This window comes from Acinetobacter sp. YH12116 (assembly GCF_013418895.1).
In the GTDB taxonomy this organism is placed as follows: Bacteria; Pseudomonadota; Gammaproteobacteria; order Pseudomonadales; family Moraxellaceae; genus Acinetobacter; species Acinetobacter indicus.
In genome coordinates this window covers 1-230,686 of record NZ_VPBE01000003.1, presented here as the reverse complement: position 1 = coordinate 230,686, position 230,686 = coordinate 1, and the positions used below count along the sequence as shown (strand labels likewise).

The 230,686-nt window shown below is 46.5% G+C and carries 240 protein-coding genes, 6 tRNA genes and 2 pseudogenes (1 of these 248 cut by a window edge); 99 read left to right on the top strand and 149 right to left on the bottom strand.

The genetic code is table 11. The annotated features are described in order from the left end of the window. The 28 genes from FTU54_RS03855 to FTU54_RS03720 all read right to left on the bottom strand — a co-directional run. Positions 1–157 carry the beginning of a phage tail protein gene (locus FTU54_RS03855; RefSeq protein WP_180074519.1) on the bottom strand. It extends 2,333 nt beyond the left edge of the window, so 157 of the gene's 2,490 nt are visible here — the first part of the coding sequence; the start codon lies at positions 155–157; the stop codon falls past the left edge of the window. A 1-nt stretch (position 158) separates the two neighbouring features. Next, the gene (locus FTU54_RS03850; RefSeq protein WP_180074518.1) at positions 159–575 is read right to left on the bottom strand and encodes a C40 family peptidase; all 417 of its coding nucleotides are present in this window, start codon (positions 573–575) and stop codon (positions 159–161) included. Positions 576–586: 11 nt separating this feature from the next. Continuing rightward, positions 587–2,842, bottom strand: a complete 2,256-nt coding sequence (locus FTU54_RS15255) for an SGNH/GDSL hydrolase family protein (RefSeq protein ID WP_180074517.1) — start codon at positions 2,840–2,842, stop codon at positions 587–589. A gap of 59 nt (positions 2,843–2,901) precedes the next feature. Continuing rightward, the gene (locus FTU54_RS03840; protein ID WP_180074516.1) at positions 2,902–3,759 is read right to left on the bottom strand and encodes a DUF2163 domain-containing protein; all 858 of its coding nucleotides are present in this window, start codon (positions 3,757–3,759) and stop codon (positions 2,902–2,904) included. Then, on the bottom strand, positions 3,756–4,385 hold the full coding sequence (locus FTU54_RS03835; RefSeq protein WP_180074515.1) for a DUF2460 domain-containing protein: 630 nt from the start codon (positions 4,383–4,385) through the stop codon (positions 3,756–3,758). The genes FTU54_RS03840 and FTU54_RS03835 overlap by 4 nt, the downstream gene beginning before the upstream one ends. 3 nt (positions 4,386–4,388) lie before the next feature. Beyond that, a complete protein-coding gene (locus tag FTU54_RS03830; RefSeq protein WP_180074514.1) occupies positions 4,389–6,836 on the bottom strand; it encodes a hypothetical protein in 2,448 nt (815 codons plus the stop codon). 56 nt (positions 6,837–6,892) lie between these two features. Beyond that, positions 6,893–7,255 carry a hypothetical protein gene (locus FTU54_RS03825; protein ID WP_180074512.1) on the bottom strand — a complete coding sequence of 121 codons (363 nt, stop codon included), beginning with the start codon at positions 7,253–7,255 and terminating at the stop codon, positions 6,893–6,895. Between the two features lie 54 nt (positions 7,256–7,309). Further along, the gene (locus FTU54_RS03820; protein WP_180074510.1) at positions 7,310–7,504 is read right to left on the bottom strand and encodes a hypothetical protein; all 195 of its coding nucleotides are present in this window, start codon (positions 7,502–7,504) and stop codon (positions 7,310–7,312) included. Then, positions 7,485–7,736 (bottom strand): hypothetical protein, encoded by a 252-nt coding sequence (locus FTU54_RS03815; RefSeq protein WP_180074508.1) that lies wholly within the window; start codon positions 7,734–7,736, stop codon positions 7,485–7,487. The genes FTU54_RS03820 and FTU54_RS03815 overlap by 20 nt, the downstream gene beginning before the upstream one ends. Positions 7,737–7,795: 59 nt before the next feature. Beyond that, positions 7,796–8,179, bottom strand: a complete 384-nt coding sequence (locus FTU54_RS03810) for a hypothetical protein (protein WP_180074506.1) — start codon at positions 8,177–8,179, stop codon at positions 7,796–7,798. 77 nt (positions 8,180–8,256) lie between these two features. Further along, a complete protein-coding gene (locus FTU54_RS03805; RefSeq protein WP_180074504.1) occupies positions 8,257–8,733 on the bottom strand; it encodes a hypothetical protein in 477 nt (158 codons plus the stop codon). An 8-nt stretch (positions 8,734–8,741) separates the two neighbouring features. Further along, complete coding sequence (locus FTU54_RS03800) at positions 8,742–9,104, bottom strand: hypothetical protein (protein ID WP_180074502.1); 363 nt, start codon at positions 9,102–9,104, stop codon at positions 8,742–8,744. Next, entirely contained in the window at positions 9,091–9,594 is a 504-nt protein-coding gene (locus FTU54_RS03795) for an HK97-gp10 family putative phage morphogenesis protein (RefSeq protein ID WP_218949463.1), read from the bottom strand. The genes FTU54_RS03800 and FTU54_RS03795 overlap by 14 nt, the downstream gene beginning before the upstream one ends. Next, a complete protein-coding gene (locus FTU54_RS03790; protein ID WP_180074500.1) occupies positions 9,591–9,917 on the bottom strand; it encodes a head-tail adaptor protein in 327 nt (108 codons plus the stop codon). The genes FTU54_RS03795 and FTU54_RS03790 overlap by 4 nt, the downstream gene beginning before the upstream one ends. Before the next feature lie 2 nt (positions 9,918–9,919). After that, entirely contained in the window at positions 9,920–10,150 is a 231-nt protein-coding gene (locus FTU54_RS03785) for a hypothetical protein (protein WP_180074498.1), read from the bottom strand. A gap of 1 nt (position 10,151) precedes the next feature. Beyond that, a complete protein-coding gene (locus tag FTU54_RS03780) occupies positions 10,152–10,448 on the bottom strand; it encodes a head-tail connector protein (protein WP_180074496.1) in 297 nt (98 codons plus the stop codon). 70 nt (positions 10,449–10,518) lie between these two features. After that, entirely contained in the window at positions 10,519–11,838 is a 1,320-nt protein-coding gene (locus tag FTU54_RS03775) for a phage major capsid protein (protein ID WP_180074494.1), read from the bottom strand. 64 nt (positions 11,839–11,902) lie between these two features. Further along, positions 11,903–12,577: an HK97 family phage prohead protease gene (locus FTU54_RS03770; RefSeq protein WP_257223794.1), complete on the bottom strand. Its 675-nt coding sequence runs from the start codon at positions 12,575–12,577 to the stop codon at positions 11,903–11,905. A gap of 37 nt (positions 12,578–12,614) precedes the next feature. After that, the gene (locus FTU54_RS03765; protein ID WP_180074490.1) at positions 12,615–13,886 is read right to left on the bottom strand and encodes a phage portal protein; all 1,272 of its coding nucleotides are present in this window, start codon (positions 13,884–13,886) and stop codon (positions 12,615–12,617) included. Beyond that, positions 13,883–15,718, bottom strand: a complete 1,836-nt coding sequence (locus FTU54_RS03760) for a terminase large subunit domain-containing protein (protein ID WP_180074488.1) — start codon at positions 15,716–15,718, stop codon at positions 13,883–13,885. The genes FTU54_RS03765 and FTU54_RS03760 overlap by 4 nt, the downstream gene beginning before the upstream one ends. A gap of 10 nt (positions 15,719–15,728) precedes the next feature. Further along, positions 15,729–16,253 (bottom strand): phage terminase small subunit P27 family, encoded by a 525-nt coding sequence (locus FTU54_RS03755; RefSeq protein ID WP_180074486.1) that lies wholly within the window; start codon positions 16,251–16,253, stop codon positions 15,729–15,731. A gap of 221 nt (positions 16,254–16,474) precedes the next feature. After that, positions 16,475–17,077, bottom strand: a complete 603-nt coding sequence (locus FTU54_RS03750) for an HNH endonuclease signature motif containing protein (protein ID WP_180074484.1) — start codon at positions 17,075–17,077, stop codon at positions 16,475–16,477. Continuing rightward, positions 17,052–17,240 (bottom strand): hypothetical protein, encoded by a 189-nt coding sequence (locus FTU54_RS03745; RefSeq protein WP_180074482.1) that lies wholly within the window; start codon positions 17,238–17,240, stop codon positions 17,052–17,054. The genes FTU54_RS03750 and FTU54_RS03745 overlap by 26 nt, the downstream gene beginning before the upstream one ends. A gap of 171 nt (positions 17,241–17,411) precedes the next feature. Further along, positions 17,412–17,906, bottom strand: a complete 495-nt coding sequence (locus FTU54_RS03740) for a hypothetical protein (protein WP_180074480.1) — start codon at positions 17,904–17,906, stop codon at positions 17,412–17,414. 316 nt (positions 17,907–18,222) lie between these two features. Continuing rightward, positions 18,223–19,989, bottom strand: coding sequence for a DUF5906 domain-containing protein (locus FTU54_RS03735; RefSeq protein WP_180074478.1), 1,767 nt, complete (start codon positions 19,987–19,989; stop codon positions 18,223–18,225). Next, entirely contained in the window at positions 19,986–20,945 is a 960-nt protein-coding gene (locus FTU54_RS03730; protein ID WP_180074476.1) for a primase-helicase zinc-binding domain-containing protein, read from the bottom strand. Before FTU54_RS03730 ends, FTU54_RS03735 begins: the two co-directional genes overlap by 4 nt. Then, positions 20,942–21,433, bottom strand: a complete 492-nt coding sequence (locus tag FTU54_RS03725; protein WP_180074475.1) for a phage regulatory CII family protein — start codon at positions 21,431–21,433, stop codon at positions 20,942–20,944. The genes FTU54_RS03730 and FTU54_RS03725 overlap by 4 nt, the downstream gene beginning before the upstream one ends. A gap of 46 nt (positions 21,434–21,479) precedes the next feature. Then, positions 21,480–21,716: a hypothetical protein gene (locus tag FTU54_RS03720; protein ID WP_180074473.1), complete on the bottom strand. Its 237-nt coding sequence runs from the start codon at positions 21,714–21,716 to the stop codon at positions 21,480–21,482. Between the two features lie 168 nt (positions 21,717–21,884). Here FTU54_RS03720 and FTU54_RS03715 point away from each other — a divergent pair, with 168 nt between their 5' ends. From FTU54_RS03715 to FTU54_RS03670, 10 genes are all read left to right on the top strand, one after another. Next, positions 21,885–22,637: a hypothetical protein gene (locus tag FTU54_RS03715; RefSeq protein WP_180074471.1), complete on the top strand. Its 753-nt coding sequence runs from the start codon at positions 21,885–21,887 to the stop codon at positions 22,635–22,637. A gap of 276 nt (positions 22,638–22,913) precedes the next feature. Beyond that, positions 22,914–23,132, top strand: a complete 219-nt coding sequence (locus FTU54_RS03710; protein ID WP_180074469.1) for a hypothetical protein — start codon at positions 22,914–22,916, stop codon at positions 23,130–23,132. After that, entirely contained in the window at positions 23,129–23,470 is a 342-nt protein-coding gene (locus tag FTU54_RS03705; RefSeq protein ID WP_180074467.1) for a hypothetical protein, read from the top strand. Before FTU54_RS03710 ends, FTU54_RS03705 begins: the two co-directional genes overlap by 4 nt. Next, complete coding sequence (locus FTU54_RS03700) at positions 23,467–23,619, top strand: hypothetical protein (RefSeq protein WP_180074466.1); 153 nt, start codon at positions 23,467–23,469, stop codon at positions 23,617–23,619. Before FTU54_RS03705 ends, FTU54_RS03700 begins: the two co-directional genes overlap by 4 nt. Then, positions 23,616–23,774, top strand: a complete 159-nt coding sequence (locus FTU54_RS03695) for a hypothetical protein (RefSeq protein ID WP_180074464.1) — start codon at positions 23,616–23,618, stop codon at positions 23,772–23,774. Before FTU54_RS03700 ends, FTU54_RS03695 begins: the two co-directional genes overlap by 4 nt. Beyond that, positions 23,774–23,965, top strand: coding sequence for a hypothetical protein (locus FTU54_RS03690; protein ID WP_180074462.1), 192 nt, complete (start codon positions 23,774–23,776; stop codon positions 23,963–23,965). Before FTU54_RS03695 ends, FTU54_RS03690 begins: the two co-directional genes overlap by 1 nt. Continuing rightward, entirely contained in the window at positions 23,962–24,252 is a 291-nt protein-coding gene (locus FTU54_RS03685) for a pyocin activator PrtN family protein (protein ID WP_180074460.1), read from the top strand. Before FTU54_RS03690 ends, FTU54_RS03685 begins: the two co-directional genes overlap by 4 nt. Next, positions 24,242–24,730 (top strand): hypothetical protein, encoded by a 489-nt coding sequence (locus FTU54_RS03680; RefSeq protein WP_180074458.1) that lies wholly within the window; start codon positions 24,242–24,244, stop codon positions 24,728–24,730. Before FTU54_RS03685 ends, FTU54_RS03680 begins: the two co-directional genes overlap by 11 nt. A 73-nt stretch (positions 24,731–24,803) precedes the next feature. After that, the gene (locus FTU54_RS03675; protein WP_180074456.1) at positions 24,804–25,442 is read left to right on the top strand and encodes a 3'-5' exonuclease; all 639 of its coding nucleotides are present in this window, start codon (positions 24,804–24,806) and stop codon (positions 25,440–25,442) included. A 12-nt stretch (positions 25,443–25,454) separates the two neighbouring features. Further along, complete coding sequence (locus FTU54_RS03670; protein ID WP_180074454.1) at positions 25,455–25,823, top strand: hypothetical protein; 369 nt, start codon at positions 25,455–25,457, stop codon at positions 25,821–25,823. Between the two features lie 59 nt (positions 25,824–25,882). Here the strand turns inward: FTU54_RS03670 and FTU54_RS03665 are convergent, their stop codons facing one another. The 3 genes from FTU54_RS03665 to FTU54_RS03655 all read right to left on the bottom strand — a co-directional run bounded on the left by FTU54_RS03665 (position 25,883) and on the right by FTU54_RS03655 (position 27,915). Beyond that, positions 25,883–26,062: a hypothetical protein gene (locus FTU54_RS03665; protein ID WP_180074452.1), complete on the bottom strand. Its 180-nt coding sequence runs from the start codon at positions 26,060–26,062 to the stop codon at positions 25,883–25,885. A gap of 21 nt (positions 26,063–26,083) precedes the next feature. Next, positions 26,084–26,626 (bottom strand): hypothetical protein, encoded by a 543-nt coding sequence (locus FTU54_RS03660; RefSeq protein WP_180074450.1) that lies wholly within the window; start codon positions 26,624–26,626, stop codon positions 26,084–26,086. Positions 26,627–26,736: 110 nt separating this feature from the next. Beyond that, a complete protein-coding gene (locus FTU54_RS03655; RefSeq protein ID WP_180074448.1) occupies positions 26,737–27,915 on the bottom strand; it encodes a site-specific integrase in 1,179 nt (392 codons plus the stop codon). 118 nt (positions 27,916–28,033) lie between these two features. Here FTU54_RS03655 and dusA point away from each other — a divergent pair, with 118 nt between their 5' ends. Further along, on the top strand, positions 28,034–29,059 hold the full coding sequence (dusA, locus tag FTU54_RS03650; RefSeq protein WP_180074446.1) for a tRNA dihydrouridine(20/20a) synthase DusA: 1,026 nt from the start codon (positions 28,034–28,036) through the stop codon (positions 29,057–29,059). A gap of 54 nt (positions 29,060–29,113) precedes the next feature. Here the strand turns inward: dusA and FTU54_RS03645 are convergent, their stop codons facing one another. The 5 genes from FTU54_RS03645 to FTU54_RS03625 all read right to left on the bottom strand — a co-directional run bounded on the left by FTU54_RS03645 (position 29,114) and on the right by FTU54_RS03625 (position 34,337). Then, a complete protein-coding gene (locus tag FTU54_RS03645) occupies positions 29,114–29,887 on the bottom strand; it encodes a ThiF family adenylyltransferase (RefSeq protein WP_005180122.1) in 774 nt (257 codons plus the stop codon). Between the two features lie 107 nt (positions 29,888–29,994). Continuing rightward, complete coding sequence (locus tag FTU54_RS03640) at positions 29,995–30,813, bottom strand: TatD family hydrolase (protein ID WP_168399798.1); 819 nt, start codon at positions 30,811–30,813, stop codon at positions 29,995–29,997. Then, positions 30,813–31,787, bottom strand: a complete 975-nt coding sequence (locus tag FTU54_RS03635; RefSeq protein ID WP_168382350.1) for an RsiV family protein — start codon at positions 31,785–31,787, stop codon at positions 30,813–30,815. Before FTU54_RS03635 ends, FTU54_RS03640 begins: the two co-directional genes overlap by 1 nt. A 56-nt stretch (positions 31,788–31,843) precedes the next feature. Further along, the gene (locus FTU54_RS03630; RefSeq protein ID WP_045795892.1) at positions 31,844–32,668 is read right to left on the bottom strand and encodes a hypothetical protein; all 825 of its coding nucleotides are present in this window, start codon (positions 32,666–32,668) and stop codon (positions 31,844–31,846) included. A gap of 79 nt (positions 32,669–32,747) precedes the next feature. Further along, a complete protein-coding gene (locus tag FTU54_RS03625) occupies positions 32,748–34,337 on the bottom strand; it encodes a peptide chain release factor 3 (RefSeq protein WP_160240962.1) in 1,590 nt (529 codons plus the stop codon). Positions 34,338–34,789: 452 nt separating this feature from the next. On the opposite strand from FTU54_RS03625, the gene FTU54_RS03620 reads away from it, so the two are divergent. Next, entirely contained in the window at positions 34,790–36,868 is a 2,079-nt protein-coding gene (locus FTU54_RS03620) for a TonB-dependent siderophore receptor (protein WP_168405317.1), read from the top strand. 103 nt (positions 36,869–36,971) lie between these two features. On the opposite strand, the gene FTU54_RS03615 is transcribed toward FTU54_RS03620, so the two are convergent. Beyond that, complete coding sequence (locus FTU54_RS03615) at positions 36,972–39,056, bottom strand: bifunctional diguanylate cyclase/phosphodiesterase (protein WP_168405318.1); 2,085 nt, start codon at positions 39,054–39,056, stop codon at positions 36,972–36,974. Positions 39,057–39,335: 279 nt separating this feature from the next. Continuing rightward, positions 39,336–41,528, bottom strand: a complete 2,193-nt coding sequence (locus FTU54_RS03610) for a carboxy terminal-processing peptidase (protein WP_168405319.1) — start codon at positions 41,526–41,528, stop codon at positions 39,336–39,338. 195 nt (positions 41,529–41,723) lie between these two features. Between FTU54_RS03610 and nagZ the strand changes: the two genes are divergently transcribed. Both nagZ and FTU54_RS03600 read left to right on the top strand, forming a co-directional pair. Further along, on the top strand, positions 41,724–42,746 hold the full coding sequence (gene nagZ, locus FTU54_RS03605; RefSeq protein WP_180074445.1) for a beta-N-acetylhexosaminidase: 1,023 nt from the start codon (positions 41,724–41,726) through the stop codon (positions 42,744–42,746). Positions 42,747–42,840: 94 nt separating this feature from the next. Further along, complete coding sequence (locus FTU54_RS03600) at positions 42,841–43,695, top strand: class I SAM-dependent methyltransferase (protein WP_075167439.1); 855 nt, start codon at positions 42,841–42,843, stop codon at positions 43,693–43,695. Positions 43,696–43,768: 73 nt separating this feature from the next. On the opposite strand, the gene FTU54_RS03595 is transcribed toward FTU54_RS03600, so the two are convergent. Next, positions 43,769–45,091: an alpha/beta fold hydrolase gene (locus FTU54_RS03595; protein WP_160242802.1), complete on the bottom strand. Its 1,323-nt coding sequence runs from the start codon at positions 45,089–45,091 to the stop codon at positions 43,769–43,771. Positions 45,092–45,398: 307 nt separating this feature from the next. Here FTU54_RS03595 and FTU54_RS03590 point away from each other — a divergent pair, with 307 nt between their 5' ends. The 6 genes from FTU54_RS03590 to FTU54_RS03565 all read left to right on the top strand — a co-directional run bounded on the left by FTU54_RS03590 (position 45,399) and on the right by FTU54_RS03565 (position 53,658). After that, positions 45,399–46,664 (top strand): glutamate-5-semialdehyde dehydrogenase, encoded by a 1,266-nt coding sequence (locus FTU54_RS03590; protein WP_168399801.1) that lies wholly within the window; start codon positions 45,399–45,401, stop codon positions 46,662–46,664. A 115-nt stretch (positions 46,665–46,779) separates the two neighbouring features. After that, positions 46,780–47,184: a hypothetical protein gene (locus FTU54_RS03585; protein ID WP_005180148.1), complete on the top strand. Its 405-nt coding sequence runs from the start codon at positions 46,780–46,782 to the stop codon at positions 47,182–47,184. A 314-nt stretch (positions 47,185–47,498) separates the two neighbouring features. Further along, positions 47,499–48,719 carry an acetate/propionate family kinase gene (locus FTU54_RS03580; RefSeq protein WP_005180151.1) on the top strand — a complete coding sequence of 407 codons (1,221 nt, stop codon included), beginning with the start codon at positions 47,499–47,501 and terminating at the stop codon, positions 48,717–48,719. Positions 48,720–48,769: 50 nt separating this feature from the next. After that, positions 48,770–50,908: a phosphate acetyltransferase gene (gene pta / locus FTU54_RS03575; protein ID WP_168395473.1), complete on the top strand. Its 2,139-nt coding sequence runs from the start codon at positions 48,770–48,772 to the stop codon at positions 50,906–50,908. A gap of 117 nt (positions 50,909–51,025) precedes the next feature. Next, complete coding sequence (locus FTU54_RS03570; RefSeq protein ID WP_005180155.1) at positions 51,026–51,607, top strand: hypothetical protein; 582 nt, start codon at positions 51,026–51,028, stop codon at positions 51,605–51,607. Positions 51,608–52,131: 524 nt separating this feature from the next. After that, a complete protein-coding gene (locus tag FTU54_RS03565) occupies positions 52,132–53,658 on the top strand; it encodes a fumarate hydratase (RefSeq protein WP_005180157.1) in 1,527 nt (508 codons plus the stop codon). 71 nt (positions 53,659–53,729) lie between these two features. On the opposite strand, the gene FTU54_RS03560 is transcribed toward FTU54_RS03565, so the two are convergent. The 4 genes from FTU54_RS03560 to tig form a co-directional block, all read right to left on the bottom strand. Next, a complete protein-coding gene (locus tag FTU54_RS03560) occupies positions 53,730–54,443 on the bottom strand; it encodes a DUF2846 domain-containing protein (RefSeq protein ID WP_005180158.1) in 714 nt (237 codons plus the stop codon). Positions 54,444–54,612: 169 nt separating this feature from the next. Then, positions 54,613–55,923 (bottom strand): ATP-dependent protease ATP-binding subunit ClpX, encoded by a 1,311-nt coding sequence (clpX, locus tag FTU54_RS03555; protein WP_016658565.1) that lies wholly within the window; start codon positions 55,921–55,923, stop codon positions 54,613–54,615. A gap of 27 nt (positions 55,924–55,950) precedes the next feature. Beyond that, entirely contained in the window at positions 55,951–56,556 is a 606-nt protein-coding gene (gene clpP, locus FTU54_RS03550; RefSeq protein ID WP_005180162.1) for an ATP-dependent Clp endopeptidase proteolytic subunit ClpP, read from the bottom strand. A 191-nt stretch (positions 56,557–56,747) separates the two neighbouring features. Next, positions 56,748–58,079, bottom strand: a complete 1,332-nt coding sequence (gene tig / locus FTU54_RS03545; protein WP_075167430.1) for a trigger factor — start codon at positions 58,077–58,079, stop codon at positions 56,748–56,750. A 245-nt stretch (positions 58,080–58,324) separates the two neighbouring features. Between tig and FTU54_RS03540 the strand changes: the two genes are divergently transcribed. The 9 genes from FTU54_RS03540 (at position 58,325) to rdgB (ending at position 70,029) form a co-directional block, all read left to right on the top strand. Then, a complete protein-coding gene (locus FTU54_RS03540) occupies positions 58,325–60,463 on the top strand; it encodes a TonB-dependent receptor domain-containing protein (protein WP_160242798.1) in 2,139 nt (712 codons plus the stop codon). A gap of 321 nt (positions 60,464–60,784) precedes the next feature. Further along, a complete protein-coding gene (locus FTU54_RS03535) occupies positions 60,785–63,019 on the top strand; it encodes a catecholate siderophore receptor Fiu (protein ID WP_160242797.1) in 2,235 nt (744 codons plus the stop codon). Between the two features lie 107 nt (positions 63,020–63,126). Continuing rightward, positions 63,127–63,810, top strand: a complete 684-nt coding sequence (locus FTU54_RS03530; protein ID WP_104483967.1) for a Fe2+-dependent dioxygenase — start codon at positions 63,127–63,129, stop codon at positions 63,808–63,810. Beyond that, positions 63,807–64,910, top strand: a complete 1,104-nt coding sequence (locus FTU54_RS03525; RefSeq protein ID WP_160242796.1) for an alpha-hydroxy acid oxidase — start codon at positions 63,807–63,809, stop codon at positions 64,908–64,910. Before FTU54_RS03530 ends, FTU54_RS03525 begins: the two co-directional genes overlap by 4 nt. A 264-nt stretch (positions 64,911–65,174) precedes the next feature. Continuing rightward, on the top strand, positions 65,175–66,872 hold the full coding sequence (gene leuA / locus FTU54_RS03520) for a 2-isopropylmalate synthase (protein WP_005180175.1): 1,698 nt from the start codon (positions 65,175–65,177) through the stop codon (positions 66,870–66,872). Between the two features lie 84 nt (positions 66,873–66,956). Beyond that, complete coding sequence (locus FTU54_RS03515) at positions 66,957–68,117, top strand: homoserine O-acetyltransferase (RefSeq protein WP_005180176.1); 1,161 nt, start codon at positions 66,957–66,959, stop codon at positions 68,115–68,117. Continuing rightward, entirely contained in the window at positions 68,117–68,710 is a 594-nt protein-coding gene (metW, locus tag FTU54_RS03510) for a methionine biosynthesis protein MetW (RefSeq protein WP_005180178.1), read from the top strand. Before FTU54_RS03515 ends, metW begins: the two co-directional genes overlap by 1 nt. Further along, positions 68,707–69,297 carry a tetratricopeptide repeat protein gene (locus tag FTU54_RS03505; protein ID WP_160232313.1) on the top strand — a complete coding sequence of 197 codons (591 nt, stop codon included), beginning with the start codon at positions 68,707–68,709 and terminating at the stop codon, positions 69,295–69,297. The genes metW and FTU54_RS03505 overlap by 4 nt, the downstream gene beginning before the upstream one ends. Before the next feature lie 105 nt (positions 69,298–69,402). Then, positions 69,403–70,029 carry an RdgB/HAM1 family non-canonical purine NTP pyrophosphatase gene (gene rdgB / locus FTU54_RS03500; RefSeq protein WP_160242795.1) on the top strand — a complete coding sequence of 209 codons (627 nt, stop codon included), beginning with the start codon at positions 69,403–69,405 and terminating at the stop codon, positions 70,027–70,029. Positions 70,030–70,225: 196 nt separating this feature from the next. On the opposite strand, the gene FTU54_RS03495 is transcribed toward rdgB, so the two are convergent. Then, positions 70,226–71,107 (bottom strand): permease, encoded by an 882-nt coding sequence (locus FTU54_RS03495; RefSeq protein ID WP_160242794.1) that lies wholly within the window; start codon positions 71,105–71,107, stop codon positions 70,226–70,228. A gap of 161 nt (positions 71,108–71,268) precedes the next feature. On the opposite strand from FTU54_RS03495, the gene tatA reads away from it, so the two are divergent. The 4 genes from tatA to FTU54_RS03475 all read left to right on the top strand — a co-directional run bounded on the left by tatA (position 71,269) and on the right by FTU54_RS03475 (position 75,165). Beyond that, the gene (gene tatA, locus FTU54_RS03490; protein WP_005180185.1) at positions 71,269–71,493 is read left to right on the top strand and encodes a Sec-independent protein translocase subunit TatA; all 225 of its coding nucleotides are present in this window, start codon (positions 71,269–71,271) and stop codon (positions 71,491–71,493) included. A gap of 19 nt (positions 71,494–71,512) precedes the next feature. Next, complete coding sequence (gene tatB / locus FTU54_RS03485) at positions 71,513–71,959, top strand: Sec-independent protein translocase protein TatB (protein ID WP_160240949.1); 447 nt, start codon at positions 71,513–71,515, stop codon at positions 71,957–71,959. Then, positions 71,956–72,738, top strand: coding sequence for a twin-arginine translocase subunit TatC (gene tatC, locus FTU54_RS03480; RefSeq protein WP_005180188.1), 783 nt, complete (start codon positions 71,956–71,958; stop codon positions 72,736–72,738). Before tatB ends, tatC begins: the two co-directional genes overlap by 4 nt. Before the next feature lie 180 nt (positions 72,739–72,918). Further along, positions 72,919–75,165 (top strand): PhoX family phosphatase, encoded by a 2,247-nt coding sequence (locus FTU54_RS03475; protein WP_160242793.1) that lies wholly within the window; start codon positions 72,919–72,921, stop codon positions 75,163–75,165. Positions 75,166–75,222: 57 nt separating this feature from the next. Here the strand turns inward: FTU54_RS03475 and FTU54_RS03470 are convergent, their stop codons facing one another. Then, positions 75,223–76,005: an NRDE family protein gene (locus tag FTU54_RS03470; protein ID WP_160243679.1), complete on the bottom strand. Its 783-nt coding sequence runs from the start codon at positions 76,003–76,005 to the stop codon at positions 75,223–75,225. 94 nt (positions 76,006–76,099) lie between these two features. Between FTU54_RS03470 and lgt the strand changes: the two genes are divergently transcribed. The 9 genes from lgt (at position 76,100) to msrA (ending at position 82,302) form a co-directional block, all read left to right on the top strand. Then, positions 76,100–76,909: a prolipoprotein diacylglyceryl transferase gene (lgt, locus tag FTU54_RS03465; protein WP_160242792.1), complete on the top strand. Its 810-nt coding sequence runs from the start codon at positions 76,100–76,102 to the stop codon at positions 76,907–76,909. Between the two features lie 83 nt (positions 76,910–76,992). Further along, positions 76,993–77,370: a hypothetical protein gene (locus tag FTU54_RS03460; protein WP_016658550.1), complete on the top strand. Its 378-nt coding sequence runs from the start codon at positions 76,993–76,995 to the stop codon at positions 77,368–77,370. Next, positions 77,371–77,745, top strand: a complete 375-nt coding sequence (locus FTU54_RS03455) for a hypothetical protein (RefSeq protein WP_005180197.1) — start codon at positions 77,371–77,373, stop codon at positions 77,743–77,745. Positions 77,746–77,929: 184 nt separating this feature from the next. Continuing rightward, positions 77,930–78,421: a lipocalin family protein gene (locus FTU54_RS03450; protein ID WP_005180198.1), complete on the top strand. Its 492-nt coding sequence runs from the start codon at positions 77,930–77,932 to the stop codon at positions 78,419–78,421. 201 nt (positions 78,422–78,622) lie between these two features. After that, positions 78,623–79,465 (top strand): thymidylate synthase, encoded by an 843-nt coding sequence (thyA, locus tag FTU54_RS03445; RefSeq protein ID WP_005180203.1) that lies wholly within the window; start codon positions 78,623–78,625, stop codon positions 79,463–79,465. Positions 79,466–79,565: 100 nt separating this feature from the next. Beyond that, entirely contained in the window at positions 79,566–80,078 is a 513-nt protein-coding gene (locus FTU54_RS03440; RefSeq protein WP_016658548.1) for a dihydrofolate reductase, read from the top strand. A 29-nt stretch (positions 80,079–80,107) separates the two neighbouring features. Continuing rightward, on the top strand, positions 80,108–81,178 hold the full coding sequence (locus tag FTU54_RS03435) for a DUF4105 domain-containing protein (RefSeq protein ID WP_160240947.1): 1,071 nt from the start codon (positions 80,108–80,110) through the stop codon (positions 81,176–81,178). A 75-nt stretch (positions 81,179–81,253) separates the two neighbouring features. Further along, positions 81,254–81,715, top strand: a complete 462-nt coding sequence (locus FTU54_RS03430; RefSeq protein ID WP_005180208.1) for an META domain-containing protein — start codon at positions 81,254–81,256, stop codon at positions 81,713–81,715. Between the two features lie 65 nt (positions 81,716–81,780). After that, positions 81,781–82,302 carry a peptide-methionine (S)-S-oxide reductase MsrA gene (gene msrA, locus FTU54_RS03425; RefSeq protein WP_016658546.1) on the top strand — a complete coding sequence of 174 codons (522 nt, stop codon included), beginning with the start codon at positions 81,781–81,783 and terminating at the stop codon, positions 82,300–82,302. 69 nt (positions 82,303–82,371) lie between these two features. Here msrA and FTU54_RS03420 read toward each other — a convergent pair whose 3' ends face one another. Beyond that, entirely contained in the window at positions 82,372–83,013 is a 642-nt protein-coding gene (locus tag FTU54_RS03420; RefSeq protein WP_005180214.1) for a fumarylacetoacetate hydrolase family protein, read from the bottom strand. 36 nt (positions 83,014–83,049) lie between these two features. After that, positions 83,050–83,547 (bottom strand): YcxB family protein, encoded by a 498-nt coding sequence (locus tag FTU54_RS03415; RefSeq protein ID WP_005180217.1) that lies wholly within the window; start codon positions 83,545–83,547, stop codon positions 83,050–83,052. A gap of 169 nt (positions 83,548–83,716) precedes the next feature. On the opposite strand from FTU54_RS03415, the gene FTU54_RS03410 reads away from it, so the two are divergent. Beyond that, positions 83,717–85,015, top strand: a complete 1,299-nt coding sequence (locus FTU54_RS03410; protein ID WP_160242791.1) for an SRPBCC family protein — start codon at positions 83,717–83,719, stop codon at positions 85,013–85,015. A gap of 77 nt (positions 85,016–85,092) precedes the next feature. On the opposite strand, the gene FTU54_RS03405 is transcribed toward FTU54_RS03410, so the two are convergent. The 4 genes from FTU54_RS03405 to FTU54_RS03390 all read right to left on the bottom strand — a co-directional run bounded on the left by FTU54_RS03405 (position 85,093) and on the right by FTU54_RS03390 (position 85,706). Further along, positions 85,093–85,169, bottom strand: a tRNA-Arg gene (locus FTU54_RS03405). A gap of 231 nt (positions 85,170–85,400) precedes the next feature. After that, a tRNA-Arg gene (locus FTU54_RS03400) sits at positions 85,401–85,477 on the bottom strand. Positions 85,478–85,526: 49 nt separating this feature from the next. Next, positions 85,527–85,603: transfer RNA gene (locus tag FTU54_RS03395), tRNA-Arg, on the bottom strand. A gap of 13 nt (positions 85,604–85,616) precedes the next feature. Further along, positions 85,617–85,706, bottom strand: a tRNA-Ser gene (locus FTU54_RS03390). Between the two features lie 265 nt (positions 85,707–85,971). Here FTU54_RS03390 and rnr point away from each other — a divergent pair. The 5 genes from rnr to FTU54_RS03365 all read left to right on the top strand — a co-directional run bounded on the left by rnr (position 85,972) and on the right by FTU54_RS03365 (position 92,217). Next, entirely contained in the window at positions 85,972–88,404 is a 2,433-nt protein-coding gene (gene rnr, locus FTU54_RS03385; RefSeq protein WP_160242790.1) for a ribonuclease R, read from the top strand. 136 nt (positions 88,405–88,540) lie between these two features. After that, entirely contained in the window at positions 88,541–90,580 is a 2,040-nt protein-coding gene (locus FTU54_RS03380; protein ID WP_180074443.1) for a M3 family metallopeptidase, read from the top strand. Between the two features lie 40 nt (positions 90,581–90,620). Then, positions 90,621–90,830 (top strand): YheV family putative zinc ribbon protein, encoded by a 210-nt coding sequence (locus tag FTU54_RS03375; RefSeq protein ID WP_171065117.1) that lies wholly within the window; start codon positions 90,621–90,623, stop codon positions 90,828–90,830. A 22-nt stretch (positions 90,831–90,852) separates the two neighbouring features. Further along, entirely contained in the window at positions 90,853–91,269 is a 417-nt protein-coding gene (locus FTU54_RS03370; protein ID WP_075167410.1) for a hypothetical protein, read from the top strand. A gap of 60 nt (positions 91,270–91,329) precedes the next feature. Further along, positions 91,330–92,217 (top strand): DMT family transporter, encoded by an 888-nt coding sequence (locus FTU54_RS03365; RefSeq protein ID WP_373685789.1) that lies wholly within the window; start codon positions 91,330–91,332, stop codon positions 92,215–92,217. A gap of 61 nt (positions 92,218–92,278) precedes the next feature. Here FTU54_RS03365 and FTU54_RS15375 read toward each other — a convergent pair whose 3' ends face one another. From FTU54_RS15375 to FTU54_RS03350, 3 genes are all read right to left on the bottom strand, one after another. After that, a complete protein-coding gene (locus tag FTU54_RS15375; RefSeq protein WP_373684728.1) occupies positions 92,279–93,721 on the bottom strand; it encodes a TRAP transporter large permease subunit in 1,443 nt (480 codons plus the stop codon). Positions 93,722–94,735: 1,014 nt separating this feature from the next. Then, complete coding sequence (gene rrtA / locus FTU54_RS03355) at positions 94,736–95,308, bottom strand: rhombosortase (protein WP_005180235.1); 573 nt, start codon at positions 95,306–95,308, stop codon at positions 94,736–94,738. 55 nt (positions 95,309–95,363) lie between these two features. Beyond that, a complete protein-coding gene (locus FTU54_RS03350) occupies positions 95,364–96,437 on the bottom strand; it encodes a hypothetical protein (RefSeq protein ID WP_005180236.1) in 1,074 nt (357 codons plus the stop codon). Positions 96,438–96,626: 189 nt separating this feature from the next. Here FTU54_RS03350 and FTU54_RS03345 point away from each other — a divergent pair, with 189 nt between their 5' ends. Further along, positions 96,627–96,806, top strand: coding sequence for a hypothetical protein (locus tag FTU54_RS03345; protein ID WP_127801044.1), 180 nt, complete (start codon positions 96,627–96,629; stop codon positions 96,804–96,806). Positions 96,807–96,953: 147 nt separating this feature from the next. On the opposite strand, the gene FTU54_RS03340 is transcribed toward FTU54_RS03345, so the two are convergent. Both FTU54_RS03340 and FTU54_RS03335 read right to left on the bottom strand, forming a co-directional pair. Continuing rightward, on the bottom strand, positions 96,954–97,346 hold the full coding sequence (locus tag FTU54_RS03340; RefSeq protein ID WP_005180237.1) for a hypothetical protein: 393 nt from the start codon (positions 97,344–97,346) through the stop codon (positions 96,954–96,956). Continuing rightward, on the bottom strand, positions 97,333–97,590 hold the full coding sequence (locus tag FTU54_RS03335) for a succinate dehydrogenase assembly factor 2 (RefSeq protein ID WP_005180238.1): 258 nt from the start codon (positions 97,588–97,590) through the stop codon (positions 97,333–97,335). Before FTU54_RS03335 ends, FTU54_RS03340 begins: the two co-directional genes overlap by 14 nt. 183 nt (positions 97,591–97,773) lie before the next feature. Between FTU54_RS03335 and FTU54_RS03330 the strand changes: the two genes are divergently transcribed. Then, positions 97,774–98,946 carry an acyl-CoA dehydrogenase family protein gene (locus FTU54_RS03330; RefSeq protein ID WP_180074439.1) on the top strand — a complete coding sequence of 391 codons (1,173 nt, stop codon included), beginning with the start codon at positions 97,774–97,776 and terminating at the stop codon, positions 98,944–98,946. Between the two features lie 87 nt (positions 98,947–99,033). Here FTU54_RS03330 and FTU54_RS03325 read toward each other — a convergent pair whose 3' ends face one another. The 30 genes from FTU54_RS03325 to FTU54_RS03180 all read right to left on the bottom strand — a co-directional run bounded on the left by FTU54_RS03325 (position 99,034) and on the right by FTU54_RS03180 (position 115,296). Further along, positions 99,034–100,524 (bottom strand): NAD(P)/FAD-dependent oxidoreductase, encoded by a 1,491-nt coding sequence (locus FTU54_RS03325; protein WP_005180241.1) that lies wholly within the window; start codon positions 100,522–100,524, stop codon positions 99,034–99,036. Positions 100,525–100,721: 197 nt separating this feature from the next. Beyond that, on the bottom strand, positions 100,722–101,087 hold the full coding sequence (gene rplQ / locus FTU54_RS03320) for a 50S ribosomal protein L17 (RefSeq protein ID WP_004754212.1): 366 nt from the start codon (positions 101,085–101,087) through the stop codon (positions 100,722–100,724). 19 nt (positions 101,088–101,106) lie between these two features. Further along, on the bottom strand, positions 101,107–102,114 hold the full coding sequence (locus tag FTU54_RS03315) for a DNA-directed RNA polymerase subunit alpha (protein WP_005180245.1): 1,008 nt from the start codon (positions 102,112–102,114) through the stop codon (positions 101,107–101,109). 17 nt (positions 102,115–102,131) lie between these two features. Then, the gene (gene rpsD / locus FTU54_RS03310; RefSeq protein ID WP_016658534.1) at positions 102,132–102,755 is read right to left on the bottom strand and encodes a 30S ribosomal protein S4; all 624 of its coding nucleotides are present in this window, start codon (positions 102,753–102,755) and stop codon (positions 102,132–102,134) included. 12 nt (positions 102,756–102,767) lie between these two features. Then, positions 102,768–103,154: a 30S ribosomal protein S11 gene (rpsK, locus tag FTU54_RS03305; protein WP_001040166.1), complete on the bottom strand. Its 387-nt coding sequence runs from the start codon at positions 103,152–103,154 to the stop codon at positions 102,768–102,770. A 19-nt stretch (positions 103,155–103,173) separates the two neighbouring features. Beyond that, positions 103,174–103,530 carry a 30S ribosomal protein S13 gene (gene rpsM / locus FTU54_RS03300; protein ID WP_005012957.1) on the bottom strand — a complete coding sequence of 119 codons (357 nt, stop codon included), beginning with the start codon at positions 103,528–103,530 and terminating at the stop codon, positions 103,174–103,176. 107 nt (positions 103,531–103,637) lie between these two features. Beyond that, positions 103,638–103,754 carry a 50S ribosomal protein L36 gene (gene rpmJ, locus FTU54_RS03295; RefSeq protein WP_000867907.1) on the bottom strand — a complete coding sequence of 39 codons (117 nt, stop codon included), beginning with the start codon at positions 103,752–103,754 and terminating at the stop codon, positions 103,638–103,640. A 20-nt stretch (positions 103,755–103,774) separates the two neighbouring features. Beyond that, positions 103,775–105,094 carry a preprotein translocase subunit SecY gene (gene secY, locus FTU54_RS03290; protein WP_171065119.1) on the bottom strand — a complete coding sequence of 440 codons (1,320 nt, stop codon included), beginning with the start codon at positions 105,092–105,094 and terminating at the stop codon, positions 103,775–103,777. Positions 105,095–105,139: 45 nt separating this feature from the next. Beyond that, positions 105,140–105,580 carry a 50S ribosomal protein L15 gene (rplO, locus tag FTU54_RS03285; protein WP_005180254.1) on the bottom strand — a complete coding sequence of 147 codons (441 nt, stop codon included), beginning with the start codon at positions 105,578–105,580 and terminating at the stop codon, positions 105,140–105,142. 3 nt (positions 105,581–105,583) lie between these two features. Next, positions 105,584–105,760, bottom strand: coding sequence for a 50S ribosomal protein L30 (gene rpmD / locus FTU54_RS03280; protein WP_005180256.1), 177 nt, complete (start codon positions 105,758–105,760; stop codon positions 105,584–105,586). 6 nt (positions 105,761–105,766) lie between these two features. Further along, on the bottom strand, positions 105,767–106,264 hold the full coding sequence (gene rpsE / locus FTU54_RS03275) for a 30S ribosomal protein S5 (protein WP_005180258.1): 498 nt from the start codon (positions 106,262–106,264) through the stop codon (positions 105,767–105,769). A gap of 2 nt (positions 106,265–106,266) precedes the next feature. Next, the gene (rplR, locus tag FTU54_RS03270) at positions 106,267–106,617 is read right to left on the bottom strand and encodes a 50S ribosomal protein L18 (protein WP_005180260.1); all 351 of its coding nucleotides are present in this window, start codon (positions 106,615–106,617) and stop codon (positions 106,267–106,269) included. Between the two features lie 14 nt (positions 106,618–106,631). After that, entirely contained in the window at positions 106,632–107,165 is a 534-nt protein-coding gene (rplF, locus tag FTU54_RS03265; RefSeq protein WP_005180261.1) for a 50S ribosomal protein L6, read from the bottom strand. Between the two features lie 13 nt (positions 107,166–107,178). After that, positions 107,179–107,574, bottom strand: a complete 396-nt coding sequence (gene rpsH / locus FTU54_RS03260; RefSeq protein WP_005180264.1) for a 30S ribosomal protein S8 — start codon at positions 107,572–107,574, stop codon at positions 107,179–107,181. 12 nt (positions 107,575–107,586) lie between these two features. Next, a complete protein-coding gene (rpsN, locus tag FTU54_RS03255) occupies positions 107,587–107,892 on the bottom strand; it encodes a 30S ribosomal protein S14 (RefSeq protein WP_005180266.1) in 306 nt (101 codons plus the stop codon). 9 nt (positions 107,893–107,901) lie between these two features. Beyond that, positions 107,902–108,438: a 50S ribosomal protein L5 gene (rplE, locus tag FTU54_RS03250; RefSeq protein ID WP_005180272.1), complete on the bottom strand. Its 537-nt coding sequence runs from the start codon at positions 108,436–108,438 to the stop codon at positions 107,902–107,904. 16 nt (positions 108,439–108,454) lie between these two features. Beyond that, positions 108,455–108,772 (bottom strand): 50S ribosomal protein L24, encoded by a 318-nt coding sequence (gene rplX, locus FTU54_RS03245; RefSeq protein WP_005180274.1) that lies wholly within the window; start codon positions 108,770–108,772, stop codon positions 108,455–108,457. 9 nt (positions 108,773–108,781) lie between these two features. Next, positions 108,782–109,150 (bottom strand): 50S ribosomal protein L14, encoded by a 369-nt coding sequence (gene rplN, locus FTU54_RS03240; protein ID WP_001982634.1) that lies wholly within the window; start codon positions 109,148–109,150, stop codon positions 108,782–108,784. Positions 109,151–109,241: 91 nt separating this feature from the next. After that, complete coding sequence (gene rpsQ / locus FTU54_RS03235; protein WP_005180277.1) at positions 109,242–109,499, bottom strand: 30S ribosomal protein S17; 258 nt, start codon at positions 109,497–109,499, stop codon at positions 109,242–109,244. Beyond that, positions 109,496–109,693 carry a 50S ribosomal protein L29 gene (gene rpmC, locus FTU54_RS03230; protein WP_000849928.1) on the bottom strand — a complete coding sequence of 66 codons (198 nt, stop codon included), beginning with the start codon at positions 109,691–109,693 and terminating at the stop codon, positions 109,496–109,498. The genes rpsQ and rpmC overlap by 4 nt, the downstream gene beginning before the upstream one ends. Continuing rightward, positions 109,693–110,106, bottom strand: coding sequence for a 50S ribosomal protein L16 (gene rplP, locus FTU54_RS03225; RefSeq protein ID WP_005180280.1), 414 nt, complete (start codon positions 110,104–110,106; stop codon positions 109,693–109,695). The genes rpmC and rplP overlap by 1 nt, the downstream gene beginning before the upstream one ends. 3 nt (positions 110,107–110,109) lie before the next feature. After that, on the bottom strand, positions 110,110–110,862 hold the full coding sequence (gene rpsC, locus FTU54_RS03220; RefSeq protein ID WP_005180281.1) for a 30S ribosomal protein S3: 753 nt from the start codon (positions 110,860–110,862) through the stop codon (positions 110,110–110,112). Between the two features lies 1 nt (position 110,863). Further along, positions 110,864–111,193, bottom strand: a complete 330-nt coding sequence (gene rplV / locus FTU54_RS03215) for a 50S ribosomal protein L22 (protein WP_001982638.1) — start codon at positions 111,191–111,193, stop codon at positions 110,864–110,866. A gap of 11 nt (positions 111,194–111,204) precedes the next feature. Next, complete coding sequence (gene rpsS / locus FTU54_RS03210) at positions 111,205–111,480, bottom strand: 30S ribosomal protein S19 (protein WP_001138119.1); 276 nt, start codon at positions 111,478–111,480, stop codon at positions 111,205–111,207. 20 nt (positions 111,481–111,500) lie between these two features. After that, positions 111,501–112,325 (bottom strand): 50S ribosomal protein L2, encoded by an 825-nt coding sequence (gene rplB / locus FTU54_RS03205; RefSeq protein WP_127801047.1) that lies wholly within the window; start codon positions 112,323–112,325, stop codon positions 111,501–111,503. Between the two features lie 11 nt (positions 112,326–112,336). Beyond that, entirely contained in the window at positions 112,337–112,657 is a 321-nt protein-coding gene (gene rplW, locus FTU54_RS03200; protein WP_005180285.1) for a 50S ribosomal protein L23, read from the bottom strand. Then, entirely contained in the window at positions 112,654–113,256 is a 603-nt protein-coding gene (gene rplD / locus FTU54_RS03195) for a 50S ribosomal protein L4 (RefSeq protein WP_005180287.1), read from the bottom strand. The genes rplW and rplD overlap by 4 nt, the downstream gene beginning before the upstream one ends. A gap of 11 nt (positions 113,257–113,267) precedes the next feature. Next, the gene (rplC, locus tag FTU54_RS03190) at positions 113,268–113,906 is read right to left on the bottom strand and encodes a 50S ribosomal protein L3 (RefSeq protein WP_180074437.1); all 639 of its coding nucleotides are present in this window, start codon (positions 113,904–113,906) and stop codon (positions 113,268–113,270) included. A gap of 59 nt (positions 113,907–113,965) precedes the next feature. After that, positions 113,966–114,277, bottom strand: a complete 312-nt coding sequence (rpsJ, locus tag FTU54_RS03185; RefSeq protein WP_005180291.1) for a 30S ribosomal protein S10 — start codon at positions 114,275–114,277, stop codon at positions 113,966–113,968. A gap of 266 nt (positions 114,278–114,543) precedes the next feature. After that, positions 114,544–115,296 carry a type 1 glutamine amidotransferase gene (locus FTU54_RS03180; protein WP_168390956.1) on the bottom strand — a complete coding sequence of 251 codons (753 nt, stop codon included), beginning with the start codon at positions 115,294–115,296 and terminating at the stop codon, positions 114,544–114,546. A 161-nt stretch (positions 115,297–115,457) separates the two neighbouring features. On the opposite strand from FTU54_RS03180, the gene FTU54_RS03175 reads away from it, so the two are divergent. The 7 genes from FTU54_RS03175 (at position 115,458) to FTU54_RS03145 (ending at position 122,730) form a co-directional block, all read left to right on the top strand. Further along, positions 115,458–116,660, top strand: coding sequence for a PLP-dependent transferase (locus FTU54_RS03175; RefSeq protein WP_168397466.1), 1,203 nt, complete (start codon positions 115,458–115,460; stop codon positions 116,658–116,660). A gap of 19 nt (positions 116,661–116,679) precedes the next feature. Further along, positions 116,680–118,263 carry a helicase HerA-like domain-containing protein gene (locus FTU54_RS03170; protein WP_180074435.1) on the top strand — a complete coding sequence of 528 codons (1,584 nt, stop codon included), beginning with the start codon at positions 116,680–116,682 and terminating at the stop codon, positions 118,261–118,263. Positions 118,264–118,412: 149 nt separating this feature from the next. Continuing rightward, positions 118,413–119,624: an NO-inducible flavohemoprotein gene (hmpA, locus tag FTU54_RS03165; RefSeq protein ID WP_005180299.1), complete on the top strand. Its 1,212-nt coding sequence runs from the start codon at positions 118,413–118,415 to the stop codon at positions 119,622–119,624. 91 nt (positions 119,625–119,715) lie between these two features. Then, complete coding sequence (locus tag FTU54_RS03160; RefSeq protein WP_160240938.1) at positions 119,716–120,159, top strand: Rrf2 family transcriptional regulator; 444 nt, start codon at positions 119,716–119,718, stop codon at positions 120,157–120,159. A gap of 96 nt (positions 120,160–120,255) precedes the next feature. Beyond that, the gene (yihA, locus tag FTU54_RS03155; protein ID WP_005180304.1) at positions 120,256–121,095 is read left to right on the top strand and encodes a ribosome biogenesis GTP-binding protein YihA/YsxC; all 840 of its coding nucleotides are present in this window, start codon (positions 120,256–120,258) and stop codon (positions 121,093–121,095) included. A gap of 148 nt (positions 121,096–121,243) precedes the next feature. Then, positions 121,244–122,191, top strand: coding sequence for a metal-dependent hydrolase (locus FTU54_RS03150; protein ID WP_160242783.1), 948 nt, complete (start codon positions 121,244–121,246; stop codon positions 122,189–122,191). Positions 122,192–122,304: 113 nt separating this feature from the next. Beyond that, complete coding sequence (locus FTU54_RS03145) at positions 122,305–122,730, top strand: VOC family protein (RefSeq protein ID WP_127799321.1); 426 nt, start codon at positions 122,305–122,307, stop codon at positions 122,728–122,730. Here FTU54_RS03145 and FTU54_RS03140 read toward each other — a convergent pair. Beyond that, complete coding sequence (locus tag FTU54_RS03140) at positions 122,721–123,965, bottom strand: dicarboxylate/amino acid:cation symporter (protein ID WP_160243677.1); 1,245 nt, start codon at positions 123,963–123,965, stop codon at positions 122,721–122,723. The two genes, FTU54_RS03145 and FTU54_RS03140, sit on opposite strands and share 10 nt — an antisense overlap. Positions 123,966–124,144: 179 nt before the next feature. Here FTU54_RS03140 and FTU54_RS15250 point away from each other — a divergent pair, with 179 nt between their 5' ends. After that, positions 124,145–124,273, top strand: a complete 129-nt coding sequence (locus FTU54_RS15250; protein ID WP_194088134.1) for a YHYH domain-containing protein — start codon at positions 124,145–124,147, stop codon at positions 124,271–124,273. A 54-nt stretch (positions 124,274–124,327) separates the two neighbouring features. On the opposite strand, the gene FTU54_RS03135 is transcribed toward FTU54_RS15250, so the two are convergent. After that, a complete protein-coding gene (locus FTU54_RS03135) occupies positions 124,328–125,200 on the bottom strand; it encodes an acyl-CoA thioesterase II (RefSeq protein ID WP_075167392.1) in 873 nt (290 codons plus the stop codon). Between the two features lie 286 nt (positions 125,201–125,486). Between FTU54_RS03135 and plsB the strand changes: the two genes are divergently transcribed. Next, positions 125,487–128,051, top strand: coding sequence for a glycerol-3-phosphate 1-O-acyltransferase PlsB (gene plsB / locus FTU54_RS03130; protein ID WP_180074433.1), 2,565 nt, complete (start codon positions 125,487–125,489; stop codon positions 128,049–128,051). Between the two features lie 81 nt (positions 128,052–128,132). Here the strand turns inward: plsB and FTU54_RS03125 are convergent, their stop codons facing one another. Beyond that, complete coding sequence (locus FTU54_RS03125) at positions 128,133–128,948, bottom strand: NAD(P)H-binding protein (protein WP_160242781.1); 816 nt, start codon at positions 128,946–128,948, stop codon at positions 128,133–128,135. A gap of 33 nt (positions 128,949–128,981) precedes the next feature. Between FTU54_RS03125 and recG the strand changes: the two genes are divergently transcribed. Next, on the top strand, positions 128,982–131,027 hold the full coding sequence (recG, locus tag FTU54_RS03120; RefSeq protein WP_160242780.1) for an ATP-dependent DNA helicase RecG: 2,046 nt from the start codon (positions 128,982–128,984) through the stop codon (positions 131,025–131,027). After that, complete coding sequence (locus FTU54_RS03115) at positions 131,014–131,649, top strand: ComF family protein (protein ID WP_160242779.1); 636 nt, start codon at positions 131,014–131,016, stop codon at positions 131,647–131,649. Before recG ends, FTU54_RS03115 begins: the two co-directional genes overlap by 14 nt. A 22-nt stretch (positions 131,650–131,671) precedes the next feature. On the opposite strand, the gene FTU54_RS03110 is transcribed toward FTU54_RS03115, so the two are convergent. Next, positions 131,672–132,073, bottom strand: coding sequence for an NUDIX domain-containing protein (locus FTU54_RS03110; protein WP_171503172.1), 402 nt, complete (start codon positions 132,071–132,073; stop codon positions 131,672–131,674). 2 nt (positions 132,074–132,075) lie between these two features. After that, positions 132,076–132,669 (bottom strand): TIGR00730 family Rossman fold protein, encoded by a 594-nt coding sequence (locus FTU54_RS03105; protein WP_005180318.1) that lies wholly within the window; start codon positions 132,667–132,669, stop codon positions 132,076–132,078. A 152-nt stretch (positions 132,670–132,821) separates the two neighbouring features. Here FTU54_RS03105 and FTU54_RS03100 point away from each other — a divergent pair, with 152 nt between their 5' ends. Further along, the gene (locus FTU54_RS03100; protein WP_005180320.1) at positions 132,822–133,835 is read left to right on the top strand and encodes a CorA family divalent cation transporter; all 1,014 of its coding nucleotides are present in this window, start codon (positions 132,822–132,824) and stop codon (positions 133,833–133,835) included. A 140-nt stretch (positions 133,836–133,975) separates the two neighbouring features. On the opposite strand, the gene FTU54_RS03095 is transcribed toward FTU54_RS03100, so the two are convergent. The 8 genes from FTU54_RS03095 to dxs form a co-directional block, all read right to left on the bottom strand. Further along, complete coding sequence (locus FTU54_RS03095) at positions 133,976–134,263, bottom strand: STAS domain-containing protein (protein WP_127799307.1); 288 nt, start codon at positions 134,261–134,263, stop codon at positions 133,976–133,978. 11 nt (positions 134,264–134,274) lie between these two features. Continuing rightward, entirely contained in the window at positions 134,275–134,907 is a 633-nt protein-coding gene (locus FTU54_RS03090; RefSeq protein ID WP_005180322.1) for a phospholipid-binding protein MlaC, read from the bottom strand. An 18-nt stretch (positions 134,908–134,925) separates the two neighbouring features. Then, positions 134,926–135,597 carry an outer membrane lipid asymmetry maintenance protein MlaD gene (locus FTU54_RS03085; RefSeq protein ID WP_075168244.1) on the bottom strand — a complete coding sequence of 224 codons (672 nt, stop codon included), beginning with the start codon at positions 135,595–135,597 and terminating at the stop codon, positions 134,926–134,928. Continuing rightward, on the bottom strand, positions 135,597–136,376 hold the full coding sequence (gene mlaE / locus FTU54_RS03080) for a lipid asymmetry maintenance ABC transporter permease subunit MlaE (protein ID WP_005180328.1): 780 nt from the start codon (positions 136,374–136,376) through the stop codon (positions 135,597–135,599). The genes FTU54_RS03085 and mlaE overlap by 1 nt, the downstream gene beginning before the upstream one ends. Continuing rightward, positions 136,373–137,194, bottom strand: coding sequence for an ABC transporter ATP-binding protein (locus tag FTU54_RS03075; protein WP_005180329.1), 822 nt, complete (start codon positions 137,192–137,194; stop codon positions 136,373–136,375). The genes mlaE and FTU54_RS03075 overlap by 4 nt, the downstream gene beginning before the upstream one ends. A gap of 391 nt (positions 137,195–137,585) precedes the next feature. After that, the gene (locus FTU54_RS03070; protein ID WP_005180331.1) at positions 137,586–139,370 is read right to left on the bottom strand and encodes a DEAD/DEAH box helicase; all 1,785 of its coding nucleotides are present in this window, start codon (positions 139,368–139,370) and stop codon (positions 137,586–137,588) included. 456 nt (positions 139,371–139,826) lie between these two features. After that, on the bottom strand, positions 139,827–140,657 hold the full coding sequence (locus tag FTU54_RS03065) for an inositol monophosphatase family protein (protein ID WP_034597976.1): 831 nt from the start codon (positions 140,655–140,657) through the stop codon (positions 139,827–139,829). Between the two features lie 112 nt (positions 140,658–140,769). Further along, positions 140,770–142,680 (bottom strand): 1-deoxy-D-xylulose-5-phosphate synthase, encoded by a 1,911-nt coding sequence (gene dxs / locus FTU54_RS03060; RefSeq protein ID WP_005180334.1) that lies wholly within the window; start codon positions 142,678–142,680, stop codon positions 140,770–140,772. A gap of 310 nt (positions 142,681–142,990) precedes the next feature. On the opposite strand from dxs, the gene ribA reads away from it, so the two are divergent. Beyond that, positions 142,991–143,593 (top strand): GTP cyclohydrolase II, encoded by a 603-nt coding sequence (gene ribA, locus FTU54_RS03055; protein ID WP_034598236.1) that lies wholly within the window; start codon positions 142,991–142,993, stop codon positions 143,591–143,593. 239 nt (positions 143,594–143,832) lie between these two features. Here ribA and hemN read toward each other — a convergent pair whose 3' ends face one another. Then, entirely contained in the window at positions 143,833–145,206 is a 1,374-nt protein-coding gene (gene hemN, locus FTU54_RS03050) for an oxygen-independent coproporphyrinogen III oxidase (RefSeq protein ID WP_168382145.1), read from the bottom strand. A gap of 235 nt (positions 145,207–145,441) precedes the next feature. Between hemN and hemF the strand changes: the two genes are divergently transcribed. From hemF to FTU54_RS03030, 4 genes are all read left to right on the top strand, one after another. Further along, positions 145,442–146,383, top strand: a complete 942-nt coding sequence (hemF, locus tag FTU54_RS03045; protein WP_104470047.1) for an oxygen-dependent coproporphyrinogen oxidase — start codon at positions 145,442–145,444, stop codon at positions 146,381–146,383. A gap of 204 nt (positions 146,384–146,587) precedes the next feature. Continuing rightward, positions 146,588–146,797: a hypothetical protein gene (locus FTU54_RS03040; protein ID WP_180074431.1), complete on the top strand. Its 210-nt coding sequence runs from the start codon at positions 146,588–146,590 to the stop codon at positions 146,795–146,797. Between the two features lie 217 nt (positions 146,798–147,014). Continuing rightward, on the top strand, positions 147,015–147,803 hold the full coding sequence (gene aroE, locus FTU54_RS03035) for a shikimate dehydrogenase (protein WP_168414316.1): 789 nt from the start codon (positions 147,015–147,017) through the stop codon (positions 147,801–147,803). A 408-nt stretch (positions 147,804–148,211) separates the two neighbouring features. Then, on the top strand, positions 148,212–150,035 hold the full coding sequence (locus FTU54_RS03030) for an acyl-CoA dehydrogenase C-terminal domain-containing protein (RefSeq protein ID WP_160242773.1): 1,824 nt from the start codon (positions 148,212–148,214) through the stop codon (positions 150,033–150,035). Between the two features lie 91 nt (positions 150,036–150,126). On the opposite strand, the gene hemW is transcribed toward FTU54_RS03030, so the two are convergent. Continuing rightward, positions 150,127–151,281, bottom strand: coding sequence for a radical SAM family heme chaperone HemW (gene hemW, locus FTU54_RS03025; protein ID WP_180074429.1), 1,155 nt, complete (start codon positions 151,279–151,281; stop codon positions 150,127–150,129). Between the two features lie 127 nt (positions 151,282–151,408). On the opposite strand from hemW, the gene FTU54_RS03020 reads away from it, so the two are divergent. From FTU54_RS03020 to FTU54_RS03005, 4 genes are all read left to right on the top strand, one after another. Beyond that, positions 151,409–151,867, top strand: coding sequence for a DMT family transporter (locus FTU54_RS03020; RefSeq protein ID WP_168370227.1), 459 nt, complete (start codon positions 151,409–151,411; stop codon positions 151,865–151,867). 91 nt (positions 151,868–151,958) lie between these two features. After that, positions 151,959–153,257 carry an MATE family efflux transporter gene (locus tag FTU54_RS03015; RefSeq protein ID WP_075168245.1) on the top strand — a complete coding sequence of 433 codons (1,299 nt, stop codon included), beginning with the start codon at positions 151,959–151,961 and terminating at the stop codon, positions 153,255–153,257. Between the two features lie 156 nt (positions 153,258–153,413). Continuing rightward, positions 153,414–154,712: an AarF/ABC1/UbiB kinase family protein gene (locus FTU54_RS03010; RefSeq protein ID WP_016658508.1), complete on the top strand. Its 1,299-nt coding sequence runs from the start codon at positions 153,414–153,416 to the stop codon at positions 154,710–154,712. A gap of 108 nt (positions 154,713–154,820) precedes the next feature. Beyond that, positions 154,821–155,078, top strand: a complete 258-nt coding sequence (locus tag FTU54_RS03005; protein WP_016658507.1) for a type B 50S ribosomal protein L31 — start codon at positions 154,821–154,823, stop codon at positions 155,076–155,078. Between the two features lie 106 nt (positions 155,079–155,184). Here the strand turns inward: FTU54_RS03005 and crcB are convergent, their stop codons facing one another. Then, on the bottom strand, positions 155,185–155,565 hold the full coding sequence (gene crcB / locus FTU54_RS03000; protein WP_104503649.1) for a fluoride efflux transporter CrcB: 381 nt from the start codon (positions 155,563–155,565) through the stop codon (positions 155,185–155,187). Positions 155,566–155,738: 173 nt separating this feature from the next. Between crcB and FTU54_RS02995 the strand changes: the two genes are divergently transcribed. Continuing rightward, entirely contained in the window at positions 155,739–156,071 is a 333-nt protein-coding gene (locus FTU54_RS02995; protein ID WP_035363454.1) for a HopJ type III effector protein, read from the top strand. Positions 156,072–156,128: 57 nt separating this feature from the next. Here the strand turns inward: FTU54_RS02995 and FTU54_RS02990 are convergent, their stop codons facing one another. Both FTU54_RS02990 and FTU54_RS02985 read right to left on the bottom strand, forming a co-directional pair. Then, on the bottom strand, positions 156,129–156,548 hold the full coding sequence (locus FTU54_RS02990; protein WP_257223792.1) for a protease inhibitor I42 family protein: 420 nt from the start codon (positions 156,546–156,548) through the stop codon (positions 156,129–156,131). 55 nt (positions 156,549–156,603) lie between these two features. Continuing rightward, on the bottom strand, positions 156,604–157,137 hold the full coding sequence (locus FTU54_RS02985; protein WP_370459245.1) for a hypothetical protein: 534 nt from the start codon (positions 157,135–157,137) through the stop codon (positions 156,604–156,606). A gap of 200 nt (positions 157,138–157,337) precedes the next feature. On the opposite strand from FTU54_RS02985, the gene FTU54_RS02980 reads away from it, so the two are divergent. Further along, positions 157,338–157,964, top strand: coding sequence for a class I SAM-dependent methyltransferase (locus FTU54_RS02980; protein ID WP_104483940.1), 627 nt, complete (start codon positions 157,338–157,340; stop codon positions 157,962–157,964). 6 nt (positions 157,965–157,970) lie between these two features. Here the strand turns inward: FTU54_RS02980 and FTU54_RS02975 are convergent, their stop codons facing one another. Together FTU54_RS02975 and FTU54_RS02970 are read right to left on the bottom strand one after the other, a co-directional pair. Then, positions 157,971–158,189 carry a hypothetical protein gene (locus FTU54_RS02975; protein WP_180074425.1) on the bottom strand — a complete coding sequence of 73 codons (219 nt, stop codon included), beginning with the start codon at positions 158,187–158,189 and terminating at the stop codon, positions 157,971–157,973. 104 nt (positions 158,190–158,293) lie between these two features. Continuing rightward, complete coding sequence (locus FTU54_RS02970) at positions 158,294–159,685, bottom strand: RNA-guided endonuclease TnpB family protein (protein WP_180074423.1); 1,392 nt, start codon at positions 159,683–159,685, stop codon at positions 158,294–158,296. A gap of 72 nt (positions 159,686–159,757) precedes the next feature. Between FTU54_RS02970 and tnpA the strand changes: the two genes are divergently transcribed. Further along, positions 159,758–160,207: an IS200/IS605 family transposase gene (tnpA, locus tag FTU54_RS02965; RefSeq protein WP_023274418.1), complete on the top strand. Its 450-nt coding sequence runs from the start codon at positions 159,758–159,760 to the stop codon at positions 160,205–160,207. 136 nt (positions 160,208–160,343) lie between these two features. Here the strand turns inward: tnpA and FTU54_RS02960 are convergent, their stop codons facing one another. Continuing rightward, positions 160,344–160,811 (bottom strand): Holliday junction resolvase-like protein, encoded by a 468-nt coding sequence (locus FTU54_RS02960; RefSeq protein WP_005180383.1) that lies wholly within the window; start codon positions 160,809–160,811, stop codon positions 160,344–160,346. 119 nt (positions 160,812–160,930) lie between these two features. Here FTU54_RS02960 and FTU54_RS02955 point away from each other — a divergent pair, with 119 nt between their 5' ends. The 4 genes from FTU54_RS02955 (at position 160,931) to FTU54_RS02940 (ending at position 164,077) form a co-directional block, all read left to right on the top strand. Then, positions 160,931–161,575, top strand: a complete 645-nt coding sequence (locus FTU54_RS02955; RefSeq protein WP_005180385.1) for a ParA family protein — start codon at positions 160,931–160,933, stop codon at positions 161,573–161,575. A 136-nt stretch (positions 161,576–161,711) separates the two neighbouring features. Continuing rightward, positions 161,712–162,839, top strand: coding sequence for an AI-2E family transporter (locus FTU54_RS02950; RefSeq protein WP_162182848.1), 1,128 nt, complete (start codon positions 161,712–161,714; stop codon positions 162,837–162,839). Between the two features lie 105 nt (positions 162,840–162,944). Continuing rightward, complete coding sequence (gene sodC / locus FTU54_RS02945) at positions 162,945–163,490, top strand: superoxide dismutase family protein (protein ID WP_104471529.1); 546 nt, start codon at positions 162,945–162,947, stop codon at positions 163,488–163,490. A 287-nt stretch (positions 163,491–163,777) separates the two neighbouring features. Then, the gene (locus tag FTU54_RS02940) at positions 163,778–164,077 is read left to right on the top strand and encodes a DUF3817 domain-containing protein (protein WP_075175562.1); all 300 of its coding nucleotides are present in this window, start codon (positions 163,778–163,780) and stop codon (positions 164,075–164,077) included. Between the two features lie 113 nt (positions 164,078–164,190). Here the strand turns inward: FTU54_RS02940 and FTU54_RS02935 are convergent, their stop codons facing one another. The 4 genes from FTU54_RS02935 to FTU54_RS02920 form a co-directional block, all read right to left on the bottom strand. Continuing rightward, positions 164,191–165,420, bottom strand: coding sequence for an MFS transporter (locus tag FTU54_RS02935; protein WP_104500020.1), 1,230 nt, complete (start codon positions 165,418–165,420; stop codon positions 164,191–164,193). Positions 165,421–165,651: 231 nt separating this feature from the next. Beyond that, on the bottom strand, positions 165,652–166,023 hold the full coding sequence (locus FTU54_RS02930) for a hypothetical protein (RefSeq protein WP_005180395.1): 372 nt from the start codon (positions 166,021–166,023) through the stop codon (positions 165,652–165,654). A gap of 152 nt (positions 166,024–166,175) precedes the next feature. Continuing rightward, positions 166,176–167,585, bottom strand: a complete 1,410-nt coding sequence (locus FTU54_RS02925) for an FAD-binding oxidoreductase (protein WP_045795292.1) — start codon at positions 167,583–167,585, stop codon at positions 166,176–166,178. A 21-nt stretch (positions 167,586–167,606) separates the two neighbouring features. Further along, positions 167,607–167,813: a hypothetical protein gene (locus tag FTU54_RS02920; protein ID WP_127800910.1), complete on the bottom strand. Its 207-nt coding sequence runs from the start codon at positions 167,811–167,813 to the stop codon at positions 167,607–167,609. Between the two features lie 126 nt (positions 167,814–167,939). On the opposite strand from FTU54_RS02920, the gene serA reads away from it, so the two are divergent. The 3 genes from serA (at position 167,940) to FTU54_RS02905 (ending at position 171,301) form a co-directional block, all read left to right on the top strand. Then, entirely contained in the window at positions 167,940–169,172 is a 1,233-nt protein-coding gene (gene serA / locus FTU54_RS02915) for a phosphoglycerate dehydrogenase (RefSeq protein WP_005180397.1), read from the top strand. Positions 169,173–169,406: 234 nt separating this feature from the next. Then, complete coding sequence (locus tag FTU54_RS02910) at positions 169,407–170,282, top strand: DMT family transporter (protein WP_104495342.1); 876 nt, start codon at positions 169,407–169,409, stop codon at positions 170,280–170,282. 146 nt (positions 170,283–170,428) lie between these two features. Further along, positions 170,429–171,301: a DMT family transporter gene (locus FTU54_RS02905; protein ID WP_104505691.1), complete on the top strand. Its 873-nt coding sequence runs from the start codon at positions 170,429–170,431 to the stop codon at positions 171,299–171,301. 71 nt (positions 171,302–171,372) lie between these two features. On the opposite strand, the gene FTU54_RS02900 is transcribed toward FTU54_RS02905, so the two are convergent. The 3 genes from FTU54_RS02900 to truB all read right to left on the bottom strand — a co-directional run bounded on the left by FTU54_RS02900 (position 171,373) and on the right by truB (position 173,700). Beyond that, positions 171,373–171,831 (bottom strand): hemerythrin domain-containing protein, encoded by a 459-nt coding sequence (locus tag FTU54_RS02900; protein WP_075168265.1) that lies wholly within the window; start codon positions 171,829–171,831, stop codon positions 171,373–171,375. Between the two features lie 159 nt (positions 171,832–171,990). Further along, positions 171,991–172,758: a TSUP family transporter gene (locus FTU54_RS02895; RefSeq protein ID WP_104473447.1), complete on the bottom strand. Its 768-nt coding sequence runs from the start codon at positions 172,756–172,758 to the stop codon at positions 171,991–171,993. Between the two features lie 36 nt (positions 172,759–172,794). Further along, positions 172,795–173,700 carry a tRNA pseudouridine(55) synthase TruB gene (truB, locus tag FTU54_RS02890; RefSeq protein ID WP_104470236.1) on the bottom strand — a complete coding sequence of 302 codons (906 nt, stop codon included), beginning with the start codon at positions 173,698–173,700 and terminating at the stop codon, positions 172,795–172,797. A 149-nt stretch (positions 173,701–173,849) separates the two neighbouring features. Between truB and FTU54_RS02885 the strand changes: the two genes are divergently transcribed. From FTU54_RS02885 to FTU54_RS02870, 4 genes are all read left to right on the top strand, one after another. Then, positions 173,850–174,878 carry a lipase secretion chaperone gene (locus tag FTU54_RS02885; protein WP_180074421.1) on the top strand — a complete coding sequence of 343 codons (1,029 nt, stop codon included), beginning with the start codon at positions 173,850–173,852 and terminating at the stop codon, positions 174,876–174,878. A 412-nt stretch (positions 174,879–175,290) separates the two neighbouring features. Next, on the top strand, positions 175,291–176,277 hold the full coding sequence (locus FTU54_RS02880; RefSeq protein WP_075174928.1) for a triacylglycerol lipase: 987 nt from the start codon (positions 175,291–175,293) through the stop codon (positions 176,275–176,277). 87 nt (positions 176,278–176,364) lie between these two features. Next, the gene (locus FTU54_RS02875; RefSeq protein ID WP_180061487.1) at positions 176,365–177,339 is read left to right on the top strand and encodes a triacylglycerol lipase; all 975 of its coding nucleotides are present in this window, start codon (positions 176,365–176,367) and stop codon (positions 177,337–177,339) included. 71 nt (positions 177,340–177,410) lie between these two features. Further along, the gene (locus tag FTU54_RS02870; RefSeq protein ID WP_180074419.1) at positions 177,411–178,394 is read left to right on the top strand and encodes a triacylglycerol lipase; all 984 of its coding nucleotides are present in this window, start codon (positions 177,411–177,413) and stop codon (positions 178,392–178,394) included. Positions 178,395–178,456: 62 nt separating this feature from the next. Here FTU54_RS02870 and rplS read toward each other — a convergent pair whose 3' ends face one another. From rplS to ispH, 12 genes are all read right to left on the bottom strand, one after another. Continuing rightward, on the bottom strand, positions 178,457–178,831 hold the full coding sequence (gene rplS / locus FTU54_RS02865; protein ID WP_168406100.1) for a 50S ribosomal protein L19: 375 nt from the start codon (positions 178,829–178,831) through the stop codon (positions 178,457–178,459). 173 nt (positions 178,832–179,004) lie between these two features. Further along, a complete protein-coding gene (gene trmD / locus FTU54_RS02860; protein WP_180074417.1) occupies positions 179,005–179,754 on the bottom strand; it encodes a tRNA (guanosine(37)-N1)-methyltransferase TrmD in 750 nt (249 codons plus the stop codon). 26 nt (positions 179,755–179,780) lie between these two features. Then, a complete protein-coding gene (rimM, locus tag FTU54_RS02855; protein WP_168369962.1) occupies positions 179,781–180,329 on the bottom strand; it encodes a ribosome maturation factor RimM in 549 nt (182 codons plus the stop codon). A gap of 28 nt (positions 180,330–180,357) precedes the next feature. Continuing rightward, positions 180,358–180,615: a 30S ribosomal protein S16 gene (gene rpsP, locus FTU54_RS02850; protein ID WP_004809941.1), complete on the bottom strand. Its 258-nt coding sequence runs from the start codon at positions 180,613–180,615 to the stop codon at positions 180,358–180,360. 138 nt (positions 180,616–180,753) lie between these two features. After that, a complete protein-coding gene (locus FTU54_RS02845; protein WP_257233376.1) occupies positions 180,754–181,185 on the bottom strand; it encodes a type IV pilin protein in 432 nt (143 codons plus the stop codon). Continuing rightward, on the bottom strand, positions 181,179–181,682 hold the full coding sequence (locus tag FTU54_RS02840) for a type IV pilin protein (protein ID WP_180074413.1): 504 nt from the start codon (positions 181,680–181,682) through the stop codon (positions 181,179–181,181). The genes FTU54_RS02845 and FTU54_RS02840 overlap by 7 nt, the downstream gene beginning before the upstream one ends. After that, a complete protein-coding gene (locus tag FTU54_RS02835) occupies positions 181,682–185,473 on the bottom strand; it encodes a PilC/PilY family type IV pilus protein (RefSeq protein ID WP_257223791.1) in 3,792 nt (1,263 codons plus the stop codon). Before FTU54_RS02835 ends, FTU54_RS02840 begins: the two co-directional genes overlap by 1 nt. 15 nt (positions 185,474–185,488) lie before the next feature. Further along, on the bottom strand, positions 185,489–186,229 hold the full coding sequence (locus tag FTU54_RS02830; protein WP_257223790.1) for a hypothetical protein: 741 nt from the start codon (positions 186,227–186,229) through the stop codon (positions 185,489–185,491). Between the two features lie 5 nt (positions 186,230–186,234). Next, positions 186,235–187,176 (bottom strand): PilW family protein, encoded by a 942-nt coding sequence (locus FTU54_RS02825; protein WP_180074409.1) that lies wholly within the window; start codon positions 187,174–187,176, stop codon positions 186,235–186,237. Continuing rightward, entirely contained in the window at positions 187,173–187,691 is a 519-nt protein-coding gene (gene pilV / locus FTU54_RS02820; RefSeq protein ID WP_075167874.1) for a type IV pilus modification protein PilV, read from the bottom strand. The genes FTU54_RS02825 and pilV overlap by 4 nt, the downstream gene beginning before the upstream one ends. Further along, positions 187,691–188,242 carry a Tfp pilus assembly protein FimT/FimU gene (locus tag FTU54_RS02815; RefSeq protein ID WP_180074408.1) on the bottom strand — a complete coding sequence of 184 codons (552 nt, stop codon included), beginning with the start codon at positions 188,240–188,242 and terminating at the stop codon, positions 187,691–187,693. Before FTU54_RS02815 ends, pilV begins: the two co-directional genes overlap by 1 nt. 163 nt (positions 188,243–188,405) lie before the next feature. Beyond that, entirely contained in the window at positions 188,406–189,356 is a 951-nt protein-coding gene (gene ispH, locus FTU54_RS02810; protein ID WP_045795274.1) for a 4-hydroxy-3-methylbut-2-enyl diphosphate reductase, read from the bottom strand. Positions 189,357–189,491: 135 nt separating this feature from the next. On the opposite strand from ispH, the gene gmk reads away from it, so the two are divergent. The 6 genes from gmk to bfr all read left to right on the top strand — a co-directional run bounded on the left by gmk (position 189,492) and on the right by bfr (position 194,290). After that, the gene (gmk, locus tag FTU54_RS02805; protein ID WP_180074407.1) at positions 189,492–190,115 is read left to right on the top strand and encodes a guanylate kinase; all 624 of its coding nucleotides are present in this window, start codon (positions 189,492–189,494) and stop codon (positions 190,113–190,115) included. A gap of 76 nt (positions 190,116–190,191) precedes the next feature. Further along, positions 190,192–190,473 (top strand): DNA-directed RNA polymerase subunit omega, encoded by a 282-nt coding sequence (gene rpoZ, locus FTU54_RS02800; protein WP_005013174.1) that lies wholly within the window; start codon positions 190,192–190,194, stop codon positions 190,471–190,473. A gap of 223 nt (positions 190,474–190,696) precedes the next feature. After that, the gene (locus tag FTU54_RS02795) at positions 190,697–192,796 is read left to right on the top strand and encodes a bifunctional (p)ppGpp synthetase/guanosine-3',5'-bis(diphosphate) 3'-pyrophosphohydrolase (protein ID WP_075174935.1); all 2,100 of its coding nucleotides are present in this window, start codon (positions 190,697–190,699) and stop codon (positions 192,794–192,796) included. A 70-nt stretch (positions 192,797–192,866) separates the two neighbouring features. Further along, complete coding sequence (locus FTU54_RS02790) at positions 192,867–193,250, top strand: RidA family protein (RefSeq protein WP_005180461.1); 384 nt, start codon at positions 192,867–192,869, stop codon at positions 193,248–193,250. 154 nt (positions 193,251–193,404) lie between these two features. Then, the gene (locus FTU54_RS02785; RefSeq protein WP_034597991.1) at positions 193,405–193,599 is read left to right on the top strand and encodes a bacterioferritin-associated ferredoxin; all 195 of its coding nucleotides are present in this window, start codon (positions 193,405–193,407) and stop codon (positions 193,597–193,599) included. Between the two features lie 226 nt (positions 193,600–193,825). Further along, positions 193,826–194,290 (top strand): bacterioferritin, encoded by a 465-nt coding sequence (gene bfr / locus FTU54_RS02780; protein WP_005180468.1) that lies wholly within the window; start codon positions 193,826–193,828, stop codon positions 194,288–194,290. A gap of 111 nt (positions 194,291–194,401) precedes the next feature. Here the strand turns inward: bfr and FTU54_RS02775 are convergent, their stop codons facing one another. After that, positions 194,402–196,042, bottom strand: a complete 1,641-nt coding sequence (locus FTU54_RS02775) for a PglL family O-oligosaccharyltransferase (protein ID WP_180074406.1) — start codon at positions 196,040–196,042, stop codon at positions 194,402–194,404. Between the two features lie 338 nt (positions 196,043–196,380). Between FTU54_RS02775 and FTU54_RS02770 the strand changes: the two are divergent. Beyond that, positions 196,381–196,483, top strand: a pseudogene (locus FTU54_RS02770) (prepilin-type N-terminal cleavage/methylation domain-containing protein); the annotation flags it as partial. A 679-nt stretch (positions 196,484–197,162) separates the two neighbouring features. Here FTU54_RS02770 and FTU54_RS02765 read toward each other — a convergent pair. The 14 genes from FTU54_RS02765 to FTU54_RS02700 all read right to left on the bottom strand — a co-directional run bounded on the left by FTU54_RS02765 (position 197,163) and on the right by FTU54_RS02700 (position 214,769). Beyond that, positions 197,163–197,723 (bottom strand): TPM domain-containing protein, encoded by a 561-nt coding sequence (locus FTU54_RS02765; RefSeq protein ID WP_180074405.1) that lies wholly within the window; start codon positions 197,721–197,723, stop codon positions 197,163–197,165. Beyond that, positions 197,717–198,781: a YgcG family protein gene (locus FTU54_RS02760; protein ID WP_180074404.1), complete on the bottom strand. Its 1,065-nt coding sequence runs from the start codon at positions 198,779–198,781 to the stop codon at positions 197,717–197,719. The genes FTU54_RS02765 and FTU54_RS02760 overlap by 7 nt, the downstream gene beginning before the upstream one ends. Before the next feature lie 26 nt (positions 198,782–198,807). Then, on the bottom strand, positions 198,808–199,398 hold the full coding sequence (locus FTU54_RS02755; protein ID WP_005180484.1) for a LemA family protein: 591 nt from the start codon (positions 199,396–199,398) through the stop codon (positions 198,808–198,810). 165 nt (positions 199,399–199,563) lie between these two features. Then, positions 199,564–200,448, bottom strand: a complete 885-nt coding sequence (locus tag FTU54_RS02750; protein ID WP_180074403.1) for a metal-dependent hydrolase — start codon at positions 200,446–200,448, stop codon at positions 199,564–199,566. Positions 200,449–200,688: 240 nt separating this feature from the next. Next, positions 200,689–202,110, bottom strand: a complete 1,422-nt coding sequence (locus tag FTU54_RS02745; protein ID WP_104483916.1) for an FAD-dependent oxidoreductase — start codon at positions 202,108–202,110, stop codon at positions 200,689–200,691. 73 nt (positions 202,111–202,183) lie between these two features. Then, on the bottom strand, positions 202,184–206,659 hold the full coding sequence (gene gltB, locus FTU54_RS02740; protein WP_180074402.1) for a glutamate synthase large subunit: 4,476 nt from the start codon (positions 206,657–206,659) through the stop codon (positions 202,184–202,186). 438 nt (positions 206,660–207,097) lie between these two features. Next, on the bottom strand, positions 207,098–207,934 hold the full coding sequence (locus tag FTU54_RS02735) for a hypothetical protein (RefSeq protein WP_180074401.1): 837 nt from the start codon (positions 207,932–207,934) through the stop codon (positions 207,098–207,100). A 12-nt stretch (positions 207,935–207,946) separates the two neighbouring features. Continuing rightward, positions 207,947–209,029 carry a 3-dehydroquinate synthase gene (gene aroB, locus FTU54_RS02730; RefSeq protein WP_005180494.1) on the bottom strand — a complete coding sequence of 361 codons (1,083 nt, stop codon included), beginning with the start codon at positions 209,027–209,029 and terminating at the stop codon, positions 207,947–207,949. Positions 209,030–209,051: 22 nt separating this feature from the next. Beyond that, complete coding sequence (aroK, locus tag FTU54_RS02725) at positions 209,052–209,594, bottom strand: shikimate kinase AroK (RefSeq protein ID WP_104487954.1); 543 nt, start codon at positions 209,592–209,594, stop codon at positions 209,052–209,054. 36 nt (positions 209,595–209,630) lie between these two features. Next, complete coding sequence (locus tag FTU54_RS02720; RefSeq protein ID WP_180074526.1) at positions 209,631–211,772, bottom strand: type IV pilus secretin PilQ; 2,142 nt, start codon at positions 211,770–211,772, stop codon at positions 209,631–209,633. Between the two features lie 60 nt (positions 211,773–211,832). Then, positions 211,833–212,360, bottom strand: coding sequence for a pilus assembly protein PilP (locus FTU54_RS02715; RefSeq protein WP_045795346.1), 528 nt, complete (start codon positions 212,358–212,360; stop codon positions 211,833–211,835). Further along, positions 212,360–213,079 carry a type 4a pilus biogenesis protein PilO gene (locus FTU54_RS02710; RefSeq protein ID WP_005180513.1) on the bottom strand — a complete coding sequence of 240 codons (720 nt, stop codon included), beginning with the start codon at positions 213,077–213,079 and terminating at the stop codon, positions 212,360–212,362. Before FTU54_RS02710 ends, FTU54_RS02715 begins: the two co-directional genes overlap by 1 nt. Then, positions 213,076–213,711, bottom strand: a complete 636-nt coding sequence (locus FTU54_RS02705) for a PilN domain-containing protein (RefSeq protein WP_005180516.1) — start codon at positions 213,709–213,711, stop codon at positions 213,076–213,078. Before FTU54_RS02705 ends, FTU54_RS02710 begins: the two co-directional genes overlap by 4 nt. Continuing rightward, positions 213,711–214,769: a pilus assembly protein PilM gene (locus FTU54_RS02700; RefSeq protein ID WP_104505685.1), complete on the bottom strand. Its 1,059-nt coding sequence runs from the start codon at positions 214,767–214,769 to the stop codon at positions 213,711–213,713. Before FTU54_RS02700 ends, FTU54_RS02705 begins: the two co-directional genes overlap by 1 nt. Before the next feature lie 171 nt (positions 214,770–214,940). Between FTU54_RS02700 and ponA the strand changes: the two genes are divergently transcribed. Next, positions 214,941–217,517, top strand: a complete 2,577-nt coding sequence (gene ponA, locus FTU54_RS02695; protein WP_180074400.1) for a penicillin-binding protein PBP1a — start codon at positions 214,941–214,943, stop codon at positions 217,515–217,517. 50 nt (positions 217,518–217,567) lie between these two features. Here ponA and FTU54_RS02690 read toward each other — a convergent pair whose 3' ends face one another. From FTU54_RS02690 to FTU54_RS02655, 8 genes and pseudogenes are all read right to left on the bottom strand, one after another. Then, positions 217,568–218,371 (bottom strand): putative RNA methyltransferase, encoded by an 804-nt coding sequence (locus tag FTU54_RS02690; protein WP_160232275.1) that lies wholly within the window; start codon positions 218,369–218,371, stop codon positions 217,568–217,570. Between the two features lie 65 nt (positions 218,372–218,436). Beyond that, complete coding sequence (gene mraY, locus FTU54_RS02685; RefSeq protein ID WP_005180530.1) at positions 218,437–219,555, bottom strand: phospho-N-acetylmuramoyl-pentapeptide-transferase; 1,119 nt, start codon at positions 219,553–219,555, stop codon at positions 218,437–218,439. Beyond that, positions 219,556–220,965 (bottom strand): UDP-N-acetylmuramoyl-tripeptide--D-alanyl-D-alanine ligase, encoded by a 1,410-nt coding sequence (gene murF, locus FTU54_RS02680; RefSeq protein ID WP_168399763.1) that lies wholly within the window; start codon positions 220,963–220,965, stop codon positions 219,556–219,558. 12 nt (positions 220,966–220,977) lie between these two features. Beyond that, entirely contained in the window at positions 220,978–222,471 is a 1,494-nt protein-coding gene (locus FTU54_RS02675; RefSeq protein WP_168399764.1) for a UDP-N-acetylmuramoyl-L-alanyl-D-glutamate--2,6-diaminopimelate ligase, read from the bottom strand. A gap of 3 nt (positions 222,472–222,474) precedes the next feature. Then, positions 222,475–224,306: pseudogene (gene ftsI, locus FTU54_RS02670) on the bottom strand (penicillin-binding protein PBP3). A gap of 12 nt (positions 224,307–224,318) precedes the next feature. Beyond that, complete coding sequence (ftsL, locus tag FTU54_RS02665; protein WP_005180539.1) at positions 224,319–224,651, bottom strand: cell division protein FtsL; 333 nt, start codon at positions 224,649–224,651, stop codon at positions 224,319–224,321. An 11-nt stretch (positions 224,652–224,662) separates the two neighbouring features. After that, complete coding sequence (gene rsmH, locus FTU54_RS02660; RefSeq protein ID WP_005180541.1) at positions 224,663–225,574, bottom strand: 16S rRNA (cytosine(1402)-N(4))-methyltransferase RsmH; 912 nt, start codon at positions 225,572–225,574, stop codon at positions 224,663–224,665. Between the two features lie 186 nt (positions 225,575–225,760). Then, positions 225,761–226,780 carry a sulfate ABC transporter substrate-binding protein gene (locus tag FTU54_RS02655; RefSeq protein WP_180074398.1) on the bottom strand — a complete coding sequence of 340 codons (1,020 nt, stop codon included), beginning with the start codon at positions 226,778–226,780 and terminating at the stop codon, positions 225,761–225,763. A gap of 570 nt (positions 226,781–227,350) precedes the next feature. Here FTU54_RS02655 and FTU54_RS02650 point away from each other — a divergent pair. From FTU54_RS02650 to FTU54_RS02625, 6 genes are all read left to right on the top strand, one after another. Continuing rightward, positions 227,351–227,662, top strand: a complete 312-nt coding sequence (locus FTU54_RS02650) for a hypothetical protein (protein ID WP_005180544.1) — start codon at positions 227,351–227,353, stop codon at positions 227,660–227,662. Between the two features lie 152 nt (positions 227,663–227,814). Continuing rightward, positions 227,815–229,323, top strand: coding sequence for a glutamate--tRNA ligase (gltX, locus tag FTU54_RS02645; protein ID WP_180074396.1), 1,509 nt, complete (start codon positions 227,815–227,817; stop codon positions 229,321–229,323). 57 nt (positions 229,324–229,380) lie between these two features. Continuing rightward, positions 229,381–229,456 (top strand) — tRNA-Ala (locus FTU54_RS02640). 28 nt (positions 229,457–229,484) lie between these two features. Further along, a tRNA-Glu gene (locus tag FTU54_RS02635) sits at positions 229,485–229,560 on the top strand. A gap of 150 nt (positions 229,561–229,710) precedes the next feature. Further along, entirely contained in the window at positions 229,711–230,052 is a 342-nt protein-coding gene (locus FTU54_RS02630; RefSeq protein ID WP_005180548.1) for a hypothetical protein, read from the top strand. A gap of 287 nt (positions 230,053–230,339) precedes the next feature. After that, on the top strand, positions 230,340–230,686 hold a 347-nt coding region (locus FTU54_RS02625), incomplete at its 3' end, for a helix-turn-helix domain-containing protein (RefSeq protein WP_180074394.1).

Sequence of the window (230,686 nt, the reverse complement as noted above, 5' to 3'; positions counted from 1 at the left end):
TGGCTGTAAAATCACCATACCAGAACATATTTGCCGCAACACGATTTTTACCATAAACCAAAGGCTGGCAAAGACCATAGGCTGACTGCTGGATACGCATTGAATTGATACGTTTGTCAGATGTACTGACGGTACCACCACCAAAAACACCACCCATTTTATAGCCCTCTTAAACGATAAAACCCGGCAATTCGCCGGGCTAAACTTCCTTTGGTTCCATCCTGAAGAATGACTCCCTGATGGATATATGAGTGGATAATCGTTGGCCACTCAATGACAATTGCAGCATGGCTGATGCACTTGCCAAAATGATAGAGAACAATATCACCAGGCTGAGGATCGTCTACCTGATCACAAAATTTCTGAATGTGCTCAAGATAACGCTGACCCATCTGGTGCATGTGCCAATCGGCTGGGTATGGTCGTGGATCATAATGATCAATAAGCCCCACTGCTTCATAAACTTCACAAAGCAGTGTTGCACAATCGACACCGACACCTTTGACACGCCCTTGATGGTGGTATGGTGTACCGAGCCAGGTTAGGGCTTCAGTAACTGCTTCATGATTTTTCATAATAATTATCACTATGCAAGTTGTTTCATAAATCCTGTCAAGCGACGAGCCATGATTGCCAGCCCCTGCCTGTTTGGATGTGTACCATCGGGCATGTATGATGTATAAATCTCAGAAATATGGGGGTCGAGCATAGATTCTCGATTCATATCCAAAACTGGGATACCGTAGAAGTTAGCAACTTCAATAATCGCATCCGCGTAATCACGTAAAGTTTTACCTTCTGTGTTGACAGCATTATCTGCGTCAAGCGGAGATTGTGAGCGTTTGATCGGAGTCATGAAGAAAAATGGCTTGCCTAGATACTTGACTAACATGCCTTGACACAACACATGGAGCGCACCATAAAACGTGTTTACTGTTCTATCCGACATAGTACCAAAAGGCGTGTGACTGTATTGCCAATCGTTTGTTCCTGCCGCCACTACTACTGCATCCGCATCATCCATCAGTGTATAACGAGTAGAAATAGGGTTGCGTTCAGATGGATTTGAAGCTTTTTGAGCAATCGTAGACCCACCAATACCGTAATTAATCGGTGTGAATTTAAGAGTTGCACCAGCAACATCGGAATAGTTGTAAACTCCCGCTGCTGCTTCCGTGATTGAGTCACCGATAAAATTAACAGTCTTACCTTTCCACCAATTAAGGCTTTCAGTTGCGCTACCACTTACAGCTTTAGCTATTGAACCAGGCTTGATTGAAGCAAAATAATCAAAGTAGTTCGATAAAAATAATGACGAAAGTAACTCATCAACATCAGACGCTTGAAGTTCGCTTCCTGCACCAAAAATCTCGGTTAAGTCTAAAAGCACAACACCATCGTAAAGTCGATTAAAAGTAAATACCCCCCCACGACCAATCATAATAGTGACACCACCATCAGTTACAGTTTTGATACATGATGCGAAATCCCACTGTCCGATGTTGCTACTAAATATTGCACGTTGCGCCCCTGCTGTATCGAGATAGTTTGTTAAGCTTAGAGAACTATCGCGCTGTTCAGCATTGTTACCGTCTGTGCTGATTAGTTTTGACCAACAACCGACATAAATGACATGATCATTTTCAAAAGCTACTTTTTGAGTAAGATAAGAATTTTGAGCTACAACATTTAAGCTAAGACTTTTAGCGCCAATTTTGAAATCAGATGTTGTCGTTGTTAAAGCTGCACCGTCTTGGTTTTTTTTCCATCCATCAAAGTCATTTTCGAAGCTAGAGTTTAGACATTTGTTAAATGCTGCTGTCTGCATTTCCCCTAATAATCGAACTTGCTTCGAGCTAAATGATTTGGTGTTAAAGAGTGTCTTATCTATTGCGCTGAGAAACGTATTTTCAAACCAGCTCAAAGAAGGCTCTTTACCTGCTCCAAAAATCTCGGTTAGATTCACACAAACCAAAGCATCAAAATCCGCATCGTAAGTTAAAGACACCCCACGGCCAATTGATACGCGAATACCGTTTGTTGAGTTGACTTTTTTAATTCCAGATACTCGCTCCCACGCACCGTCACTAGCAATGAATTTCGGTCTAACTGCATTAAGACTTGTTCCGTAGTCTGAGATAGTTAGACGTTCTGATACCTCAAGTGTGCTGTTCGAGCCACTATTTAAACGAGACCATACTGAAACATAAATAACATCATTTTGAGCAAAAGGAATATCTTGGGATACCGAAGCAGATTCTGCTGTTGCTGAGATATTTAAGTATTTGCCGCCATCGATTCCTGATTGCTTAATTAGTGCTACTGTTGATGCTTGATGCTTTGTCCAGTCATTTAAATCATTCTCAAAACTTGGATTGAGCAGCTTATTTTCAAGCGCCCCATGCCCGACCTTTGCAATATTGTCATTTAAAACATTAGAGTTGGATTTGATTTTTTGTTCAACAGATTCAACACTATCTAACTCTTTAAACATTGTCCATGTGACACCCAGGTCTGTTGTTCTGCGCAGTAAAAAACGCTGATCATGCGTCTCGATCTCCTGATATATGCTATTCGCATATACAATATTTCGTACCAAAAAAGCGCCTGTGATTTGGGTGGGCTTATTCGTTACAACTGTTGATGCCGGGAAAAAATGGTACCCTAATTCCGTGAACGTATTTAAATCAGTTTCTTCTGCAACAATTTTTGGTTTAAAGAGTGCATTTAAAGTCACAAGATCTAAACTTGCAACGTTTTCAGCTAACTGCCCAAGTCGTTGCTTCATTTGCGTATTGGTAGCAGTTGGGTCTGTAATTTCTGCAACAGTAGGTAAAGGCATTTTCTCACCCCATAAAAAAACCCAGCTAAATGGCCGGGTATGGATTAATACAAATTAGGTTAAACGGCTGTTTCGGGTACCGGAATAAATGGCGCACCACGGAAACGACTGAAATTATTAAAACGGTTTTGGCAGGTCTCAAGACGTTTATCACATCCTGGATAAACCTTGATTCTTTGCCCTGCCTGCGGTGCTTCCAACAATGGCAAAGTCAATAACAAAGCCCCTGATTCATGCATGCGAATCGTCCGTTTTAGACCAGCATTGCCACCGTCTAAAAACTCAATCACACCTTGTGTGAACCATCCCTGTGGCTGATTCACCTGGCATAAAATTCGAGCTGCAGTACTGCCTGATTCAATAGTTGTCTGCACCATAAAGTTTTGACGCAATAGACCGCATGCTGTATCAAATAGCGTATTGGTACAACTTGGCTGATACAGATTTCGTGGCATCTGCACATTTAATTCATCCAGATCTGACGCAACACTAGCCTGAATTGAATTGCGATCTAAATCAGGCTCAATGATTCGACCCTCAAAAAGCTTGATGGCCCCGGCACTGGTGTCCGTTGGCGTATTCATATCCATAAAAATACGCTCAAGCTTAAATCGAGCACCATCTAGCTGGCCATTATGGAATGCCTGAACAACGTTGATGCCGTTCCATTTATTATCGTCAATACAATCAATATTGATCGATAAATTATCGACTTCAATGCCGAGTGAAAGACTGATTCCATCACGGCTGATGATTGGACCTTCTGAGCTATAAACCTGACCTGCAACCACCAGGTCAAAGTCATAATTCGTATATCGAAAAACATCGCCCTGCACCGTGGTAATGGTATAGAGATCTGCCATCACAAACTGATCAGCATCAAGCAATGCAATTAGTTTTGGGGAAGCTGCTCTCATACTTTATTTCCTAATGATCCAATCAAGGTGACTTCACCCTTCCATAGTCGATAACTGAACAGCGTGAATGCCTGGCTATCATCAGCAAATCGGCAACGATAATAAAACGTGCCTTTTACTGAAAATTTATGCCCGGCTTTCAATGGCTTTGATGCTTGAACTACACCACTTTTGCTGACTGTAATTTTCGTGTCATCCCAGAACAATTCGTCATCGTTATCGCTCCAAAATTGCTGATTGTCATCTTCATTCCAGAATGTAGGATCAAGATCCATTGCCACTTGAGATTGTGTATTTCCTAGTGGCAACTGACCTTTATATAGTTGAAATGAAGTGGTTGTACCATCGCCATTGAACGTGCAGTCATATTCATTGTCCCAAGGCATTTTGAACAGGAACGAATCAAAAGCACCACGACGAGCAATGAAAAAATCTTCAATTGCCTGTAATTCGCCCTTTCGTTCTTGAAGACCTGGCAAAGTGAGTGAAAACTCATATTTCGGCACAGCTTGATAACTTGCACGCAGTTCACGACCATTCACAGAAGTCATGATCTTAGTATTGAACATCGGCTTTCGCGTCAGGTCATAACCAATTATTAAGTCTGGAAATAAAACATCAGACATCATTTATCTCCCAAAATTACGTGCATAGCCTTTCATACTTCCAGCAACGTGACGGCTGTGTTTTCTCAAGACACGTTCGACACTCTTACCATCCAAAGCTTGAATGTTATAAGTCGGCTGTTGTACTGGTGGCATATCGTAGTCAGGTTTACGATTGGTTCGAAGGACCTCATCAAGGGTAGCATCCAGTTTTGACGAGGTTTGACCCTTCAATACACGTTCGCCTTCATCCAACCACCAGCTACCCTCTTCAGGAATCCGGTCAATACCATCATGAGCCATACCGACAGGCTGGAATGAAACAGATCCGATTGCAGCTGCTTGAGCCATTTGTAATGCCACGGCACCCGCTGCCAAGCCTGGTGCAATGAATGGACCGACCACTGGAATCGCTGAAGCCGATGTCATTACTGCGGAGAACGTAGCAGGCGCATTCATCATCACTTGAGCAATCGCCATGGCTTTTTGCACGGCAAACATGGCTTGATAAGCTTTGGAGTTTTCACCAAAGACCTGTGCCATGACACCCGCTGCACCTTGGACATAGCTCATGCCCCATTGCAGTTGCATGTTGGCACGAGAACGGAAGTACTCTTGCTCAATGAACTGCATTCGGTTGTGATGCGCTTCCCAGATTGCTTCACGCTCTTCAGCGGTATTGGCCAACGCCATTTGAGCATCAAACAGTTCTTGCGATTCGTCTATGCGTGAAAAGCGCTGCTGTGACAAAGCATGATCTTCACCCTGCCCTGTCATGTCTGAATAAGTACCACCCCATGCAGCCATGGCTGAATTAGCTCGCAAACGCTTTTGCTCTTGTATATTGGCTATATCCAGTCGATACCATGCATCCAATGCTTTCTTTTTCTCTTCAAGTTCTGCTTTATGCAGCCCTTTCGTAGACTCAAGACGCAACTTATCAATATTTAGCTGTTTTCTTAACTTTTCCTCTTCAGCTAAATGGTGCTCAGTAACTTCAAATTCTAATTCAGCAACAAATAGTTTTTGCTTAGCATTTGATAATTCACGCGCATCTCTGATCATCCGTGTCTTAGCATCACTTTTTAGATATTGAGCATCATTGATCCGTTCAATTTCTTTTTCGAGATCCATATTGATACGGTTAAGCTCATCACCGTATTCATAGATCAAGCGTTGTGCTTCCTCTATCTCTCGTTTTTGCTCACGATATGCTTTCGAACTATCTGATGTCTTTTTAGCTAATTTTGCAGCAGAATCCGCGGCTTCATTTTGTTTTCTGGCTAATTCACCTAGGCCCTCATTTACCCCACCGACTGTATTACTTACACCACGTAACTGAGCCATTTGAGCCGCTGTACCAGAGCTTGTACCTGACCACATTGCATCTAAGCGCTCTGCTGCGCCAATAACAGTATTATGCATATCAGCGCGAAACTCGGTCTGTAATGCCGCAATTTCAGCACGCGCCTCGTAAGCTGCTTTAACCAGGCCGACTGGATTCATTTCATACCAGTCCATCTCGTTCCAGATAGCGCCGCCCACCGCAGCCATACCACCTAGTGCTTTACCTACTAATTGAATTGCTGTAACCGCACCAATGGCAACCGAAGCAATCACTTTCAATACTTTTGCAATGCCATTTGATACATCTGTAAACTGCAAGCCTTGCTCAGACCCACTGAAGAATGCCTGGGCAATATCGACAAATGCCGGGATCACAGCTTGCATTAGCTGATTTTTGGCACCCTGCATTTGCAGATCGAGCAAGTACATCTGCTCTTTTAGAATCTTCGCCTGAGCAACCGTTTCATCACTCATGACTATGCCGGCACGCTCCGCAGCATCAGAATAAAGCTGCATTCCCTCCCCGCCATTTGCCAGCAATGGGATAAGGTCTGTCATATCCGAGGCCATAGACTCCAAATAAAATGACATTTGCTGCTGGGTCACTCCAGCTTCTTCGAGCTTATCGACATAAAGCTGTAATGCATCTGGACCGGACAATTTCTGCATTTTTAAAATCAGCTTTTCAGCTGCTGCTGCAGATCCTTCGGTTTTAACCGCAATTTGTTCAAAAAAATCGACACCACCACCGGCACCGATAGTTGTAAGCTCACCCAGCTTCTCATTGAAGTCTTTCATCATGTCGCTGAGCTTTTCTTGCTCAACACCATATGCCTGGGCACCCACAGCCATTTTTTGGAATTCTTGGGTCGTTGTATTCGCCCGAAGCGCGTATCTTTCTAATTCAACAGCCTGATTCGCTGTTTCCCAAGCCATGGCAGACAGGGCAATTGCTGCTGAAGCTGCGCCTGCAGCAACTGCGGTACCCATAACTTTTGCGCTGGATTTAATCTTGTCAAAAGTAGATACAGACGTGTCCTGAGCTTCTTTCATCTTTTGCTCAAAGTTTGCTGTATTTGCATCCAGCAAAATCTGAATCCGGCTTAAAATATCTGTACCCGACATAAATTTCACCCATAAAAAAACCCCGCCAGAAGCGAGGTTTTCGTAAACTTATAAACTTAATCTTTAGGAATTATCCAATTACCCTTATCGCACAGTTGCCTATCCATAAATTTAGATTTAACGCAATCCTGTGCAAATTTCGCGTAAGGTTTTCCACTCAGATCACCAGTGTAAGCGGGGCAATTCATACTATTAGCTTGTTGCATTAATAAGCTAATCTCAGATTGATATTCTGGGATCTTCTTAGACTTAATAAATTGTGTACCTCCAACAGCCAAAGACCTTTCGATCTCAATGACTTTTTCATAGACAATATATTTAGTTTTATCTTCAATTTTATTATTTAAACTCTCACAAGTTTCCTGTGCCATAACTATTGTTGGAATAGTTATTAATGATATAAAAAAATATTTCAGCATATTCTAGCCCCTCATTATTAGAAGCTAGAATATTTACATTGAAGTTAAATTTATTCAATTAATTAATGCAAAATGCGAATAATGCCCCACAAATGAACGGTCTTCAATGCTGACTTGCAAACGTTCATCATCAATCAGTTTGTCCACGACATATTGTTCATCATCTGGTACCCGAAATTTGTGACGGGCAAACAGGTCAGGAATATAAACTTCATCACCGACCTTGAAATTATGCTTTTGACTTGGCACTTAAAGCTCCAAAAACTGCTTTGATGTTACGCATTGTTTGCTCAATATCAGGTTCAGGCTCTACATATTTATTGCGATTAAATACTGTGAAATCACGAAGCACTAACTCATTTTTCACTTTTAAATCTGCAAGCGTTTTACAAACATTGGCAAACAGCGCATCTTCTCGAAGGATGCCGATAGGCTCAAGTACTGAGAAAGCTTTCCAGTACTCAAGTTCTTCAGCGCTCATACAGCTCATCAACTCGCCTACGGTCCGACCCAACCGCAATGCAAGCTGAAACATAAACATTAGTTCTGGTCGTTCTCGGAGTTTTTTAGCTCTTCAGACTCCGCTTCTTTTTCAATCTGTTTTTTAATTGCTTCTTGAGTAATGCCAATGGCTTGTAATGCCACTTTGACCATTGGATCTGTCACGTATGTTGGCAAGTTATTGATGTCTTCAAGACTTAATTTCTGCAAAATAAATTCGTTAGTTTCAGGGTCAAAAACGGTTTTTTGAAGCAATAACGCATTCGCAATATGATCTTTATCTTTTCGTTCTAAAAAGTATTCTGCACGGGATTGCAAAGTTAATGAAGTTAAAACACCGACACGACCAACATCTGGAACTTCAACGATTTCTGATGTTTTTTTACCAACGGTACCTAAGAACGCATTTACTAAATTAGACATGATTGCCTCTCATTTTTTTAAATAGATAGAATGAAAAAAACCCCGTCGAAACGGGGTCTTTTGAATGGTTTTGCTTATTAGCCTGCAGGAACTTCAGGCGGGTTTAATACTGATACACCATTTTCAAGATGGTCCACTGCACCAGAAATCGCAACAGCCATAGCTACGCGGTTCTTTTTGGCAGCTTCACGTGATGGCGCGAATTTAGTGATTGTCCCGCTAAATGTATATGAAGTCACGGCTTCATCCGGCAGTACAATATCCCAGGTATAACAATCACCTTCGATAAAAGCACGTTCCAGTGTAGCCTGCTGGGGCGTGTTGGTTCGCTGCAATAAACTCAGCTCAATACTGCCGTAGTCGATGACACCAGCGGCCAGTTTTTCTGCAAATTTTGACACAACTGAGGTCACATCATCAGTCGGGCGCTCACCTGCAGGCAATGGCAAATCCAGCACATCTGCAACCAATGTTCGTGTCGGGAAAAGACTCCCGCCAGTCACATAAAGTTCAATTCCCTGGGAATCAACTGTTCCCGCTGCGCAATCAGTCATAGTGTCTCCTAACAACTGTTATCAGATTGATGTAAATAAAAGTCAATTTGCTGCACATACAGCATTGTTTCTTCATCGTGGTCTGAACGCTCTGCGACAGCCGAACAGCCCCCGTAAGGATTTTGTTTCGTGAATAATCGTTTAATGAAATTTGAATTCTTCACTGCCTGCAGCTTTTCACGATGGTAAACATTGACCTGCACGCGCACCTGGTCATAACCGAGCCAGCCAGCCGTGCTCTCCTGCGGTACCGTACTCACATCCTGATAAGTCACATAACCGTTTTCCAGGTTCTCACCTTCAGGCAATGGTGCAGGCCCACAGTTAAAATGCTGTTTCAACAGCTCATAACAGATTTCAATCGCTAGCATCTGTAGTCACCTGCTGTTTTCTAATCACTGATTTAAGTCGGCGGGCATAACTCGTTTTAAACCGCGCAACTACACGCTCTTTGTGAATATCGAAATTTTTTCTGAGGAAAGAATCAGCTGGTATATGTGGAGTCCCGTACTCGGCAAATCGCCAGTAAAACGCACGGTTCAATACATAAATTCCGACACCGACACTTTTATCCAGTTTCACACGCTTAAATTTTATTGAGTTCTGCAATGTCCCCGGCTGAATCAGCTTCCTTGAACCTTGTGGATTCCCCGCCCGGCGTGCCTTGGCTGAACCGCGCCAATAGCGGTAATAAGCCTTTTCCGCACGTGGAGCATCAGCAACTACATCTGCATGCAGCTCCTTTAAGGCATAACGACAAGCACTTTGAGTGATGCTTTTCTGCCGAGCCAGGTTTACAAGGCTGGCCAGCTGCTTTTGCAAGTCGTCTACGCCTTCAATCTCGACAGATGATTCAATCATAATTTTCCTACCGTACACATAATCCGGTGCTTGGCACGACTCACCGGCAAGATTCCGGTAATCGCATAAATTTTCTGGTTATCGACATCACGCAACTGATGTTCAGGCAACAAGTCAGGGAAATCTTCAGGCCGGTAATTGATCTGGACCACCAGGGCCGATCCTATAGCGCCACTGGATGAGAATGCTGTTGTATTGACTGGCACCTCGCCACCATAGAATTGGCCTATGCTGTTCCATATCCATTTTTTCTGGCCAGCACTGTCTTTTTCTTCAGTCCGTTGCAGTACTTCATATAAATGATCTAGATCGCCTGATTGCATGGTTATACTCCCTCAATCACAACGCGAACTTTGCCATAAAGCTTTTCGCGGAAAACTTCACCACGACCTTTATCTATGACGAGTTTTCCATTTTCCATTTTGGCACGCTCGATATAGCCCTGTTCTTCATCCGCAACTAATACATTTCTGACTTCGTGATCATTTAAAAAAATAGACACTTTGCCAACGTAGCGCTTTGGATCTCGATTCACATCATCCACAGTTAGACGCATATCACACCCCCATTTTTCGGTATGGCAGCATGTACATCTCTACTGCTTGATTGACGTACAAATTGACTTCTGTTTGAGCTGCTCGGTTCTCGTACATATCAGTGATGATCAACAAAGCAGCAATGGTCAAATCTTCATGCAGTACGCCTTCGACCAGCACTTCTTCGAGCGGCCGATCTAAAAAATTTTGAATATGCTTAAGCGCTGCTTTTGTGAGTAATCCGATGTAATCGTCATCACGGTTATGCAGTACACGCAACTGCTTTTTGACAATAGCCGGGTCAATATAATCACTCATAAAAATAGCCTTTTTGCGACACGAAAAGAGTTAAAAAAAGCACCCCGAAAGGTGCTTTTTATTTCAGAAATTAGCCTTCACCGACTGGAGGCGTTACTGCAGGGATTTCAGGTAAATCACCAGCGACACATGCATCAGGTAATACCACTGCGCCAGAAGCACGCATTTCTGCCAAAATTGTCACTAAGTTTTTGGTTACGTTGTTGCCATCTTCTGTTGATACAGTAACAGCAACATCTTCACGGATTAAACCGTCAAAACCAATCGCCAAGTTACCTACCCAATATTTTCCTTTAGGCATTGAAGCTGCGAAAACAACAGGCACGCCCCAAAGTACTGGCTGAACCGCTGCACCAGGTGCGCCAAATACATAGTGACCATCTTCACCTTTGATACGCTCAATTTTGCCCCAATCTTCTGGGTTTAAAATGATGCTGTCAGGTAAAAGATATGAATCAGCGGCTTTATATTTCGCTTGGTTCAATACATCAATTGCTGTTGCATCAGCTTCTGCAGTGATTTCAACATAGTTGTCTTCTTCAAGCAGACCACTGAAGCATTTAGGATTCTGTGATGTTGGTGTATGGCCATTAACGACAAAATATTCAAGCTTCAAACGTACACCATAAGTCATACGGGTTTCGATATAGTTTGCAAGCCATGTCATATCTGCCAAAACTTGCTTAGATGCACGAATCCAGTGTGCAATCGTGCCGATATTCAGCTGAACTGGACCAAATTCAAGATCAGATTCTGCTTTATCTGTATTTTCAGGCGCAATATCTGCCATGATTTCGAAAGCAGATTCACGGAGGAATACTGCAACATCGCCATCTGCTGAACCCCAGTTGATCAAATCAATCACTGATAAAGGTGCTTGGAATGATGTACGAGACACATCATTTTTTGCCAACGTTCCATTAGTACCTAAGCCTGCCAAGGTGATGACGTTACGTGCATTGATCCCTTCAAAGACCACTGATTCTTTTTTCTTGCCTGAACGAGTTGCCATTGTTTTGGCAAATTCGACCGCATCCTTGTTGCGAATTAAAGCTGCTGCAATGGTGTCTTGTTCACCACGACTGCGATCATGGACACCATCGACCAGCTGTTGCTGAATTTCTTCAATTTCACCGGTCAAGCGCGCCACTTCTTTAGAACGATTTTCCAACTCTGTTTTAAGGTCTTCTGGCAAACCATCCAGTGCAGATAGGCGATCACGATAACGCTCAAGCAAAGTGTCAAGCTGGCTAATACGATCACGTAATTGAATCGCCATCTGATCCAGATTGGCTGTATCACGTGCAAGTAGGTTTGAAAAAGGCTGAGCCTGTTGAGTTGCTGCAGATGCCATAGCTAAAGCAAGAGCTGGTGTTGATAGTGCTTTCATAATTTTTTCCATGCATAGAAATTAAAAAACCCGCTTTTCAGGCGGGTCATGTTTGAAATTGAAATTATTTGCTGTCCAGAAACTCAAACGGATCTTTAAATGGCTCTGGTTCAGCCGGTGGCGGCTCCGACTTCTGAATGCCAGAAATCCGGGACATCAGCTTTTTGGCATAATCACCGACAAGGCCCATGGATCGAAGCAACTCTTCAGCATCATCTTCCGACTGAATCGCTGCAATCGCTTCCTCGTTAATCACTCGCGCTGCGCTATCCGCCGGCTCATCCACAATACTGATTTCATAAACATCAGCACGCTTGATTTCCACATGCGTCCCTTTGTCTTCCATATCCAGAGAATTTGGGGGAAAAAACGCAATCGAAAAACCATCGACTGTGCCATGCTGAACCATTGCTGCAACATCCTGGGCAATTGCCAGCCCGGGTGTCAATTCGATCTCAAGATACAAGCCCTGGTCATCTTCTTTTAAAACTGTGATTTTCCCGACACGCATGCCCATTCGGGAATCAACGTAATACAGTCGCCAACCGTGGTTGTAATAGCAGTGAACCTTCTTTGTGCCCGCCTCAAATGCTGCACACACTTCAGCAAATGCACCACGAATGAATTTTTCACCGTAATAATTGATTGAATCCCACTTGACCGCATAACCGCTGATTTTCACCACACCTGTCTTTTCATCTTTGTCGATAAATCGACAGTTATCCACAGTAATTGGCATGCGCCGACATTGAACTTTCGGCAAGTTTGGCAGTGCCTTATTCCGCACTAGCAGGTTTTGATTCATTAGCTTTCGCTCCATAATTGCCTTTTTTCATACGTTCGGCAGTGGTCATGTTGACTGGTACCAGTAATTCATCACCATACGGCAATGGTGCATCCCCTTCCTCGACCCGGATCTGGTTCGGTGTGGCCTGTGAACTCAAGATTCGGTCCTTGTTCGATTTAATCCGCTCAAGATAAGATGCTCTTAACAGATCCTTGGTCTTAAACTCGAACTCATATTCATCCCATTCATGCCGTTGCAGCAGATGAATCCGGGCACTTTCTTCAATCCGCTCCAGATACGGACGTAAACCGAATTTATGGAAGCCATCGACCAGCTGCTCGATACCACTGCCCCAGGTCGTACTTGAATCGGCACTAAAAATCAGAATCGGATTGACACCAAAGTAACGGCAAGACTCTTCAACCGACATTTTCCGGATTTCAATCAGTTCCAGATCCTCTGGTGTCAAACTAATCTGCTCGAACTGCATATTGCCTTCTAGTACGGCCAAATCCCCGTCATCACCGTTAATTAAAATATCCAGCTCACCACGCAGCGCATCACGCTGTTCTTTTTTCAGATATTTGTCGGTTTTTAATGCACCGGTCGGCTTGGCACCGTTCGACATGAGCCGGGAAGTTTTATCCACCCCGGCAAGGCCAACGCCAATTGACTGGGCACCGTAGGCAATCGGCGACATTCCGACAAATCCGGTACCAAAAAGTTTGATATGCCAGATTTCCTTGTCCGTATATTCGACCGTCTTGTTAGCTAGCTTGCACTTGTATAGTGGCGTGCCATTGTCCTGGATACTTGGTTCCACCGATCCAGAGTTAATCACCTGCAAACTGACCAGCTTTTTTCCCGAATAATCCTTTTTAACGTAGGCATTGCCTGCGACCAGGTTCAGCATGAGCTGTTCAAAGAACTCAACCCGCGTCTGGTACCGGTTCGGCTTGTTGTATAGCAGCCGAATCACATCATGATCTTTGACTTGAGAACGTGTACCGTCAGCACTGAGCTTGTACATGTGCAAGGGCAAGGTGGCCACCGATTCAGTCAGGATTTTGACGCAGGCAAATACAGCACTGAGCGTCATTGCACTGTCGAATGTCACAGGCTTCGCTGTTCTAAAACCAGAACGGGGACGATCAAAAATAGTCGTCCCCGTTCTGTCTTGCATCGGTCCGGTGCTCCGGGCCTTCAGCTTATCGCGATTGGTTTTATCACGAATTTTCATTTTATCGCGCTTTTTACTCATCGCTTCGCTACCTTAATCATGTCATTCAACCAGTCATCAATGTTTCCATCAGCTTCACCTGGTACCAAATCAAAAACGGATTCATTGTCATAGTGCATGGCCCGTGATGCCGCAATGATCAAGCCCACTGCCGCATCAATTTTCTTGGCTGGTGCGCTCTTACGCGGAAAAATATTTTCTTTCGCGTCCGGCTTCACCACCACGTTACACATACACCACTTGAGGACCGGATCGCCATTGTGATGCAGCCGGCCTTCCGTGAGTAAAACCTCAATCCACTTCATGGCCGGGTCCAAAAACTCGACCTGCTGCGGTACCTCAATCACATTAATATCTTGGTCTAGCAGGTTCGATGTCAGCTGGGCCGCATGGTATGAATCGTGCCCCAGTTCATAAAACGGGTTATCCATGTGGAAATTTTCAATATCCTGCTGGATTCGGTTGAAATCCGTTGATTTCCCCTCAGTCACAATCAGATGGCCTTGGTCACGCCAGACCGGATATTCATCCGGGCGTTTTTCACCATTAATGGCTTCTTTGGTCTCGACCACATGCTCATTGATGTAACTGCTGATAAATGCGTACCAGTGAACCTTTCCATTTTCCATTTTTGGCCGTAATCGGCCCCAGCAGGCCAAATCCAGACGGCTTGCAAGGTCATAACCGCCAAAACAGACTTGTCCAGCAAAGGAATCTTCGCCCACATCGCGCTCAGCACGCTCCCAGATCGTCGGTGCAATCCAGCCATCCACCGCGCCAACCCATTCGTTCAGGTGTTTTTGGCGGGTAATACTTTCCTGTTTTGGACTGACTTTGACTTTTTCGAACACCGAATGCAGATATTTTTCAGTCACTGAGACCCCATAATTGGGGTTCGCCTTTGGCCAAACCTTTGGATCTAACCAGTCATCACCACGGTCCAGGCAGAAAACCATGCCAAAGTACTGCTCATGAGTAGCTTTACCTTTCAAAATGTCGACTACAACCTGACGTTCCTGATAACACTTGGTCGTGGTATCGTCACCAGCCGTGGTAATGGCCAGAATCAGCGGCTCTTCACGTGCCGCGATACCATTGGCCACAATGTCATACATGTCAGCCGTCTTGTGGGCATGCAGTTCATCAATAATGGCCGCATGAACGTTCAGACCGTCTTTTGTCCCGCCCCGATCTTGTGATAGCGCTTTAAGAACGCTGTTTGTCTCGGTCTGGAACACCGTATATTGTGAAAACTCAATGCCGAACCGCGCGCGCATTTTTGGCGAGTACTCGACCATTTTTTTCGCATCGTTAAATACGATTTTGGCCTGTTCAGCTGAAGTTGCGGCTGTATAAACCTCGGCCCCCATCTCACCGTCAATAAATCCGAGATACAGGGCAATGGCCGCCAGCCATGTCGATTTACCATTCTTTTTGGCGACTTCGATATAAACATATAAAAACCGCCTTTTTCCTTCCTGGTCTATCCAGCCAAAAATATTCAGTGTGGCAAAAACCTGCCACGGCTCCAGAATCAGAGACTGGCGGGTACCGTCAGCTCTAAGTTTTGCCAGCTTCCCTTTGACATGCGGACAGGTTTCCACAAAAAAGAGCGCATGATGCGCTCTGTCTAGGTCCAGCTCATAATCGAAATCTATATCCGGCTTTGGCGTGTACTTTAATTTTTTCAGCAACGCCTGGGCTTCTTCATCAACCGATGTGACATCAAAGTTTGATCGGCTTAAATCAGTTAAGAATCTTTTTACCGCAAGCTTTTCCAGCTGCCCTGCCGTTCTTGCTCCAGATCGAACATCAAGGCAGTACTGGAGCGAAATTTTGAAATAATCCCGCATTAAAACTTACTCAACAACTTTGACGAGCCGTAAAGCCGTCATAAGGGTCATTTTCTTCATTCGTTGCAGCTGCTGCACCGAATAAACCTAATTGCTGCTGTTTATTCACTTTCACCCCAGAGCGAGCTGCTGGTGTAAGTCCGAACTCACGCGCAGTTTTAATAATTTGTTCCTGCAGTTTGTTCCGGATCTGGAGCCAGGCGGCCTGAACTTCAAAACCATTCGGCGTTTTGGCCACCCATTTTTCAACATCCTGCAGCCGTTCCATTGCATCGGCATAAGCGGCCATATTGTCACAATGCAAACCGAAAACATCTCCATCGACTACCGACAGCAATCCAGCCTGAACCAGTGTTGGTCCCAATATATCCCAATGCTTTTTTGCCTTTTTGTTTAACCATGCCGGGCAAGGCGGCATTCCTAAATCCACTGCAGCATTCGCTACTTGTGCACCTTCATCTCGGTCATCTCGAATTCGGGCACCGGATAAAATTTTTTCTTGCAACGGCTTAGGAGGTCGGCCAGTTCTAGACATATGAGCCTCCAAAATTTAATTTGTGAAAAATGTTCGGAGGTATACCCCCCTCTGGACTTTTGACCACGTGAAAATTTGTCGGGGGGGCGGTCTTTTCCGGGAGGTCGCTTTTGACTTTCGACCCCATATCCCCCTGATTAATTTGAAATCGGTGCCCGTCTTTCCGAGCTGTCATTTGCTTTCACATAAGCGTGCTGTCTTTCCAGCTGTCAACATCGAGACTAGCTAACGTGTGCAGTCTCAGTATGTCTTTTGAAATGTGAGTGATGCAGTCGGCCACCGTTGCCATCTTCATCTTGAACAAACACTGTCTTGTCATGGACTTCAATCACGGTGAACACTGTCTTGTCATCGCAGAGTAAGCATTCCTGTGCGTACTCAGTAGCAACCAGCAAGCGGTCATTGACCTGAAATTCATTCTTGCTGTCACGATTGGCTTTAACCTGTTTGACCACTGGCGACCAGCTGCCCCGATCTTCTGATGCAGTCTTGATGTTATGGTGTGTTTCACATAACGGTTGCCAGTTCTTTTTATCCCAGAACAATTCTTTGTCGCCTTTGTGTGGAACGATATGATCGACCACCGTTGCAGGCATCACATAACCTTTGCGACGACACTCAACACAAAGCGGATGCTCCAACAAGAATTGGTCACGATGTTTTTTCCACTCGGCATCATAGCCACGTTGATGTGCAGTCCCGCGATCACGGTCACGTTGCTTCACTCGGCTCTGATGTTTGTCGCAATATCCTTTGTTCGATGCAAAGTCTTTACAGCCCGATGATAGACATGGACGCTTAGCTTTCTGTGGTGCTTTGTTCATGTTTCACCGGAGTAACTTTGATGGAACGTTTAATAATTAATTCACGCAGTTTCTGTGTTGCTTTCAGTTGAATGATCTTGTCCACTGCATGAAGCGCTGTGAGCAATAGCATTCGACGTTTAGGCATCTTCACCGAGATACGAATGATCTGATTGTTATCCATGCGTTCACCCTAAAAAAAGAACTGTATGCCCGGCCCCGCGCCCGACATACAGCCATAAAAAAAGAGCCTCTGGGGAGAGACTCTTAAAAACTTACAGCGCTTTAGAAACAGTTTTGCATTGTGGAGAAATGTAGATTAAAACTGGCTCAACTGTCAAGTAACTTAAATCAACTATTTGATATTTTTTATCTGCATATTAATTTTTGCTACAGCAATTCCTGACTCAACTGATAATAATTTTTTAAAATCATCAATCAACTTGCCCAGGTGACGCTGAACTCTCATTCGGCTAACACCAGCAATAACCGCTCGGTTTCTCTCTGAAGGCTTGTAACCTGCTGGGACTTTGCATAGCTCAACCAGCGCAACAAAAATTGAAATCTCATGATCTTCAGACACCTCAGCCATATTAAAACGAATGTACTCCTCATGAATAACGCGGGCCGACAGCTTTAACTGATCTATTGAATTGCGATTCAGGGCATAAAGTTCGATCAGATGGCTTTGAACCGGGGTAAGTTTCGCATAGCTAAGAGCAACACACACATCTTGGGCTGTTAAAGCACCATGATTTCCCCCGCCGACTGAATCAAAATTTGTTGTTTTTGGATTTAATAAACGCAAATATTTTTCCATGATCTTTAACCTTGTTGGTTTTTTAGCCATTGTTACGGGTAAACACCTGTTTGTTACGGGTCTGTTACGGGTAACTCATATAAAAAATTAAATAAAATCAAATGTTGTTACGGGTGTTACGGGTGTTACGGGGGTTTTTACCTCGCGCGGGGAATTATTTAATTCAAGGTATTTGAGAAAAATATAAGCTATTAAATTTTTTCTCCCGTGCGCGCGCGTGCATAAGCCCGTAACAGCCGTAACAGGGTGGCTGTAATGCAGATGTGGTGTGGCTTTGACAGTGTTACGGGGTGGAGAAAAAGCCCGTAACAGACCCGTAACACCCGTAACAATTAAAGTTATTTTTTTATAATACAGGTGGTACATCATGATCTCCTTTTAACTTATCACGGAACTGCTTTACTTGGGAAGATAACCATTCTGCCTGTTTCACATTTTGTGGCGGCATGCAGGTAAAAATCATACGTCTCTGCACTTCCTTACGCTTCTCCTGGTAGCCACCACCAGTCACAACATCCTCGTAGATCCGTCCATGCCCTTTGGCCACAACACGCTCCGATGCAATCAAATTCAGAAACTTATTGGCGGGAATAGTCTTTTCACCATTCTTATGACACCACTGCCGATACGCCATGTATAAATCATCTGAAAGACAACAAACGAACGGGTTATTCAGAACGCCAGCTCGCCAGTCGTCTAAAAACAATTTCCAGCCAGGTAAACCAAATTGAATAATTTTCTGCTTGGCCTTGGTCATTGGCGGCTCGGTGTATGGCGTAAAGTCGGTTAGATCCATTGATAACAAATACGTATAAAACGCACTGATGGCTTTACTGTCTGGCTCAAGACAATTTTCGATTAGTCCTTTCAGTTCATCCCCTAATTTCTGATTAGGTTCAAGCACCAAGAACCGTCGATCACGCTCTTCAATTGCCAGCGGCTGCACTTCATTGGACAGAAACACGCAGTTGATGTGGTTATTCTGCGAATAGCCAGACATGAACTTTTTCTCGATGCGGATCTTCTCTCCAGTGATCATATGTTTGATCAGACCCATCATGCCGAACTTTGACTTATTGTTAAAAATTTCTTCAAAAAGGCAGTACAGTTTGCGCTCGGCCCAGTCGGTATATATGGACTCAAGACCATTTTGGCCCAGGGTAACAGAGTACTTTTCACCGTAAATGCGGGTCATTATCTTTTCAAAGAACAACGATTTACCGGAACCCTGAACAGCACTGCACATCAAAACCGAGGTATTCATTTTGGCGCCAGGATGTTGCAGCGGATAAGCCAGCCATTTCATCAGCCATTCATATGCGGCTGTTTCTTTACCGCACAAAAATTTGACCAGATTGATAATCGGAATGCACATCTCCAGTGCTTCACCTGGAGGAACAATCTGATTCTTATCATCCAGCATAGGTGAAATATCCATGCCGTCATAAGTATTGATCTGACCTTCACTGATATGCATAGAAGGAACAAAGACCAGATCCTCATGCCAGATCATGCGTTTTTCTCTGGATTTTGCCCATACATCATAGGCACCGGCCCAGTTTTCCTTCATAACATCGGTGCCAACCAGTTCACGACGAAACGTGTCCCAGCATGCTTTTTTACCCTCCAGCATAATGAACCGCTCAATCATTTCCTTGGCTTTAATATGATTTTCACCGGTTGCACGGCCATTCGCATCATCCGAAGAAATGGTTTTACGTTTAGGATGTGAATTCCACTGGTCAAAAACCTTTTTACCGCCCAGCATGGTCTGGAAAGCAGTCTTTTTCCATATTTTCTTCCCATAGTCATCCCAGACGTTGGTTTCACCTTCGATCAGACAGAATCTGGCCAGCCATTTTTCCATCTGTGCTTCAGGCGAAGTATCAACCTGCTCAGTATTTTCCTGCGAAATACCCGCCTCCCCCACTGAGCCAGCAACGTCGTTTTTATCCAAATCCGGATTTTGCCCCTGAAAATTGTTGGTTGCATTACTAGGGGGTGCGGGGGAAATTTGATAAGAGGAAATGGCAGAATGGATCTGTCTCCGAACCTCACCTAACCCACAAGAAACATGCAAATCGTTGAAGTCTGTATAGGCCTTAGAATTCATGCGATAGACTCCTTAATTTGCGTAAAATCAGGCAAAACAATAATGCCGCCAGTAATCGCCTGGGCTTCCTGGGCATACTTCATGCCGGTGTTATCTTTGGCACTGTCGTCATCGGCACAGTAAACGAATACTGCATTCGGGTACTTCTGACGCAGAGCTGTACCAACCTTGGGTAAATTATTTGCTACGAATGAAAGCGCGACCGGATGACCAGTTGCCATGTGAATAGACATGCCTGTTGCATAACCTTCCGCGATACAGACGATGTGAGAATCATAGAGATCTGGCTGAACCTCACCGATCATGAAAAATAGACCGCCCATCCGACCACCACCGGTCTGCCATTCACCTAAATCATTGGTGTCGCCCTTAATAAAATATTTGTTGCCGTCCGGTTCAATGGTCTGCAAGTTCCACATTTTCCCGTGTTCATCATAGGCAGGGATTAACAGGTTGCCCTGGTGATCAATCTTGATTTTTGGGTCTTTGTTAACCTGTTTTTCTTTTAAATACAGACTTGTTTCACCCAAATATGCATTTCGGAATAAACCCTCCGCTTTACGTGCAATTTGCTCCTGACGCTTTCGTTCACGCTCACGTTGTTCTTTTTCACGTAATTCACGTTCTTTACGCCAACGAGCACGGTCCGTATCCGTAATCGCAGAAGTTGCATCTAGCCCAACAATTGAGGCGACTTCCTCCAAAACTTTAGGGAATGACAGACCTGTTACCTTCTGAATCAGGTCTAAGCCGTCACCAGCGCCACACTGCTGACAGATATAATCACCAACACCGTTTTTGTCGTCATAACGGAAACGATCACGGCCACCACATGCCGGACATGGTGTTTTTTTCTTGAAATGAACATCAATATTAAAACTAGGGAAAATCAGATTAGCCCATAAGCCTTGGGCCTTGGCTTTTACATCCTCAATTTGAAAGTTTGGTTTTGTCACATTTCACCCCGTTCAAATTCACGCTGTTTTTTGACCATGGCCAGAACCGTAGTTGCAACACGAACCAAATCCAGCACTTCCTGATAAATTTCGGCTTCTTCCAGTTTCGTTATCCGGCCATCGGCAACAGCTTCAGCAATGGATCTGGCCAAGCTACCCTGCTCCTGGGCCAGCTCACCTAACTTTTTCATGTAGTTCACCTGGTCCAGATCCTTGACTGCAGGAAGTTCAAACCAGCCTGCATTACCATGAATCGCACAGATGCTGTCCATAATTCGAGAATCCTGGGTTTCAGCCAGTACTGCTTCCAGATGGTGAATATTGGCTTTATGTGTTGTGGTCGTTGGACACAGAGAATTTCTAAAAGTAGTCACATTCCAGCAGTTCTTTTCAGCGATATGAGAAATGAGAGACTGATCTCCATCGCTATAAACTGCTGCACGTAAAGACATGGAAAGCGGCAAAATCTTTTCTTTTTTATTAGTCATGATTTTCGACTCGTACAATAATCATATTTATCAATGAGAAAAGCGCTTATGCTTTCTGCAAGTCATAAAACCAAAGGAGTAAGTCCTGAGATGAAAATTCCCCATTACTTTCCATGGCTAGCGCAACTATCAAATCCTTTCTTGGCATTTTCCGGCGGTACTTTAAATGCACACCCAAATAGCCAACTGAGGTTCCTGAGCGTGTGGCATAGTTTTCTAGCTCTTTCTCTGAAAGACGATCCAGATATGCTGCGAAGTCGAATGGCTGGGTTATTTGAGACATATAGTTACCAATAAGATAAAAACCTATATAAAAGTTACCTATCTGGTAACTATAAATCAATACCCATAAGCTATTTTTTTATCAAATAACTCAACTTTCTGGGTGTTGGTATTTTATTTTTTGAAATACATAATTCAAAAAATCAACCAGTTAACTAGGAATAACGGTATGTTAGGCATCAAAGAAATCAGACGTACAAATGTGCTTAAAATGCTCCAGCACCTAAAAGAAGATTACAAAATAGATAGAAAAAGCTTTGCTGAGATCGTAGATATTCCTTACAACCTGCTAAATCAATACCTATCTGATAATGCAAAAAAGACCATCGGCAGCAAAATTGCCGAGAAATTAACTGAACCGTTTGGACTGGATGCAACATGGTTAGATCACATCCAAAATGACGTAAGCATTCAACGAGTATTAAGCAATAAGTTCAATGCGACACAACTAGACGCAACGATCACTGAAGAACCAACTTCTTTAGATCCACAGTCTTATCAAGATGATCAAAAAAGTTTTAAAATCTTAGCCTTAGCAAAAACAATATATTTAAGCAGAGGACAAGACTTGGAAATCAATAACAACGTTGAAATCCATTACCAGGTAGAAGTACCAAGCACAATGACAATTCCTGTTGCTTTTGAAATTAAAGGTACAGGCTTCAACAAACCGTACAAAAATGGATATGTAATCATATGCGACATGGCTCTCAAGACCACCGCTGGAGAAGACGTAATCCTTGAAACCACTGACGGTAAAGTCTATTGCGGTGAGTTTTTATTTGAGAAAGAGGGTTTCATTGAAATCGACTCAGTTGATGGACAACGCGATTCCGTGAACAAAGAGAATATTCTGAGAATTTACCCAGTAGTAGCTTTTGTGACTCCAAGCCAGAAAAGAACATACCTGAAAGCTAAATAAGAATATTTATTTGTAAACTAAACCACTTTTTTGTGGTTTTTTTACGCCTTATAAAAAATAAAAATATAAATAAAAGTAATCTAAATATAAATAAATCACCTTCCAGGTATTGACAAGAGTGGATAAACAAATTTACGATTCGGTTATATTAATACCTAATAGGTAACTTTTAATGAATAAATCAACTTTCGACACTATCGTCATCAACCGCCTTCAAGCAAATGACTTTGCTCAACCAGCAAAACATCCAATTCTTATCCGGATCTGGAGAAAGCTATGTGCCGTGAAACCAGCTTAAAACAAATTGAAGCTGCAATCGGGCAATTAGAGCGCGCTACTTCCAGCAGCGCTCTACTCGATGCGCAGACACAAGCCCTGTCATTCATTCAAGCCGCTTTTGATGCAGAAGAACTTAACCAGATTGAAAAACAGACTTTAGAAAAAAAGGTCCGCCGAATTTACCGGAATCAACTTATCGAGGAATCAGCGCAATGAGCACAGACAATCAAAAAATCTCTGATCTGAAAGCACAAATCAAAAGAAAAACCCGGACGCTGATTAATGATGCGCTGGGGTTTAACGACCGCGACTTCCACGTGCAGGTTTCTATTCTTGGTCACACCAACCACCTGGACATGCATGTCTTCGTGGGTGGTTACGAAAAAAATCGTGAGCCTATTTACATTCTGATGCACGAGCCGCTGGTGCCGTATCCGTGCAATTACTCAGACCCGGCCGCATGGCAAGCAATCTATAAAAAACTGACAGATGCTCACAACAAACTGAAAAAACTGCGAACTGAACAAACAGAAAAACATTGGGAGTCATTATGAATAAGCATCCATGCCAGGACAAATGCCCGAACTTTACGGACGAACAGTGCTGTCACTGTCTTGTTCAAGCTGAAGACCAGGCTTCAGAAAATGAAGATGAAGCCAAGTTTTTTGCCCAGGCCCTCATTGCCGGGAGCTATGTGACATGACTCAGGAATATATGCCGCTTTTGCTGTTTATTGTGCTGCCCATTTTCGCCGGTTTTATTTTCAGTATTTTCATGCTTATCAAGGCATTAAAAGAATATAAGCGACTGACCGAGCAGGCTGAAAACTTAAAAAAACAAATTGAGGAGAACCGTTAATGCTTCAGTTCATCGACTCAAATTTTGCAGAGCATTCAATTCATATTGCGAATCTGAATAACGTTGTTTCCCGAGATGCCGGTGACAAATTTGTGCTGGCATTTCATATGGTCGGCGGCCACATGGTGCCCGTGACTGTAGATCGCGCAACAGCCCAACGCATTTTTGAAGATTTAAAGGAAGTGAAATGAAAAAGAATACTTCAATTAATACCTACACCATGCTGGTGATGCGCTACATGTCTCCAGTGGTACCGCTGGAAGATGTGGTCGAAGACTACTTGAGCCACATGTCACTTGAAATTGCAAAACGCAAGGCCATGAGACAGGAGCTGCCTTTCCCGGTGCTTCGCCTGGGCGAAAAACAAAAAGCATCTTGGATGGTCAATTTGCATGATCTTGCTATGTATATTGACCAGCAATCGGCTTTGGCCAAACACGACTACAAGGCAATGAATGGTGAACAATATGCACACTAATCTGGACCATGACGTTTTTATCAAAAAGGGCAAATCCATTGCCCTAGCCGAACAAGTCGCCGACTTCCTGAAAGCTCAGGGCAAATCCGAACCGACACAGATCCCGTTCGGGCATTCAGAAATGGCCAAAAAACGCAAAGTTGAAGGCTACAACGCGCAAACGACAATGCGTGAAATCATGTTCAACGCGGTAACTGAGGCAAAGAATTCCAAGCCTGGTACAGCGCCAAGAAAATCGAATGCAGTTTTGCGGGAACGGATTGAAGACATAACAACCGATGCCGAGCGTCTTGTCTTTAATCGGCATGCTCGTGAAACAGCATGGTCAGCTGGTGCAGATACCTTCATTGGTGTCTGTCACATTCATAAAACACAGGTTTTCTCGATCAGATCGAACGGATCTAACCACCGCTGCAGAATCTGCATCGCTGGCTCAAATAAAAAACATAGAGAGCTTGCAAAGCAGGTGACGGCATGAAGGACCTGAACAAAATATTCATGTTTATTTTCACGCTTTTAGGCGCGGCAGTATTAAAAATTGGAGAAATGTGGTGATTAAAAAATTAATGCTGGATTGTGAAACTTTGGACGTTGGTGAACGTCCTGTCCTGCTGAGCATTGGCGCGGTGGTTTTTGATGATAAACAGATTCATCAGTATTTTCATGTATCCATTAATGCGGAAACCGCCAAAGCCCATGGCTTTACTGTGAGCCAGTCAACGCTGGACTGGTGGGACCAGCAAAGCCCATTTGCCAGATCTGCAGCGTTCAATGGCATTTATCACATTGAAGCCGCACTGACAGCCCTGGTGAACTTTTACAAACAATACGATTGCCAAGAAATCTGGAGCAAAGGCGCTCTGGCCGACATTCGATGGGTAAATAACGCGCTGGATTATTTCGAAATGGCACGGCCCTGGAAGTATTACAACGAGTTTTGCTTTAGAACGCTGCTGAAATCTGTCCCTAAATTTGAAATTCCGTTTACCGGCGTGGAACACAATGCACTGGATGATGCAATTCATCAGGCCAGACAGTTCATCTATATCAAAAGCCTGCAGATGAATCAGAACAAAATTTTGATAGACCAGGGCCAGCGCTTTAATGAAATGGCTCAGAAAGTTGCAGATCTGGAGTTCCAGCTGCTACAGAAAAACACCAATGACCAATACCTGTTTGTAAACCTTTAATCCGGAGTCGACATGAAACTCGAAGATGTACAAGATCAACTTTTAGAACTTAGCCCTTTAAAACTAAGCCAACAATTTAGCCGTGATGATCTGATTGATCTGCGTGACCAGCTTAAAGCCAAACGCGCAGGCCTCATTGAAGCCAAGGACAAATGCAAAAACGGTAATTCGATTGCGCTAATGAATATCGAGTTGTCACAGGTCAATTCAATGATTACTCGCATTAATCAGACCATTACCCTGCTGGACCAGGATGCCAAGATCATGAAAAAAAATAATCACTCAGCGCAGGAGCTGGCGATGCGTTTTTTCAAGGTTGCTGAAAAGGAATTGGATTCAAAGACGTTTAATAAAATTAAAGAAAAGGCAAAGGTGGCGTGATGGATATCAAAAAATAAACCCCACTTACGTGGGGTTTATTTTATATCCTGAATAGAATACTAAGACGCTTTACCAAGCTCAGTTTTACAAGCAGCACTTTGCATGTCTCCTCGTAAAACAAGACGTAAATCTTCTGTTGCCGCACAAGCCTGAGTAATACATTTAGCTACAAGCTCATTGATTTTTTCTTGTTTTTCAAATTTAACTTGTACTTGGTGCTGTAATGAAATCACGTTCATAATTTCTACCTTTAATTAAGATCAATGGCGTCTAAAAGCAAGCCAACGCTTGCCTTCAAATTCAACACTAAGACCTACTTTTTCAAAATCTGCTTGAATTAACTTTGCAGTTGCATGCATAAGTTCAAGGAATGCCTGACTCTGGTCAGTACGTGCATAAATTTTCGTCGCACTACCAGAACTATCAGTTTCACGCAAGAATGTTTGAACTGCAAAGATCAAATATTCCGCATATTTCGCATGATAATCCGTTTTAACTAAACTATCAACCTTCGGACTAATGTAGATATCCATAATCTTGATCGTTTTTTCGCGCCCACGACGGTGGTACCCAACTTCAACAATAACATTCGGGAAATCACTATCGTCGTCACAAATGCCAATATGAGTATTAAGACTCGGGCGATCTAAATAATTACCATAAGATTTACTAGTTTGAATATATTCAAAAAACTGCTCATTTAACTCTATAAGCTCATCATCTAGATCTGCCTCAACAGCGCTCTCAATCCAATAACCTGCGGTAGCTTTTAACGAACTCTCGTCAAACAGAATGATTTTCAAAATCCATCCTCATTAATATGTAACTATTTACCCAAGATAACAAAAACTGTTAAACAAGCAACATTTTTCAAATAAGAAAAACAGCTCCACAGCCCCCTAAGCCCTAAAGCTTATAAAATTTTTGATAGTCCTGTGGATCGAGTTATTTCAATAGCCTGCTTATACGTGAGCAGATCCTTCCGAATAATATCCAAGTTCACATACCGTTTCAGGCTATTCCAGTCATCATGCAAAGTATACTGCTGAATCTGCGGTACAGTTAAACCCTTCTCTGCCAACCTGGTGGCAGCTTCATGTCGAAGGTCATGAAAACGCAAATCATCAATACCGGCTTGCTTTTTAATCTTCTGCCAATTCCGGGCGATATTCTCTTCATGTATCGGAATCAGGTACCGGTCATCGCCACCACGCAGTAGCATCTTTTTACGGATCTCTGGCTTCAATAATTCATCAATGATTTCTGCAGCTTCATCTGAGACCACAAACCATTTGTCATTGTTTTTCTTGGTCGGATGCTTCACTGCCTCTAGGTACCATTTTTTGTGCTCGCGGTCATAGTGCTGAATCTCAAGCCGCGGTAATTCCCCCAGGCGCCGGCCAGTGTAAATGTCCAGCCACATAATCAAATACAGTGGCGTATTTGAATAATTCTTTAAATGAAAATCCATGTAGGCATAGGTGGTAAGGTCCTGTAATTCTTTGGACGTTGGCAACCGGTTACGCTCTTCAGATTCAGCAATCACACGTGACTTTCTTAAACCCTTAACCGCCTTCTCATATTCGTTGAAGTCGATCTCAACACCCCAAAGCAGTTCGGCATGGTCCAGCACTGATTTGATGCACTGGAACTCAAAAAGAATCGTACTTGGCTCAACCGGGTCTAATTCGTAATTTTCATTTTTATAGCCATCGCGCCGGCGCAATGCATGCTCAGCATAGTCAGTTCGCTTGAGATCTGACAATGCCTTTTTAGAAATATCGAACTTTCTCAGCATCTCCAGTGCAAAAGCTTTGCTTTTGCCATAATCTGTTATTTCAGATTTATACCTGGTTATTGCCGCACTTAGCGACATGGCAGCCGAAATCACCGCATCTTTGTCGGTTGACAACAAGTGAGGATTCTTTTCTAATTTGTCCTCTTCTTTTTTCAGCCACGCTTTTGCCAAAGCTCTGGTGCTAAAAGTTTGAGTATCGAAATACTCAATACCTTCCTTAGGCTTGCGAATATTGATCACAGCCTTGTATCTGGTACCTTTCGTTTTGGATTTTAACTCTGTGATATAGCCCATATTTGCAACTATTTTTTAAATGACGGGGAATAGTTGCAAATATAGTTGCAAGAGTTGCAAAAAGATACAAAAAGATTGGAAATAATTGGAAATGTTACAAACACTCATAGGTGCTTAAATGACTGATTTAAAACAAAACGTAGATATATCAAGGCTTCCGCGTATATCCGTCGCACCTATGATGGACTGGACCACCCGGGATTATCGTTTCTTTGCGCGCCTGTTTAATCCAAACGTAATTTTATACACAGAAATGGTCACCACCGGCGCCATTATTCATGGCGATGCCAAACGCCATCTGGACTTTAATCAGGAAGAACATCCAATTGTGCTGCAACTGGGCGGTTCCAATCCTCAAGATCTGGCCACCTGTAGCAAAATGGCGCAAGACTGGGGCTATGATGAAGTTAACCTGAATGTCGGCTGCCCAAGTGACCGCGTGCAGAACAATAAAATTGGTGCCTGCCTGATGGCCGAGCCTGATCTGGTGGCAGAATGTATCGCAGCAATGCGTCATGCGGTGGATATTCCAGTGACGGTTAAACACCGGATCGGGATTGATGACATGCATTCGTATGAAGAAATGCTGCATTTTGTCGATACCGTTGCCAAAACCGGCTGCAATAATTTTATCGTGCATGCCCGGATTGCACTGTTACAAGGCCTATCACCCAAAGAAAACCGTGAAGTGCCGCCTTTACGCTATGAAGATGTTTACCGTTTAAAGCAGGATCGCCCGGAGCTGATCATTGAAATTAACGGCGGCATTAAAACCCTGGCAGAAACACAGGCACATTTACAGCATGTCGATGGGGTGATGATTGGCCGCGAAGCCTATCACAATCCGTATTTACTGGCCGAACTGGGACATTTCTGGAATCTGCCCCTCCCGGACCGTTTCGAGATTATGCAGCAGATGATGCCATATATCGCACAGCGCGTGGCTGAAGGTGCACCGCTGTCGATTATCACCCGTCATATTCTGGGCCTGTTCCAGAACTTGCCAGGCGCACGCAAATGGCGTCAGGCCTTAAGTGGCGGCAATGCCAAAACCTTAAAAGATGTGGAAGTGGCCATTCAGAATATTCAGGCCGCGATGCAGCGTACTGAAAACTATCTGCAGGAACACGCTGTTCAGCCTTAAAAGATCAACAAAAAGCCCTCAATTGAGTTTTTTTAGAATCAGATCGTAACCGGATTATGCCTGTTTGGCTTTTAGCTGATCGAGTTTTTTCAGAACTTCGGCCACGGCCACCATCGCAAAACTGGAAGTAACCACTACCGCCGAACCATAGCCACCACAGCGCAGCCCGGCACTGGCACAGACATCAGCACTGGAAAACGGATTATCAATTGAATAGATGCAGGTAATCCCGAACTTCTCTTTCGGCTTTTTACAGATGCCTTTGCTACGCAACTGGGCACGCAGTTTGGCCAGCATCGGGTCCTGTTCGGTTTTAGATAAATCAGCCACACGAATTTTCAGCGGATCGAGTTTACCGCCGGCACCGCCGGACACAATCAGCGGCACTTTATTAAAGCGGCAATACAGCATCAGCGCCAGCTTGGCTTTGACATCATCAATACAGTCCAGCACCACATCGGGCGTATGCGCCAGCAGGTCTTTGACATTGTCCGGGGTCAGGTAATCATCAATCAGGTTGATCTTGATGCGTGGATTAATAGCACGGCAACGCTCGGCCATAATTTCAATTTTTTCATGGCCCAAAGTGCTGCTCATGGCCGGTAATTGCCGGTTGATGTTGGAAGCGGCCACCACATCCATATCCACCAGGGTCAGCTCACCAATACCAGTTCGTGCCAAGGCTTCAACCGCCCAGGAACCGACCCCGCCGATACCAATCACCATGACATGACTGTTGGCATAATACTGAAAGCTGTCCTCACCATAAATTTTGGCAACACCGGCAAAACGGCGGTCATATTCATCATCTTGGAGCAGTTCAGTCATTGCACAATCAAATCTTATACAGGAGGGCTTATTTTAACGGTTTTTTCACATGGCGTGTGAGATTGGAGGATTTTTGCACGGCGCAACATCAGCGAGAGATTTAAATTTTAGGCCAGATGTAAAGCCTGTAACGAATTCTGCCAGATCATCTCAGCCAGTGCTGTCTGCTCCATCTGCAGGCTTTGCGCCAGCCCTTCAAGTACATAAGGCAAATTGGCCGGCGTATTGCGGGTGCGCTGCTCGGTCGAGGACTGGCAGCACAGCGGTGTCATATCCGGACAATCGGTTTCAAGCACCAGATGTTCTGGGCCTAATTCCTGCACCACCCGATGCAGTTTCTTGGCATTCGGATTGGTAATTTGTCCGGTCACGCCAATTTTAAAACCCAGTTTGACAAAGGCTTTGGCTTCTTCAACACCACCGCTAAAGGCATGGGCAATTCCGCCATAGCTAAAATTCTGCTGTTTTAGCAGCGCCAAGACATCGGCATGGGCTTTACGAATATGCAGCAATACCGGACGCTGAAACTGTCGTGCCAGCTCCAGCTGGGCGGTAAAATACTCCTGCTGTTTCTGATACAGCTCAGGCTGTTTATGCTGCTTTAAGAAGGTATCCAGGCCAATTTCACCAACCGCAACGCAGTCCTGTTCATGCAATAACTGTTCTACATCCAGCAGATGTTGCGGCTGATGCTGCTCGATATAAAACGGATGTAATCCCGGTGCCAGATGGCTTCGCGGCGCCTGGCTTAACCGGTTCAGCCATTGATGGGTATTCAGTAACTGCTGAAAACGCGACTGCACAAAGCCAATTAAAATCAGCTGTTCGACACCCGCCTGCTTCGCCTGATAGGCCAGTTGCTCCCGATCGGCATCAAAATCCGCCACATCAAAGTGGGTATGGGTATCAAACAGTGCCAATGCCATTAGATGGTTTTCGCGTCAGCGCTGGACGCAGCTGCTGTAGTGGCTTCGCTGGCTGGCGCTTCGGGTGCCGGCAAATACGGTTTTTTCAATACCTGCTGTAGCTCTGTATAAGGAATCATCAGCCGTGGCAAACCGACCACATACGGACCAATTTCATATTCAGCATATTGCAGAATCAGGCCCTGCTGCCCCAGATAGAAATTATCCGACAGCTTGAATTTCCAGGCCTGCTCGTACTCGGCAACATTATTGGCCAGTTTGCTGTCTACCACCCATTGCTTAAAGGCTTCATAGGCGGCAGCTTCCAAAGCGGCTCGTTGCTTCGGCTGCAAGATGTCAGCCAGTTTGACCTGCTTTTTCTGCTCCAGATCAAAATTAAAATAGGTTTGCGCAGTAGCGCCATGTGCACCGCCCAGATAGCTGCTGCTATTTACTACCACGGTGGCCAGCGGCCCTTCCGAGTTTAAAATTTTTGGTTTAATCATCAGGCTAATCTGATGATTGGCACTCAGCGCCTTGATTTCCTGATCCAGACTTAAGAAGGCCGCAATAAAGGGCTGCACCTGCTGTTCCAGTTTCTGTTTTGGCGTTGGAATTTGCGTTAGTGCCTGTGCCGAGGAAGCTGGCTCTGCCGCAGAGGCTGGTGCTTCAACATTCAGAGGTTTATCTGCCGGAGCAATTTCTAGGGTCTGGTTCAGTTCTTTAAGAATGTACTGATCAATCTGCTCATCGACAAAAGGCTGGTTACTCTGCAAGCGCTCAACAGAAAGCTCGGGGCAGTTCTTGCCTTCACATTCCGGCAAGTTCAGCTGCAGCTTTTCCGGCTCGCCAATCAGTTTTAGCGCCTGCTGTTCAACTTCTGCGGCCTGCGCCTGCTGTTCCTGTTTCGGTTCATTATTTTTGGGCTGACATGCGGTCAATGCCATGGACACGGCCAAGACACTCATCACCCATGCTGTTTTTTGCTTTAACATTGAATAACCTTTATTGCCTTTTGTGCATCCCAGATTCAAAGCGGATGTTCTGATTATTAAAACATGCGCGAATAAATTTCAGCTTTTACAACTTGTTGAGTTTGTGCTTTCGTTAAGTAAATATCAAGCTGCGTTCCATCTTTCACAATTTCATGAGTGCGATAATGCAGCCCCATACCTTCATGATCAAAGAACCAGTCGGCCTGTCCCCAATATAAGGTTTTCGGTGCCGTGTTTTGCACCTCTGCACTTTGTTCTTTCAGCCATTGCTGATAGGCCTGCTGCACGATTGCATGCATCGCAGTTTGCTGCTCGGGCTGAATAATATCCAGTGCGGTTAAAGCCTGCTGCTGTTGACGATCAGCCACGAAAAAATAATAACGCTCTTTGACTTTTACCGTTTCCTGATGACTATCCACCCCTATCTGCAATAACACATACTGGTTGCGCTGATAGGCTAGCCGGGTATACAGCGCCAGTTCATAGGCCGGATTTTTGGCAAACTCGGCCTGCCAGGCATCAGATTTTTTCACATAGGCATTCACCGCCTGCTGCAGGCTCATGTCCTGTTTCAGCCCGATCTGGTCCTGAATCACCTTGGCCTGACTTTTGGCAATCCACTGGTTCAGCCATGGATCCTGTGTCTGAATGGTTTGAATATCCAGATCAATACAGTTTTTCTTTTCACAAAATGGCAAAGCAATCTCTGCCGGCTGCTGCTTAATCTGCAGGAATGGCAGCACCTCAGCCTTTTCCTGCTGGAAGATATTTTTTTCAGGACGTGCATCTTCAGCCGATTCGTTTTTCTGGGAAGATGAGTCGCAGCCACCCAAAGACAGTGCCAGCACGGCACAAGCAATAAAACTGATTTTTGTTTGCATTATTGATCTCTCTTCCTGAAATTTTCCTCATCCTAGAAAAACAGCTTCACGAAGAAGCTGTTTTAACGGCGATAACCCTTTAGTGTTCGCGGGTGTTACTGAACACGATGTCCGGATAACGCTCCTGCATCAACTGCAAGTTGACGCGGCTTGGCGCCAGATAAGTCAGATGACCACCACCATCCACCGATAACTGGTCATGGGCTTTTTTCTTGAACTCGTTGAATTTCTTCTCATCTTCACAAGAGACCCAACGTACCGTGTTGATGCTGACCGGCTCGTAAATACAATCGACCTTGTATTCTTCTTTCAGACGATAGGCCACCACTTCAAACTGCAGCACACCGACCGCACCCACGATCAGGTCATTGCTGTTTTGCGGCATAAATACCTGGGTCGCACCTTCTTCCGACAGCTCTTTTAAGCCTTTTTGCAGCTGCTTCGATTTTAGCGGATCTTTTAAACGTACACGGCGGAACATTTCCGGTGCGAAGTGTGGAATACCGGTAAACTGCAAGTTTTCGCCCGAGGTGAAGGTATCACCAATCTGGATGGTACCGTGGTTGTGCAGACCAATAATATCGCCCGGCCATGCTTCTTCCAGATGCTGACGGTCACCGGCCAGGAAGGTTAAAGCATCTGAAATACGCACGTCTTTACCAATACGCACATGCTTCATCTTCAGGCCTTTTTCATATTTGCCTGAGCAGATCCGCATAAAGGCAATCCGGTCACGGTGTTTCGGGTCCATATTGGCTTGGATTTTAAAGACAAAGCCCGTGAAACCTTCTTCAGTCGCTTCGACCACACGGTCCTGAGTCGGATGCGCTTTTGGTGGTGGCGCATAGTCGCTAAAAGCATTCAGGACATGGTCAACACCAAAGTTACCCAGTGCAGTTCCAAACAGTACCGGCGTTTGACGACCCGCCAGGAATTCTGCACGATCTAACGGTTCATTGGCCATTTGCACCAGTTCTAAAGATTCTTCAAATGCCGCCCAGGCCAGTTCACCGACTTTTTCACGCAGGTCAGCATGGTCATAGCCATCACGCACTTCAATCTCGGGAATGGTCGAACCAAAACCGGCTTTATACACGTAAAATTTTTCTTCCAGCAGGTTAAACACGCCAGCAAAATCACGCCCGGTACCCAGCGGCCAGGTAATTGGTACACATTTAATTTTCAGGACGTTTTCAATTTCATCCAGCAGCTCTAAAGGCTCACGGATTTCACGGTCCATTTTGTTGACGAAAGAAATAATTGGTGTGTCACGCATACGACACACTTCCATCAGTTTGATGGTCCGGTCTTCGACACCTTTGGCCCCGTCAATCACCATAAGTGCCGAGTCTACCGCGGTTAAGGTTCGGTAGGTATCTTCCGAGAAGTCTTCGTGCCCCGGGGTATCGAGCAGGTTGATCATCTTGTCTTTATACGGGAACTGCATGACCGAGGTGGTAATCGAAATCCCACGCTCTTTTTCCATTTCCATCCAGTCCGAGGTCGCCGCCCGATCCGATTTACGGCTTTTCACCATTCCCGCCACCTGAATCGCCTGCCCCCATAACAGCAGTTTTTCTGTCATGGTGGTTTTACCGGCATCGGGGTGGGAAATAATCGCAAAAGTTCTGCGCGCCGCGACTTCTTTCGCGAGTTGATCTTTAAACATAAGGGAAATCTTCAATATATACACAGTTTGCGACACACATTTTCATGTGAATCCAAGCCGTGAAGGGATAACTTAAAATTGGCGCAATTGTAGCAGATTTCAGCCAACAATCATTAGAGCACTTGGGCCGGAATCGGTTTAAATTTTAAGTGGAAAATAAAAGTATCTTGAGATCATCACTTTGCGATAAAAACAAACAAGCCCCGCATCTGTTTCACTTTAAAAGACTTAGGCTTTTCACCGCAGAACAGAACTCCCCATATTTCTTTATCATTTGGAAAAATCAGGGAAAATCAGCATCCTCTCTGCGGATATTTTTGATTTAAATATCTCATTAAAGCTAATTAAATAATAATTATTATCAATAGAGAGTGATATTCAATATCATTTACAGTAGACTGTTTATTCCCCACACTGCATGCACTTTTTTCGGGGTCCATCCAGAGCATGTTATGAAATCTTCTCTTTTTTTGCTGTCTTCAATCGGCTTGATGACAGCGCAAGCCTATGCCAACGAAACAGCCAGTACTGTGACTTTACCCACACTCAACTCTTCGGCACAGGCAAGCCTTAGCCTGAAAACGCAAGTAGAGCAAGCCTCCACCGCCAGCAAAGGTATGGCACCACTGAAAGATATTCCTCAGATTGTGAATGTGGTTCCGCAACAAGTCTTAAAAGAACAGAATGTGACCTCCCTTCAAGGCGCATTGCAGAATGTAACAGGCTTAAGTTTTAGCGTCGGAGATGGCCAGCGTGATCAGGTCATGATTCGCGGCTTTTCAGCCATTTCCGATCAGTATGTCGATGGAGTACGTGATGATGCGCTGTATTATCGTGATCTGTCGAATGTAGAACGGGTGGAAGTGCTAAAAGGGCCGGGTTCGGTGTTATATGGCCGGGGTTCAGCAGGCGGCCTGATCAACCGGATCAATAAGAAACCCCTGGATGAAGCACTGCATGAAATCAGCCTGATCGGCAGCAGCTTGGGGCAAAAACGTGCCGAACTTGATTTTGCCGATGCTCTCAATGACCAGCTCAAAGTCCGTCTGACCGGTGCGCTTGAACACTCAGATGGCTATCGCAATCAGAGTTTCGTGAACCGGGAAACTGTAGCACCGTCTGTGCAATGGGATATTTCAGATCGAACCACTCTGCTCTTGCAAGCCGATTATTTGCACGATGACCGTTTGGCCGATCAGGGCTTTCCCATGGACCCACTGACCGGTAAACCGGTACGTACCAATCCAAAAACATTCTATGGCGCATCCAACGCAAAAGATGTAGGCAATGTCGATACTGAAGTGTCCAGCCAGACGGTTACGCTAGAACATCAGTTCAATGATCAGCTGAAATATCGCGGTGTCGCCCGGCATTATAATTATGCCTTGGACCGGGAATACAGCAACGCCAGTCCAGCAGCAGATCAGATCACGCTTAGCCAGATTAAACGCATGCGCGATGAAGATGGCATCTTCTTGCAGAATGAATTATCTGGCGTCTTTCATACTGGTCAAATCAAACACGACACCTTAATCGGCACGGAATACAGCCAGCAGCACAAAGATGAAATATTCTGGTTAGGGTCAAAAGCCACGACCGATTTGTATGATCCGGTCTTGCCGCACTGGTCACCGGTCGATACCTCCGCCACTCCAAGAGTCAATACCGCCAGCGAATTTGAAAATTATGCCGTCTATGTACAAGACCTGATCAGCCTGAATGAACAGCTCAAGGTTTTGGCCGGGGTACGTTATGATCATCTTTCCCAATACAGGCATGATCAGAAAAATAACAGCAGCATCCAGCGCGATGACCAGACCCTCTCCCCTCGCCTGGGCGTGGTCTATCAACCGACCAAAAATTTATCCTTATATGCCGCCTATAATCAGTCGTTTCAGCCCCTTGCAGATTCATTCGTGTTTTATAGCAACAGTGCCGACCTGAAACCGACCAAAACCAGAAACCTGGAAGTCGGGACCAAATGGGACATCAATGATCGGCTGAATATGACCCTGGCCGTATTTGAAATGACGCAGAGCAATATCCAAAATAAAATTCCGGACAGTAATCCGCCGCTGGCGATGCTGGCTGGGGAACAAAGCACGCAAGGCGTTGAAGTGTCCTTGACCGGTCAGCTCAGCGATCAATTATCCCTGTTGGCGGGTTATGCCTATATGGATGGAAAAATTGAAAAATCGACCATCGGTCTGGCCGGCAAACAGGCTGCGTTAACGCCCAAAAACAGCGCCAATCTCTGGTTAAAGTATCAACTGGATGAACACTGGTTTGCTGCCGTGGGTGGTCGGGCAGAATCCTCCCGCTTTAGTGCTCCGGACAATAAAAATGTCTTGCCAGGCTATGCGGTTTTCAATGCCGCGCTGGGTTATCAGACCGCGCAGTATGATGTAACACTAAATCTGAACAACCTGTTTGACCGTGATTATTTTGTCTCAGGACATGGTGAGAGGAACGATTCCAATATGATGGGCGACCCACTGAATGCACAGCTCGCGCTTCGTTATCGTTTTTAATATGTGAGGTAAATAGATGTCACTTGACATCCATTTTTAAACCATTTTTTCTTGCAACATCGACCGTGATTTTTTAAACATCTGGCTATCTAAAAACAGTACCTCAATCAGACCCGATAATTTCATTTTGTACTTGCGGCAAGTCTTCCAAACGCTCGACCTCAACCGGCATCGACAGCAAATAACCTTGTAATTGCTGACAACCCAAACGCGCCAGAATTTCGGCCTGTAATGGCGTTTCCACCCCTTCTGCGGTAACCGTCAATCCCAGTTTGGTCGCCAGCTGGATAATACTTTCCAGAATCATTTCTTCTTTGGAATCGCGATACAGGTCTTTAATAAATGCGCGGTCAATTTTCAGCTCATCCACCGGCAGGTCTTTTAAATACAGGAAACTGGAATGGCCCGTGCCAAAATCATCAATCGCCAGTTTCACGCCCATTTCTCTTAAGCGCCTAAAACTGCGAATACTCGATTCCACATGATGCATGGCAGTGGTTTCGGTAATTTCAATCATGAGATGACTCGGGTCAATCGCATAACGGCAGAATAAGGTTTCCAAAGTACTAAACAAATGTTTATGCTCGAACTGCACCGCCGACAGATTGACTGCCAATGGAAACAGGTTCAGTCCCTGCTGTTCCCATTGCTGAATCTGTTTGCAGGCCTGCTCGAGGGCCCAATAGCCCATCTGGATAATCAGGCCGGACTTCTCCGCACCTTTAATAAACATATTCGGGGTCAGCAGACCATGCACCGGATGCATCCAGCGAATTAATGCTTCAACGCCACAAATCTGCTGGGTGCTGGTGGTAAATTTGGGCTGGTAAAACAGAATAAACTGCTGTTCATCGACAGCTTTATATAAATCATTTAACAGCTTGGTCTGGCTTTTGGTTTCCTGCTGGTCAATGCTGTAATTAAACACCGAATAGGTGTTACGGCCCTGATATTTTGAAGTCAGCATGGCGGCATCGGCATTCATCAGTACATCTTGCAGGTTGTTGCCGTGCTCCGGGTACATAGCAATACCAATACTGGCCGAAATATTAATACTCTTGCCGGCAATCAGGAAACTGTCCTGTACACTGTGCAGCACATTTTCTGCCGCCTGAATCGCATCCTCAACCGTGGCCTGCTCCAGCACCAGCAAGAATTCATCACCGCCGATTCTTAATAATTTTTCCTGCGATTTCAGCTGCTGATGCAGTCGCGTGGTCAGCTGAATCAGCAACTGATCACCAACATGATGGCCAAATACATCATTCACCGCCTTAAAACGGTCCAGATCAATATATAAAAACGCGACATTCTGCTGATTGATGCGCTGGGCACTAAACAGCAAATGCGCATATTCAGCCAGATATAAACGATTGGGTAATTTGGTCAGATTGTCCTGCACCGCCTGATTGGCCAGCTCACGGTTAACCAGCGACAGCTGGCGGTTACGTTCTTCCAGACGCTGCTCCAGCACGGCCACACTAAAGGCGGCAACCATCACCAGACTGGTCACAAAAATCACGGTAAACAGCAAGATGCCATTACCGGCTTTATAGATCGCATCCAGACGTTCTGTATCAATCGGATAGTAAGACACCGAGGCCATGCCGGTATAATGCATCCCGACAATGGCCAGCGACATCATAATGGCAATCATCACCTTATAGTGACGATGGTAAAGCAAGGTATTTTTAAAACGAAACGCCAGCCAGAAGGTCAGGCCGGAACCACTAATGGCAATGAGCACCGAAAACACCACCAGTAGCGGATCATAATAGGTCCGATGATTCTCTACGACCATGCCCAGCATACCGGTATAGTGCATGCCGGAAATGCCGAGTCCCATTAACACCGCCCCAATCACCAGACGGGCAAAAGGCAGGGTGGGTTTGGTGGTTAGCCAGATGGCAAAGGTGGAAGCAATAAAGGCAATAACACCAGAAAAAATGGTTAGCGGCAGATTAAACGCGTAATTGGCTGGTAACTGGCAAGCCAGCATCCCGACAAAATGCATGCCCCAAATAGCAACGCCAAGGCATAGGCCACTGAGCAAGAGCATGGCTTTTTCAGATTTCTGGCGGATTCCCCCGAGCAGGAACTGCTGGGTTGAAATAGCCAGATAACTGGCCAGAATTGCAACCGCAATTGAACCTACCACCAGGCTAAAGTCATAGTGAATATGAACCATAAAAAGCTTCCGTATAGGTTATTTTTTTGTTGTTACTATACTCAACGCTAAATACTCATGAATTTGCCGCTTTAAAAGATAACAATAAAACAAGGAATTAAAACTCAAACTAGAATCTTATACTATCGCATTGAGGTCAAGCCTAAATGCGGTTTTTCCGCCCTGAAAACCGTCATTTTTCATGTTGATTTGCCGGCTCATCTGGATCTTGAGTTATTCAACTCAAAAGCATCAAAAAAGGCCAGTACATCTACCGGCCTTTTTCTCACATCCAAGGTCTTATTTGGCTGTGCCTGATTGTAACTGACTATAATCCAGTAACACATTGGCCGCTTCGTTCACAAAGACTTCTTCTTCCGGCAGTGGTGGACGCTGGTTGGCTTTCATTTTGGCCCGTGACTCGGCTTGCGCTTCCAGTGAGGCCTGATAGCTTTCCCAGTTTGGATACGGCGCCAAACCGGTCGCCTGACGACGTACGTTTTCAGCGGCTAAGGTTTTACGCTCCAGCTCAATCAGCTCGGCACGGCGCTGATCTAAATCCAGCACCGCCGTTTTGCGCTCTTCTGCCTGTTTGGCAATATTTTTACGCTCAGTCAGATACTTGAACTGCGGATCAATACTGACCCGGGTCTGCGAAGATTTGGCCAGTTGCGGCACATAAGACTGCACCACGCCCTCACGTTTAAATGGTGCGGTGGCAATGGTATCCCACTTCAGCGCATTCTTGGCCTTACGCTCACCAAATTCTTCATTGTAGATATCTACCAGTTTAATGTCCGGAATCACCCCTTTGTTCTGGGTACTGCCGCCGGTAATCCGGTAGAACTTACGCTGGGTGAGCGTGGCCTGACCATAGGCCAAGGTATCCAGCTGCACCTGTGCTGTCCCTTTACCGGTGGTTGTGCTACCAATCACAATACCGCGCTCATAATCCTGAATCGCGGCTGAATAAATCTCGCTGGCAGAAGCCGAGGCCAGGTTAATCAGGACTGCTAGCGGGCCAGCATAGGTCTGTTCACCGCCATCATTGTCTTCAAACACGCTCACGTTGCCATTGCCATCACGGATTTGTACTACCGGACCCGATTTAATCACCTGACCCAGCATACGTGCCACCTCTTCAAGTGAGCCGCCCGGGTTATTGCGTAAATCGACAATAATCCCGTCGACATTTTTGGCAGCCAGCGTTTTCAAGGCATTGTTGGTGTCTTCCGATACCGAACGGTATTCCACTCCGGCACGGCGCGCCCGATAGTTCAGATAAAATGATGGAATTTCAATCACGCCATAGGTATAGGTTTTGCCATCACGTTGAATTTGCACGGTTCGGTTACGCACCCCGGCATCTTCTTCCTGAATAATGTCACGTACCAACGTCACGGTACGTGCCTGACTCATCGAGGCACCCGGACCGAGTAAACGCAAGGTCACTTTGGTGCCACGTTTACCGCGAATCAGACCGACCACTTCATTGCTTGGCCAGCCAATCACATCCACAATTTTCTCGCCATCCTGACCGACACCAATAATCCGGTCGCCAGATTTGACCTGACCAGATTTACTCGCCGGTCCGCCTTCAACAATGGTTTCAATCTTGGTGTAATCTTCATTGCTGCGATCCGGACGAATCGACACCCCAATCCCTTCCAGCTGCAAGGTGGTCTGACGGTTCAGCTCCATTGCATCAACAGGCGGGAAATAGTTGCTGTGCGGATCATAGGTCAGCATCATCGCATTTAAGGTTTTGTCCAGCACATCGTCGCTTTTCAGACGGCTCATGCGTTCCAGCTGACGAGTATAACGCTTGGTCAGGGTTTCCACCGGCGTCATATCTTCCGGGCCGGATAAATCTTGCCCATTGGCCAGTTCTGGATTTTCCTTGAGGGCTTTTTGTTTGGCCTGCTCTTCTTCTTTGCTGATGGTCAGGTTAATCAGCTGGGACACCAGCATTTTTTGCCAGTGGGCACGCTGCTCGGCCTGGGTCTTAAAGAACGGCGCTTTTTCACGATCCAGCTCAATGGTGACATTCGGCTGTTTTAAATTCTGCGGTTTTTTCAGCTCGGCCAGCATAAACTGATAGAAGGCCTGCATGCGTTCACGATAATGCGCATGAATCTGATACGGGCCCGATAAATCACCGGCTTTTAAGGCGGCTCCAAAATTGGCGCCATATTTTTTCTTGTACTGTTCGACTTCATCGGCCAGGAACAAGGTGTGCTCCGGGTCCAGACTATCGATGTAAAAATCAAAAATGCGATTGGAGGTGTTGCTGTCTAAACGCTGGTTCAGGTAATGCTGACGGTCAACCAAGGTCGCTAACTGGCGTGACACCAAGGCCTGTTCCCGGGTTGGAACAATGGTATTGGAAACAGCAGCAGTATTATTGGCAGCAATGGCTTCGTTGATTGCGTGACTAAAGAAGAATCCCCCAGTTGCCACGGCAACTGCACAAGCTATCGTTTGAAGTTTCATAAATAATGTGTATTTCCTTGGTTTTCGACCAGTAGTACAAGGTTGCTTAGCGACGAATCAAGCAGATTCAAAATCTTAAACAACTTAATCTGTTTATGTCGTGTAGTTTTATCATATTCTGTGCTGACAAAATGTAGCAAATCATTGCAGAATTCAGGTATTGTTTTTCGATAAAAATTTGAATCCGGAACCGATATGATTGGCGCATTGATGCTCGACATCGCTGGCACAGCACTTACTCAAGAAGATATTCAACTCTTACAAGCTCCGCAAGTCGGTGGCGTCATTTTATTTGGTCGAAATATCGAATCACCGCGGCAGGTACGCGCCCTGACCGATCATATGCGTCAGGTACGTCCGGATATTTTAATTGCAGTCGATCAGGAAGGCGGCCGGGTGCAGCGTTTAAAACAGGGTTTCACCCTACTGCCGGCCATGGGTCGTTTTGGCGAGCTGTATCAGCAGCAGCCGGAACTGGCGGTCGAGCTGGCTGAACAGTGCGGCTGGCTGATGGCCACCGAAGTATTAGCGGTCGGTATTGATTTCAGTTTTGCCCCGGTGCTGGATTTAAATGACATCAGCGATGTCATTGGCGACCGCAGTTTTGCCCGCAATATGGACGATATTATTGTGCTGGCACGCGCCTTCTTAAGTGGCATGCAGCGCGCTGGTATGGCCACCACCGGCAAGCATTTCCCCGGTCATGGCTCGGTCAAGGCCGATTCGCATGTGGCCGCTGCGATTGATTCACGTTCTTATGCAGAGATTCAGCAAAAAGACATGCAAAGCTTTATCCAGCTGCAAGCCCAACTGGATGCCCTAATGCCTGCGCATGTAATTTATGATCAGGTCGATCCGAACCCGGCCGGTTTCTCGCCGTACTGGATTCAGACCGTGCTACGTCAACAGCTGAATTTTGATGGCGTGCTGTTCTCGGATGATTTAAGCATGCAGGCCGCGTGTGTGGCGGGTGGTGCCGATGCCCGGATTCAAGCGGCCTTAAACGCCGGTTGTGACATGGGACTGGTCTGTAATGACCGTGCCGCCGCCTGTCTGGCACTGGAAGGGATTCAGAGTTTACCGTTACCAAATCAGGCCCGTTTAGCACGTATGCGCGGCCAGATTCCAGAAATTCAAATTGGTGATGTACTCGAGCTCGGCCCGGAATGGCAGGCAGTACGCGACCGTATTGTCCGCTTTAAAGACAGCGGCCAGTAATACCGACAAAGGAACAGGACAAGCTGTTCCTTTTTCTTTATGATGCAAATACATAAATCCACCCCGAATAAATAAAAAGAATAGAGGACCTTACATGAGCCAACCGCTTTCCGAACATCGCCATATATCCTTTACTGCCCACTATACCGGCTATATCTGGTTTCAAATGGGCATCTCGCATCCGGTATTTGCTACTTCAAAAGGCAAGTTTCTGGCCAAATTGGTCCATCCGCTGGAAAGCTGGGCCGAAAAATATGTCGGTGGCAGCATGCGCACCACCCTGAAAGAACGCCACACCATTATTGACCAGCAACTGACCGAGCTGATTGCCCGCAATCCTCGTACCCAGGTGCTGGAAATTGCCTGCGGCCTGTCCCCACGGAGCTGGAATTTCCGCCAGAAATATCCGGAACTGAATTACCGCGAGCTGGATTTACCGGATATGGCCAAGGTGAAAACCGCCGCCTTGCAACAACTGGACCAGCAGGCACCGGAAGTCTTGAGTGCCGATATTTTCAGTGAAGAATTTGCCCAGATTTTTCAGCATTTTGACCCGCAGCAACCGCTGGTAATTATTAGTGAAGGCTTAATCAATTATTTCGACAAGCCGATGCTCAGCAAACTGCTGCATGGGATTTATCAATATGGACAACATTTTCAGGAACTGCATTACTTGAGTGATATTTATCCTGAACCGGTGAAAAACAAACTGGCCAGCTTTATGTGGACCAGCAGTAAATTACTGAAAGTCATGTCACGCAGTGCCTTTAGTTTTCATTTTCAAAGTCCGGGTGAAGTCCGTGACTTTGTTAAAGCCAGCGGTTTTGAGCGGGTCGATATTCTACAGCCGCAGCACTATTTCCACACTCCGGACCTGCCCGCCCCTGAAGAACATTTGGGTGATATTGTCTGGGTGCTGCACGCCTGCCATAAACAGCCCAGTGCCTAAAGGAGAGTTCTGAGCATCATCAGCCCATAAAAAAACAGCGCCTTTGCGCTGTTTTATTTTTACACATCTCAATTTAGGCAATTGCTGCCAGACAGCCTTTTTGACGCTGGATATAACGCAGCAAACGCTCGGCAATATCAAAGCTGCCATGTTTTAACAAGGCGCGAATCTGCTGATCCTGCACTTCAAAAATCAGGCACTCAATCTGGAAACTACCCTCTTCATCTTGGAGTGTCAGGGCCAAATCACGCTCATACTGCGCAGCCCGTTCTGCCTGTCCGTCTTCAAAACGTAGCAATACGCCAAAAAAGTTCAGATCGACAATTTCCGTGGCAAAGCTTAAATCGGAATGACGGTGCGTTAACTGACTAAATGGCTGTTGTACAGCAATGCGTTCTTCTCCACGGCGCTCCATGTTCAAGAGCTGGGCACGGGTCATGGGGATAATACCTTCTAACGACTGAATCGGCTCATCTCTTAAAAAGGTGGCAAACAGGCGCATGGTTTCTTTACGGCGCTGCAACTGCGGCACATGATCAGCATTGGCAATCATGGCAAACTCCATGTCCGGACATTGCAGGGCAAAATTGGCATTTTCATGTGGCAAGGTAAAACTGTCATACTGGCCACAGGCCACCAGCACCTTGCACTGCGGAATAGGAACGTGAGTCAGGCGCAGCAGACGATTACAATTAATATCATAGCGTTCCTGCTCGGTGGCGGTGAACTCGGCCATCTGCCGGAAGAACAGCCGCTTGGCGGTTGGCGACATGCGGGTCGCTTCCAGCTTGGCATGATTGACCAGATATAAAATCACCGCCTGACCAAACTCATCCATACGCTGCTCTTTCATTAAATGCAGCGATTCTTCCAGCAGCATACGCCAGCTTTTCCGGGTCTTTTGCATGACACCCATCAGAATCATGCGGTCTATCAGTTCCGGACGCTGATGCGCCAGGCAAGATGCCACCACCGAACCAAGGGACATGCCCAATACCGTGACCTGACTCAAGCCAACGATATCCAGCCAGCGGCCGAGCATGGCTGCCAGATCTTCCAGCTCCAGCGTACCGGCAGATATGCCAGTATCGACATTGCTGATTTGCTGGTTGGCGCCCATGGAAGGTAAGTCAATCAGAATAATCGGGCCGGCATCAAACAGTTGTTCAACACAGTATTTATAGGAGTTAAAATTCTGAAAAGCGCCCCCGATAATCACCATCGGCGTCATGTGCAAGGTGTCTGGGCGAGCAATCGCCATGTATTCAATCTTCCAACCGTCAATCCAGGTTGTACGCGCTGGCTGTTTGAAACTGTGCTTATCGTAAAGATCAAAAAAACCAAAGTGAGCACTTGACTGCCCGACTTCCGAGTCCATTTGGATAATGGAATTCATATTCCTTTCCTCCATTCTCGCGCTTATTTTTATTGTGCAAGAGATGATTTCTAAAATTGAGCAAAAATCGCATCCTGCTCTTTCATTGTTATTTGTATGACTTCAATGTCCATCGTGTTTCATTCTATACAGGTGTCGTTTTGACACGCAACCTCTTCTGCAACCACTTGTCTGCTTTTAAACAGGAAACAATTTCAAAATGTTTAGCGCTTTTCCGGCTTTCCTGCGGAAAATTCCATCAAACTGCTTCATTGTCCCGACCTAGACTGTTAATATCAAGGAGAAATTTCTAAGTGATCAAACCGCTATGCACGAGTCTATTGAACAATATATGCAAACGGTAGGACAACAAGCGCGCCAAGCTTCCGCAGTTCTGGCAAGTGCTTCTACCCAAACAAAAAACCATGCTTTATCTGCTATTTACACTGCACTTGAAAACAGTGAAATAGCAATTTTAGCTGCCAACCAGGTTGATATGACCAAAGGTCGCAACAACAATCTGGATAGCGCCCTGCTTGATCGCTTAGAACTGACTCCCCCGCGCTTTAAAGGCATGTTACAGGGCCTGAAAGATGTGATTGGCCTGCTTGACCCAATTGGTGAAATTACCGATATGGCCTATCGTCCGTCGGGCATCCAGATTGGCAAAATGCGAGTACCTTTGGGCGTGGTCGGCATGATTTATGAATCACGTCCGAACGTGACCTTAGAAGCAGCTTCGCTGGCGCTAAAATCAGGCAATGCCATTATTTTACGTGGCGGTTCAGAAGCGCTGGAATCGAATAAAGCCATTGCCGAAGCCATTCAGCACGGTCTGAAAACTGCAGGCTTGCCAGAAACGGCGGTACAGGTCATCAATACCCCAGATCGTGCTGCTGTAGGCCAGTTAATTACCATGTCGGAATATGTCGATGTGATTGTGCCACGTGGCGGTAAAGGCTTAATCGAGCGCATCACCAATGAAGCCCGTATTCCGGTAATTAAACATCTGGATGGTAACTGTCATGTCTTTGTCGAAGCACAGGCTGACTTGCAAAAAGCCCTACCGATTGCCCTGAATGCCAAAACCCATCGTTATGGCGTCTGTAATGCCATGGAAACCTTGTTGGTGGATGAAGCCATTGCAGATGAGTTTTTACCGCGTATTGCCGAGCTGTATGCAGAAAAGCAGGTCGAGCTCCGTGGCTGCGCCGAAACCCAGCGTATTTTAGGCGACAGCGTTCAAACGGCTACCGAAGACGACTGGTATACCGAATATCTTGGTCCGGTTCTGGCCATTAAAGTGGTGTCGGGTCTGGATGAAGCGATTACCCATATCAATAAATATGGCTCACACCATACCGATGCCATTATTACTGAAAACTTCAGTCTGGCACGTCAGTTCCTGGCCCGTGTTGATTCCAGTTCAGTGATGATTAACGCCTCTACCCGCTTTGCCGATGGCTTTGAATATGGTTTAGGGGCGGAAATTGGTATTTCTACCGATAAAATCCACACCCGCGGCCCAGTCGGTCTGGAAGGTCTGACCTCGCAAAAATGGGTGGTGTTTGGAGATGGCCAGATTCGCCAATAACTCACTTTTCTAAATATATGGATGTTCAGCCTTTGCGGAGGCTGAACATTTTTATGCTGTTTTCCCTGCCTATTCCACCGTACACTGTCTTAAGAATGAGAATACGAGGTGGACAATGTTCTATTATTTAATTGTGACCACATTTGTTCTGGCGCTGCTGGTGTCGTTTGTGGTGATGCGTATTTTTTCCAGTTCCATTAACCGTATTCTGGCGCGTATTATTCATGATCCGATTCATGAAGCCTGGGCCAGATATACCAAATTTGCCGGCATGGTGGTTGGAACATCCTCCGGAATCCGGATTTATGACATGGAAAAATACATTACCCCACTCACCTATAGCGAAAACGACCAGAAAATTATTATTGAACTGACGCAGGAACGCTGGTTTCTGGAAATTTACCGCACCTTAATTGAAACCCTGCAAGGCTTGGCCTGGATGATGCTGGTATTTTTTATGGTGGCGCTATTTGCCTATGTGATTGTGCGCTGGTCGGAAATGAAGTATCAGAAACCTTAAATATGAAGGAATAAGAAATATTTTCAAACAGTTCTGTCACATGCTTTGATTCAAGGCGTGTTATGGTAAAGAGAAGAACAACGCGACTGGACATGACTACTATTTTATTAATAAATGAAATCTATCAACCGATAAATTTTAGTTATTATTCCCGAAAGGGTCGATAGTGCTTAAGTCTAATCTCCTAAAGTCTATCTAGAAGCGATACCCATCCCATGATAAAAATTAGTTATTGATCAAGATTGCACCGTGTTGGAACAGGTGCAGATCAATACGGGATACAAATATTTCAATTAGAATTCGGGTAAAACAACGTGTCTACAACTGTATTAGTAATTAACTGCGGATCTTCTTCAATTAAATACGCGCTTGTTTCTGAACGTCGCGAAGACCGTATTTTTGGTTTGGCTGAAAATTTAGGATCTGCCGAGGCACGTATTAAAGGGATCACTGTCGGAGGTGAACCGCTCGAACTTTCTATTCCGCATGCAGATCATGAAAAAGCCTTAGAAACTATTTTATCGCGCTTGTCACAATACAATCCTCAAGCGATTGGCCACCGTGTGGTACATGGCGGCAGCTTGACCAAAGCCGAGCGCTTAACCCCAGAAATTATTCAACGCATTCGTGAAGCAACCCCACTGGCACCGTTACATAACCCGGCGCACCTGGTAGGCATTGAAGCGACCATGCGTTTATTCCCTGAATTACCTCAGGTTGCTGTATTTGATACCGCATTCCACCAGACCATGCCAGCACATGCTTATCGTTATGCTGTGCCAAAATTCCTGTACACCGATCATAACGTACGTCGTTACGGCTTCCACGGCACCAGCCATGCCTATGTTTCTGAACGTGGTTCAGAACTGGCCGGCAGCCTGAAACAAGGCGGCTGGTTAACAGCGCACCTGGGCAATGGTAGCTCGACCTGTGCCATCTGGAACGGTGAAAGTGTAGATACCTCTATGGGCCTTACCCCACTTGAAGGTCTGGTGATGGGTACCCGTAGTGGTGATGTAGATCCATCTTTACACACTTTCCTGGCCAGCAACCTGGGTTGGGATATCTACAAAATTGACAAGATGCTGAACAGCCAAAGCGGTCTACTCGGTTTATCTGGCCTCTCTAACGATATGCGTACCCTGATTGAAGCTTCTGAACAAGGCAATGAAGATGCAGCTCTGGCGATTGAAGTATTCTGCTACCGTTTAGCGAAATCTTTAGCAGCCTTAAGCTGTGGCTTACCGCGTCTAGATGGCCTGTTCTTCACAGGTGGTATTGGTGAAAACTCGGCTTATATCCGTGAAAAAACCCTGTCTTACTTACCACACTTCGGCTTTAACTTTAGCAAAGAGAAGAATGACAGCCTGAAACGTGGCACCGAAGGTCGTATCGATAACGGTACCGGTCCACAAATCTGGGTAGTTCCAACCGATGAAGAAGGCCGTATCGCTAAAGAAACCAGCGCGGTGGTGGAGTCTGAGTTGGGAGCAACTCCGGCAAAAAAGTCTGAATTAGAAACTGCGATTGCTTAAGCAATCGCAGTTTTACCCTGTTTACTTTTGGCTGATTTGAATAATACCTTATGAAAACAATTCTACTTGTCCCAACTGGAGAAGGTGTTGGTCTAACATCTGCATGTTTAGGTCTGGTGTATGCTTTGGAATGCCAGGGCATTAAACCCGGTTTCGTCAAACCTTTCTCTCAAGAATTACAGCCTGAAAACGAACGGACAACAGCGCTGTTTGAGCATGTCTCTAAAACCAAAACGGTTCAACCCATTCCTTATGCACAGGTGGTGCATCAACTAAGCCATGACCAGCAAGATGAATTGCTGGAAGAAGCGGTTCGCTTACACCGCCAAGTGGCCAAACAGCATGACCTGATTATTGTCGAAGGCCTGTTACCGAATTTCCGTGACAGCTTCGCAGATGACCTGAATGCCCTGCTGGCTCAAGCCCTAGATGCACAGGTAGTGATTGTCAGCGGTGCCGACATCAACAATCCGCTTCGCTCTGCTGAACGAATTGAACACCAGATTCGTAACTTCGGTGGTGCAGAATCGAACCGTTTACGCGGTGTGCTGTTTATGCGTACCAAAGGTTTGCCAGAAGATTCTGCGCAAATTCCTGTGACGATTGATCCAAACCTGCGTTTACTGTCAGATACCAGCAAGTTTGTGGCCAGCATTCAGCAAACTTATAGCTACATTGGCACAGAAAAACTGCCAGTGATTGGTTTGGTACCATTTAGTAATACCCTGAGCGTGCCGCGCCTGTCTGATCTGGCGGCGCATATTTCTGCCCAGTGGATTCATGAAGGCGAAGCCAATACACGCCGTGTGTTACATAGCAGCCTGATTACTTCGAATATCGAGCATGAACTGCACAAGTTTGTGGCCGGTGAACTGATTATTACCGCAGCTGACCGTACCGATGTACTACTGGCCAGCAGTCTGGCAAACAGCAATGGCATTCCTTTAGCAGGCTTAGTCTTAACCGAGCAGCATCAACCGAATGAACAGGCCTTAAATTTCTGTCAAACTGCCATCAAGCAAGGTTTACCAGTATTACATACCCCTTTAACCACCTTTGAAACGGCGCAACAACTCTCGACTTTCGGTAATGAAATTCCGGTCGATGATATTGAACGCGCTGAACAGGTAACCCGTTTTGTGTCCAGCCATATTGATCCGGAATGGTTAAACTCGCTGATTAGCGGTGCGCATAGCCCACGTTTATCGCCTTCTGCCTTCCGTCATGAGCTTGTACAAAAATCAATTGCAGCGAAAAAACGCATTGTTTTACCTGAAGGTGATGAGCCACGTACAGTTCAGGCTGCGGCCATCTGCCAATCGCGTGGTATTGCGCACTGTATCTTGCTGGCCAAACCTGAAGCCGTAGTTGAAGTGGCCAAAGCCCGTGGTATTGAATTGCCGCATGACTTAGAAATTATTGATCCGGATCTGATTCGCGAAAACTATGTCGAGAAAATGGTTGAGCTGCGTAAAGGCAAACTTAACGAATTACAGGCACGCGAACAGCTTCAGGATACGGTGGTTTTAGGTACCATGATGCTGGCACTGGATCAGGTTGATGGCTTAGTTTCAGGTGCAGTACATACCACGGCCAATACCGTACGTCCGGCCTTCCAGCTGATTAAAACTGCACCTGAATATTCACTGGTATCTTCAGTGTTCTTTATGCTGCTGCCAGATGAAGTTTATGTGTATGGTGACTGTGCGATTAACCCGGACCCGGATGCAGAACAACTGGCTGAAATTGCCATTCAATCTGCTGACTCGGCCAAAGCCTTTGGTATTGACCCGCGTATTGCCATGATCTCTTACTCAACCGGAACTTCAGGTGCCGGTGCCGATGTAGAAAAAGTAGCGCAAGCGACTGAAATTGCCAGACAGCGCCGTCCAGACCTGCTGATTGATGGCCCGCTGCAATACGATGCTGCATCGGTTGAAAGCGTTGGTCGTTCTAAAGCACCAAACTCTCAGGTGGCTGGTCGTGCCAATGTATTTATTTTCCCTGACCTGAACACAGGTAATACCACTTATAAAGCAGTACAACGTTCTGCCAATGTAGTGAGTGTTGGCCCAATGTTGCAAGGTTTAAATAAGCCGGTGAATGACCTGTCACGCGGTGCATTGGTCGATGATATTGTGTTTACCATTGCTCTAACTGCAATTCAGGCTGAACAGCAGTCTGCTTAAATACTGTTTTTAACAAGCTCCGCTTCACCCACCCTGTCGAAAGATAGGGTGGTTTTTTAATTTAGACCAGACGTATCAAATACATCTCATTTTCTGTATAGGTGAGGTGGTAATCACATGCCTTTAACATTAAAAAATAACAACGAAGTTTTTAAACAGATCTTTGAAATCGCCAATCAATTTGACAAAGAGCAAGAAAATTATCTCATTGCGTATTCCCATTTTTTAAATTATTTCAAAAAAACAGATGTACTCACCCTGGATGACATTGTTATCGGCATCAGCTTTACCTATTCGTGGATGCCGACTATTTTGAAAAAAATTGATTTAACTGCAGCAGATGATCTGATCAAAATATTTAACAAAGCAAAACAAGGTCATCAATTAACAGTACCAGAACTTCAAACACTCAAAAGTGCATTCAATAACTCTCTTGTCGGTGTATCTAAATTGTTGCACTTTATTCATCCTGAACACTATGCGATTTGGGATAGCCGTGTATTTAGATTCTTAAGCGGCAACGAACCCCATAACTTCGCATTTAAACGTCCTGAAACTTATCTGGAATATCTAACGCTTCTGGACGAATTAAAAAATGAGGCGGTTTTTGAAAGTTTTTATCGTTTAATGCAAGACAAAGTGGGGTATCAGATTTCAGCATATCGAGCTTTAGAACTTGCCTTCTTTAAAGGAGGATAAAGCAAAGCTATAAACAAATTTTGAGAATTGAGAATTGAGAATTGAGAATTGAGAATTGAGAATTGAGAAAAATATTATTTTTATCAGCTTAAAATGAAAAAAGAAGATAAAGCTTAAGCTTGATCTTCTTTTTGGCCATACATCCAAGTTGCAGCGATATATACACAAAAGCCCGCAACCATCAAAATACCTGTTGTCATCTTTAAGGTCTCATTTTTGGATGTGACAATTATGCGAAAGTTTTATGACAGTTATATGACAAAACCGAAATATTTAAATTTTATTAAATAATTAAAATTCAACAACTTAATGAAATTTCATCTAAACTTAAGCTGTAATATGACATTAATTTCAGCTCAAATATGACAAAACCACCCGCCAAATACAGTAAAAATCACCCAAAATCCTGTGTAAAAGCACCACTATAAACTTTCGGCCAATCCACTTCTAAAACGCCCACAATGCCGTCATTTTGTCTTATAATTTAGCCCGCTAGCTATCAGCCCGCTCAAGAGAATTTTGATATGACAACTATTATCAAGCAAGATGACTTGATCACATCGGTTAAAGATGCGCTTCAGTTCATTTCTTACTATCACCCACAAGATTTCATCCAAGCGATGAGCCGTGCGTATGACCGTGAAGAAAACAAAGCTGCAAAAGATGCGATTGCACAAATCTTAATTAACTCTCGTATGTGTGCAGAGGGTCACCGCCCAATCTGTCAAGATACCGGTATCGTCAACGTATTCGTTGAAGTGGGCATGGATGTTAAATTTGATTTAACAATGAGCTTAGACGACGCAATTAACGAAGGTGTACGCCAAGGTTACTTAGAAAATTCGAACGTCCTGCGTGCATCTGTACTTGCTGACCCTGCATTTGGTCGTAAGAACACCAAAGACAACACCCCTGCGGTGATTTACCACAAACTGGTTCCAGGCAACAAAGTCGACATTACTGTTGCAGCCAAAGGTGGCGGTTCAGAAAACAAATCTAAACTGGCAATGCTTAACCCATCTGACTCAATTGTAGATTGGGTACTGAAAACTGTTCCAACCATGGGTGCAGGCTGGTGTCCACCAGGTATGCTCGGTATCGGAATCGGTGGTACTGCCGAAAAAGCCATGATGCTGGCCAAAGAAGCACTCATGGAAGAGATCAACATGGACGAACTGCTTCGTCGTGGTCCACAAAATAAACTTGAAGAACTTCGTATTGAAATCTTCGAAAAAGTAAACGCACTCGGTATTGGTGCACAAGGTCTGGGCGGTTTAACCACTGTACTTGACATCAAGATTAAAGATTACCCTTGTCACGCTGCGGGCAAACCAGTCGGTATGATTCCGAACTGTGCTGCAACACGTCACGCACACTTCACTTTAGATGGTTCAGGCGTTGCCCATATTCAGGCACCACGTCTTGAAGATTATCCTGAAGTCACTTGGGACTCATCTTCGTCTAAACGTGTTGACCTCGACAACATCACCCAAGAAGAAATGAACTCTTGGCAGCCAGGCGACACACTGCTGCTGAACGGGACCATCTATACCGGCCGTGATGCTGCACACAAACGTATGGTTGACATGCTCAACAACGGTGAAGAATTACCGGTTGACTTGAAAGGCAAGTTCATCTATTACGTAGGCCCTGTTGATCCAGTCGGTGATGAAGTGGTTGGCCCTGCAGGTCCGACAACAGCGACTCGTATGGACAAATTCACACGTCAAGTACTAGAAGCGACTGGTCTTTATGGCATGATTGGTAAAGCAGACCGTGGTCCTGCAGCCATTGAAGCGATTAAAGACAACAAAGCAACTTACCTAATGGCTGTGGGCGGTGCTGCGTACCTGGTATCTAAAGCAATCCGTGAAGCTGAAGTGGTTGCTTTTGAAGACTTGGGTATGGAAGCGATCTACAAGTTTGTAGTAAAAGACATGCCGGTATCTGTCGCAGTTGACGTAAACGGTACTTCTGTACACGCGACTGCGCCAAAAATCTGGCAAGCTAAAATTGGTAAGATTCCAGTGGTTGATGCCGCTGCTGGCTAATGAATGCTGTTGAAGCGATTAAAAAAGCACCCAAATCTGGGTGCTTTTTTATTTCTCAATATCAAGCATTTTTACCAGGTGCGTGGGTCCCACAATTTAAATGGCTTGGTCAACTGCACATCGCTGGCCGGGTCATAATCAGCATGTTTGATTTTTTGTGCCTTGGAGCGAATTTTACCGGTACTCTGGTCTTCAGCCACAAAGTTATAACTGTGCGATTTCAATTGAGTAAAAGCAATTTCATTGAGGCCTACTGTTTCCGGCATCATAATTAAGGGGCCAGAAACCGTGCGGCGGGTACTGCTATTTTCTTCATCATATTTAATAAAATAGGACTTGCCTGCTTCAACGGAAAAATCCAGATACTTTGGCTTTTGAAAATGTTGCACACCTAGAGGACGACTGGTAGATAAACGGTAATCCCCGGCTGGCAATTCAATCCAGTAATAATGATTATGCAGCAGGCTTGGAATGCGTTCACTATTGATAAACAGGCTGGAGGCTACAATTTCCTGACGGTTCCAGCGTGAATCCGGACGATATAAATACACCACGGCGGCCTGATCATGCTGCGGCTGAATGGCTTGAAAGCGCTGGCCTAATTTCTGATTGACCCAACCGCCAATGGTAAACATGCCAAAGCGGTACTGTTCCAGCAAACTCGGCTTTTCGTTCTGATCAATAGCTTTTAACGTAGAGGTGGGCGGCAATTGCGCCTCGGTTGACGACTTCCCATGACAGCCAGCCAATGCGACAGCCAGAAATACGATTGATATAGCACGCATGAATATCCCTCATTCCTTCGTTTTTATTTTTACACTTAACACTTTTTCAATATTTTTATTGGGTTGGGCATCCAGGCCCTGATGCAGAGATTAGCACTCTGTCTTATTTTTTCAAATAAAAAAACGTGCGAAAACCGTTGATTTCCGCACGTTTCTGACGAATAGCGTCTTAAGCCGTTTTTGAATTCACGACTTTTAAATCGGCTTTCGGCTGTTCTACCACAGCTTCTTTGCTTTGACGTTCCGCTTTTAATTCTGGCTTGGCCTGACCATTAATCACTGCTTCAGTGATGATGACCGTGCCTACATCACTACGACTTGGCAAGTCATACATGATTTCAAGCAAGGCATTTTCCAGAATTGAACGCAGACCACGCGCACCTGTATTACGCTCCAAGGCTTTTTTCGCCACTGCACGTAATGCGGCATCATCAAAGATCAGGTCGACATTTTCCATCTCGAACAGATATTCGTATTGACGCGTCAAGGCATTCTTCGGCTCGGTCAGAATCTGCATTAATGCGTCTTCATCCAGCTCATCCAGTGTTGCAATGACTGGCAAACGGCCAATAAATTCCGGAATTAAACCGAATTTCACCAAATCTGTTGCTTCAACCTGACGGAACAGTTCAGACAGCTTTTTGCTTTCATCCTTGTTACGTACTTCAGCGGTAAAGCCAATACCACCTTTTTCCTGACGTTGCTGCACAATTTTCTCTAGACCCGAGAATGCACCACCACAGATAAACAGGATGTTGGAAGTATCAATCTGGATAAATTCCTGCTGCGGATGCTTGCGGCCACCCTGCGGCGGAATAGACGCCACTGTGCCTTCAATCATTTTCAGCAAGGCCTGCTGCACACCCTCGCCCGATACATCACGGGTAATCGACGGGTTTTCAGACTTACGGGTAATCTTGTCGATTTCATCGATATAGATAATGCCTTTTTGCGCCTTTTCGACATCGTAATCGGCTTTTTGCAGCAGCTTCTGCACGATGTTTTCTACATCTTCCCCCACATAACCGGCTTCGGTTAAGGTGGTGGCATCGGCCATGGCAAACGGAACATCCAGCAAACGCGCTAAGGTCTGTGCCAATAAGGTTTTACCCGAACCGGTTGGACCCACCAGCAGGATATTACTTTTGGCAATTTCGACTGCATCATTGGTTTTCTGACCGTTATGCGTGACTTTCAAACGCTTATAGTGGTTATAAACTGCCACTGATAAGGTCTTTTTCGCCAGGTCCTGACCAATCACATATTGATCCAGTGCAGCGCGAATTTCATGCGGTTTTGGCAACGGACGGGCGGCCCAGTCACTCGACTCAACTTGTTGACTGGTCTGAACCAGATCCAGGCATACGTCCACACATTCATTACAGATATATGCGTCCTCGCCTGCAATCAGCTTCCCGACTTCAGACTGCGTTTTACCGCAAAATGAACAATGTTTTTGTCCTTGAGGATGTTCGGACATATTCTCTCCAATTTAAATCTTTAAAACTTATGGACGCTTAGATAACACTTCGTCCACTAAACCGTATTCTTTGGCCTGCTGTGCAGTCATAAAGTTATCACGGTCGGTATCTTTGGCCACTTTTTCATAGTCCTGGCCACTGTGCTCTGCCATCAAACGGTTCAAGCGCTCTTTAATGAACAGGATTTCACGCGCATGAATTTCAATATCAGAAGCCTGACCACGGAAACCGCCTAAAGGCTGGTGAATCATGACCCGGGCATTTTCCAGGCAGTAACGTTTGCCTTTGGCACCGGCATTCAGCAGGAATGCACCCATGGACGCTGCCTGACCCATACAGTAAGTCACCACATCTGGCTTGATAAACTGCATGGTGTCATAAATCGCCATACCGGCTGTGACTGAGCCGCCTGGCGAGTTAATGTATAAATGAATATCCTTATCTGGGTTCTCTGCTTCTAAAAACAACATTTGCGCCACAATCAAGTTGGCCATGTTGTCTTCAACCTCACCCGTTAAAAAAATCACCCGTTCACGCAAAAGACGTGAATAAATATCAAAAGAACGCTCACCACGAGATGATTGCTCAACGACTACTGGAACCAATGCGTTATCAATTGATGGAACATACATACGTTTATTTATTCCTAAATTCTTGTGAGTTCACCCATGATCACAATATGAGGGATAATCATCTAAATTGCAAAATATTCACCCACAATTCATGGATATTTTTTGCATAAGCTTTGTAAACTTTAAAACCATCCAAGTTTTTATATTATATAAAAAAGGCGCCTTAGGCGCCTTTTTTACTTCAGCTGAAATTAGCCTTGTTGACGAGCTTGTTGCTCTTTCAATAAGTCTTCGTAGCTGACTTGTTTGTCAGTCACTTTTGCAGCTGCAAGAATGTGATCAACCACCTGGTCTTCTAACACAACTGCTTCAATTTGAGCACGTTGCTGTTTGTCATTTTTGAAGTATTCAATTACTTCATTTGGATCTTCATAAGAAGATGCCATGTCTTCGATGTAAGCATCAACACGTGCAGCATCCACTTCAAGTTTCGCGTCTGCTAAAACTTTGCTCACCAATACGCCAAGTTTTACAGATTTTTCAGCTTGTTCTTTGAACAGTTCGTCTGGAAGCATGCTTGAGTCAAATGCTTTCGCACCTTGCGCACCAAACTGCTGAGTGAACTGTTGGATCATTTGTTGACGTTGACGGTCAATTTCTTGCTTAACCATAGATTCTGGAACTTCGATTTCGTTCGCAGCAACCAGTGCATCAAACGTTGCACCTTTCACCTGGTTACGAAGACCGTTTTTCACTTCACGTTCCATGTTTTTACGAACGTCAGCTTTTAACTTTTCAACGCCCTCTTCTTCAGTTAAACCGAAGATTTTTAAGAATTCAGCATCAACTTCTGGAAGTTTTTGTTTTTCAACCAGTTTTACATTGATTTTGAACTGAGCTGCTTTACCTGCCAGCTGTTCAGCTTGGTAATCTTCCGGGAAAGTTACATCAATAACTTTCTCTTCACCTTTTTTCATGCCCACGATGCCGTCTTCAAAGCCCGGGATCATACGGCCAGAACCTAATACCAGTTTGAAGTCTTCAGCAGAACCGCCTTCAAATTTCTCGCCATCTACTGTGCCTTCGAAATCAAAAGTCACTTGCATGTCTTTTTTCGCCATGCCTTTGGTTTCAGCCCAAGTTGCGCGCTGCTTTTGCAGGTTTTCGATCATTTGATCTACATCTTTGTCGCTAACTTCAGATGCTTTACGCTCAACTTCCAGACCTTCGAATTTCACTTCAACTTCTGGATAAACTTCAACAGTCGCTTCATATACTAAAGCGTCGTCTTTCATTTCAGTTTTTTCAATATTTGGCATACCAACAGCATTGATTTTTTCTTGTTGGATTGCTTCAAATACGGTGTCACGAATGATGTCGTTTACAACTTCTTGATAGATACCCGCGCCATATTCACGACGTACAACGTTTACAGGCACTTTACCTGGACGGAAGCCGTTAATCTTCGCAGTTTTAGCTGTGCGTTTTAAGCGAGCTTCGAACTGCTCGTTAATACGGCTCGTCGGTACAGATACATTTAAACGACGGGCAACGCCCGAAACCGCTTCAGAAGTTACTTGCATGGCTTCCTCGATATTTAGTAATAACAGTTTTTAAAAAAGTGCCATATTATATGACAACATTTAAAGATATACAAAATAACAAGCGATCAGAACAATTTTTCGGCTTAAATTATTCATATTCCCTTCGCTATTTTTATCTATTGTCTAATATTTGTTGCAAATGATAAGTACTATCATTAATATTCAATGGTTTTTAACTCATATTTTTAACTATTCTTCTTATATCCCAATACTGGAATTCGGTTATGCGCACCTTTAACCTTCGCCCGCTTTCGCTCGCGATTCTTGGAATTTCTGCTAGTTCCGCATTTGCAAATACAACCACTGAAACAACAGCTGACCCGACACATCAATTATCCACGATTGTGGTTTCTGCGGCAGGTTTTGAACAAGATATTAAAAATGCACCTGCTTCTATTAGCGTGGTCACAAAAGAAGATATTGAAAAGAAAAATGCCACCAGTATTGCTGATTTGTTAGCAGATGTTCCGGGTATCGACGTGCGTAATGGCGTTGGTAAAACGGGTGGATTAAATGTCAGCATGCGTGGTATGAAAGCTTCTGACACCCTGATCCTAATTGATGGACGCCGTCAAACGACAGCTAGTGATAATATTATGCCTAACGGCTTTGCTGAAGCAGCGACAAGTTTCATGCCACCACTTTCAGCAATTGAACGTATTGAGGTCATCCGTGGACCAATGTCTACCCTGTATGGTTCAGATGCCATGGGTGGTGTAATTAATATTATTACTAAAAAAGTATCTGATGAATGGAATGGCAACGTTACTGTCAGTGGTAACGTGATGGAAAATAATGACGAAGCTGACTCTTGGAAAACAAGCTTCTTATTGAACGGCCCACTATTAAATGAAAAATTAGGCCTGCAACTTCGTGGCAGCTATTACGATCGTAATAAATCTGAACGTATTGGTGAAGGCACTTCCCGAGATCCGCGCCCAACAACAGCTGAAAACTACGATATTGGTGCAAAACTGACTTTCCAAGCAGATAGTCAAAACTCTCTTTGGTTAGATGGCTTTCAATCTTCTCAAACTTATGACAATACCGATAACCGTTTAGGCACACAAGATAATGCACAAAAAGCCAGTGGTTATAAAAATGAGCTGGAATTCTCACGTAACCAAGTGGCTATAGGTCATGAAGGTGACTATAGTTTTGGTCTATGGAAAACTTATATTAGCCACTCAGAAACTGAAACAGAAGGAAGAACACTACCAACTGAGGCTTTCCCAAAAGGTAGTACCGACCCATTAATCGGCTCTGACCGTACTTTAAAAAGTACTGACCTTGTAGCAGATAGCCATATTATTTCACAGCTTGGTGGCCATAAAGTTACTGCCGGTTTAGAATTTAAAAACTCAGAAATTGAAGATAATATTGCCCAGCACATTACAGGCAAAAATAAATTCGACAAGAATTCTTGGGCTATTTATGCAGAAGATGAATGGCGACTCACTGATCAGCTAGGACTAACATTTGGTGGTCGTTACGAGGATCACTCAGGTTTTGGTGGTCATTTCAGCCCACGTGCATACCTAGTGTGGAATACCAATGATATTTTAACCATCAAAGGTGGTATCACTACAGGTTATAAAGCTCCTACCGCTAAAGATCTCGAAAACGGCTTGATTGATATGAGTGGTCAAGGCTCAACTTATATTTTTGGTAATCCAGACCTAAAGCCAGAAACATCTACAAACTATGAACTTGGCTTTAATCTTCAACCAAATGATCAAATTAACTTTACTGCAACGGGCTTTTATAACCAGATTGAAGATGCAATCGTAAGCAACGATTTATCTGGACAACCAATATGCCCTGTCACAAACTGCTCACAAGACATCAATGCTCAAGAAGCGGAAGTCTACGGTGCGGAAACGACCCTTCAATATAGTATTATTCCTGAGTGGGATATTAAAGCGGCTTACACTTATACAAAAAGTGAAATTACTGATGGTGAAGATGAAGGCCTGTACTACAACAACAATCCTCGAAATGCATTTAACTTAACCTCAACATGGCATGTTAATCCAGCACTTGATATTTGGTTGCAACATGAGTACAAGTCAAGTCGTACACGCTTTTCAAGCATTCCGACCTCTGGAGATAACCTAGAAGTCTACAAAATGTATGGCAATAAATTCGCCGGATATAACCTATTTAATTTAGGTACAAGTTATACAGTGAATGATCAATTGCGCCTGAATATGGCTGTAAACAACCTGTTAGATAAAGATTTTACAGAACATCAAACTAATAATGGTGTTACGGGCTATAAATACTTATCTACGGGCCGTAGCACTTCTGGTACTTACCTCCCAGGCCGCAACTACTGGTTGTCTATTTCTTATGACTTCTAATCCTGATTTCACATAAGAACCCAAAACCCTGCCCCGGCAGGGTTTTTTAATTCCAAAAACCGATCAAATTAAATCAAAAATACGATTATTCAAATATTCTTATTGATTTATTTCATTAAATGCAGCCAATCCATAAATATTTTCTTAATTGTTTAGCTTGTTTTAACCAATTTTCACATTGTTACTGAGAATTATTATCACTAAAATTCGCATTACTTGTTAGACACATACAATAAGTCCATCATTACTCTGCATTTGAACTCCGCACTCAAATCATTGTGGTAAGAGAATTTTGTCATTCATATCAGGAAATACACCACCATGGCACAGATTAAGAGCCGAAAACATCAACGCACTGCATCATTCGTTGCCCTTGCAGCCACCCTGCCGCTCATGGCACATGCAACCACAGCAACCGAAGAAGTCACCCAGCTTCCTGAAATCACGGTGAAATCTCAGGCTGAAAATAAATATAAAACCAATCAGCTCAGCTCCGCGAAACAAACCCAGCCACTGGTCGATACCCCACAAACAGTTTCTGTTATTAATCAAACCTTATTAAAAGAACAAGGCGCGACATCACTGGTTGAAGCGCTACGCAACACCCCGGGCATTACCTTACAAATGGGTGAAAACGGCAATACCAGCGCTGGTGATACCTTCCAGATGCGTGGTTTCTCTACCCAAACCTCTACCTATGTCGATGGCATCCGTGATTTGGGCGCAGTCAGCCGCGATGTATTTAACCTGGAACAGGTTGAAGTCGTGAAAGGCCCGGCCGGTGCCGAAGCCGGTCGTGGTTCAGCATCCGGTTATATCAACCTGGTCAGCAAACTGCCACATCTGCAAAACAGTAGCGAAGTCTCTGCCAGCTACAATACCGCAGAAAATGCCCGCCTCTCGGCCGATATCAACCAAGCCATCAATGACAATACCGCTTTTCGTCTCAATGTCATGGGACAAGAAGGCGGCGTGCAAGGCCGTGATGTGCTCGAAAACAACAGTTATGCCATTGCCCCATCTGTTGCCTTTGGCCTGAATACTCCGACCCGCCTGTATTTATATTCACAACACGTCCGTCAGCGTAATATTCCAGACGGCGGTATTCCAACCATTGGTATGGAAGGCTTCTGGAATGCCAATCCGGATATTGCCCAAGCTGGCAAGGTTAATCGTGAAAACTATTATGGCCATGTAGATGATTACGAAGATGTCGATGCCGACATGTTCACCGCGAAAATTGAAAGTGATCTGGCAGATAATCTAAAACTGACTAATATCACCCGTTTGGGTCAAACCCAGATGAACCGAGTCCTGACCGGGATTAACACCATTTCTGCACATGATTCGACCAATCCAGCCGACTGGACCATCAGCCGTTCACGTCAGGGGGTTGATCAGGAAAATAAAATTCTGGCCAACCAGACCACTTTAAATCTGAACCTGAAAACCGGTGCTATTGAACATGATGTGGTAGCTGGCCTGGAATTTTTAAAAGAGCAGCAATACACCCGCAATCTGGCCACCCAAATGCCGGATGAGCCTGCAGTATCCACCACTGAAGCCAACCTGTATAACCCAAACCCCAATGATCCAATGGCCGACCTGATCTATAACGGTGCTTATAGCGATGGTGAAACCCAGACGGCTGCGGCTTATCTGTTTGATACCTTAAAGTTTGGCGAACGCTTCCAGTTAAACGGTGGAGTACGGGTAGATTATTACGAAACTGACTATCAAGGCCTGTCCTTACCTCGCGGCACAAATGCCCTTGTAGCTTCAGATATCAGTGCACATGACACCCTGCTGAGCTGGAAACTTGGCGGTCTGTACAAACCAACTGCTTACAGCAGCGTTTATGCTTCTTATGGCAAATCCTTAACCCCACCGGGCAGCACCAACTTTGTGATGTCTGAGTCGGGCATTAACAGTGCAGCGGCAGAACCGCAAGAAACCCATCATTATGAACTGGGTAGCAAATGGGATCTGCTTGATGGTCGTCTAGCCCTCAATGCCGCAGTCTATCGCACGGAAAATGAAAACCAGTTTACCCAGGATGCGATTACCCAGGAATCCATCCAGGAAGGTAAAACTATTGTCGATGGGGTTGAGCTGAGTGCAGTCGGCCAGATTACCGATGCCTGGAATATTTCTGCCGGTGTGGCGCATATGAAAACCAAACAGGAAGATCAGCAAAGTTTCCGTGACAATGTCATGACCCGTACCGATAGCGTGCGCTGGTCACCGGAATGGACCGCCTCATTATGGACCACCTATGACATTGCCGGCTTTAAACTGGGTCTGGGTGCACGTTATGTCGATGAGCAAAAACGTGTCGTCACCGACAGCACTGCTCCAGCCAATATGCCAAGCATTCCAAGCTATGTGGTATTTGATGCCATGGCCGGTTATCAGTTCAATGAAAATGCCTCACTGAACCTGAATGTCTATAACCTGGCAGATGAAGAATACATCAGCACCTTGAACAACGGCGGTTCGCGTATGACGCTTGGTCAGGAGCGCAGTGCCAGCCTGACCTTTAACTATAAGTTCTAAGTTTTATTTTGTTCTGTTGAAGCAGCATTTATCTGAAATGCTGCTTCATTTTTTATTTGGCTTTATGATGACAGACAGCGCTCTGTCTGAAGGATGATTCAAGTCTCATGATGCTGCATGTTCCTCAAGTTCTCAGTAAAGCGGCCGTGGCTGACATCCGTCAGCAGCTTAACCAGCATACCGCCTGGATTGATGGCCAGCACAGTGCCGGGCCACAGGCCAAGAAAAGCAAACACAATCTGCAATTTGACCCGCAGCATCCGGTGTATCCAGCGCTGGCTGAACAGATTGAACAGGCACTGAGACAGCATCCGCTGGTACAATCTGCGACCTTAGCCAAACATATTCTGCGGCCAATGTTTAACTGCTATCAGCAGCAAGGGACGTATGGCAATCATGTCGACAGCGCGGTGCATTATTCGGCTGCACATCAGCAGCTGATTCGTACCGATGTTTCCATGACCTTATTTTTGTCTGAACCGGAAGAATATCAGGGCGGCGAACTGGTGATTGAAGACACCTATGGCGCACATGAAGTTAAACTGGATGCCGGTGATGTGATTCTCTATCCCGCCACCAGCCTGCACCGGGTGGAACCGGTCACTGCCGGCCGGCGCATTGCCGCCTTTACCTGGGCACAAAGCATGATTCGCGATGACTGGCAGCGCAGCATGCTGTTTAATCTGGATATGACCATTGGCCAACTACGCCAGCAACTTGGCGATAATGAACAAGTGCTGCAACTGACCGCGCATTATCATAATCTGCTGCGTCAATGGGGCGAACTATGACATCTGCCCAGCCACTGCCACCGCTTACCCAGATTCCAGCCTATCTGCAAACCATTGCTGACTATGAAGCTCAGGCCAGCAAACATTTAACGCCGGCCACCTGGCACTATTTACAAGGCGGCGCCATGGATGAGCGCAGCCTGCAACAGAATCTGGACCAGTTTCAGCAGCTGCAACTGCTGCCCAGAATGCTGCGTGACCTAAGCCAAGGCCATACCCGCTGCGAACTGTTCGGGCAGGAATTTCCCCATCCAATTTTTCTAGCCCCGGTTGGCCATCAGCAACTGTTTCATCCACAGGGTGAACTAGCCACTGCCCTCGCAGCAGAAGCGGTGGGCAGTAATCTGGTCCTGAGTCATTTAAGTACTACCGATCTGCGTGAAGTTGCGCCAACAACCCCTCTTAAATGGTTTCAGCTGTATTGGCAAGGCAGTCGCGAACAATCGCTGGCACTGGTGCAACTGGCAGAGCAACAACAGTTTAAAGCCATTGTGGTGACCGTCGATTCACCGCATAGCGGCGTTCGTGACCGTGAACGTCGGGCCGGTTTTCAAGTGCCGGCGCATCTGCCTCATCCGCATCTATCTTCCTTTACATCCCCCATCCTCAGGCCAGAGCAACATCCCCTGTTTGATGGTCTGATGCAACAGGCACCGACCTGGGAAGATATCGCCTGGCTGGTACAGCAAACGTCTTTACCGGTGCTGCTCAAAGGCATTGTGCATCCTGAAGATGCTCAACTGGCATTGCAATACGGTGTACAGGGACTGGTCATTTCCAATCATGGTGGCCGGGTGCTAGATGACTGCATTAGCCCACTGACAGCTCTACAGATGATACGCGCACAACTGCCGGCAAATTTTCCCTTAGTGCTGGATGGTGGCATCCGCCGCGGCTCCGATATTTTTAAGGCGCTGGCCTTGGGCGCATCCGCCGTGCTGATTGGCCGGCCGTATATTTATGGTCTGGCAGTAGCCGGTGCGTTAGGTGTGGCGCATGTGATTAAAATTTTGCGGGAAGAACTGGAAGTGACCATGGCTTTAATGGGAACGGCGCGCCTGCAAGAGATCAATAGTCGCTATATTTTTCACAAAAACTAGATCCAGTGAAATTTTTTATCTCCACAACCTTTAATGATGCAAATTAAGAGAATAATTTCCACTTCAGTTGGCTTATATTTATCTTAGGAATTTGCAAGACCGCGAACGGTACCAGCCAGGTAGCAACTCTTTCTGAGAATGTGGACTGATCCTAATATTTTCCGGAAATACGCTTGTAAATTGATACCATAGATACCATCTATATAAGTAGTACGTTGCTTTTTTATAAGCTTAAGCAACCCATGCTTCACAAGGAGTTACCTCATGATGTTGGCTGATCCAAGTAAAAAATATCGTCGCATGTATCAACGTGTTGACTTGCCAGACCGTCAATGGCCGAATAACGAAATTACAAAAGCGCCTATCTGGATGAGCACCGACCTGCGTGATGGTAACCAGGCAATTTTCGAACCAATGAGCATTGAACAGAAGTTCAAAATGTTCCAGATGTTGGTGAAAATTGGCTTTAAGCATATTGAAATTGGCTTCCCGTCTGCTTCACAAATTGACTTCGATTTCACCCGTAAATTGATTGAAGAAAACCACATTCCGGATGATGTGTATATCGAGGTTTTGGTTCAGGCACGTGACCATTTGATTCAGCGTACCTTTGAAGCATTAGAAGGTGCAAAACGCGCGATTGTACATATCTATAACTCCAACTCGCCAACCTTCCGTCAAAAAGTCTTGAATGTTGATGTCGCAGGTGCCAAACAGTTGGCCATTAACGCCGCTGAAAAAGTGAAAGAATACGCAGCGCAATATCCTGAAACCGACTGGATTTTCCAGTACAGCCCGGAATGTTTCACCGCAACCGAATTGGAAGTGGCTAAAGACGTCTGTGATGCCGTGACTGAAATCTGGGAAGCTTCTCCTGAAAACAAAGTCATCTTAAACTTGCCTGCGACTGTAGAAGTTTCGACTCCAAACGTATATGCCGACCAGGTCGAGTGGATGCACCGCAACATCAAACGTCGTGACGGGGTGATCATCTCTGTTCACTGTCATAACGACCGTGGCTGTGGTATTGCTGCCTCTGAATTGGCGATTATGGCCGGTGCTGACCGTGTTGAAGGTTGTGTGTTTGGTAACGGCGAGCGTACCGGTAACGTTGACGTGGCAGCAATTGCCTTGAACATGTACACCCAGGGCGTGGCACCAGAATTGGATTTCTCTAACATCAACGAAATTATTGCGACCGTAGAAGAATGTACCGGTTTACCTGTGCATCCACGTCATCCATATGCCGGTGATTTGGTGTTCACGGCGTTCTCGGGTTCACACCAGGATGCGATTAAAAAAGGCTTTGAATACCAGAAAAACGAAGAAATCTGGGATATGCCTTACTTGCCAATCGATCCGAAAGACTTGGGCCGTGACTATGATGCCGTGATTCGGGTGAACTCGCAGTCAGGTAAAGGCGGGATTGCTTACTTGTTAGAATCGAACTACAACGTGGTGTTGCCGCGTCGTGTACAAATCGAGTTCTCGCAAGTGGTGCAGCAAGTGACCGATGAAGAAGGCACTGAAATTTCAGCACAGCAAATCTGGTCATTGTTCCAGCAAACCTATGTCGATGCCAAAGATTCACATTATTCTGCCAAGAGCTATAAATTGTCTGATGACAATGGCAAACAGGTAATTGAACTTGAAGTGGTGGTGAATGGCTCGACACAGCAGTTGCGCGGTGAAGGTAACGGTCCGATCTCGGCCATTTTGGATGCCTTGCAGTTACCAATTGATGTCTTGAACTATGAAGAACGCGGCATCAGCTCGGGTGCCAATGCCAAAGCCTTGGCCTTGGTTGAGTTGCAGGTGAAAGGTACCGGTAAATCTGCCTTTGGTGCTGGGGTGCATGACAACATTGTGACTTCATCCATTGAAGCCATTATTGCCAGCACTAACCGTCTGATTGATCAGGGCGTATTAAGCAAAGAACAATTGGTTGCTGCTGCCGTTTAAGCACATAAAGTACTTTAGAAAGGATACCCCAAGTGGTATCCTTTTTATTTATTCATTCTAAAGATTCTAAGGCGAATTATTCCTGTGTCTTTCCCTGCTAACTCTGTGGGTGTCGTAACGCCACAACAGTTTCAATTTGAAGAGCCGTTAGAGCTGGAATGTGGACGCATTCTGCCACGTTTTGAACTGATGGTTGAAACTTACGGAAGCTTGAATGCCGACAAATCCAATGCCATTTTAATCTGCCATGCCCTGTCCGGGCATCATCATGCGGCGGGCTATCATCATGAAGATGATAAAAAGTCTGGCTGGTGGGACAGCTGTATTGGTCCGGGCAAAGCCATTGATACCTCTAAATTCTTTGTGGTGGCACTGAACAATATTGGTGGCTGTCATGGTTCGACCGGTCCAACCTCACCCAACCCGGAAAATGAAAACCGCCCTTATGGTCCGGATTTCCCGCTGGTGACGGTGCGTGACTGGGTCAAAACCCAGGCCATGCTATCAGACCGCTTAGGCATTCAAAAATGGTATGCAGTGATTGGCGGTTCTTTGGGGGGCATGCAGGCCTTGCAATGGTCGGTTGATTATCCGGACCGTCTGGAAAAATGTGTGATTATTGCCAGTGCGCCAAAACTGTCGGCACAGAATATTGCCTTTAATGAAGTCGCGCGTCAGTCGATTCTTTCTGATCCTGATTTTCATCATGGCCGTTATCTGGAACATGACAGCTATCCAAAACGTGGCCTGATTCTGGCGCGGATGGTCGGACACATCACTTATTTGTCTGAAGAAGCCATGAAGCAGAAATTTGGCCGTGACCTGAAACTGGGCAAATTCATGTACGGTTTCGATGTCGAGTTTCAGGTGGAAAGCTATTTGCGCTATCAAGGTGAACAGTTCAGCCGTAACTTTGATGCCAACACCTATTTAATTATGACCAAGGCGCTGGATTATTTTGATCCGTCGCGTGAATACGAACAGTCGCTGGTACAGGCCATGGCCCATACCCAATGTCAGTTCCTGGTGATTTCGTTTACCACCGACTGGCGTTTCTCGCCTTCGCGTTCGCAGGAAATTGTCGATGCGCTGATTAGCAACCATAAACCGGTCAGCTATTTAGACATTGATGCCGAACAGGGCCATGACTCCTTCCTGTTCCCGATTCCGTTATATGTCAAATCTTTAAGAGCATTTTTGGGAGGTGCAGAACACCTCAAGGCAACCCCGCAGGAGGCTGTGTAATGCGTATTGATCAGCAACTTGCCGAAAAGTGGATTAAGCCCGGTTCCCGCGTTTTAGACCTCGGTTGTGGTGATGGTGAACTGCTGGCCCACATGAGTAAAAAGCACAATATTCGTGCTTACGGCCTGGAAATTGACCAAGAAAAGATTGCAATTGCCGTCAGTCGGGGGTTAAATATCATCCAACAAGACTTAAACCTCGGTTTAAGCCGCTTTGCCGACCAGTCTTTTGACTATGTGGTCATGGCACAAGCCTTGCAAGCTGTAGATGCACCTGACGTATTATTGCGTGATATGGTGCGTGTCGGAAAACAGGCGATTATTACCTTTCCGAACTTTGCCCACTGGAGGACCCGTTCTTTCCTGGCACTGAAAGGAAAAATGCCGGTTTCAGAAGCTTTGCCGTATATGTGGTACAACACCCCGAACATCCACCTCTGTACTTTCCGTGATTTCGAAGCACTCTGTGCTGAAAACAATATCCGTATTATTAATCGACTCGCTGTGAATGGGGATCAACAAGTTAGTTTACTCAGTAAACATATCCCGAATCTGTTTGGTGAAGTCGCAATTTATCGAGTGAGCGCTCTATGAAAAAATTATTATTAAGCACGACGCTACTGGTTGGACTTTTTAGCCTGCAGGCGCATGCAGATTACGTGGCACCAGGCAGCTCGGTGTCGAGCCAGGCCGCCCAGTATTCGGTGATGGACATTCAAGGTCTGATTAAAGCCGCCAAAGCCGGTCGGGCCGGTGCGCAGTTCTATCTGGCAACCAAATATCTACATGGTCAGGATGTCGCCAAAGATGAACGTCAGGCCTTTGCCTGGTATAAAGCCGCTGCCGATCAGGGACTGTCTTCAGCCCAACTGAACGTAGGCCGTATGCTGGCCGATGGCATTGGCACCAAAAAAGATGAAGTCCTGGCCCGTCAGTATTTTGAAAAAGCGGCCAGCCGCGGTGATAACCGTGCCAGCTTTAACCTGGCGATGATGGAAGAGAAAAAGAAAAACTATATGGGCGCTTATCAGTGGTATGAGCTGTCTACCCGTGATGGCATGCTCGACAATAAAGTGATTTCTTTATCTGAAGGCAAAAAAACGGCCTTGGCCGCCAACCTGACCCAAGAACAGATTCGTCAGGCACGTGACCGTGCCGACAAATGGATTCAGGCACAATAAGCCAGGTTCAAAAACACTAGCACCTTCAGGTGCTTTTTTCATGCCTGCTGTCTGGTGGTTTTCGGTTAAACTAGCCCGCATATTTTCAATCATGAGTAATTCGAGATGACTGCACCTGCTTGGCTCTCTCAAGGCACCCTGGTTCTGGCCAGCAATAACAAAGGCAAAATTGCGGAATTTGAAAAACTATTTGCAGAACTGAATTTACCGGTTGATGTCATCCCGCAAGGCCAGCTCAATATTGAAGATGCCATTGAAGATGGTCTGAGCTTTGTTGAAAATGCGATTATTAAAGCGCGTCATGCCTCTAAAATTTCTGGCAAGCCTGCGATTGCTGATGATTCCGGGATTTGCGTACCGGCACTGGGCGGCGCACCGGGAATTTACTCTGCCCGTTATGCCGGCGCACATGGCAATGATGCCGCCAATAATGAAAAACTGCTGGCAGACTTACTGCCTTTACGCAAAGATGGAACAGCGATTGAAGGTATGTTTGTTTGTGTGCTGGCCCTAGTGCAGCATGCCGAAGATCCATTGCCACAAATTTTCCAGGGCATCTGGCAAGGTGAAATTCTGGATGCTCCACGTGGTGAAAATGGTTTTGGTTATGATCCACTGTTCTGGTTACCGGAGCTGGGTATTTCCAGCGCCGAGATGAGCAAGGAAGAAAAAAATAAGATCAGCCATCGAGGTCAGGCGATGCAGCTGTTTAAAGCGAGTTTGGAGAAGTAACATCCTTTTAAAACTCCTCCCTTTGAAAAAGGGAGGCTGGGAGAGATTCTTCTATACATCTTTCTTCTGACGCTAAAATATTGCTCATTTCTACAAAGGGTTTCCGTAAAATCCCCCTCTTTAATAAAGAGGGACTTTCAAAAACTTTTATACCCTCTCTCTAACTCTCTCCCAAAGGGAGAGAGAACTTTTTGATTTATAAACCCGGCACCAATATATGCACCACCACGCCATATACGCCAATCAAAATCGCACTGGCAATCGTTCCTGAGGCAATATATTTGGCAGAATCACCGGTGCTCTGATAATGGGTTTCTAGTGCCACAATATTGGCAGCCGGTGGCAGCAGGAAAAACATCAGCATGACGGCATAAATCAAGGTCTGCTGCGGAATGGGTAAACACCAGTACGCCACAGCACATAGCAACAAGGCCAGCGGAATACGTGCGACCAGTAAACCCAGGCTGCGCTTTAAGTCAGCCCAGCCAATCCGAACTTTACTCAGCCACATCCCCAGCACGCACATGCCGGCAAAGGTCACCAGTACTTTATTGCTTTGGTAAATCACTTGTACCCAGGTCTGATGTTCAAACTGGCTCACATCCCAAAAAGATAGAATACCCGCCAGACTCAGGGCAATCACCGGCGGTGAAAGCAGCACATTTTTAACAATAAACTTTAATTCTTGCCGGGTCTGGCTCACTGCCATCACCGCACAAACATTGCCAAATAAGGATCCGCCAATATACAGCGCCACAATAATACTGCTGGCCGCAGGTCCAAACAGGGCCAAGGCAAAGGGAAAACCCAGCCAGGCCCCATTTAAATAACTGAAGCACAGTGCGATCAGTTTATCTTTTTGCAAGACATAAAAGACTGCAAAGAAAAGGATGGAACTGATCAGACTAAAACCAATCAGCCACAAGCTGCCGTCCTGATAAAACACCATGTTGTAGATAATCAGTAACGGAATAAACAGCCGGGCCAGTAACATCGCTAGCACCGGACGCAACGGCTTTAAATACGCGACCCCGAAGTATCCAATCAGAAATGAAATTAGCGGAAGCAGCAGCGCCATGCGGGTACACAGGAAGGCAGAAAAGTGGTGATTATCCTAACATAATTGATGGCACAACATGCTTTTAGCCCATCTGCTGTCTTTGAATCGCAATATTCCTGTCACCTCGCTGTCATCTAGACCTGTTGAGATATGTCTTGAATTAAAAAGAGGTAAATATTATGGCTGGTTTATCCATCTGGCACGTTCTGATTTTTGCAATCGTGGTGATTCTTCTGTTTGGTACATCTAAACTGAAAAACCTGGGTAAAGATGTGGGCGGTGCGGTTAAAGACTTTAAAAAATCAATTAAAGATGATGAAACGACCACTGCGGCCCTAAACGAGCCACGTACCATTGAACATCAAGCGACATCATCTGATGTTAACACGACTGTAAAACAATAATTTTTCAGGTAATTTTGTTATGCTCAATATTGGAATGGCGGAGCTGCTGTTTTTCGGCATCATTGCATTATTGGTGCTGGGTCCAGAAAAGCTGCCTGAAGCTGCACGTTTTGTTGGAAAGTGGTACGGCAAAATTAAACGTACCATCAGCAATGTGCAAAATGATATTGATCGGGAACTTCGACTTTCTGAACTGCGTGAACAGATGCAACAGGAAATGGCACGTATTCAGGAACTTGAGCAAAAAATGCAGTCTCAGATGCATGAGCTAAAACAACAAAAAATATTCGCGGAAGAACAACCGAACCAGACCGCTGCAACGGATAATAAAAATTTGCCGACGCGTTATACCTTTATTGCCCCGCAACCTTCGCTGTTGCTGCGTCCTCAGCATCAACCGCTAACCGCGACTGAAGCTATCCCTCCGACCACATCACAATTTACCGATTATAAGGTGGCTGTATGAGTCAAAGTTCTCCTTCTCAATTGCCAGCGGCGACAGTGGGCGAGCAGGCTGCTTTAGAAGAAATGCCGATCACCAAACATCTGGTGATTCTGCGCAAGCATTTATTTAAGATTGTGGGCCTGGTTATTGCGCTGTTTTTCTGCTTATTGCCTTTTGCCAATCGCACTTATCAGATTTTATCTGAACCGCTGCGTGCGCAGTTGCCGACTTCATCGACCATGATTGCTACCGATGTCACGGCCACCTTTATGGCACCGTTTAAGCTGAACTTTTTTGTGGCGTTGATGATTGCGATGCCGTTTATTATTTATCAGCTGTGGGCTTTCGTAAAACCAGCATTATATGAAAAAGAGAAAAGCCTGGCATTGCCGTTGCTCATAAGCAGTATTGCCCTGTTCTATATTGGGATTTCATTTGCTTACTTTATTGCACTGCCGTCAATTTTGCACTTTTTCATCAGTGTGTCGCCGGAAACGGTTGCCCCGATGACGGATATTAATAGCTATCTGACCTTTTGTTTGAAGCTGTTTTTGGTGTTCGGGTTTACCTTTGAAATTCCAATTATTACCCTATTACTGATTTTAATTGGTGTGGTCAGTACCCAGCAGCTGGTCGAGAAACGCCGCTTTATTATTGTTGGCTGTTTCTTTGTTTCGATGTTTGTTACCCCACCGGATGCACTGTCGATGATTATGCTGGCTATTCCAATGTGGATGTTATTCGAATTGGGCTTATTTGCTGGCAAGCTGATTGAGAAGCGTCGGCTGACTGCAGAATAAGTTTTTACAAACCCGATTAAAAAAGAGCAGCTCCGGCTGCTCTTTTTTATTTTAGTAAACCATTGTTCTTATTTAACTTTTTTGAAATATTTTCTTCAAGGTACTGTCATATTCAGCGGGTAGTTTATTTCTAGCTTTTAAGCAGCAACCAAGCCATTAAAGAAAAGCTAGGACTTTTAAATGAACAACGATGAAATGATTCCGTGTCAGGATCTGACCGAAGATAGTAACACTTCAAATAATACGCATTTTCAAACGATTCTTGATCAACATATGAATCGTCGTGGTTTTATTGCAAAAACTACAAGTGGGGCAATGGCATTAGCATTTGCAGCAAGCGTGAGCGGCTGTTCAGATGATGATAATGATTCTGGTAATTCAGGTGAAAATCCAACCTCTCCTCCAGACACAACCTCTCCTGATCAGCATGAGTGGAGCGATCTGAACGCCCGCCCGAATAAATTAACCTTTGAACCTGTGAGAAAAAATACAGCGAACTTCTTCAGTGTTCCTGCAGGCTACCAGCTGAAAGTGTTATATGCAGTAGGCGATCCAATTAACCCTACTTATCCAGAAAAAACCGATGCTGAACTACCATCAGGTGCATCTTATCAATTCCGTGCCGGCGATAACCATGATGGTATGAGCTTCTTCGGTATGCATCCAACCAACAAAAACTATGCTGCCAAAGAATCAAAACAAGGCTTGCTGGTATTAAACCATGAGTATCTGCAGCAATCTCAGTTACATACCCCTGTGGGCACGATTTCAGTAGATGGCATCCGCCCTGAAGATCAGGTTTTACGTGAAGTAAATGCTCACGGTGTATCTGTTGTTGAAATTAGCAAAGATGAAAATACCCAAGACGTTAAAATTAATTTAAATTCTGAATTTAACCGTCGTATTACTGCCGCAACTGAAATGGAAATCCGTGGTCCAGCGCGCGGTTCTGATCTGGTTAAAACCCGATTCTCTCAAGACGGTACTTTAACACGTGGTACATTTGCAAACTGCGGTAACGGTTATACACCTTGGGGGACATATCTGACTGCAGAAGAAAACTGGAGCGGTTATTTCGCTCGTCAAGCCAATGACACACGTGCCATTGCAAAAGAAGAAATTGCCTTATCACGTTATGGTCGTGGTGGTGCTAATGCCCGTTCTTCGCGATATTTATGGAATACTCCAGTTGCCGAGTTAACTGGTGACAAAGATCTGTATGATCGTTGGGATATTTCAGTTAAAGGTGAAAACGCGCTAGCAGACTACCGTAATGTCATGAACACTTGTGGCTTTATTGTTGAAATTGACCCGTTTAGCGCAACTGAACGTCCAGTAAAACGTACTGCACTCGGCCGTTTTGCACATGAAGATTGTCGTTGTAGTAACCCGATCCCTGGTCAGCCACTAGCTTTCTATATGGGTGATGATGCAACAGGTGAATATATCTATAAATTTGTTTCTGAAGCAGTATGGGATCCTAAAGACATCAATGGTGGTTATACCGCTGGTCATAAATACATGGATAAAGGGACATTATATGTCGCTAAATTCAATGATGATGGTACAGGTGAATGGTTAGAGCTTACTCATGGCAAAAATGGTTTAACCGCTACAAATGAAACCTATCCATTTGCAGGCCAAGATGACATCGTCATCAATGCTCGTCTTGCTGCAGACCACGTTGGTGCAACCAAAATGGACCGCCCAGAATGGGTTGCAGTGAACCCTGAAAATGGCGAAGTTTATGTCACCTTAACCAATAACAGCAGCCGTGGTCGTTCGTATCCAACTGATGCCGCTAACCCACGTAGCTATATTGACTTCAAGGGCACAAGCGCAAGTAGTTCCGGAAACATGAATGGCCATATTATTCGCTTCCGTGAAGAAGGCGACACGGTAGCCGCTACAGCATTTAAATGGGATATCTTCTTATTTGGTGCTGAAGCACGCGCTGAGTCAAACATCAACCTGTCTGGTCTAGACGATATGAACGACTTCTCTAGCCCGGATGGTATGTGGTTTGACCCACGTGGTATCCTTTGGATTCAAACCGATGATGGTCAATATACAGATGAAACCAACTGTATGATGCTTGCAGCACTTCCAGGTTCAGTCGGTGATGGCGGTACCGCGATTGCAGCAAGTACCAAAGCAGGTGGTCAAGAAACAATTGTGGGTGCACAGCTTTCTAATGACCGTGTCCGCCGCTTCCTGGTTGGTCCATCTGGCTGTGAAATTACCGGGGTAACCATTACACCTGACTATAAAGCGATCTTTGTCAATGTTCAGCATCCAGGTGGTGCTTGGCCAGCGAACCAAAGTACCCGCTACAGTGCGTTAGGTAAAGTTCCTCGTTCAGCTACTGTGGTCATCACCCGTAAAGACGGTGGTCCGATTGCAGGTGAGGCACTAGAGCAAGCATAAAACGCTTTCTCTTAAGCATCCTTAAACTTAAAAATACCGGCTTGATGCCGGTATTTTTTATTTATGTAATGGAATATTCAGCTCCACGATCTGTCCGGCGGTTTCACCCTGCTGGCTTTTCTCTAACCAGTGCCATTGCTGAGCATTTAATCTTAAAATATTGGAACAGCGTGTACCATACGCCGGACTCTGAATAAAGGTCGACGACAATAACTCTTCCAGCTCGACAGGAATGCCGGTTTCTGGCAATAAATCTGCAATCACCTTGCGTTCATCTTCCAGAATATCCCAGGCAGCATGCTGCAGATCTGCTTCTGGCATCTGGGCTTGCTGTAACATCGGTAAAAATTCCTGGGTAAAGCGTTTACGCAAATGGCCAGTTTTTTCCCAGTGCTCGCCCATTAAGCCATTGGACACTACATATACGCCTTTGGCTAGTACTTGCGGCGCCTCCCCTCGGTTACTCATATACACCGCCTGTTCCCGGTCGCCGACAAATAAATTAAAGCCGGCATAATCGCACTGGCGCGGCTCCAATGCTTGTGCAAAGCGAATTGGACTTAATTCAGATTCCAGAAAATCCTGAATCAGATGGCCGCGTGAGGTCGGATAATTGTGCTGATCCTGTCCATTACGAAAATTGGTAACAATGGCCCAGCGGCCTCTGGCGGTCACGCCCATCCAGGTGCCACCCGACTGCAAGTCCTGTCCGGCATAAATCGGGCTATTTTCCCAGGCATGCAACGCCGCAGTCGGACGCTGATAAAACTCATCACGGTTTGAAATTAAACATAAAGGCAACTCATCCAGAACCTGCCAGGCAAAGGCCACAATACACATAATTTCCTGCTCGCTATCTTTACACATTGAATGTACAACATTTTTCATCTTATTCAGCTAAAATCTGTGCAAAACAGAATGACAAGGAACAGGAATGCTGACCTATCCAAATATTGATCCGGTGGCGATATCGCTGGGTCCCTTACAAGTCCACTGGTATGGACTGATGTATTTACTGGCCTTTTTATTTGCCTGGGGTCTGGCCACCTATCGCGCCAAGCAGCGTGGCTGGACGCCGGACATGGTTTCGGACCTGATCTTTTACGGCGCGCTGGGTGTAGTCATTGGCGGCCGTGTCGGTTATGTGTTCTTTTATGGCTTTGAGCAGTTTCTGGCTAACCCGGTGTGGCTGTTTCAAGTCTGGACCGGGGGCATGAGTTTCCACGGTGGTTTCCTGGGGGTCATGCTGGCCATGCTGTTCTGGTGCAAAAAATACCAGATGACCTGGCTCCAAACCCTGGACTTTATTGCACCTTGTGTCCCGACCGGGCTGATGTTTGGACGCATCGGCAACTTTATTGGTGGCGAGTTATATGGCCGTCCGGTCACTGATCCAAACTTTGCACTGGGCATGATTTTCCCGACCGATCCACTACAGCTGGTACGTCATCCATCACAGTTGTATCAGGCGCTGTTTGAAGGGCTGCTGTTATTTATTCTGCTGTGGTGGTTCAGTTCCAAACCGCGTCCACGTATGGCGGTTTCGGCACTGTTCCTGATTGGTTATGGTCTGGCGCGTTTTGTGGTGGAATTCTTCCGCGAACCGGACAATGGTCAGCTATTTATTGCCTGGATGAGTAAAGGCCAATTCCTGAGTCTGCCAATGATTCTGGTCGGTCTCTGGATGATGTGGTACGCCTACCAGAAAAAAATCTATGACTGGGGCCCACAGAAAAATAGTTAAACTGGAGCGAGGCATTGGCCTCGCTTTTTTTATGCCATTTTTGCTAAAGTGCATGCACCCTTGCACAATTCATCTGGTGGGCTATGCTCGAATTCTGGTTTAATCCCAACGTATCCGTACTGCAAAAACTCATGCTGTTTATTCTGATTGCAGTGGTCACCGGCGTTTTATACTGGATGCAACCGCTGGCCTATGATGCCATCCTGATGTTTATGGGCACCGGAATTATTTTTCTGATTTGCCGTTACTGCAAAATTCATTTTGCGGCACAACGTCCCACCGGTTTACTGTATCGCCTGCTGACCTGGATTCCGATTGCCCTGCTGTTGGCACTAATTTTCATGAATATGCAACAGGGTGAAATTTTATTACCGGGCGCACAAGGACTTGGCTTTATGGCTCTGGCAATTTGTCTGTTCTCGCCACTGTCATTGCTGCATCAACATCAGGATCAGGCATAAATGCTCAGTTTCTGGTATTCCGCGCGTTGTCATCGTCAGCTCAAACTGATGATCTGTATTGGTACCTGTCTGCTGATTTATCTGGCCTCGACGCAGGCACAGCTGCCACCGTTTTGGGTCATCCTCAGTCTGATTCTGGGCATGGGCTTACATCTGCTGTATCAATGGAGCAATCGTCGTTCCTGGCCAGAACATCAGCGCAGACTGATGTACGGGGGATTGAATCTGGCACCGCTGCTCCTGCTGGCCGTATTGCTGCTGTTTCTACCGAAAATGCAACTTTGGGCCATGGCCTTGCAAGCACTCGGCTTTATCTTGGTAGGACTGTTTATGGTGTCGATCTACCAGCAACGTGCCAAACGGTTTGACTCCTAAGCTTTATTTTCCTGTCCAATTTTTTGCATTTTAATAACCTGTGTAGCAGTTGCTGCACAGAAAACCGGGCTGAATTTACACTGCATACATGCCGAAACAGGAGCGCTAACAACAATAACCCGAATCCCGTTCAGCCTGCTTAGAATAACTGCAGTCTTTATGAAAATAATTCAGGAAGTTGTTTATGAATTCAGAACTGAACACCATTTCCGGTTTTAACCTGCAACGTTATTTGGGCACCTGGTACGAAATTGCCCGTTTGCCAATGCGCCATGAACCCGAAGACAGTACCGATATTTCCGCCACCTACAGCCTGAATGAAGATAGCAAAGTGCGTGTGCAAAACCGCCGTTTGGATGGTCAGGGTCAACTAGATGAATCGATTGGTGAAGCCACCCCGGTCGATGCTGAACATGGCAAACTGGAAGTCAGCTTCTTGCCAGAAGGCCTGCGCTGGATTCCGTTTACCAAAGGCGATTACTGGATTTTAAAACTTGATCCGGAGTATCAGACCGCGCTGGTCGGTGACCCGAGCCGCAAATATTTATGGTTGCTGCATCGTCATCCACAGCTGGATGAAGCCACACAAAATGAATATCTGGCGCAGGCCAAAAGTCTGGGTTATGACCTGAGTGATCTGATTTACACCCCGCACACCGGTCGGCCAACCGCATAAGCTGCCGCTATTTTGCTGAGGCATCTTTTTTAAGATGCCTTTTTTAATGATGATGAATATTCATCTCGGCCCGGCATCAATGTTATGATGGCTGCACTTTTATGTGCTCATTTAAAGCCAAGATCTTCAACACAGCCAGCCTTTGGCGCTGCAATGAAGGTCGACACAGGAGCCACATCACTATTTGATTGAGAGAATTTCATGCGCCAATATCTTGACCTGTTACAACATATCCTTGACCACGGCGGCGACAAAGGCGACCGTACCGGCACGGGAACCCGTTCTGTATTCGGTCATCAGATGCGCTTTGATCTGTCTCAGGGTTTTCCGCTATTAACCACCAAAAAAGTGCATTTCCGTTCAATTGTGATTGAACTGTTATGGTTCCTGAAAGGTGATACCAACGTTCAGTATCTGCAGGACAACAAAGTTACGATTTGGGATGAATGGTCAACGGCAGAACAGACGGCGCGTTTCGGCCGTCCTGAAGGCGAGCTTGGTCCGGTATATGGCCATCAGTGGCGTAACTTTGGCGCCAGCAAAAATGCCGATAACAGCTATAATCAGGATGGTTTTGACCAGATTTCCTGGCTAATCAATGAGATTAAAACCAACCCGAATTCACGCCGTTTAATTGTATCGGGCTGGAATCCGCAGGAAGCCGGTCAGGTGGCATTACCACCTTGTCATACCCTGTTCCAGTTTTTTGTTCATAACGGCAAACTCTCTTGCCAGCTGTATCAGCGTAGTGCCGATGTCTTCCTGGGTGTACCATTCAATATTGCTAGCTATGCGCTGCTGACCCATATGATTGCCCAGGTATGTGATCTAGAGGTTGGTGATTTTGTCTGGACCGGCGGCGATACCCATTTATATGCCAACCATTTTGAACAGGCACAACTGCAACTCAGTCGTGAACCGCTGGGGCTGTGCCAGCTGAAACTGAACCCGGACGTCAAAGATCTGTTCGCGTTTAAATTTGAAGATATTGAAATTGTCGGTTATGAGTCACATCCGGCAATTAAGGCCCCGGTAGCGGTTTAAAGCCAATTAATTCCGGACAAATGCCCCATCCCCCTTTCATCGAGGGGGATTTTACATTTTAATAGGGTTAATTTTTCGCATGAGATATGGATGAAACAGCATGGCATTTCAAGGTTTAGAAGTTGTACACGTGGTGGCCATGGATCAGCAGCGCTGTATTGGAAAAGCCAATGATTTGCCATGGCATATTTCTGCCGACTTAAAACATTTTAAGGAAATTACCCAGGGCGGCGTGGTAGTGATGGGCCGTAAAACCCTGGAATCAATGGGTCGTGCCTTACCGAAACGTGTCAATTGGGTGATTACCCGAGATCCAAATTGGGCCTTTGAGGGCACCAAAGTCGCCTATTCAATTGAAGAAGCTTTAACTCAGGCCGTGGCTGATGTGCAGGCTTCAGAAAAGCCGGACAGTATTTTTATTATTGGCGGTGGTGAAATCTTTAAACAGACCATGGATATTGCCGACCGTCTGGAACTGACCCATGTCGAGCTGGATGTGCAGGGCGATGCGCATTATCCGGAAATTCCGGCAGCGTTCCAGAAAGTCAGTGCCGAGCAACATTTGGATGACAAAACTGGCATTGCATTTGAGTTTGCCAGCTACCGAAAATAAAGCTTATTTTTCTGAATGAATTCATCAGCATGCAGACACCCCAACAGCCCGAACTGGCACAGCGTTTGATTCAAGGCAGTTTGCATGGCCTGTTTAGCCTGTTTGTAATTGGCAGCTCGATCTGGCTGGTGCTGATCCTGTGGTTTCAGCAGCCGTTTGGACTGCTGTTTAGCCGGATCCTGATTGGCCTATGGATTGCCTTTGCCATGAGCATTCTGGGCATCTATATCAGCCGGCATCTGATTAGCCGTAAACTGGATGTGCTGATTTATCTGCTGGTGTTTCTGTGCAGCCAGCTCTGGTATTTTGGCCTGCCACCTCGCCAGGACCGCGACTGGAATCCCGAAGTGGCGCAGCTGTTACATTCCGAGCGTCACGGCGATCAGGTCATTCTGCACAATGTGCGTAACTTTAACTGGCACAGCGATGGTTCCTACGAGCAGCGCTGGGAAAGTCGCCATTATGACCTGAACCAGATTCGGGGCGTCAACATCATCACTTCCTACTGGATGGGACCACAAATTGCCCACACCCTGGTCAGTTTCGATTTTGCCAATGCCGCACCGCTGACTTTTTCGATTGAAATCCGCAAAGAACGCCATGAAGAATTTTCTTCGCTGGGCGGATTCTTCCGCAAATATGAACTGAGTCTGGTGGCGGCGGATGAAAAAGATATTATCTATACCCGCAGTAATATTCGCGGTGAACAGGTCTATTTTTTCCCGCTGAAGATGCCGCAAGAAATGCAAAAAGCCCTGTTTCTGGAATATCTGACCAAAGCTGATGAACTGGCACAACAGCCCAAATGGTATAACACCCTGACCAGTAACTGCACTACCCTGGTCTTTGACATGGTGCAGGCAGTATCCAACCAGACCTTGCCCACCGATTATCGCCTGCTAGCTTCGGGTTATTTACCCAATTATTTGTATGATTTACAGGCGCTTGATCAGAGCTTGAGCATTGAAAGCTGGTATCAGCGCGCTTATATCAATCCGCGTGTGGAACAGCCGGGCCAGCTGGACAGTGCACAATTTTCAGCACTAATCCGGCAGGGTTTGCCCGCGCCATCCGCTCCTGGCGCTCCGTCAAATCAATGATACAATTTTAACTGGCGATCAAATTTAAAATTGGTTTAGATACATCCATCAGCTTTAAAATAAAGAGAAATCCATATGCTTAAACATCTTGCTGCCGTTGCCCTTTTAGGTTCAGCCCTGGTTTTTAGCGGCTGTGAAACTTTACCAACCCCAGGTGCTACCGTTGAAACTGCCAATCTTGTCCAGCTACAAAACCGCACCTGGATTGTGACCCAGATTGGCAATACTGCGGTTCGCACCGAACCGACTGCCCACAATATTCCAAGCCTGCAATTTGATAGCGCCACCCAACGCGTTAGCGGTGCCGATGGCTGTAACCGGATTATGGGCAGCTACAGCGCCGGCCGTGACACGCTAACGCTAAGCCAAATGGCTGGCACCCGTATGGCCTGCCTCAACAGCAATGGCATTGATCAGAAATTCAATGAAGCACTGGCCAAAGTGACCCATTATCAGGTCTTTGGTAAAACCCTGAAACTGCTGGATCGTTATGGCAATTTGCTGATTCAGCTGGAAAGTGCCGTACAACCGCGTTAATACTGCACCGGCCTGCACCTTTGCAGGCCTTTTTTATGAACGATTGAAAACAGAAGGCTGACCCTATGCAACAGGCAATTTTTGGTGGTGGATGTTTCTGGTGTACCGAAGCGGTATTTCTCCAACTGCGCGGTGTGGCCAAAGTGGTGAGTGGCTATGCCGGCGGCCAAATGGACAATCCAAATTATGAAGCGGTGTGCAATGGTGATACCGGCCATGCTGAAGTCATTCTGATTGATTTCGATGACAGTCAAATCAGCTATACCCAGCTGTTAAATGTGTTCTTTGCCACCCATGACCCGACCACGCTTAACCGTCAGGGCAATGATGTCGGCAGCCAGTATCGTTCGGTGATTTATTATTTAAATCCGGAGCAGCAGCAACAGGCCGAACAGATGATCCAGCAGCTCAAAGCCGAGGGCATTGCTGTGGTCACCGAAGTGACCGCTGCACCGCGTTTTTATCCGGCAGAGGCCTATCATCAGAACTTCTTTGCCAATAACCCGACGCAAGGCTATTGCAACTTTGTAATTCCACCCAAACTGATGAAGCTGCATAGCAAGTTTCAGGATTTACTCAAAGACTGAAACCAGGAAGGCTCGAAAAGCGCCATAAAAAAGGACTGCAATTGCAGTCCTCGTCGTCTGGGGAGGCGGTTAAGCCTGAACAAAAGTGCTCCAGACAAATTCCCGGGTTTTGCCCTGCAAACGCATACTTAACTGGTCATTGGCCTTTAAGGCACCCACCCCGGCCGGAGTACCGGTCATTACCACATCGCCCGGCTCCAAACTAAAACTGTGGCTAATTTCAGCCAGTAGCGCACCAATTTCAAAAATCAGCAGCGCGGTATGCCCCTGCTGACGCAGTTCGTCATTAATATGCAGCGTATAGTGCACATCTTTCCAGTCGTTAACTTCTGCAACATCGACCCAGTCTGCCAATACACAAGCCCCATCAAAGGCTTTGGCTCGTTCCCATGGATGGCCTTTCTGTTTCAGTTCATCCTGCAAGTCACGCAAAGTGAGGTCCAGCCCCAAAGTCACCGCCCCCACGGCCTGCAAGGCTTTTTGCGGATCGGTTTCTGCCTTTAAGGGCTGGTCAATACGCAGGCTGAGTTCACATTCATAATGACAGCTGCCCCAGGCCGGATTCCAGGCAATCCCGGCAGATAACGGACGCAGGCTGCTCGGCGGTTTGATAAACAGCACCGGACGATCAGGAACCGCATTGCCCAGTTCTTTGGCATGATCCGCATAACTGCGACCCACACAGACAATTTTCGATGGACGTGTATTCATGATCTTCCCTCTTATAATGTGATGGTTTTAACAGGCTTATTTTTTAAAGGTATTTTCAAACAGGGTCTGATCGGCTGTGCTTTCAAACACGCGTTTTGGCACAATAATCACCATGCGGTTTTTCAGCTCAATCATATAAGTCAGCTTGCCTGAAGCAAAATTCTGCACTTCGTTATAATGCACCACTTTGTCACGGCCATTGGCAGAAATCTCGGCATAATCCTGATACAGCGCAATGCCCTGTTCGCTTTTTCCAAACTGGTATTTGACAAACTGACGCTTAAACATCATCGGCAGGAACCAGTAGCGCATCAGCATCTGTAGCACCAGAAAAAATACCCCCAGCGCCAGATAGTAACGACCTACACCATCGAGGCCCAAATAAATGCCCCAGGCAATAATCCCGACACTAATTAATGGAGTAATAAAACGGGTAAACTGTTTTTTACCAAAGGTGGCCAGAGCAAAGCCATCCTGAGATTCTTCCAGATTTAAAAAATAACGTAGCGACAAGGCAGGCTTGAGTTCCGACATCGGCTCATCATCAAATCAGTTAAATTACGCTAAATATTACACCAGAATAGGTGATTTCCTTATTCTTTTTCTCGCCAGTGCTGTCATGATGCTGCACACACCATTCAAAAAATAACCCGATTCAAAACGGGATGATTCGCTCATCTCCACAGCAAAAACAGGATGTTTTATGCCACAGACGCACACCCGATTGATCGCCCTGCTTTGCACTCTGCTGCTGCCAGTGTCTGCCTGGGCCAGTTTAGTTCGCTGGACAGGAAAAATGCCAGGCAGTTTACAAGGCTATGGCAGCAGTGCCGAGCAGCTGGCCGCGCTGACCGGAGATGGAATTCTGATTTATGCGCATGCCGCGCAACCGATTCAGCTGCCAACTTTCGCATCCACAAAACGCGGTAAATTTTATAGTGCTGCGGTGGTGCTGCCAGTGCCCAGTCACAAAGTTGCGGCACTGCTGAGTGACTATTCAGGCTATGCCCAGCTGTTTCCGACCTTCAAAAGCGCCAAGATGCTGGAGCAGCGCCAGCACATCAGTCAGGTCAAATACCGGATTCATATTCCCACGCCCATTCCGGTGCTGAACTTTAAAGAGGATGTGATCCTGCAACATCAGCGCACCGACAACAGTATTGAAACCCTGGTGATTGACGCACCCATTTCGTATGGCGCCGGAAAAATAGAATGGTTTGCCTTGTCGGCCCATCAGACGCTGGTCACGGTCACGCACTGGGGAGATTTGGCGCAGCCCAAAGGCTTTTTATTTCGTACCATCCTGAATGCCCTGCCCGATGCCAAACTGGGCCTGCCGGCCGGCACCAATGCCTTTATTCTGGAAGCACTGCAACGTAAATTTAAAAGCACAACACCCCGAGCCTTACCCGCCGGCGACGTACCAGCCCCTGAATTAAGTGTCAGCCAGATGAACAAAATCCGGCAGATCAGCCAGAAATCACAAGAACCCGTATCCTTTATTTTACCGGCCTATCAGGTGTCCTATGGTGCAAAGCAGGAAATCATGCGTTTTAGCAGCAGCTATCAGTACTATGCCCAGCCGGCCAGCAAGCTAAAACCCTGGCTTGAACCGCAGGCCTACCAGCACCTGTTTCCACGGCAAATTAAAAAAGTTCATATTCAGCAGCCCTCTGCCCGGCAGCTGGATGCCGACTATAAAATTTCGGTCGGACTGGGCGTGATTCAGATTCCGTTTGATTTTAAACTGCGTTTTCAGGCACAAGGCGCTCTGGAGCAGCAGTTTCAGGCGGTGGGGGGAGATTTACGCTATGTGCAAGGCAGCATGCAGATTTTGCCGCAAGTTAAGGGCAGTTTACTGAATGTAACCAGCGCCATGAACATTGATGCGCAGGCACCGTTTTTATTACGCGCCATGCGCAGTATGCCGTATCACGAGCTGCTGCCGGCATTGGGTGGCAATACCGTGCTGACCTTAAAGATTCAACAGAAGATCAAATAATGCGGGAATGTTTTAGTAAATTATAGACACAAAAAAACCGCAACATGTGCGGTTTTTTCAGAATTCTTTATCAAGATTGGTGCGCTCAGAGAGATTCGAACTCCCGACCCCTTAGTTCGTAGCCAAGTGCTCTATCCAGCTGAGCTATGAGCGCGACGTCTTGATGGGGTGCATTATACGGGCTTTTCGGTATTTGTTAAGTCTTATTTCATAAAAATGCAACCAAATGGATAGATATTGGACAAATCATGTAATTGTGCGCTGATTTTATACAGGTTTTAAATTGCAATTGAAATTGTAACAAATAAGGAAGCCAGCGGATGCAGCTGAGTAGCCAAATTGCAGGCACAAAAAAACCGCAACATGTGCGGTTAATTGTTCAAGTTGGTGCGCTCAGAGAGATTCGAACTCCCGACCCCTTAGTTCGTAGCCAAGTGCTCTATCCAGCTGAGCTATGAGCGCGTCACTTGTGTCGTCTATATTAGACTGCGTTATTTCCCGGTTTACTTATTGGTGCGCTCAGAGAGATTCGAACTCCCGACCCCTTAGTTCGTAGCCAAGTGCTCTATCCAGCTGAGCTATGAGCGCGACATAAGTAAAGTGGCGGTGAGAGAGGGATTCGAACCCTCGATACAGTTGCCCGTATGCGTCCTTAGCAGGGACGTGGTTTCAGCCACTCACCCATCTCACCGTAACGTGCCGCCATAATACAAATTTAACTGTAGCACTGCAAGCGCAGTCACTCTATTTTTTGCAGTTTTTTGCTCAATTAAATATTTTTTAAACAATTTATTGCTTCTAGCCTGGCATTTTCTGCAAATTTATGGGGAATGTGATTTTATCTACTCGCAATCATCTTAAAATAAAGACTTAAAACACATTATTGCAATCATTTACGTGCAGTCTGACGCTGCATGACTTATGCTAAACCTATCTTCTGACTTGAAGCCAAAGACATGATGAAAAACTGGGTCGATCCTGAAGCAAAAGCTGAAGCCGAACGTTACGATAATCCGATTCCAAGTCGCACACTGATTCTTGAAAGTATTGAAAAACTGCAACAGGCCCAGTCGCATGCCGACTTGGTTGAATATTTTGAAATTGCCGATCAGAAAAGTATTGATGCCCTGAGCCACCGCTTAATTGCCATGGTGCGTGATGGCCAGCTCATGAAAGACGGATTCAAGTTCCAGCTTGCCGCCGAGCAGCCTACCCATGGAGCCACGGTCTACATTAATAGCAAGGGTCTGGGTTCTGCTCATATTGACGGACAAAATGACATCCTGCTACCCGAGCGTGAATTGCGTCTGGTGTTTAATGGCGACCGCGTTAAAGTACGCCAGACCTCGGTCGATCGCAAAGGCAAAGCCTGGGGCTTTATTACCGAAGTCCAGCAGCGCCGCGTGAAACAGATCATTGGCAAACTGTCGATGTATGACGGTGAATATTTTATTCAGCCGGGCAATCCGAACAGCCATCAGCCGGTGACTTTAGAAAAAGAGCTGGTTGAACACGCCAAACTGAATCTGGGCGATTCAGTTCGCGTTGCCATTGATGACTATCCAAGCCGCGAAGAATTTGCCACCGGACATGTGGTGCAGTCGATGGCCGATAAAGCCGACACCGAAATCATCATTCCCCAAACCATTTTAGAGTTTGGTTTGCCGTATGAATTTCCGGACAATGTCTTAAAAGATGCCGACAGTTTTAAAGAACCGTCAGCCAAAGACCGTGAGGGCCGGGTCGATTTACGTGATTTAGCTCTGGTCACCATTGACGGTGAAGATGCCCGCGACTTTGATGATGCGGTGTATGCAGAAAAACGTCCAGGGGGCGGCTACCGCGTAGTGGTTGCGATTGCTGATGTCAGCCACTATGTGCGCACGGGCAAACCGCTGGATGATGAAGCCCAGGAACGCGGCACTTCGGTCTATTTCCCGCATTTTGTCTTACCGATGTTGCCTGAAGCCTTATCGAATGGCTTATGTTCGCTAAATCCGCAGGTAGATCGTCTGTGTATGGTCTGTGACCTGAACCTGTCCCGTGCCGGCCGGGTGACCAAATTCGAATTCTATCCCGCGGTAATGCATTCCAAAGCCCGTCTGACCTATACCCAGGTGGCGCAATATTTTGACGGCGACAGCGCTGCCATTCCGGAAGACCGGGATGTACGCAAATCGCTGAATACCCTGTTCCAGCTGTATCAGGTACTCAAAGGTTTACGTGCCCAGCGTCATGCCATGGAATTTGAAACTGTCGAAACCTATATGACCTTCGACGAACTCGGTGGTATTCAGGAAATCCTGCCGCGAACCCGTAATGATGCGCATAAACTGATTGAAGAGTGCATGTTACTGGCCAACGTGGCAGCAGCAGAGTTTGCGCTCAAAAATGATATTCCAATGCTGTACCGTGTGCATGAGCCACCTGAGTTTTCACGGATTCAGAAAGTTCGTGAATTTGTAAAACTGCTGGGACTGAATTTCCCGGAACAGCCAACCCAGGCCGATTATCAGGCCGTGATTGATGCCACCAAAGACCGCATTGATGCGCCAAGTATTCATGCGGTGCTGTTACGCTCGATGATGCAGGCCTATTACGGCGCGGCCAATGCCGGCCACTATGGTCTGGCCTATGAAGCCTATACCCACTTCACCTCACCAATTCGTCGTTATCCGGATCTGCTCTTGCACCGTGCCATTAAGGCGCATCTGGCCCAGAAACCGTATCCGATTTCGGGTGCCGCGCTGGATGATGCCGGTGAGCATTTCTCGCAAACCGAACGTCGTGCCGATGAAGCTTCCCGCTCTGTGACCATGTGGCTGAAATGTCATTATATGCAGCAGCATTTAGGCGAAGAATTTGTCGGGGTGATTTCTGCCGTGACCGAATTTGGTCTGTTTGTCACGCTGAAAGATCTGTATGTCGATGGCATGATTCACGTCAGCCAGCTGGGCGATGACTTCTTTATGTTTGATCAGGCCAGCCAGTCACTGGTCGGTCAGTCACGCGGTCAGACCTTTAGTCTGGGCGATGAAGTGAAAGTTAAAGTGGCCGGAGTCAACCTGGAAGAACGCAAGATTGATTTCGAGCTGGTCAAACAATTGACCCATGCCGGTCGTGCGATCCGCAGCCGTGCACCACGCGTGGCCAAAGCCGCGCCGCGTGCTGAAGCCACCGAAGAAATCTTTCATGATCGTCCAGTCAAGCTTGCCGTGAGTGAAGATGGCGAACAGCCGTTGAAGAAGAAAAAGGCCAAATCCAAGCCGAGTTCTTATGGCAAAAAGCCGGCGAAAAAAGTCACCGCCAAGGCTGAAAGCAAAGACAAGGTCAAGAAAAAAGCCAAAGTGAAAAAGAAAAAGTCCAATGCCAAGTCCAAGCTGGACTAAGCAGCCCGATCAGAAACAGAGCGCCACGGCGCTCTTTTTTGTATGAAGTTGAGCAATTCTGTACACACCGCTTGATTTCCCACGCTGGAGGCCCTACATCTATTGCTAAGACAGGACTTCAACATGGAAAAAAGCAATGACATTAGAACAGGCAACCCTGCCAGTACCCCAGTTTGACCAGATTACGCTGCCCCAATTAAAACAACAGGTTGAACAGACCATCGCCCAAGGGCAGGCCTTTTTACAGCAACTCCAAGACATTCCGGCCAGCAGCGATGCACAACTACAAGTTCTAGCACAGGTCGATCACCTGGAAAACCAGATGAGCGAAAGCTGGGGCGTACTCTCGCACCTGAATGCGGTGATGAACAATGCCGAAACCCGTGAAGTCTATCAGGCACTGTTACCCGGCCTGAGCGAATACTATACCCAGCTCGGTCAGCACACGGTGCTGTATCAGACCTATCAGCAGATTCATGATGCAGTGACGTTTAATGACTTACCCGCAGCGCAACAAAGCGCAATTAAACTGGCGCTGCGTGACTTTAAATTGTCAGGTGTGGCCTTGGAAGGTGAAGCGAAAAAACGCTATGCGGAAATTTCAGCGCGCCTGTCGCAGCTGTCCTCTGACTTTTCCAACCATGTACTGGATGCAACACAGGCTTACTTTAAACCGCTCACAGAAGCACAACTAGCCGGCCTGCCTGCCAGCAGTGTGGAATTACTCAAGCAGTATGGCCAGCAACGTGAGCTGGAGCAGCCGGTTGCGACGCTGGATTTCCCATCCTATCTGGCCATTATGACCTATGCTGAAGATCGCAGCCTGCGTGAAGAGTTATATAAGGCTTATACCACCCGTGCTTCTGACCAGTCGGCCGATCAGGCCTTTGACAATACCGCGGTGATGGAAGAAATTTTAAGCCTGCGTCAGGAAATGGCCCAGCTGCTCGGCTTTAACAACTATGCCGAACTGTCATTAGCCAGCAAAATGGCACCAAGTGTCGAAGCAGTTGAGCAGTTCCTGGTTGAGCTGGCCGAACATGCCCGTCAGCCAGCTGAACAGGAAATTGCCGAACTGAAAGCCATTGCCGCAGCAGATGGCATTCAGCAGCTGCAACCCTGGGATACCAGTTTCTATTCAGAAAAACTGAAACTGGCCCAGTTCAATCTGTCTAAGGAAGCACTGAAACCGTATTTCCCGGCGCCAAAAGTGGTTGATGGCTTATTTAGCATCGTTAAACGTCTATACGATGTGGATATTATCGAGCGTGAAGCACCAGTCTGGCATCCAGACGCCCGTTATTTTGAACTGCAAGATCAGGGTCAGGTAATTGGCGGTTTCTATTTTGACCTGTATGCCCGTCAGGGCAAACGCGGCGGCGCCTGGATGAGCGGTTTCCGTTCGCGCATGCAGCAAAGCCAGGGCCTGCAACAGCCAATTTGCTATATGGTCTGTAACTTCACCCCGCCCGTGGGGGATCAGCCGGCCTTACTGACCCATGATGAAGTACTGACCTTATTCCATGAATTTGGGCATGGCCTGCATCATATGCTGACGGAAGTCGACAACATTGCGGTGGCCGGCACTCACGGCGTAGCCTGGGATGCTGTGGAACTGCCAAGCCAGTTTATGGAATTCTGGGCTTGGGACAAAGAAAGCCTGGATGTACTCAGTCAGCATATCGACACACAGGCCACCCTGCCGGATGATTTACTGCAGGCGCTGCTGAATGCGCGCTTCTTCCAGTCCGGCATGCAGACCCTGCGCCAGCTGGAGTTTGCCCTGTTTGACCTGAATATTCACCGCATGACCCCAGCCTTGACCGCCAGCCAGATTCAGGATGTGCTGAATGAAATCCGGTATAAATATGCGGTGGTGCCAACCACCGATTACAACCGCTTCCAGCATAGCTTCAGTCACATCTTCGCCGGGGGCTATGCGGCCGGTTATTATTCCTATAAATGGGCCGAAGTTTTGGCCAGCGATGCCTTCGATCGCTTCGAAAATGAAGGGGTATTTAACACCGAGACCGGAAAGCAGTTCAGGCAGTTTATTCTAGCAGTTGGCGGAAAAGATTCAGCACTTGACGCGTTTATCAATTTCCGAGGACGCGAGCCAAAAATAGATGTATTATTGCGTCATCAAGGTTGGACGAAGCCAATTAAAAACGCTTAAACTAGGGCCTTAATTTGAACACAGGATCAGTATGATGACCATCAAACGTCGTTTCATTGCAGGCGCAAAATGTCCAAAATGCCAGGCTATGGATCGGGTGGTCATGCTGACCTCAGGTGATGATGAATGGATTGAATGTATCGACTGTGGCTATAGCGAAAATCGCCCAACCCATGTCGATGAACCTCAGCCACCGGCAGCGCCTGATGAAGTGGGTGTGATTCAATTTAAACCACGTCATCCTAAGTAAAAAAATTAAGGTTCATTTATTCATGACGCTTGATCAGAGAAATAGCTCAAAACTATTATGGGCCATTATTGGGGGCCTGATCGTAATCGTACTTGTGGTGCTGTCTTATCAATGGATGAGCCAAAACCAGAGTGCAGAGGTAACACCTGAAGCCGAGCTGCTAAGTCAGCCGGCCGCACCTGCGGCTAAAGCCAAAGCAGAACCAGCGGTGCAGCTGGAAGAAGTACCACAGCAACTGGTGAGTGAAGATATTCTGAAACAGCCGGTTGCTACCAACGCGACCCTGGCCAAAGAAGAAATGGCCAAACTGGAAGATCTGCAGGCACAGCTAGATGATCAGGCCGCGCTGCTCAATGCCCAGCACGCCGATGCTGATGAACTGATTCGCCTGAAAGAAGAACAGATTCAGCTGCTCGAAGCCCAGCTCAAACAGCAATAATTATGACCGGCAGTCTGCGTTAAATCGGCTAGAATACATCCTTATTCCTCGCCCCGGTTGATGATGACTGCCTCCACGCCTCAGCATGATCTGATCAAAGCCATTGGCTTACTCACCCTCTCTGCTTTTCTGTTTTCGCTGATGGGCGTGTGTATCCGCTACGCCTCGCATACGGTCGACAATGCCACTATTGTGTTCTTCCGTAATTTTATTGGCCTGTTTATTTTTCTGCCGCTGCTGTTCAATAAAGGCCTCGGCTTTTTTAAAACCCGGCGTCTGTGGATGCATACCTGGCGTAGTGTGGTCGGTCTGCTGGCGATGTATGGCTTTTTCTATGCCATTGCCCAGCTTAAACTGTCCAATGCGATGGTGTTTACCTATTCTTCCCCGATCTTTATTCCGCTCATTGCCTGGTTATTCCTGAAAGAAAAAGTCAGTGCAGCCATGCTGATCGCCGCCCTGTTTGGTCTAATGGGCGTACTCTGTGTGGCCAAACCGGATGCTGGCCTGTTCAATCATCTGTCGATTATTGGTCTGGGCGCCAGTTTTCTGGCTGCAATGGCCTTTGTCACTGTGCGCGCCCTGACACAAACCGAACCACCAGAACGAATTGTGTTTTATTTCTGCCTGATTGGTACCCTGATTTCAGTCATTCCAATGTTCTGGCTATGGCGAAGCTATCAATGGAACGAACTGGGCCTGCTGATCAGTGCCGGGGTACTGGCCAATATCAGCCAGATTTTTATGTCGCGGGCCTATAGTCTGGCGCCCGCTGGCCAGATTGGACCGGTAAATTATATTGCGATTATTTTTGCCGGCATCTGGGGCTTTTTGTTCTGGCAGGAATTGCCAGATCTGTCTAGCCTGCTCGGCTTTGGCCTGATTTTAATTGCGATTTTACTGTGCAGCCCGCTGTTTAAAAAAGCCAGTCCTACACAGGCACCATAAAAATACCCTGACCTTTCGCAAAAGATCAGGGTATGGTCATCATCATGGTTGAACGGCTGGCTTACTGATACCAGCCAAACAGCTTAAAGAAGTACGGTACATAGGCAATGATCAGCATTGCAGGTAACATCACCAGAATCGGCAGAATCCAGCGCTCAAAACGATAGTAGAAGGATTTGTGGCGCACTTCGGCATCTGCCGCCGCCACTTCTTCATCGCCAATCGATTGCCTCGCCAGCAAGTGATTCAGCGCGACCGGTGGGGTGATATAACCCATTTCAAAGCCAATCAGGGTAATCATCCAGAAATGTACCGGTTCAATCCCATACTGGTAGGCTACCGGTGCCACCGTGGCAGAAATCAGGATGACCGCACCAAACGGGTCCATAATCATGCCGACCAGTACCATCACCAGCACAATCAGGCTAATCACAATAAAGGTACTACTGATATCGGTCGGGAAAGCTTCCATGATTTCAATCCGTTCCAGGAAGCCGCCGACACTGACCGATAAGGCCATCAAAATCACCAGTGCACCAATATGCCCCACGGTTTCACTAATGGAAATGTGCATCGACTTCCAGAAGCCAACCTCACGCTCCGGCTCGGACACCGCCACGCTATGATCCGCCGACATGCCAGTATCCTCAGTTGCAGTATGTACGCCATCGCGGTATTCCACACCACTGACTGCACTGGCGGTCGCCAGCGCCGGTTGCGATGAATCGGTATATTTTGCTGTCAGGCTTTCATCCCAATGACCTACTGGTGGAATTGGCGCCGGTTCATGCCGCAATTTATCAAACAGGACAATTAACAGCAGAATCACAGGCATCATCACCGGCGCGGTAAATTCGTTCAGGTTGGTGTCCAGCGCATATTTGTAGAACATCCAGATCAGCACGAAAATAATCACATACGGCACCACCGCACCCATGGCACGTAAAGATCGTGGTGCAGCCACAGCTGGTGAAGCAATCCGGAACTTACTTTCAGCAAAGAACAGCGATACCACCAGGAAAATTGTTGTAGTCAGCAGGAATACATACACGCCATAGTGGTACAGCACATCGGTGGTGACTTCCTTGTTTAAAGAGGCAACGACCACAATCAGCAGACATGGACGTAATACCACCCCCATCGAACCGGACAGTGCCGTTGCTGCCAGAGCAAACTGACGGCGACCGCCAGCATTCCAGACTTCTTTATAAATGATGGCACCGGCCGCGATCACAAAAATCCCCGAGGCACCGGTATAGGCTGTCGGTAATGCCGCACCAATCAGGATTAACCAGGTCAGGGTTTCGGGTGCCAGATTCCATGGCCGCATGATGTTCAGGAATTTATCCACCACACGGGTCTGTTTCAGCAGCATACCGGCCCAGATAAACAGCGCCAGATTCAGGAAGATGCTGGAGAATTCCACCAGCTGGCCCAGGTAAATCCCCTGCCCCATTGGATAATCCATGAAGAAGGTAAAGGCAATACCGGTAATAATGGCCATATAGGCATACAGCGGTACACTCAGGAAAGCCAGACCTAGACTGCCGCCTTCTCGCGTTGGTGCAGGCGGACGAACAAACTGCCATAAACTGATGAGGGTCAGCGCACTAAACAGGATCATCCACAACCAGTAAATGATCTGCATTTCACCGGTCATCGGCACCCCGGAATTCAGTACCGAACGATACTGGCTATAGGCCGAGAACGCCAGAAAGGCATTGGCCACGGTCATGCAGGTGGTATATATCCGATAATCAATTCGTGTGGCAGGCCCACGCAAACCAATATGATGGGTTTTTAAAGTGGCACTAATCGCGGCAAACACCACCATCAACACCAGCAGCAAGGCACGGTTTTCAGTACCAAATTTAAAGATGCCAAAGAAGGTGGTTTCTACACTGCGATAGGTGCGTAAACTTGGATGCGCCTGCATATGCTGCACAGCCTGGTCATAGAACACATATTTTTCTTCACAGACCTGCTGCGCGGCCATAATTGAGGCACGCACATCCGATTCAGACGGGGTTCCAAAAATATCAGCAAATTCATCGGCCGCATTGGCTTTCATTTGTGCCTGCACCTGGCCGTCAATATCCGGGTTGCGGTCACAGTCAGGGGCACTTGGTTCAGCGCGCAAGAATGAATACTGCATACCGGTGGCAGGATCACCGTATAGACGTTCGCCCATACGCAACAGCTGGCCGTGAATCATCTCACCGGTTCCAATGATCAGCGTCAGCAGCAGCAGCACCAGAATCACAAAGGCAGAAATCCATTCTGTCCATATATATCTGAGCAGATCCAGTCCGGATCTGCGTTGTCCTTGATTTGACATATTTTTTCCTGTTTTTTTATTTTCGGAAACGGCAACAGGGCCGTATTTCGCGCATCCTGTAGCAAGCAGCCATCCTGCTGCTATTCAAATCTTGTTGTCATTCTTTTCGAATGTGCATCAAAGTACATTCATTTAAAATGACAATATTCATTTTCTTTTTGGTAGAAATGGTCAACCGGATCACTTTTTCAAGCTGTAGGTATAGATCAGATAGACAATCGCCAATCCCGCACCCCAGATCACGCCCAGCAAATGCGCCTCGACCAGTACCGGGCTGCCAATCAGCTCGGCCGTTTCCTTACTGCCAAAGGTATTTTCCCACAGCAGTTTGGCCAGAATCAGCAGCAATACCAGCGCGGCAAACCGGCGTTCTTGAGCATCAAGCAGATGCACCACCGCCACTGCCATATACGCTCCATGCAGCACCCCAGACAGGCCGGCATAGGCTTCAATATGTGGAAACAGGAAATAGAAACTGAAACTGATAGCCGGAGGTAACAGCAATAACAGGCTGACAAAATGCCAGGTTTTGACCCGCGGAAAAATAAAAGGCAAACAGGCAAAGGCCAGAATATTCAGCAGATAATGCACCCAGCCCACATGCACCCAATGCGCTGTCCACAAGCGCCAGAATTCTTGTAACAGAGCAGGACGCCAATAAATAAAATGATCCGCAAACACCTGCAAACAGGCCGCCAGCGACATAAACACGGCAATAAAAATAATTTTCTTACTGAAAAAATGAAGTGTCATGTCGTTGTCCCTGTTGAATCTTTTAAGTATAAAGCGTCCTCCTCGTAGCGACTATTTACAGATTGTTGAGTTCCGTATCTGGATCAGCGCTTGTATCTTCACCAAATAAATCATCCAGTTCAGACGCATTGTCCTGCTCATCCCAGAAACGGCTCATGCCATCATCGGCAGTACGTACCCCGGTATTTTCAGTCCAGTAACGGTCTGAAATCCCCTGCACCATGGTGGCAGCCATGCTGTCAATTAGCTTGAATTGCGGGTTAATTGGTTTTTCTTCGGTGCGTGCAGCCGCAAATGATTTTAGTGCATCACGAATCTTGGCATCATCGCCGCTGGCCTGCGCGGCCACTGCATACAGGGCATGCGACAGGCGCACACCTTTCTGCTCACCAATTTGCATCGACTGTTTCAGGGTCTGATACGGCTCCGGTTTGCCATCTCCCGCACCTGGCAACAAGGTCCAGATCACGGCACGGGTGGCTTGTGGTGCACCCCAGAATTTTTCATTGTTCAGACAGGTCATGCCACGCTCGACCACGGCAGCAATATCTTTAGGCACATGCACCGCACCGCCAGAGTTAATATCATTGGTCATGGCCTGTAAACCACTGATCATGCCAAGCAAATACACGGTCTGATCAATATCGCTGTTCATTTTCGGGCAGCCTTCACCCAGTGGTTTTCTGTATTTCTTTTCCCAGCGATTCTGGAATAACTGATAACCGGTATATTGGCGCTGTGCCGCAATAGCCGCCCAGCGTTTCTGTTCAATCCGGGCATCTTGCGCTTCACTGACCTGTCCGGCTTTTGACGCACGCAAATAACGCAGCTCGGCATCTAGGGCACGGTTTTCCGCACAGATACCGGCGGCTGAATACATCAGCACCGCAACCCGGGTCGGGTCTGCCCCCATATCTTTGGTGGCCATAATTGCAGGGGTCAAGGAATTGCCGCTGCTACAGACCATTTCGGCATCATCCATAGCCAGAATGGGAGGAACAATATGTTTTTCTGTAAAACCTAAAGCCACATTGGCACCGGTTTTCACCACTTGTGAACAGCCGGAAAGAAGTGTTGTTGTGAATGCAATAACCGCCACACCCTGGCAGATTTTTTGGACTTGCGACATTTTCCTGTCCTCTATAATTGTGTTTATGTCCATGGCAACAAACATATCAGATGCATTATCTGAATAAAAGAGCATTTACTCTAATCTGAGAGCTGTACTTTGACATGAAAAGCGGGCAAGAAAATTGACTGAATTTGCAGGAAAGCCAAATTTTAGGCAAAAAAAAGTAGCATTGCGACGGTTCAGCACATGCTACTTATTAACTGGAACCCAATTACGGGCATTTTATTGGTGCAATTCGTTCCTTCAGCAAGCTTCCTCATCATCCAGCCACAATTGAACACAATTGCGATGACCAGAAACATTCACGTGGCGATCACCCTGGCGATTTCCCTGTTTGCTGTTGGTGTCTTTAATATATCTGGATAATTTTCAAACACAAGAGGCTTTTGTCCAACAATCGGTATTTTTTGCCAATTTACCGTGACTGTGCAGGACAAATAAAATGATAGACTTTATAAATTTATTTAAAATCAATATCTTATTTTTATATTAAAATATACAACTGTCTGACAATTAGATGGTTTTTGCCAATGTTTTTAAGGCTTTCCACTCTGCAAACGAAACTTGGTCACGCCAGATGACTGCAGATTTGACCGGTGCATGATGAAAATACAGCACCAGATACAGCTGATGATCCAGAATATGCTCGAGCAGACCGCGTTGAATCTTGGAGCCAGAATTAAACTGCAGACTCCACTCTGCCCCATCTAAATGCGCCAAGGCGGTTAATTGGGAGCGTCGCTGAAACCCGTAATAACTGACAGCCGCCAGGAGCAGACCTAGCAGCCAAAGCAGCGGATGTAATAATTGAAAACTTAAAACAGAAAATAGAATCAGCAGGCTCAGCTGAAACAGCAGCGCCAGACGGCTCGGTTTCAGCTGAAAGTCGCGCTTAGCCGTGGACATAGTGTTTTAATTTACGGATCAGCTCGCGCATTTCCGGGCGTGGCGGTTCAGACACTTCCATAAACCAGTCCAGTAAATCCGGATCTTCCTGTTCAACCAGCGCCGCAAACGTGGCTTTTTCTTCCGGATCAGCGGTTAAATAATAGTTTTTCACATAAGGATCAAAGTAGACATCAATTTCCTTTAAACCGCGACGGGCACGATAAATCACTTTACGCTCTTCTAAGCTAATGTCTTCACTCATGGTTTGGTCCACATCATATTGATATCGCAATTAGTTTAACCCAGCCCAGAAAAAGTTTCGATGAATTTATCGGACTGACCAAAACCGCCAGCAAAAAGCCAGAAATGATGTTTCTGCACATTGTACTGCCGGCTCAGTTTGCTTTAGTTTCAAGGAATAAAAATAAGTGAAGGAACTCTAACCATGCAATCTGCTGCAATTCGCCCACTCAACAACATGTTGCCACGAAAATTATTTCAGAGTGAGCATGAGGCATTCCGCGATACGGTGCGCAAATTTTATGAAAAGGAAGTTTTGCCGAATACGGAAAAATATGAACAGCAACAGCATGTAGACCGCGATTTATGGAACAAGGCCGGTGAACTGGGACTGCTGTGTACCACCATGCCAGAGCAGTATGGTGGCTCTGGAGTAGATCGCCTCTACAGCATGATCCTGATTGAAGAACAGGCCTATGCCGGCGACTCGGCCACCGGCTTCTCGCTGCATTCCGATATTGTCACCAACTATATTCATAATTTTGGCAACGAACAGCAAAAACAGCACTGGTTGCCGAAAATGGCGACAGGTGAAGTGGTCACCGCCATTGCCATGACCGAACCGGGCACAGGCTCAGATTTACAGGCAGTACGCACCACGGCAGTTTTAGAGGGCGATGAATACGTCATTAACGGCTCTAAAATTTTTATTACCAATGGCTATTTATGCGATATGGCGATTGTGGTGTGTAAAACTGGCAATAGTGACAAAGGTTCTGCCAACCTGTCGCTGATTATGGTCGAGGCAGATCGTGCCGGTTTTAGCAAAGGTAAACCGCTGAATAAAATTGGCATGAAAGGTCAGGACACCTGCGAGCTGTTTTTTGATAATGTGCGAGTGCCCAAAGAAAACCTGCTCGGGATGGAAGGTATGGGCTTTATCATGCTGATGAAAGAGCTGGCCTGGGAACGCATGATTGTGGCGATTATCTGCCAGGCTGGTGCCGAAGCAGCCTTTGCGCATACCCTGCAATACACCAAAGAACGTAAAGCCTTTGGCAAACCGATTGGCGCCTTTCAGAATACCCGCTTTAAACTGGCGGAAATGCGCACTGAAATTGATTTCTGCCGCGCCTATCTGGACCGGTGTATGGAACTGCAGCTCGAAGATCAGCTAAGTGTTGATGCAGCAGCGGCGGCCAAATACAAAATCTCGGAGCTGTTTTCCAAAGTGGTGGATGAATGTCTGCAATTGCATGGCGGCTATGGCTATATGCTGGAATATCCGATTGCCCGTGCGTATTTAGACAATCGCGCCAACCGGATTTATGCCGGTACCAATGAAATTATGAAAGAGCTGATTTCCCGCTCCCTATAACGCATTACAAGCGTAGAACCCGATATAAACAACAAGGAAGCTCAATTGAGCTTCCTTTGTTCATTGCACGATCATGATGATGTGTGCTTAAGACACCAGTTTAGGTTTACGTGCAGACTCACTGACTGCTTTACGGAACTTCAGCACCGGATCAGCAAATGAAGCCTGTTTTAAATCCTTACGGTCTTTCAGGTAATTATTGCTCACCCGCCAAGGCGCATGTTTACCCTGCTTTGGCATCACATTCGCGGCACGGGCAATATAACCCGAAGTTAAACTACCCATCACAGTGTCTTCCATCAACTCTGAAGGATCACCTTCCGCAATCACTTCGGTATAGCCTTGCTGATCCATATGATTAATCAGACGGCAGATATAATCCGCAGCAATATCAACTTTTAAAGTCCAGGAGGCATTGATATAGCCAATAATCATGGCCATATTCGGCACATCGCTGACCATCACACCCTGATACAGCATATGTTTCGAGGTATCCAAAGGCTGATGATCAATGGTGGCTTTAACCCCGCCTAAAATCTGAATTTGCAGACCGGTAGCCGACACAATCACATCTGCGTCGAGATGTTTGCCAGATTTTAACTGGATGCCCTGTTCGGTAAAGGCTTCAATCTGGTCGGTTTCAACACTGGCCTGCCCTTCACGCAGCACTTTAAACAAATCTCCATCTGGCACCACACACAGACGCTGATCCCATGGATTATAGCTCGGGCTAAAGTGTTTCATATCCACTTTGCCTTTCAGCTGCATCTCAATTGACTTTAATAAAAATTTACGCAGCAGCTTCGGCTGTTTCTGTGCCAGCGCATACACACCGCGTTGCATACCAATATTTCGTGCCCGCGTCAGCTTATAAGCCAGCTCCTCCGGCAACACCTTGCGCATGTTGTTATAGATAAAATCTACCGATGGAATGGAAGCAATATAGGTCGGTGAGCGCTGCAGCATGGTGACATGCGCTGCACCGCCTTTGACCATTGCAGGCACCAAGGTAATAGCGGTAGCACCACTGCCAATAATCACCACTTTTTTACCAGAATAATCGAAGTTTTCCGGCCAATGCTGTGGATGAATAAAAGTACCTTTAAATGCCGACTGATTCGGGAAATCCGGCTGGAAGCCCTGATCATAATTGTAATAACCGGTACACCCCAGAACAAAATTGGCGATCCAGGTCTGTTTTTTGCCCTGTGCATTTTCAATCACGACAGACCATTTCTGGGTCTGGCTATCATAATTGGCAGACAGCACCCGATGCTGGAAATGAATTTTGGATTTCAGTTGATACTCTGCAATCACTTCTGACAGATAGTTCTTAATTGAAGCGCCATCAGCCAGAATGCTGTCTTGCGTCCAGGGCTTAAAATTAAAGCCAAAGGTCGACATATCCGAATCGGAACGAATACCCGGATATTTAAATAAATCCCAAGTGCCCCCAAAGCTCTCACGACGCTCGATAATTTCAAAGGTGCGCTGCGGGCAGTGTTTGGAAAGATGCGCGGCCAGACCAATACCAGAGATGCCCGCACCCACAATCAGAATATCAACATGCTTGTCCATTTTGTTTTTATACCTGTTCAACGTTCTGTTTTTATTAAAGCACAAATTTGACAATACTCAATGTCAAGTTTAATAAAAAGCGATAAAATTTATATCAATTCGGGACACAACAGAAAAATTGTCTGACAACTGGCCATAAAAAAAGGCCGGTTTAAAAAACCGACCTTTTTTAGAACAACTGAACTGCTCTTGCGAAATTATTTAACTTCGCGATCTACAAGTTCAACGTAAGCCATCGGTGCAGCATCACCTGCACGGAAGCCCGCTTTAAGAACACGTAGATAACCGCCGTTACGTTCTTTGTAACGAGGGCCAAGAACGGTAAATAATTTACCAACAGTTGCTGCATTACGAGTACGAGCAAACGCCAAACGACGGTTTGCAACTGTATCGTTTTTAGCTAAAGTGATTAAAGGCTCAGCAACGCGGCGAAGTTCTTTCGCTTTAGGCAAAGTTGTTTTAATTAACTCGTGCTCAACTAAAGCATTGGTTAAGTTTTGGAACAACGCCTTACGGTGGCTGCTGGTACGGCCTAATTTCACACCACTATTACGATGACGCATGGTGAATAGTCCTACTTAATTAACGGCTACGATAAGCGAAGCGGTCGTCCATGCGGAGACTAGCTGGTGGCCAGTTCTCTAAACGCATGCCGAGCTGCAAGCCTTTCGATGCCAGAACATCTTTGATCTCAGTAAGCGATTTTTTACCCAGGTTAGGTGTTTTAAGTAACTCAACCTCGGTGCGCTGTACAAGATCACCAATGTAGTAAATATTTTCTGCTTTCAAACAGTTAGCAGAACGAACAGTAAGCTCTAGATCATCTACTGGACGAAGCAAAATTGGGTCAACTTCTTCACGAGGTTCTTGAGCCACAGGTGCCTGATCTTTCTGAAGGTCAACAAAGATTGCAATTTGTTGTTGCAAGATTGTTGCCGCTTTGCGGATTGCTTCTTCAGGATCAACAGTACCGTTGGTTTCAAGATCAATGATCAGCTTGTCAAGGTCAGTACGTTGTTCTACACGCGCATTTTCTACGATGTATGACACACGTTTGATCGGGCTATAAGAAGCATCTAACTGTAAACGACCCACTGGGCGAGTTTCACCTTCTGGGAAACGTGAGTCAGATGTTTCATAACCACGGCCTTGAGCCACTTTCAAACGCATTTTTAACGCGCCTGATGCACTTAGAGTGCCGATCAAGTGTTCAGGGTTAACCACTTCAACATTATGCGGTAAACGAAGGTCAGCTGCAGTAACGTCACCTGGACCTTGTTTTTCCAATGTCAAATAAGCTTCATTTTGATCGAATAGCTTAATAGACAATCCTTTCAGGTTCAGCAAGAGCTCGACGATGTCCTGCTGCAAGCCTTCTAAGGTACTGTACTCGTGCTCAACACCCTCAATTTCAACTTCAACCACAGCTGCGCCAGGTAAAGAAGAAAGAAGGATGCGACGTAAAGCATTACCAAGAGTATGACCAAAGCCACGCTCTAATGGTTCCAGAATAACTTTTGCCGAGGTCCCGCTAACCGCTTCGACCTTGATCGCTTGCGGAGTTAGAAACTCATTTGCAGTACGCGTCATTATTGCTACCTCAAGGATTATTTAGAATACAATTCTACAATCAAGCTTTCGTTGATTTCAGCAGGTAAATCAGAACGATCTGGTGCAGCTTTGAACGTACCTTCTAATTTAGCGTGATCAACTTCCATCCAAGAAGGGATACCACGTTGAGCAGCTAATTCAATTGCGTTTTTGATACGTAATTGTTGTTTAGCACCTTCGTGAACTGCGATCACGTCACCAGCTTTAACTTGGATAGACGCGATGTTAACACGACGGCCATTCAAAGTAATGCTACGGTGAGATACAAGCTGACGAGCTTCTGCACGTGTAGAACCAAAACCCATGCGATAAACGACGTTATCAAGACGGCTTTCAAGCAATTTCAACAAGTTTTCACCTGTTGCGCCTTTAACACGAGCTGCTTCTTTATAGTAATTACTAAATTGACGCTCTAAAACACCGTACATACGACGTACTTTTTGTTTTTCACGTAATTGTAGTGAATACTCAGATTGTTTGCCGCGCGCTTGGCCATGTTGACCAGGAGCTTTAGCGTGTTTTTTAGTTTTGACGTCAAATGGTTTAACGCCAGATTTTAGTTGCAGGTCTGTCCCTTCGCGGCGAGAGAGTTTGCATTTTGGACCAATATAACGAGCCATGAATGTTTCTCCTTACACGCGACGTTTTTTAGGTGGACGGCAACCGTTGTGAGGAATTGGAGTCACATCGGTAATGCTGTTAATTTTATAACCCACTGCACCTAATGCACGAACCGCAGACTCACGACCTGGACCAGGACCTTTTACAAGGACGTCCAAGTTTTTCAAACCGTAATCTAAAGCAGCTTTACCAGCAACTTCAGCAGCTACCTGAGCAGCAAACGGAGTTGATTTACGTGATCCACGGAAGCCTTGTCCACCTGAAGTGGCCCAAGCCAGTGCATTACCTTGACGATCGGTAATAGTCACAATGGTGTTATTAAAAGAAGCGTGAATGTGTGCAACACCTTCAGAGACGGTACGGGTGACCTTCTTGCGTGTGCGAGTATCTTTAGCCATCTTTTAGCTTCCAGAAATCTTATTTCTTAATTGGTTTGCGCGGACCTTTACGGGTACGTGCGTTAGTTTTGGTGCGTTGACCACGGACAGGCAAGCTGCGACGATGACGAAGACCGCGGTAGCAGCCTAAATCCATTAAACGTTTAATGTTCATGGAAATTTCGCGACGTAAGTCACCTTCGGTCGGAACCTTAGCAACTTCTGCACGAATCGCATCAAGCTGAGCGTCATCTAATTCACGGATCTTAGTGGTAGTAGCGATACCAGCAGCAGCTAAGATGTTCTTAGCAGTGTGGCGACCAATACCAAAGATGTACGTTAGAGAGATAACAGCATGCTTGTTATCCGGAATGTTTACACCGGCAATACGAGCCATTCAATTTTCTCCAAAAAGGCAGTTAAGATAATCAACCGCCCCACAAAAATCTTGAGGGGCGGATAATAACCTAATTAGCCTACTGAAATCAACAGGTCTTGATCAGATTAACCTTGACGCTGCTTATGACGAGGTTCTGCGCTGCAAATTACGCGGATAACCCCATTACGACGGATAACTTTACAGCTACCACAAATTTTCTTTACAGAAGCTTGTACTTTCATGATGAAACCTCTAAGTGCGCTTATCCCTTAGGATGAGCAGTCGTTTTTCTCATTAACGTTTGATTATCGTACTGGTGCGAGGTGAGATGTGCTTGAAGCTGAGCCATAAAGTCCATCACGACTACCACAACGATCAATAATGAGGTACCACCCAAATAGAATGGAATACCAAACGAGCTCTGCAATACCATCGGCATCAAGCAGACCACTGTGATATAAATCGAACCAATAAAGGTCAAACGATTGAGAATATGATCTAAGTAACGAGCAGTTTGCTCACCTGGGCGAATACCAGGCACATAAGCTCCGCTGCGTTTCAAGTTCTCTGACACTTCTTTCGGACTAAAAACTAGCGCGGTATAGAAATAACAGAAAAAGATAATTAACGCACCAAAGAGCACCAAATACAATGGCTGTCCAGGCGACAATACGAGTGCCAGATCTTGCAAGCTACGCTTGATAATCCCTGCATCAGGATCCGCACTTCCTACCCATTGACCCAGACTGGCCGGGAACAACAGCAGAGAGCTGGCAAAAATTGCCGGAATCACACCTGCCATATTAATTTTTAATGGCAAATGGGTTTGCTGTGCAGTAAACACACGACGACCTTGCTGTTTTTGAGCATAGTTTACCGGAATACGACGTTGCGCTTTCTCGATAAACACAATGGCTGCCAGTACCGCCAGTGACAACAGACCAAAAATCACCAGACCAATCAGGCTGGTTTGACCATTATCGACTGAAGATAGCGATTGCAAAATCAGATTTGGCAATCCGGCAACGATACCGGCGAAGATGATCATGGAAATACCATTGCCCACCCCACGTTCGGTAATCTGTTCACCCAACCACATCAGGAACATTGTACCCGCCACCAGCGAGGTGACTGCCGGAACGTAAAACGCAAGACCTGACGTTAAGGTAATCCCTTGACTGATCAGACCTGCACACATCCCGATTGCCTGTACTAAGGCAAGGAACAAGGTACCTTGGCGCGTATATTGATTAATCTTACGCTTGCCCTGCTCGCCTTCTTTCTTTAAAGCTTCCAGCGAAGGAACCACGGTTGACATCAGCTGCACGATAATCGACGCAGAGATGTAGGGCATGATCCCGAGAGCAAGAATCGACATTCGCTCTAATGCACCACCCGAAAACATGTTAAACAAACCCAGGATAGTACCTGAGTTTGCATTAAAAAGATTTTCAAGTGCGGCATTATTAATGCCTGGTACTGGAATATGCGCTCCTAGTCGAAATACCAATAACGCACCAATGAGAAACATCATTCGGCGAATAATTTCACGATATTTCACGTGAAATGGTTGGCCTTTCATCATATGTACATGACCTGAAGAACTAGGAGACATAGACACTGGAGATTACTCCTCGACTTTACCGCCAGCAGCTTCAACAGCAGCTTTAGCGCCTTTAGTCAATGCAACACCTTGAACAGTGAAAGCACGAGTAATTTCACCAGAAAGTACGATACGCGCACGGATCATGTCTTTACGCACAACGTTCGCCGCTTTTAAAGTTTCTAGGCTAACGATGTCGCCTTCAACTTTAGCAAGCTCAGATAAACGTACTTCAGCAGTTTTTAAAGCGATTTGGCTAGTGAAACCGAATTTAGGTAAACGACGATATAACGCAGTTTGACCACCTTCGAAACCTGGACGTACGCCACCGCTCTTACGTGATTTTTGACCTTTGACACCACGGCCACCAGTCTTACCTACGCCAGAACCGATACCACGGCCCAGACGACGGTTTTCACGTTTAGCACCTTCTGCAGGTGCAAGTTCATTTAAACGCAGAGTCATGGCTTATTCCTCTACACTAACCATATAGTAGACTTGGTTGATCATACCACGGTTAGAAGGCGTATCTTGCACTTCTACAGTATGACCAATACGACGCAGACCTAAACCTTTCAGGCAAAGCTTGTGATTTTTCAAGCGGTGCGATGCAGATTTAGTCTGGGTAACTTTAATCGTTTTCATGATTGATTACCCTTGAATTTGTTCTACAGTCAGACCACGTTTCGCAGCGACTTTCTCAGGAGAAGTCATATCACGCAGACCGTTGAAAGTCGCGTTTACTACGTTCGCAGCATTTGTAGAGCCATAACATTTTGTTAATACGTTACGCACGCCAACAGCCTCTAGAACTGCACGCATAGCGCCACCAGCAATTACACCAGTACCTTCAGAAGCAGGTTGCATGTAAACGCGGCTTGCACCGTGACGAGCATGAATAGGATGCTGAACAGTACCGTCAACAAGGTCAACAGTAATCATGTTGCGACGAGCAGCTTCAAGTGCTTTAGAAATAGCAGCTGGAACTTCACGCGCTTTACCACGACCAAAACCTACGCGACCATTACCGTCACCCACAACAGTTAATGCTGTGAAAGAGAAGATACGACCACCCTTAACAACTTTGGCAACACGATCAACGGCTACCAGCTTTTCAACAAGACCTTCGTTTTGTTCAACTTTAGCCATGATTAGAACTCCAAGCCGTTTTCACGAGCAGCATCAGCCAAGGCTTTGATACGACCATGATATTTAAAACCAGAACGGTCAAATGCAACTTTAGTTACACCAGCTGCTTTCGCACGTTCTGCGATTAAAGCACCAACTTTCTTGGCAGCTTCAACGTTACCAGTTGTACCAGCACGTAAAGTAGCATCTAAAGTAGAAGCTTGCGCTAAAACTTTGCCACCATCTGCTGAGATAACTTGAGCATAGATGTGACGCGGAGTGCGGTTTACACACAAACGAGTCGCACCCAATGCACGGATGTGCAAGCGTGTGCTTTTCGCACGACGCAAACGGGATTGTTTCTTTTCGTTCATAAGAACCTCGCGCCTTATTTCTTCTTAGCTTCTTTACGAAGTACAACTTCGTCAGAATAACGAACACCTTTACCTTTATATGGCTCTGGTGGACGGTAACCACGGATCTCAGCTGCTACCTGACCTAATAATTGCTTGTTAGCAGATTTCAGGATGATTTCAGTTGCAGTAGGAGTTTCTGCAGTTACACCTTCAGGAAGGCTGTAATCGATTGGATGAGAGAAACCAAGGTTAAGGTTAACAACAGTACCTTTAACCGCAGCTTTATAACCAACACCGATCAGTTGTAACTTACGTTCGAAACCTTCGTTCACACCTTTTACAAGGTTGTTTAATACAGCGCGAGCAGTACCAGCTTGCATCCAAGCGTCTTTCGACTCTTTTACTGGAGCAACTTGAAGAGTACCATCTTCCTGTTTTAGCTCGACCAGCGCATGCAGGTTGAAAGACAATGTACCTTTGCTGCCTTTCACTTCGACCTGCCGGCCGTTCTGAGTAACTGTTACACCGTTAGGTACAGTTACTGGGGCTTTAGCCACACGAGACATGAGGAATCACCTATTAAGAAACAAAAGCAATAACTTCACCACCAACGCCCGCAGCACGTGCAGCGCGATCAGTCATGATGCCTTTGCTTGTAGAAACAATTGCAATACCTAAACCTTGCTTAACGCTTGGAAGTGCATCTTTACCGCGATACTGACGTAGACCAGGACGGCTTACGCGTTTCACAGTTTCGATAACTGGTTTGCCTTCGAAATACTTTAATGTCAAAGTAAGAGTTGCTTTGCCTTCAACGTCAGCAACTTCTACATTGGCAATGTAACCTTCTTGTTGAAGTACGTTTGCAATCGCAACTTTCAACTTAGAGTTAGGCATAGAAACAGTTTGTTTCTTCGCCATTTGTGCGTTACGAACACGAGTTAACATGTCGGCAACGGTATCTTGCATACTCATTCTAGTCGCTCCTTACCAGCTTGCCTTAACAACGCCAGGTACATCACCTTGCATTACTGTGTCACGTAATTTGTTACGGCTTAAACCGAACTTACGGAAGTAACCATGAGGACGACCAGTTAAACCACAACGGTTACGAAGACGCACTGGAGACGCATTACGTGGTAATGCTTGTAACTTCATCATCGCTTCGAAACGCTCTTCGTCGCTTGCATTTACGTTTGCAATAACAGCTTTTAATTCAGCACGTTTTGCAGCGTATTTAGCAACAGTAGCTTCGCGTTTCAATTCGCGATTAATCATACTTTTCTTAGCCATATCGACCTCTTATTTGAACGGGAAGCCGAATGCACGCATAAGCGCACGGCCTTCGTCATCGGTGCGAGCAGTCGTAGTGATGGTAATATCCATACCACGAATACGATCAATCTTATCGAAATCGATTTCAGGGAAAACGATTTGTTCTTTAAGACCCATAGAGTAGTTACCACGACCATCAAATGATTTCGCAGAGAAACCACGGAAGTCACGGATACGAGGGATCGCGATAGAGATCAAACGGTCTAAGAATTCGTACATGCGTTCGCCGCGTAAAGTAACTTTACAACCAATCGGCCAACCATCACGGATTTTAAAACCTGCGATAGATTTACGAGCTAACGTAAGAACTGGTTTTTGACCAGCGATAGCTTGCATATCAGAAAGAGCACCATCAAGGAGTTTCTTGTCAGCAGCAGCTGCACCAACACCCATGTTGATAGTGATTTTAGTGATGCGAGGGATCTCCATCACATTCTTAATGCCCAATTGTTCTTGTAATTGAGCTTTAAGTTCGTCGTTGTAACGTGTTTTAAGTCTGGCCATTGCCTATTTCAACCTATTACTTCGCTACCGCCACTGATTCACCATTTGATTTGTAAACGCGAGTTTTCACGCCGTCAATCGTTTGGTAACCAACACGGTCAGCCTTTTGGGTTGTAGCATTAAAAATTGCCACGTTTGAAATATGAAGCGAAGCTTCCTGAGTTACGATGCCGCCTTCAGCGCCAGTAACACGGTTCGGCTTTTGATGCTTCTTAACCAGGTTAAGGCCTTCAACCTTAACGCGGTCATTAGAAACTGACAAAACAGTACCCTGTTTGCCTTTTTCTTTACCTGCGATCACGATTACTTGATCGCCTTTTTTAATCTTAGCCATGATTGCCTCTTATAGAACTTCAGGAGCCAATGAAATAATTTTCATGAACTGTTCAGTACGAAGTTCACGAGTCACTGGTCCGAAAATACGAGTAGCAATCGGCGCTTTGTTGTTGTTCAAAATAACGGCTGCGTTATCGTCGAAACGAATCACAGAACCATCTGGACGACGGATACCGAATTTTGTACGTACAACTACAGCATTCATCACGTCACCTTTTTTAACACGTGCGCGTGGAATTGCTTCTTTTACAGTAACTTTAATAATGTCGCCAACAGAAGCATAACGACGATGTGAACCACCAAGTACTTTAATACATTGTACGCGGCGAGCACCACTGTTGTCTGCTACGTCGAGCATCGTTTCGGTTTGAATCATTGCCCTACTCCAAAACCGAGCATCACCGGTCACAATTTCGAAAGGCTCAAAGAGTACTCGAAATTGACCGATGATGCAACAAGAACGTTAATTACTCAGCAGCTGCTTCAACAACTTCAACTAGAGTCCAAGACTTAGTTTTAGAAATTGGGCGGCTTTCTTTGATGGTTACAACATCACCGATTTTAGCGGTATTGTTCTCATCATGAGCATGTAATTTTGTTGAACGGCGGATTGATTTGCCATACAACGGGTGTTGAACACGACGTTCAATAAGCACAACAATAGACTTGTCCATTTTGTCGCTTACGACTTTGCCGGTTAACGTGCGGACTGTTTTATCACTCATTGTCCGTTCCCCTGTTTTTCGGTAAGGAGTGTCTTAATACGAGCAATAGTTTTACGAGCGACTTGCACTTCGTGCGATTTGCCCAATTGACCAGTTGCTTTCGCCATACGAAGACGGAATTGGTTAAGCTGTTGCTCATCAAGCAAAGCTTTCAACTCTTCTACCGACTTTTCACGTAGATCTTTAGTTTTCATTACATTACCGTCCGAGTCACGATAGTGGTTTTAAACGGAAGTTTAGCAGCAGCAAGCTTGAATGCTTCAGTTGCTAATTCATCGTTCACACCTTCCATTTCGTACAGGATCTTACCTGGTTTGATTTCGCAAACCCAGTATTCCACGTTACCTTTACCGTTACCCATACGAACTTCTAATGGTTTTTCAGTAATTGGTTTGTCCGGGAATACACGGATAAAGATCTTACCACCACGTTTAACACGACGGCTGATTGTACGACGCGCAGCTTCGATCTGACGCGCAGTCATACGACCACGTTCAGTCGCTTTAAGTGCGATAGAACCGAAAGATACAGTGCTACCACGGTGCGCTAGACCAGTGTTACGGCCTTTTTGAACCTTACGGAACTTAGTACGTTTAGGTTGCAACATGGATTATTCTCCTTTTTCAGCAGAACGATCATTGCGACGACCACGACGCTCTTGACCTTCACCACGACCGCGACCGCGTTTAGCTGGACGTTCTTCAGCTGGAGCTGGGTTCATGACTTGTTTCATGCCGCCCAAGATCTCACCACGGAAGATCCAAACTTTAACACCAATCGTACCGTAAGTCGTTTCAGCACGCATAGTCGCGTAGTCGATGTCCGCACGAAGTGTATGTAGAGGTACACGACCTTCACGATACCATTCTGTACGAGCGATCTCAGCACCGCCTAAACGGCCAGAAACTTCAACTTTGATACCTTTGGCACCAGCACGCATAGTGTTTTGAACCGCACGCTTCATAGCACGACGGAACATTACACGCTTTTCTAATTGAGAAGCGATTGCTTCAGCAACCAGACGTGCGTCTAAGTCTGGACGATCGATTTCGTTGATGCTTACTTGCGCTGGAACACCCATAATGTTGGTAAGTTCGCGCTGTAATTTCTCAATGTCTTCGCCTTTTTTACCGATAACGATACCAGGACGAGCAGTGCTAATAGTTACTTTAGCAGCGCCTGTCGGACGTTCGATAAGAATATTGCTTACCATTGCGTTCTTAAGTTTTTTAGTTAAAAACTCACGAACTTGAAGGTCTTTAAGCAAGTATTCAGCGTATTGTTTCGGATTCGCATACCAGTTAGCGTTATGACGTTTCACAACACCTAGGCGGATACCGATTGGATGAACCTTCTGACCCATATCAAACCCCTACCTTAACGGTGATGTGACAAGTACGCTTAGTAATACGATCTGCACGGCCTTTAGCACGTGGCATAATACGTTTCAGGCTCATGCCTTCATCAACGTAGATCGTAGAAACTTTAAGGTCGTCTACATCTAAACTGTTATTGTGTTCAGCATTTGCAATTGCAGATTCCAACGCTTTTTTAACCAGTACAGCAGCTTTTTTGTTGCTGAAGTTCAGGATGTTAAGCGCATGCGCAACAGATTTGCCGCGAATAAGGTCTGCAACCAAACGTGCCTTTTGTGCCGAGATAGCGGCACCGCGTAATTTAGCAGTTACTTCCATCATAGCACCTATTAACGTTTAGACTTCTTGTCAACACCGTGACCACGATAGGTACGAGTTGGCGCGAATTCACCTAGTTTATGGCCAACCATGTGTTCAGTAACGATTACTGGAACGTGGTTACGACCATTGTGTACAGAAATTGTTAGACCAACAAAATCCGGAAGAATCATCGAACGACGCGACCAAGTTTTGATCGGCTTACGAGAGTTGCTCGCAACAGCCGCTTCAACCTTAGCGAACAAGTGCGCATCGACGAATGGGCCTTTTTTCAATGAACGAGGCATTAGTCAGATTCCTTTACTTGTTACTTAACGCGACGGTCGCGAATAATCATCTTAGTCGTACGCTTGTTGGTACGTGTCTTGTACCCTTTAGCTTTTTGACCCCATGGGCTTACAGGTTGAATACCTTTGTTACGCCCTTCACCACCACCGTGTGGGTGGTCAACCGGGTTCATCGCCATACCACGTACGGTAGGACGAACGCCACGCCAGCGTGAAGCACCTGCTTTACCAAGTGAACGCAAGTTGCTTTCTGAGTTAGAAACTTCACCCAATACAGCACGACATTCAACGTGTACTTTACGCATTTCACCAGAACGTAAACGAACGATAGCGTAAGAACCGTCACGACCCAACAACTGAACTGAAGTACCAGCTGAACGAGCTAACTGCGCGCCTTTACCGATTTTAAGTTCGATGTTATGAAGTGTAGAACCGATAGGCATGTTGCGAAGTGGCAAGCAGTTACCTGGACGAATTGGAGCATCGTTACCAGACTGTACTTTATCACCAGCACGTAAGCCTTTAGGCGCAATAATATAACGACGCTCACCGTCAGCATACTTCAGCAGTGCGATGTGTGCAGTACGGTTAGGATCGTATTCAATACGCTCAACTACAGCAGGAACGCCGTCTTTGTTACGTTTGAAGTCAACGATACGGTAGTGCTGTTTGTGGCCACCACCAACGTGACGAGTCGTAATGTGACCGTTGTTGTTACGACCACCAGTACGTTTTTTAGCTTCTACCAACGGAGCATATGGCGCGCCTTTGTGAAGGTGATCATGAACCACTTTCTCTACAAAGCGACGTCCTGGAGACGTTGGCTTACATTTTTGAATAGGCATAATTTTCGTCCTTATTCCGCTGCGGTTTCAGCGGTATCGCCCAAGTCAGCCATTTCAACATCTTGGCCAGCTTTCAGGGTGACGTATGCTTTTTTAACATCAGAACGACGTCCGATAGTTTTACCAAAGCGTTTAGTCTTACCTTTAGTGATAGTCGTGTTAACTTTAACAACTTCTACACCAAATAATTGTTCCACTGCTTTTTTGATTTCAAGCTTGTTTGCATTTAATGCAACCTTGAACACTTGAACACCAGCAGTTTCACCTAAAACTTGTGCTTTTTCTGAGAATACAGGTCCTTGTAGGACTTGATATAAACGTTCGTTGTTCATCCGAGTTCTACCTCAATTTTCTTAGCAGCAGCAACAGACATTACAACTTTATCGAACGCGATCAAGCTAACAGGATCGATTGCAGTAGCGTCAACCACATCAACGTGTGGAAGGTTGCGAGCTGCAAGGTATAGATTCTCATCTACAGCTTCAGTAACGATCAATGCGCGAGTTGCATTCAAGTCGTTCAGTTTTGCAAGCAATGCTTTAGTTTTAGGCGCTTCAACAGCAAACTCTTCAACTAATACAAGACGATCTTGGCGAACAAGTTCAGCTAAGATACATTGCATTGCACCGCGGTACATCTTACGGTTCACTTTTTGAGACCAGTCTTGTGGACGAGCAGCAAAAGTTTTACCACCGCCAACCCAGATTGGGCTACGAATAGAACCAGCACGAGCGCGGCCAGTACCTTTTTGACGGAATGGTTTTTTACCACCGCCAGAAACGTCTGCACGTGACTTCTGAGCTTTAGAACCTTGACGACCACCAGCTAAGTAAGCTGTAACAACTTGGTGTACAAGCGCTTCGTTAAATTCACGGCCGAAAGCTACTTCAGACAATTCAACAGCAGAGCCGGAAACAGTTTTTAAATTCACGTTATTTCCCCTCAGGCCTTGATAGTAGGACGAACAGTTACGTCGCCACCAGTAGCACCAGGAACCGCGCCTTTAACAACTAGAACTGAACGCTCTGTGTCGATTGCAACGATTTCAAGACCCTGTGTAGTTACGCGTTCAGCACCTAAATGGCCAGCCATTTTTTTGCCTTTGAATACGCGACCAGGAGTCTGGTTTTGACCTGTAGAACCTAGAACACGGTGAGAAACAGAGTTACCGTGAGTAGCGTCTTGAGTACGGAAGTTCCAACGCTTAACACCACCTTGGAAACCTTTACCTTTAGATGTGCCAGTTACGTCAACGATTTGACCAACTGTGAACAAATCTACAGTAAGCGTACCACCAACTTCACGACCTTCAAGCTCAGCTCCTGTAACGCGGAATTCTTGAACCAGACGACCAGCAGCAACACCCGCTTTCGCAAAGTGACCTTTCTGAGCGTTAGTTACGCGAGATTCGCGACGTTCACCAGTAGTGATTTGAATCGCTTGATAACCATCAGTTTCAAGCGTTTTGATTTGTGTGATGCGGTTAGGATCAACCTCAATCACTGTAACAGGTACAGAAACACCAGCATCTGTAAAGATACGGGTCATACCGCACTTGCGACCGACTAAACCAATAGCCATGTGCATAAACCTCTAAAAAAGCGGCTTAATTAACTTAGAGCGTTAATTAACCGAAAGCCTTAACCCAATGCGATCTGAACATCAACACCAGCTGCAAGATCTAATTTCATCAATGCATCTACAGTTTTGTCTGTAGGTTGAACGATATCGATCAAACGTTTGTAAGTGCGGATCTCATATTGGTCACGCGCATCTTTGTAAACGTGCGGTGATGTAAGAACGTTGAAGCGTTCGATGCGAGTAGGCATCGGGATTGGACCACACACTTGTGCGCCAGTACGCTTAGCGGTTTCTACGATCTCTTGAGCAGATTGATCAATTAAACGGTGATCAAAAGACTTAAGACGGATACGAATTCTCTGGTTAGACATACCAGTTAACTCCAAGCCAAAATATATAAAGAATCACTCTTGACGCATCTCACCCCACTAATAAAGGCAAGTGTCAAGAGCAGTGAAATATCACTAAGGTCGTGATCGATGCCACGACTGTAACGATAGTTAACCACTTTCTTCGCGGTTAACCCCCTTAATATCAAAGGGTCGCCCATTATAACGATTGTTTAATGCATAAGCAAATCCTTTTGTGGCTTTTTACATCATTTTTCAAATATTTCGACAAATCAATTGTTTAATAATTATACAGCCTGCCGCTGCGCTGCAGTTTGCTGTAATACATAATCTATCGCCTGATTTAATATCTGATTTCCTTGAATAAATTTATTTTTATTAGCGCGCTGCAGCTGCTCTAGCGATTGCACATAAGGTCCCTGAAACAGGGCCAGCTCTTCTTCATCTTCCAGGAATAATTGCAGGCTTTCTGGCGTGGTTTCCGGGTGAAACTGAAAGCCCAGTACATTTTTGCCAATCTGATACATCTGATTGCGACAGGCATCATTTTCGGCCAGATGCACAGCCCCTTTGGGAATCTCGAAGCTTTCACTGTGCCACTGCATGACATTAAACTGCTCCGGCAACTGAAAATAGTCTGGTGGCACATGACTAACCTTGCGTACCTCGTGCCAGCCCAGCTCCTGTACAGGATTGCGACTGACGGCCGCGCCCAGCGCATTGGCGATCAGTTGCCCACCCAGACACAGACCAATGGCCGGTTTTCCCATGGCCAAATAACGCCTGAGCCAGCGTTTTTCCATTTTTAACCAGGGGAAATTGGCTTCATCATTAACGCTCATGGTGCCGCCCATGACAATTAACAAATCGACCTCCTCGATCTGCGGCAGCGCTTCAATATCCAGTGCTGAATCAACCGGCAAGGCAAAAAATTCTGTGGCACTGATCTCTGCATTTAACCGTTTTAAATGCGTATAACAACTTCCAAATCCTTCACCAGCAATATGCTGAAAATAATGTACTTTTAAATGCGACGCCATGCGCTGAAACCTGTTGTTGTAGCTATGCTTTTAGGTTTTGCAAAAATGAAGCCAACTTTAGCGCCGAGTGTTCAAAGTCAAATAAATACAGCCAGATATGGCACAACTGATCCTTTTCTCTTAAGCTAAATTCAATTGATTGTCCTGATTTGAGCGAAGTCGTGAAAAAAAATCCGCAAACCGAACTGATTCATGCACCACGAAAAGCCCCTCAACTGATTTCTACGGTTCAACCTCCCCTCTATCGTGCATCGACGATTATTTTTAACAACACCGATGCACTGTTTAATCGCCACTGGACCGATGTCTATGACTATAGTTATGGCACCCATGGCACGCCGACGACCTTTACGTTAGGTGACAACATCGCGCAGATCGAAGGCGGCCTCTATCACCTGCTGGCGCCGAGCGGCCTTTCTGCGATTAATCTGGTCAATTCCTGCTTGTTAAGTCAGGGCGATGAAGTCTGGGTTCCGGATAATATTTATGGCCCGAATATGGAGCATCTGCGTAATCTGCAGCAGCGTTATGGCATTGCCGTCAAGGTCTATAACCCGGTGGAGGTAGAAAGCTTTAACCCAAGTGATAAAGCCAAACTGTTATGGCTGGAAGCGGCTGGTTCGGTGACGCTGGAGTTTCCGGACTTAAGCGGTCTGGTGAAAAAAGCCCAAGCTCATAGCATTCTGACTGCGCTGGACAATACCTGGGGCGCAGGACTGGCCTTTAATGCCTTTGATTTTGGCGAGGACCACTTAAGCGTAGATCTGACCGTACATGCGCTGACCAAATATCCAAGCGGGGGTGGCGATATTTTAATGGGCTCGGTGGTGACGCGTGACCAGAAGCTCCATCATCAATTATTCCGGATGCATGCCATTCAGGGGATTTGTGTCAGCGGAGATGATACGGCGCAAATCCAGCGCAGTCTGGCCTCCATGCAGCTGCGTTACCAGCAACAGTCACAATCAGCACTGACCTTGCTGAACTGGCTAAAACAGCAAAAAGAGCTGGTTCAGGTCCTGCATCCGGCTGATCCGGACAGTGCCGGTCATGCATACTGGAAGGACATCTGCAAAGACGGTCACAGCGCCGGACTGGTTAGTGTGATTTTTGATGCGCAATACAATTTAAACGATATTCGGGCATTCTGTGATGCATTAACCCTGTTCAAGCTGGGCTTTAGCTGGGGCGGGCCGGTCAGCCTGGTAATGCTGTATAACCTTAAAGAGATGCGTGTGCTTGAGCATAAACACCTAAAACAAGGTTTGCTGGTGCGTTTCTGTATAGGACTGGAACATCCGGATGATTTAATTCAAGATATAGCGCAAGCATTACAACATTTAAAGCAGCATAAAAACGAATAACAACGAGGATCAGTACAGTATGGGTACACCAATTACCATTGCCAAAAAAACCCGTGATACCACACAAGCGATAGTCTTACATTCTCAGCTTGCCAACCGTCATGGCCTGATTGCTGGGGCAACAGGTACCGGCAAGACCGTAACATTAAAGGTACTGGCAGAAAGTTTTTCCCGCATTGGTGTCCCAGTCTTTCTGGCCGATGCCAAAGGCGATGTTTCCAGTCTGGCGCAGGCTGGTTCCAGCAATCCCAAATTTGATGAACGGATTAAAAGCCTGGGTATTGACAGTATTCCCTTTGCTGCCTCGCCGGTGGTGTTCTGGGATTTATTTGGTGAACAGGGCCATCCAATTCGCACCACCATCTCCGAAATCGGACCGCTACTGCTAGCCCGGATGCTGAATTTAAATGACACTCAGGAAAGTGTATTGTCAGCGGTGTTTCGGATTGCCGATGATCAGGGCCTCCTGCTGATTGACTTTAAAGACCTGAAAGCCATGCTCAGCTATGTCAGCGAACATGCGGCAGAGTTAAAGGCCGACTATGGCAATTTATCTCCAGCCAGTCTGGGCGCGATTCAGCGCAATTTACTGGCACTGGCCGATCAGGGCGGTGATCTGTTTTTTGGCGAGCCCAGCCTGAATATTCTGGATTTCATGCAGACCGATGCCCAGGGACACGGCAACATCAACCTGCTGGCTGCAGACAAGTTGATGCACACCCCGAAACTGTATGCGACCTTTTTATTGTGGATGCTATCAGAGCTGTTTGAACAGTTACCAGAGGTCGGTGATATGGACAAACCCAAACTGGTGTTCTTCTTTGATGAAGCGCATTTACTGTTTGACAATGCCAGCCCGGCCCTACAGGAGAAAATTGAGCAGGTGGTCCGCCTGATTCGCTCCAAAGGCGTCGGAATTTATTTTGTCACCCAGAATCCGCTGGATTTGCCTGAAAGTGTACTGGGACAGCTCGGCAACCGGGTGCAACACGCCTTGCGCGCCTTTACCCCGAAAGATCAGAAAGCGGTCAAAACCGCGGCAGCAACTTTCCGTGCCAATCCGGAGTTTCAGGTAGAACAGGCCATTACCGAACTGGCCGTCGGTGAAGCCCTAATTAGCTGTCTGGATGAACAAGGCACGCCGCAGATTGTAGAGCGCGGCTGGGTGATGCCGCCCTACTCCTCGTTTAGCCCGATTAGCCCTGAACAGCGCAAGGCACTGATGAGCCAGAGTATTGTCGCCGATGTATATGAGCAGAGTCTGGACCGGGACAGTGCCTATGAAATGCTGCAACAGAAAGTAGCGGAACGCCAGCAACAGGCTGAACAGGCCGCGCTAGAACAGCAACGCGCCAAAGAACAGGAAGCTTTAGCCAAGCAGCAAGCCAAAGAACAGGCTGCTTTGGCCAAACAGCAGGCGCGGGAACAGGAACGTCTGGCCCGCGAACAGCAAAAAGAAGCTGAACGCACTGCACGACAGCGTGAAAAGCTGACTCAGGATATTGTCGGCACCTTTGCCAAGAGTGCAGCCCGAACCTTAGGCGGCAGCACCGGACAGAAAATTGTCCGCGGATTATTAGGCTCCCTGTTTGGCCGAAAATAATCAAAAAACCGATAGGAACAGCTTTCATTATGGGATATTTTTATATCCCATAATTTTTTTATGGTTTTTTAAAAACAGTGCTTGCACTGGCGTTTTATAAAATGTATTTTAAATACATCTTATAAATAACCAGCCATGAGAGATCAGCCATGACTCCACAGCAAATTGACCTTGTAAAAGCAACTGTTCCTGTTCTACGTGAAAATGGTGTGGCCCTGACCAGCTATTTCTATAACCGCATGTTGGGGAATAATCCGGACCTTAAAGAAACCTTTAACCTGGGTCATCAACGCAGTGGTGCGCAGGCGCAGGCACTGGCAGGTGCGGTACTGGCCTATGCAGAAAATATTGAAGATCCATCAGTACTGGCGCCAGTAATTGAACTGGTCGCACACAAGCATGTCAGTCTGAATATTCAAGCTCCGGACTATAATATTGTCGGTGAAAACCTGCTGCACTCCATCAGCGAAGTGCTGAATATTTCCATGGATGATCCACTGATTGATGCCTGGGCCGCCGCGTATGGCCAGCTTGCAGAAGTGTTTATTAATACCGAACGTGCCATTTACGAGCAGCATCAGCAAACTCAAGGCAGCTGGTTAGGCTGGCGTAATTTCAAAATCGCCAAGAAAGTGGTAGAAAGCGACGAAATTACCTCGTTCTACTTTGAACCGGTCGATGGTGGTGCCTTACCAAAATATGAAGCCGGCCAATACATTTCAGTACGTGTTTTTGTCCCTGAACTGGACCTGAAACAACCACGTCAATACACGCTGTCAACCAGCCCGCAGCAAGACTACTTACGTATTTCAGTGAAACGCGAACCGGGTAATGGCGCCGACAAGATTGCAGGCTGGGTATCTAATGCGCTGCATCAGCTGCCAGAAGGTGCAGAACTTGAAATTTCAGCGCCAACCGGAAACTTCTACCTGATCGACAGCAACAAACGTAATGTGTTCATTAGTGGCGGTGTTGGCTTAACCCCAATGATTGCGATGCTGAACCAGCTGGTGACTTTAGATGTGCCACAACCGGTGACCTTCATTCATGCCTGCCGCAGCAAACAGGTACATGCCATGAAACAGCATATTCAGGACATCAAGGCGAAGTATCCACGTATTCATACCTTTACAGCCTATGAATTCCCGAATACCGAAGATGTGTTAGGTCAGGATTATGATGTGGCCGGTCGTCTGGACCTGAGCACCATGGATGCTGCCTTATTACCGGAAAATGCTGATTACTACCTGTGTGGCCCAATGCCATTCATGGCCGAGCAGCAAAAAGCCTTACTGGCACGTGGTATTAAAGCCGAACAGATTCACAGTGAAGCGTTTGGTACGGGTGGTGTACGTCACTAAAACCCCACACGTGTAAAACATAGGAGGGCTAGTCTGCTCATGGTAGACTAGCCTTCTTGTATTTCAACTTTGAAAAAATATTTGTGCGATCATGCAATTAAATAAATTCACCGACTATGCATTACGTATTCTGCTGTATATCTCCCCACCGCGAGATCTGCCGTATACGATTGCGGAAATTGCGCAGGATTTGCATGTTTCCCAAAACCATCTGGTTAAAATTGTGCATTTCATGGGCAAACAGGAATGGCTGATTACCACCCGCGGTAAAGGGGGCGGCCTGCGTTTAAATCCGGATGCACGGGCACTGAAGCTGGGCCAGATCGTGCGTATCTTGCAACGTGAAACCCAGATTGTGGAATGTAATACCCCGCCGTGCGTGCTGCGCAGTCGCTGTGGTTTAAAGGGCATTTTAGATCAGGCACTGGAACAGTTTTATCAGAGTCTGGACCAGTACACCCTGTCCGACGTGTTAGATACTCCTGCACCGGCACAGTGGAGCACACAATCGCCAATTCAGCTGATCAATCTCTGAGTCAGATAACTTTTGCACACAGCTACAGCAAAGTTCGCGTGTCTGCGCGAGTTGATCTATAATACCGCTTTGTAAAAGCAGTGATGAAGTTAAGTTATGCACCATAGCAGAGGAAAATCGAAAAACACTAAGGCCGCTAATGCGCCGAAGCAAAAGATTAGCTATGAGAAAAAGGCTGATCCTGCGATTACCGAATATGCCGTTCGTGCCCTGAACTGGCTACGTAAAGCCGAATTCCTGATGAGTGCGCCAAAGCTGAATCTCTGTGTAGAAGATAGCGGCTATGAGGTGGCCTTTGCCGGACGTTCCAATGCTGGCAAATCCAGTGCGATTAATGCCCTAACCAACCAGAAACAGCTGGCACGTGCCTCGAAAAAACCGGGCCGTACCCAGATGATCAACTTCTTTAGTCTGGGCAATCCGGAGCAGCGTCTGGTCGATTTACCGGGTTATGGCTATGCCGCGGTACCGGAATCGATGAAAATTGTCTGGCAAAAAGAGCTGGAAAATTACCTGATTCATCGCAAGAGCTTACAGGGTCTGGTGTTGCTGATGGATATTCGCCATCCGCTGCAGCATTTTGATGTGATGATGCTGGAATGGGCTTATTCCCGTCATCTGTTTGTGCATGTTTTGCTGACCAAATCCGACAAGCTGAATCGTGGCCCGGCCAATAAAGTCCTGCTGGAAGTGAAACAGCAACTGAAAAAGATGAAGCTGGATTTCTCGATTCAACTGTTCTCCTCGCTCAATCGTCAGGGTCTGGAAGAACTGGCCAGTGTAATGGCCGGTCGTCTGAACTTTACCCTGGAACAATCGCAGCAGTTTGATCTGGCCAGCATTCCGGAAGCCACGGCAGATGAACTGGAAGCAGAAGAGCTGCCGGATACAGAAGCTGTTGAACAGCTGACTGAAACGGCCGCCAAAGAGCCATAAGCTTTGCATCGGCTTAATCCTGTCCGACAATAATTTACATCTATTGATATTGGAATGTCCCCTATTGCTAGTCTCAATGGGGGATATTTTTTCATACTCATGCTGAGCATAATTTGAACCGCATCACATTTTAGAGGTGCAATACAGCATGAAGAAATTCCTCGCACGTTTTCGCCGCGCCGCCCGTGGCTCATCCATTGGCTACTTTATTCAACCGCGTAAAGTCCGCTTTGAATGGCAGGACACCCCCATCGACTGGATTCCGCAGCAGCCTTTCGCCAGTTATTTTATTAATGAAATTAACATGATTCTGCCAGCCGGCGAGTTCTGGTTTTGCCGGCTGTACAATAAGGTCTTGCCGCAGATTCAGGATGAAAAACTGAAACAGGATGTGCAGGCCTTTATCCGCCAGGAAGCTATGCACGCCCAGGCGCATAACTCGGCCAACAAGGATTATTTAACTGAACGCCAGATTGATATTCAGCGCAACATCAGCCTGATGAACGGGCTGTTTAACCAGTTACTGGCCGATCGGCCTTTAGGTCTGCAATTGCCGCAGTGGAGCGAACGGCACTGGGATCTGTTCCGTTTAGGCATTGTTGCCACGGTAGAACACATGACCTGCGTGCTGGGTAAATATGCGCTGTATAACCGCGAATGGCAGCGTCAGGGTGCCGACCCGGCCATGCTGGATCTGGTCAAATGGCACGGCGCAGAAGAAATCGAGCATCGCACCGTGGCCTTTGCCCTGTATCGGCATTTGGGTGGCAGTTATCTGGCCCGTTATTATCTGAGCCTGCTGGTGATTGCTGGAGTAATTGGTCTCTGGGTCGATGGTGCGGCGCATATTATGCGTCAGGACCCGCGTTATGCATCAATCCGGCCGGCCCTGTATAAACCGTGGATCTGGCGGGAATGGTACCGCACTGCACAGGCCAATAACGGCTTATTGCCCTCACCATTCTGGCTGGTATCACAGCAGCTGGGTTATTTAATGCCGTGGTATGACCCGCTGCATGAAGCCAAAACCGAAGATGCGCTGGCCTATCTGCAAGCCTCCCCGGCAGCACAGCGCGCCCAGCTTAAAGTCGCGTAAAGCATCCACCTGGTGCAGAATTGCAGAGATACAATTGCCCGACACAGGCAGCACTGTGTCGGGCCAGATTTCCGCTAAGATAAAAATCAGACTTGAATGAAAAGGCAGGAACAATGCGCGCATCTTTGAGTGTGATCACGCTGGCTGTGCAGGATTTAGACGCAGCTTTGCGCTTTTATCAGCAAGGTCTGGGCTGGCAGAGTGAAGGTATCGTCGGGCAGGAATTTGAACAGGGCGCAGTGGCGTTTATCACGCTGGATTCAGGCCTGACACTGGCACTGTGGCCGCAGGCTGCCTTGGCGCAAGATTCAGGCCTGCCCCTGAGCCGTTTTTGCCCGACCCAAATCAGTCTGGGGCATAATGTGCATAGTCCGCTGGACGTAGATCAGGTGATGCAGCAGGCCGAGCGTGCCGGTGCCACCATTGTCAAACCGGCACAAGCCACCTTTTATGGCGGTTATGCCGGTTATTTTCAGGACCCCGATGGCCATCTTTGGGAAGTGGTCTGGAATCCGTGCTGGGAAGATACTCAGGATTGAGTTGCGATCTTATCGTCGCGGGTATAACGGTCAACCACCACACTAATCATCATATCACCCTGGACATTGACTACGGTACGTACGGTATCCAGCAAACGGTCAATCGGCAGTAAAATGGCAATTGCTTCTGCCGGCAGACCGACCGATTGCAGCACCATAATCATGGTGACCATGCCGGCACTTGGAATTCCCGGCGCGCCCAAGGAGGCAATCATGGCGGTGGCACAGACCACCAACTGCTGGCCCAAGGTCAAATCCAGTCCCATTAAATTGGCAATAAACAGCGCCGCAGCGGCTTCATATAAGGCCGTGCCATCCATATTCAGCTGTGTACCGAGCGGAATTACAAAGCCAGCTGTTTGCGGACGCACCTTCAGATTTTCCTGGGCGCATTTCATCGAAAGTGGCATGGTGGCCGAACTGGAACTGGTGGCAAATGCAGTAATTAAAGCAGCGCGGGTTCCTTTAAAGAAGGTCACCGGATTCATTTTTCCAAATAGCCATAGCAGTAGCGGCAGTACCACCAGACCATGAAAAATCGTGGTGCCGGTTACCACTACGGCAAACTCAGCCAGACGGCTGAGCACGGTCACATCTTCGGTGGCAATCAGCTTGGCCAATAGCGCAAAAATCCCCAGCGGTGCCAGTTTCATCACCCAGCCGATCATCAGCATCATGATGTCAAAAAACTGATGACTAAGCCGGCGCACAGTCCGGAACTGCTCACCGCCTTTGACCAGCGCCACCCCGACAAATAAGGCAAACACCACCACCGCCAGCACATTGCCCTCGGCAAAGGCCTTAAACGGATTAATCAGGGTGTTTTGAATAAAATTGGTGAAGAAAGACGACGGCGTTAAGGTATCTGGCGTCTGATGCTGGCTCATCGCGTCCTGGAATAAACGCACATCTACACCTTTGCCGACTTCAAACAGATGCGCACAGGCCAGACCTAAAATGAGTGCCAATGTGGTGGTGGTCACACAGCACAGCAAGGTAATTTTCCAGACCCGGCTCAGCTGGCCAGAAGCCTGCAGGTTGGATACCCCGACTACAATCGAACTGAAAATCAGGGGAATCAGCAGCATTTTCAGCAGGCCGATAAAAATACTGCTGGCAATACTCAGGCCATATAAGCTGCCGTCATAAAATGCGCTGCCCGGCAACAGGTTCAACAAAAACCCGAATAGAACCCCTAAAATTGCGGCCACCAGAATTTGTGTATTTAAGCTCATGGGTGCATATATTGTGATGTCATCTTGCTTGGCACTATGCCATGCGAGCTGCGCTGAATCGAGCATTATTTTGTCAAAAGCAAATCCAGCTCAGGAAAAAAGCCCGGTGCCAGAAAAACTGGCATAAGATGTGCTTTATCAGTGCATTACCTTGTTTTTAAGACTAAAAGAGTAACCTCATGAAAAAACTCGCCCTTATTCTTGCACTAATTTGTAGCACCTCTCAGGTTTTTGCCCATTCTTCGGGCAACAGCAAGGCACAAGGCTGCCATAAACATGCACCAAGCGATTTGCCGCATTGCCATTGAAGGTAGGATAAAAAAAGCCGAATCGACTGATTCGGCTTTTTTATTGAGGTGAGCTTACTGGGTTTCAATTTCGCGTAAGCGAATTAAACCTTCCTGCGTGGTGCTACAGACCAGCTCGCCGTTTTGCCACATACGGCCAAAGTTCAGGCCACGCGAACTGTTGCTGATGGTAGCTTCCATGTCATACAGCATCCAGTCATCGACCCGGAATGGCTTATGGAAATACATGGCATGGTCAATACTGGCACATTGCAGACTTGGCGACAGATAACTCAAGCCATGCGGACGTAGCGCGGTGGTCATCAGGGTAAAGTCTGAGTAAAAGGCAGCAATGGCCTGATGCAGGGCAATTTCATCCTGCTCCGCTGCAATCGGACTATGCGTACGGATATAGTGCGCATAAGACGGCGCTTCCGGCTGCGGCTGAAACGGATTACTTGGATTCACCGGACGGATTTCTACATGACGGTCACGGGTAAAGCTGGCGCGAACGTTTTCCGGAATAAACTCGACAATGCTCTGCACCAGTTCCGCTTCATTTTTTAACTGTTCCGGTGCCGGATATTCAGGCTCGGAAATCTGGTAATTCAGCCCTTCTTCTGGCGCAGCAAACGATACCATACACATAAAGATGGTCCGGCCATGCTGGATGGCTCGCACCTGACGGCTAACAAAGCTCTTGCCTTCACGAATCCGGTCCACTTCATAAATAATCGGTGCGTTGACATCGCCGCCAAACAGGAAGTAGGCATGTAAGGAATGCGCCGGACGGTCGGTGGTATACGAGGCTGCACGCAGTGCCTGGCCCAGCACCTGTCCACCGAACACGCGCTTACCGACCAGATTGCGGCTGATGCCTCGGTAGATATTTTCTTCAAGTTTTTCCAGGCTAAGCAGTTCAACCAGTTCCTGAGTCAGTGCATTCATGCGGGGAAACCTATGTCGGGATATTTAAAAATCAAAGCAAGCAAAATAGAAACAGCTCAATCTTGCCTATTTTGCCATATTTGTCGACTAAAACACTAAAGTTTAACTGACTGCCCTGTCACGGCTCCCGTATAATGCGCCGCACTAAAAATACGATTTTTAACGATAAAATTGAGCACTAAAGATAGAATTTGTCAGAAAATGTCAGGCTATTTTTCGCTACAATTAGATTCATTATTTTTCCCTCAGATAATCTGCGGTACTGGTCATTGATTTAGGAGTTGGTATGTCCAAGAGTGGTTTTGGTCAAATTTATCGTCAGCTTTCAAGCAAATTGCTTGATCTGGTGGTAACCCCGCATGTACTGGGCGAGGTTCCTGCCGAAGCAGCAGCGACAGACCATTCAGAACAGCCGACCCAGAAAATTGTCTGCTATGTGCTACAGAACCATTCCCGCAGCAATGCCCTGGTCCTTGATGGTGAAACACGCCGCTTAAAGCTGCCGCCCGCATTAGACCCGATGCAGATTGGCCAGCACAAGGAAAAAGCTTCGATTCTGTTTTTACAGCACTATGATGAAAACAATCTGCTAAATCCGCCGCCGCACGCCTTTCCGCCGCGTTTGCTGCGTCTGATTGAGCTGCTGGAGCGGCACCCGGAACTGGATATTGAGCTGATTCCGGTAACCGTTCTCTGGGGCCGCGCACCAGATAAAGAAGATTCCTGGCTCAAACTGCTCCTGACCGATACCTGGGCTACGCCGGGTACCGTCAAGCAGCTGGTCAATATTGGCCTGCATGGTCGCCAGTCCTATCTGGAGTTTCATGAGGCACAGTCTTTAAGAGCGATGGTGCAGACCGCCAAGATTCAGGCCCCGAACCTGTCGCCAGCGACCTGTATTATTAATACCTTAAATAATTATTTAGACAGCCAGCGCGAAGTGGTATTAGGTCCCGATTTATCGGACCGCCGTAACGTCATGCATAGCCTGATTAAAGCGCCGGATGTACAAGAAGCCATTCGCCGCGAAAGCATCCGCAGTAAAATCAGCATGATTGAAGCCGAGCGCCGTGCCATTGGCTATTTAAATGAAATCGTGTCGGACTATTCCTATGCCGCCATCCGCTTTGCTGAAACGGCGCTAACCCGTTTATGGACCCAGCTCTATGATGGCGTCGAGGTGCATAATTTCAGCACCGTGCGTGAACTGGCCAAAGACTACGAAATTATTTATACCCCGTGCCATCGCAGTCATATCGACTATTTATTGCTGTCTTATGTGATTTATAAACGCGGCATGATGGTGCCGTATATTGCGGCTGGCGATAACCTGAACATGCCCTTTGTCGGTCAGTTATTACGCGGTGGCGGGGCCTTCTTTATTCGCCGGACTTTCCGTGGCAATGGCCTGTACACCACCGTATTTAAGGAATATCTGTACAGCATTCTGTCGCGTAACACGCCGCTGGAATACTTTATTGAAGGTGGCCGTTCGCGTACCGGCCGCTTGTTGCCGCCAAAAACCGGCATGCTGGCCATGACCGTACATGGACATTTACGTGGCCGCGCCAAACCGATTGCTTTTGTACCGACCTATATTGGCTATGAACGCCTGATGGAAGGTTCGACCTATGTCGGTGAAATGCAGGGTAAACCGAAAGAAGCCGAATCCATTGTCGGTATTCTGAAAACCTTGAGAAAAATCGAGCGTATTTTTGGCAAAGTGCATGTGAATTTTGGCGAGCCAGTCTTTTTAGATGACATGCTAAAACAGCATGACGCCGAACAGATCAGTATCGAAAAAAATGACGATCCGATTCCGCAAGAAGTCTCCGATGCGGTAAACAGCTCGGCCTATGCGATTCTGGAAAACATTAACCGCGCTGTGGTGATTAACCCGGTATCACTGTTATCGCTGATTTTGCTGGCCACGCCAAAACACACCCTGGATGAAGCGATCTGTATCAAGCAGCTGGATACCTATCGTGACCTGCTCACTGCCCTGCCTTACGATGAGCGCACCCACATCACCCCACTTTCAGGCAAGGAAATTATTGCCTACGGTCTGAAGCTGAAACTGATTAAACGTGTGCAGCACGTTCTGGGCGATATTATTGCCATTGAAGACAATCAGGCGGTGTTGCTGACCTACTTCCGCAACAATATTCTGCATGCCTTTGTCCTGCCATCTCTGGTAGCGGCACTGGTGGAGCACAATGGTTCAATCAAGCGTGGCGATTTAATTAATGTAATTCGCACGCTGTATCCGTTCCTGAAAGCCGAGCTGTTCCTGAAATGGAATGAAGCAGAACTGAAACAGCAGATCTGTGCCTATGCCGATGGGCTAATTCAGGCCAAGCTGATTAGTGAAGATGCTGAAGGGAATCTGCTTTCTCCGGCACCGAACAGTGAAGATCATAACCAGTTGGTAGTATTGGCTGCGCCGGTAATGCAAAGTCTGGAACGCTACTACATGACCCTGGCGCTGATTACCCAGCGTGGTTCGGGCAATATTTCCGCCCGTCAGGTTGAAGAACTGAGCCATCTGGTGGGTCAGCGTTTATCGGTGCTGTATGAGTTCAACTCACCGGAATTCTTCGATAAGGCCCTGTTCCAGAGCTTTATTAAAGTGCTGACCCAGCAAGGCTATATCAGCACCAACAGCGACAATGCCATTGTCTTTGATGAGAACTTTAGCAATGTGGCGCAGTATGCCAATCTGGTGCTGGATGATGTAACCCTGCAAATGCTGCAACACATCACCACCTTTAGCGATGAAGAACTGAAAGATGCACTAGATGCACTAGCCGCACAGCAAGCCAAACGTCGCTTAAAACGTAAAAAGAAATAAAAAAACCGTCCATAACCCGTATCTTTGCCTTCGTGCAAAGGTGCGGGAAATATAAGCCATCCTCAATAAAATTAAAAATTCTTAATTCACATCCGCTTGCTGTAACAGGGCCAGATAATCCTGAAAACAGTCATCATGCTGTAACTTAAAACCACTGTCCTGCATCCGTTTCGGTCGAATCCGCTTGCCGGTTTCGTGCGGACTGGTCAGGGTTAATAACGGCCGATGTAGCTGCTGCTGAAACCATTGCACCACTTCATGCAGCAGTTGCGGCTGACCATTACTGACAATATAACTCTCCTGCAGATGTTCCACGTGAATCATCTGTGCCAGGAAACGCGCCAGATCATCAATATGAATCCGGTTAGACCAGTGCCGGTTTGGATATTCAGTGAGCGTGTGCGCCAGCTTGACCATCCTTGCGATTGAGGTGCCATAAATACCGCTGGGCCGGATAATGGTGCAACGCTCCGGATAAGCGCTTAAATAGGCCTGCTCCATCTTGAGCAGAATGTCTGCCTGCGTATCTGGCGGCTGAAGCGGTGTGGTATCCTCAATCCATTCCCCGGCATTTTGTCCATACACCCGGGTCGATGACACCACCACCATGCGCCGCACCGGATGCGCTGCCAGCGCCGTTACAATTGGTTGCACCGAATCCAGATAGGTCTGCTGATAGGCCTCCGGCGTACTCTGCCCCGGACTGAGCAGCACATAGACCCAGTCAATGGGCGCCAGCTGGCTTAAATCCAGCTGCTGCACATCCTGAATCAGATGCGTTGCATGCACATCACTTTTCCGGCTGCGGCTAATTGTGGTAATTTGGTGGCCGGCTTGAAATAGTTGTTTAGCCACACGTGCAGATGTTTTACCATAACCGATAAATAAAATATGCATAACCCACTTGCTCATTACCATTGTTGAGGGGACATGGCCGCAGTCCATCAATTACAAGGCGTTGGCGCTGCTGCTGCCGCGTTACTGGAAAAACTGAATATTTTCACCACAGATGACCTACTGTTTCATCTGCCGCGTGATTATGAAGATCGTAGCACGATCATTCCGATGAACCAATTGAACGTCGGCCGCAGTTATTTACTGGAAGGCATTGTCAAAGGGGTCGATTTCCCACCCGGCAAACGCAAGTCGATGGCAATTCTGCTGGATGATGACAGCGCCAAAGTCACCTTACGTTTTTATCATATTTATAAAGGTCTGACCGAGCGCGCCAAAGTCGGCAACCGCCTGCGCGTGTTTGGTGAAGTCCGGGTCGGCGCGCGTGGTTTGGAAATGTATCATCCGGAAATCCAGCTGATCAGCGAGCATACTCCGCTGCCGAAAACCCAACTCACGGCGATTTACCCAAGCACCGAAGGGCTGACCCAGCCCAAACTGCGCGACTATGTCAAACAGGCGCTGAAACAGCACAGTGATGATCTGCCGGAACTGTTGCCGGAAAAATTTACCAACGGCTATGCACTGAAACAGGCGCTGGAATATATCCATGAACCGCCAACCAGTGCCAATATGCTGCAGCTTGGTCAGGGTTCGCATCCGGCCCAGCAGCGGCTGATTTTTGAAGAACTGGTGGCACATCAGGTCAGTTTATTGACCCGCCGTGCTTATATTCAGCAGATTGAAGCGCCAGCTTTTGCGCCCAGCCAACATCTGGCCAAGCAGTTACTGGCCGGCTTACCGTTTAGCATGACCGGCGCACAAAAACGAGTGTCCAAGGAAATTATCCAGGACCTGAAACAAAACAAGCCGATGCTGCGGCTGGTACAAGGTGATGTCGGCGCCGGCAAAACACTGGTGGCGGCGGTGGCGGCCTGTCATGCGCTGGAAGAAGGCTGGCAGGTGGCGCTGATGGCACCGACTGAAATTCTGGCTGAGCAGCATTATTTAAACTTTAAACGCTGGTTTGAACCTTTGGGACTGACCGTATCCTGGCTATCCGGAAAACAGAAAGGCAAGGCCCGCGCCAGCGCCGAACAGATTATTCAGGATGGCAGCGCCCAGCTGGTGGTCGGTACCCATGCGCTGTTTCAGGACAATGTCGAATTTGCCAAGCTGGGACTGGTGATTATTGATGAACAGCACCGTTTTGGGGTCGACCAGCGGCTGGCCTTAAGAAACAAGGGCCTGAATCACATGACTCCGCATCAGCTGGTGATGACCGCCACCCCAATTCCACGTACGCTGGCGATGTCCGCCTATGGCGATCTGGACACTTCCATGATTGATGAGCTGCCGCCGGGCCGTACCCCGATTCAGACCGTGACCATTCCACTGGACCGGCGCGAACAGGTACTACAGCGTATTGCCAGCAACTGTGCCGAAGGCAAACAGGCCTATTGGGTCTGCACCCTGGTCGAACAGTCAGAAACGTTGGATGCGCAAGCTGCCGAAGCGACTTTTGCTGAAATCAAGGAACGCTTTCCGGAACTGAATATTGGTCTGGTGCATGGCAAAATGAAGGCTGATGACAAACAGGCGGTGATGCAGCAGTTTAAAGACAACCAGCTACAATTGCTGATTGCCACCACCGTGATTGAAGTCGGCGTCGATGTCCCGAATGCTTCAATTATGGTGATTGAAAATGCCGAGCGTTTAGGGCTGTCGCAATTGCATCAGCTGCGTGGCCGGGTCGGTCGGGGCGCCAAAGCCAGTTTCTGTGCCCTGCTGTATAAGCATCCGCTGTCGCAAAACGGCCAGGAACGGCTGCGGATTTTAAGAGAAAGCAATGATGGCTTTGTGATTGCCGAAAAAGATCTGGAACTGCGCGGCCCCGGGGAGTTGCTGGGCACCAAACAAACCGGCGATATGGGCTTTCGGGTGGCCAAGCTGGAACGCGATGATCATCTGCTGAATCAGGCACATTATGTGGCCCAGCAGATGCTGAAAGATTATCCCGAGCAGGCCGAGGCCCTGCTCAAACGCTGGCTGCCGGAAGCACCACGTTATGCCTATGTTTAAGCTGCCGGCGCATAGCCGTACGCTATTACAAAAATTACTGCCCTGCCAGCTCTGTGGCAGTGCGGCCCAGCAGCAGTACCGGGTCTGTGCAGATTGCTTGCAGCAACTGCCATGGTTAAAAGCAAACGTCTACCGGCAGGAAACCGAGATTCAGGTGGCCTGTCATTATCGTTATCCAGTCGACCGGATGATTCAGCAATTCAAATATGAGCAGCAATTGCATTATCAGCCTTTACTGGCGGGCAGCCTGTGTGAATTGGCCTATCCACGGGTACAGGCCATTGTCCCGATGCCGGTGGCAACCGAGCGACTGGCAGAGCGTGGTTATCATCATACCCTGCTGCTGGCTCAGGTGCTGGCACGCCATTTACAGCTACCAATCTGGCAACCGGTTGTACGGCGCCATCAACACAGTCAAAAAGGCTTAAGCCGGCTGGAACGACTGGAAAATCTGGACCAGCAATTCCAGCTACGGCCCGATACCGGCCGGCCCTATCGCCGGGTGTTAATTGTCGATGATGTGGTCACCACCGGCAGCTCAATTCGTGCGCTAAAACAGCAGCTGGAGCAACTTGGCTGTCACAAGGTCTATGCGGTGTGTATTGCCAGTGCCGATGGTTAAATCATCTGAAAAACAGCTGGCCTTAAGCCGACTGTAACAGCTGCTGTTTCACCCAGGGAATCACCACTTCTGTGGTTAACGGTGCTAGACGGGTCGTCTCATCCTCCAGTTCAATCCATTTCATTTCCGCAATTTCCGCCTGAACCTGCGGGTCCTGATCGAGCTGCACATAATAAACATAACTGACCAGACGATGATCCGGCTCATTGGCTGTAGCGGTTTCAAAACGGCCAACAAACTGTTTAATCCGGGCCTGACAGCCAATTTCCTCCGCAATTTCCCGGCAGATGGTCTGCTCCGGTGGCTCAGCGCTTTCCAGCTTGCCGCCAACCTGCATAAAACATTGGGTGTGCTGTTTGCGTACCAGCAGCAATTGCTGCTGCTCGTTCAGAATAATGGCCGCAGCTACGGTAATGGTGTTCATATTTATTTCACCAAGGCCTGACGGTCGGCCATACCCCATTTCGGTTCAGGTGCCTGAAAGCGTTCAAACTGGCTTAAAATCTCATCCATAGAATCAGACACAATTAACGCCTCGGTAAAACGTGCATGGGTAAAGCCCTTGTCAGTAGTCATGCGAATAAAGCGCAGCAGATCATCATAAAAACCTTCAACATTTAAAAAGGCATTCGGTTTTAAATGAATTCCCAGCTGGGCCCAGGTCCACTGCTCAAAAATTTCTTCCAGTGTGCCGGCACCACCTGGCATGGCAATAAAGGCATCGGACAGTTCTGACATTTTGGTTTTACGCTCATGCATATTCTTCACCACATGCAGCTCGGTTAAACCGGGATGGGCCAGCTCGCGATCAACCAGTGGCTCCGGAATCACGCCAATTACAGCACCACCGGCCTGCAAGGCACTGTCTGCGACCACACCCATTAACCCGGAGCGACCACCACCATAGACCAGGGTTTTGCCCTGTTTTGCAATCGTTTGCCCGACCAGCTGCGCCGTGTCCACAAAAACCGCATCGGAACCTAAAGCCGAGCCACAGAAGACTGCAATTGAATTTGTCATTTTTTCACCATGTTCAGCGGCTATGATGCCGCAAATATACCCTTGAGCTGGTTTTTTAAATAAATTAGCACTTCAAACAGTGTTTTTAATCAAATCCTTGTCTAAAATACACCCATCAATAAAACCCATACTGCGCAAGGGAGAAAAGACTAATGCTTGAAGCCTTTTACGCCACAGAGCGCGGTAGTCTGGAAGATGCCACCATCAACGGCGGCTTCGACCTGCATCCAGAACTGGTCTGGATTGACCTGATCGCCCCTTCACAAGAAGAACAACAGTGGGTCATGGACGCCTACCGGCAGGATTTACCCACCTTAAAGTCCCTGGAAGACATTTCCTCATCTGCCCGATTTTACCGTGATGATGATGGGGTTTTACACATCAGCACCTATTTTTTAACGAAAAATAAAAACTATCAGGTCGATGATGAATCGGAAGAAAATTCCAGTATTCTCGCCACGGTACAAACCGTTGCCTTTATTTTAAACCGGGACCGCCTGCTAACCCTGCGCGGTGAAAAACTGGTGGCCTTTCGTGCCTTTCGTGCCCGTGCACGGCGCAATGATTATGAAATTGATTATAAAGACCCGACCTGGGTGCTGCTCGGTCTGTTAGAAGCCAAGCTGGATGAGCTTGCGGATATCTTGGAAGATATCCACAAGGACCTGGAAAAATACTCCACCGAAGTGCTGAATAACCGCCACCGGGAAATGATTTTAGACCTTGATGACATGATTACCCGGCTGGCACAACTGGAAGACATGCTTGGAAAAGCCCAGCTCTGTCTGATTGATTTACGCCGTGTGCTGACCTTTTTAGCGCGTCCACGTGCCTTGGGCAGTCATATTTATGATGCCGATATCCGTGAACTGAGTGAAGATGTACGCTCGCTGGTCGAACACGACGCCTTCCTGTTCCAGAAAGTGCGCTTCCTACTCGATACTACTTCGGGTTTCATTAACACCGAACAGAATGATACCATCCGTCGCTTCTCGATTTTACCAAGTATGCTGGCACCGCCAATGCTGGTGGCCAGTGTTTATGGCATGAACACCGACGTACTGCCTTTTGCCAAAGGCACCACCAGTTTTATTATTGTCAGTATTATCCTGATTGGCTTCTTTATCGGGCCGCTGATTTACTTCAGATGGAAGAAATGGATTTAATGCGACACGTCCTCTCTCCCTGAGGGAGAGAGTTAGAGAGAGGGCTGGTTTCGCTAATCTTCCATCCCTCCTCACCTCCCTTGAGTCAAGCGAGAAACTTAATGCCATAAAAAAAGCACCTCGGTTGAGGTGCTTTTTGTTTAAGCGCTGAGCTGTAAATCATCCTGCAAATGACAGGATTGAATAATCTTCATCATTTTTTCCGGGACGGCTTTAAAGACCAGCCCTTGCGCATCCGGGGTCTGTCTTAACCAGCGTACCAGCACGGCCAGTGCCAGGGTACTGCCCTGCTCAAGTTCGGCCAGATTCACCACCACCGGGGTGGGCTGCTGTTGAATCAGCTGCAAGCCCTGCTGGTAATACTGCTCGGCATTGTTAAAGTCAATTTTCCCGGAAACTCGCAGTTCCTGATTTACATATTCAATCACAGCACGTCCTATTATTTTTTATCAACCGCAGCTTCTGCATCTGGTTTAAAGGTCGCAATCGCTTTATCAATATTGCCGCCATTACGTTTGACGTTGGCTGCAAACTGGTTACGGAACTGCAGACCTAAATCAATCCCGGATACGTTGATGTTACGGATTTTCCACTGATTGCCTTTATCGACCAGCTGGAACGATACCGGAATTTTCTCGCCTTTGTTGTTAAAGTCGATGGTCACTACCGGGTTCTTGCTGTTGCTGGCTTTATACGGACGTAAGGTATAAGTCTGGTTGCTGAATTTCGCAAAGGCTGAACCGTAGTTTTCAATCAGGGTTTCACGGAAATTCTTTTCAAACTGGGCACGCTGGGCAGCCGAACTGTACTGATTGGTCGCATAGGTTCCCATCACAATACGGGTAAAGGCTTGCGAATCGATATACGGATCAAGGTTCTGGCGCACAATGGTTTTCACCAAGGCCGGATTATTTTGCAGTTTGGCATGATCGGCTTTTAAACGCGAAATCAGGCCATCCGCCACTTTCTTGATAAATGCAGGAGGAGTTTCGGTTGGTGCAGCAAATGCACTACCTGCCACCAGCGTGGCCAAAACACTTGCGGTCAAGGTTTGTTTGAACAATGTCTTCACTAAAATTTCTCCTCTCAATTACTCAACAAATGACACTTCTGCATCTGTTGTTTCAGCGGATGTCTCATCTGCCGGGTTATCGGATGATGACTTGTTGCCTGCGCCGCCGGTTACAAACTTGGTCACAAGGTCTTCAATTTCCATGGTGCTTTGGGTATTGCTGATTTGATCACCACGTTTTAAATAATTCAGACCACCACCCGGTACAATCTTCAGGTACTTCTCACCCAAAAGACCATTGGTTGCTACCATTATGTAAGCATCTTCATCGATATTGGTGATGGAGGTCATGTTATCCAACAGTTGCTTTTCCATTGCTTTTTGTTGCGCAGGATCGGCTTCGCTGTATTCGCTGCTGTAACGCAACTCTTCCAGGGCATATTGTTGCACCTGTTGTAACTGTTCCTGATTAAAGGTGGTCAACTCACCATCCAGAATCATGGTCACAGTGGCCAGACGCGTCACCGGGTCTAAAGTAATGGATTCGACCTGCCCGACTTTAACCCCGCTTAAGGCCACTTTGGCACGCGGCTTGATCCCGTTAATATTGTCAAACGTTGCGGTCATGGAATAACTGTCCTGAATGGTGGTGCCCACCAGACCACTGACCCGCATCGCCAGGAAGAATAAAGCAATACCAAACAGAATGACAAAAACACCGACGGCCAGCTCACTAGTACGTGATTTCATTAAACACCTCCGAACATGACCGCAGTCAATACGAAATCAAAACCTAAAACACAAAGCGATGAATACACCACGGTACGCGTGGTAGATGTCGCGATACCTTCAGACGTAGGCTCGCAGGCATAGCCTTGGTAGACCGCAATCCAGGTACAAATTAATGCAAAAACAAAACTTTTAATAATGGTGCCGTTAAAGATATCTTTATAGAACTGTACGGTGCTTTCCATACCGCTCCAGTAAGAGCCTTCATCGGCGCCTAAAAAATCTACCCCAACGAATTTACCACCCATAATGCCGACTGCCGCAAAAATCACGGATAGCATCGGCAAGCTGAAAATACCGGCCCATAAACGCGGCGAGATGACCCGCTTTAAAGGATCGACCCCGATCATTTCCATACTGGACAACTGTTCGGTGGCTTTCATCAGGCCAATTTCAGCAGTCAAGGCAGAACCGGCACGGCCAGCAAATAACAGGGCCGCAACCACCGGTGCCAGTTCACGCAGCAAGGTTAAGGCCACAGCAGTACCCAGCATGGCTTCACTGCCGAAGGTCACCAGAATGCTGTACATTTGCAGGCCCAGCACCGCCCCAATAAATAAACCCGACACCACAATAATCAGCAGTGACATCACCCCGACGCGGTACATCTGGTAAATAAACAGTTTCACGCCAATCCAGGTTGGCATTGAAAATAAAATCTGGAGCAGCATTAATGTGGCAACGCCTATACCACGTACCCGCTCAATCACACGGCGTCCTAATGCAGCAATCGCATTCATGCTGAATGCACCTCATGACTTAAATAGGGTTGATGGCTAAACTGATAGTCGACCGGGCCTTCAACTGAACCGGTTAAGAACTGACGTACAAAAGGCGAGGCATGCTGTTTTAATTGTTCTGGAGTGCCTTCACCCTGCACTTTCCCTTCCGCCACCACATAAATATAGTCGGCAATGGAGAGGGTTTCGGCCACATCATGCGACACAATAATGGTGGTTAAATCCAGCGCCTCACGCAATGAACGGATTAAACGAGTCAACACGCCCATTACAATCGGGTCCTGACCAGCAAAAGGTTCATCGTACATAATCAGTTCCGGGTCCAGCGCAATGGCACGCGCTAAAGCGACACGACGGTTCATCCCGCCAGACAGTTCAGACGGCATGAGCTGCTCGGCACCACGCAAACCCACCGATTCCAGCTTTAAAGCCACCAGTTCGGCAATAAGATGTTCAGGTAAACGGGTATGCGCACGAATCGGGAAGGCCACGTTTTCATAAACCGTCATATCGGTAAACAAGGCACCGCTTTGAAACAGCATGCCCATTCGCGCCCGTGCTGCAAACAGCTCCTGACGTGACATTTTCCCGATATTCTTGCCATCGAGCAGCACTTCACCCTGATCCGGAGTGAGCTGCCCGCCAATTAAACGCAGCAAGGTGGTTTTACCCGTGCCTGACGGTCCCATAATTGCAGTAATCTGCCCACGTCGAATTTTTAAGCTGACATTGTCGTAAATGACCCGCTCCCCTCGTTTAAAGCTCAGGTGATTGACTTCAATCAGTGCTGGCGCCTGTAGAGGTGTCTGATTATTCATAGCTGAGGATTTTCCTGCATTTTTTTCAGCATGCATACTATAAAGGATTGGAGAACAAATTGTTATCTATGAAATTCTTTTAAACTGTGTACAAGTTGTACAATTTTATTATGGTCTAATTTGAGTGTAGAAACAAAGAGATGCAGCTTAGGCAAAAGTTCTGTAAATAAAAAAGATGAGGTTACAGAGCAGCAAAACCAAAAAAATATATGGCATAAGCACCTCTTTCATAGATGACACACCGGGCAGTTTGTGCGAATGATAATGAGACATCGCTTAATATATTCTTAAATAAACTTGAACCAGTATACATTTTCCTCATCAAAATTCAAATTTTCTCGCATAAAAAAACCGGTGCAAGCACCGGTTTTCTGAATTCGCTCAGTTCAACTTAGTCGTTGAATTTACGACGGCGGTCACCACCTTCACGGCGTGGACGGTCGCTGTTGAACTCGCGACGTGGACGATCTTCACCGAATGAACGCGCTGGACGGTCGCCAAAATCACGCTTAGGACGGTCACCGAAAGCACCTTCGCGACGTGGTTTGTAGTCTACGCGGTTGCCACGGTTGTCATCATTGCTGTCAAAACGTGGACGCTCGTTGAAACCACCTTCGCGACGCGGACGGTCACTGTTGAATTCACGACGTGGACGATCATCGAAAGAACGTTGTGGACGGTCACCAAAGCCACCTTCACGACGTGGACGATCGCTGTTGAATTCGCGACGTGGACGGTCATCGAAAGAACGCTGTGGACGGTCGCCAAAGCCACCTTCACGACGCGGACGATCGCTGTTGAATTCACGACGTGGACGGTCTTCACCAAATGGACGCTCGCCACGTGGTTTGTCATCGAAGCTGCGACGTGGACGGTCATCACCGCCTTCACGACGTTTGAAGTTGCTTTCGCCTTCAAAACGACGGCCACCGCCGAAACCACCACGGCCACCGCGACCACCGTCACGTTTACCACCACGACCGCCGTCACGACGTGGACGTGCTGGAGGTGGAGATGGCTCTAAACCTTCAATTTCAGATACTTCTAAACGTGCATCCAGGTAATCTTCAAGCGCACGGATTTTACCGCGTTCACGGTAAGTCGCCAAAGTAATCGCTTTACCAGTACGGCCGGCACGACCAGTACGACCAATACGGTGTACATAGTCTTCGTTCTTCATTGGCAGACCGAAGTTAATCACGTGAGAAATAGTCGGTACGTCCAGACCACGCGCTGCAACGTCAGTTGCAACCAGAATCTTGGCACGACCTTCACGGATGCTGCGTAAACGGCGGTTACGAACGGTTTGTGGCATTGCACCGTGCAGCGCAACAACTGAATGACCTGCTTCAGCCAGTTCTTCAGCCAGCATATCGGTATCTTCTTGGGTAGAAGCGAATACAACGGCCTGATCAAGATCCTGTTCGCTCAACCAGTGCGTCAACAGTTTTTTCTTGTGCTCGAAGCCATCAGTCCAGTGTAAAGTCTGAGTAATGTCCGTATTGGTAGAGTGACCGGTTTCGATCGCAATACGTTCTGGCTCATTCATCATACGTTCAGCAAGCGTGATGATACGTGGTGCAAATGTCGCAGAGAACATTAAGGTTTGTTCGCGGTTTGCAGCCAAATCACTGATTGCTTCCAGGTCTTCAGAGAAACCCAGGTCCAGCATACGGTCAGCTTCGTCAACGATTAACGCATTAACTTTGTCGAGTTTGATTTGACGACGGTTGACAAGGTCAAGTAGACGACCTGGCGTCGCTACAACCACTTGTGCACCTTTTAACTGTTGAATTTGTTTACCAAAAGGCATACCACCCATGATCGCAGCAATACGAACACCTTTCATATGACGTACAAATGCAATCGCGTCCTGGCTCACCTGTTGAGCAAGTTCACGTGTTGGGCAAAGTACCAGAATAGATGGCTGAGTAATGGCTTTCATACGTTCTTTAAACGGAACGAATGTGTCCTGGTTTGCAAGTGCGTTCAGCGTTGGGAGAAGGAACGCTGCAGTTTTACCCGAACCGGTTTGGCTTGATACAAGAAGATCTTTACCTTCTAATGCCGCAGGAATTGACTGTTCCTGTACAGGCGTAGGCGCAGTAAAGCCAAGAGCGTCTAACGCTTGTTGTAAAGTTTCGTGTAGAGGAAAATCAGCAAAAGTTTTGCTCATAGAGTATTTCACCCGAGAATTGGGTGCTCCATAATAATAAAGTCAAATGGACATCGGCAAAAAGCGGCACAGCATTGAACGCTGAAAATTTAAGAATTCAGCGGCGATCCGAGTAACGACGATGTTGATATAACGCACGCATGATTACGGCTTAACCTGAAGGAATCGCTTTAGCGATTGGGGCGCGAGATATCGTCCTCTCTTTGGACCGCACGCGCATACACAATGATTAGAAGAGAAATGTTCAGGTAATGAACGGAAATTAAGTGCGTGGGCGGATTATAGCAGGATTATTTTAAAAGTCATCTAATTTAATCAACTTTTGCGTTAATTTCTGTACCAGTCGTTAAACTTGAATTAAATCAAGCACAAATAACAGGCAAAAAAACAGCCCGACTGGGCGGGCTGTTTTTTAGGGCTTGGGAGCAAGCCTTGTCATTTCACTCAATGCGTCTATTATTTTGCCGCGTCGCCCCAGGCAGGTACTACTGCCTTCATTAAAGGCTTCAGCATTTTCATAGAACACGCAAGTACCTGACCATTGTCCATAGAATCGCTGCCACCACGTGCATCCACTACAGTACCACCAGCTTCTTTGACGATTAACTCGCCCGCTGCGATATCCCACGGTTTTAGGCCCAGCTCGAAATAGCCATCTAAACGGCCAGCTGCCACATAAGCCAGATCCAGCGCAGCAGAACCTGCACGGCGATATTGCGCACCAGCTTCAGTCACGTTCAATAATGATTCGAAATGGTTTTTGGCATACGACACCACTTCACCATTACGTTTGGCGCGGTAAGCATGACCCACAGCCAGGAACGTATTCTCCAGGCTGTCTTTAACATTCACGCGGATACGGCGCTGATTAAGCATGGCACCACGACCACGGCTGGCAGAGAACAATTCGTCTTTGACTGGATCATAGATCACGCCGTGCTGAGTCACGCCTTTGTGCTGAACAGCAATAGAGATACAGAAATGCGGAAAACCGTTGATGAAGTTAAGCGTACCGTCTAAAGGATCGATCACCCAGCACCAATCGGCGTCATGACCTTTACCTTCTTGCAGACCGAACTCTTCACCCAAGAAACTGTGATTTTTATAGCTTTTACGTAGGGTATCGATGGTCAACTGTTCCAGGTAACGGTCAACACGCGTTACTGGACCATCAATTCCTTTTTCTTCGACTTGTAGATCGAGTTTATGACGATTCTGATGCGCTTTTAAAAGCTCTTGACCAACTGTTTGAGCCGCACGCGCAGCCATCACCACCATAGGTTCCATTGAACACCCACTACAAATTTGAAGATACTGATAAAGAATAATGCATAAAAGCCCCAACATTTTAGCAAATATTGGGGCTTTTGGGGAATAAATGTTTCTAAAATTTATTGCTTCAGGATGAAACGCTCTCGGTCAGCTTGTTCCAGGCCTGGGTCATGGCCTGCTCGATACCGGCGGCATCAAGACCGGCCTGCTGCAACATCTGGCTATGTGTGGCCTGTTGCATAAAGCTGTCATCCAGGCCTAAGTGAATAATAGGCTTGACCAGCTGAGCCTTGGCCAGATATTCACTGACGGCACTGCCCGCGCCGCCCATCACTGCATGTTCTTCTACGGTTACAAACAGCTGGGTGTTTTCAGCCAGGCGTTCAATCATGGCTTCATCCAGCGGTTTCACAAAACGCATGTTCACCACTTGCACGGCAATGTCATGCCGGGCTGCAAATGCCTGTGCTGCTTCAATGGCCGGATAGACCCGGCTACCAAAGGCCAAAATGGCAATCTGCTCATCCGACTGTTCATTAAAACGCGCCACAATTTCTGCCTGACCGATCTCCATCAGGTTCAATTGCTGCTGAATTTCGACTCCAACGCCATTACCACGTGGATAACGCACCGCTGCCGGCCCCGGATAATGATAAGCCGTGTGTAGCATCTGGCGGCATTCATTTTCATCTTTCGGCGCCATGATCACCATATTCGGTACGGTGCGCATGTAGGCATAGTCATAGGCTCCGGCATGGGTTGGACCATCTTCACCGACCAGACCGGCCCGGTCGATACCGAAGGTGACATCCAGATTTTGCAGCGCCACATCATGAATCAGCTGATCATAACCACGTTGCAGGAAAGTCGAATAAATCGCGACCACCGGTTTTAAACCTTCACAGGCCATTCCGGCCGCCAAGGTCACGGCATGCTGTTCAGCAATGGCTACGTCAAAGAAACGCTCCGGATATTGCTTGGCAAACTGCACCATGCCCGAACCTTCGCACATGGCCGGAGTAATCGCCAGCAGGCGTGAATCTTGTGCAGCTTCATCAGATAGCCATTGGCCAAAAACATCGGAATATTTAGGTGCCGCTGCTGCAGACGCGCTGCTGTTGATTTTACTAATTGCGTGATATTTAATCTGGTCCGCTTCTGCCGGGGCAAAGCCTTTGCCCTTTTTGGTATAAACGTGGATTAAACGCGGGCCTTTACGCTTTTTCAGCGCCTGGAATACATTGACCAGCTGATCAACATCATGGCCATCAAAAGGACCAAAATAATCAAAACCAATCGCTTTAAATAAATTATCAGCCGCATCGGTTGCAGCACAATGCAAACGTGAGGTGTAGTTCCACTCGGGATGTGGCTGGATATAGGCCTCGCCAGCAGCATCAATATGCACGCTTTCGCCGCGCTGCCACAGCGCCGCCAGATGTTTGGCAAAACCACCGGTGCTGCAGGAAATTGACATATCATTGTCGTTTAAAATGACCATTAAATCGGCCTGATGCGCCACCGCATCATTCATGGCTTCAAAGGCCATGCCGGCGGTCATGGCACCATCACCAATAATTGCCACCACTTCACGCTGCTGCTGCTGATAACGGCTAGCCAGCGCCATGCCCAAACCGGCAGAAATCGCGGTGGATGAATGTCCGACGCCAAAGGTATCAAATTCAGATTCTTCACGGGCCGGAAACGCGGCCAGACCATCTTTGGCTCGAATGGTGGTCAGCTGTTCACGGCGTCCAGTTAAGGCTTTATGCGGATAAGCCTGATGACCGACATCCCAGATCAGACGGTCATGTGGCGTATTAAACGCATAATGCAAGGCCACAGTCAGTTCGATGACCCCTAAATTGGCACCGAAATGCCCGCCACTTTGCCCTGCTGCATACAAAATGAATTGACGTAACTCATCTGCCACTTGTGCTAACTGGCTTTGCGCGAGTAAACGTAATTGTTGTGGATGATCTATGCTATCCAGCAACGGTGTTACAGGGCGTTGAGTCGGTATTTCTGTATACAACATATGTGGCAAAGCCTTCTAAAGCCTGGCAAAACCTAAGCTAGGTCAAGGGGGAGTTACTCGATCATATAGTCGAATTGTACCATCTTCAATCAGCCACATTTCTAGCGATGTAGTTTTGAGCAATGATTTCAGTCGGGCAGTGTTTAGGTGGCGTAGATTATCCTGAATAACCTTGCTATTTATCAACTATTATCGTTCGCTTTCTACAAAAAAGAAAATCTTCTGCAGAAATTCAGCAATCCTATTCTACTAATGTCTGAGCATTAGGCTATACTTTAACGCATTCATGAACAATTTAACGGGTAAAACTGTGCCTATAGAATTTGTCGCAACGTCAAGACTACCAACCGCTTTTGGTGAATTTAAAATTACTGTATTTCAAGATCCGAAAACTGGCGAAGAGCATGTTGCACTGTCTAAAGGTCTGGAACAGGCCCCGACCGAACCGGTACTGGTTCGTGTCCATTCCGAGTGCTTAACCGGGGATGCCTTTGCTTCATTAAAATGTGATTGCGGCCCGCAATTACAGGCCACCCAGCGTCTGATTAATGAAGCCGGACAAGGGGTGATTTTATATTTGCGTCAGGAAGGACGCGGCATTGGCCTGACCAACAAGATTCGCGCCTATGCCCTGCAAGATCAGGGACATGACACGGTAGATGCCAATTTAATGCTGAATCTGCCAGCCGATGCCCGTCAATATGATATGTGCAGCATTATGCTGGATCATCTGCAAGTCAAAGCGGTGCGGTTAATTACCAATAACCCGCTAAAGATTGAAGCGCTCCGTGAGCAAGGGATTAATGTGGTGGATCGCGTGCCGTTAACGGTGGGTTTAAACCCGTTTAATGAGCAGTATTTAAAGACCAAACATGAGCGTATGGCACATATGTACCAAAAAGATGACTTCTAAGTCATCTTTTTAGTTTTAAAACAATTCTTCTCAGATCTAAGGAATCCCATACCCGATATTGATTTAGATGACCGGCGACAGGGAGGTCGCCATTTTGCTGAGGGACAGGGATGTCCCTTCAGCAAAATAGAGGGGTTTTGCTTACTTTTGCCCCGTCAAAAGTAAGATCAATGCTTCCTGTATTCACCCATACTTATATGATGATATAACGAGTTAGATCAGGTGCCGATTCAGTGAAATTAAATCGTCATCGAGAAAATACGGGTACTCGGCACTTTACGTTTTAAACGCAAATCAAACGCCATACAGATATTACGTACAAACGGTTTGCCCTGCTCCGTAACCTGTAAATGATCCTCAAACAGCGTTAACAAGCCATCTTCCTGCATTTCTTCCAGCTGCTTGAGCACCTCAGGCAATTCCGGGAACTGCATCTCTGGCTCGGCCCATGAGGTCTGGAAGCTGCACATCAAATTCAGGATATGCCGGCGAATCATCAGGTCCTCAGCGGTCAATACATGCCCGCGAAATACCGGAATTTCATTCTGTTCCAGTCGCGCATAATAATCTTCCAGGGTCTTTTCATTTTGCGCAAAGCTGTACCAGCTATCACTGATCGAAGACAACCCCAAGCCAATCATCAGCTGGGTTTTGGAAGCAGTATAGCCCATAAAGTTACGGTGCAGACTACCCTGCTGAAAGGCCTGATACATGGCATCGCTTTTCAGGGCAAAATGATCCATGCCAATTTCATGATAACCATGCGCCAGCAGTTTTTTCTTGCCCTCTTCATACAGGGTACGTTTCAGCTCATCTTTTGGCACATCATCATCTTTAAAACCGCGCTGGCCATTGCCTTTAATCCACGGCACATGCGCATAGCTATAAAAGGCCAGACGATCTGGATTTAACTGGGTGGTCTGCTGAATGGTATTTAAAACATCGTCCAGATTCTGAAAAGGCAAGCCAAAAACCAGATCATGCGAAATTGACGTGTAGCCAATATCACGCGCCCATTCGGTCACACGCTGCACATGTTCATAAGGCTGAATCCGGTGGATGGCTTTCTGGACCTTTTCATTATAGTCCTGCACGCCATAGCTGACCCGGCGAAAGCCCAGATCATACAGCGCTTGCAAATGTTCACGAGTGGTATTGTTCGGATGGCCTTCAAAACTGAATTCATGCTCGGGCGCCACTGTGGCTTTGCCCAGAATGCCCTGAATCAGCTGCTGTAAATGGGCTACAGAAAAGAAAGTCGGCGTGCCGCCACCCAAATGGATTTCTTTAATCATCGGCCGGTCTGGCAGCAACTGGCAATATAAATCCCACTCTTTCAGCACCGCCTGAATATACGGTTGCTCCACTTCATGGCGTTTGGTCACGCGCTTATGGCAACCGCAAAAGGTACATAAACTTTCGCAGAAGGGCAGATGGATATACAGGCTGATGCCTTCGCTGGCATTGGATTCAGCAAACGCGCGTTGCAGACTTTGCTGCCAGGCCTCGCGAGAAAAACTGGCCTCTTCCCAATACGGTACGGTCGGATAACTGGTATAGCGGGGTCCTGGAACATTGTATTTTTGTACGAGAGAACTGGCCGGTTTCAACATCTACATTGCTCCACTGCAATTGACCCTATGAGGTAGGCACAAGGCCCGTATTCACTATTGTGCGGAGCTTAAAACAGGAATTCAACCTAGCCTTTTGGTCGGGAATCGGGAAGCTCATGCTGTTGCCTCTTCACTTAGATCAACCATGCGCAGCGTACAGCAGTCCTCCCCCTCTTAATTTTTTTACCAATCTGTGCTTTGATGTGCTTATTGTTTTTTATTCATGAGTGTCATCATGCAGCATCCAACCTCCGCTGATATTCAACGCGTACGTGAATTTCTCCTCGATTTACAGGCGCGCATCTGTGCCGCGTTAGAACAACAGGAACGGGCCGGCGGCGGTACGGCTGAATTTGTGATTGATGACTGGCAGCGCCCTGAAGGGGGCGGTGGCCGTTCCCGGGTCTTACAAAATGGCAGCGTGATTGAAAAAGGCGGGGTGATGTTCTCGCATATCAATATTTCCAAATTACCTGCCTCAGCAACCGAACGCCATCCTGGCATTGCCGGTGCCAAAGCACAGGCGATGGGCGTATCTCTGGTGATTCACCCGAAAAATCCAAATGTTCCAACCTCACATGCCAATGTGCGTTTATTTGTGGCCGAACCCGAAGGTCAGGACCCGATCTGGTGGTTTGGCGGTGGGTTTGATCTGACCCCGTTTTATCCGAATGATGAAGATGTCCTGTCCTGGCATCAGACGGCACATGACTTATGTGCGCCCTTTGGCGAGCAGGTCTATGCCGAACACAAACAGTGGTGTGATGACTATTTCTATCTGAAACATCGCGATGAACAGCGCGGGGTCGGCGGTCTGTTCTTTGATGATTTAAACCAGTGGGATTTTGATACCTGCTTTGAGTATATTCAGGCGGTGGGCAATGGCTATCTGGAAGCGATTTTGCCGATTTTTAAACGCAATCAGGATAAACCTTATACCGAAGCGCAGCGTGAATTCCAGCTCTATCGTCGTGGCCGCTATGTGGAATATAACCTGGTTTATGACCGCGGTACCCTGTTTGGCCTGCAAACTGGCGGCCGAATTGAATCCATTCTGGTCAGCTTGCCCAACCTGGCCGGCTGGAGTTATCGCCCGGAATGGGATGCCGATTCCGCAGAGAAAAAACTCACCGACTATTATTTAAAGCCGCATGACTGGCTACGCGAACTACAATAAGTTTCTAAAAAGCTACCGCAAATACCGGTAGCTTTTTTCTTGCAACATACGCTTGCAAGTCGCATACGTTTAAATATATTTGCATACACTTTTTCGCCAACTCTTCACAAGACTTTCATTTAAAGCGAGTAGACTCTATAGTCTTGGTTTAATGCGTCTGGCGAAAGATGGAATTAAGCCAGTATCGATTTAAGGAACACTCCCATGCTGCAAAATTTTATTGCTCAACACAAAGGCCGGCTGTTCTGGCTAATTCTCAGTCTTCTAGTCTGCTCTCTCAGTATTACCTTTATTTTCGAACATCCTTTAAGTGACAGCCTGTCGATTGTGGCCAGTATTTTTGCCCTGATTGCTCTGGTTTTTACTTCGGTCTTGCTGGTTTTAGATACCATCTTGGATATCTGTAATCCTTAAGCCGTCACAGGTTTACAGATCAGACTGCTTTATTGATCTTTTTATTTTTCTCTATTCAATTTTCTCTTCTTTTACCTTGTCCTCCCTTCCCTGCCCGACACCCGATTGTGTCGTTTTGCTTATTGGATTTATTCCAATTGTTCATCATTTGCAGACTTTAGCCCCTGCCCGATTTGGCGTATATTGATGGGCATTTCAGCACATGGATCATGTGAAAATGCGCAAACAATTTGCCGTTGTGGGCAACCCGATTGAACAGTCCCGCTCTCCAGAACTGCATCATGCCTTTGCCGAAAAAACCGGGGTTGATCTGGTCTATCGCAAACGCCTGGCACCATTGGATGGTTTTGAAGCCAATATTCGTGAATTCTTTGCCGAAGGTGGGGTAGGCATGAATGTCACCGTGCCGTTTAAAGAACAGGCCTTTGCCTTGTGTGATGTACTCAGCGAACGGGCCAAAACCGCCAAAGCTGTAAATACCTTGTGGATGCAAGATGGTCAGCTGTATGGTGACAATACCGATGGTCAAGGACTGGTCGATGCCATTCGGGCACTGAACTGGAATTTGGACAATACCAAGATTCTGATTATTGGTGCCGGCGGCGCCACCCGTGGCGTGATTTATCCACTGGTTCAGGCCGGCGTGAAAAAAGTGGTGATTGCCAACCGTACTCTGGCGCGTGCCGAGCAGCTGGTGGCTGATTTGCAGCAGGCTGTACCACAGGCCGAATTGTCTGCCATTGGTCTGGATGCTCTGGCTGGCGAGTTTGACATTGTCATTAACGCGACATCGGCCAGCTTGAGTGGTGATGCCTTAATCCTGCCGGACGCGCTGCAATTTCAACATGCCTATGAAATGGCCTATGGCAAGCCCTCCAGTTTTCTGGAACAGGCCAAAGCCCGTCAGATTCCAACCTCGGAAGGCTTTGGCATGCTGGTCGGTCAGGCAATTGAATCGTTTTCAATCTGGAATGGGGTCAAACCCGATTTAAAAGATTTTCTTTAAAATCTGCGATTTTTCCCGGAAAAAGAACCGATCTTGCACGGTTCTTTTTTATGGCTGAGATTTAGGCTGCACAATTAACCCGCATTATGATTGGATTTAATGACACAAATATGGCAACCGTTTTGCCCAGATTTAAACACCTTGCCGGCCATTAGGCTTTGGTCCTAGATCATGCTCACTTATGTTTTATTTTGTTATAATTTAAATAAATAGAATACAAAAAACAGTGGTGACAAGGGCAGGATTTTCTCCTAAATTAGAACTGATCCCACGTCTATAAGATTCTATTGATTCGCTTTTCTGACATTTTTAACTGAATTCAACATCAATGTATTTTGATGCGCAGTGTGAATAATCAAACTATCCGATCAGATAATCCAAAACTATTTTTAAATCAGGATTAATGTTATGCCAGCATATAAAGCGCCTTTACACGACATTCGTTTCTTAATGAATGAAGTGTTTGACTATCCAGCACATTATCAAACTTTGTCTAACGGTGAAGCAGCAGATCCAGAAACAGTCGACATGATTCTCGAAGGGGCGGCTGATTTTTGTGAAAATGTCCTCTCTCCTTTGAACCAGACCGGCGACCAGGAAGGCTGTCATTTTGAAAATGGCGAAGTGAAAACGCCAAAAGGCTTTAAAGAAGCCTATGACCAGTTTGTGCAAAGCGGCTGGCAAGGTCTGTCTTATCCAGAACAGTACGGCGGTCAAAACCTGCCAATGTCGTTAAACCTGATCAAATCTGAAATGATGGGCACCGCCAACTGGTCATTTCAGATGTATCCGGGTTTAAGTGTGGGCTGTATCAACACCATTATCCAGTACGGTACAGACGAACAAAAAGATACCTATCTGCCGCATCTGGTGGCAGGCACCTGGTCAGGAACCATGTGTTTGACCGAGCCACAATGTGGTACTGACTTAGGTCAGGTGAAAACCAAAGCAGAACCGCAAGCCGACGGCACTTATGCCATTTCAGGCACCAAAATCTTTATTTCTGCCGGTGAACATGACCTGACCGAAAATATTGTCCATATTGTGCTGGCACGTTTACCGGATGCTCCAGCCGGCACCAAAGGCATTTCCCTGTTTATCGTACCGAAATTCCTGCCATCTGCAGATGGTGGCGTGGGTGAGCGTAACCCGGTGACCTGTGGTTCAATTGAACACAAAATGGGGATTCGCGCGTCAGCAACCGCAGTGCTGAACTTTGACAATGCGGTGGGTTATTTAATTGGCGAGCCGAACAAAGGCCTGCATGCCATGTTCACCTTTATGAATACTGCCCGTATTGGTACCGCGATTCAGGGGATCTGTCATGCGGAACTGGCCTTCCAGGGTGCTTTACCGTATGCCAAAGAACGGATGTCAATGCGTGCCCTGTCCGGTAAAAAAGATCCGGAAAAAGTGGCCGATGCCATTATTCACCATGCCGATGTACGCCGTATGCTGCTAACACAAAAAGCCATTGCTGAAGGCGGTCGTGCCATGATTTATCATGCTGCACAAATTGCCGACAAGATGACTGATGCTCTGGAGCGTGGCGATACTACTGCCTTTGAACAGCATGATGATCACCTCGGTTTCTATACTCCAATTCTAAAAGGCTTCCTGACTGAAATGGGCTATGAAGCAGCCAACCACGGCATGCAGGTTTATGGTGGTCATGGTTATATCAAAGAATGGGGCATGGAACAGATTGTACGTGACTCGCGTATCTCAACCCTGTATGAAGGCACCACCGGTGTACAGGCGCTTGACCTGATTGGCCGTAAAGTGCTGCTGACCTCAAAAGGTAAAGTGATTCGTGACTATACCGCAGAAATTCTGAAATTCTGTGGTCAGCATGCTCGCAATAAATACATGCGCCGTTTTGCCTGGGACTTAACCAAGCTATGCGCGCAGTGGAATGCCCTGACGGTACGCATCATGCTGGCGGCACGTAAAGACCGCGATATCGTCTCAAGTGCCTCTGTCGACTTCCTGATGTTCTCGGGTTATGTGATGATGGCTTACTTCTGGGCACAGCAGGCGGCCGTTGCATCGGCCAAACTGGCATCGAATGATGGCGCAGAAACCCCAGAATTCTACAAAGCGAAAATCAAAGTGGCAGATTTCTACTTTGAACGCTTATTGCCACGTACCCAAGGTCATGCCGAAGCGATGGTCAATCCATCTAAAACCATGACTGCATTAGCACCAGAACATTTTAGCTTCGACTACTAAGTCAAAGCCCCAAAAAGAAAAGACCGCGCAAGCGGTCTTTTTTATGGATGCTGTAAAAACAGTGAATATCCTAAGCGAAGGTTTTGGATTGTTATAAAAACTCTTCCAGTACTGAATTTAAAAACACATGCCCCTGTTCAGTACAGGCCAGCCGGCTGGCATCTTCCACCAGCAACTTGCGCTGACGTAGTGAGGTTAATACCGGTGCCAAATCATCCAGACTTAAACCTGTACGTGCTGTATAAAGATGAGCATCCACACCTTTATTTAAACGTAGTGCATTCATCATAAACTCAAACGGCATCTCCTCAGCGGTAATCCGTTTGAACTGTCCATGCTCGGCCGGCACCTTGGCCAGATAATCTTTTGGCAGGCGGGTTTTCTGGAAACGGTACACACCATCTGGTCGGGTGACTTTGCCATGCGCGCCGGCGCCAATCGCCAGATAATCGCCAAATTGCCAGTAATTCAAATTATGTGCCGAAGGTCGCTCCTTCCGCCACGCTGACACTTCATAATTGATAAAACCATTGGCCTTTAAATAGGCCTCACCCTGTTCCTGAATCGCTTCCAGCACCTCATCGACCGGTAACACCGGCTGGGTGCGGAAAAACACGGTATTCGGTTCAATGGTCAGCTGATACCAGGAAATATGGGTTGCGCCCTGCTCGACCGCCAGTTTTAAATCATTTAAGGCCTGTTCTAAAGTCTGCTCCGGCAAACCATGCATCAAATCGACGTTAATGCGCTGAAAGCCGGCCTCACGCGCCAAGTGAATTGCTGAAAGTGCATCGCTCTGACTATGAATCCGGCCCAGTTTTTGCAAATGATCGCTATTAAAACTTTGCACTCCAATTGACAGGCGGTTAATTCCCGCCGCCAGATAACCGGCAAAAGGATCATGTTCAATGGTGCCCGGATTGGCCTCTAAGGTAATTTCGCAATCGTCTTGAAACGGCAACAGCGCTTTAAGCTGTGCAAACAGCCATTGATAACCGGCTGCTGAAATCAGCGATGGCGTCCCACCGCCAATAAACACACTGTGAATTTCACGGCCCTGGGCAAATTCCAGCTGCGTATTAAAATCGGCGACCAAAGCCTGTAAATATTGCTGCTCCAAATCTAGTGACAGTTTGCCATCCGGGACGGCATGCGAGTTAAAGTCGCAATACGGACACTTGCGCACACACCACGGCATGTGAATATAGAGGGACAAGGGAACAGACGCAGGATTCAATTCAGCCAAGGAACAAGCTCAAAAACAGCAAAGGAAGATGCATATTTTAACATGACTGCATCAGGACACCGATAAAATCTCACAGCGAATACCGCTACACTAGAAAAAATTACAGAAGAATTAGCGTGTTAGAATGATGAAAATATCTTCGCAATTACTGCTTTTAATGCCACTGGCCATGGGGATCGGGATTGCCATGACCCTGCAAACCGCCATCAATACCCAGCTACGCGAATATTTATATTCTCCTTTGCAGGCTGCCCTTTTCTCGTTTTTGGTTGGTACAATAGTGCTGGCTATTTTGGTGTTTTTTCAACAGGTTCCCAAACCCAATCTGCACGAGATCATCCATTTGCCCTGGTATATGTGGCTGGGCGGTGTGTTAGGGGTCTATGCCATCAGTTTAAGTATTTATGCAGCACCGAAACTCGGCTATCTCACCCTGACCGGTTTAATCCTGTTTGGCCAGATTGCCATGTCGATGCTGGTCGATCATTTTGGTGTCCTGGGCACAGAAAAAGCACCCATCAACTGGCAACGTCTTCTGGGTGGCGTGGTGATTTTTATAGGTGTGCTTCTCACTTTACAACGCTAATCGCTCTGTTCTAAGCACATGATGAATATGGGTAATAACTGTGGCTACGCTTGGCAGCACACGTTTTGAATTAAAACAACTGTTCCGTTTAATGATTCCGATTCTGGTGACGCAATTTGCCCAGGCCGGTCTGGGGCTAATTGATACCATTATGGCCGGTCAGTTTTCACCGACCGATCTGGCCGCAATTGCAGTTGGTGTGGGGCTGTGGCTTCCGGTGATGCTGCTGTTTAGTGGCATCATGATTGCCACTACACCGCTGGTGGCTGAGGCCAATGGTGCGCGTACACCGGAAAAAATTGCCACCATTGCCCGGCAATCGTTATGGGTGGCGTTTATTTTGGGCTGGATTGCCTGCCTAATTCTACAGCTGGCGCCGCTGTTATTGCCGCTGCTTGGAGTACCAGAAAGCCTGCAACCGAAAGCCGGACTGTTCCTGCATGCCATTGGGTTTGGTATGCCGGCGGTGACCATGTATGCTGCGCTACGTGGCTATTCCGAGGCGCTGGGTTATCCACGGCCGGTAACGGTCATCAGTCTGCTGGCGCTGGTAGTACTGGTGCCGTTGAACCTGATCTTTATGTATGGTTTAGGGCCGCTGCCTGAACTGGGCAGTGCCGGCTGCGGCTTTGCCACGGCCATTTTACAGTGGCTGATGTTTATTACCCTGGCGCTGTACATTTCCAAAAGCAGCGCCTACCAAAGCACCCAGATTTTCACCCGCTGGGAACCCATCGACCGTTACTGGATGAAACGGATTTTAATGCTCGGCCTGCCGATTGGTTTGGCAATTTTCTTTGAAGTCAGTATTTTCAGTACCGCAGCCATCGTGATTAGCCCCTTAGGGGAAACGCTGGTAGCAGCACACCAGATTGCCATGTCGGTGACCTCACAGCTGTTTATGATTCCGATGTCTCTAGCCATTGCACTGACCATCCGCATTGGCACCTATTATGGTGAAAAAAACTGGGCTGCCATGCGCCGCGTGCAGTATTTGGGGCTGATTACCGCAACCCTGCTGGCCTTTATGACCATGAGTTTTATGTGGCTGTTCCGTCCGGAAATTATTTCGATTTATACCTCGGATGTCGATGTGGCACAGGTGGCGATGTATCTGCTGCTGTTTGCAATTGCCTACCAGCTAATGGATGCCTGGCAAATTAGTGCAGCCGGCTGTTTACGCGGTATGCAGGACACCAAAGGCCCAATGTGGATTACCATGCTGGCCTACTGGGTCATTGCCTTTCCGGTCGGGGTATATTTTTCCCGCTTTGGCAGCATGGGCGCCGCCGGGGTCTGGGTCGGCCTGATTGTCGGCTTGAGCGTGGCCTGTGTGCTGTTATTGATCCGGTTGTATATGAACAACCAGCGCCTGAGTCAAAGCAGCTAAGCGATTCGCCTCTCATCATCTTTAGCCGGCCATTACCGCCGGCTTTTTGATGTGCAACATGTAGTGAATTTGCTTATTAACAATTTAAAGTAGGCTTTTCACCCAACTGCCGGTATGCTCAAGGCAGATAGTCAAGATGATCTTAAGGAACCTCGCATGGCAAAAACGGCTAGTACACCGGGTCGTCGCTTTATGAAACTGGCCAGTATGACCGCCAGTATCGCCACCAAAACCGTTTCCAATTCAATTAAAAACTTTTCTGCCGATGATGAGCAGAAAAATGCCGCACGCAGCAAACTATTTCAGGATATTGGCATCCAGATTGCCGATACCTTGGGAGAAATGAAAGGTGCGGTCATGAAAGTGGGGCAAATTGCCTCGCAATATAAAGATATTTTCCCACCAGAAGTGGCGCGGGCCATCAGCAAATTACAACGTCAGGCACCACCCATGCCTTTTGCCGAAATTCAGGCACAAATCGAAAAAGAACTGGGCAAGCCCCTCGCGCAGATTTTCCAGCATTTTGATGAAACCCCATTTGCCGCCGCGTCCATTGGCCAGGTACATAAGGCAATTTTGCCGACGGGTGAACAGGTGGTAGTGAAAATCCAGTATCCGGGTGTCGATGAAGCCTGTGAAAGTGACCTGAAACAGGTGCGTCTGGCCTTGCGTTTAATGGGTGTGTTAAAAATTGACCGCAAATTGCAGGACAAACTGTTCCAGGAAATTCAGGACAGTCTGGACAATGAGCTGAACTACCAGATTGAAGCACAAAACCTGGAAGTGGCGCGTACCTTCCATCAGGCGCTGGACAGTAAAATTATTATTCCGCAGGTCTTTAAGGACTATTCGACCCGGCATATTTTAACGTTAAGTCTGGAACAGGGTGACAGTATTGAAACCGCCAGCCAGTGGCCACTGGCGACCCGGAATGAACTGGGACGCCGGCTGTTTCGCGCTATTGGTCAGGAAATTTTCTATCTCAAGCGTTTCCACTGTGACCCGCATCCGGGTAACTTTGCCTTCCGTGAAGATGGCAGCGTGATTATTTATGATTACGGCGGTGTGAAGACCTTGTCCAATGACATTGTGCAGCATTTTAAAGCGCTGATTCAGGCCGGCCGTGCCCAGAATATTGCCTTAATGGAACAGGAACTGACTGCCCTGCACTCCCTGTCCGAGCAAGGCAAATTCCCGCCAGAACTGTATCAGGCCTGGCTGGAAGTGCTGATGCGCCCTTTGACCACCGATTATGATTTTGCCGAAAACTCGGCCCATCATGATGGTATGGAACTGATGAAACCCTCGTTAAAATATTGGGATGTATTCAAGCCATCACCCGATACCTTAATGGTCAACCGTACGGTATCGGGTCATTACTGGAATCTGATTCATTTAAAAGTGCATGACAATTTAAATGATCTGTTTGAAGAACTGGTTCCACCACACGCTTAAACCATATATTAAAAACCACGCTGAGCCCGAATGACCCATTCGGGCTGACTTTACTTTTTATTTGTTACGTTATAACATTACAATATTCAGCAAACATGAGGAATTGTTATGCGTCCAGAGATCCATCCCGAATATCAGGAAGTGCTGTTTCACGACACCAATGCCGATGCCTATTTTATTATTGGCAGCACCCTGAAGCCGCAGCAGACCAAGGAATATCAGGGCAAAATCTATCCCTATATGACTTTAGATATTTCCAGTGCTTCGCATCCGTTTTATACCGGTGAGCAGCGTCAGGCCAGCAATGAAGGCCGTGTCGCCAGCTTCAATAAACGCTTTGCCCGTTTTAAACGCAGCAAGGACTAAGCCACGCAGTAAAAAAAAAATTGGCATACACATCCTTTATGAAGCCTAGACCTTTATCTCCAGCCAGGCTTCATTTTTTATTGTATATAGTTGATTTTCCTGTTTTTTATTTCGTATTTAATAGCGCCTGAAACAGATAAAAACCCACCGCCAGACAAAGCACACCCAAAATCACACTTGAGATCACATACATTAATGCCACGCTGGTGTGTCCCTGTTTTAGCAATTGAAAAGTTTCCAGTCCAAAACTGGAAAAGGTAGTAAAGCCACCTAAAATTCCGACCATCAAAAACAGTCGCAACTCCTGTTGTAACACCGGGAACTTTTGGCTGAAGGCAAAGAATATTCCGGCAGCAAAACAGCCGAGCAGATTCACCGACCAGGTCGGCCAGGGAAATAACACACCGGGCTTAAATAGCCACAGACTCAGGCCATAGCGTAGACTTGCCCCGATTGCTCCACCCAATGCCACCCAAAGCCAATTCATGTCGTGTTGATTCCCATGTGTATAACTGCCATTTTATCCACAAGTTGGGCCAAAGCGCAGATTTTTTCATCTAATGGGTGCAAAAATTGAGGCCGAAATAGGCTAAACCCCTGCGAAAAAACATGCTATTGTCGCAGGGCTTTTACCAATTTTTTCTATGGACTGAGAACATGATGGCTCAAGATTTATTGGCCCAGCTGCATGCAGGCAAAGCGAACTTTGCCGATGTGATTGCCTATATTGATGCACGTTATACCCACACGCCAACTGCGTTTAGCAATGGCCAGCAACACAATGCGGCCACTGAAAACCAGGGCAGCGCCAAAGTGCTGAGTTTTGCCAAATTAAATGGTTTAGATCATGCGCAAACCTTAAGCCTGTTTGCTGAACACTATGCGGCGGTACTGGCCACGCCTGAAGCCACCGATCACCAGAATATCCGCCAGTTTATGCAGCAAGGTTGGGCTGGTGTACAGTTTGAAGGCGAAGCGCTGACGGCCAAATAAGCCTTTAAAACGAAAAACCTCTAAAACAGAGGTTTTTTTATGTCTGATGTTCAGGTTTTAAGCTACGCGCACCCGGCATTTCCATTCTGCCAAGGGAAGCGGCTCTCCCGCCCTAGCCTGTTTTAAATGAATCAGTCCTTCACCCACCTGAACCGCGCGAAAACGAAAGGTTTTTTCTCCAGCCGCATTTAACTGCGCGGAGTCATATTGAGCATTTTCTGCATCCGCGTGTAGATACAAGGTTTCCAGCTTAAAGATGCTCGGATGTTGCATCACCGACCAGTGATAGCCGGTGGCTGGATTTTCTGCCAGACGCAATTCCAGAGTTTCCCCGATCTTTAAATTTAACAGTGCCGGACATTGCTGATCGGCATGATAAACATGAGTACCATCGACCGGGGTACTGACACTGCCACAACCGCTGAGGGTCAACAGCCCCAGCCAGCTACAGAGAATGAGCGTCTTGCTATGATTCATCCACCTATGATTCATCGACATTCCCCTGCTGCTACATTTTACCCATCAGGCCACATTAACTGCGTTTTACTTTTTCAATCCACTGGATTGAACTGACCCGAAACACTTCACAGGCACCATCGCCGGTATCGGTCGGGGTGAGTGATGACGTCCAGACCATATCTTTGTCTTTAACTTCCACCAGTTCCCCGCTTAAACGCACCAGATCACCACGTTTGACCTGCTTGATCTGTTTGGCAATGTTCGGATTGGCTGGAATGATGTGCATATTGGAAACCATCTGCATGGCCTGCTCTGCCGGCACCGGCAAACGATCCATCTTCCAGTTTAAATAGCGGTCGTACTGATTTACCGTAATATGCCGGGCAATTTCCGGCTCTGCAAACAGGCCCCAGCTCACGGCATAATCAATCGGAGAAAACTTGGCCTGTTCATCATCGGTATAGGTTTTTGAACCTAAAATCCGGAAATCGCCACGAAAGGACTGCAAGACCGAAATCGACTGATCGGCAGATGCCGGCGCTAACCCTTTGGCAATATTATAGTCGACCGATGCCATGGCACTGGTCTGTAACAGGGCGGCCGTCATAAGCGAAATAAGTCCAAAGCGCAGCTTCATGAGAGTCTCAGATCCTTAAGTCAGAACAGATATATCTTTGATATTAATTGATGTTGATCAGCAGAAAATAAAGAAATGGTAAGAAAATGGTTATCTTTGGTCTCATTTTTGTCTTTGCCTGCGCGGCTCAGTTAAAATAAACATAGATTAAATAAAAATATGTGATTTCAATGCTATATAAATTCTATCAACAGCATATTTTCCCACACCTGCTGAATCAGGTGATGCAGACGCCGAGCCTGATGGATTTACGCCGTGAATTGCTGCTGCCAATTGAGGGTGAGGTACTGGAGATTGGCTTTGGCACCGGGCTGAATTTACCCTTTTACCAAAATGTCGATGTAGTCTATGCGCTGGAGCCAAACCTGGAGATTTTCCAGCTGGCCGAAACACGGATTCGTGACAGTGCCATTCTGGTGGAGCATCTGGCTGGCAAAGCTGAGCAGCTGGATTTTGCCGATAATCGTCTGGATCATGTGGTATCAACCTGGACCTTATGCAGCGTGCAACAGATTGAACAGTGTCTGGCCGAAATTTATCGGGTACTGAAACCGGGTGGTTGCCTGCATCTGGTCGAGCATGTACTGCATCCTGAAAATTTATATATTCAACGCTTGCAACATCTGCTGACGCCGCTGCAAAAACGGCTGGCGGATGGCTGTCATCTCAACCGCGATCTGGCGCTGCTGTTACAGCAGGCCGGTTTTGAATTTCAGGAAAAATACGAGATAGATGCGGCCGGTATTCCGAAAATTGGCCAGCGGATGCTGCTGGCCCGTGTGCGTAAACCGGCTTAAACGCGGTTAATCCAGTACTTGAAGCTGCTGCACCCGTACTATCCGGCAATTGTTCGCTGGTAGCGGGTAATGGTTGATCTGAAAATACTGCCCCGTGCTGACTGAACGCACCTTGACCCACTCGCCGCGCAGCACTATACGCTGCCCGGCTTTAACACGGCGTAAGCGCTGGGCAATCTGTTCACTGGCAGCAATGGCGCTAATATTGAGCGTGTTGGCAATCACCTGTTGTGCTGCAAGCGGGCTAGTGGACGCCCGCTGAAACTGATAGCAGCGCTGGGTCTGATGAACTACTCGGAGCTAAAGCAACCGAGTTTCCGTAGTGCAACCTAAGTTGCACACATCTCTTTTGACGCTTCTACGGTACTGCGAAAAGAAGCTTTGACACCTCTAGTCGTCTTACGAACACCTCCACGCCCACTAGATGATAAATAATTACCATCCAACTGTGTTCCACAGTCTAAAACTAATTTAATTGCTCTGTTCTTAATAACAATTGATGCATTGTGATCTGCATTATCAGCATGTCCACAACTCACGCACTTAAACCTGTCTTGGCTTTTGCGATTGTCGGGGTGAGTGTGACCGCATGAAGCGCACTCCTGACTTGTGTAAGAAGCATGAACCGTAAATACAGCCTTACCTAATTTGACTGATTTATACGTTAAGAATTCTGAAATTCTGTGCCATCCTACATTGAGAATAGCTTTGTTTAACCCTGCTTTAGCTTTAGCCCTATTTGGAATAAAACGTCCGAATTTATCTTTCTTAGGGTTAGGCTTTTTGGTCATCTGTTTGGTATTTAGTTTCTCAAAAATAAATACCTGACCGAATCCATTAGCTAAACTACGACTTGTCTTATGAGCAAAGTCCTTGCGAATATTGGCTTTCTTAGAGTGATGCACCGCAATTCGATGTTTGGTCTTAGCTCTTCGGTTTGAGCCTTTTACTTGTCGAGCGAGTTTTCTTTGCAGTCGCTTAATGTAGCGATCTGCTTTTGTTAAATGATTCTTTTGTTCTTTAGAGAAATCAAATTCTTCATAGCCTGCATGAACAGGAATGATGACACCACGATCTATACCAACCACTATTTTTTGTAGTTGTTCTTCGTCCATGCCCTGCAAATGATCTAACTGTCTTTTGGCGTATTTTTTAGCATCGAATTTCTTACCGTCAAACTCTTGAATCTCAACACCATCTTCATAGCAGAAAGAAACGAAATATTGACCACGCTCTTTGCGAATATAAAGGGATTTCGGTTCTTTAAAGTTAGCATGAGCCTTAAAACTTAATGAGCCTATATTAAATTTTTTACCACCGATATATAGCTTGCGCTTATTTCTTTCCGTGCGAAACTCGAATAAATCAGAGGTTAAATGAATCGAACCTTTATCTGTCTTCTTTTTACGTTTTGGTCGCCCACATAAACCTTTAATAGATTTTTTGAGTGTGTTGTACCAATTAACGGTTGAGTTCTTTTGTATTGTACTAGGACAGTTTGCAAGCCATGAACTAATCTCATCTGATTTAAAGTGAGCGTATTTTTGATCTTGGGTTTCATAATAGTGATCAAAAGTTGCAAACTTACGGGCAAATCCTCGAAAGTATTTATCCTCATCGCATTTGGCATTCCAAACGAAACGAGCACAACCCATCCACTGACTTAAAATCAGCTTTTGATGTTGTGTTGGGTATGCTCTTAATTGGATGCCTGTTAGCAATTGAAAAACCTCTAGGTGTTGAGGTTATTTTAGCTTAAAATATGGTTAAAGTAAATCTAGTATGAGGATAAGATGTACGAGTGGAGAACAGGTAGATCATGCATTTATAAAAACATTGTTCATTTAGTATTTGTTACGAAATACAGAAGAGATGTATTAACAAAAGACATGCTTTCCTCCCTAAAAGAGATTATGGAAGAAACCTGTTTGCAAATGGATTGTGAGCTTATTGAGTTTAATGGTGAAGATGATCACATCCACCTGCTTGTAAGTGTTCATCCAAAGCACTCAGTTTCCAACCTAGTTGGAAAACTGAAAGGGAAAAGTTCTTATGTTTTAAGGCGTTCATTTTGGGATGAAGTTAAGGAAAAACTATGGGGCAATCACTTTTGGTCGCCTAGTTACTGCGCTGTATCCTGTGGTGGCGCAAGTTTGGATGTCGTGAAAAAATACATTGAAGAACAAAGAACACCAACGTCAGAAAAAAATGCTAAAAAGTCCATGTCATTAAAAAAGAGCTAACTCGCCCTTAAAAGAGCGAGAATGCGCTCTTAGTTTTGTTCAAAATCGACCGTTTGGGCCTGGCCTGATGCGCTAAAATCTTCTTTGGCCAACAGCAGATCAATATTGCTGACATAGGCCAGATCATTAAAAAAGGTTAATCCTCGAAATCAATACGGATGGTTTCAAAGCGCAGTCGCCCCTGCTGAATGGCTTCGGCAATGGCCTGCTGGCCTTTGGTCAGACGTGCGCCGCCACTTTTAATATCAATTAACACCACCTGAATATCCTCAGCCCGACCATCGCCATCCCGAAAGTCGGTATAGCCATCAAATACGATATAATCGACCGGATCGCCCAGAAATTTGGCATCGCTGGGCAAGTATTCAAATTGCGGCATAATCGGTGCCATCTGCTCGGCCATTTTACCTTTGAGCACCGCGCGGCTGGTATTGACGCTGCGCTTTTGGGCCTGCGCCAGTGCCTGCTGATGTTCCAGCTCCAGCTCGGCAATATACTGTTCATATTCGGCCTTAATCCGGCCATTGCGGCTATGACTTAAAATGATGGTGGTCAGCACCACTCCTATTGCAGCGCCTATAAGCATTGCCATCCATATCGACATGGGGTTTTCCTGATTTTTTAAAATTTGCAAGCAGCGCTACGACTTTTGTCAACGGTCATCTCCAGCACATCAAACAATGATATGCTAGGGATGAGCAGAATAAAATCTTTAGTAGGGTCATGAAAACAATCTTAGTCGCCAATCAAAAAGGTGGATGTGGAAAAACCATTACCGCCATCAGTTTAGCTTCCGCCTTAGCCCAAAAAGGATATAAAGTCGCCCTGGCCGATGCCGATAACCAGAAATCTGCACGACAATGGTTAAAACAGCGTCCAGAAAGCGCCGCTCCCATTCAGAGTCTGGACTGGCGTCATGAAAAATCGGTCGGTGATGCGCCTAAAAATATCGAATACCTGATTATTGATGCGCCGGGGGCATTATCTGGTGATCAGGCCGAGCAGCTGATTAGTGAAGCACATGCGATTATTACCCCGCTGCAGCCCTCCTTCTTCGATATTGATTCGACCCGTCGCTTTTTAAAGCATTTGCAGGAAATTAAACGGATTCGTAAAGGCAAGGTTCAGATTTTACTGCTGGCCAACCGGGTCAAGGCCAACAGTGCCAGCTCCAAAGAAATTCGTGATTTCTTTGAAAAAATTGAACAGGAACCGGTGGCCTGGATTTCTGAACGTGCTGCCTATGGTCAACTGGCGATGCAGGGCTTAAGCGTATTTGATAAAACCCAGAAAAATTACCTGACCATTCAAAATCAGTGGCAACCTGTCCTGAATGCGATTATTGATGATCCGGCCCAATGGTTCTAAGCACCTAAGCGATTAAACGGCTTTTGCCTTTCCACTCCCGCTTCAATATTTAACAGAACTTACGCAGCGTTCATTTGCGAGCGCTGGGTTTTCAGTTAATATGCTTCAAGACCTTAGGAATGAGCCAGTGAACTCAGTGCAACAATACGCGCCCACTTTACAAAAAGTCTTGCTATTTGGACTATTTTTTGTCCTGATTTTTTTGAGCTTTCATGTCCTCAAATACTTTATTGTTCCTGTAGTTTGGGCCACCATTATTGCCTATATGACTTGGCCGCTGTATCAGTCGGTACAGCGCATGTGCGGTCCACGGCCGACCTTAAGTGCCACAATTATGATGATTCTGGTGACACTGGTAGTCGGTATTCCGTTGACCTTTGCGATTTTTATCTTGCAGCACGAAGGGCGCAACCTGTATTACGAATTACAGAAGCAGGTCTTTTCCGGGCATTTGAATGTGCCGGATTTTATCCGCGATCTGCCCTTTGTTGGTAAAGAAATTAGCCGTTCCTTACGTGAAATTAATGAAGATCCGAACAGCATCATTAATTCCATTTCGGTCTGGATTCAGGGTCATCTGAATTATGGCCGTTTCCTGCTCAGTGAAATTAGCCGCAATTTAATTAAACTCGGCTTTGCCATGCTGTCGCTGTTCTTCTTCTATCGTGATGGCCAGACCATTTTAAATCAGGTCAGTAAAGCGCTGGAAATGGTGATCGGGCCACGTGTACATCATTATTTAGATACCATTTCTGAAACCACCCGTGCGGTGGTTTACGGGGTTGGCTTGACTGCAATTGCCCAGGCACTTTTGGCCGGGGTCAGCTACTTTGTGGCCGGGGTGCCAAACCCGATGGTATTGACCATTGTCACTTTCCTGTTTGCCCTGATTCCGTTTGGCCCACCGCTGGCCTATGGCTCGGTGGCGCTATGGCTGTTCTCGCAGGGACAAACCATTGAAGCAATTGGGGTGATGGCCTGGGGCGTGTGTGTGGTCAGTACCGCAGATAACGTGATTCGTCCGCTGGTGATTTCCGGCGCCACCCAGATTCCATTCCTGCTGATCATGTTCGGGGTTCTGGGCGGTATTGCCAGCTTTGGCCTGATTGGCCTGTTTATTGGTCCGGTGATTCTGGCGGTCTTGCTGGCAATCTGGCGTGAATGGCTGCATGAAACTAATGAAGCCGAGGCCATGATGATGCCAAAAACCACCATGGCCTATGACCTGCCCGATGATCAGGGACCGGCTGCACCAAAAGGCTAAATTTCATTAAGAAACTTATACACGCCTGTACGCAAACTGCATTGTGTTGCCTCCTGAGCCTTGTTTGAATGAAGCCACATATTCGAATAAGACAGGATGCAAACCATGACCCCACTTTTTAAACTCGGTGCTTTATGTGCGTTTACCGCGCTGGTCGGAGTCGGCTGTACCACCACACCCGATACTATGATTGGCGCCAGTAAAAACGTTGCCGTTAATGCGGTCTCTGCCCAAGGCATTGGCGCCCAGCTCGGTGAAGTCCAACTGACCGATAGTGCTGCAGGTCTGGTTATCCGTACCAATCTGACCCAGTTACCACCGGGTCCACATGGTTTCCATATTCATGAAAACGGCTCCTGCGCCCCAGCAGAAAAAGACGGTAAAATGCAGGCTGCACTGGCCGCAGGTGGCCACTTTAACCCGAATCAGGCACCCAACCATGGCAATCCATTAAGCGGCCATCTTGGTGATTTACCGGTCCTGAATGTGGCAGCCGATGGCACGGCACGTGTCACCCTACTGGCGCCGCGTTTGAAATTACAGGATGTACAAGGTCTGGCGCTCATGATTCATGCCGGTGGCGATAACTATGCCGATACGCCAAAACCGTTAGGCGGTGGTGGTGACCGGATTGCCTGTGGCGTGATCTAAACCTTGATGCGGATAAATCCCGACTTATCCACAGTTTTCTGATTTTTAAGGCACTTATCCATAGCGATGAGTGCCTTTTTCTATGCCTAGATTAAATAGCAATCTGAGGCTACAAGATTAATTATCAGGCTTTTATATCAACATCAACAGCTTAGCAAAAACCAAGCCCTACAGTCTGATTTATATTAAAAAACAAAAACTTAAAACCGGGCTGTGCACTAAAAAGCATGGCCCTCTGCGCCAATATTCGCTACACTGCAACTAGATCTATGGGGAAATTGCAGAGTATGAGCATCCAAAGCTTGCGTGTGGTAGGTTTTTTAGAAGGTTTATCTTTTCTGGCCTTGCTGTTTATTGCCATGCCACTGAAATATATATGGGGTAACCCAATTCTGGTGAAATACGTCGGCATGGGCCACGGTGTGCTGTTTATTGCCTTTCTGGTGGTGCTGTTCGTGGTCTGTGAAAAACAGAAATGGTCAATTCAGGTATTTTTAATGGGTGTGATTGCCTCGATTTTACCGTTTGGCCCGTTTATTTTTGATGCCAAACTGAAGAAAATGGCACAACCGCAGGTCGAAGTGTAACTTCTGACGGATCTGTGAATCAGGCATCCACCAGACCACTGTCTGCTGGATGCCTTTTATTTTGGCCTTTCAGCCACATGATCTTATTTATAGATACGAGATGATCAGCCCGCTTAAAACTGACCGCTTTCGGCACGTTCGCGCATAATCTGTTTCAGACTCAGCCGCGGATAAGCAAACCACAAGGCGATTAAGGCAAAACAGGATAGGCTATAAGCCCACAGCTCAAAATGACTGTAGAGCATGCGCACCAGTTCAATCACCACAAAAAAGCTCAGCATCATCAGCACAGAAGCCGTTGCCGCAACTGTCCCTTTCGACACCTCGGACGACATCAAAGCAAAACGGTAAATAATTGAAAAACTGATGCCCTCACCAAAGCTGATTAAAGTCATACCCAGAATCAGACACCAGATTAAATAGTCTGGTATGAGCAGACCAAGAATTAACAGCAAGGTACCGACCAACATGAGTGGCAAGCCCATCAGCACAGTCTGTCCCAAAGCAAAACGGTCAATGATTTTCAGCAACAATAAATTCCCGGCAATTAGCCCACCCAACACCGGAAATTGGGCCAGACCATATTGCAGACTGCTCAGACCGAGCTGTTCCACCAGCATCACCGGCGACAAGGCAATCCATAACATCAGCGGCATGCTTAAGAGCGGCAAGGCAAAGGTCATGGTCAGAAAACGGCGGTTTTTCAGTACCTGTTTAAAATCATCCCAGATATAGCCAATCGGCTGTTTTGGAATACTGAGCTGCTGCTCCGGCATTTTGGCTTTCAGTCCGAGCCAGCTTACAGCCGCCAAGGCCGCAATCCCGATAAAGCCCCAATGCCAGGACACATGCTCAATCATAAACGCACCCAACACTGGCCCCAGTAGCGGCGCCAGCAGCGATACATTGGCCATGAGTGCCATGACTTTAATTGCATCGCGTTCGGCAAAACTTTCCTGAATGGCGGCATAGCCCACCGCAGTTATTACCGACAGGCCAAAGCCCTGCAAAAAGCGCAGCAATAAAAAGCTTTCGATGTTCTGGGTCAATAAAATCAGCAGGCAGGTCACCACAAAGAATAGCACCCCGCCCAGCAAGACTTTTTTACGGCCTAAACGGTCTGACAAAGGGCCTAAAATGGCCGCGACACAGGCACCGCCGAGCAGATAAAACGACATCGAGGAGGCTGCCCAGGAACTGCTGACGCCAAAATCCTGGGTAATGGCGAGCATGGCCGGCTGTACCAGATCATTGCCGATATAGACGGAAAATTCGAACAGCACCAAAGCCAGCGGAAACATTAAGGTGGCGCGGGAGAGCGTTGTAGTTGGAGTGGTTTGCATAGCGCTCAAAAGCCTGCCAGATCAGCAGGCTGCAATCATAACAATGGGCGCAGTGTAGCAGAGTTTATTTTTAAAATCTGTGACTTTTCTGATGAGGAAATGCTGGATTTGCGGCAGCAGCACTTAGCTAGAGCGGCTGAACAAAATCAGTATAAATCCCCGGTTTAAAAACAGAAAAGCGTAGGGTTTAGCTACGCTTTTCAATCAAAATCATTAAAAGATTCAAGCGGATTAAGGACATACAGCCTTCTGGAAAGTCTTGGTATTTTTGCCGCGCAGACATTGATAGCTCTTTTCAGTTTTCACTTTTTCCCAGTCGCCATCGACCAGTTTAAAACTGTAAATGGTGCGAATCGAGCGTACCGAATCATCCATTAAACCGGTTTCAGTCACTTTAACCTGGGCCGCGGTCGGTGATTCGACATTATTAAAGAATTGACGCAGCTCGACTGTCGCCAGCTGTTTACGTAAATCCGGACGCTCTTTTAACACCTGTGCCAACGGTGTTTCGGCAGACGGTGTCACTTTAGACACAATATTCTGGGTGGTGGCACATCCTGTAACAGCAATCGCCAGTCCTGCCATTGCAGCGAAACGAAACATAACTCTATCCAAACTGATTCAACACTGTAAAAATGATGCCGGCTTTTTGCGCTTAACACTATGCACAGAATGTAATTTGAGCGAGAGTGCACATGATAAGTGCCATAAAAAAAGCGCATCCGGAGATGCGCTTTTTCGTTCTATTGGCCTGATTACAGGTCGAATAATTTACCCGGGTTCATAATCCCATTCGGGTCAAAGACCTGTTTCAAGGCTTTCATATATTCGATTTCTTCAGCAGAACGCGAGTATTCCAGATATGGCTTTTTGGTCATGCCAACACCGTGCTCTGCAGAAATTGAACCGTCATATTTTTTTACGGTATCAAACACATACTTGTTCACCACCTGACATTTGGCAAAGAATTCATCTTTGCTTAAATCGGCAGGTTTCAGGATGTTCAGGTGCAGGTTACCATCCCCAATATGACCGAACCAGCAGATTTCAAAGTCTGGATAGTTCTCGGCCACAATCGCATCAATTTCTTTAATAAATGCCGGCACGTGGGTAATCAGCACTGAAATATCGTTTTTGTATGGAATAAACGGCGCAATCGATTCCGAAATATCTTCACGTAAACGCCATAAGCTTTCGACCTGATCCAGGCTTTGGCTGAGTACGCCGTCCAGCACCCAGCCCTGTTCCATACAGTGCTCAAAAATTTCCATCGCCTTGTCCATAATCGGTTCAAACGGCGCTTCAAATTCAAGCAATACATAGAATGGACATTCGGTTTCAAACGGACGCTGTACATGACCATTGGCCAGTACTTTCTGCATTGCCAGTTCACCAAAGAACTCGAACGCAGTTAAATCAATTTTGGCCTGGAAAGCGTGCAGCACAGGCATGACTGCATCAAAATCCGGTACACCCAGCACCATCACTTGCAGGTCTTGCGGTTGACGCTCCAGCTTGATTTCCGCTTCAGTGACTAGGCCTAAAGTCCCTTCACCACCAATGAATAAGTGTTGCAGTGCATAACCGGTGGCGTTTTTGATCATGCCTTTGTTTAAACGCAGCACATCCCCTTTACCGGTCACCACGGTTAAGCCCAGCACCCAGTTACGGGTCATGCCGTATTTAATGACTTTAATACCACCAGCGTTAGTACCAATGTTACCGCCAATTTGTGATGAACCGGCAGAGGCGAAATCGACCGGATAATACATCCCTTGCTCTTCGGCATAGTTTTGCAGCTGTTCAGTCACCACACCAGCCTGTACCCGTACCATGCGGTCTGCCGGGAAGAATTCCAGAATCTGGTTCATCTTGTCCATGCTGACCACGATTTCACCATTGGCCGCTACCGCACCCGCAGAAAGACCGGTACGACCGCCCGATGGCGTGACTGCCACATTGAACTGATTGGCAAGTTTCACAATCGCTTGCACCTGCTCAGTGCTCGATGGGAAAACGATGACGGATGGGTTTGGATCAAAGTGCTTGGTATGATCTCGACCCCAATTCTGGAGGCTGTCCGCATCAGTTTTAATACGGTTTTCACCTACAATTGCAGTCAATTGGGTCAATAACTCTGGGGTTAAAGCGACTGGAGCATTCATCGTTTGCAGACCTGGCAAGAATTAAACAAGAAGAGATTTATCCGGACTGGCGCTGTACATTTTAAAGTCATGCCAAAGCACAGTAAAAGATAAAAAACGGGCAAGAAACCAACAGCCTGAGCCTGGTTTTTGCCGTCTGGGGCTATTATAAGCGATTTTTCTGTAAAACCTGAGAAAAACCATCATTTTGATAATATAGCTTTGAAAATACAGAGTTAATTCAACCAAAAATGAATCCTGCGTTTATATTTTCTACAGAAATAGCAGACCGATCAGCCATAAATGGAATGTATCTCCTGCCCGCTCCTATGATATGATACTGCCACTAAATTTGGCCTTTGTAGCGGAGCCGTAATGAGCCAACATCTTTCACTACCTAAAGATAAAATTCGTTTCCTGTTGTTAGAGGGCGTTCACCAAAATGCCATCGACACGTTAAATGCTGCCGGATATACCAACATCGACTACCGTAAAACTGCGCTTGAGGGTGAAGCGCTGAAAGAAGCGGTCAAAGATGCACACTTCATTGGTATTCGTTCACGTACGCAATTAACTGAAGAAATCTTTGAAGCTGCGAACAAGCTGATCGCGGTTGGCTGTTTCTGTATCGGAACCAACCAAGTCGATTTAAATGCAGCCATGGTACGTGGTATTCCAGTATTTAACGCACCATATTCAAATACCCGTTCTGTTGCGGAACTGGTCCTTGCTGAACTGATTCTGCTGCTTCGTGGCGTACCAGCCAAATCGGCATCATGTCACCGCGGTGGCTGGGAAAAATCTGCAGCGGGTTCTTTTGAAACACGCGGTAAGACTTTAGGTATTGTGGGTTACGGTTCAATTGGTTCGCAACTGTCTGTGCTTGCTGAAAGCCTGGGTATGCATGTGATCTATTATGATGCAGTGACCAAACTGCCAATGGGTAATGCGCGCCAGGTCGGTTCTTTGGCTGAATTGCTGGCCAATGCAGACGTGGTATCGCTACACGTGCCAGACGTTCCATCAACCCGTAACTTTATGGGCAAAGAACAGTTTGCACAAATGAAAGAAGGCGCGATCTTCCTGAATGCGGCACGTGGTACCTGTGTCATTATTGAAGATCTGGCAGATGCAATTAAATCAGGTCATCTGGCTGGTGCTGCGGTTGACGTATTCCCGAAAGAGCCGAAAGCCAATGGTGAAGAATTCGTTTCTCCACTGCGCGGTCTGGACAATGTGATCCTGACTCCACACGTGGGCGGTTCAACCATGGAAGCGCAAGCCAACATTGGTCTGGAAGTGGCTGAGAAATTTGTGGCTTATTCTGACAAGGGTATGACCCTGTCTGCAGTGAACTTCCCTGAAATTGCCTTGCCATTGACTGAAGGTAAACACCGTTTACTGCACATTCATAAAAACATTCCAGGCGTATTGTCTAAAATCAACAACCTGTTTGCTGAGCAAGGCATCAACATTTCGGGTCAATCTTTAATGACCAAAGGTGATGTCGGTTATCTGGTGATGGATGTGGATGCAACTGCATCTCAAGAAGCACTGGATATGCTGCATGATGTTGAAGGCACTATCCGTGTACGTGTTCTGTTCTAATTTCAATTAGACAGTGACACCCAAAACCACAGCCCTTGTGCTGTGGTTTTTTATTTCCCGCTTTGAAAACAATACGCAATCCTTATTTCATGTTCTTTTGAAATCGTGCATAAGCCCCTAGTTTGTCTGCTGGCCACTTACGCAGCCACGACATGGAAGCGTCATCTGTTCATGCTATGCTAGCGGCTATTGATCTGATGATCGCCCTACTCTCCCCACCAGCCCATTTCAGTTATGTCGATACTTCAAAATGTGCCGCATCTCCGCGCTGTGCTGTTGTTGCTGATTGCCATGCTCAGCCTGCAAAGCAGTGGCTCCATGGCCAAGCTGCTATTTGATCAGTTTCCGATTCTGACCGTTTCAGCCATGCGGCTGCTGCTGAGCGCGCTGGTGCTGATGCTGATTTTTCAGCTCTGGAACATTCAGCCCAAAGCCATACGCTGGCCGGCGATTTTCAGCTACGGCGCAGCACTGGCCGGCATGAACATGCTGTTTTATCTGGCGATTGACCGCCTGCCGCTGGGGATTGCGGTATCGTTTGAGTTTATCGGGCCATTAAGCGTGGCGCTGTTTTATGCCCGGCGCAAATTCGACTTTATTTGGGTCGGCCTCGCCATTGTCGGGCTGGTGCTGCTATTTCCCTTTGATCAGACCGCGCAGCCGCTCGATGGCTTGGGCGTGTTGTTTGCCTTAGGCGCCGGTGCCTGCTGGGCCTTATATATTGTGGCTGGACAAAAACCGTCGGGTGTATCCGGGAATCATACGGTCTGTCTGGGTATGCTAGTCGGTACCCTGATTTTATTACCCATTGCCTTATGGGATGGTCTGCCTGTTAGCGTATTTGAACCAGGCAATTTCATCTATTTTATTGCCTTGGCAGTTCTGGCCAGCGCCTTGCCCTTTAGTCTGGAAATGATTGCACTTCGCAACCTGACTGCACTCAGTTTCGGTACACTGATGAGCATGGAACCGGCCATTGCCGCGCTCTCCGGTTTTGTCTTTTTGGGCGAACAGTTGCTCTGGAATCAATGGCTGGCCTTAAGCACCATTATTGCCGCCTCCATTGGTTGTACCTATACCGTGCAGCAGCGCAAACAGCAGTCCAGTTAAACGGTGCGGATCTGGCCAGACTGAGCTTCCTGCTGTGTAATGCTGGAATTTATTTTGACCGGCTACTCATCAAAATTTAAGCAAATTGCTATAATCAGCAGCATCTCCCCAATATGCTGACACCTTCCGGTGTTGGTGGTGCGCTTATGCAAAATGCTCAACTGCTGTCGGTACTGTTCATGGTGCTGTCCATGACCTCGTACCAGATTAGTGCCTCCTTTGCCAAACAACTGTTTGAGGTGCTCGATCCGCTTACCGTGACCATTTTACGGTTGTGCTTTGCCGCCATTATTATCTGCCTGATGTTCCGTTCCTGGAAGATTATTTCCCGGCTGTCCTTTTTAAAATGGCGGGATCTGCTCTGCTATAGCGCCGCTTTATGTCTGATGAATGTGCTGTTCTATATGTCGCTGGGCAAATTGCCACAAGGGATTGCGGTTGGTCTGGAATTTATTGGCCCGCTGGGACTGGCTCTGCTCTCGATTAAACAGCGCAGTGATTATATCTGGGTGCTTTTAGCCATTTTGGGAATTGCGCTGATGGTGCCTTGGGGACAGGCCAACAGTGACAATTTCTCGGTCTTTGGTGCCCTCTGTGCGCTGGGTGCCGGCTTTTGCTGGGCCCTCTACATTTATTTCGGGCAGCGCGTGGTGCAGCAGAATATTGGCATGCATGCCCTCACCATTGCCATTAGTCTGGCTGCGCTGACCCTGTTACCCATTGGTCTGTATCACAATGCCGCGGCCCTGGTTGATACCCAGTACTGGGGCAAAGCTATCGCCATTGCCATTTTGGCCACCGCCATTCCGTATGCACTGGACCTGAAAGCCTTACAGCATTTAAGCAAGCTCAGTTATGGCACCCTGTCCAGTTTATCGCCGGCACTGGCCGCGCTAACCGGTCTGGTGTTACTCGGTGAACAGATCAGCCTGTTGCAATGGGTCGCTTTATTCTGCGTGATGCTGGCCTCCGTGGGCGTGACTCTAAGAGCCAGCCGCAAAAAAACCATCAGCCCTTAAGCAAAAAGAAAGATCAAACAAGATGAATAAAAAAAGATGGCCAAGAGAGCCATCTTTTTTAAGTCCTGAATTTAGACCAGACTGTCTTTTTGAATGGCTTTATATTTGCCGTATTCATTTAAATACTGTTTGGCCAGCTCGGTTTTCTGGCGCTCTTCCAAAATTTTCCCGGCCTGCTGGAAAAAGCCATGTTCTTCTTCCTGCAAATGATGATGCACTTTTTCAGACAGCTGCTTGGCAATCGCCAGCCAGCCCGGATTGCTAAATTCGGTTTCGGTCAGTTTTTCCAGCAGCTCATCCATTTCATGATGTTCTGCCAGCGCATGCCGGGTAATGTTCAGCCCGGAATCGGTCATCATTAGTGGAATATAAAAATAACGGTCTTCGGCCACAGCATGGGCGAATAATTCATTTTTCAGTTGATCAAACAGCTCGCGGCGTTCTGGTGTATCCCCCGAGGTCTGGATTAAACGCTCGGCCAGATCACGCTGTATTTCATGGCTTTCACGCAGTGCTTCAAAAATATTCATGTTGTTATTACCCTTTCAAATGCCAAAATTTAAACACCCGACAACGGGTTGCATCATTATTGTTAAGCAGACAGGTCAGGCTAAGCATTCACTATACGCCAAGCCCGTGCGACGGTTCCTGCAGCAATTTGTATGGGAAATTTTAATAATGAGAATGATTTACAACCAGAACATCTGATAGGCCATGCGTACAATCAGCACACTAACCAGGATCAGAAATACAATCCGGATAAAGCCGCTGCCATATTTAAAGGCCAGACGTACCCCGACCAGAGAACCGGTAATATTAGCCAGTGCCATCATCGCCCCGACCATAAACAGCACATGCCCCGTGGGAATAAAGAAACTCAGCGCTGCCAGATTGGTCATAAAATTGGCAATTTTCGACAAGGCCGAGGCATGCAAAAAATCGACCTGTAAATAACGAATAAAATAGAAAATAAAAAAGCTGCCCGTGCCGGGGCCAAAAATACCATCATAAAAACCAATCAGCACACTGCCCAACGCCGCCAGGAGCAACATTTTGCGGTTTAAAGTCTGCTGCACATGCAGCTGGCCAAACTGCTTTTTCATGAAGGTGTAGATGGCAATCACGATTAGCATCAGCAGCACAAAGGGCCGCAAAATATCGGTCGGAATCATTGACACGCAGGCTGCGCCAACGAAAGAGCTGAGAAAGGCACATAGCCCGATCACGCCCAGCAATTTCCAGGACAGCTGCACTTTGCGTAAAAAAGAAAAGGCCGCCGAAGCAGTGCCACAAATGGAAGCCAGTTTGTTGGTGCCAAACACCGTGGCCGGCGCCAGTTGCGGCATTGCGCCCATAATCGCCGGAATCTGGATCAGGCCGCCACCACCAACCGCGGCATCAATTGCACCGGCACAGAAGGCAAAAATCACGAGGCTGATGACGATTTCAATATCCATATCGGGGCAATCCTGTGGCCTCAGTGCAGATGAAAATTAGAGATTCAGGACCCGTTTTGGTACCAGACGTTTTTTATCGGTAATTTCCGCCAGCCCTAAACATTTCTCGCCCTCAAATACCAATACCTGAGTTGCCGCCGCATGGTCAATATTACTTTCCATGCCGCGACAAAAATATTCGGCCCGGCCTTCTGGCACCTGTACCTGTGGAAAATGCTCAATCGGGGCATAAACCGGCAGCAACAGCGCTTCACGCTCGGCTTCGCTCAGGCTTTCCAGATAGTCCAGGGTGTAGCTTGGGATCAGATCAAAATGCCCGGTCTGAATACGGTGCAAATAGGTCAGATGCCCATAGCTGCCGAGCGCCTTGGCAATATCTTCACCGAGTACACGAATATAGGTGCCTTTGGAACAAGTCACATCCAGGGTAATGCTATCGTCGGTAAACCCTAACAGCTCCAGCGCATAAATACTGATGGGACGCGCATCCCGTTCAATTTCAATGCCTTTACGGGCCAACTCATATAAGGGACGGCCTTCTTTTTTTAGCGCTGAATACATCGGCGGTACCTGCTGAATATCACCAGTAAATTGCGCCAGGACGGTTAAAATGTTTTCTTCAGTCAATGCCGGTACCGCAGCCTCTAACAGCACTTCACCTTCAACATCACCGGTGGTGGTGCTATGTCCCAGCTGAATGGTGGTCTGGTAACGCTTGGTCGAATCCAAAAGAAAATGCGAAAACTTGGTCGCCTCGCCCAGACAGATTGGCAATAAACCAGAGGCCAACGGATCTAAAGCACCGGTATGTCCGGCTTTTTGCGCACGATACAGCCAGCGCACCTTTTGCAGCGCAGCATTGGAGCTGATACCCAGGGGTTTATTCAATAAAAATACGCCATGCACAGGACGACGCTGAATTTTAGGAGAAGATGCTTTCATGGCAAAAATCGGACAATTCTAAACTGCGCCATGGTAGCAACCTGAGCACAAGCTTTACAACTTTTCTATAAAACAATGTCATTTTTATGGCATATTGAGGCCGAACCGAAAACCTAAAATAAATACAATGGAAAAACAGGTGCATAGGAATGCAAAAACATAAATTATGGCTCTGGTTGGGCCTGATCACCATAGCGGTGGTGGGCATTATTTACTGGTTAATTCCCCATTCGCCACCATCCCCCGGTCATGCACAGGCCGCCACAGCGCGTACATCTGCAACCTCGTCTCTACCCGTGAGCAGTCCAAACAGCTCTGCAACCCTGTCCTTTTTAAGTCCCAGTCAGCAGGATACTGAAATTAACTGCCAGTTACAGCTCGACTCAGGTAACCGGCTGATGGTCACTGAACAGACCCGCAACTGTTTTGAATATTTTATTACCCAATACGGCGAGAAAACCCTGGAGCAGATCCGTCAGGATTTTCAGCGTTATATCGCCCAGACTCATCAGGAACCGGCCTTGGGACAAATTCTGGATTTATGGCAGCGCTATCTGGATTATCGGGAGCGTTTGGGGGAATTGCAGCCGCCGCAACTGGATCCGGACAGTCCGCAATATTACCGCAGCATTTTTACTAGCATGAAAAACCTGCGTCAGCAGTTTTTCTCGGCCTATGAAATTGAGGGTCTGTTTGGGGTGGAAGATGTTTATCATGACTATACCCTGGAGCGCCTGAGCGTGATGGACAATAAACAGCTCTCCGAAGCAGAAAAAGCCCAGAAATTAAAAGCCCTGTTTGAGCAACTACCGGAAGACTGGCAGGCTAACTTGGAACAGCTCAACAAGCTGGAAGATTTAAGAGCACTGACCGCAGAAATTAAAGCCCGCGGTGGCTCCAGTACAGAACTGCGCCAGATGCGCCTGAATCTGGTCGGGCCTGAAGCCACGCAGCGTCTGGAACAGCTGGATGTCGAGCGCAGCCACTGGAAAACCCGTGTCATCCAATATTTAAATGAACGCGATCAGATTCTCAGTGCCGGCCTAAATGATGCCGCCAAACAGCAGGCAGTCGCAGAATTACGTCAACAGTATTTTAATAATCCGCAAGAACAGCTGCGGCTGGATACCTTTGAATCAGTGCACGATCAGGGCGGTAAACTGCCTTTTGCCGAATAACATCCTCTAAAGATGACTCATCCATTATTTTGGTGGATGGGTCTATTTTTATCTTTCTACTAAGCTTCTACCCCCTATTTTTTTATCAATATCTTTGCCATTTCACCTGCACGTCCTCAACCAGTTATCGGCAACTACAAAAAATAACCGAATGGCTAATGACGATTTCAAGAAAACTGTTTATTTATACTAAAAAATGGATTTTAAAATTACTAAGTCATTATAAAAACAGTAATTATTGATAAATTTTGGCCTGAAATGACATATTTGCAGGCAGGCTGCCGGGATGAGTACTCATCATTCCATATAAATCGAAGACATCATCACATTTTTATGCAAAGCACGACAAAGGAGGAATTTTTGACAGGTGGTACTGCATCAATAAAACAAAAAATGAAATGAAGGATCAGTCATGCATCATTTAAAACAAAAAACCACATGGGGTTCAGCCCTGTTACTTGCGACAGCCCTGTTTGGCTTAAGCACACCCGTACAGGCCGAACCGGGCGTCTTGCAGGTTCAGGAACGCGCCATCAGCCATTATGCCCAAACCCGATATCCAATTGTCATGACCCACGGCTGGCTTGGCTGGTCGCGAATTGGCAATGAAACTTTCAATATGGATTACTGGTACCAGATTTTGCCCGATCTGGCGCGTCACGGCGCCACTGTGTTTGCCGCACAGCTATCTCCGGCACATCAGACTGAATTTCGTGGTGAACAGCTGATTCACCAGGTGGAAGATGTGCTGGCCATTACGGGCAAAAATAAGGTCAATCTGATTGGCCACTCACATGGCGGCCCGACTGTACGTTATGTGGCGGCGGTCAAACCTGAATATGTGGCCTCAGTCACCGGTATTGGTGGCACGTTCCGCGGCTCTAAAGTGGCCGATGATATTCAGAACAGTACGGCACTGCGTACCGTCTTCAATCTGGTCGGTGATTATATGATTGCCCCGCTCATCAGTTATGCCCAGTTACAGCCAGATATGCCCATCAACTTTGATGCCTCGATGAAATCCCTGACCGAAACCGGTTCTGCGGACTTTAACCGCCGTTTCCCGACCACGGCACTGGCAGCAAACTGTGATCAGGCCGGCGCTGAAGTTGATCGCGGGATCCGCTACTACTCCTGGACCGGTACTGCACAAGCCACCAATCTGCTGGATATTGACACCATCCTGATGCAACTCGGGCCGCTGTCGTATGGCAATAAGGACAATGACGGCATGGTGGCACGTTGCAGCTCGCATATTGGCAAGGTGATTCGGGACAACTACAACCTGAACCATACCGATCTGGCCAATATGATGTTCGGACTGACCGGCCGCTTTGCCCCGGATCCGGTGGCACTGTTCCGTCAGCATGCCAATCGCCTGAAACAGCAGCAGCTCTAGACTTTTAAATTGCCTTGGTGACAAGGCTGAACACCGTACAGATCGTGAGCGGTCTGTACTCACAAGAACAAGACTGAGGATTTAACAATGAAATATGGATATCTCATCGCCGGTCTGGCCGCTACCGTATTGAGCGGCACCACACAGCTGCACGCCTCAAACAGCACCCAGGTCAAAGCACCTTTTGTTAGCTCGCAGTATGCCAAAACCAAATATCCGATTGTATTTAGTCATGGTATGAGTGGCTTTATTACCCTGGGGACCGACAATTTTGGCCTGGATTACTGGTATCAGATTCTGCCAGATCTGGCGCGCCACGGCAGTAATGTCTGGGCCACCCGGGTATCGCCATTTAACTCCAGTGAGGTCCGTGGCGAGCAGCTGGCACAGCAAGTCGAGGAAATTCTCGCTGTGACCGGTGCCGGCAAAGTCAACCTGATTGGCCATTCGCATGGCGGGCCTACCATTCGTTATGTGGCCGGGGTAATGCCAGACCAGGTGGCATCTTTAACTGCGGTGGGTGCACCGAATAAAGGTTCACCGGTGGCCGACCTGATTTTAAAAGCCGAAGGCACACCGGTTGAAGGGCCATTGGTTGGTGCAGTCAATCTGGTGTCCAAAGCCATTACCTGGGCGCAAGGTTTGGACCCGAACAGCTTCCCGCATGATTCTCTTGCTGGCGGCAGCAGTCTGACCCTGGCCGGCTCGGCCAAGTTTAACCAGAAATTCCCACTAGGGATGCCAACCACGGCCTGCGGTGAAGGTGCCTATAAACAGAATGGGGTTGTGAATTATTCCTTTACCGGTATTGGTACGGTCACCAATATTCTGGACCCCGACTCTGCCCTGAAAATCACCAGCTTGCTGATTGATGGCGGCAAAGAAAATGACGGTCTGGTCTCTCGCTGTAGTGCCAAGTTTGGGAAAACCATCCGCGATGACTATAACTGGAACCATTTAGATGAAGTCAATCAGTTTCTGGGTCTGAAAGCGGTATTCGCTCCAGATCCGGTCAGTGTCTACCGCCAACATGCCAACCGTTTAAAACAACAAGACCTGTAAATTTGAGGATGATATGCCCTGCTCTTTTGAGCAGGGTTTTTATTTTTGATGATGAAGCAAAATGGAATTTTATGAAAATAAAAATTTTACTTACGCTTATGACAACTGTACTGTGCTGTGGAACGGCACTGGCACAAGTCAGCCATGTGATTAAAGCCGAAAGCAAACGGGTGACCTCGACTTATGCCCAAACCCAATATCCGATTGTATTTGCCCATGGCATGGTCGGGTTTAACCGCATTGGTACCGATATCTTGGGCATGGACTATTGGTATCAGATTCTACCGGATTTAGCCCGTAACGGCAGCAATGCCTGGGCAGCACGGATGTCACCGTTTAACTCCAGTGAAGTCCGGGGTGAACAATATCTGGCCCAGCTCCAGGAGGTGATGGCCATCACCGGAGCGAAAAAAGTCAACCTGATTGGCCATAGTCATGGGGCACATGCGGTGCGTTATGCCGCAGGTGTAATGCCTGACCAGGTGGCCTCGGTACTGACTGTCGGTGGTGCCAATCAGGGTACCGTGGTGGCCTCCGACGTGATGAAATTTGCCGATCAAACAGGAAGCTCTGACCTGTTAAATGTGCTGATCAGCAGTTTTGGCAAAGTGATTATGTGGGCACAGGGCCTGGACGGCAATGCATTGCCGCATAATGCCTTAGCTGCAGGTCATAGCACCTCAATTGAAGGAACCGCGGAGTTTAATCAGCGTTTTCAGTTGGGCTTATCCTTAACACCCTGTGGTGAAGGCAAATATCAGGATCAGGGTATTGCTTTATATTCAATGACCGGAAATACGCAAGTCACCAATCCACTGGATGTTGGTGATGCTGCTATGAAAGTCCTTGATTTAATCTCGGCCCATAAAGGCGGTGCCAATGATGGCATTGTCTCGGTCTGTAGCGCCAAATTTGGTAAAACCATTCGGGATGATTTTCCATGGAATCATCTCGATGAAGTGAATTTACTGTTCGGTTTAAAAGGTACTTTTGCTCCAGACCCGGTCGCGGTCTATCGCCAGCATGCCAACCGGCTCAAACTGCAAGGTCTATAAACCAGTCTACAGCCATAAAAAAATGCGCCATGGGGCGCATTTTTTCAACGAGATAAAACTGATTAAGCTTCAGTTTTACGCGCTGGTAACTTTTCACGAATACGTGCAGCTTTACCAGACAATTCACGTAGGTAGTAAAGTTTAGCACGACGAACGTCACCACGACGTTTCACTTCGATTTTAGCAACGATTGGTGAGTGAGTTTGGAATACACGCTCAACACCAACACCGCTAGAAATTTTACGTACTGTGAACGCAGAGTTCAAACCACGGTTTTTCTTAGCGATTACAACGCCTTCGAACGCTTGTAGACGTTCACGGTCGCCTTCTTTAACTTTTACAGAAACAACTACTGTGTCACCTGGTGCAAAAGCTGGGATGTCTTGTTTAAGCTGAGCATTTTCTACAGCTTGTACTAAAGGATGCTTACCGCTCATGGGGTATCTCCAATATGTGCGAGTTAGAAGAGGTCTAATCATCGCTGGGGCTAGAGGCTAAAGCGCATAGACCCGATTGACTTTCCCTTTATGCTTGACCGCTTCAATGCATAAAGAGCCTATTTAAGTACTTAATCCGAAGATCAAGCTTTTCATTGTGCGCAGAGCATAAATTAAGCTTTATGTTCTGGCAAATCTTTTAGCCATTTTTTCTGCTGCTTCGTAAGCTCAACTTGTTCAACCAATTCAGGTCGACGTGCAAGTGTACGCTGATAACGCTGCAAAAACCGCCATTTTTCAATATTTGCATGATGACCTGATTTCAGTACCTCAGGCACATCCAAACCTTCAAAATGGTCAGGCTTGGTGTATTGTGGGCAGTCTAACAGACCATCCACAAATGAATCTTGTACATGGGATTGTTCATCAGACATGGCACCCGGAAGTCTCCGGATAATACTGTCTAATAACACCATCGCAGGCAGTTCACCGCCCGATAACACGTAATCCCCAATCGACCATTCCAGATCGACATATTTCTGGATTAAACGTTCATCGACACCTTCATAACGGCCACACAGCACAATTAATCCGTCATATTGGACAAATCCTTGTACAGCGGGTTCATTTAAGGTTTTACCTTGTGGTGACATATACACCACCGGTACGTTGACCGCACCTGCTTCATGAGCAAGTTCTTTGGCACGGCGGATTGCTTTTGCCAGTGGCTCAGCCATCATCACCATACCGGGACCACCACCAAATGGACGTTCATCCACCCGTTTGTAGTTACCCTCAGCATAATCGCGAGGATTGATACAATGAATTTGCATCAGATCACGTTGTGCTGCGCGCCCGCTAATACCGAAACGTGTAATCGCTTCAAACATTTCAGGAAAAAGCGTAATGACTGCAAAAAACATCGCAGACTCCCGTATTTCCAAAAATATTAGTAATCTACGCCCCAATTGACGTAAATACGACCTGTTTCGAGATCAACGCGTTGTACCACATCTTTATGCCATGGAATCATACGCTCTTCGCCATCAATGCTTTCGGCAGTTGCGCGAACCACCATCACATCATTAGCGCCTGTTTCAAACAGTTCGTGGATTTGACCGAGATTGACTTCCTGTTCCTCATCATCCAGACCTAACACGGTTAGACCTTTTAAATCAGACCAGTAATACTCATCCACGCCCGCTTGAGGCAGTTGCGATTTTGAAATCCAGATATTTGCGCCAACCAGACCGTCTGCTGCAGTGCGATCGCTCACACCTTTTAAGCTAACAACCAGGCCTTTGCCATGTGGTTTCCAACGTTTTACATCGACAGTTTGCCAACCTGCTTTGGTCTCAATGTACCAAGGCAGGTAGTCAAACATGTTGCTCATAGGTTCTGTATTGGAATAGACCCAGAGCCACCCATTTAATCCATATGCTGAACGTAGCTGTCCAATCTGAATACGATCTTCGGGTACATTCTGTGTTGGTGTCATGGGCTACCTACTACTTAATTCTTTAAAATTATGCAGCAGCTGCAGCTTTCTTCGCTTGAGCAGCTAAAGAAGCAACACGTTCAGAAGGTTGAGCACCTTGTGCTACCCAGTGAGCAAAACGGTCAGCATCTAAACGAAGTTTTTCTGCTTTACCTTGCGCTGTAGGGTTGAAGAAACCGATACGTTCGATGAAACGACCGTCACGTGGATTGCGGCTATCAGTTACAACGATTTGATAGAATGGACGCTTTTTAGCACCACCGCGAGTAAGACGAATAACTACCATGATACAACCTTATAGTTTTTACGGATTATCCCTGTACCGACCATCGATACATTTCAAACCCCTTTCATAGAGGGCAGTATTTTACGCGAAGTTTGCCCTGAATGAAAGATCAAAAGTTAGTTATCCAAAATTTTGAATTTATTTCTCATCCCAAGATAAACATGTCCCTGATGCATCATCTTTATCTTTGAACCAACATTGCTTGCCTTTAGAATCTAGTGTAATAGCACCATTACCTAATTGAGAGCCTGCAGGTGTTGCTGTTAATGTCCAAGTATGTGTAGGATCTGTAGAAGTATCAGATAAACTCAAATTATAAGTAATCGAACCCGACTTATTAATAACGTTCCCACCGTAAACATTTTGCAAATTTGCCTCATAGAAAGAACCATTAGCTAATTTATAACTTGCTAATTTTTGTCCTATACCTAGTAGTTCCGCTTGTGCTTCTGCACGTTTAGTTCTCTTCACTGAATCTTGATAGGATGGAAACGCTATTGCAGCCAGTATTGCTACAATAGCCACAGCTATCATGAGCTCTATAAGCGTAAAACCTTTATTAGCTACCAATCTTCTGCTCCTTGCCCTGAACATGCTGTAAATGACACATTCTCAGCTTCTTTCGCTTTGCACTTTATACCATGACTGGTTATTAAAAATGTGTAAAGCAATGCGTCACTTGAATTTATAGGAGAAGCTTTCATTGACCATGCTTTACCTAAGCTCGATGTTAGTAAGTCCACTTCCGTTGAATTACTTATATCTTTAATTTCAATTTTATACTTCGAACTTGGTGTAGATACTGCGCCTGGTACATATACAGAACTTAATGCGGTATTCACACCCGCATACATATACTTTGGATCAAAACGTTTATAGGAGAAATTTTTAGCTTTATGGCGTTCTAACTGATCTGCCAATTTCAGCATTTCTTGCTGTACCAGTGCCATATCTTTTTTTCGAACATATTGTTGATAACTAGGTAATGCAATCGCAGCTAAAATAGCCACGATTACAACAACTACCATTAATTCAATCAACGTAAATCCATTCCTAAAGCTAAACATCAACCACCACCCTGAGCATATTGCTCATACCAACGGTTTGGAATGAATTTTAAAGCACCACCATAGTTTTTAATTTGTGTTGTGCCCCCTGTTCCACCAGCACCACCGCCACCTTTTTTATCTTCATTCAAAATAAAGAGCGAGCGTTTGCTATTATCACCATCTCGACCGCCGCCCATAATTGGCTCACCAATACCTGCACCTAAGGCAACAAAAATATTTTCTGAACAAATACCATATGGCATACAGAATCGATGAATACTTGTTTCACCAGCAACACCTGCACTACAACTACCTGTTGTACCCGCCTTAGAAGCATCAAAAACAGGAACATATAAGTCATTTTCAACAGCAATTAGTGGAGCAAAACTTTTTAAAATTTGCTTATCCTTTAAAGGAGATGCTGTCAAATTTTCCTCTTTATCAAATAAGTAGTACCAACCACCATCACCGTTTTGCACATTACTATTTATGACAGGTTTTTTATTCGCTTCTAATCTAGCATCTACTCTTTTTTCCAACAATCTTAACTTGCCATGACCGCCTAACCCAGTTGTCCCTAAAGTGCGTATATTATGTGTATTATTATTTGGATATTTATGACTAAAAACATCATAGTCATAGACAACAAATACACCATCATGCGTATGAGCGGTGGAAGCGGTAGCAGATTTGCCATACATCGGGCTACTTCTATCACCAGATGCGATACTTACAGCAGCGACCTCCTTCTGATGATGAATCGTAAATGTAGGCTGCTCGTAAAATCTACGTTTTGAAGATTTCAAGTCTAAAATTTTAGTGACTTGTGATTCAAATTTTGTATTTGATGGATTAAAATCGACTCGGAAGGCCTGACCTCTCAAATCACCAAAATAGAGATGATCAACTAAACCATCATTATTACGGTCAACTGTTTTAATCGAGCTGACAATACTATAATCCATACCAACACCATTACCGGCTAGCTGGACATTTCTGTCACCAGTTTTAGATGCACTATAGTTCCCACTTACTGACCATAGTAAATCGCCATCATCAGCATCGAACATATACACACCAGCACCAATTTTTTTCTCATCAGCACTGTCTTGATCATAGGTTGGTGACTCATAACCTTCATCATATCCACCGCCAACGATCATGACGAGTTTACGACTTCCATGCCAATTTACATATGCTAATGTTGGTTTTGACCAACTTTGCCCCATATGCGAAAGCTCAGTAATTGTTTTTTCTTTTGTGACTTTATTATCTAAATAGTGAACCTTGCTATTTTCAGGATCAATATGAAATTTAACTTTTGGGGCATCTAGATCAGTAAGGTCTAAAGCATAATAACTACGCCCCCCCATGCGTAGACCTCCATATACCCATTGTTTCCCTTTAAGATTAATTTCCTCTTCTTTATTATCGTCATTTACAATGGTTCGTTTACCACCATCTACACTCAATGTACCATCAGACTTACTTACATAGGTGGTATGAGCAGTCCATTCTCCATCTATACCATAGTGAAGGTTAGATTTACCTCCTCTTGTATCACCACCGTTATATTTAAATGCTTCACTTTGTTTCTTAATCATTTCATAAGGTAGAAAAGCGAATTTTTCTTTACCCGTTTTTGCATCTAAGACATGTAAAAGCCCTTGTGTAGAGCCAAATAAAATATAATCTTTACGGTTAGTTGTATCAATGAGTACTTTACCATCAGCACCTTTTATTACTGTAGGCTTACCTTCTTGAGTTAACAAAATCGGTTTCGAATGTAAAATAGCACCTATTTGTGGTACTTGTTTAGAAATTGCATCCGTAGCTAAATTTTGTAGATTTACCCCTGCTTGAGCATTTTCATATCCTAATAGATTCATTAATGCTTCGCGATAAGGTGCATTTGCAGTCAAGTTATATGATGTCGAAATCGCTTGATAAATGGTTTTACCAGCATCTGCATCATAGGTACTTAAATTTAAGCTTTTTGTCTCAGCTTGATCTTTATAAACAAAATCACTCAGAATCAATCTCTCTTTCGGAGTTGTTGTAGTACGATATCCTCGTATCAACTGACTCAACGCACCATGCATAAATGCCACTTCATTTGAATTAGGAGTGAAATTTGGATTATTCCATTCATCAGCTACATTTTTAATTTCATCCTTCTGCATAACAGGCTGAGTGCCATTTTTTGTGCCATATAAAGAACCATTCACAGCATGATATTTTTTTAGGTTGCCATACCAAGTCTGCTGTAAATCCGTAGGTGCTACTTTTGGTACAAACTGAGGGAAATATCCAAATGGCTGAATGGTACTACTATTGAGTGCATCTACAGGGATAGTAGCTGTACCTGTACTGACACCAGGAATATTCGTTTTCACTTTGCCTAAAAATTTACTAAAACTTTCAACAATATCATCTGTGGACTCGCCTGAATACCATCCACCATTCCCTTTTATCCCCCACTTTGCAGTATTTCTTACGTTCTGACTAATAGAAGTATACGTATCAATTTCACTTTCAGTTTGAGCATTGCTTGGAATTACAGTAAATCCTTTACCAAAACCGATCACAGCCGTAAGTATATCCACTTTGGATTTATTTTTTGTTTTATCTGCTAAATTTTCATTCAATTTAAAAATACAATCCCATCCTTCTTTTGTCCCATCACAAGAGAAAGAACTATTATCAAGCGCTGCTCGAACAAGCCTTCTAGTTCCTGTAGCATCATTACTACTTCCTAAATCATTAGGTTCCCCATCAGTAAGCACATAAATCCCTTGCGCATGACAAGACTTAGCATCATCAGTAAGAGAGACTTGTGATTTAATAGATGCAGGTTGAGTATATCCAGTTGAAGTTCTAGTATCTGTAGAAGAATCAGACCAATCAAAACCTGTATTAGTTAACCCTGAGGTACTCTTACCCAATAAATAAGCTGCCGTTTCAGCATAGGAATTTGCGGTTGGCGTACCTGAAATAGGATTAATAGCCAGTACTTTTTCCAAAATCAGTTGCCGTTGCTTAATGGTTCTTCCACCCACAGTTACATCTGCATCCAACCGTCTAGCTGGTACTACAATTGTTCCTGCATTTCTTGTTGATGTACCATTAACAGCACCTAAAGTAGATAAACCCAGTATAATTTTATTATCTAGTTTTGGAACATCATTATTATTACTATCTTTTCCACCTACCAATAAAAGTACCATAGCATCTTTTAAACGTGTAATACGATCAAATTTCGTTTCTGAGGGCGTCCCGGATAATTTATAATAATAGCTAACATTATCAGATTGATAAACGCCCATTTCTGTCACATCTGGAGCGCTACTTAAACTAGTACTGCCGGTATTATTACCTCCGCAGGAAGCGGTCTTACAAGATCTCCATTTCGTTACCCACTTCCTTCCATCCCATTCATCTGTACTTCTATATAAATAGTTTCCCCGGTTATTGGATGTTCTACAATCAAATCTATCATAACTTATTTTTACGTCACCAATTTTTGCTTCCCCCTGAATAACCTTATAATCATAATAACTTCGAGGATTAGTAAAATCACAAGCATCCATTGCTACTGAAGGCGTTGGATGAGTTACACGCATACTTCCTGAAACATCCAACATCATCATTAAGGTTGTTGTAGAACCACTTGTAGTTGGAGCTGTATATATTTCAATATCACTCGCACTCACACTATTACAAATCAAAGTCGTGATTGATGCCGCCAATATGGTTAACTTCGCCTTGTTTAAGGCAGTTTGTTTTAAATTTTTCTGTATAAATCTCATTTTAATTTCCCCGCCTTAATTCACTTGTCGAAGCTGATATTCCATTTCCTGGGCACTATAAGGAACATTTAAATCAGCTAGACAATCAATAACACTTTTTTGAGTCACTCCATTTACTACCACATTAAAACTTGGGTAATTCATGACACAGGCATCTATCTTTGAATCTTCTGATGTTGATAAATTAGGCAAATAGGAAATCGCACTTACAATAATAGTCCCTATATCTTTTCCACCATAGGTTTCAGAGTCGGATCCATCATACATGTGAGTCCAATCTTTTCTGTTTTCTAAGCTGGACCGAACTCCAACACGGGTTATTACTGCATTTCTGTCCGATATATAATCCTCACTTTTCCCAGTCTTACAGTAACCATCTTGCCCCAAATCATTTTTACGAATGGTAGAACCTTCCCAATACACAATACTAGCTTTACCTAAATTATATTTGTCACCAGATTCAGTTTTGCGTAGACAATAAACTAGTTCTTTACCTTTATTTTCAGGCTTATTCACAAAACCAATCATGCCATTATCAAGCTGCAATTCAGCAATTTTAAGTGCATCATCTGTATAGGCTTCTAATTGAAAAAAAACAGCATCCGAATTTTGTACTAATAAAGATTGAGCCTGCGCATTCGTTGTGATATTAAGTGACGTTATTGCTCCACGAATAGCCCAAGTACCAATAATAGTGATGAGCAAAAGCATGACTAAAACAAAAATTAAAGTATTCCCTGTCTGTTTATTCTTCATCATGCTCACTCCGCCTGATTTTTCACACCAAAACCATTGCGTAAAGCGACAGTTTGGGTAATAACTTGACGTAAATACTTACTTTTATCTGGATCTGTTAATAACTCTTTATTTTCCAAATCTAACACCGTAAATTTGGTCAACTCTGTACCATTCGCTACAGTTTCAGGTGAGCGAACCAAAATACCGAGTTGTATAGATACAATCTGTGGTTTATCTGATAACTTCGCATATTCCAATGGTGAAACATAAAGAAATTCATCCATTACACCATCTTTCGCTTTGGTAACCACTCCAGCTGCATTTTTAATTTCATTATCCCTTGCGATACCCAATAGCACTCGAAAATGCTCTACATTTGGAATCAGCATTTCACCATCCCCCGATAAATTTAAACTTGTAACAGAATCGCCTGTATATACAGTTGCTTTGCAACGCAACGAAAGAGGTCTATACTGATTATCAGCTGCAGGAACTTTTTCTTCCTTTAAAAAGTAGCGTTGTACAACAAATTGATTAGGTAAAACCTTTACACCTTCACAGTTATATTGACTACCAATAGTATTTTTATATTGAATTACAATTTGATCACTCTTAAGGTTTTTAAAATTACTAGGACCAATAGAAGATTTAGTCAACAAAGCATTGACGGCTTCACCATTTGTCATTGTTACTTTACTTATATTTGTATTATTAAAAACAACACCACCATGCAATGTATCTACTGTCATAGCTGCACTATTTGAATCTATGTTCGCACGACGTAAATCTCTAACAATGTAATCCATCCCAAATAATCCACTATTTTGAATATTCGCACTACTTTGTTGAAAGGCTAGACTCTGATTTGCATTAATAAAAACTTGTATTGATGCCGCAACGATAAGTGAACCTAAAACCAAAGCAATCATTAATTCTATTAACGTGAATCCTCTTTGATTATTCATGATCCATATGCCTCCATCACCAAGCATTTAGCACCTGCAACATATACGCCTTCCACCATGCAATTTGCCTGACTAGTTGCAGTAATTGTTGTATCTCCCCAAGCGACATAAACACATTGACGATCCCCTCCTTGGCAATCATTAATAATAACTGTCATATTCTTTTGTTTAGCCACACCTAATATTTGACCAGCATCAAAAATTGCCATCTCAACTTGTGTACACATAGGTGTATTTGTAATAGAAGCATCACTACTATCCGCTCTTATGCAATTTTTAGTAGTCGCATTTCCAGGAGCATTAATTTCAGATTTATATTTACTGAGCTGAGTTCTATTTACGCGAATTTTTTCGGCGAGATCTCTTGCAAGTGTCATTGCTGTGGTTCGATCATTTGCCTCTTGCACAGCATCAAGTGCCCTAAATTGCAAAGCTGCAAAGCCTAAAACAGCTATAGCTAAAATCACAAGAGAAACAAGTACTTCCATCAAACCCACACCCCTTTGATTTTTCATCACTTACAATCCCCAATTAATGGCTTACTTTGCATTCTGTCAATCACGCCACTTTTAAAAATTTTTATAGATTTAATTTCTGTTAACTTTTCATGACAAACTTCAAAGACTAAATCTTCGGTATCATCCCATTCGATAATTTTTTTCGGATTAGTCAATGGATCTTCAGGAATTTCATCGTTAAAATTCGGGTTTAATTTTTCCAATTTACGAATCGATGTTATACGTTTTTGCGCCAAACCTGTTGGTGTAAAAGTAATGCCTTCTGGCACCCCTTTAGCAAGCACATGTATAGTTGGTCTAGTAGTCCACCAATGAAACTTATCACCGATATTTTCTTGATTCTTAAATTCCAAAGAAATATTTTTTCGAAGTGAAACCGCTGTCCCTCTAACATTTGACAGAGTCATCGCCAAATCTCTTGCCTCGGTCTCCAACTGTTTTTTATATATTAATTGCATCATGCTAGGCGCCGCTATCATCGCCACAATCGCCAGTACTGCAATCGTGACCATCAACTCAATTAAGGTAAATCCCTGACTTTTTCGCATGCTCTCCCCCTAGGCAAAAATGTTGGCCCAGTTAAAATCATACTTATTAAAGTTACAAAACCTACACAGAACAGATAAAAGGCATAAAAAAGCAGATGACTGTCATATCACAATCATCTGCTTATTTTTAAAAGAAAAATTAGACTGTTATCTATTTCTCAGTTTAAGCCTGAGTTACAGGAATACGTAACTCTTTCGGTAAACTAAAGGTAATGTTCTCTTCACGACCGGCAAGCTCGGCAGGGGCGGTTGCCCCCCAGTCCTGCAAACGCTGAATCACCTGTTTAATTAAAATTTCTGGAGCAGACGCGCCAGCAGTGACACCAATTTTCGTTTCAGGATTAAACCAGGCCTGATCCAACTGATCGGCATTATCGACCAGATACGCCTGTTTACCCATGCGTTCGGCCAGTTCACGTAAACGGTTCGAATTCGACGAGTTTGGTGACCCGACCACCAGCACCACATCACACTGACTGGCTAAATCACGCACCGCATCCTGACGGTTCTGGGTGGCATAACAGATATCATCTTTACGCGGTCCCTGAATCTGCGGGAATTTCTGGCGCAAGGCATCAATCACTTTGGCGGTATCATCAATCGACAGCGTGGTTTGCGTAACAAATGCGACTTTTTCAGGATGACGCACGCTTAAAGCCGCGACATCTTCTTCATCTTCCACCAGATAAATTTCACCACCATTTTTCTTGTCATATTGACCCATAGTGCCTTCCACTTCAGGATGGCCTTCATGTCCAATTAAAATCGCCTCGACCCCTTCACGGGCATATTTGGTCACTTCAATATGCACCTTGGTCACCAGCGGACAGGTGGCATCAAACACTTTCAGGCCACGGCGTTCCGCTTCCTGCTGAACGGCTTTTGATACGCCATGCGCACTAAAAATCACGATATTATCGTCTGGTACTTCATCCAGCTCATCTACAAAAATCGCACCGCGCTGACGTAAATCATCGACCACAAACTTGTTATGCACCACTTCATGACGCACATAAATTGGTGGATTAAAGCATTCAAGGGCACGATTCACAATCGCAATTGCACGGTCCACACCCGCACAAAAACCACGTGGATTAGCCAATACAATTTCCATAGAACCCTCGATATTCATTTCAACTTTTGCAGACAGATGCGAAATTAATGCAAACAAATAGATGCTTAACTATTTTGTTTAAGCCAGCTCTGCTCTAAAATAGAGAAGATATTTTATCATATCAGGAAAAATATCATGTCGGGTCTCTTGTTTGTCGTTTCTGCAGCTTCAGGAACAGGCAAAACATCCCTTGTTAAAGCCCTGCTTGAACGTGTTAACAATCTGCACGTTTCTGTTTCCCACACGACCCGTGGTCAACGTCCTGGCGAACTGGACGGCGTTCATTACCATTTCACCCAGAAACAGGATTTTATCGACCTGGTGCAACAAGGCGGTTTTATTGAATATGCCGAAGTCTTTGGCAATTATTATGGAACAGCCCAAGCCACGGTCAAAGAGCAACTGGCCAAAGGTCACGATGTCCTGCTGGAAATTGACTGGCAAGGTGCGCAGCAGGTGCGCAAACTTTTTCCTGAATCGAAACAGATTTTTATTTTACCGCCAAGCCAGTTTGACTTGCGTCAACGCCTGTCCAATCGCGGCACCGATGCTGTCGATGTGATTGAACATCGCTTAAGCTGTGCAGTAGAAGATATGCAGCAATATGTCAACTTTGACTATGTGATTATCAATGATGACTTCAATAAAGCGCTGCATGATTTAGAAGCCGTGATTATTGCCAACCGCCTGGTGTTAAGCCAGCAGACCAATCGTCATCAGGAGCTAATCCAGAAGCTGATTACCCCTACAGCACCCTGATTAAAACTTGAGTCTTCAGGCAAAGCACCTTATACTGCACAGTCTGTTTAAATTTACCATTCAAACGAGAACTCTTATGGCACGCGTCACCGTTGAAGATTGTTTAGACCATGTAGACAACCGCTTTGAGCTTGTACTAGTGGCAAGCAAACGCGCGCGTCAATTGGCACGTCAAGGAATTGAACCTACCGTTGAGTGGGACAACGACAAACCTACCGTTGTTGCTTTACGTGAAATTGCAGAAGGCCACGTTTCTAAAGACATTTTGAAACAACGCGATCAGGACTACCAAGCCTCTAGCCTTGACCTTGCACTTTCAGCAAATAACTTGAATTTAGATGGTTTTTCTTTCCAATAAGAAAATACATCCTGAAAAAGCCTAGTTTTTTACTAGGCTTTTTTATTATTTGAACTTTAATATTTGCGCAATAACCGTTATAACATAAGCATCGGAACTCGTAATTACAACGAGCTTTTATTTCGATATTTTCGGTGAAAAAAATTGACAAGTCATGCAATATGTTTTTCATTAGAAGATCAGTTTTTGTGATTGTTACGAGCATTGTAGTTAAAGGTGGTATATGCCAGGCGCAGAGGTCAGCCAAGCCAAACAGCAACTAAATATGATTATCGACGCTTACTTGAGTGAAAGCGATAGCGAGCGCGTGCTTGCGGCCTGTGACTATGCCGATCTGGCGCATGATGGCGTAACCCGTAAAAGCGGCGAGCCTTATATTCTGCATCCGATTGCGGTCAGCTGCATTCTGGCGCATATGCGTCTGGATGCCGAAACCCTGATGGCGGCGCTGCTGCATGATGTGATTGAAGATACCGAATTTAGCAAAGAAGATATTACCGAAAAATTTGGCCGGACCGTGGCCGAACTGGTCGATGGCGTGACCAAACTCAGCCATTCCAGCGATAAAGAATACAATAAAGCCGCGTCCTTCCGTAAAATCCTGCAAGCGACCCTGCAAGACCCGCGTGTGATCATTATTAAACTGGCTGACCGCTATCACAATATGACCACGCTGGATGCCTTGCGTCCAGATAAACGCGCCCGCATTGCCCAGGAAACCTTTGATATTTTTGTGCCGATGGCGCGTATTGTCGGTATGAATGAAATGGCCGACAACCTGGAACATCTATGCTACCAGAATCTTGACCTAGATATGTTCAACAATGTTCAGGCCGCCCTGCTAGAAACCAAGCCGAAACGCTGTGAATATCAGGCCAAATGGGAAAAGAACCTGGCCGAGCTACTGCAATATCATCAAATTAGCGGCCGGATTAAAAAGAAAAATAACAATATCGAACTGCTCCGTTATTTTGTTAAAAACGACATCGACCTGCAAGAGCTGACCCACAGCCACGCCTTTGAAATTATTCTGCAAAGCATTGCCGACTGTGACCGCTTAGCCGATATTTTACGTGAACATTTTCAGGTGCTGCATTTTGCCGATCATATTCGCCGTCCCTTACCAGGTGGCAACCAGTCACTGATGCTGCGCCTGAAAGGTGAAGAAACCACCTTATCCTTAACCATTCAAACCGAGCTGATGCGTAAAGCCGCGCGTTTTGGTGTGGTTCTCGGTGAAAATGCACCACAAGCCTGTCGCTCGGCGATTCAGGCCTCGATGCAAAACCTGAACGTGCTGATTGATGGCGCCTGTGCCAAAACCACCTTTAGCGAGCTGCTGGATTATCTGCATCAGGAAAAAATCTGGGTTTATACTCCGCATGGCCATCTGCATGAATTACCGCAAGGCGCTACCGCAGTTGATTTTGCCTATTCGGCCAGCCTGTTCCTCGGTAACCATGCGGTCGGTGCGAAAATTAATGGAGAAATCAAACCGCTCTCTACTCCGCTGACCAGCGGCCAGGTGGTGGAAGTGATTACCGATGTTTTAGCGACACCAAACCCGGACTGGCTCAGCTTTATTAATACCCAGAAAGCGCGCCGTGCCCTGCAAAACATTCTGCGTGATCAGGATATTGACGAGCAGCGTCTGGTCGGTGAGCAGGCCCTTAACCGTGCCTTAAAACTGTTTAACTGTTCGATTAAAGATTTAACTGAAGACGACTGGATTAACCTGTTGCAATGGCGTCATATCGACAGTAAAGAACGCCTGTTCGAACAGATTGCAGTCGGTGACCTGTTACCACAACTGGTGGCCAACCATCTTTATTCACAGGACAGCAGCTCGGAAGTTTCGGATCGTCTGATTCAGGGCACCGAAGGCATTGATGTTAAATATGCGCATTGCTGTAATCCGGTACTTGGTGATCCGATTCAGGGCCATTTATCCCGCCGGGGTTTAATTGTGCATCGTGCGCGTTGCCATAACCTGCTGCATGAACAGCATCTGCATCCGGAAAATATCATGCCGCTACAGTGGAACTCGGATGACGTCGATGACGTCAGTTTCACCGCCTATTTATGCATTGATATTGAAATGAATGATGAGCAGATTTCTGACCTGATCTATCAATGCCGTAAAGCCAAGACCGGGGTGGAAATGGTCCGTAGCCACGATGCCAAGACCTATGTCAATATTGTGGTAAATAACCGTAAACAGATTGCCCAGATTATTCGCGACCTGCGTATGCATTTCGGTTTCCCGCGGATTATCCGTCTGGAACTGCCACCCAATATTGCCGAAACATCCAAAGCCTGTTAATCATGATACGATAGTCCCGGGCCTGCCCGGCTATCGTTTATGCTGTCCATACTTATAAAAGGAGAAATCGATGTCCCGCCAAGTGATCCATACTGAAAATGCGCCTGCTGCCATTGGTACATACTCTCAAGCCATTTTAGTTGGCAATACCGTGTACCTGTCAGGACAGATTGGCCTTGATCCTTACAGCATGGAACTGGTTGAAGGCATTGAAGCACAAATCCGCCGTGTTTTTGACAACCTGAAAGCCGTTTGTGAAGCCGCAGGTGGCACGCTGGCTGATATTGCCAAACTCAATATCTACCTGACCGATTTATCCAATTTCCAGTTGGTGAACCAGATTATGGGTGAATATTTTGCCCAGCCATATCCAGCACGTGCCGCTTTAGGTGTGGCCAGCCTGCCAAAAGGTGCACTGGTTGAAATGGATGGCGTAGTAATTATTAATCAATAACTTAGCTGTACAAAAAAGATACCATCGATAAGATGGTATTTTTTTATTCAAAAACCCAATCACAACAAATGAATTTTCAAATGATTTTTATTGACAAACGATAATAATTATCAATAATAACACTTATCTTATTTAATTCTTCATGGTTGTATCAATGTACGTTTGCTTGTGCCGTGGTATTACAGATCAAGACATTAAAGACGCCGTAGCGAATGGTGCTGAAAGCTATCGTGAAATTCGTGACCTGCTGGATCTGGGAACCTGCTGTGGCCGCTGTGCCCCTGAAGCACGTGCCATTATTAGCGATGAGGTGGCCGAACTTGCTGGCCGTCTCGCAGTAGCTGCCTAATTCCAATAAGAATAAATCCTTCGGTCCGTGGGCCGACTCTCCTCCCCCGCTTCTGACTCAGGCGGGTTTTTATTGCCTGACCGGGCATTGCTGCCGAATCGCATTGATGACGATTTTCATTTGCCGTTCAATAAATTACTCGCCATCCTGCATCATCTTGTTTAAGATAAAGCTCTAGATTGCCTTAAAACTGTTTAGGGCAGAAATTGTGAGATGGAGTAGTGCAATGAAAGGCAATCGTGAGGTGATTAATCAGCTGAATCAGGTGCTGTATCATCATTTAACCGCTATTAACCAGTATTTTTTACATTCGCGCATGTTTAATGACTGGGGCATTGAGCAACTCGGTTCGGCGGAATATAAAGAATCAATTCGTCAAATGAAACATGCCGATAAAATTATCGAGCGGATTTTATTTCTAGAAGGTCTGCCGAATCTGCAACATTTGGGCAAACTGTATATTGGTCAACACACCGTTGAAGTGCTGAACTGTGATGTCCGTAAAGTCAAAGAAAATATTGAAGCCATTCAGAAAGCCGTCGTTTTGGCTGAACAGGAAATGGATTATGTAACCCGCGATCTGGTTCAGGAAATTCTGGAAAAAGAAGAAGAATATCTGGACTGGGCAACCACGCAACTGGATTTAACTGAATCTGTCGGTATTGAAAACTATATTCAAAGTCAGCTCTAAGCTCAATTAAAAAGATTAACTGCATAAAAAAGACCGGAAGTCCGGTCTTTTTTATGGATTGAGCAATGTGCTTCAAATCCCAAACAGCAGCCTTAAAAATCAGAAGATAATTTACGGCTCTTTGCTGATTTCTGCCCCATCCAGCAGGCTGTCATAATCCACCTCGACCTTGCGCAAAGTCTTTAACAGCTCCAACTGCTGTTTGGCTTCGGCTTCATAGCCATTAAATGCCAGCACCCGGGCATATTTAAGTAGGTCATACTGGGTTGGATAATTCAATACAATCTCATGAATCTGCTGTAATTGCTCCGGGCTTTGCTGGCTATACGGATTCAGACGAATCCAGGCAATGCGGCGGTTAAACTCCTCGAGCAGATAAATCTGATCCTGATTGGTGATTTTTTCCGGTGTCTTTTCATAACGCACCGATTGATTTAGCTTTGGCACCATCACTTCATAATCACGATAAATTAGCAGCAGCAGGACTAAGCCCACGCCAAAGCCAACGCGCATGAATATTGGCGATAACTGCACGCCAGCACCTAGACGTTGTGATTGTACAATCCCCAAGATAAAACCGGTGGGGAGCAGAAAATAAGCATAGTTCTGCGGGAATTCCAGCATGGCATGAATCAGGAAGGCACCGAGCATCAACAGGCCAATCACCGAAATAGTTGAATTCACCTGCCGATGCAGCTGATAACCCCAATAGGCCAGATAAGCCAACAATGGCAGGCCAATCAGCAGACCATTCCAGAGCAGTAGATCGAGTACGACATTGTGGGCGCTACGAATCCATACCGGTCCCTGGAAAAATTCACTAATCGTCGTGTAAGCGACACTAGTCTGATGCCAGCCATAACCAAACCAGGGCTGATGACCTATTGCATGCAGCATTTGCTCCCAGATTGCCAATCGTGACATATCACCGGTAGCGCGCTGTACCACATCACGAGACTGTACCGCTATATCTGTGCTTTGAGAGAGTAGCTGACTTACGGAAGGTGCAATAAAGATTAAACCGACAAAAGTGGCAAACCAGAGCGCGCTATAGAACCATTTCAGGCGGATATAGCCTTGATATTGCTGATAGCCAAGATAAGCCAGAATACACAGCGAGGCGACCCAAGAGGTCCGCGATTGACTTAGCACCACCCCGCTTAAGATGACCAAACCAGTTGCAACCAAAAGTGCTGTTTTCAGTTTCTGTTTTTCATACAGATATAAACAGGCCATTAAGGACATGACCAGAAAGGTCGCCATATTATTTGGCTGGGCAAAGTTGGCATAGGGACGCTGGCCGGTACGAATATCGACCATAAACGGGAAATACTGGTCGATGGTCAGCCATTGGCATATGGCCATAAGACCGGTTAGGGTGCCGACACCTAAAAAGACAAAACTTAAACCTGTAAATATTTTTTCTCGCTGCGCAGCATCTACGGTCAGGTTATAACCCAATACAATCGCCAGCCAAAAACCAAAGATATACAGGCTGCTAAATAGGGCTTTATCAAAAAAGAATAGCAAACCACAAGCCCATTGGATAAATGGGACAGCGGCTAAGGCCAGCAAAGGCAGGCTTATTTTTGGAAGAGTCAGTTTTTCTTTTAGGAAAATAGCCGCCAAAGCGAATAGTGCAAAAAAGGCATAAAGTTCGCCTGTATAGGTAACCCACGGACGGTAGTGAATGGGCAATAGCCATGCTAGGGAGATGAAGATACCGGCTAGAAGCAAGAGGAAGAATTTCATGCTGCAAGAGTTGAGAAAAAGATGAGCTATGATAATCAAAAAAGCAGCTGAGAAAGCCACTATTTAATTATTTAGCGATTGTAATTTTGCAGTGATATTAATATTTCTAATGAACTTCTCCCTTATTCTAGAAACAATAAAAAAACTAAAAAACTGACAATTTACGTCAGTTCCTTACATATATTTACATGAAAAAAATTTTACTCTAATTTATATATAAGCAAAGTATTGATTTCTTGTAGAATAAGTCGCTAACATAGTTTGGCATAGTTTGTGCAAACTATAAATTAGCTTACAAAGCTTATAATTAAATTAACAAAACATTTGTGGAGAATGTTATGAACGCTCAAAAAGGCTTTACATTAATCGAGCTGATGATTGTGGTCGCTATTATCGGTATTTTGGCTGCAATTGCGATTCCTGCTTATCAAAACTACACTAAACGTGCTGTTGATCAATCTTGTCTAACTTCAACTAAAAATTATACAAGCCAATTTATTCTTTGGGAAAATGATCCCGATGAAGTAACAGCGCAACCTGCTGTTGCAAACTTTAATATTGCTGGAAAATGTACAATTAATGAAGCAGCAGCAGGGGCTACAACAATCACAGCAGCTATCAACAAAGGTAATTCTACAGGTGTATCTTGTACAGTTGCTACAGGTAAATGTGTTTTAACTGGTGGTGCAGGTGCAGGTGAAGGTGAAGGTGAAGGTGAAGGTGAAGGTGAAGGTGAATAATCATTAAATTTTTAAAAACGCATCTTTATAGATGCGTTTTTTAAACTTAAAATTCCCTAATAACAGCGAATTACAATTTTTTCATAATCTTTTTTAACTGCTCATAATCATTTTTAACCACTTTAGTTTCATTTTTTGCTTTTTCAACCTAATGTGTAAGTGAAAGGATTTTGCCCTACTTGCTGTGCAGCCTACTCAATCGCTTCTACCAGTGAAATATAACAGCTTTTCTTAATCGAACCACATTTACATCCAGCCTCCAGTACCACTGTATCACTATTAATGGCAAAGACCTTTGCTAAAAGCGCTTCATTTATTGGCTTTTAAGTGCTCTAAAATCGTATACAGTTCACTCGAACACAGTAAATTAATTTATAAAATCACCCCAATATAATCGGTTTATTCCCCAATTCATTCTTTAAATCATCTATTTTGCGATCGTAGTACTGATCTAGTACTTCTCCAATCTGCTTCACACCCTCAATGACACCTTCTTTAAACTTCTGCTGAGCCAGATTTCGAATAACGCTTTGGCAGACTTCATCCCAGACCTGCTGCTCGGTAGCATGCTTAATGCCCCGATCAATCACAATCTCGACTTTACGCTCACACAAGTTTAAATACAGCAGTACACCACTGTTATATTCCGTATCCCAAACACCCAGCTCAGCAAACAGCTGCCGTGCGCGGGTACGCGCATCCTGATAATAAGCCAAACGCGAAGGCAGACAGCCCTCAATCACGACCTGAATTTCGCCAATATGGCCATGCTCGGCTTCTGTGACCGCTTGCGCAATTGCATACTGATCCTGCTGGTTAAAAAAGCGTTTGGTGGCCGGCATATAAAAAAAGTGCTTAAACCAGCGCTTTAAACTGGGTTGGCTCAGCTCCTGAGTTTTCGGCTGGGTAATTATTTCAGTTGTATCTGTTGTGGTTACCATGATCCTGATGCTCCTCCCCCGCCGAAGCCGCCGCCTCCGCCGCTATATCCACCGCCACCACCAAAGCCGCCGCCTCCACCGCCACGACCGGCCGAGGCCAGGAAAATATGAAAAATCGCTTGGGCCAGTGCGGTAATGAGTAAAAAGAAAATCCCAAGTCCCATCAACAGACTGGTAAATATACCCACACCATTGACCAGCCCCGCTACAGTAGCCGCCACCGCAGCGGTTGAGGCGCTGAGACGTTTACCGACAATATAAGAGCCAATCACCCCGGCAATTAAAATAAAAATTACTGTATTAAAAGTTTTTTCCCGTGCCTGCTGCTCACGTAAGGCCTGTTGCTGGCGTTCTTGCAGCTCTTTGGCAGCATTAGCCGCTACTTCCGGGTCCATATTCAAAATACGTTCAATTTCGGCCAGACCGGCTTCAATACCGCTGGCATATTGCGCCTGTTTAAAATATGGCGTGATCTGGTTGTTGATAATCCGGCCCAGCACAATATCGGGTAATACCCCTTCCAAACCATAACCGGTCAGAATCTGAATACGGCGATCATTCACCGCAATTGCAATTAGCAAGCCATTGTCATATTTGGCCGAGCCCAACTGCCAGCGTTCTGCAACGCGCATGGCAAAATCAAAAATATCCTCCTGACCGGTGGTCGGGACAATCACCACCCCAATTTGTGCTTTACCCTGCTGATGCAGCGCTAAAATCCGCTGGCTAATCGCCTGTTTCTGCGCTGCACTCAGTAAATTGGCCTGATCAATTACTGGTTCATTTAAAGTCGGTAAGCCACGGATGGACTCACCTTCTGCCATATCATTGGCAATCACCGGTTGTTCAACACTTGCCTCGGATGCAGCGGTTGCCTGACTCTGATGACGAGCATTGGCCGCACGTTGCTGTTCCTGAATGATACGCGCTGCCGCCAGATCATCTGCCGAACCAGTGGCAGCGGTGTCCGCCAGACTGAGTGAACTGAGCAATAGCGCACAGCACAACAGCAGGCTGTGCAGTATCCACCGGATGAGAGCAGTAATTGAATCAGGCATGATCCGCGGCTCCTTGGGGCGTGGGATTATTCAAACGACACGGTTGGTGCAGTTTGTGCGTTTTGATCGGCACTAAAGTTTGGCTTGGTGTCCATACCAATCACTTTTGCAGTCATCACCTGCGGGAACTGGCGTGAATAGGCATTAAAGTCCTGCACTGTGGTGATATAACGATTACGTGCCACCGCAATACGGTTTTCGGTGCCCTCAAGCTGTACCTGCAAATCCCGGAACTGCTGATTGGCTTTTAAATCCGGATAATTTTCTGATACCGCGATTAAACGCGATAACGCGCCGGTCATTTGCGCTTGCGCTTCCTGATAGCGCTGGAACAGTGCCGGATCTTCCAGCACCGCCTGATCGACTTTTAAGCCGGCCACATTGGCACGTGCCTGGGTCACTTCAGTCAGCACCTGCTCTTCATGCGCGGCATAGCCTTTCACCACATTGACCAGGTTCGGCACCAGATCGGCACGGCGCTGATACTGGTTTTGTACTTCCGACCAGGCAGCGGTCACAGCTTCATCTTTGACCTGCAAGGTGTTATAGCCACAGCCACTCAGGGTCAAGCTGCTGCTGAGTGCCAGCATCAGCAGTGTTTTTTTCATTAAGTTCATGCCTTATCCTCTAATTATTTATTTGTATTTGTTCAATAATTTGATTCTAACGGTATTTTAGCCCAGTTTTGTTAATTTTATTTATCACTTGGAAAACATACACGCATGAAAAAACCAGACACATAATCGGCCTGGTTTCGATTAGTTATCCAACATCTGTTTGAATTAACTGAGTAATTGTGGCTGTTGTTCCTGCTGGAAACCTTCAACCTGATACTGCGTTGCCATGCGCTGCTTCCAGTATCTAAGGCTGCGACTGTAATTGATTTTGGCCGGATGGAAATCTTTCCGGTAATAAGACAGATATTCCGGCAATAGCTGCAGCAGCATTTTCGCCAGCAAATACAGGCCAAACAGATTACCGCAGATTTTCGGCATACTGTTTTTCTTGTCCTGTAAAAACAGCTGTGAAGCGCTATAAAAAGTCAGACTGGCAAAACCGGCAGTCACACTGCGCATGATCATACGGCGCAGGCGATGATCGGCATACACATGCTGATATACCTCAAACGCCACCGCTCGATGTTCAATTTCTTCAATCGCATGCCAGATCCACAGCTTGGCCGCATCATCATCCAGCGTACTCAACACTTCCGGATGACGCAGGATATAACCGCCCAGTAGCGCAGTAAAATGTTCAAAGGCACAGGTAATCGCCAGTTGCACTTTGGGTGGCAGACTTTTGACATGATGATCTTTACGCGCCAGCCAGGCCTGAAAACGATCCAGCTGATAATCATCACGGCGCCAGGCGTTGTTAAATTCACTATGCGCCTTGGAATGCATCGCCTCTTGCCCGATAAATGCAGCAATTTGTGCCTGCAACTGCGGATCCTGAACCTGATCGCGTACATTGCGCACGCTATGCACAAAAAACTGCTCACCAATGGGAAAAGTGGAAGATAAGGCGGTAAGCAGATGCGACATCACCGGCGAATTGGCAAAATAATGCCGGCGGATGGCATGAGGATTAAATTTGAGCCGGCGAACCGTGATCCCAATGGCTTTCGGACGATGAAGATAAGATTTTTCTGCCGTCACTTGCGTCATGGTTACTGACCTTTCTTGTTTTGGAGACGCTCAGTATGTGAACAAAATCACTTTTCCCCTATGGCAAAAAGACCGATTCAATTTGCAAAAAACTTCAAAATGACCTGTTGCATAAAGTGTGTTTACAGCGAATTTGCTAGCAGCCCTTGTCTCTTTTTCATCTTCACCTACCGATTCTAAAACCAAAGTGATTAAAAAACCCGCTCTAAAAGCGGGCTTCTTGAATGAATTCAGCGTGAATCAGACATCCAGATAATCCAGAATGCCTTCTGCTGCCTGACGACCTTCCCAGATTGCAGTCACGACTAAATCAGAGCCACGCACCATATCACCACCGGCGAAAATTTTCGGGTTTGAAGTCTGGAATTTAAATTCCTGCTGTTCTGCAGCCACGACACGACCTGAACCATCCAGGTTGATGTTCACATCGGCAAACCAGTCGGCTGGGCTGGTACGGAAACCAAAGGCCAACAATACTGCATCTGCCGGCAGAATTTCTTCTGAACCCGGAATTGGTTCAGGGCTGCGACGGCCACGGCTGTCTGGTTCACCCAGTTGAGTGGTCACCACTTTTACCCCCGTAACTTTGCCATTTTCACCCACAATTTCAATTGGCTGACGGTTAAACTGGAATTCCACGCCTTCTTCACGCGCATTGGTCACTTCACGACGTGAACCCGGCATATTGGCTTCATCACGGCGATAGGCACAGGTCACCGACTCGGCACCCTGACGGATTGAGGTGCGGTTACAGTCCATCGCGGTATCACCACCACCCAGGACAATCACTTTTTTGCCTTCGACTGAGATGTATTCCGATGGATCTTTTTCCCAACCCTGACAACGGTTGACGTTGGCAATCAGGAAATCCAGTGCATCATACACACCATCTAGGTCTTCACCGGCAAAACCACCTTTCATATAGGTATAAGTACCCATGCCCATGAAGACAGCATCATAATCAGCCAGTAACTGGTCAATGGTGACATCTGTACCAATTTCGGTATTTAAACGGAATTCTACGCCCATACCGGTGAAAATTTCACGGCGGCGTTTCATCACATCTTTTTCCATCTTGAATTCTGGAATACCAAAAGTCAGCAGACCACCAATTTCCGGACGCTTGTCAAACACCACCGGTTTTACACCATTACGCACCAGAATATCGGCACAACCCAGACCTGCCGGGCCCGCACCAATAATCGCGACTTTTTTATCGGTCCATTTGACATGCGACATGTCTGGACGCCAGCCCAGCGCAAATGCAGTATCATTGATGTATTTTTCTGCATTTCCGATGGTCACGGCACCAAAGCCATCATTTAAGGTACAGGCACCTTCACACAAACGGTCTTGCGGACAAACGCGGCCACAGACTTCTGGCAAGGTATTGGTCTGATGGCACAGTTCTGCCGCCTGGAAAATACGGCCTTCTGAAACCAGTTTTAACCAGTTTGGAATGTAGTTATGTACCGGACACTTCCATTCACAGTACGGGTTACCACAGCCTAAACAGCGATGGGTCTGGTTGGTCGCCACTTCTGCGGTAAATGGCTTATAAATTTCCACAAACTCAGATTTGCGGACGTCAATCTCTTTTTTCTCTGGGTCTTGGCGTGCAACATCCAGGAATTGAAAGTCATTACTTAGGCGTTCTGCCATGTCTTTACTCCGTGGCTAGATGCAAGGGATTCACAGTTGCCTTGCATCTGGCTTCATTTCTGCAGTCGTGGAATTATTGAGGATCAGCTTGAGTTGTCTTTAACAAAGTCAGCAAGTTGGCTGCTTTTGGTTTTACCAGCCAGAACTTGCGGCTGTAGTAATCAAACTCATGGCGGATCTTGTACGCCCAGGCACTACCCGTTTCTTGAATATGCTCATCTAAGATACGTGACAAGAACTCTTTGTGTTCTTCCATCGACTCTGTAGAAATACGGTTTAACTCGATCAGCTCATGGTTGTAATGGTCAACGAAGTCATTGTCCAAATCAAGTACATAAGCAAAACCACCTGTCATCCCGGCACCAAAGTTGTGTCCGACTTTACCCAGCACGGTCACGATACCACCGGTCATGTATTCACAGCAGTGATCGCCTGCGCCTTCAATCACAGCAAAGGCACCCGAGTTACGCACCGCGAAACGCTCACCTGCAGTTCCGGCTGCAAACAGTTTACCGCCAGTGGCACCGTACAGACAGGTGTTCCCAATAATCGCGGTATTCTGAGTCTGGAACGGCGAACCTTTTGGCGGGAAGATCGACAGACGACCACCAGCCATACCTTTACCGACGTAATCGTTGGCATCGCCTTCCAGCTTGATGTGTAAACCACCAGCATTCCAGACACCCAGCGATTGACCTGCGGTACCGGTCAGGTTCATTTTCACCGGATGGGCTTCCATACCGAGGTTGCCATAACGGCGGGCAATTTCACCGGAAATACGCGCACCGATTGAACGGTCACAGTTGCCAATGGTGTAATTAAATTCACCACCGGTACCGGCTTCAATGGCTGGCAGCATCTCGCTAACCATCTGCTCAGCCAATACGCCTTTATCGAACGGCTCATTGCCCTGTACTTCACAGTACTGCGCCTTCCCTTCCGCGGCAGGATGCGATTCCAGCAAGGCACTTAAATCCAGATGGGCATGCTTGTCGGTTTCACCCGGCAGGATTTCCAGCAAGTCTGTACGACCAATCAGGTCTTTCAGACTGGATACACCCAGCGCCGCCAGCCATTCACGGGTTTCTTCAGCAATAAAGGTGAAGAAGTTGATCAGCATTTGCGGTTCACCAATATAGTGTTCCTGACGCAAGTGATCCTGCTGCGTCGCTACACCGGTCGCACAGTTGTTCAGGTGACAGATGCGCAGGTATTTACAACCTAAAGCAATCATTGGGGTAGAACCAAAACCGAAGCTTTCAGCACCGAGGATGGCCGCTTTCACCACGTCCAGACCGGTTTTTAAACCACCATCGGTTTGTACGCGAACTTTACCACGCAGGTCATTCACACGCAGTGCCTGATGTGCTTCAGACAGACCGAGCTCCCACGGAGAACCGGCATGGTGAATAGAAGAAAGTGGCGAAGCCGCTGTACCGCCATCATAACCAGAAATGGTAATGAAATCGGCATACGCTTTCGCAACACCGGCCGCAATCGTGCCGACACCTGGCTCAGAAACAAGTTTCACCGACACCATCGCCTGTGGGTTCACCTGTTTTAAATCGAAGATCAACTGTGATAAATCTTCAATCGAGTAAATGTCGTGATGCGGCGGCGGCGAAATTAAGGTTACGCCCGGTACAGAGTAACGTAAACGTGCAATGAGTCCGTTGACTTTACCGCCCGGCAACTGGCCACCTTCACCTGGTTTTGCACCTTGCGCGACTTTAATCTGGAGGACTTCTGCTGAAGTTAAGTAAGCAGGCGTCACACCAAAACGGCCCGATGCAATTTGTTTGATTTTCGAGTTACGGATGGTGCCGTAACGCGCTGGATCTTCACCGCCCTCACCCGAGTTCGAACGACCACCAATCGTGTTCATGGCAATCGCAATTGCTTCGTGCGCTTCAGGTGATAACGCCCCTAAAGACATCCCGGCAGAGTCGAAGCGCGGTAAAATCTCTTCAACCGATTCCACCTGTTCCAGTGGAATCGAATTGTCTGTTTTCAGTTTGAATAAATCACGAATGGTCGCGATTGGACGGTTATTCACAATCTCGGCGTATTCTTTGAAATCGGCATAATTGCCTGAACGTACCGCCTTGTGTAAGGAGTTGATCACATCCGGGTTAAAGGCATGATATTCCTTGCCAAATACGAATTTCAGCAAACCGCCCTGATCAATTGGCTTACGCGCTTTCCACGCGGTATCGGCCAGTTTTTTCTGGTCATTTTCCAGATCAACAAAAGTCGCGCCCTGAATACGGCTTGGTACACCGCTAAAGCAGGTATTCACTACTTCGGCAGATAAACCGACCGCTTCAAACAGCTGACCGCCACGATACGAAGCAACGGTTGAAATACCCATTTTTGACAGGACTTTCAGCAGGCCTTTTTCAATCCCTTTACGGAAGTTCGATTGTGCATAGACCGGATCACCGAGCAATTCACCTTTAGCGACCAGATCATTGATCACATCATAAGCCAGATATGGATAGATCGCGGTTGCACCAAAACCAAGCAACACTGCAAATTGATGCGGATCACGGGCAAAACCGGTTTCCACAATCAGGTTGGCATCGGTACGCAAACCGGTATTAATCAGGTGGTGATGCACCGCACCAGTCACCATCACTGCATTGGCCGGCAGATAGCCTTCACGGATTTTCTTGTCGGAAAGCACCAGCAAGGTTTTGCCATCACGAATCGCTTGCGCAGACTGCTCGCAAATACGCGTGATTGCCGCTTCCAGACCTTCTGTTTCAGCATAGTTCAGGTCGATATCGGCAATTTCATAGCCTTTACGTCCTAAAGTACGAATCTGGTGCATTTTCGAGTTTGACAGCACCGGGCTGGAAATGATCAGACGATCAGCATGTTCCGGTCCCTGTTCAAATACGTTTTGCTCACGGCCCAGACAGGTTTCCAGTGACATCACAATTGATTCACGTAACGGGTCGATTGGCGGGTTAGTGACCTGCGCAAACTGCTGACGGAAATAGTCCGATACATGACGCACCTGACGCGACAACACGGCCATTGGGGTATCATCGCCCATCGAGCCAACGGCTTCCTGACCGCTTTCTGCAATTGGACGCAGCAACTGGTCACGCTCTTCAAAAGTGACCATAAACATTTTCTGTGCCGCTTTCAGGCCATCGCCTTTTAAGCCCTGATCACATAAATATTCTTCTAATTCCGGGCTGCCTTGAACGCGAATTGAATTTTCACGTAACCATTCACGATAAGGACGCATTTTTTTCAGATGCTGGTTTACATTACTGGTGTCCAGCACTTTGCCGGTCATGGTATCGACCACCAGAATCTGACCCGGACCGACACGGCCTTTCGACACCACCTCTTCCGGTTCATAACCCCAAACCCCAATTTCAGAAGCCAAGGTGATGTAACCATTTTTGGTGATGACCCAGCGTGCCGGACGTAAACCGTTACGGTCCAACATACAGATGGCATGACGACCATCCTGAATCACCAGACCTGCCGGACCATCCCAGGCTTCCATGTGTTTCGAGTTAAATTCATAGAAGGCACGCAGGTCTGCATCCAGGGTTTCCACGTTCTGCCAGGCTGGTGGTACCAGCATACGCAGCGCACGGAACAGATCCATACCGCCACCCACCAGAATTTCCAGCATATTGTCCAGGCTGGATGAATCTGAACCGGTACGGTTCACAATTGGATTCAGCTCGGTTAAGCCCGGCAACAACGGGTTTTCAAATTTAGGGGTACGTGCCAGCGCCCAGTTACGGTTTGCAGTAATGGTGTTAATTTCACCATTGTGCGCCAGATAACGGAATGGCTGCGCCAGCGGCCAGCGCGGCAAGGTATTGGTCGAGAAACGCTGGTGGAATACCACAATATGGGACGCTAAACGCTCATCAGCCAGGTCGGTATAGAAGTCAGCAATCGCAGCTGGCATCATCAGACCTTTATAGCTGATCACAGTTGAACATAAAGTGGTCACATAGAAATACGGATCATTGCTGAGTTGCTGCTCGGCACGGCGACGCGCCAAAAATAATTTACGGTTAAATTCAACTTCAGTCACGCCAATCGGGCAGTTCACGATGACCTGTTCAAAGGCAGGCAAAGACTGCATGGCAATTGAGCCTAAGGCATCGTTATTGGTTGGCACTACACGCCAGGCAATGACTTTACAGCCTTCTGCTTCAATTTCTTTGGTCAATGTCTGTTTGGCATGCGCAGCTAAGGCCGGATCGAGGCTCAGGAAAATGGTGCCCACAGCAAACACTTCACTTAAGGTAATGTCACTTAAGCGTTTGGCTTCTTCACGGAAGAACTGCTTTGGCATGGCAAGCAATAGACCGCAACCATCGCCCGTCTTGCCATCTGCGGCAATACCACCACGGTGGGTCATACAACTCAAACTATGAATGGCGGTCTTGACGAGATCATGGCTTGCATCACCCTGCATATGGGCGATTAAACCGAAACCACAGTTATCTTTAAACTCATCCGGTTGGTATAAACCTTGAGCGGGAGCTACAGTATTAGGCGATGGCATGTGCATAGCGTACCCTTCTTTCAACGCGCCCTTGCTGGGCATTAACAATCTACTTTCTTTTGCGACCTGGTCCGACTGACTTAGCTTAAGATCCATGTTGAGCAAGTTCATTTCTCCTGGCTCTGATCTTGAGTGATCAAGATGACAAGCTGAGGAAAACCGTGACTGCCTTTACGCACTTAAATCAAGCATAAACATTTGACGATTTCGCACAATCATTGAATCTTTCTTGCTCCAAAATAGGGACATTAACTCAATTGATGCACCAATAATGCAAAAATGATGCCAACTTTATTGTGCTATTTTTAAATGACTTAATTTGGGCAAGTTTCAGTGAGAGCGGTGCGCTTTCAGGGAAGTTTCGCTTATTTTATACGCACTGTTTTTGTGCATATCTTTATTTTTATACACCAGCCTGCGCTATTTTAGAACGGCAGTTTAATTGAAAGGATCGCTAATTTCTTGTTCTGTGGTGGTGTTATTCGATGCTGGTGCAGGTGGAGCGACACCGCTTTGTGATTTTTGCACATCCACTACGTTTCCGTCCTGATCACGGCGGGTTACGGTGGTGGTTGTGGTGGAGCGTTGCGGACTGGTTGCGCTCTGTTTTGGTGCAGCCAGCAGACTTTCATCAATTTTCGGCAGCGCAGCCGGCTTTAAAGCCACTTCATAAAGTTTATTGTTCAGGCCCACTTCCTCTGCACCCAGGTCATTCACAAACGGTAGATAGTCCATAAAGCTGGTTACCACCGGTTTGACCGATGCAGGCAATTGCAGCGCCAGCTGTTCTAAAGCGCTTCGCGCCTGACTGGTATTTTTATAATTGCCATACAGCAACACATATTGCTCGGCGCGGTTTTCACCACTCAAGCGAATATAAAGAAAATTCTGGCGATCAGCCTGTTTTTTCAGAAAGCCCTTGATAATGTCTTCTTCGCTCACACGAAACAGTTCAATGGTCTGGTGCTTTCGCTGCTCGGAGATAAACTTGGTGCCACGAAATTCAGGCTCATGCAGCCCCGAAGCGGTTAACCGCTTAGTTTGTTCCAGCGGTTTGACCTCATCAATCAAGGCACCCAAATGCGCGGTTGCCGCGACTTTTGCTGGCTGAATCTGCAATTCAACTTCTGATTCCGGGGCTTTTTCGACTTCAACCAGCTCATCACGATCGGTAATGGCCCAGAAGATAATCGCCAGCAGCAGACACAGCGCACCACACACCAACCAGATGGAATTCTGAACACGTTGTTTGACGCTTTGTGATGCTGCTGCCATGGGATCCCTTATTTATGCTGCCTGATGCGCAAGAATAGACTGTTTCATTAATTCCGGATCAAATTCCCGGGTAATGATGGCCTGTCCCAGACGCTGCATTAATACCAGTCGCAACTGGCCATTCAGCACTTTTTTGTCATGGGCCATAAAACCGAGAAAATCATCCAACGGAATTTTAGGACATACTATCGGCAATTGGGCACGAGAAATGATTCTTTTTGTACGCTCAACATCGTCTGCGGAAATCCAGCCCATCCGATACGATAAATCGGCGGCCATCACCATGCCGGTCGCAACCGCTTCACCATGCAGCCATTCGCCATAGCCGAGATAAGACTCGATAGCATGACCAAAGGTATGGCCTAAATTCAGCAATGCGCGTTCGCCCTGCTCTTTTTCATCATTGGCGACAATACGGGCTTTGTGCGCACAAGAACGGTACACCGCTTCTGCCAGTAAAACCGGATCACGCGCCACCAAGGCATCCATGTGCTGTTCTAACCAGTTCAGAAACTCAATATCACCCAGCAGTGCATATTTAATCACTTCGGCCAGACCGGCAGACAGTTCACGATCGGGCAAGGTTTTTAGCTGTGACATATCGGCCAGCACCACTTGCGGTTGCTGGAAGGCACCAATCATGTTTTTACCTAGCGGATGGTTAATCCCGGTTTTCCCACCCACACTGGAGTCGACCTGAGACAGCAAGGTGGTCGGTACCTGAATAAAATACACGCCGCGCTGGAAACAGGCTGAGGCAAAACCGGCCATATCGCCAATCACACCGCCGCCGAGTGCCAGCACGGTACAATCGCGGTTAAACCCGGCCTCCAGCAGGGCATCAAAAATCAGATTGAGATGCTGAATATCCTTGTATTTTTCACCATCGGGCAAAATACATGTTGCCACCTGTTTACCCAGTGCTTCTATGGCAGTTTGATAGTGCTCTAAATACAAAGGCGCCACGGTACTGTTGCTCACAATCATGACTTGCTTGCCTTGAATATAAGGTTCCAGTAAGGTCTGAGGATTTAAATCACTGCCAATAAAAATCGGGTAACGGCGATCGCCGAGTTCAACATATAAGGTTTGCATGGTTTTAAAACACTGTACTCAATTAAATTGATTTCTTCGCCACGATCACATTCAGGATTTTTTGCGCCAGATCACGGGCTGCCCCCTGATTGGTTTCAATAATATGATGCGCCACCTCACGATATAATGGATCGCGTACTGCAAGCAAATCTTTCAGTTTCTGTTCAGGATTTTCAACTTGAAGGAGAGGACGGTTTTTATCGCGGTAGGTACGTTGCAACTGGATTTCCACCGGAGTATACAGATACACCACAATACCACGCTGTTTGAGGAATTCACGGTTTGGGGCCTGGGTGACTGCACCACCGCCGGTGGCAAGAACCAGTTGAGTACGAGAGGTCAGCTCGTCAATGACGGTGGTTTCACGGCTACGGAAACCGCTTTCCCCTTCTTTTTCAAAAATCCAGGGAATGGTGGCCCCGGTACGACGCTCGATTTCATGATCGCTGTCCAGGAACTCGCGTCCGAGCAGCTCTGCCAAATGTCGCCCTACCGTGGTTTTTCCGGCCCCCATCGGCCCCACCAAATAGATATTTGGCAGGGCGTTAAACTCTTTGCTTGGCAAGGAGTCACCTATTTATTTTGTTAAATTGAAAATATATTAATGATTTCTTGAAACACTGTCATTAACAATTCGTGGTGTCACAAAAATCAGCAACTCACGTTTATTGTCCGATTTAATATCTTTACGGAATAAACGGCCTAAATACGGAATATCCCCCAGGAATGGCACTTTGGTTTGCTGATTGGCTGTCTGCTGCTCAAAAATACCACCGAGTACGACGGTTTCACCATTATCGACCAGTACATTGGTATTGATCGAGTTTTTGTTAATGGTCAGCTGACCGGTTGGGGTCGGTGTTCCTGGACTATCACTGGTGATATTCAGGTTCATCTGTACTTTACCATCCGGGGTAATGCTTGGTGTAACGTCCAGACTGAGCGTGGCATCAATAAACTCTGTGGTGGACACCGCATTGGCACCACCTCCTTCAGCAGACTGATATGGAATCTGCGTACCTGAAGCCACTTTGGCCTGTTGCTTGTCAGCAGTCAGCACTTTCGGGGTCGAAATTACTTCACCATAGCCATCAGCTTGTAAGGCAGACAGTTCTAAATCCAGCATAAAGTCAGACAGGCTGATAAGACCAAAGGCAATCCGACTTGCGCCTGGGCTGGTGACCCCCAAATCGACGTTCAAGTTTTGTGGACGTTCAATTTCATAGGTATAACCGCCAAGCTCTTCATCAAGCTCTGGCTCACGTAAATTCCACAGTGTGGTATCACTACCACCAACCAAAAGATGGTTATTATTCGTGATCCCTTGTGACAGGATACCCCACTTGACCCCCATCTCTTTAGTAAAGTCGGTGGTGGCACGCACAATACGCGCTTCAATCATCACCTGTTTCACCGACACATCCAGCAAGTCAATCATGCTGCGAATCTGGTCAATCTTTTGCGCGGTATCATTAATAATCAGGGTATTGGTTCGTGGATCAACTGACACCGTACCACGTGGACTGAGCAGACTACCGACGCTATCACCAAGTGGATCAGTATTGGCTGTACTGTTACTTGTGCCACTACGGGAATTAGACGCATTTTTACCTTCGGTAATCAGTTTTTCAATATCAGCAGCCTTGGCATAATTTAACTGAATATATTCGGTTTGCAGCGGCGCCAGCTTGACGCTTTGTGCAATCGCTTTGGCTTCTTCTTCTTCGGCCTTGATCAGCTCTGCGACGGGTGCAATCCAGATCACATTGCCATTACGGCGTTTATCCAGATTTTTGGTTTTTAAAATAATATCTAGTGCCTGATCCCACGGCACATCTTTGAGACGTAAGGTGATATTGCCTTGTACCGTATCGGCGGCAACCATGTTAATTCCGGTAAAATCAGCCAGTAACTGCAGCACACGACGCACTTCAATATCCTGAAAATCTAAAGAAATCTTTTTGCCGGTATAGCTTTGTGCTGCACGCGGTTTGAATGGGTTCTTATCTACCGGACGTTTCAGACTGATGGTCAGTTTATTTTCTGCCTGATACGCCATATATTCATAGCTTCCCGCAGACTGAATAGTAATTATCCCATTGCCACCATCATTTTGCGCATCAATGGTAGATACCGGGGTGGCAAAATCATTGACGTTTAAACGGCGCGCCAGATGTGCAGGAATTTTATTACCCAAGGTACGGACAATAATTTTACTGCCTTGCTGTTGTACATCGACCGGGGTGTTGCTGCCTGCCAGGTCAATTACTACCTGACCTTCCCCTTCTGCACCGCGCTGAAAGCCGATATTCGATACGCCTTGAGCCGTCTGCTGTACAGCTACTGGTGTTACGGCTGCCTGAGTGCTGTTAATTTTAAGAATAAAAGTATTGCCTTCAACACGGGTAGTAAAAGCACCCGCTTCAGCCAGATTAACCGTTAAACGTGCACGCTGGGCATCGGAACTGACATCAACCGAGCTGGCTTCCCGAGTCGCAACCGGAATGCTGGCCTGTTTTAAGGTCTGCTGGGCTTTATCAAAATCCAGCACCAAACGTGATGGCTGCTCAAGCTGATAGGCTGCAGGCTGAGGTGGCAAGCCATTGAACATGACACGAATTTCAGTACCTTGTCCTGGAATTTGCATTGGTACAATATTGGTAATGCTGACCTGCGCATTGGCCACTTGCATGACGGCCATCGCAACAGCGCCCATTGAAAACTGACGGAACAAATTGTTCATTGTAATGCCATCCCCAAAAATAAAATCTTTCACAGTATTATTCATTTTTATTCCTTTAATTTATGGCGCCGGCCCAATCAGTACTAGACTTCTTGGACGTTCAACATACCCTTCGCGACCATCTGGAATAATCTCAATTAAGTCAATTTGTGTCGGCGTAATATTGATGACCCGACCATGATTCAAGCCCATATAGCTGCCGCGCTGAATCCGTTCAATTTCCCCATCTGGAGTTTGAATCAGGGCCAGAATCTCGCCGCGTTGCCCGCGCATGCTACCTTTCATACTTAAAGTTTCCAGTGCATAGCTTTCTAAAGGCTGCAACTGGCGCGACAGGTTTGGATAAACCCGTTTACCCGCCATAATTTTCAGCTCGGCCGCCAGAGAACTTGGCATAAACGGGCTTTTCAGCTGATGCGCTGCATAGTTAAATACAGGTGCCGGCTCAAAAGTCGGTGCCGGCTCAATCGGCAACGGCGGCTGATTACGGATTTCTGCCATTTGTGCATTCACGGCATCAATACGTGAATCACAGCCTGCAGCCAGTAGGCCCAACACCAGAACCAACGAAAGTTTTTCAAATTTCATCATTGTGCTGCTCCTGTGGCTGGAGTCGTACTATTACCGGCCTGTGCATCGGTATTCCCGACATAGCGATAGGTCTTGGCTTTCGCGACATAGGTAATTTGTGGAATATCGGTTTTCTTTTCCTTGTTTTCACCGGCAGTAATAGTGAAATCATGCATGGTCACAATTCGCGGTAAAGCGGCTGTACCGCTCACAAAAGAACCAAAAGCATGATAATCACCGGTGGCTTCAATCGAAATTGGCTGCTCGATAAAGAACTCTTGCTTGATTTCATTTTCCAGACGGATATTTTTAAATCTTAAGCCTGAATTCACGCCCGTAACGTTGACATCTTCAACCAGACCTGGAATTTCGGTTTCTTTTGGCAACTGTTGTAGCTGCTGGTTAAAGTTGGCTTCCATTTCCTGTAACTGCGCCTGATATTGCTGCAAGTTACGCAGTTTGGAATCTTTTTCACGAAACTCATTCAGCAGGTTCTGCTCTTGTGCACGCGCATTGGAAATTGCATCCAGCTTCGGCTTGATGGCCAGGAAATAGCCCAGGAAGGCAATTAAAATAATGATAAAGATCCAGATGGTCAGCTTGACGGAAAACGGCCAGCTGCCATAGTTATTCGGATCTAAGGTATTCCATTGCTGCAGGAATTTATCAAGCGTCATTTTTTTCTTTGGCGCAGCAACAGGATCCTGATTCATTTCTTCATATTGATCGAGACTCATTGTACTGCCCCCGCTGTTGCTTGAGTACCAGACGCAGGTGCTGTGCCTGGAAGTGCAATTTCATCCAAATCTGCCGTTACCACGAAGCTGCCATAGCTTTCTTCTACCCGTGGAACAACCGAACTTGGTGCCTTGTTTTTATTTTCTTCAACGGCCAAGAAAGAATTCATGAAGGCGTTACGATACCATGGCGATGCTTCCAGATTACGCAGGAACTCTGCTACCGTGTTTGGACTTTCGGCCTTGCCTTCAAAGGTAAATTTATTGCCAATACGGGCCACTTTGGTCAAATACATGCTACTTGGGGTAACGCGGACCAGCTCATCGACCAAACGTACCGCGACCGGACGCTGACTTTGCAGACCCTGAATCAGCTTCATGCGCTCGACAATGGCATTACGCTGCTCTTGCAGACCTTCCAGCGACTTTAACTGTACATCCAGATTTTGGTTGGTACTGATCACCAGCTGATTGGCCTGTTCCTGATCCTGCAGTTTATGATTGTAATAGAACCATGCCAGCGTCACGGCCAGCACCCCAATTAATGCAGCCCCAATACAAACCGCAATAAATTCTTTTTTTCGTTTTTCTCTTAGCTCATCACGCCAAGGGAGTAAGTTAATTTTTGCCATTAATCAAAACTCCTCAATGCCAAGCCACATGCCACCATCAATGAAGAGGCATCGCTTTCAATTCTTTTAATATCAATTTTGGAGGAGAAACCCATCTGTAAAAACGGATTGGCAATGGTGACGCGGTAACCCAGTTTTTGCTGTAGTAGCTTGGCCAGGCCTGGAATATTGGCATTCCCACCGGCCAGCAGAATATGGTCAATTTCATTAAACTGCGATGAGGAGAAGAAGAACTGCAGCGAACGTGCCGCCTGCTGCACCACCGCCTCAAGGAATGGCTCCAACACTTCAATATCATAATCATCTGGCAAGGTACGGCTTTTCTTGGCGCGGCCGGCTTCTTCAAAGGACAGACCATAACGGTTCTGGATTTCCTGGGTCAGCTGCTTGCCACCAAAGACCTGCTCGCGGGTATAGATAATTTTATTGTCTTTGAGTACCGACAGCGTGGTCATAGTATGACCAATGTCTAACACACCAATGGTATTTACCCCCATCGGCAAGGTATCGGCGAAGACTTTAAAGGCATTTTCAATGGCAAAGCTTTCGACATCTGCCACTTTTGGGGTTAAACCGGCCAGTTCAATCGCTTCACAGCGACTCTCGACATTTTCCAGTCGTGTCGCCACCAGCAAAACATTGACCCGGTTTGGATTGGCCAGACGATCAGGCAGCACCTCAAAGTCCAGGCTAACTTCATCTAATGGGAAAGGAATATATTGCTCTGCATCCATCCGGATTTGAACTTCACGTTCGTCATCCGTCATATCGGCATCCATCTCAATGGTCTTGCTAATTACCATTGAGGTTGGAATCGCTAAAGCGGCAGCTGTTGTCGGTGTATTGGCCAAATTAAAGGCACGCTCGAGCGCATCCCCTACAGCTTCAGGATTCAGAATATTTTTCTCAACCACACTGCCCTCTGGGAGCGGTACCAAGGCGTAACTTTCCACCCAGTAACGATCATTCTTTACAGAGAGCTCCAATAACTTAACAGAAGTAGAACTAATATCTACACCTATTAACCCCTTACTCGGTTTACGATATAACCTGCGCACAATAAGTTTTTCCTATTATTTTTTTATCCCCAAAAAAAATGCCATTCACTAAGTTGCTTTGTGGTCTATATTTTTGTACGGATACAATAACTCATCTAACAATCCGTATGGGTAAAGGCTATACTGACCAGCAATTAGTTTGCCATTAGCTCTTATTAAAACTTACTTGTTATGAAAAAGCTATCTTGTTCGGGCCGTGTTCATCCATTTTTTTTGCTCATAATTATTGTGTTAGTTTCCATTCCGATGGGTTTTTATGGCATGTATCTCTATATTGCCCCATCTTTGCCGGAAATGACCACTCTAAAAAAAGCGCCTCTTTTGAAGCCTTTACAAGTTTATAGCACGGATAATCAGTTAATTGCAGAGTATGGTGGCAAACTTTCTGTACCTGTCGAGTACAACCAGATTCCCGAAAAGTTTATCTATGCCTTTTTAGCGGCTGAAGATTCGGCCTTTTTCGAACATAGCGGCATCAGCTTTAAAGGCCTAGGCCGTGCGGTGAGTGAAGCGGTGACCGGTTCTAATGTGCAAACCGGTGGCTCGACCATTACCATGCAGGTGGCCAAGAACTATTATTTAAGCCCGGAACGCACTTTAAGACGCAAACTGACTGAAATTTTTCTAGCCCGAAAAATTGAACAGAACCTGTCCAAAGAAGAAATTCTGACCCTGTATGTCAATAAAATCTTTCTCGGTAAAAATGCTTACGGGATCGCGGCAGCAGCCAAAATTTACTATAACAAAAGCTTGGAAGAACTGAGTATTGCGCAAATGGCGATGATTGCTGGTCTGCCAAAAGCGCCATCACGTTACAATCCAGTGGTCAATCCGGAACGTGCCTTAGAACGTCGCAACTGGATTCTGGGCCGGATGCTGCAACTCGGTTATATCAACCAGAATGAATATCAGGGTGGGATTGCCGAGCCAATTAACCTGGATATGCCGGATCGCAGTATCAGTAATATTCACCCCTATGTTGGGGAAATGGTCCGAGCTGAACTGGTCAAAAAATTCGGCAAGCAGGCGGTTGATTCTGGTTATAAGGTTTACACCACCATTGACAGTAAACGTCAGGCCTATGCCGAACAGGCGGTGCAAAATGGTCTAGAAGCATATGACCGCCGTCATGGCTGGCGCGGTGCCGAAGCGCATGACCAGCCACTGAGTGACTTTCGTGCCTTTGCCAACACCTATCCCGCACAAGTCACCAAAGTCCTGAACAATTCTTTTGAAGCTCTGATGCAGGATGGTTCTACCGTCACTGTCCCGTGGTCTGGCATGTCCTGGGCGCGTCCCTATCGCAATGCCAATAGTGTTGGCGCAGCACCAAACCGGGCAGCTCAAATTGTCAAAGTTAACGATATTGTCCGTTTACGCCCCACCCAGAACAAAAGTTCCTGGTCACTGGTGCAAGTTCCCAAAGTTCAGGGGCAGCTGATTGCAATTAACCCAAACAATGGCGCGATTGAAGCCATTGTCGGCGGTTATAACTTTTATCAATCGACCTTTAACCGTGCCTTGCAAGGCTGGCGCCAGCCAGGCTCAATTATCAAACCCTTTGTTTATGCGATGGCGCTGGAACGCGGCATGACCCCGCATACCATGCTGAATGACAGCCCAATTACCATTGGCAAATGGTCACCACGTAACTCGGATGGCCGTTATCTGGGCATGATTCCTTTACGCCGTGCGCTGTATTTATCTCGAAATACCGTTTCAGTCCGCTTACTTCAAACCGTCGGTCTGGACCGTACCCGCCAACTATTTATGGATTTTGGCTTGCAGGAAGACCAGATTCCGCGTAACTACACCATCGCCTTAGGTACGCCACAGGTGCTGCCGGTGCAAATGGCCACCGGCTATGCCACCTTTGCCAATGGCGGTTATCGGGTACAACCGCATTTTATTCAGCGTATTGAAGATGCGTATGGCAAAACCATCTATCAGGCCAATCCTGAATATGCCTGCATTGCCTGTATCAGTGAAGATGAAAAAAATCCTGAAACAGCTGAAGTAAAAACGCCAGATGATGAAGTGATTGAAGTCACCAATCAGTCAATCCAAACTGCAGATGCAGCGCCAGCCAACAAGATTGAACGCAGCCAGTATCGTCAGGCACAGCGTATTTTAAAATCCAGCTCGGCCTATGATATGGCCAATATTCTACGTGATGTGATTCAGTACGGTACCGGACGCGCTGCCCTGCGTATTGGCCGTAATGATATTGGTGGAAAAACCGGAACCACCAACGATGCCAAAGATGCCTGGTTCGCCGGCTTTAATGGTAAACTGGTGACCATTTCCTGGGTCGGTTTTGACCAGCCAACGACTTTGGGTCGTCGTGAATATGGCGGTGTCGCAGCCCTGCCGATCTGGACCGAGTTTATGGGTAAAGCCCTGCAAGGTACACCGGAAGCCTGGGTCAGTCTGGACCGTAAAGGCAACCAGCTAAGCCGCGATAGTGCCAGCAATGACAGCATGGAGCAGGAGTTGCAGCAGCGCTATCGTTCATCACCGCCATTGGCCCGTCCGCTGTATCGTCCTGCGCCGGCACCGGTCACGCCTGCACCGCAGCATGATTTTGATGATTTGCCGGGTGAGGAAATCCTGATTCCGGATGAGGCGACTCCACCACCAATGCAGCCTCAGCCACAGCAACCGGCACAGCCGCAACAACCAGCGCAAAATCAGCAGCAGAATTCTCGCCCTGATGCGATTGAAAACCTGATTGATGAAGTCTTATAAACGCACAACAAAAAGCCCTCAACTGAGGGCTTTTTTTTAGGACTAAACACTTACTTTTTCTGAAACAGATACATCTGGTATTGCGCATTCAGCGGGAACTGATCTTGCTGCTCCAGCGCCTGACGGCGTTCCGGTTTGGCCTTATAGGCATATGGCGTCATCGCAATCAGATGTTTTAAATCGCTCTGATTTAAGCACATTGCTGCATCAACCACATCTTCACTGACCAAGTCAAACGCATCTTTTAGCTGTTCCACAAACTTCTGCGGCTCATGCGCTTTAACTTCTTCAAACAAGGCTTCGCGCATCGCAAACAGATGCTGCGGTCCCGGGGTTACCACCATCAGATAAGCTTCCGGTTTCAACACCCGCAGAATTTCCTCTTTCGGAATTGGGCTAAATAGACTGGTACACAGATCAATTGATTTATCCAAAACCGGCAAAGTCGCACCGGTTCCCACCACCCAGGTCACGCCTTTATTCAGCTTGGCCGCCACCTGTACTGCATTTTTGGCAATGTCGACGCCCACACATTGCAGCACTTCAGCCTGCATGGCGTTGGTGTAATAGCCTTCCCCACAGCCAATATCGAGCAGGTTTTCAATACGCAGGCTGCGAATTTTCTCTACCACCGCCTGCTGCAGCGGCGCATAGTGTCCTGCACTTAAAAATGCCCGGCGCGCCTGTACAGACTCCGGGGTATCGCCCGGATTTTTACTGTGCTTATGTTGCACCACATGCAAATTGACATAGCCCTGTTTGGCCACATCATAACTGTGCTTGTTGTCACAGCGCCATGTTCGGTCGGTCAGGCTTAAGGGCTGACGACAGACAGGACACATCAGCAGGTTCATGTTTTTCTCCCAAGCTTGCTGCCATAAAAAAAGCCGGCAAGCGCCGACTTTTCAGTTCAATTTGCTTAGCGCAATTTTAAGGTCATTAAGCCTAAAACCACCAGCATAATTGTAATAATCCAGAAACGAATCACCACCTGGGTTTCACGCCAGCCTTTCTTTTCATAGTGATGATGCAGCGGCGCCATTAAGAACACGCGTTTATTACGCATCCGCAGTGAGCCGATTTGCAGGAAGACCGATATCGCCTCAACCACAAACACGCCACCCATAATCGCAAAGACGATTTCCTGACGCACCATCACCGCAATTGTGCCGAGCATCGCGCCTAACGATAAAGCGCCGACATCACCCATAAAGACTTGCGCCGGATGCGCGTTGTACCAGAGGAAGGCCAGACCGGCACCAATCATGGCGGCACAGATCACCACCAGTTCAGAGGCGTATTTGACATAAGGAATATGCAGATAATCGGCAAAGCGCACATCACCGGCCAGATAGGCAAATACACCTAAACCGGCCGCAACCAGTACAATTGGCATGATCGCCAGACCATCCAGACCATCAGTCAGGTTCACCGCATTGGAAGCACCATTAATCACCAGATAGGTGAAAATAATAAAGCCAATACCCAGTGGAATCATGGATAACGGAATGCTGAAATCTTTAAAGAACGGAATTAAGACATCCAGCATATCGGCGGTTTGCGCCGGGTTCGGCTGCTGTGTGGCAATATAGTACAGCGCAATACCTGCGCCCAAAGAGGCCACCGAAGTCCAGAAGAACTTCTTGCGTGCCGGTAGTCCGGCATTGTCTTTATAGCGGATTTTAATCCAGTCATCGGCCCAGCCAACCGCACCGAAGATCACCATAACCGCCAGCACAATCCAGACATAGGGGTTGGAAAGATCAGCCCAGAGCAGGGTCGAAATCCCAATCGACAGTAAAATCAGCACACCGCCCATGGTCGGAGTACCCATCTTTTTCGCATGTCCTTCTGGCGCAAACGAGCTGACTGCCTGACCGTATTTTAATGCCTGTAACTTACGAATCATCACTGGTCCAAGCAAAAGACCAATCCCGAGCGCTGTCAGGACACTCAGCAATGAACGTAATGTTAAATAACGAACCACCTGAAACGAGCTGTGATAGCCCGCAAGCTGTTCAAACAACCATAACAGCATTTAAAGTTTCTCCATCAATGCAGTCATCAACGTTTCCATATGGGTATAACGAGAACCTTTGAACAGGAAACTCATGGACTGAGGTTGATGTGTTTCGACTAGACTAATTAAAAATGGCAAGGCCTGTTCCTGATTCAAAAAGGCCTGGAGTTTTTTGCCGTATTGGGTACTGCGTGCCCCTTCCTGGCTGGCCGGAGCAAACTCGCCCACCGCCACCACAAAGTTCAGGCCTTTGAGCGACACCAGATCGCGGCCGAGCTTATAATGCTCAATTGCCGCCGATGCACCCAGCTCGCCAATATCACCGATGACCATGACCCGAATCCCCTCCTGCTGCGCCAGCACTTCACCGGCCGCCCGCATTGAGGTCGGGTTGGCATTATAGGTATCATCAATCAACAGATGCGCACCGTGCTGAATAAAATTCAGACGACCTTTGGCACCTTGGGCCTGTTCCAGTCCGACAACAATATCATCCAGACCAATGCCAATCGCCAGCGCAAACGCCGCTGCGGCTGTAGCATTCTGGATATTATGTTCACCAGCAAACGGTAAATCGACTGCACGCACGCCTTGCGGGGTATGCAACTGGAAACGGGCCGATTGGGGTTGGAGTTGAATGTCGGTGGCAAACACATCACCGCCATTACCAAAGCTGAGGCACTGTTCAGTGCGAACCGCCTGACGGATCGAGTCAGCAAAATCATCTGCGGCCGGTACAATCGAACATCCATCTGCCACAATATGCGCATAAATTTCAGATTTGGCCCGGCAAATACCCTCACGACCACCAAACTCGCCCAGATGTGCGGTGCCGATATTAATGATCCCCGCTACCTGTGGCTGTACCAGCTGTGAGGTATAATCAATTTCACCCTGATGGCTGGCCCCAAGCTCCATCACCGCATATTGATGTTCCGGACGCAGCTCCAGCAACATCATCGGTACGCCTAAATCATTATTCAGGTTACCGCGGGTAATTAAGGTCGGCGCCAGACGCGATAAAATACTGCCCAGCATTTCCTTGGTGGTGGTCTTACCGCTGCTACCGGTCAAGGCAATTACTTTCAGATCGGGATATTGAGCACGACGATAAGCACCCAAATGACCCAGTGCCAAGCGGGTATCCGGCACCACCAACTGAAAAATATCGGCATCGACCGGCTGGCTGACAAGCGCCACCTGACAGCCGCTGGCTGCCACCTGTGCCACAAAATCGTGGGCATCAAAACGCTCACCTTTCAGTGCTAGAAAAGCATCGCCGGCTTCGGCATGACGGGAGTCGGTTAAAATCCGCTTAATTTCAGTGTTTGGCGCACGACCATTCAGCCAATAACCCTGGGTAGCCTGTTGTAACTGCGCTGCGCTCCACGGCGTTAGGACCGCAGTACTGGTGGTTGAAGTATGCATAAAAATTCCTGATTAGGCGGGATAAGCAGAGCTGGTAGCATGATGCTGGGCATCAATTGCAGCCTGTACTTCAACGACATCATCAAACCAGTGTCGCACCCCATCAATTTCCTGATAATTTTCGTGACCTTTACCGGCAATCACCACGATATCGCCCGGCTGGGCCTGCTTCACCGCAAACTTGATCGCTTCACGACGATCACGGATTTCATGATAGCTGTGGCCGCTAAAATCAATGCCCTGCTGCATGTCAGCAAAAATCTGGTCAGGCGATTCAGTCCGTGGATTATCCGAAGTGAGCAAGGCGATATCGGCCTGTTCTAGTGCAGCTTGGGTCATTAACGGCCGTTTGCCGCGATCACGATCGCCGCCACAGCCAAAGACAGCCCAGAGCTGCTGCGATACATGCCGTTTCAGGGTAATTAACACCTGTTTCAAGGCATCTGGTGTATGCGCATAATCGACCACAAACAGACGTTCGCCATCACGAATCACCTGCATCCGTCCCGGTGCACCTTGCAGCTGTGGCGCGCTGGCAATTAGATCCGACAAGTCAAATCCGGCCTGCTCAACGGCAATCAGACTGGCCACCAGATTTTCCACATTAAAATGGCCCAGTAACGGACTGTGTACACGATAACGCTGCTGGGCGCTGATCAGTTCAAACTGCGCACCAGCCAGACTGTATTCGATATTCTGCACCTGATAATCCGCCGCTTGCGTGGTGGAATAAGTCAGGATTTTTGGTTGTGCCGGATTCTGACGCGCGGCGGCCAGCATAACTTCAGCAAAGGCATCATCCAGGTTAATGACCGCCACTTTTAAGCTGGCAAAACGGAACAGCGCGGCTTTGGCTTCAGCATAGGCCTCCAGCGTACCATGATAATCCAGATGGTCACGGCTTAAGTTGCTGTACACGGCAATTTCAATGCTACAGCCATTTAAACGACCCTGTTCCAGTCCGTGTGAACTGGCTTCAATTGCCGCAAATTCAGCGCCTTGCTGGGCATAGCTGTGCAGGGCCTGCTGGAGCTGTAAGGCATCTAGCGTGGTATGCGAAGAGGCTTCCAGATTCGGCAAAATGCCATTGCCGGTGGTGCCCATCACCGCACACGGTTTGCGCTGTAACATCAGCAGTTCTGCCATCAGACGGGCGATGGTGGTTTTGCCATTGGTACCGGTAACCGCCAGAATACGTGCAGCCTGCAGCGGCTGCGTGGCATGCAGATACTGTTTTTGCCACTGCCCCATTAAGTGACGTACCTCCGGTACGATCAGCTGATTCGGCAGACCCAAATCGGTTTCTGCAATAATGGCCAACGCGCCACGTGCCAACGCTGCTTCGGCAAACTGGACGGTTTTTTCAGGCTGCGAAAAACTGGTCAGGGCAATAAAAATTTGCCCTGCTGTAACTTTGCGGCTGTCTAAGCTGAAGCCTGCAAAGGGTTGTGACCTCCATCCAGCAACATGCTCAACGGTGTAAAGATCTTGAAATGTAATGGACATTCATCACCTATTTACTGGATTTGTGCTGTATCTAAAGGTTTATCTAAAGGTACATTCATTAAACGTAAGGATTCCTGCATCACACGGGCAAACACCGGTGCAGAGACTGTACCGCCGTAGTAGGTACCTTGCGGATTTTCAACCACGACAATCATCGCAATACGCGGATCGCTCACAGGTGCCACCCCGGCGAACAAGGCACGGTATTCACTTTGCGAATAACCTTTACGGTCGGCGCGCAGCTTATGCGCGGTACCGGTTTTACCGGCCACGCGATATCCCTGTACAGCAGCACGGGTCGCGGTTCCACCCGGCAAGGTGGCTGCTTCCATCATCAGCAGTACCTGATCGGCAATTTTTGGATCAATCATCTGTTCGCCTTGTGGCTGCTCTTCCAGCTTGAACAGGCTGAGCGGCATCTTGACGCCTTTATTGGCCAGCATGGCGTAGGCATCGGCTAGCTGCAGCACGGTTGCATTCAGGCCATAACCATAGGACATGGTTGCGACTTCAGAGACATTCCACTTACTCGGCGGCAGAATCAGACCGGCACTTTCACCCGGGAATTTCACAGCCGAACGCTGGCCAAAGCCCAAGCGTTTATAGAAGGTGGGCAAGGTTGGATAGGGCAAAGACAGGGCAATTTTCGCCACGCCGACGTTAGACGATTTCTGGATAATGCCAGCCAGGGTCAAATTGCCATAATTGCGGGTATCACGGATGGTATGGTTACCAACACGCATCGAACCACCCCCTAAATTGACCACAGTATTGGCCGAATATTTACCACTTTCCAGCGCCATGGCCACGGTAAATGGCTTCATGGTCGAGCCCGGCTCAAAGGAATCGACTGCCCCGCGGTTACGCATGGCATCTTTGTTCTCCAGGCCCTTTTTGTCATTCGGGTTATACGATGGCCAGCTGGTCATGGCTAGAATTTCACCGGTTTTCACATCGACTGCAATGGCTGTGGCAGAACGGGCATTATTGGCCACGCCGGCAGCGGTCAGTTCACGATACATGATGTATTGCAGGCGCGAGTCGATACTTAAAGTGATATTTTCACCGTGCTCGACTTCTTTAATCACTTCCGGATCTTTAACCCGGTTACCACGTTTATCACGGATAATTTGCTGTTCGCCATCGACCCCAGCCAGACGGCTGTTCAGCTGCATTTCCAGACCTTCAATCCCGGTGCCTTCACTATTGGTCAGGCCAATAATCTGGGCATTCGGCTGTGGCTGCGGATAATAACGCTTATAGTTTTTCTCGGTATAGACACCCTGGAAGTTGCGCTTCAGGATCAGCTCCGCCTGCTGTGGCGGTACTTCTTTTTGCAGCACCAGATAACGCGAACGCGGACGCTCATGCATTTTCTGATGCAATTCCTGACGGTCCATGCCCACCGCATCGGCCAGTTCATCCAGATTCAGGTTTTTATTGGGCAGTTGACGCTTGAGTTTGCGGTTATTCGGGTCTTTGGCCAGCTCGGCCATGGTGTCGTCATACAGCTCTTTGGCCTCAAAATAATCACGCGGATCAATCACCACTTTCATGATGGGGGTACTAATCGCCAAAGGCACGCCATGCCGGTCGTAAATCACGCCGCGCATGGCTTTGAGTTTTTCAGTTCTTAGAATATTGGCATTGGCCTTATTCTGCAGAAAATCATGATTGATAATCTGCACATAAAAGGCCCGGCAGACCAGCGCCACAAAGACCAGCAGCACCGTTCCCCACATCAGGTAGAAGCGCCACATATCGACATTTAAACTGCTTTTTTGGGTAACAGACTGCTGTTTTTTACCTGTTTGCTTCTTACGCGAATTTACCATGTACAGCCAGCCCTATTGTTTCTGTTCTGAAGTCGTCGGCAATGAAATCACCACAGTTTGTGCGGTGGGTGGTGAATACATGCGTAACTGGGTTACGGCACGTGTCCCGATCTGGGCGGTGGCACCAAAGGTCTGCTGTTCAATCAGCAGACGGCCCCACTCGGCATTGAGATCATCGCGCTCACGCATAAAAGAACTGAGCTGACGATAATCATGTCGATATTCAAACACCTGAAAGACCACCATGAGCGCACTGATAAACACCAGGGCCAACAAAATCAAATAGACGACCATTTTTTTCAGTCGTGACTGTTCTGTATTGTTTTCAACTGCTTTGGTTTTCATTCTTCGCCTGTTCAAGCTAACTTTTCAGCCACACGCAGCCACGCACTGCGTGAACGCGGATTGGCTTTGACTTCCTCTTCACTCGCACGGATACGAGCAATCTTTTTTAAACGGCGGGTATCTTGTTGTACTTGCGGCAGCCCCCAACCGGTATCTTCTGCCAAGCTTGATTCTTTTTGAATAAACTGTTTAATCAAACGGTCCTCTAAAGAGTGGAAGCTAATGACCGCCAGACGGCCTTCAGGCTTCAGCACTTCCACGGCCTGAGGCAAGAAAATATCAATATCTTCTAATTCTTTATTAATAGCAATACGAATGGCCTGAAATGTTCGCGTTGCCGGATGTTTATGCTTTTCCCATTTTGGATGGGCAGTTTTTACAATTTCGGCCAGCTGGCCGGTGGTTTCAATCAAACCGGCGTTTTTAATGGCTTTAGCTATACGGCGGCTATAACGTTCTTCGCCATATTTAAAAATAATATTGGCCAGTGCTTCTTCTTCAATCTGCAGCAGCCACTCTGCCGCGGTTTCACCTTGCGAGTTGTCCATACGCATATCCAGCGGGCCATCCTGCATAAAGCTAAAACCGCGTTCAGCCTGATCCAACTGCGGAGACGATACGCCCAGGTCGGCCATCACGCCATCGACCTGTTCAATACCACGTGCGGCCAGTTCCTGCTTTAAATCGGCAAAGCTGGCATGAATAATTTTAAACCGCGGATCTTGCTGTTCCAGTTCTGCTGCAACCGCTAAGGCTTGTGGGTCTTTATCAAAGGCATACACACGCGCATGTTCATCTAATTTGGACAGCAATAAACGGGTATGCCCGCCGCGGCCAAAGGTGCCATCGACATAAATTCCTGTATTGCGTTCTGCCAGCAAGGCATCAACAGTTTCGTGGAGTAATACAGAAATATGCGACATAGGGATTCAATCAATACAGCCAAAATTTAACTGCACATTATTACCTTGTTTTGACAAAGCTCCAAACGACTTTTTGTACAGAAATATTACTTTTCATAGAGAAAACCGTTTTGTGATTTTGCCAAATATTCAAAAAGCCTCACAAGGAGGCTGTTTGAATTTATTTTTTAACCAGTCCGCAGATGATTAACGCTTGCTGCTATAAATCAGGTCGAAGATGGCGCCGTTCGCAAAGTGGGTTTGCTGCGCTTTGGCCCAGCCACCAAATACTTCATCAATGGTGAAGGTTTTCAGTTTCGGGAACTGATGCGCATACTTGGCCAGTACCTTTTCATTGCGTGGACGATAGAAATGTTTGGCTGCCATTTCCTGACCCAGCGGTGAATATAAATAGTTGATATAACCGGTTGCCAGCCACTTGTTGCCATTGCGCTCTACGGTACGGTCAACAATCGCCACTGAAGGCTCGGTTAAAATCGACATCGATGGATAAACAATATCAAACTTGTCTTTACCCAGTGTTTTCAGGGTCACCAGCGCTTCGTTTTCCCAGGTCAGCAGTACATCGCCAATGCCGCGTTCTGCGAAAGTGGTCATTGAGGCACGTGCTGCAGAGTCCATCACTTTAACGTTGTGATACATCTTGCTGACAAAATCTTTGGCTTTGGCTTCATTGCCGCCCGGCTGTTTCAATGCATAGCCCCATGCAGACAGGTATACCCAACGTGGCAGACCACCGGTTTTCGGGTTTGGGGTAATAATCTGTACACCCGGTTTGGTTAAATCGGTCCAGTCTTTGATGTGCTTTGGATTGCCCTTACGCACCATAAATACGATGGTTGAGGTATATGGTGCCGAGTTATGCGGGAACTCTTTTTGCCAACCCGGCTGGATTTGACCCGATCTGACGATTTCTTCAATATCGTTGGCCAGTGCCAAAGTCACCACATCACCTTTCAGGCCATCGACCACTGAACGCGCCTGTTTGCCTGAACCGCCATGAGACTGCTTGAAATTCACGCTTAAACCGGTGCGCTTTTTCCAGTAATCACCAAACGAGGCATTAAATTCATCATAGAATTCGCGTGTCGCATCATAAGACACGTTCAGAAATTGACGATCCGCTGCCTGGGCAGAATTGACTGTTGCCGCAAGGCCGGTTGCCAGCAAAGCCGCTGAAAATAAAGCTTTAATTTGAGATTTCATGACAGCACAAATAGGTTATCTACATTAATGCTAACTATATGAAATAAAATCATAAATCGCAATTCAGAAAAATTTTTACTTTCGTTTTAAGATGGGCAATTTTTTCTTTTAATCATTTGTTTTTCTTTTAAAAAGCAGCATAACCGATGGGCCAAAATCAGGTTATAGCTTTTTATGGAATAGATATTCAAAAATATGAATAAACCCGGCTTTCAGACGCTTGGCAAACCGTGCTGATTTAAAGCAAGATTAAGATGAGATAGCCCGCACTTGATCCATTCACCAAAACACCCAGTTACATATCAATAAAATGCGAAACTTGCATAATTATATATAAAAAAATATGATATAAGATAAGTTTTGTTGCTGATCTTCACTTTCTCTTCACAGTTATTTGCTAAAACATATACTCAACAGCGAAATGTGAATAGAAGTAACCAGCAGCCTGACATTTTTTATATTTTTGTAAAAAGTGTGATGCAGTTCTTACTTTTTGCATTTTATCTGTGGTTATATAGTAGCCACAACGTAAAAAAATTAAATCCAAAACCAGTTTGGGGGAGTATCAGGATGAAACAGTCAGTCTATGTACTGTGTTTAAGTTTAGGATTGGGCCTGATGGCACAAACCAGCCATACGGCAGTGGTTAAAAATACCCATACTGCGGTGAAAATGACGCCAGCAAAACCTTCCCTCATTGAAAAAGCCCTGTTGCAGCAAAAAGAACAGTTAGGCACCACCAAAACAGACAAGCTGCAAGCCGATAATGACCTGAAAATGATGACGTCAATTAAAGCAGCGCCGACCCAGAATTTCTTTGCTTCACAAAACCAGCGTTTTAGCCGTTTTGTACAATCCTTCTTCAGCTCAAACCAGTCTTAATTGACCGGATTGAACTGAACCTGCGCGTGGCTGACTCCCCCCTCAAGCCGCGTGCTGTTGCAGCCTGATCATCGAATGCAGAATAAAGCATTAAGTGATCAGGCTTTTTCGTTATAATAGATTCCAATTTACATTCTGACTCATTACTGATTATGACTGTTCGTACCCGTATTGCTCCTTCTCCTACCGGTTTTCCGCATGTAGGCACTGCATATATTGCCTTGTTTAACCTGTGCTTTGCCAAACAGCATGGCGGCGAGTTTATTTTGCGTATTGAAGATACCGACCAGCTGCGCTCAACCCCTGAATCTGAAAAAATGATTCTTGATTCTTTGCGCTGGTTAGGCCTGAACTGGTCAGAAGGTCCAGATGTGGGTGGCCCACATGCGCCATACCGTCAATCGGAGCGTATGGACATCTATAAACAGTATGCACTGGAACTGGTTGAAAAAGGTCATGCCTTCTACTGCTTCGCAACTGCAGAAGAACTGGACCAGATGCGTGCTGAACAGCAAGCACGTGGCGAATCTCCACGTTATGACGGTCGCGGTTTACAGCTTTCCGCTGAAGAAGTTCAGCGTCGTCTGGCGGCAGGCGAACCACACGTAATCCGCATGAAAATTCCAACCGAAGGCATCTGCAAATTTAACGACATGCTGCGCGGTGAAGTGGAAATTCCTTGGGCGCAAGTCGACATGCAGATTCTGCTAAAAACCGATGGCCTGCCAACTTATCATTTAGCCAACGTGGTCGATGACCATTTAATGCAAATTACCCATGTCATTCGTGGTGAAGAATGGATCCCATCAGCACCAAAACATCAGTTGCTGTATCAATACTTTGGCTGGAACATGCCGGTACTGTGCCACATGCCGCTGCTGCGTAACCCGGACAAATCCAAACTGTCAAAACGCAAGAACCCGACTTCAATCAACTACTATAAAGACATTGGCGTACTGCCAGAAGCCTTGCTGAACTATTTGGGCCGCATGGGCTGGTCAATGCCGGATGAGCGTGAAAAATTCACCCTGGCGGAAATGATTGAACACTTTGACATCAACCGTGTGTCTTTGGGCGGTCCAATCTTTGATGTGGAAAAACTGAACTGGCTCAACGGTCAGTGGATTAAAGCCCTTTCTCCGGCTGAACTGCTGGATACCTTGTTGGCCTGGAAAGCCAATCGCGCCAAGCTGGAAGAGATTGCTGCCGCGATTCAGCCACGTATCAACTTATTATCTGAAGCCGTGAACTGGTCTGCGCACTATTTCAACCATTTCCCGACACTTTCAAAAGAACAGTTTGAAAGCAAAAAACTGTCTGAAGAACAGGTGCGTCAAAGCTTGCAGTTTGCCATCTGGCGTCTGGAAAGTCTGTTCACCTGGAACAATGACACCGTGAGCCAGACCTTAATGGACCTGGCCGCACAAATGGAAATTAAACTGCGCGACTTTATGCCAGCGTTCTTTATTGCCATTGCCGGTTCAACTGCATCTACCCCAGTCATGCAGACCATGGTCACTATTGGTCCGGATTTAACTTTTGCCCGTCTGCGTCATGCACTGGAAATTGTGGGCGGACCAAGCAAAAAAGAGCTAAAAGCCTGGGAAAAACTCAATGAAAGCTTAAAATTGCCGAAAAATGATGCAGTTGATGCAATTTAATGCAGTTTTTTGTTGACGTGTGAGCATTATCTTCATAATATAGCGCTCACACAGACTGGGGCCATAGCTCAGTTGGTAGAGCGCTACAATGGCATTGTAGAGGTCAGCGGTTCGATCCCGCTTGGCTCCACCATGGTTTCATAATTGTGTTGCCTCAATAAGTCCCTATCGTCTAGAGGCCTAGGACATCGCCCTTTCACGGCGGTAACCGGGGTTCGAATCCCCGTAGGGACGCCATATTTAAGCTCACGTTTAAAGTGATCTGATAAAAAACCCAAGCATTATGACTTGGGTTTTTTATTGCCTGTTGTTTTATTTTGCTGTGCTTTTTTGCTTTCTGATGTATTCCGATTAAAATAAACCACAGATTAGAATTTTGGAGTTGTAATGCAATACCGTTGCCCGAAGTGTCAAAGCCCGAAAATCATGCCTGTTGCGCAAGCAGGCCAAGCAGCTCCACGTCCGGTGGTGCCAAAAAGCCTGGTATTTCTGATTCCAGCTATTTTTATTTTATTGCTGCTGGTGCTGATTAGTATTGCCATGTGGATTTTTGGGGATGGTGCGGGCACCACCCTGCAAACAGCAACCGTAATTGTCTTTGTGATCTGTTTAATTGCCGGCTTCATGTTCTATCGTGATTTGCCAGATTTTAAAATTTCAATGCAGGCTTTTATGCAAAACCAGAAGAAATGGAAATGCCGCGAATGCAACCATGAGTGGGAAATCTGATTTTTCTCATTGATTCAAACAAAGCTGCATCTGGCGTTGATCAGGATAGCTCCCAACGCCAGCCCATGATTATAAAAAGATAAAAATCATCTCCTTCAATGAAGTGCTAAAAGTATTGCACCACTTCCTGCGATCGCTACACGCCTTCCTTCTATATCTATATAGCGCGACCAGGATAATGCTCACCTCTTTATAGCTCTCTATTCAAACTACATAAAAAAACCAGCCCGAATGATCTGCACCCCGAAATTTGGACACTCTTAGTCCAATTTGAAGGGTGCTTTTCTATGGCTAAATATTCTCAACAGTTTAAACTTGAAGTTGTTCAAAATTATTTATCAAATAAAAATGATGATGGGTTTAGAAAAACAGCTAATAAATATAAATTAGACAGAGCTACTATTCGACAATGGGTTGCTATATACCAGACTCTTGGCGAAGACGGCTTGAAACCTCAATCTCATCGCATAACCTACTCTACAGAGTTCAAACTTAAAGTTGTTCTTAAAATATTGAATGATGGCTTGTCACTTATCGATGCTTTAAGATTTTTTAAATTAAAAGAAGTTGGAACTCTTTCTACATGGTTGCGCAAATATCAGGCACACGGTATAGATGGCTTAAAATCTAAGCC

Coding starts and splice junctions, on each gene's coding strand:
- FTU54_RS03850 (WP_180074518.1), bottom strand. CDS start 575: ATGAAAAATCATGAAGCAGTTACTGAAGCCCTAACCTGGCTCGGTACA.
- FTU54_RS15255 (WP_180074517.1), bottom strand. CDS start 2,842: ATGCCTTTACCTACTGTTGCAGAAATTACAGACCCAACTGCTACCAAT.
- FTU54_RS03840 (WP_180074516.1), bottom strand. CDS start 3,759: ATGAGAGCAGCTTCCCCAAAACTAATTGCATTGCTTGATGCTGATCAG.
- FTU54_RS03835 (WP_180074515.1), bottom strand. CDS start 4,385: ATGTCTGATGTTTTATTTCCAGACTTAATAATTGGTTATGACCTGACG.
- FTU54_RS03830 (WP_180074514.1), bottom strand. CDS start 6,836: ATGTCGGGTACAGATATTTTAAGCCGGATTCAGATTTTGCTGGATGCA.
- FTU54_RS03825 (WP_180074512.1), bottom strand. CDS start 7,255: ATGCTGAAATATTTTTTTATATCATTAATAACTATTCCAACAATAGTT.
- FTU54_RS03815 (WP_180074508.1), bottom strand. CDS start 7,736: ATGAGCGCTGAAGAACTTGAGTACTGGAAAGCTTTCTCAGTACTTGAG.
- FTU54_RS03810 (WP_180074506.1), bottom strand. CDS start 8,179: ATGTCTAATTTAGTAAATGCGTTCTTAGGTACCGTTGGTAAAAAAACA.
- FTU54_RS03805 (WP_180074504.1), bottom strand. CDS start 8,733: ATGACTGATTGCGCAGCGGGAACAGTTGATTCCCAGGGAATTGAACTT.
- FTU54_RS03800 (WP_180074502.1), bottom strand. CDS start 9,104: ATGCTAGCGATTGAAATCTGTTATGAGCTGTTGAAACAGCATTTTAAC.
- FTU54_RS03795 (WP_218949463.1), bottom strand. CDS start 9,594: ATGATTGAATCATCTGTCGAGATTGAAGGCGTAGACGACTTGCAAAAG.
- FTU54_RS03790 (WP_180074500.1), bottom strand. CDS start 9,917: ATGCAATCAGGCGATCTAGATCATTTATATGAAGTACTGCAACGGACT.
- FTU54_RS03785 (WP_180074498.1), bottom strand. CDS start 10,150: ATGCGTCTAACTGTGGATGATGTGAATCGAGATCCAAAGCGCTACGTT.
- FTU54_RS03780 (WP_180074496.1), bottom strand. CDS start 10,448: ATGAGTGATTATATTGACCCGGCTATTGTCAAAAAGCAGTTGCGTGTA.
- FTU54_RS03775 (WP_180074494.1), bottom strand. CDS start 11,838: ATGAAAGCACTATCAACACCAGCTCTTGCTTTAGCTATGGCATCTGCA.
- FTU54_RS03770 (WP_257223794.1), bottom strand. CDS start 12,577: ATGCCAATTACTGTGGATAACTGTCGATTTATCGACAAAGATGAAAAG.
- FTU54_RS03765 (WP_180074490.1), bottom strand. CDS start 13,886: ATGAGTAAAAAGCGCGATAAAATGAAAATTCGTGATAAAACCAATCGC.
- FTU54_RS03760 (WP_180074488.1), bottom strand. CDS start 15,718: ATGCGGGATTATTTCAAAATTTCGCTCCAGTACTGCCTTGATGTTCGA.
- FTU54_RS03755 (WP_180074486.1), bottom strand. CDS start 16,253: ATGTCTAGAACTGGCCGACCTCCTAAGCCGTTGCAAGAAAAAATTTTA.
- FTU54_RS03750 (WP_180074484.1), bottom strand. CDS start 17,077: ATGAACAAAGCACCACAGAAAGCTAAGCGTCCATGTCTATCATCGGGC.
- FTU54_RS03745 (WP_180074482.1), bottom strand. CDS start 17,240: ATGGATAACAATCAGATCATTCGTATCTCGGTGAAGATGCCTAAACGT.
- FTU54_RS03740 (WP_180074480.1), bottom strand. CDS start 17,906: ATGGCTAAAAAACCAACAAGGTTAAAGATCATGGAAAAATATTTGCGT.
- FTU54_RS03735 (WP_180074478.1), bottom strand. CDS start 19,989: ATGAATTCTAAGGCCTATACAGACTTCAACGATTTGCATGTTTCTTGT.
- FTU54_RS03725 (WP_180074475.1), bottom strand. CDS start 21,433: ATGACTAATAAAAAAGAAAAGATTTTGCCGCTTTCCATGTCTTTACGT.
- FTU54_RS03720 (WP_180074473.1), bottom strand. CDS start 21,716: ATGTCTCAAATAACCCAGCCATTCGACTTCGCAGCATATCTGGATCGT.
- FTU54_RS03715 (WP_180074471.1), top strand. CDS start 21,885: ATGTTAGGCATCAAAGAAATCAGACGTACAAATGTGCTTAAAATGCTC.
- FTU54_RS03710 (WP_180074469.1), top strand. CDS start 22,914: ATGTGCCGTGAAACCAGCTTAAAACAAATTGAAGCTGCAATCGGGCAA.
- FTU54_RS03705 (WP_180074467.1), top strand. CDS start 23,129: ATGAGCACAGACAATCAAAAAATCTCTGATCTGAAAGCACAAATCAAA.
- FTU54_RS03700 (WP_180074466.1), top strand. CDS start 23,467: ATGAATAAGCATCCATGCCAGGACAAATGCCCGAACTTTACGGACGAA.
- FTU54_RS03695 (WP_180074464.1), top strand. CDS start 23,616: ATGACTCAGGAATATATGCCGCTTTTGCTGTTTATTGTGCTGCCCATT.
- FTU54_RS03690 (WP_180074462.1), top strand. CDS start 23,774: ATGCTTCAGTTCATCGACTCAAATTTTGCAGAGCATTCAATTCATATT.
- FTU54_RS03685 (WP_180074460.1), top strand. CDS start 23,962: ATGAAAAAGAATACTTCAATTAATACCTACACCATGCTGGTGATGCGC.
- FTU54_RS03680 (WP_180074458.1), top strand. CDS start 24,242: ATGCACACTAATCTGGACCATGACGTTTTTATCAAAAAGGGCAAATCC.
- FTU54_RS03670 (WP_180074454.1), top strand. CDS start 25,455: ATGAAACTCGAAGATGTACAAGATCAACTTTTAGAACTTAGCCCTTTA.
- FTU54_RS03665 (WP_180074452.1), bottom strand. CDS start 26,062: ATGAACGTGATTTCATTACAGCACCAAGTACAAGTTAAATTTGAAAAA.
- FTU54_RS03655 (WP_180074448.1), bottom strand. CDS start 27,915: ATGGGCTATATCACAGAGTTAAAATCCAAAACGAAAGGTACCAGATAC.
- dusA (WP_180074446.1), top strand. CDS start 28,034: ATGACTGATTTAAAACAAAACGTAGATATATCAAGGCTTCCGCGTATA.
- FTU54_RS03645 (WP_005180122.1), bottom strand. CDS start 29,887: ATGACTGAACTGCTCCAAGATGATGAATATGACCGCCGTTTTGCCGGT.
- FTU54_RS03640 (WP_168399798.1), bottom strand. CDS start 30,813: ATGGCATTGGCACTGTTTGATACCCATACCCACTTTGATGTGGCGGAT.
- FTU54_RS03635 (WP_168382350.1), bottom strand. CDS start 31,787: ATGTTAAAGCAAAAAACAGCATGGGTGATGAGTGTCTTGGCCGTGTCC.
- FTU54_RS03630 (WP_045795892.1), bottom strand. CDS start 32,668: ATGCAAACAAAAATCAGTTTTATTGCTTGTGCCGTGCTGGCACTGTCT.
- FTU54_RS03625 (WP_160240962.1), bottom strand. CDS start 34,337: ATGTTTAAAGATCAACTCGCGAAAGAAGTCGCGGCGCGCAGAACTTTT.
- FTU54_RS03620 (WP_168405317.1), top strand. CDS start 34,790: ATGAAATCTTCTCTTTTTTTGCTGTCTTCAATCGGCTTGATGACAGCG.
- FTU54_RS03615 (WP_168405318.1), bottom strand. CDS start 39,056: ATGGTTCATATTCACTATGACTTTAGCCTGGTGGTAGGTTCAATTGCG.
- FTU54_RS03610 (WP_168405319.1), bottom strand. CDS start 41,528: ATGAAACTTCAAACGATAGCTTGTGCAGTTGCCGTGGCAACTGGGGGA.
- nagZ (WP_180074445.1), top strand. CDS start 41,724: ATGATTGGCGCATTGATGCTCGACATCGCTGGCACAGCACTTACTCAA.
- FTU54_RS03600 (WP_075167439.1), top strand. CDS start 42,841: ATGAGCCAACCGCTTTCCGAACATCGCCATATATCCTTTACTGCCCAC.
- FTU54_RS03595 (WP_160242802.1), bottom strand. CDS start 45,091: ATGAATTCCATTATCCAAATGGACTCGGAAGTCGGGCAGTCAAGTGCT.
- FTU54_RS03590 (WP_168399801.1), top strand. CDS start 45,399: ATGCACGAGTCTATTGAACAATATATGCAAACGGTAGGACAACAAGCG.
- FTU54_RS03585 (WP_005180148.1), top strand. CDS start 46,780: ATGTTCTATTATTTAATTGTGACCACATTTGTTCTGGCGCTGCTGGTG.
- pta (WP_168395473.1), top strand. CDS start 48,770: ATGAAAACAATTCTACTTGTCCCAACTGGAGAAGGTGTTGGTCTAACA.
- FTU54_RS03570 (WP_005180155.1), top strand. CDS start 51,026: ATGCCTTTAACATTAAAAAATAACAACGAAGTTTTTAAACAGATCTTT.
- FTU54_RS03565 (WP_005180157.1), top strand. CDS start 52,132: ATGACAACTATTATCAAGCAAGATGACTTGATCACATCGGTTAAAGAT.
- FTU54_RS03560 (WP_005180158.1), bottom strand. CDS start 54,443: ATGCGTGCTATATCAATCGTATTTCTGGCTGTCGCATTGGCTGGCTGT.
- clpX (WP_016658565.1), bottom strand. CDS start 55,923: ATGTCCGAACATCCTCAAGGACAAAAACATTGTTCATTTTGCGGTAAA.
- clpP (WP_005180162.1), bottom strand. CDS start 56,556: ATGTATGTTCCATCAATTGATAACGCATTGGTTCCAGTAGTCGTTGAG.
- tig (WP_075167430.1), bottom strand. CDS start 58,079: ATGCAAGTAACTTCTGAAGCGGTTTCGGGCGTTGCCCGTCGTTTAAAT.
- FTU54_RS03540 (WP_160242798.1), top strand. CDS start 58,325: ATGCGCACCTTTAACCTTCGCCCGCTTTCGCTCGCGATTCTTGGAATT.
- FTU54_RS03535 (WP_160242797.1), top strand. CDS start 60,785: ATGGCACAGATTAAGAGCCGAAAACATCAACGCACTGCATCATTCGTT.
- FTU54_RS03530 (WP_104483967.1), top strand. CDS start 63,127: ATGATGCTGCATGTTCCTCAAGTTCTCAGTAAAGCGGCCGTGGCTGAC.
- FTU54_RS03525 (WP_160242796.1), top strand. CDS start 63,807: ATGACATCTGCCCAGCCACTGCCACCGCTTACCCAGATTCCAGCCTAT.
- leuA (WP_005180175.1), top strand. CDS start 65,175: ATGATGTTGGCTGATCCAAGTAAAAAATATCGTCGCATGTATCAACGT.
- metW (WP_005180178.1), top strand. CDS start 68,117: ATGCGTATTGATCAGCAACTTGCCGAAAAGTGGATTAAGCCCGGTTCC.
- FTU54_RS03505 (WP_160232313.1), top strand. CDS start 68,707: ATGAAAAAATTATTATTAAGCACGACGCTACTGGTTGGACTTTTTAGC.
- rdgB (WP_160242795.1), top strand. CDS start 69,403: ATGACTGCACCTGCTTGGCTCTCTCAAGGCACCCTGGTTCTGGCCAGC.
- FTU54_RS03495 (WP_160242794.1), bottom strand. CDS start 71,107: ATGGCGCTGCTGCTTCCGCTAATTTCATTTCTGATTGGATACTTCGGG.
- tatA (WP_005180185.1), top strand. CDS start 71,269: ATGGCTGGTTTATCCATCTGGCACGTTCTGATTTTTGCAATCGTGGTG.
- tatB (WP_160240949.1), top strand. CDS start 71,513: ATGCTCAATATTGGAATGGCGGAGCTGCTGTTTTTCGGCATCATTGCA.
- tatC (WP_005180188.1), top strand. CDS start 71,956: ATGAGTCAAAGTTCTCCTTCTCAATTGCCAGCGGCGACAGTGGGCGAG.
- FTU54_RS03475 (WP_160242793.1), top strand. CDS start 72,919: ATGAACAACGATGAAATGATTCCGTGTCAGGATCTGACCGAAGATAGT.
- FTU54_RS03470 (WP_160243679.1), bottom strand. CDS start 76,005: ATGTGTATTGTGGCCTTTGCCTGGCAGGTTCTGGATGAGTTGCCTTTA.
- lgt (WP_160242792.1), top strand. CDS start 76,100: ATGCTGACCTATCCAAATATTGATCCGGTGGCGATATCGCTGGGTCCC.
- FTU54_RS03460 (WP_016658550.1), top strand. CDS start 76,993: ATGCTCGAATTCTGGTTTAATCCCAACGTATCCGTACTGCAAAAACTC.
- FTU54_RS03455 (WP_005180197.1), top strand. CDS start 77,371: ATGCTCAGTTTCTGGTATTCCGCGCGTTGTCATCGTCAGCTCAAACTG.
- FTU54_RS03450 (WP_005180198.1), top strand. CDS start 77,930: ATGAATTCAGAACTGAACACCATTTCCGGTTTTAACCTGCAACGTTAT.
- thyA (WP_005180203.1), top strand. CDS start 78,623: ATGCGCCAATATCTTGACCTGTTACAACATATCCTTGACCACGGCGGC.
- FTU54_RS03440 (WP_016658548.1), top strand. CDS start 79,566: ATGGCATTTCAAGGTTTAGAAGTTGTACACGTGGTGGCCATGGATCAG.
- FTU54_RS03435 (WP_160240947.1), top strand. CDS start 80,108: ATGCAGACACCCCAACAGCCCGAACTGGCACAGCGTTTGATTCAAGGC.
- FTU54_RS03430 (WP_005180208.1), top strand. CDS start 81,254: ATGCTTAAACATCTTGCTGCCGTTGCCCTTTTAGGTTCAGCCCTGGTT.
- msrA (WP_016658546.1), top strand. CDS start 81,781: ATGCAACAGGCAATTTTTGGTGGTGGATGTTTCTGGTGTACCGAAGCG.
- FTU54_RS03420 (WP_005180214.1), bottom strand. CDS start 83,013: ATGAATACACGTCCATCGAAAATTGTCTGTGTGGGTCGCAGTTATGCG.
- FTU54_RS03415 (WP_005180217.1), bottom strand. CDS start 83,547: ATGTCGGAACTCAAGCCTGCCTTGTCGCTACGTTATTTTTTAAATCTG.
- FTU54_RS03410 (WP_160242791.1), top strand. CDS start 83,717: ATGCCACAGACGCACACCCGATTGATCGCCCTGCTTTGCACTCTGCTG.
- rnr (WP_160242790.1), top strand. CDS start 85,972: ATGATGAAAAACTGGGTCGATCCTGAAGCAAAAGCTGAAGCCGAACGT.
- FTU54_RS03380 (WP_180074443.1), top strand. CDS start 88,541: ATGACATTAGAACAGGCAACCCTGCCAGTACCCCAGTTTGACCAGATT.
- FTU54_RS03370 (WP_075167410.1), top strand. CDS start 90,853: ATGACGCTTGATCAGAGAAATAGCTCAAAACTATTATGGGCCATTATT.
- FTU54_RS03365 (WP_373685789.1), top strand. CDS start 91,330: ATGATGACTGCCTCCACGCCTCAGCATGATCTGATCAAAGCCATTGGC.
- FTU54_RS15375 (WP_373684728.1), bottom strand. CDS start 93,721: ATGGCCATTATTACCGGTATTGCCTTTACCTTCTTCATGGATTATCCA.
- rrtA (WP_005180235.1), bottom strand. CDS start 95,308: ATGACACTTCATTTTTTCAGTAAGAAAATTATTTTTATTGCCGTGTTT.
- FTU54_RS03350 (WP_005180236.1), bottom strand. CDS start 96,437: ATGTCGCAAGTCCAAAAAATCTGCCAGGGTGTGGCGGTTATTGCATTC.
- FTU54_RS03345 (WP_127801044.1), top strand. CDS start 96,627: ATGCTACTTATTAACTGGAACCCAATTACGGGCATTTTATTGGTGCAA.
- FTU54_RS03340 (WP_005180237.1), bottom strand. CDS start 97,346: ATGTCCACGGCTAAGCGCGACTTTCAGCTGAAACCGAGCCGTCTGGCG.
- FTU54_RS03335 (WP_005180238.1), bottom strand. CDS start 97,590: ATGAGTGAAGACATTAGCTTAGAAGAGCGTAAAGTGATTTATCGTGCC.
- FTU54_RS03330 (WP_180074439.1), top strand. CDS start 97,774: ATGCAATCTGCTGCAATTCGCCCACTCAACAACATGTTGCCACGAAAA.
- FTU54_RS03325 (WP_005180241.1), bottom strand. CDS start 100,524: ATGGACAAGCATGTTGATATTCTGATTGTGGGTGCGGGCATCTCTGGT.
- rplQ (WP_004754212.1), bottom strand. CDS start 101,087: ATGCGTCATCGTAATAGTGGTGTGAAATTAGGCCGTACCAGCAGCCAC.
- FTU54_RS03315 (WP_005180245.1), bottom strand. CDS start 102,114: ATGACGCGTACTGCAAATGAGTTTCTAACTCCGCAAGCGATCAAGGTC.
- rpsD (WP_016658534.1), bottom strand. CDS start 102,755: ATGGCTCGTTATATTGGTCCAAAATGCAAACTCTCTCGCCGCGAAGGG.
- rpsK (WP_001040166.1), bottom strand. CDS start 103,154: ATGGCTAAAGATACTCGCACACGCAAGAAGGTCACCCGTACCGTCTCT.
- rpsM (WP_005012957.1), bottom strand. CDS start 103,530: ATGGCTCGTATTGCCGGTGTAAACATTCCGGATAACAAGCATGCTGTT.
- rpmJ (WP_000867907.1), bottom strand. CDS start 103,754: ATGAAAGTACAAGCTTCTGTAAAGAAAATTTGTGGTAGCTGTAAAGTT.
- secY (WP_171065119.1), bottom strand. CDS start 105,094: ATGAAAGGCCAACCATTTCACGTGAAATATCGTGAAATTATTCGCCGA.
- rplO (WP_005180254.1), bottom strand. CDS start 105,580: ATGACTCTGCGTTTAAATGAACTTGCACCTGCAGAAGGTGCTAAACGT.
- rpmD (WP_005180256.1), bottom strand. CDS start 105,760: ATGAAAACGATTAAAGTTACCCAGACTAAATCTGCATCGCACCGCTTG.
- rpsE (WP_005180258.1), bottom strand. CDS start 106,264: ATGGCTAAAGTTGAACAAAACGAAGGTCTTGTTGAAAAGCTGGTAGCC.
- rplR (WP_005180260.1), bottom strand. CDS start 106,617: ATGAACGAAAAGAAACAATCCCGTTTGCGTCGTGCGAAAAGCACACGC.
- rplF (WP_005180261.1), bottom strand. CDS start 107,165: ATGTCTCGTGTGGCTAAAGCCCCAGTAACTGTACCTAACGGTGTAACA.
- rpsH (WP_005180264.1), bottom strand. CDS start 107,574: ATGAGTATGCAAGATACCGTTGCCGACATGTTAACTCGTGTTCGTAAC.
- rpsN (WP_005180266.1), bottom strand. CDS start 107,892: ATGGCTAAGAAAAGTATGATTAATCGCGAATTGAAACGCGAAGCTACT.
- rplE (WP_005180272.1), bottom strand. CDS start 108,438: ATGGCCAGACTTAAAACACGTTACAACGACGAACTTAAAGCTCAATTA.
- rplX (WP_005180274.1), bottom strand. CDS start 108,772: ATGGCTAAGATTAAAAAAGGCGATCAAGTAATCGTGATCGCAGGTAAA.
- rplN (WP_001982634.1), bottom strand. CDS start 109,150: ATGATTCAAACCGAAACGATGCTCGACGTAGCAGACAACAGTGGTGCT.
- rpsQ (WP_005180277.1), bottom strand. CDS start 109,499: ATGAGTGATAAAACAGTCCGCACGTTAACCGGCAAAGTCGTAAGCGAC.
- rpmC (WP_000849928.1), bottom strand. CDS start 109,693: ATGAAAACTAAAGATCTACGTGAAAAGTCGGTAGAAGAGTTGAAAGCT.
- rplP (WP_005180280.1), bottom strand. CDS start 110,106: ATGTTGCAACCTAAACGTACTAAGTTCCGTAAGGTTCAAAAAGGCCGT.
- rpsC (WP_005180281.1), bottom strand. CDS start 110,862: ATGGGTCAGAAGGTTCATCCAATCGGTATCCGCCTAGGTGTTGTGAAA.
- rplV (WP_001982638.1), bottom strand. CDS start 111,193: ATGGAAGTAACTGCTAAATTACGCGGTGCCGCTATCTCGGCACAAAAG.
- rpsS (WP_001138119.1), bottom strand. CDS start 111,480: ATGCCTCGTTCATTGAAAAAAGGCCCATTCGTCGATGCGCACTTGTTC.
- rplB (WP_127801047.1), bottom strand. CDS start 112,325: ATGCCTATTCAAAAATGTAAGCCAACGTCTCCAGGACGTCGCTTTGTA.
- rplW (WP_005180285.1), bottom strand. CDS start 112,657: ATGAACAACGAACGTTTATATCAAGTCCTACAAGGACCTGTATTCTCA.
- rplC (WP_180074437.1), bottom strand. CDS start 113,906: ATGGCTATTGGTTTAGTCGGTCGCAAGTGCGGTATGACCCGTATCTTT.
- rpsJ (WP_005180291.1), bottom strand. CDS start 114,277: ATGTCTAACCAGAGAATTCGTATCCGTCTTAAGTCTTTTGATCACCGT.
- FTU54_RS03180 (WP_168390956.1), bottom strand. CDS start 115,296: ATGGCGTCGCATTTAAAAGTACATTATTTTCAGCATATTGCTGGTGAA.
- FTU54_RS03170 (WP_180074435.1), top strand. CDS start 116,680: ATGGGTACACCAATTACCATTGCCAAAAAAACCCGTGATACCACACAA.
- hmpA (WP_005180299.1), top strand. CDS start 118,413: ATGACTCCACAGCAAATTGACCTTGTAAAAGCAACTGTTCCTGTTCTA.
- FTU54_RS03160 (WP_160240938.1), top strand. CDS start 119,716: ATGCAATTAAATAAATTCACCGACTATGCATTACGTATTCTGCTGTAT.
- yihA (WP_005180304.1), top strand. CDS start 120,256: ATGCACCATAGCAGAGGAAAATCGAAAAACACTAAGGCCGCTAATGCG.
- FTU54_RS03150 (WP_160242783.1), top strand. CDS start 121,244: ATGAAGAAATTCCTCGCACGTTTTCGCCGCGCCGCCCGTGGCTCATCC.
- FTU54_RS03145 (WP_127799321.1), top strand. CDS start 122,305: ATGCGCGCATCTTTGAGTGTGATCACGCTGGCTGTGCAGGATTTAGAC.
- FTU54_RS03140 (WP_160243677.1), bottom strand. CDS start 123,965: ATGAGCTTAAATACACAAATTCTGGTGGCCGCAATTTTAGGGGTTCTA.
- FTU54_RS15250 (WP_194088134.1), top strand. CDS start 124,145: ATGAAAAAACTCGCCCTTATTCTTGCACTAATTTGTAGCACCTCTCAG.
- FTU54_RS03135 (WP_075167392.1), bottom strand. CDS start 125,200: ATGAATGCACTGACTCAGGAACTGGTTGAACTGCTTAGCCTGGAAAAA.
- plsB (WP_180074433.1), top strand. CDS start 125,487: ATGTCCAAGAGTGGTTTTGGTCAAATTTATCGTCAGCTTTCAAGCAAA.
- FTU54_RS03125 (WP_160242781.1), bottom strand. CDS start 128,948: ATGCATATTTTATTTATCGGTTATGGTAAAACATCTGCACGTGTGGCT.
- recG (WP_160242780.1), top strand. CDS start 128,982: ATGGCCGCAGTCCATCAATTACAAGGCGTTGGCGCTGCTGCTGCCGCG.
- FTU54_RS03115 (WP_160242779.1), top strand. CDS start 131,014: ATGCCTATGTTTAAGCTGCCGGCGCATAGCCGTACGCTATTACAAAAA.
- FTU54_RS03110 (WP_171503172.1), bottom strand. CDS start 132,073: ATGAACACCATTACCGTAGCTGCGGCCATTATTCTGAACGAGCAGCAG.
- FTU54_RS03105 (WP_005180318.1), bottom strand. CDS start 132,669: ATGACAAATTCAATTGCAGTCTTCTGTGGCTCGGCTTTAGGTTCCGAT.
- FTU54_RS03100 (WP_005180320.1), top strand. CDS start 132,822: ATGCTTGAAGCCTTTTACGCCACAGAGCGCGGTAGTCTGGAAGATGCC.
- FTU54_RS03085 (WP_075168244.1), bottom strand. CDS start 135,597: ATGAAATCACGTACTAGTGAGCTGGCCGTCGGTGTTTTTGTCATTCTG.
- mlaE (WP_005180328.1), bottom strand. CDS start 136,376: ATGAATGCGATTGCTGCATTAGGACGCCGTGTGATTGAGCGGGTACGT.
- FTU54_RS03075 (WP_005180329.1), bottom strand. CDS start 137,194: ATGAATAATCAGACACCTCTACAGGCGCCAGCACTGATTGAAGTCAAT.
- FTU54_RS03070 (WP_005180331.1), bottom strand. CDS start 139,370: ATGAGCAAAACTTTTGCTGATTTTCCTCTACACGAAACTTTACAACAA.
- FTU54_RS03065 (WP_034597976.1), bottom strand. CDS start 140,657: ATGGAACCTATGGTGGTGATGGCTGCGCGTGCGGCTCAAACAGTTGGT.
- dxs (WP_005180334.1), bottom strand. CDS start 142,680: ATGTTGTATACAGAAATACCGACTCAACGCCCTGTAACACCGTTGCTG.
- hemN (WP_168382145.1), bottom strand. CDS start 145,206: ATGTTGAAACCGGCCAGTTCTCTCGTACAAAAATACAATGTTCCAGGA.
- hemF (WP_104470047.1), top strand. CDS start 145,442: ATGCAGCATCCAACCTCCGCTGATATTCAACGCGTACGTGAATTTCTC.
- FTU54_RS03040 (WP_180074431.1), top strand. CDS start 146,588: ATGCTGCAAAATTTTATTGCTCAACACAAAGGCCGGCTGTTCTGGCTA.
- aroE (WP_168414316.1), top strand. CDS start 147,015: ATGCGCAAACAATTTGCCGTTGTGGGCAACCCGATTGAACAGTCCCGC.
- FTU54_RS03030 (WP_160242773.1), top strand. CDS start 148,212: ATGCCAGCATATAAAGCGCCTTTACACGACATTCGTTTCTTAATGAAT.
- FTU54_RS03020 (WP_168370227.1), top strand. CDS start 151,409: ATGAAAATATCTTCGCAATTACTGCTTTTAATGCCACTGGCCATGGGG.
- FTU54_RS03015 (WP_075168245.1), top strand. CDS start 151,959: ATGATTCCGATTCTGGTGACGCAATTTGCCCAGGCCGGTCTGGGGCTA.
- FTU54_RS03010 (WP_016658508.1), top strand. CDS start 153,414: ATGGCAAAAACGGCTAGTACACCGGGTCGTCGCTTTATGAAACTGGCC.
- FTU54_RS03005 (WP_016658507.1), top strand. CDS start 154,821: ATGCGTCCAGAGATCCATCCCGAATATCAGGAAGTGCTGTTTCACGAC.
- crcB (WP_104503649.1), bottom strand. CDS start 155,565: ATGAATTGGCTTTGGGTGGCATTGGGTGGAGCAATCGGGGCAAGTCTA.
- FTU54_RS02995 (WP_035363454.1), top strand. CDS start 155,739: ATGGCTCAAGATTTATTGGCCCAGCTGCATGCAGGCAAAGCGAACTTT.
- FTU54_RS02990 (WP_257223792.1), bottom strand. CDS start 156,548: ATGAATCATAGCAAGACGCTCATTCTCTGTAGCTGGCTGGGGCTGTTG.
- FTU54_RS02985 (WP_370459245.1), bottom strand. CDS start 157,137: ATGACGGCCGCCCTGTTACAGACCAGTGCCATGGCATCGGTCGACTAT.
- FTU54_RS02980 (WP_104483940.1), top strand. CDS start 157,338: ATGCTATATAAATTCTATCAACAGCATATTTTCCCACACCTGCTGAAT.
- tnpA (WP_023274418.1), top strand. CDS start 159,758: ATGTACGAGTGGAGAACAGGTAGATCATGCATTTATAAAAACATTGTT.
- FTU54_RS02960 (WP_005180383.1), bottom strand. CDS start 160,811: ATGTCGATATGGATGGCAATGCTTATAGGCGCTGCAATAGGAGTGGTG.
- FTU54_RS02955 (WP_005180385.1), top strand. CDS start 160,931: ATGAAAACAATCTTAGTCGCCAATCAAAAAGGTGGATGTGGAAAAACC.
- sodC (WP_104471529.1), top strand. CDS start 162,945: ATGACCCCACTTTTTAAACTCGGTGCTTTATGTGCGTTTACCGCGCTG.
- FTU54_RS02940 (WP_075175562.1), top strand. CDS start 163,778: ATGAGCATCCAAAGCTTGCGTGTGGTAGGTTTTTTAGAAGGTTTATCT.
- FTU54_RS02935 (WP_104500020.1), bottom strand. CDS start 165,420: ATGCAAACCACTCCAACTACAACGCTCTCCCGCGCCACCTTAATGTTT.
- FTU54_RS02930 (WP_005180395.1), bottom strand. CDS start 166,023: ATGTTTCGTTTCGCTGCAATGGCAGGACTGGCGATTGCTGTTACAGGA.
- FTU54_RS02925 (WP_045795292.1), bottom strand. CDS start 167,585: ATGAATGCTCCAGTCGCTTTAACCCCAGAGTTATTGACCCAATTGACT.
- serA (WP_005180397.1), top strand. CDS start 167,940: ATGAGCCAACATCTTTCACTACCTAAAGATAAAATTCGTTTCCTGTTG.
- FTU54_RS02910 (WP_104495342.1), top strand. CDS start 169,407: ATGTCGATACTTCAAAATGTGCCGCATCTCCGCGCTGTGCTGTTGTTG.
- FTU54_RS02905 (WP_104505691.1), top strand. CDS start 170,429: ATGCAAAATGCTCAACTGCTGTCGGTACTGTTCATGGTGCTGTCCATG.
- FTU54_RS02900 (WP_075168265.1), bottom strand. CDS start 171,831: ATGAATATTTTTGAAGCACTGCGTGAAAGCCATGAAATACAGCGTGAT.
- FTU54_RS02895 (WP_104473447.1), bottom strand. CDS start 172,758: ATGGATATTGAAATCGTCATCAGCCTCGTGATTTTTGCCTTCTGTGCC.
- truB (WP_104470236.1), bottom strand. CDS start 173,700: ATGAAAGCATCTTCTCCTAAAATTCAGCGTCGTCCTGTGCATGGCGTA.
- FTU54_RS02885 (WP_180074421.1), top strand. CDS start 173,850: ATGCAAAAACATAAATTATGGCTCTGGTTGGGCCTGATCACCATAGCG.
- FTU54_RS02880 (WP_075174928.1), top strand. CDS start 175,291: ATGCATCATTTAAAACAAAAAACCACATGGGGTTCAGCCCTGTTACTT.
- FTU54_RS02875 (WP_180061487.1), top strand. CDS start 176,365: ATGAAATATGGATATCTCATCGCCGGTCTGGCCGCTACCGTATTGAGC.
- FTU54_RS02870 (WP_180074419.1), top strand. CDS start 177,411: ATGAAAATAAAAATTTTACTTACGCTTATGACAACTGTACTGTGCTGT.
- rplS (WP_168406100.1), bottom strand. CDS start 178,831: ATGAGCGGTAAGCATCCTTTAGTACAAGCTGTAGAAAATGCTCAGCTT.
- trmD (WP_180074417.1), bottom strand. CDS start 179,754: ATGTTTTTTGCAGTCATTACGCTTTTTCCTGAAATGTTTGAAGCGATT.
- rimM (WP_168369962.1), bottom strand. CDS start 180,329: ATGACACCAACACAGAATGTACCCGAAGATCGTATTCAGATTGGACAG.
- rpsP (WP_004809941.1), bottom strand. CDS start 180,615: ATGGTAGTTATTCGTCTTACTCGCGGTGGTGCTAAAAAGCGTCCATTC.
- FTU54_RS02840 (WP_180074413.1), bottom strand. CDS start 181,682: ATGTTTAGCTTTAGGAATGGATTTACGTTGATTGAATTAATGGTAGTT.
- FTU54_RS02835 (WP_257223791.1), bottom strand. CDS start 185,473: ATGAGATTTATACAGAAAAATTTAAAACAAACTGCCTTAAACAAGGCG.
- FTU54_RS02830 (WP_257223790.1), bottom strand. CDS start 186,229: ATGAAGAATAAACAGACAGGGAATACTTTAATTTTTGTTTTAGTCATG.
- FTU54_RS02825 (WP_180074409.1), bottom strand. CDS start 187,176: ATGAATAATCAAAGAGGATTCACGTTAATAGAATTAATGATTGCTTTG.
- pilV (WP_075167874.1), bottom strand. CDS start 187,691: ATGAAAAATCAAAGGGGTGTGGGTTTGATGGAAGTACTTGTTTCTCTT.
- FTU54_RS02815 (WP_180074408.1), bottom strand. CDS start 188,242: ATGCGAAAAAGTCAGGGATTTACCTTAATTGAGTTGATGGTCACGATT.
- ispH (WP_045795274.1), bottom strand. CDS start 189,356: ATGGAAATTGTATTGGCTAATCCACGTGGTTTTTGTGCGGGTGTGGAC.
- gmk (WP_180074407.1), top strand. CDS start 189,492: ATGTCGGGTCTCTTGTTTGTCGTTTCTGCAGCTTCAGGAACAGGCAAA.
- rpoZ (WP_005013174.1), top strand. CDS start 190,192: ATGGCACGCGTCACCGTTGAAGATTGTTTAGACCATGTAGACAACCGC.
- FTU54_RS02795 (WP_075174935.1), top strand. CDS start 190,697: ATGCCAGGCGCAGAGGTCAGCCAAGCCAAACAGCAACTAAATATGATT.
- FTU54_RS02790 (WP_005180461.1), top strand. CDS start 192,867: ATGTCCCGCCAAGTGATCCATACTGAAAATGCGCCTGCTGCCATTGGT.
- FTU54_RS02785 (WP_034597991.1), top strand. CDS start 193,405: ATGTACGTTTGCTTGTGCCGTGGTATTACAGATCAAGACATTAAAGAC.
- bfr (WP_005180468.1), top strand. CDS start 193,826: ATGAAAGGCAATCGTGAGGTGATTAATCAGCTGAATCAGGTGCTGTAT.
- FTU54_RS02775 (WP_180074406.1), bottom strand. CDS start 196,042: ATGAAATTCTTCCTCTTGCTTCTAGCCGGTATCTTCATCTCCCTAGCA.
- FTU54_RS02765 (WP_180074405.1), bottom strand. CDS start 197,723: ATGGTAACCACAACAGATACAACTGAAATAATTACCCAGCCGAAAACT.
- FTU54_RS02760 (WP_180074404.1), bottom strand. CDS start 198,781: ATGCCTGATTCAATTACTGCTCTCATCCGGTGGATACTGCACAGCCTG.
- FTU54_RS02755 (WP_005180484.1), bottom strand. CDS start 199,398: ATGAACTTAATGAAAAAAACACTGCTGATGCTGGCACTCAGCAGCAGC.
- FTU54_RS02750 (WP_180074403.1), bottom strand. CDS start 200,448: ATGACGCAAGTGACGGCAGAAAAATCTTATCTTCATCGTCCGAAAGCC.
- FTU54_RS02745 (WP_104483916.1), bottom strand. CDS start 202,110: ATGGCAGAACGCCTAAGTAATGACTTTCAATTCCTGGATGTTGCACGC.
- gltB (WP_180074402.1), bottom strand. CDS start 206,659: ATGCCATCGCCTAATACTGTAGCTCCCGCTCAAGGTTTATACCAACCG.
- FTU54_RS02735 (WP_180074401.1), bottom strand. CDS start 207,934: ATGGCAGCAGCATCACAAAGCGTCAAACAACGTGTTCAGAATTCCATC.
- aroB (WP_005180494.1), bottom strand. CDS start 209,029: ATGCAAACCTTATATGTTGAACTCGGCGATCGCCGTTACCCGATTTTT.
- FTU54_RS02720 (WP_180074526.1), bottom strand. CDS start 211,772: ATGAACAATTTGTTCCGTCAGTTTTCAATGGGCGCTGTTGCGATGGCC.
- FTU54_RS02715 (WP_045795346.1), bottom strand. CDS start 212,360: ATGAAATTTGAAAAACTTTCGTTGGTTCTGGTGTTGGGCCTACTGGCT.
- FTU54_RS02710 (WP_005180513.1), bottom strand. CDS start 213,079: ATGAGTCTCGATCAATATGAAGAAATGAATCAGGATCCTGTTGCTGCG.
- FTU54_RS02705 (WP_005180516.1), bottom strand. CDS start 213,711: ATGGCAAAAATTAACTTACTCCCTTGGCGTGATGAGCTAAGAGAAAAA.
- ponA (WP_180074400.1), top strand. CDS start 214,941: ATGAAAAAGCTATCTTGTTCGGGCCGTGTTCATCCATTTTTTTTGCTC.
- FTU54_RS02690 (WP_160232275.1), bottom strand. CDS start 218,371: ATGAACCTGCTGATGTGTCCTGTCTGTCGTCAGCCCTTAAGCCTGACC.
- mraY (WP_005180530.1), bottom strand. CDS start 219,555: ATGCTGTTATGGTTGTTTGAACAGCTTGCGGGCTATCACAGCTCGTTT.
- murF (WP_168399763.1), bottom strand. CDS start 220,965: ATGCATACTTCAACCACCAGTACTGCGGTCCTAACGCCGTGGAGCGCA.
- FTU54_RS02675 (WP_168399764.1), bottom strand. CDS start 222,471: ATGTCCATTACATTTCAAGATCTTTACACCGTTGAGCATGTTGCTGGA.
- ftsL (WP_005180539.1), bottom strand. CDS start 224,651: ATGAAAACCAAAGCAGTTGAAAACAATACAGAACAGTCACGACTGAAA.
- rsmH (WP_005180541.1), bottom strand. CDS start 225,574: ATGTCGCATATTTCTGTATTACTCCACGAAACTGTTGATGCCTTGCTG.
- FTU54_RS02655 (WP_180074398.1), bottom strand. CDS start 226,780: ATGAAATCTCAAATTAAAGCTTTATTTTCAGCGGCTTTGCTGGCAACC.
- FTU54_RS02650 (WP_005180544.1), top strand. CDS start 227,351: ATGAAACAGTCAGTCTATGTACTGTGTTTAAGTTTAGGATTGGGCCTG.
- gltX (WP_180074396.1), top strand. CDS start 227,815: ATGACTGTTCGTACCCGTATTGCTCCTTCTCCTACCGGTTTTCCGCAT.
- FTU54_RS02630 (WP_005180548.1), top strand. CDS start 229,711: ATGCAATACCGTTGCCCGAAGTGTCAAAGCCCGAAAATCATGCCTGTT.